General features: G+C 67.0%; 189 protein-coding genes and 1 pseudogene (2 of these 190 only partly in view). 87 read left to right on the forward strand and 103 right to left on the reverse strand.

Annotation, left to right across the window (positions count from 1 at the left end):
- The 4 genes from kdpA to GOY17_RS08775 all read right to left on the reverse strand — a co-directional run.
- A protein-coding gene (kdpA, locus tag GOY17_RS08760; RefSeq protein WP_157030083.1) for a potassium-transporting ATPase subunit KdpA crosses the window boundary here: on the reverse strand, nt 1-1,671 show its 5' portion. 33 nt of this gene lie to the left of the window's left edge; the window shows 1,671 of its 1,704 coding nt (coding positions 1-1,671); its start codon is at nt 1,669-1,671; its stop codon lies beyond the left edge, outside the window.
- Between the two features lie 34 nt (nt 1,672-1,705).
- Complete coding sequence (locus GOY17_RS08765; RefSeq protein ID WP_157030084.1) at nt 1,706-1,798, reverse strand: potassium-transporting ATPase subunit F; 93 nt, start codon at nt 1,796-1,798, stop codon at nt 1,706-1,708.
- A 13-nt stretch (nt 1,799-1,811) separates the two neighbouring features.
- The gene (locus tag GOY17_RS08770) at nt 1,812-2,525 is read right to left on the reverse strand and encodes a TorF family putative porin (RefSeq protein WP_157030085.1); all 714 of its coding nucleotides are present in this window, start codon (nt 2,523-2,525) and stop codon (nt 1,812-1,814) included.
- A 138-nt stretch (nt 2,526-2,663) separates the two neighbouring features.
- Nucleotides 2,664-3,599, reverse strand: a complete 936-nt coding sequence (locus GOY17_RS08775; RefSeq protein ID WP_198173870.1) for a 2-hydroxyacid dehydrogenase — start codon at nt 3,597-3,599, stop codon at nt 2,664-2,666.
- A gap of 368 nt (nt 3,600-3,967) precedes the next feature.
- Between GOY17_RS08775 and GOY17_RS08780 the strand changes: the two genes are divergently transcribed.
- Complete coding sequence (locus tag GOY17_RS08780; RefSeq protein ID WP_157030087.1) at nt 3,968-4,489, forward strand: Ohr family peroxiredoxin; 522 nt, start codon at nt 3,968-3,970, stop codon at nt 4,487-4,489.
- 29 nt (nt 4,490-4,518) lie between these two features.
- On the opposite strand, the gene GOY17_RS08785 is transcribed toward GOY17_RS08780, so the two are convergent.
- The 5 genes from GOY17_RS08785 to GOY17_RS08800 form a co-directional block, all read right to left on the reverse strand.
- Nucleotides 4,519-6,510: a ferritin-like domain-containing protein gene (locus GOY17_RS08785; RefSeq protein ID WP_157030088.1), complete on the reverse strand. Its 1,992-nt coding sequence runs from the start codon at nt 6,508-6,510 to the stop codon at nt 4,519-4,521.
- A gap of 88 nt (nt 6,511-6,598) precedes the next feature.
- Nucleotides 6,599-6,790: a hypothetical protein gene (locus GOY17_RS19045; protein ID WP_269750044.1), complete on the reverse strand. Its 192-nt coding sequence runs from the start codon at nt 6,788-6,790 to the stop codon at nt 6,599-6,601.
- On the reverse strand, nt 6,787-7,611 hold the full coding sequence (locus GOY17_RS08790; protein ID WP_269750045.1) for an aldo/keto reductase: 825 nt from the start codon (nt 7,609-7,611) through the stop codon (nt 6,787-6,789). The genes GOY17_RS19045 and GOY17_RS08790 overlap by 4 nt, the downstream gene beginning before the upstream one ends.
- Before the next feature lie 81 nt (nt 7,612-7,692).
- Nucleotides 7,693-8,490 (reverse strand): glucose 1-dehydrogenase, encoded by a 798-nt coding sequence (locus tag GOY17_RS08795; protein WP_232338568.1) that lies wholly within the window; start codon nt 8,488-8,490, stop codon nt 7,693-7,695.
- Complete coding sequence (locus tag GOY17_RS08800) at nt 8,471-9,253, reverse strand: alpha/beta fold hydrolase (RefSeq protein WP_157030089.1); 783 nt, start codon at nt 9,251-9,253, stop codon at nt 8,471-8,473. The genes GOY17_RS08795 and GOY17_RS08800 overlap by 20 nt, the downstream gene beginning before the upstream one ends.
- 251 nt (nt 9,254-9,504) lie before the next feature.
- Here GOY17_RS08800 and GOY17_RS08805 point away from each other — a divergent pair, with 251 nt between their 5' ends.
- The 15 genes from GOY17_RS08805 to GOY17_RS08875 all read left to right on the forward strand — a co-directional run bounded on the left by GOY17_RS08805 (nt 9,505) and on the right by GOY17_RS08875 (nt 27,306).
- On the forward strand, nt 9,505-10,173 hold the full coding sequence (locus GOY17_RS08805) for an HD domain-containing protein (RefSeq protein WP_157030090.1): 669 nt from the start codon (nt 9,505-9,507) through the stop codon (nt 10,171-10,173).
- A gap of 240 nt (nt 10,174-10,413) precedes the next feature.
- Nucleotides 10,414-11,850: a basic amino acid/polyamine antiporter gene (locus tag GOY17_RS08810; protein WP_157030091.1), complete on the forward strand. Its 1,437-nt coding sequence runs from the start codon at nt 10,414-10,416 to the stop codon at nt 11,848-11,850.
- A gap of 180 nt (nt 11,851-12,030) precedes the next feature.
- Nucleotides 12,031-13,455 carry a basic amino acid/polyamine antiporter gene (locus tag GOY17_RS08815; protein ID WP_157030092.1) on the forward strand — a complete coding sequence of 475 codons (1,425 nt, stop codon included), beginning with the start codon at nt 12,031-12,033 and terminating at the stop codon, nt 13,453-13,455.
- A 16-nt stretch (nt 13,456-13,471) separates the two neighbouring features.
- Entirely contained in the window at nt 13,472-14,725 is a 1,254-nt protein-coding gene (gene arcA, locus GOY17_RS08820) for an arginine deiminase (RefSeq protein WP_157030093.1), read from the forward strand.
- Between the two features lie 142 nt (nt 14,726-14,867).
- Nucleotides 14,868-15,974: an efflux RND transporter periplasmic adaptor subunit gene (locus tag GOY17_RS08825; protein ID WP_157030094.1), complete on the forward strand. Its 1,107-nt coding sequence runs from the start codon at nt 14,868-14,870 to the stop codon at nt 15,972-15,974.
- Nucleotides 15,971-19,030: an efflux RND transporter permease subunit gene (locus GOY17_RS08830; RefSeq protein WP_157030095.1), complete on the forward strand. Its 3,060-nt coding sequence runs from the start codon at nt 15,971-15,973 to the stop codon at nt 19,028-19,030. Before GOY17_RS08825 ends, GOY17_RS08830 begins: the two co-directional genes overlap by 4 nt.
- A gap of 1 nt (nt 19,031) precedes the next feature.
- On the forward strand, nt 19,032-19,556 hold the full coding sequence (locus tag GOY17_RS08835; RefSeq protein WP_157030096.1) for a Na+/H+ antiporter subunit E: 525 nt from the start codon (nt 19,032-19,034) through the stop codon (nt 19,554-19,556).
- Entirely contained in the window at nt 19,549-19,809 is a 261-nt protein-coding gene (locus GOY17_RS08840) for a monovalent cation/H+ antiporter complex subunit F (RefSeq protein ID WP_157030097.1), read from the forward strand. Before GOY17_RS08835 ends, GOY17_RS08840 begins: the two co-directional genes overlap by 8 nt.
- A complete protein-coding gene (locus tag GOY17_RS08845; RefSeq protein ID WP_198173871.1) occupies nt 19,806-20,108 on the forward strand; it encodes a cation:proton antiporter in 303 nt (100 codons plus the stop codon). The genes GOY17_RS08840 and GOY17_RS08845 overlap by 4 nt, the downstream gene beginning before the upstream one ends.
- Nucleotides 20,105-21,049: a hydrogenase subunit MbhD domain-containing protein gene (locus GOY17_RS08850; protein ID WP_157030098.1), complete on the forward strand. Its 945-nt coding sequence runs from the start codon at nt 20,105-20,107 to the stop codon at nt 21,047-21,049. The genes GOY17_RS08845 and GOY17_RS08850 overlap by 4 nt, the downstream gene beginning before the upstream one ends.
- A complete protein-coding gene (locus tag GOY17_RS08855; RefSeq protein WP_157030099.1) occupies nt 21,046-21,387 on the forward strand; it encodes an NADH-quinone oxidoreductase subunit K in 342 nt (113 codons plus the stop codon). The genes GOY17_RS08850 and GOY17_RS08855 overlap by 4 nt, the downstream gene beginning before the upstream one ends.
- Nucleotides 21,388-21,414: 27 nt before the next feature.
- Nucleotides 21,415-22,917 carry a complex I subunit 5 family protein gene (locus GOY17_RS08860; protein WP_198173872.1) on the forward strand — a complete coding sequence of 501 codons (1,503 nt, stop codon included), beginning with the start codon at nt 21,415-21,417 and terminating at the stop codon, nt 22,915-22,917.
- Nucleotides 22,914-24,509 carry a proton-conducting transporter transmembrane domain-containing protein gene (locus GOY17_RS08865; RefSeq protein WP_198173873.1) on the forward strand — a complete coding sequence of 532 codons (1,596 nt, stop codon included), beginning with the start codon at nt 22,914-22,916 and terminating at the stop codon, nt 24,507-24,509. Before GOY17_RS08860 ends, GOY17_RS08865 begins: the two co-directional genes overlap by 4 nt.
- A gap of 55 nt (nt 24,510-24,564) precedes the next feature.
- Nucleotides 24,565-26,019, forward strand: coding sequence for an efflux transporter outer membrane subunit (locus GOY17_RS08870; protein WP_157030101.1), 1,455 nt, complete (start codon nt 24,565-24,567; stop codon nt 26,017-26,019).
- 30 nt (nt 26,020-26,049) lie between these two features.
- Nucleotides 26,050-27,306 (forward strand): patatin-like phospholipase family protein, encoded by a 1,257-nt coding sequence (locus tag GOY17_RS08875; RefSeq protein ID WP_198173874.1) that lies wholly within the window; start codon nt 26,050-26,052, stop codon nt 27,304-27,306.
- A gap of 21 nt (nt 27,307-27,327) precedes the next feature.
- Here the strand turns inward: GOY17_RS08875 and GOY17_RS08880 are convergent, their stop codons facing one another.
- From GOY17_RS08880 to GOY17_RS08890, 3 genes are read right to left on the reverse strand one after another with little or no spacing between them, the layout of a single operon-like run.
- On the reverse strand, nt 27,328-28,632 hold the full coding sequence (locus GOY17_RS08880) for a sugar MFS transporter (RefSeq protein ID WP_115842171.1): 1,305 nt from the start codon (nt 28,630-28,632) through the stop codon (nt 27,328-27,330).
- A 40-nt stretch (nt 28,633-28,672) separates the two neighbouring features.
- Nucleotides 28,673-29,497: a polysaccharide deacetylase family protein gene (locus GOY17_RS08885; protein ID WP_157030102.1), complete on the reverse strand. Its 825-nt coding sequence runs from the start codon at nt 29,495-29,497 to the stop codon at nt 28,673-28,675.
- Between the two features lie 4 nt (nt 29,498-29,501).
- Complete coding sequence (locus GOY17_RS08890) at nt 29,502-32,006, reverse strand: glycoside hydrolase family 3 protein (RefSeq protein WP_157030103.1); 2,505 nt, start codon at nt 32,004-32,006, stop codon at nt 29,502-29,504.
- A gap of 134 nt (nt 32,007-32,140) precedes the next feature.
- Here GOY17_RS08890 and GOY17_RS08895 point away from each other — a divergent pair, with 134 nt between their 5' ends.
- The 12 genes from GOY17_RS08895 to GOY17_RS08950 all read left to right on the forward strand — a co-directional run bounded on the left by GOY17_RS08895 (nt 32,141) and on the right by GOY17_RS08950 (nt 47,252).
- Nucleotides 32,141-33,352, forward strand: a complete 1,212-nt coding sequence (locus GOY17_RS08895) for a LacI family DNA-binding transcriptional regulator (protein ID WP_232338569.1) — start codon at nt 32,141-32,143, stop codon at nt 33,350-33,352.
- A gap of 238 nt (nt 33,353-33,590) precedes the next feature.
- Nucleotides 33,591-36,620 carry a TonB-dependent receptor gene (locus tag GOY17_RS08900; RefSeq protein WP_157030104.1) on the forward strand — a complete coding sequence of 1,010 codons (3,030 nt, stop codon included), beginning with the start codon at nt 33,591-33,593 and terminating at the stop codon, nt 36,618-36,620.
- A gap of 165 nt (nt 36,621-36,785) precedes the next feature.
- Entirely contained in the window at nt 36,786-37,493 is a 708-nt protein-coding gene (locus tag GOY17_RS08905; protein WP_157030105.1) for a SapC family protein, read from the forward strand.
- On the forward strand, nt 37,477-38,496 hold the full coding sequence (locus tag GOY17_RS08910) for a cupin-like domain-containing protein (protein WP_157030106.1): 1,020 nt from the start codon (nt 37,477-37,479) through the stop codon (nt 38,494-38,496). The genes GOY17_RS08905 and GOY17_RS08910 overlap by 17 nt, the downstream gene beginning before the upstream one ends.
- A gap of 9 nt (nt 38,497-38,505) precedes the next feature.
- Nucleotides 38,506-40,029: a tryptophan halogenase family protein gene (locus GOY17_RS08915; RefSeq protein WP_157030107.1), complete on the forward strand. Its 1,524-nt coding sequence runs from the start codon at nt 38,506-38,508 to the stop codon at nt 40,027-40,029.
- A 6-nt stretch (nt 40,030-40,035) separates the two neighbouring features.
- Nucleotides 40,036-41,787, forward strand: a complete 1,752-nt coding sequence (locus GOY17_RS08920; protein WP_157030108.1) for a cellulase family glycosylhydrolase — start codon at nt 40,036-40,038, stop codon at nt 41,785-41,787.
- 131 nt (nt 41,788-41,918) lie between these two features.
- Nucleotides 41,919-42,770 (forward strand): STAS domain-containing protein, encoded by an 852-nt coding sequence (locus GOY17_RS08925; protein WP_115842180.1) that lies wholly within the window; start codon nt 41,919-41,921, stop codon nt 42,768-42,770.
- A gap of 2 nt (nt 42,771-42,772) precedes the next feature.
- Complete coding sequence (locus GOY17_RS08930) at nt 42,773-43,135, forward strand: STAS domain-containing protein (protein WP_157030109.1); 363 nt, start codon at nt 42,773-42,775, stop codon at nt 43,133-43,135.
- 4 nt (nt 43,136-43,139) lie between these two features.
- Nucleotides 43,140-43,535, forward strand: coding sequence for an anti-sigma regulatory factor (locus GOY17_RS08935; protein WP_181902772.1), 396 nt, complete (start codon nt 43,140-43,142; stop codon nt 43,533-43,535).
- Nucleotides 43,526-44,503, forward strand: a complete 978-nt coding sequence (locus GOY17_RS08940; protein WP_157030110.1) for a SpoIIE family protein phosphatase — start codon at nt 43,526-43,528, stop codon at nt 44,501-44,503. Before GOY17_RS08935 ends, GOY17_RS08940 begins: the two co-directional genes overlap by 10 nt.
- A 2-nt stretch (nt 44,504-44,505) precedes the next feature.
- Nucleotides 44,506-45,363, forward strand: coding sequence for a sensor histidine kinase (locus GOY17_RS08945; protein ID WP_157030111.1), 858 nt, complete (start codon nt 44,506-44,508; stop codon nt 45,361-45,363).
- The gene (locus tag GOY17_RS08950) at nt 45,360-47,252 is read left to right on the forward strand and encodes a hybrid sensor histidine kinase/response regulator (protein WP_157030112.1); all 1,893 of its coding nucleotides are present in this window, start codon (nt 45,360-45,362) and stop codon (nt 47,250-47,252) included. The genes GOY17_RS08945 and GOY17_RS08950 overlap by 4 nt, the downstream gene beginning before the upstream one ends.
- A gap of 1 nt (nt 47,253) precedes the next feature.
- Here GOY17_RS08950 and GOY17_RS08955 read toward each other — a convergent pair whose 3' ends face one another.
- Nucleotides 47,254-47,772: a gluconokinase gene (locus GOY17_RS08955; protein WP_198173875.1), complete on the reverse strand. Its 519-nt coding sequence runs from the start codon at nt 47,770-47,772 to the stop codon at nt 47,254-47,256.
- Nucleotides 47,773-47,894: 122 nt separating this feature from the next.
- Here GOY17_RS08955 and GOY17_RS08960 point away from each other — a divergent pair, with 122 nt between their 5' ends.
- On the forward strand, nt 47,895-48,761 hold the full coding sequence (locus GOY17_RS08960; protein WP_157030113.1) for an SDR family oxidoreductase: 867 nt from the start codon (nt 47,895-47,897) through the stop codon (nt 48,759-48,761).
- A 9-nt stretch (nt 48,762-48,770) separates the two neighbouring features.
- Here the strand turns inward: GOY17_RS08960 and GOY17_RS08965 are convergent, their stop codons facing one another.
- Genes GOY17_RS08965 through GOY17_RS08975 form a run of 3 tightly spaced genes read right to left on the reverse strand, consistent with a single transcriptional unit; the run spans nt 48,771 to nt 50,881 of the window.
- Nucleotides 48,771-49,619, reverse strand: coding sequence for an NAD(P)H-hydrate dehydratase (locus GOY17_RS08965; RefSeq protein ID WP_157030114.1), 849 nt, complete (start codon nt 49,617-49,619; stop codon nt 48,771-48,773).
- Nucleotides 49,616-50,380 carry a histidine phosphatase family protein gene (locus GOY17_RS08970; RefSeq protein ID WP_425482297.1) on the reverse strand — a complete coding sequence of 255 codons (765 nt, stop codon included), beginning with the start codon at nt 50,378-50,380 and terminating at the stop codon, nt 49,616-49,618. The genes GOY17_RS08965 and GOY17_RS08970 overlap by 4 nt, the downstream gene beginning before the upstream one ends.
- An 18-nt stretch (nt 50,381-50,398) precedes the next feature.
- Nucleotides 50,399-50,881, reverse strand: coding sequence for a pyridoxamine 5'-phosphate oxidase family protein (locus GOY17_RS08975; protein ID WP_157030115.1), 483 nt, complete (start codon nt 50,879-50,881; stop codon nt 50,399-50,401).
- A 273-nt stretch (nt 50,882-51,154) separates the two neighbouring features.
- Here GOY17_RS08975 and GOY17_RS08980 point away from each other — a divergent pair, with 273 nt between their 5' ends.
- Genes GOY17_RS08980 through GOY17_RS08990 form a run of 3 tightly spaced genes read left to right on the forward strand, consistent with a single transcriptional unit; the run spans nt 51,155 to nt 52,660 of the window.
- Nucleotides 51,155-51,676: a hemerythrin domain-containing protein gene (locus tag GOY17_RS08980; protein WP_157030116.1), complete on the forward strand. Its 522-nt coding sequence runs from the start codon at nt 51,155-51,157 to the stop codon at nt 51,674-51,676.
- 20 nt (nt 51,677-51,696) lie between these two features.
- Nucleotides 51,697-52,194, forward strand: a complete 498-nt coding sequence (locus GOY17_RS08985; protein ID WP_157030117.1) for a hypothetical protein — start codon at nt 51,697-51,699, stop codon at nt 52,192-52,194.
- 10 nt (nt 52,195-52,204) lie between these two features.
- Entirely contained in the window at nt 52,205-52,660 is a 456-nt protein-coding gene (locus GOY17_RS08990) for a DUF421 domain-containing protein (protein WP_157030118.1), read from the forward strand.
- A gap of 54 nt (nt 52,661-52,714) precedes the next feature.
- Here the strand turns inward: GOY17_RS08990 and GOY17_RS08995 are convergent, their stop codons facing one another.
- The 3 genes from GOY17_RS08995 to GOY17_RS09005 form a co-directional block, all read right to left on the reverse strand.
- Complete coding sequence (locus GOY17_RS08995) at nt 52,715-54,229, reverse strand: FAD-dependent oxidoreductase (protein ID WP_157030119.1); 1,515 nt, start codon at nt 54,227-54,229, stop codon at nt 52,715-52,717.
- A gap of 92 nt (nt 54,230-54,321) precedes the next feature.
- A complete protein-coding gene (locus tag GOY17_RS09000) occupies nt 54,322-56,604 on the reverse strand; it encodes an amylo-alpha-1,6-glucosidase (RefSeq protein WP_198173876.1) in 2,283 nt (760 codons plus the stop codon).
- Between the two features lie 77 nt (nt 56,605-56,681).
- Nucleotides 56,682-57,098 carry a sensory rhodopsin transducer gene (locus tag GOY17_RS09005; protein WP_232338570.1) on the reverse strand — a complete coding sequence of 139 codons (417 nt, stop codon included), beginning with the start codon at nt 57,096-57,098 and terminating at the stop codon, nt 56,682-56,684.
- 47 nt (nt 57,099-57,145) lie between these two features.
- Here GOY17_RS09005 and GOY17_RS09010 point away from each other — a divergent pair, with 47 nt between their 5' ends.
- The 5 genes from GOY17_RS09010 (at nt 57,146) to GOY17_RS09030 (ending at nt 62,782) form a co-directional block, all read left to right on the forward strand.
- The gene (locus GOY17_RS09010) at nt 57,146-58,105 is read left to right on the forward strand and encodes a TIGR03885 family FMN-dependent LLM class oxidoreductase (protein WP_157030121.1); all 960 of its coding nucleotides are present in this window, start codon (nt 57,146-57,148) and stop codon (nt 58,103-58,105) included.
- Nucleotides 58,106-58,293: 188 nt separating this feature from the next.
- Nucleotides 58,294-60,642 (forward strand): PAS domain-containing sensor histidine kinase, encoded by a 2,349-nt coding sequence (locus GOY17_RS09015; RefSeq protein ID WP_198173877.1) that lies wholly within the window; start codon nt 58,294-58,296, stop codon nt 60,640-60,642.
- Nucleotides 60,643-60,726: 84 nt separating this feature from the next.
- On the forward strand, nt 60,727-61,644 hold the full coding sequence (locus GOY17_RS09020) for a LysR family transcriptional regulator (RefSeq protein ID WP_157030123.1): 918 nt from the start codon (nt 60,727-60,729) through the stop codon (nt 61,642-61,644).
- 143 nt (nt 61,645-61,787) lie between these two features.
- The gene (locus GOY17_RS09025) at nt 61,788-62,498 is read left to right on the forward strand and encodes an SDR family NAD(P)-dependent oxidoreductase (protein WP_157030124.1); all 711 of its coding nucleotides are present in this window, start codon (nt 61,788-61,790) and stop codon (nt 62,496-62,498) included.
- A 50-nt stretch (nt 62,499-62,548) separates the two neighbouring features.
- Nucleotides 62,549-62,782: a tautomerase family protein gene (locus tag GOY17_RS09030; protein WP_115842353.1), complete on the forward strand. Its 234-nt coding sequence runs from the start codon at nt 62,549-62,551 to the stop codon at nt 62,780-62,782.
- 52 nt (nt 62,783-62,834) lie between these two features.
- On the opposite strand, the gene GOY17_RS09035 is transcribed toward GOY17_RS09030, so the two are convergent.
- Complete coding sequence (locus tag GOY17_RS09035) at nt 62,835-63,749, reverse strand: LysR family transcriptional regulator (RefSeq protein ID WP_198173932.1); 915 nt, start codon at nt 63,747-63,749, stop codon at nt 62,835-62,837.
- A 169-nt stretch (nt 63,750-63,918) separates the two neighbouring features.
- Between GOY17_RS09035 and GOY17_RS09040 the strand changes: the two genes are divergently transcribed.
- From GOY17_RS09040 to GOY17_RS09050, 3 genes are all read left to right on the forward strand, one after another.
- On the forward strand, nt 63,919-64,311 hold the full coding sequence (locus tag GOY17_RS09040; RefSeq protein WP_157030125.1) for a RidA family protein: 393 nt from the start codon (nt 63,919-63,921) through the stop codon (nt 64,309-64,311).
- Between the two features lie 174 nt (nt 64,312-64,485).
- Nucleotides 64,486-64,755, forward strand: a complete 270-nt coding sequence (locus GOY17_RS09045) for a hypothetical protein (RefSeq protein ID WP_157030126.1) — start codon at nt 64,486-64,488, stop codon at nt 64,753-64,755.
- Nucleotides 64,756-64,874: 119 nt separating this feature from the next.
- Nucleotides 64,875-65,594, forward strand: coding sequence for a hypothetical protein (locus GOY17_RS09050; protein WP_157031665.1), 720 nt, complete (start codon nt 64,875-64,877; stop codon nt 65,592-65,594).
- An 11-nt stretch (nt 65,595-65,605) separates the two neighbouring features.
- On the opposite strand, the gene GOY17_RS09055 is transcribed toward GOY17_RS09050, so the two are convergent.
- From GOY17_RS09055 to GOY17_RS09095, 9 genes are all read right to left on the reverse strand, one after another.
- Nucleotides 65,606-66,355: a hypothetical protein gene (locus GOY17_RS09055; protein WP_157030127.1), complete on the reverse strand. Its 750-nt coding sequence runs from the start codon at nt 66,353-66,355 to the stop codon at nt 65,606-65,608.
- Between the two features lie 283 nt (nt 66,356-66,638).
- Complete coding sequence (locus GOY17_RS09060; RefSeq protein WP_157030128.1) at nt 66,639-67,187, reverse strand: lipocalin family protein; 549 nt, start codon at nt 67,185-67,187, stop codon at nt 66,639-66,641.
- A 1-nt stretch (nt 67,188) separates the two neighbouring features.
- Nucleotides 67,189-68,247 (reverse strand): SAM-dependent methyltransferase, encoded by a 1,059-nt coding sequence (locus tag GOY17_RS09065; protein WP_157031666.1) that lies wholly within the window; start codon nt 68,245-68,247, stop codon nt 67,189-67,191.
- Between the two features lie 8 nt (nt 68,248-68,255).
- On the reverse strand, nt 68,256-69,035 hold the full coding sequence (locus GOY17_RS09070) for a DUF1295 domain-containing protein (protein WP_157030129.1): 780 nt from the start codon (nt 69,033-69,035) through the stop codon (nt 68,256-68,258).
- Nucleotides 69,032-69,568: a DUF2878 domain-containing protein gene (locus GOY17_RS09075; protein WP_157030130.1), complete on the reverse strand. Its 537-nt coding sequence runs from the start codon at nt 69,566-69,568 to the stop codon at nt 69,032-69,034. Before GOY17_RS09075 ends, GOY17_RS09070 begins: the two co-directional genes overlap by 4 nt.
- Nucleotides 69,568-70,839 (reverse strand): SAM-dependent methyltransferase, encoded by a 1,272-nt coding sequence (locus tag GOY17_RS09080; protein ID WP_157030131.1) that lies wholly within the window; start codon nt 70,837-70,839, stop codon nt 69,568-69,570. Before GOY17_RS09080 ends, GOY17_RS09075 begins: the two co-directional genes overlap by 1 nt.
- Nucleotides 70,836-71,627, reverse strand: a complete 792-nt coding sequence (locus GOY17_RS09085; RefSeq protein ID WP_157030132.1) for a DUF1365 domain-containing protein — start codon at nt 71,625-71,627, stop codon at nt 70,836-70,838. Before GOY17_RS09085 ends, GOY17_RS09080 begins: the two co-directional genes overlap by 4 nt.
- Complete coding sequence (locus GOY17_RS09090; protein WP_157030133.1) at nt 71,624-72,934, reverse strand: NAD(P)/FAD-dependent oxidoreductase; 1,311 nt, start codon at nt 72,932-72,934, stop codon at nt 71,624-71,626. The genes GOY17_RS09085 and GOY17_RS09090 overlap by 4 nt, the downstream gene beginning before the upstream one ends.
- Nucleotide 72,935: 1 nt before the next feature.
- The gene (locus GOY17_RS09095) at nt 72,936-73,886 is read right to left on the reverse strand and encodes an acyl-CoA desaturase (RefSeq protein WP_157030134.1); all 951 of its coding nucleotides are present in this window, start codon (nt 73,884-73,886) and stop codon (nt 72,936-72,938) included.
- Nucleotides 73,887-74,115: 229 nt separating this feature from the next.
- On the opposite strand from GOY17_RS09095, the gene GOY17_RS09100 reads away from it, so the two are divergent.
- Nucleotides 74,116-74,898: a hypothetical protein gene (locus GOY17_RS09100; RefSeq protein WP_157030135.1), complete on the forward strand. Its 783-nt coding sequence runs from the start codon at nt 74,116-74,118 to the stop codon at nt 74,896-74,898.
- Here the strand turns inward: GOY17_RS09100 and GOY17_RS09105 are convergent.
- Nucleotides 74,895-75,548, reverse strand: a complete 654-nt coding sequence (locus GOY17_RS09105; RefSeq protein ID WP_157030136.1) for a response regulator — start codon at nt 75,546-75,548, stop codon at nt 74,895-74,897. The two genes, GOY17_RS09100 and GOY17_RS09105, sit on opposite strands and share 4 nt — an antisense overlap.
- Before the next feature lie 92 nt (nt 75,549-75,640).
- Between GOY17_RS09105 and GOY17_RS09110 the strand changes: the two genes are divergently transcribed.
- On the forward strand, nt 75,641-77,224 hold the full coding sequence (locus GOY17_RS09110) for a sensor histidine kinase (RefSeq protein WP_198173879.1): 1,584 nt from the start codon (nt 75,641-75,643) through the stop codon (nt 77,222-77,224).
- A gap of 17 nt (nt 77,225-77,241) precedes the next feature.
- Here GOY17_RS09110 and GOY17_RS09115 read toward each other — a convergent pair whose 3' ends face one another.
- Nucleotides 77,242-78,000, reverse strand: a complete 759-nt coding sequence (locus GOY17_RS09115) for a TspO-related membrane protein (protein WP_157030138.1) — start codon at nt 77,998-78,000, stop codon at nt 77,242-77,244.
- A gap of 358 nt (nt 78,001-78,358) precedes the next feature.
- Here GOY17_RS09115 and GOY17_RS09120 point away from each other — a divergent pair, with 358 nt between their 5' ends.
- Nucleotides 78,359-79,879 (forward strand): PAS domain-containing protein, encoded by a 1,521-nt coding sequence (locus tag GOY17_RS09120; RefSeq protein ID WP_198173880.1) that lies wholly within the window; start codon nt 78,359-78,361, stop codon nt 79,877-79,879.
- A 24-nt stretch (nt 79,880-79,903) separates the two neighbouring features.
- On the opposite strand, the gene GOY17_RS09125 is transcribed toward GOY17_RS09120, so the two are convergent.
- The 5 genes from GOY17_RS09125 to GOY17_RS09145 all read right to left on the reverse strand — a co-directional run bounded on the left by GOY17_RS09125 (nt 79,904) and on the right by GOY17_RS09145 (nt 85,285).
- A complete protein-coding gene (locus GOY17_RS09125) occupies nt 79,904-81,073 on the reverse strand; it encodes a zinc-dependent alcohol dehydrogenase (protein ID WP_157030140.1) in 1,170 nt (389 codons plus the stop codon).
- A gap of 9 nt (nt 81,074-81,082) precedes the next feature.
- Nucleotides 81,083-81,592 (reverse strand): SRPBCC family protein, encoded by a 510-nt coding sequence (locus tag GOY17_RS09130; RefSeq protein ID WP_198173881.1) that lies wholly within the window; start codon nt 81,590-81,592, stop codon nt 81,083-81,085.
- Nucleotides 81,593-81,826: 234 nt separating this feature from the next.
- Nucleotides 81,827-82,852: an HlyD family secretion protein gene (locus tag GOY17_RS09135; RefSeq protein WP_198173882.1), complete on the reverse strand. Its 1,026-nt coding sequence runs from the start codon at nt 82,850-82,852 to the stop codon at nt 81,827-81,829.
- The gene (locus GOY17_RS09140; RefSeq protein WP_198173883.1) at nt 82,849-84,423 is read right to left on the reverse strand and encodes an MFS transporter; all 1,575 of its coding nucleotides are present in this window, start codon (nt 84,421-84,423) and stop codon (nt 82,849-82,851) included. Before GOY17_RS09140 ends, GOY17_RS09135 begins: the two co-directional genes overlap by 4 nt.
- A gap of 52 nt (nt 84,424-84,475) precedes the next feature.
- Nucleotides 84,476-85,285, reverse strand: coding sequence for an SDR family NAD(P)-dependent oxidoreductase (locus tag GOY17_RS09145; RefSeq protein ID WP_157030144.1), 810 nt, complete (start codon nt 85,283-85,285; stop codon nt 84,476-84,478).
- A 112-nt stretch (nt 85,286-85,397) separates the two neighbouring features.
- Here GOY17_RS09145 and GOY17_RS09150 point away from each other — a divergent pair, with 112 nt between their 5' ends.
- Entirely contained in the window at nt 85,398-86,339 is a 942-nt protein-coding gene (locus GOY17_RS09150; protein WP_157030145.1) for a GlxA family transcriptional regulator, read from the forward strand.
- Here the strand turns inward: GOY17_RS09150 and GOY17_RS09155 are convergent.
- From GOY17_RS09155 to GOY17_RS09170, 4 genes are all read right to left on the reverse strand, one after another.
- Nucleotides 86,336-87,115 (reverse strand): HvfC family RiPP maturation protein, encoded by a 780-nt coding sequence (locus GOY17_RS09155; RefSeq protein ID WP_232338571.1) that lies wholly within the window; start codon nt 87,113-87,115, stop codon nt 86,336-86,338. The two genes, GOY17_RS09150 and GOY17_RS09155, sit on opposite strands and share 4 nt — an antisense overlap.
- Nucleotides 87,105-87,965, reverse strand: coding sequence for an HvfB family MNIO-type RiPP peptide maturase (locus GOY17_RS09160; protein WP_157030146.1), 861 nt, complete (start codon nt 87,963-87,965; stop codon nt 87,105-87,107). The genes GOY17_RS09155 and GOY17_RS09160 overlap by 11 nt, the downstream gene beginning before the upstream one ends.
- An 81-nt stretch (nt 87,966-88,046) precedes the next feature.
- Complete coding sequence (locus tag GOY17_RS18920) at nt 88,047-88,586, reverse strand: HvfA family oxazolone/thioamide-modified RiPP metallophore (RefSeq protein ID WP_157030147.1); 540 nt, start codon at nt 88,584-88,586, stop codon at nt 88,047-88,049.
- Nucleotides 88,587-88,671: 85 nt separating this feature from the next.
- A complete protein-coding gene (locus GOY17_RS09170) occupies nt 88,672-89,349 on the reverse strand; it encodes an HvfX family Cu-binding RiPP maturation protein (protein WP_157030148.1) in 678 nt (225 codons plus the stop codon).
- Between the two features lie 281 nt (nt 89,350-89,630).
- On the opposite strand from GOY17_RS09170, the gene GOY17_RS09175 reads away from it, so the two are divergent.
- Complete coding sequence (locus tag GOY17_RS09175) at nt 89,631-91,391, forward strand: esterase/lipase family protein (protein WP_157030149.1); 1,761 nt, start codon at nt 89,631-89,633, stop codon at nt 91,389-91,391.
- Between the two features lie 126 nt (nt 91,392-91,517).
- On the opposite strand, the gene GOY17_RS09180 is transcribed toward GOY17_RS09175, so the two are convergent.
- A complete protein-coding gene (locus tag GOY17_RS09180; RefSeq protein WP_157030150.1) occupies nt 91,518-91,859 on the reverse strand; it encodes a hypothetical protein in 342 nt (113 codons plus the stop codon).
- A gap of 19 nt (nt 91,860-91,878) precedes the next feature.
- On the reverse strand, nt 91,879-92,352 hold the full coding sequence (locus GOY17_RS09185) for an Hsp20/alpha crystallin family protein (RefSeq protein ID WP_157030151.1): 474 nt from the start codon (nt 92,350-92,352) through the stop codon (nt 91,879-91,881).
- A 318-nt stretch (nt 92,353-92,670) separates the two neighbouring features.
- Here GOY17_RS09185 and GOY17_RS09190 point away from each other — a divergent pair, with 318 nt between their 5' ends.
- From GOY17_RS09190 to GOY17_RS09210, 5 genes are read left to right on the forward strand one after another with little or no spacing between them, the layout of a single operon-like run.
- Nucleotides 92,671-95,430 carry an ATP-binding protein gene (locus GOY17_RS09190; protein ID WP_198173884.1) on the forward strand — a complete coding sequence of 920 codons (2,760 nt, stop codon included), beginning with the start codon at nt 92,671-92,673 and terminating at the stop codon, nt 95,428-95,430.
- The gene (locus GOY17_RS09195) at nt 95,427-95,810 is read left to right on the forward strand and encodes a response regulator transcription factor (RefSeq protein ID WP_157030153.1); all 384 of its coding nucleotides are present in this window, start codon (nt 95,427-95,429) and stop codon (nt 95,808-95,810) included. The genes GOY17_RS09190 and GOY17_RS09195 overlap by 4 nt, the downstream gene beginning before the upstream one ends.
- Nucleotides 95,807-96,979 (forward strand): YaiO family outer membrane beta-barrel protein, encoded by a 1,173-nt coding sequence (locus GOY17_RS09200; RefSeq protein ID WP_157030154.1) that lies wholly within the window; start codon nt 95,807-95,809, stop codon nt 96,977-96,979. Before GOY17_RS09195 ends, GOY17_RS09200 begins: the two co-directional genes overlap by 4 nt.
- A gap of 2 nt (nt 96,980-96,981) precedes the next feature.
- Entirely contained in the window at nt 96,982-98,070 is a 1,089-nt protein-coding gene (locus tag GOY17_RS09205; RefSeq protein WP_198173885.1) for a HEAT repeat domain-containing protein, read from the forward strand.
- Nucleotides 98,067-99,470, forward strand: a complete 1,404-nt coding sequence (locus GOY17_RS09210; RefSeq protein WP_157030156.1) for a glycosyltransferase family 2 protein — start codon at nt 98,067-98,069, stop codon at nt 99,468-99,470. Before GOY17_RS09205 ends, GOY17_RS09210 begins: the two co-directional genes overlap by 4 nt.
- A gap of 81 nt (nt 99,471-99,551) precedes the next feature.
- Here the strand turns inward: GOY17_RS09210 and GOY17_RS09215 are convergent, their stop codons facing one another.
- The gene (locus GOY17_RS09215; RefSeq protein WP_157030157.1) at nt 99,552-100,976 is read right to left on the reverse strand and encodes an MFS transporter; all 1,425 of its coding nucleotides are present in this window, start codon (nt 100,974-100,976) and stop codon (nt 99,552-99,554) included.
- Nucleotides 100,977-101,125: 149 nt separating this feature from the next.
- Here GOY17_RS09215 and GOY17_RS09220 point away from each other — a divergent pair, with 149 nt between their 5' ends.
- The 3 genes from GOY17_RS09220 (at nt 101,126) to GOY17_RS09230 (ending at nt 104,500) form a co-directional block, all read left to right on the forward strand.
- Nucleotides 101,126-101,995 (forward strand): LysR family transcriptional regulator, encoded by an 870-nt coding sequence (locus GOY17_RS09220; protein ID WP_232338572.1) that lies wholly within the window; start codon nt 101,126-101,128, stop codon nt 101,993-101,995.
- A 417-nt stretch (nt 101,996-102,412) separates the two neighbouring features.
- Nucleotides 102,413-103,366, forward strand: a complete 954-nt coding sequence (locus tag GOY17_RS09225) for a pyridoxamine 5'-phosphate oxidase family protein (protein WP_157030158.1) — start codon at nt 102,413-102,415, stop codon at nt 103,364-103,366.
- An 891-nt stretch (nt 103,367-104,257) separates the two neighbouring features.
- Nucleotides 104,258-104,500, forward strand: a complete 243-nt coding sequence (locus tag GOY17_RS09230) for a hypothetical protein (protein ID WP_157030159.1) — start codon at nt 104,258-104,260, stop codon at nt 104,498-104,500.
- 970 nt (nt 104,501-105,470) lie between these two features.
- On the opposite strand, the pseudogene GOY17_RS09235 reads toward GOY17_RS09230, so the two are convergent.
- Both GOY17_RS09235 and GOY17_RS09240 read right to left on the reverse strand, forming a co-directional pair.
- Nucleotides 105,471-105,572 (reverse strand): annotated as a pseudogene (locus GOY17_RS09235) (NAD(P)-binding protein); the annotation flags it as partial.
- A 10-nt stretch (nt 105,573-105,582) separates the two neighbouring features.
- Nucleotides 105,583-106,008, reverse strand: a complete 426-nt coding sequence (locus GOY17_RS09240; protein WP_157031669.1) for an Rrf2 family transcriptional regulator — start codon at nt 106,006-106,008, stop codon at nt 105,583-105,585.
- 53 nt (nt 106,009-106,061) lie between these two features.
- On the opposite strand from GOY17_RS09240, the gene GOY17_RS09245 reads away from it, so the two are divergent.
- The 3 genes from GOY17_RS09245 (at nt 106,062) to GOY17_RS09255 (ending at nt 108,071) form a co-directional block, all read left to right on the forward strand.
- Nucleotides 106,062-106,739 (forward strand): class I SAM-dependent methyltransferase, encoded by a 678-nt coding sequence (locus tag GOY17_RS09245; protein WP_157030160.1) that lies wholly within the window; start codon nt 106,062-106,064, stop codon nt 106,737-106,739.
- A 116-nt stretch (nt 106,740-106,855) separates the two neighbouring features.
- On the forward strand, nt 106,856-107,416 hold the full coding sequence (locus tag GOY17_RS09250; RefSeq protein WP_157030161.1) for a dihydrofolate reductase family protein: 561 nt from the start codon (nt 106,856-106,858) through the stop codon (nt 107,414-107,416).
- A 199-nt stretch (nt 107,417-107,615) separates the two neighbouring features.
- Complete coding sequence (locus tag GOY17_RS09255) at nt 107,616-108,071, forward strand: carboxymuconolactone decarboxylase family protein (RefSeq protein ID WP_157030162.1); 456 nt, start codon at nt 107,616-107,618, stop codon at nt 108,069-108,071.
- A gap of 113 nt (nt 108,072-108,184) precedes the next feature.
- On the opposite strand, the gene GOY17_RS09260 is transcribed toward GOY17_RS09255, so the two are convergent.
- From GOY17_RS09260 to GOY17_RS09270, 3 genes are all read right to left on the reverse strand, one after another.
- Nucleotides 108,185-108,598 carry a hypothetical protein gene (locus GOY17_RS09260; RefSeq protein ID WP_157030163.1) on the reverse strand — a complete coding sequence of 138 codons (414 nt, stop codon included), beginning with the start codon at nt 108,596-108,598 and terminating at the stop codon, nt 108,185-108,187.
- 232 nt (nt 108,599-108,830) lie between these two features.
- Nucleotides 108,831-109,490 carry a DsbA family oxidoreductase gene (locus tag GOY17_RS09265; protein WP_157030164.1) on the reverse strand — a complete coding sequence of 220 codons (660 nt, stop codon included), beginning with the start codon at nt 109,488-109,490 and terminating at the stop codon, nt 108,831-108,833.
- Between the two features lie 339 nt (nt 109,491-109,829).
- On the reverse strand, nt 109,830-110,693 hold the full coding sequence (locus GOY17_RS09270; RefSeq protein ID WP_232338573.1) for a pirin family protein: 864 nt from the start codon (nt 110,691-110,693) through the stop codon (nt 109,830-109,832).
- A gap of 117 nt (nt 110,694-110,810) precedes the next feature.
- Here GOY17_RS09270 and GOY17_RS09275 point away from each other — a divergent pair, with 117 nt between their 5' ends.
- Entirely contained in the window at nt 110,811-111,737 is a 927-nt protein-coding gene (locus GOY17_RS09275; RefSeq protein ID WP_157030166.1) for a LysR family transcriptional regulator, read from the forward strand.
- Between the two features lie 36 nt (nt 111,738-111,773).
- Here GOY17_RS09275 and GOY17_RS09280 read toward each other — a convergent pair whose 3' ends face one another.
- The 20 genes from GOY17_RS09280 to GOY17_RS09370 all read right to left on the reverse strand — a co-directional run bounded on the left by GOY17_RS09280 (nt 111,774) and on the right by GOY17_RS09370 (nt 129,672).
- Nucleotides 111,774-112,241, reverse strand: coding sequence for a DUF3237 domain-containing protein (locus tag GOY17_RS09280; protein ID WP_198173886.1), 468 nt, complete (start codon nt 112,239-112,241; stop codon nt 111,774-111,776).
- Complete coding sequence (locus tag GOY17_RS09285) at nt 112,238-113,299, reverse strand: NAD(P)H-dependent flavin oxidoreductase (protein WP_157030168.1); 1,062 nt, start codon at nt 113,297-113,299, stop codon at nt 112,238-112,240. The genes GOY17_RS09280 and GOY17_RS09285 overlap by 4 nt, the downstream gene beginning before the upstream one ends.
- A 9-nt stretch (nt 113,300-113,308) precedes the next feature.
- The gene (locus tag GOY17_RS09290; RefSeq protein WP_157030169.1) at nt 113,309-113,884 is read right to left on the reverse strand and encodes an NADPH-dependent FMN reductase; all 576 of its coding nucleotides are present in this window, start codon (nt 113,882-113,884) and stop codon (nt 113,309-113,311) included.
- A gap of 83 nt (nt 113,885-113,967) precedes the next feature.
- Nucleotides 113,968-114,882, reverse strand: coding sequence for an alpha/beta fold hydrolase (locus tag GOY17_RS09295; protein WP_198173887.1), 915 nt, complete (start codon nt 114,880-114,882; stop codon nt 113,968-113,970).
- A gap of 100 nt (nt 114,883-114,982) precedes the next feature.
- Nucleotides 114,983-115,465 carry a cupin domain-containing protein gene (locus tag GOY17_RS09300; protein ID WP_198173888.1) on the reverse strand — a complete coding sequence of 161 codons (483 nt, stop codon included), beginning with the start codon at nt 115,463-115,465 and terminating at the stop codon, nt 114,983-114,985.
- 29 nt (nt 115,466-115,494) lie between these two features.
- Complete coding sequence (locus GOY17_RS09305) at nt 115,495-115,902, reverse strand: GlcG/HbpS family heme-binding protein (protein ID WP_157030171.1); 408 nt, start codon at nt 115,900-115,902, stop codon at nt 115,495-115,497.
- A 17-nt stretch (nt 115,903-115,919) separates the two neighbouring features.
- A complete protein-coding gene (locus tag GOY17_RS09310; RefSeq protein ID WP_157030172.1) occupies nt 115,920-116,615 on the reverse strand; it encodes a type 1 glutamine amidotransferase domain-containing protein in 696 nt (231 codons plus the stop codon).
- Between the two features lie 324 nt (nt 116,616-116,939).
- Nucleotides 116,940-117,479, reverse strand: coding sequence for a peptide-methionine (S)-S-oxide reductase MsrA (msrA, locus tag GOY17_RS09315; RefSeq protein WP_157030173.1), 540 nt, complete (start codon nt 117,477-117,479; stop codon nt 116,940-116,942).
- Between the two features lie 112 nt (nt 117,480-117,591).
- Nucleotides 117,592-117,825, reverse strand: coding sequence for a tautomerase family protein (locus tag GOY17_RS09320; protein ID WP_115842353.1), 234 nt, complete (start codon nt 117,823-117,825; stop codon nt 117,592-117,594).
- Between the two features lie 49 nt (nt 117,826-117,874).
- On the reverse strand, nt 117,875-118,585 hold the full coding sequence (locus GOY17_RS09325; protein WP_157030174.1) for an SDR family NAD(P)-dependent oxidoreductase: 711 nt from the start codon (nt 118,583-118,585) through the stop codon (nt 117,875-117,877).
- Between the two features lie 142 nt (nt 118,586-118,727).
- Entirely contained in the window at nt 118,728-119,645 is a 918-nt protein-coding gene (locus GOY17_RS09330) for a LysR family transcriptional regulator (RefSeq protein WP_157030175.1), read from the reverse strand.
- A gap of 61 nt (nt 119,646-119,706) precedes the next feature.
- Nucleotides 119,707-120,510 carry an SDR family NAD(P)-dependent oxidoreductase gene (locus GOY17_RS09335; protein ID WP_157030176.1) on the reverse strand — a complete coding sequence of 268 codons (804 nt, stop codon included), beginning with the start codon at nt 120,508-120,510 and terminating at the stop codon, nt 119,707-119,709.
- 20 nt (nt 120,511-120,530) lie between these two features.
- The gene (locus tag GOY17_RS09340; protein WP_157030177.1) at nt 120,531-121,088 is read right to left on the reverse strand and encodes a thioredoxin family protein; all 558 of its coding nucleotides are present in this window, start codon (nt 121,086-121,088) and stop codon (nt 120,531-120,533) included.
- A gap of 4 nt (nt 121,089-121,092) precedes the next feature.
- Entirely contained in the window at nt 121,093-121,797 is a 705-nt protein-coding gene (locus GOY17_RS09345; protein WP_198173627.1) for a cytochrome c biogenesis CcdA family protein, read from the reverse strand.
- A gap of 270 nt (nt 121,798-122,067) precedes the next feature.
- Nucleotides 122,068-123,138 (reverse strand): alpha/beta fold hydrolase, encoded by a 1,071-nt coding sequence (locus GOY17_RS09350; protein ID WP_157030179.1) that lies wholly within the window; start codon nt 123,136-123,138, stop codon nt 122,068-122,070.
- 52 nt (nt 123,139-123,190) lie between these two features.
- A complete protein-coding gene (locus GOY17_RS09355; protein WP_157030180.1) occupies nt 123,191-124,489 on the reverse strand; it encodes a carbohydrate porin in 1,299 nt (432 codons plus the stop codon).
- A gap of 18 nt (nt 124,490-124,507) precedes the next feature.
- Nucleotides 124,508-125,455 carry an enoyl-CoA hydratase/isomerase family protein gene (locus tag GOY17_RS09360; RefSeq protein WP_157030181.1) on the reverse strand — a complete coding sequence of 316 codons (948 nt, stop codon included), beginning with the start codon at nt 125,453-125,455 and terminating at the stop codon, nt 124,508-124,510.
- A 29-nt stretch (nt 125,456-125,484) separates the two neighbouring features.
- On the reverse strand, nt 125,485-127,044 hold the full coding sequence (locus GOY17_RS09365) for an epoxide hydrolase family protein (RefSeq protein ID WP_198173628.1): 1,560 nt from the start codon (nt 127,042-127,044) through the stop codon (nt 125,485-125,487).
- Nucleotides 127,045-127,122: 78 nt separating this feature from the next.
- Complete coding sequence (locus GOY17_RS19090; protein WP_332310568.1) at nt 127,123-127,683, reverse strand: molybdopterin dinucleotide binding domain-containing protein; 561 nt, start codon at nt 127,681-127,683, stop codon at nt 127,123-127,125.
- 9 nt (nt 127,684-127,692) lie between these two features.
- The gene (locus tag GOY17_RS09370; protein WP_332310569.1) at nt 127,693-129,672 is read right to left on the reverse strand and encodes an FdhF/YdeP family oxidoreductase; all 1,980 of its coding nucleotides are present in this window, start codon (nt 129,670-129,672) and stop codon (nt 127,693-127,695) included.
- Nucleotides 129,673-129,708: 36 nt separating this feature from the next.
- Between GOY17_RS09370 and GOY17_RS09375 the strand changes: the two genes are divergently transcribed.
- The 4 genes from GOY17_RS09375 (at nt 129,709) to GOY17_RS09390 (ending at nt 132,978) form a co-directional block, all read left to right on the forward strand.
- Nucleotides 129,709-130,641 (forward strand): HlyD family secretion protein, encoded by a 933-nt coding sequence (locus tag GOY17_RS09375; protein ID WP_198173629.1) that lies wholly within the window; start codon nt 129,709-129,711, stop codon nt 130,639-130,641.
- Nucleotides 130,631-131,686 carry a DUF2955 domain-containing protein gene (locus GOY17_RS09380; protein WP_157030183.1) on the forward strand — a complete coding sequence of 352 codons (1,056 nt, stop codon included), beginning with the start codon at nt 130,631-130,633 and terminating at the stop codon, nt 131,684-131,686. The genes GOY17_RS09375 and GOY17_RS09380 overlap by 11 nt, the downstream gene beginning before the upstream one ends.
- A gap of 103 nt (nt 131,687-131,789) precedes the next feature.
- Nucleotides 131,790-132,326: a hypothetical protein gene (locus GOY17_RS09385; RefSeq protein ID WP_157030184.1), complete on the forward strand. Its 537-nt coding sequence runs from the start codon at nt 131,790-131,792 to the stop codon at nt 132,324-132,326.
- Between the two features lie 28 nt (nt 132,327-132,354).
- A complete protein-coding gene (locus GOY17_RS09390; RefSeq protein WP_157030185.1) occupies nt 132,355-132,978 on the forward strand; it encodes a cysteine hydrolase family protein in 624 nt (207 codons plus the stop codon).
- Nucleotides 132,979-132,981: 3 nt separating this feature from the next.
- On the opposite strand, the gene GOY17_RS09395 is transcribed toward GOY17_RS09390, so the two are convergent.
- A complete protein-coding gene (locus tag GOY17_RS09395) occupies nt 132,982-138,564 on the reverse strand; it encodes a trifunctional serine/threonine-protein kinase/ATP-binding protein/sensor histidine kinase (RefSeq protein WP_232338392.1) in 5,583 nt (1,860 codons plus the stop codon).
- A 150-nt stretch (nt 138,565-138,714) separates the two neighbouring features.
- Nucleotides 138,715-139,146 (reverse strand): organic hydroperoxide resistance protein, encoded by a 432-nt coding sequence (locus GOY17_RS09400; RefSeq protein WP_269750027.1) that lies wholly within the window; start codon nt 139,144-139,146, stop codon nt 138,715-138,717.
- Nucleotides 139,147-139,412: 266 nt separating this feature from the next.
- Here GOY17_RS09400 and GOY17_RS09405 point away from each other — a divergent pair, with 266 nt between their 5' ends.
- Both GOY17_RS09405 and GOY17_RS09410 read left to right on the forward strand, forming a co-directional pair.
- Entirely contained in the window at nt 139,413-139,757 is a 345-nt protein-coding gene (locus tag GOY17_RS09405) for a response regulator transcription factor (protein ID WP_198173630.1), read from the forward strand.
- A 79-nt stretch (nt 139,758-139,836) separates the two neighbouring features.
- On the forward strand, nt 139,837-140,466 hold the full coding sequence (locus GOY17_RS09410) for a response regulator transcription factor (protein WP_157030187.1): 630 nt from the start codon (nt 139,837-139,839) through the stop codon (nt 140,464-140,466).
- Between the two features lie 97 nt (nt 140,467-140,563).
- On the opposite strand, the gene GOY17_RS09415 is transcribed toward GOY17_RS09410, so the two are convergent.
- Genes GOY17_RS09415 through GOY17_RS09425 form a run of 3 tightly spaced genes read right to left on the reverse strand, consistent with a single transcriptional unit; the run spans nt 140,564 to nt 142,649 of the window.
- Nucleotides 140,564-141,736, reverse strand: a complete 1,173-nt coding sequence (locus GOY17_RS09415; protein WP_198173631.1) for an MBL fold metallo-hydrolase — start codon at nt 141,734-141,736, stop codon at nt 140,564-140,566.
- Nucleotides 141,667-142,200 carry a cytochrome P460 family protein gene (locus GOY17_RS09420; RefSeq protein ID WP_157030188.1) on the reverse strand — a complete coding sequence of 178 codons (534 nt, stop codon included), beginning with the start codon at nt 142,198-142,200 and terminating at the stop codon, nt 141,667-141,669. Before GOY17_RS09420 ends, GOY17_RS09415 begins: the two co-directional genes overlap by 70 nt.
- A 23-nt stretch (nt 142,201-142,223) precedes the next feature.
- Nucleotides 142,224-142,649 carry a DUF6130 family protein gene (locus GOY17_RS09425; protein WP_198173632.1) on the reverse strand — a complete coding sequence of 142 codons (426 nt, stop codon included), beginning with the start codon at nt 142,647-142,649 and terminating at the stop codon, nt 142,224-142,226.
- A 210-nt stretch (nt 142,650-142,859) separates the two neighbouring features.
- Here GOY17_RS09425 and GOY17_RS09430 point away from each other — a divergent pair, with 210 nt between their 5' ends.
- Nucleotides 142,860-143,687 carry an enoyl-CoA hydratase/isomerase family protein gene (locus GOY17_RS09430; RefSeq protein ID WP_157030189.1) on the forward strand — a complete coding sequence of 276 codons (828 nt, stop codon included), beginning with the start codon at nt 142,860-142,862 and terminating at the stop codon, nt 143,685-143,687.
- Nucleotides 143,688-143,701: 14 nt separating this feature from the next.
- On the opposite strand, the gene GOY17_RS09435 is transcribed toward GOY17_RS09430, so the two are convergent.
- Nucleotides 143,702-147,289 carry a sensor histidine kinase gene (locus GOY17_RS09435; RefSeq protein WP_198173633.1) on the reverse strand — a complete coding sequence of 1,196 codons (3,588 nt, stop codon included), beginning with the start codon at nt 147,287-147,289 and terminating at the stop codon, nt 143,702-143,704.
- 428 nt (nt 147,290-147,717) lie between these two features.
- Here GOY17_RS09435 and GOY17_RS09440 point away from each other — a divergent pair, with 428 nt between their 5' ends.
- Nucleotides 147,718-151,335, forward strand: coding sequence for a PAS domain-containing sensor histidine kinase (locus tag GOY17_RS09440; RefSeq protein ID WP_157030191.1), 3,618 nt, complete (start codon nt 147,718-147,720; stop codon nt 151,333-151,335).
- Between the two features lie 353 nt (nt 151,336-151,688).
- Here the strand turns inward: GOY17_RS09440 and GOY17_RS09445 are convergent, their stop codons facing one another.
- The 5 genes from GOY17_RS09445 to nirK all read right to left on the reverse strand — a co-directional run bounded on the left by GOY17_RS09445 (nt 151,689) and on the right by nirK (nt 154,962).
- Nucleotides 151,689-151,922, reverse strand: a complete 234-nt coding sequence (locus tag GOY17_RS09445; RefSeq protein WP_157030192.1) for a hypothetical protein — start codon at nt 151,920-151,922, stop codon at nt 151,689-151,691.
- A gap of 61 nt (nt 151,923-151,983) precedes the next feature.
- Nucleotides 151,984-152,442, reverse strand: a complete 459-nt coding sequence (azu, locus tag GOY17_RS09450) for an azurin (RefSeq protein ID WP_157030193.1) — start codon at nt 152,440-152,442, stop codon at nt 151,984-151,986.
- A gap of 42 nt (nt 152,443-152,484) precedes the next feature.
- Entirely contained in the window at nt 152,485-153,072 is a 588-nt protein-coding gene (locus GOY17_RS09455) for an SCO family protein (RefSeq protein ID WP_157030194.1), read from the reverse strand.
- The gene (locus GOY17_RS09460; RefSeq protein WP_157030195.1) at nt 153,069-153,857 is read right to left on the reverse strand and encodes a formylglycine-generating enzyme family protein; all 789 of its coding nucleotides are present in this window, start codon (nt 153,855-153,857) and stop codon (nt 153,069-153,071) included. The genes GOY17_RS09455 and GOY17_RS09460 overlap by 4 nt, the downstream gene beginning before the upstream one ends.
- A 37-nt stretch (nt 153,858-153,894) precedes the next feature.
- On the reverse strand, nt 153,895-154,962 hold the full coding sequence (gene nirK, locus GOY17_RS09465; RefSeq protein WP_157030196.1) for a copper-containing nitrite reductase: 1,068 nt from the start codon (nt 154,960-154,962) through the stop codon (nt 153,895-153,897).
- A gap of 226 nt (nt 154,963-155,188) precedes the next feature.
- Here nirK and GOY17_RS09470 point away from each other — a divergent pair, with 226 nt between their 5' ends.
- The 5 genes from GOY17_RS09470 (at nt 155,189) to GOY17_RS09490 (ending at nt 161,080) form a co-directional block, all read left to right on the forward strand.
- Nucleotides 155,189-157,273 (forward strand): TonB-dependent copper receptor, encoded by a 2,085-nt coding sequence (locus GOY17_RS09470; RefSeq protein ID WP_157030197.1) that lies wholly within the window; start codon nt 155,189-155,191, stop codon nt 157,271-157,273.
- 91 nt (nt 157,274-157,364) lie between these two features.
- Nucleotides 157,365-157,628: a hypothetical protein gene (locus GOY17_RS09475; protein WP_157030198.1), complete on the forward strand. Its 264-nt coding sequence runs from the start codon at nt 157,365-157,367 to the stop codon at nt 157,626-157,628.
- 16 nt (nt 157,629-157,644) lie between these two features.
- Nucleotides 157,645-159,156, forward strand: coding sequence for a UbiD family decarboxylase (locus GOY17_RS09480; RefSeq protein WP_157030199.1), 1,512 nt, complete (start codon nt 157,645-157,647; stop codon nt 159,154-159,156).
- 31 nt (nt 159,157-159,187) lie between these two features.
- Complete coding sequence (gene ubiU, locus GOY17_RS09485) at nt 159,188-160,186, forward strand: ubiquinone anaerobic biosynthesis protein UbiU (protein ID WP_157030200.1); 999 nt, start codon at nt 159,188-159,190, stop codon at nt 160,184-160,186.
- A gap of 12 nt (nt 160,187-160,198) precedes the next feature.
- Complete coding sequence (locus GOY17_RS09490; RefSeq protein ID WP_157030201.1) at nt 160,199-161,080, forward strand: U32 family peptidase; 882 nt, start codon at nt 160,199-160,201, stop codon at nt 161,078-161,080.
- 6 nt (nt 161,081-161,086) lie between these two features.
- Here the strand turns inward: GOY17_RS09490 and GOY17_RS09495 are convergent, their stop codons facing one another.
- The 11 genes from GOY17_RS09495 to hemN form a co-directional block, all read right to left on the reverse strand.
- On the reverse strand, nt 161,087-162,520 hold the full coding sequence (locus tag GOY17_RS09495) for an L-aspartate oxidase (RefSeq protein WP_157030202.1): 1,434 nt from the start codon (nt 162,518-162,520) through the stop codon (nt 161,087-161,089).
- Nucleotides 162,517-163,539, reverse strand: a complete 1,023-nt coding sequence (gene nadA, locus GOY17_RS09500; protein WP_484502626.1) for a quinolinate synthase NadA — start codon at nt 163,537-163,539, stop codon at nt 162,517-162,519. Before nadA ends, GOY17_RS09495 begins: the two co-directional genes overlap by 4 nt.
- On the reverse strand, nt 163,536-164,357 hold the full coding sequence (gene ubiT / locus GOY17_RS09505; protein ID WP_157030203.1) for a ubiquinone anaerobic biosynthesis accessory factor UbiT: 822 nt from the start codon (nt 164,355-164,357) through the stop codon (nt 163,536-163,538). The genes nadA and ubiT overlap by 4 nt, the downstream gene beginning before the upstream one ends.
- Nucleotides 164,358-164,424: 67 nt before the next feature.
- A complete protein-coding gene (locus GOY17_RS09510) occupies nt 164,425-165,684 on the reverse strand; it encodes a hypothetical protein (RefSeq protein ID WP_157030204.1) in 1,260 nt (419 codons plus the stop codon).
- Nucleotides 165,681-165,938: a DUF2249 domain-containing protein gene (locus GOY17_RS09515; RefSeq protein WP_157030205.1), complete on the reverse strand. Its 258-nt coding sequence runs from the start codon at nt 165,936-165,938 to the stop codon at nt 165,681-165,683. The genes GOY17_RS09510 and GOY17_RS09515 overlap by 4 nt, the downstream gene beginning before the upstream one ends.
- 3 nt (nt 165,939-165,941) lie before the next feature.
- Nucleotides 165,942-166,073 (reverse strand): hypothetical protein, encoded by a 132-nt coding sequence (locus GOY17_RS19050; RefSeq protein ID WP_269750028.1) that lies wholly within the window; start codon nt 166,071-166,073, stop codon nt 165,942-165,944.
- Nucleotides 166,074-166,082: 9 nt separating this feature from the next.
- Nucleotides 166,083-166,478: a SirB2 family protein gene (locus tag GOY17_RS09520; RefSeq protein WP_157030206.1), complete on the reverse strand. Its 396-nt coding sequence runs from the start codon at nt 166,476-166,478 to the stop codon at nt 166,083-166,085.
- A 10-nt stretch (nt 166,479-166,488) separates the two neighbouring features.
- Nucleotides 166,489-167,718 carry an NnrS family protein gene (locus GOY17_RS09525; RefSeq protein ID WP_157030207.1) on the reverse strand — a complete coding sequence of 410 codons (1,230 nt, stop codon included), beginning with the start codon at nt 167,716-167,718 and terminating at the stop codon, nt 166,489-166,491.
- Nucleotides 167,719-168,032: 314 nt separating this feature from the next.
- Entirely contained in the window at nt 168,033-170,306 is a 2,274-nt protein-coding gene (locus GOY17_RS09530) for a nitric-oxide reductase large subunit (protein ID WP_157030208.1), read from the reverse strand.
- A 233-nt stretch (nt 170,307-170,539) separates the two neighbouring features.
- On the reverse strand, nt 170,540-171,295 hold the full coding sequence (locus GOY17_RS09535; RefSeq protein WP_115842245.1) for a helix-turn-helix domain-containing protein: 756 nt from the start codon (nt 171,293-171,295) through the stop codon (nt 170,540-170,542).
- A 19-nt stretch (nt 171,296-171,314) separates the two neighbouring features.
- The gene (gene hemN, locus GOY17_RS09540; RefSeq protein WP_157030209.1) at nt 171,315-172,712 is read right to left on the reverse strand and encodes an oxygen-independent coproporphyrinogen III oxidase; all 1,398 of its coding nucleotides are present in this window, start codon (nt 172,710-172,712) and stop codon (nt 171,315-171,317) included.
- A 235-nt stretch (nt 172,713-172,947) separates the two neighbouring features.
- Between hemN and GOY17_RS09545 the strand changes: the two genes are divergently transcribed.
- From GOY17_RS09545 to GOY17_RS09565, 5 genes are all read left to right on the forward strand, one after another.
- Complete coding sequence (locus tag GOY17_RS09545) at nt 172,948-173,388, forward strand: CopD family copper resistance protein (RefSeq protein ID WP_157030210.1); 441 nt, start codon at nt 172,948-172,950, stop codon at nt 173,386-173,388.
- Nucleotides 173,389-173,472: 84 nt separating this feature from the next.
- On the forward strand, nt 173,473-174,717 hold the full coding sequence (locus tag GOY17_RS09550) for an alginate export family protein (protein WP_157030211.1): 1,245 nt from the start codon (nt 173,473-173,475) through the stop codon (nt 174,715-174,717).
- Nucleotides 174,718-175,084: 367 nt separating this feature from the next.
- Nucleotides 175,085-175,369, forward strand: a complete 285-nt coding sequence (locus GOY17_RS09555; RefSeq protein ID WP_157030212.1) for an OmpA family protein — start codon at nt 175,085-175,087, stop codon at nt 175,367-175,369.
- A 187-nt stretch (nt 175,370-175,556) separates the two neighbouring features.
- A complete protein-coding gene (locus tag GOY17_RS09560; protein WP_157030213.1) occupies nt 175,557-175,847 on the forward strand; it encodes a hypothetical protein in 291 nt (96 codons plus the stop codon).
- Between the two features lie 187 nt (nt 175,848-176,034).
- On the forward strand, nt 176,035-176,766 hold the full coding sequence (locus GOY17_RS09565) for a hypothetical protein (RefSeq protein WP_157030214.1): 732 nt from the start codon (nt 176,035-176,037) through the stop codon (nt 176,764-176,766).
- Here the strand turns inward: GOY17_RS09565 and GOY17_RS09570 are convergent.
- From GOY17_RS09570 to GOY17_RS09585, 4 genes are all read right to left on the reverse strand, one after another.
- A complete protein-coding gene (locus tag GOY17_RS09570; RefSeq protein WP_157030215.1) occupies nt 176,722-177,051 on the reverse strand; it encodes a hypothetical protein in 330 nt (109 codons plus the stop codon). The genes GOY17_RS09565 and GOY17_RS09570 overlap by 45 nt on opposite strands.
- Before the next feature lie 10 nt (nt 177,052-177,061).
- Nucleotides 177,062-180,439: an Ig-like domain-containing protein gene (locus GOY17_RS09575; protein ID WP_157030216.1), complete on the reverse strand. Its 3,378-nt coding sequence runs from the start codon at nt 180,437-180,439 to the stop codon at nt 177,062-177,064.
- The gene (locus GOY17_RS09580; RefSeq protein WP_157030217.1) at nt 180,436-188,985 is read right to left on the reverse strand and encodes an SdrD B-like domain-containing protein; all 8,550 of its coding nucleotides are present in this window, start codon (nt 188,983-188,985) and stop codon (nt 180,436-180,438) included. Before GOY17_RS09580 ends, GOY17_RS09575 begins: the two co-directional genes overlap by 4 nt.
- A gap of 288 nt (nt 188,986-189,273) precedes the next feature.
- Complete coding sequence (locus GOY17_RS09585) at nt 189,274-190,005, reverse strand: response regulator transcription factor (protein WP_157030218.1); 732 nt, start codon at nt 190,003-190,005, stop codon at nt 189,274-189,276.
- Between the two features lie 242 nt (nt 190,006-190,247).
- On the opposite strand from GOY17_RS09585, the gene GOY17_RS09590 reads away from it, so the two are divergent.
- The 3 genes from GOY17_RS09590 (at nt 190,248) to GOY17_RS09600 (ending at nt 195,125) form a co-directional block, all read left to right on the forward strand.
- Nucleotides 190,248-191,834: an FMN-binding glutamate synthase family protein gene (locus GOY17_RS09590; protein ID WP_157030219.1), complete on the forward strand. Its 1,587-nt coding sequence runs from the start codon at nt 190,248-190,250 to the stop codon at nt 191,832-191,834.
- Between the two features lie 502 nt (nt 191,835-192,336).
- Entirely contained in the window at nt 192,337-193,650 is a 1,314-nt protein-coding gene (locus GOY17_RS09595; protein ID WP_157030220.1) for a choice-of-anchor Q domain-containing protein, read from the forward strand.
- A 401-nt stretch (nt 193,651-194,051) separates the two neighbouring features.
- The gene (locus GOY17_RS09600) at nt 194,052-195,125 is read left to right on the forward strand and encodes a hypothetical protein (RefSeq protein WP_157030221.1); all 1,074 of its coding nucleotides are present in this window, start codon (nt 194,052-194,054) and stop codon (nt 195,123-195,125) included.
- 140 nt (nt 195,126-195,265) lie between these two features.
- Here GOY17_RS09600 and GOY17_RS09605 read toward each other — a convergent pair whose 3' ends face one another.
- The 9 genes from GOY17_RS09605 to GOY17_RS09645 all read right to left on the reverse strand — a co-directional run bounded on the left by GOY17_RS09605 (nt 195,266) and on the right by GOY17_RS09645 (nt 216,047).
- A complete protein-coding gene (locus GOY17_RS09605; protein ID WP_157030222.1) occupies nt 195,266-196,579 on the reverse strand; it encodes a choice-of-anchor Q domain-containing protein in 1,314 nt (437 codons plus the stop codon).
- 98 nt (nt 196,580-196,677) lie between these two features.
- Nucleotides 196,678-198,516: a peptide-N4-asparagine amidase gene (locus GOY17_RS09610; RefSeq protein ID WP_198173634.1), complete on the reverse strand. Its 1,839-nt coding sequence runs from the start codon at nt 198,514-198,516 to the stop codon at nt 196,678-196,680.
- Between the two features lie 354 nt (nt 198,517-198,870).
- Nucleotides 198,871-199,653, reverse strand: coding sequence for a hypothetical protein (locus GOY17_RS09615; protein ID WP_157030224.1), 783 nt, complete (start codon nt 199,651-199,653; stop codon nt 198,871-198,873).
- A gap of 272 nt (nt 199,654-199,925) precedes the next feature.
- Nucleotides 199,926-200,567 carry a hypothetical protein gene (locus GOY17_RS09620; protein ID WP_157030225.1) on the reverse strand — a complete coding sequence of 214 codons (642 nt, stop codon included), beginning with the start codon at nt 200,565-200,567 and terminating at the stop codon, nt 199,926-199,928.
- A 194-nt stretch (nt 200,568-200,761) separates the two neighbouring features.
- The gene (locus GOY17_RS09625) at nt 200,762-201,136 is read right to left on the reverse strand and encodes a hypothetical protein (RefSeq protein ID WP_157030226.1); all 375 of its coding nucleotides are present in this window, start codon (nt 201,134-201,136) and stop codon (nt 200,762-200,764) included.
- The gene (locus GOY17_RS09630; RefSeq protein ID WP_157030227.1) at nt 201,136-212,214 is read right to left on the reverse strand and encodes a hemagglutinin repeat-containing protein; all 11,079 of its coding nucleotides are present in this window, start codon (nt 212,212-212,214) and stop codon (nt 201,136-201,138) included. The genes GOY17_RS09625 and GOY17_RS09630 overlap by 1 nt, the downstream gene beginning before the upstream one ends.
- A 56-nt stretch (nt 212,215-212,270) precedes the next feature.
- Nucleotides 212,271-213,968 (reverse strand): ShlB/FhaC/HecB family hemolysin secretion/activation protein, encoded by a 1,698-nt coding sequence (locus GOY17_RS09635; protein ID WP_157030228.1) that lies wholly within the window; start codon nt 213,966-213,968, stop codon nt 212,271-212,273.
- 313 nt (nt 213,969-214,281) lie between these two features.
- A complete protein-coding gene (locus GOY17_RS09640; RefSeq protein ID WP_157030229.1) occupies nt 214,282-215,484 on the reverse strand; it encodes a benzoate/H(+) symporter BenE family transporter in 1,203 nt (400 codons plus the stop codon).
- Nucleotides 215,485-215,591: 107 nt separating this feature from the next.
- Nucleotides 215,592-216,047 carry a MarR family winged helix-turn-helix transcriptional regulator gene (locus tag GOY17_RS09645; RefSeq protein WP_157030230.1) on the reverse strand — a complete coding sequence of 152 codons (456 nt, stop codon included), beginning with the start codon at nt 216,045-216,047 and terminating at the stop codon, nt 215,592-215,594.
- 148 nt (nt 216,048-216,195) lie between these two features.
- Here GOY17_RS09645 and GOY17_RS09650 point away from each other — a divergent pair, with 148 nt between their 5' ends.
- The 9 genes from GOY17_RS09650 to GOY17_RS09685 form a co-directional block, all read left to right on the forward strand.
- Nucleotides 216,196-216,987 carry an alpha/beta fold hydrolase gene (locus GOY17_RS09650; RefSeq protein ID WP_157030231.1) on the forward strand — a complete coding sequence of 264 codons (792 nt, stop codon included), beginning with the start codon at nt 216,196-216,198 and terminating at the stop codon, nt 216,985-216,987.
- A 408-nt stretch (nt 216,988-217,395) separates the two neighbouring features.
- Nucleotides 217,396-218,070, forward strand: coding sequence for an AfsR/SARP family transcriptional regulator (locus GOY17_RS09655; RefSeq protein WP_157030232.1), 675 nt, complete (start codon nt 217,396-217,398; stop codon nt 218,068-218,070).
- 197 nt (nt 218,071-218,267) lie between these two features.
- Nucleotides 218,268-220,694: a hypothetical protein gene (locus GOY17_RS09660; protein WP_157030233.1), complete on the forward strand. Its 2,427-nt coding sequence runs from the start codon at nt 218,268-218,270 to the stop codon at nt 220,692-220,694.
- A complete protein-coding gene (locus tag GOY17_RS09665) occupies nt 220,691-221,956 on the forward strand; it encodes a hypothetical protein (RefSeq protein WP_157030234.1) in 1,266 nt (421 codons plus the stop codon). The genes GOY17_RS09660 and GOY17_RS09665 overlap by 4 nt, the downstream gene beginning before the upstream one ends.
- 13 nt (nt 221,957-221,969) lie before the next feature.
- Nucleotides 221,970-222,332, forward strand: a complete 363-nt coding sequence (locus GOY17_RS09670; RefSeq protein ID WP_157030235.1) for a hypothetical protein — start codon at nt 221,970-221,972, stop codon at nt 222,330-222,332.
- Nucleotides 222,329-223,471 carry a hypothetical protein gene (locus GOY17_RS09675; RefSeq protein WP_157030236.1) on the forward strand — a complete coding sequence of 381 codons (1,143 nt, stop codon included), beginning with the start codon at nt 222,329-222,331 and terminating at the stop codon, nt 223,469-223,471. Before GOY17_RS09670 ends, GOY17_RS09675 begins: the two co-directional genes overlap by 4 nt.
- A 27-nt stretch (nt 223,472-223,498) precedes the next feature.
- The gene (locus tag GOY17_RS09680) at nt 223,499-228,247 is read left to right on the forward strand and encodes a D-alanyl-D-alanine carboxypeptidase family protein (protein ID WP_157030237.1); all 4,749 of its coding nucleotides are present in this window, start codon (nt 223,499-223,501) and stop codon (nt 228,245-228,247) included.
- A 525-nt stretch (nt 228,248-228,772) separates the two neighbouring features.
- Nucleotides 228,773-229,195 carry an NlpC/P60 family protein gene (locus GOY17_RS18785; RefSeq protein WP_198173635.1) on the forward strand — a complete coding sequence of 141 codons (423 nt, stop codon included), beginning with the start codon at nt 228,773-228,775 and terminating at the stop codon, nt 229,193-229,195.
- Nucleotides 229,196-229,320: 125 nt separating this feature from the next.
- Nucleotides 229,321-230,686, forward strand: partial view of a protein kinase domain-containing protein gene (locus GOY17_RS09685; protein ID WP_198173636.1) — the 5' portion only. 1,076 nt of this gene lie beyond the right edge of the window; only the first 1,366 of its 2,442 coding nucleotides appear in the window; the start codon lies at nt 229,321-229,323; the stop codon falls past the right edge of the window.

The raw sequence follows: 230,686 nt of genomic DNA on the forward strand, positions 1-230,686 counted from the left end.
GCCGAGCACCAGCGCGGGCGTGAATTGCAGGATCGTGAGGATCGCCACCACCGCGACCAGCGTCAGCGCGAAGGTCGGCGTTTCCACGTGCAGCGTGCCGCGGCCTTCCGGCGCGACGCGCTTGCGCGCCAGCATGCCGGCGATGGCGAGCGGGACGATCAACGCGGGGAAGCGGCCGAGCGCGAGCACCAGCGCGCAGCTCAGGTTCCACCAGTACGTCGCGTCCCCCAGGCCTTCGAAGCCCGAACCGTTGTTGGCGAACGCCGAGGTGTACTCGTAGAACACTTGGCTGATGCCGTGGAAGGACGGGTTCGAATTGCCGGTGATCGACGGGAAGGCGAGGGTGACCGCGGTAAAGCCCAGCACGGTGAGCGGCTGCAGCAGGATCAGCAGCGCGAGCAGGCGCACCTCCGGCGCTTCGATCTTGCGGCCGAACAACTCCGGCGTGCGGCCTGTCATGAGGCCGGCGAGGAATACGCTGAGCAGCAGGTACACGATGAACTGCTGCAACCCGCAGCCGACACCGCCCCAGATCGCATTCACGAGCATGTTGACCATCGCCACGCCGCCGGTCAGCGGCGCCATGGAGTCGTGCATCGCGTTGACCGAGCCGTTGTTCACCTGCGTGGTCATCGCCGACCACAACGCCGACGACGACACGCCGAGCCGCACTTCCTTGCCTTCCATGACGGCGGCGTCGCTCGCGGTGGCCGAATGCGCCTCGGACCACATCGACACACCCGTCGATGCGGTGGACATCAGCAGCATCGTGCCAAAGACCATCGCGGTGAGGCGTCGGCGTCCGACCAGCGGGCCGACCATGAAGGTGATCGCGATCGGGATCAGCACGATGCCGAGCATCTCGATCAGGTTCGACAGCGGCGTCGGATTTTCCAGCGCGACGGCGCTGTTCGGCCCGTACCAGCCGCCGCCGTTGGAACCCAGCTGCTTGGCCGCGACCATCGGCGAGACGGGGCCGAGCGGGATCTTCTGTTCCTTCAGCTCCGCGCTTGCGTCGATCGGTGCGATCGTGGGGCCGCCTTCGAGCGTCGCGGGCACGCCTTGCCAGGTCAGCAGTGCCGACCACAGCAGGCACAGCGGGAGCATGAAACGCAGTGTGGCGCGCGTGACGTCGGCCCAGTAGTTGCCGAGGTCGCGGTCTGCATCGTTCTTGATGCCGGACGACTGCGGTTCGGCGCGCGATGCGAACAATCCCCTCAACGTGGCCACGGCCACCGCCAGTCCCATCATCGGCGTCACCACCTGCAGACCGACGATGCCGACCATCTGCGACAGATAGCTGAGCTGCGCCTGGCCCGAGTAATGCTGCTGGTTGGTGTTGGTGAGGAACGACACCATCGTGTGCAGCGCGGTGTCCCAGCGCAGGTTGGGAATGCCGTCGGGATTGAGCGGCAGCCACGCCTGCGTCATGAACTGCACCCACACGACAACGCCGACGACAAGGTTGCTCAGCGCGAAGGCGTTCGCGTAACCGCGCCAGCTCATGCCGCGCGACGGATCGGCGCCCAGCACGCGGTAAAGCGCACGTTCGACGGGGAGGAAGACCGCGTCCAGCGGCGCGGGACCGCCGCGCATCACGCGCGCGAGGTAAAGGCCGAGCGGCCAACCCAGGCCGACGGCGAGCAGGAAGAGAAGGAGGATTTCGGTCATGGGCGTTCACGGCGCGCGTTGCGCGCGCCATGCCTCAGAAGTCTTCAGGGCGAAGGATCACGTAGAGCAGGTACGCGGAAGCGAGAACCACCGCGATGCTGCAGACGAAGGCGAGCCAGGCGGGCATGTGCGTGCTCCTGTCAGAAGGACGCCTGCACGGCGGCCTCGATGCGGCTGCCGGCAGCGTTGTCGCCGAAGATCCGCTTCGCGCCCGAATCCGTGCCGTGCGCGGTCACCCGCAGTTCGACCGGTTGCGAGGCGGCGCTGACGGTCCAGATCGCACTGAGTTGCCCGTGCGCGTAGCGCTCGTCGTAGACATCGTCGAGGAAGTAGTAGCCTGCCGCCGCTTCGACGCGGAAAGCATCGTTGACCGGGAAGCGTGCGCCGAGTTGCGCGTACGTGCCGGCGTCATCGCTGCCCAGTGCTTCGGGCGAGTAGCCCAGCGACAGCCAGTAGCGCGCGTCGACCGTCAGCGTGCCGTTGAGTTCCGTCCAGTTGAGGTCGGCGGTCGTCGACGGATAGCGGTAGTGCAGGGCATTGACGTCGAGGGCGAACGTGTCACTGAGCGCGCCGCTCCAGCCCACGGTGAAATCCAGTTCGCTGCTGGCATGGAGTTCCGGTGCGAACTCGACGTTGGAGCCCCATGCCGAGGCGTACCAGCCGCTGTCGCCGGGCAGCTTGAAGCCGGCCTGCACGGCGGGGTCGCCCTGCGTCTGCGTGGTGCCGCGCCAGACGTAATCGCTGGTGATCGCGGCGTTGCCGCTCAAGGTCGCCGCGCGAGCGTCACTGAAACCTGCGAGGACGGCGCAGACGCCGACGGCGGCTGCGCGGAGGAAGATCGGTTGGAAAGTCATGGTTCGCTACGTTCGCGAGGCCCTCGTGGCCACGGCGAAAGTCTCGATCCGCGCTGCGTAAAGCCTCCATTCCCGGGCCGGACGCGCGCGTAACTTCTTCGTAAACAATGCGCCCGAGGCTTCGGGGCTCGATACGACTCAGTACTGCCGTTCGAAATCCACGACGCCGGTGATGGGCAGGCCGGCTTCCAGGCGTCGGATCTTGTCGGCGACCTCGCGCGCCGCGATAAGCGGATCTGTCAACGCCGCGATGTGCGGCGTCATGTGCACGCGAGGATGCCGCCAGTACGCATGGTCGATCGGCAGCGGTTCCTGCGCGAACACGTCCAGGTGCGCTTCGTCGACGTGGCTCGCGTCGAGCAGTGCGAGCAGCGCCGCGTCGTCGAGGACTTCGCCGCGCGAGAGGTTCGCGATGGACGCACCCGCGGGCAGCATCCGCAGGCGTTCGGTGTCGAGAATGCCGCGCGTCGCGTCGGTCAGGGGCAGCAGGACGACGGCGAGCTCGCTGCGCGCGAGCACGCGGTGGAGTCCGTCGGAACCGTGTTCGGTCGCGATGCCCGCGATGTCCTTTGGCGTCCGGCTCCAGCCCGTGACGGTGAAGCCGAAATCGGCGAGCGCTCGTGCGACCTTCTCGCCGAGCGCGCCGAGGCCGAGCACGCCGATGCGCAGTTCGTGGCGGGCACGCGCGGGACGTGGCGACCATCGCAGCGCCTGCTGGTCGCGTTCGTAGGCGGCGAATCCGCGAAGCCGTCGCAGCGCCACGTACAGCGCGTATTCGACGAGCTGATCGGCCATGCCGCCGTCTTCCATGCGAACGAGCGGAACGTCGCGCGGCAGGGACGGCATCGCCACCAGCGCGTTCACGCCGGCACCCAGCGAGAAGATGGCCTTCAATTTCGTCTGTCGTACGAACAGCGCGTGCGGCGGCTTCCAGACGACGGCGTAATCGCACGGTGGCGCGTCGATGCCGACATGCAGCGTTGCGTCCGGCAGGCACTGCGCCAGCGCGCTGCGCCAGTCGTCCTGGTCCTTGGCGGTGCAGATCAGGACGTGGGGTCTGTCGTGTGTCGTCATGGCGCGGTTCGATGGGAAGCCGGAGGATGATAAGCCCCGCGCATTGTTGCCGCCCGGGCAACGCGAGGTATCCGTCGACATGCCTACCCGGCCAGGAGGGGCGGGCCTATCGTGCCGCAACGAGGAGCCGGCGTTGCGCGGTTGATAACGGCGATCGACGCCTCGTGCGGTGCGCGATGGACTGCGTCGAATGCTTCCTGTCCGCCGTGACGGAGATGACGGATGTCAGCTTGTCGAGGATGCTGTAACGGGGCGTGCACTTTCCATCCGTTCGTGCACGGGACGAACCCATGTCGGCGCGGCGTCTCCGCGGAAACCGATCAGCGACACGGCGAGACGGCGGACAGGAAGCACTTTCGGAGACGCCCATGGCTTCGTTGAAACCGCCGTCGCCGGAGTGGCTAGACCGCTATTACGGACGCGACGAGCAGACGCTGTACACCGGGCGCGTCAGCGTGACGGGTGGCGAAGCCGGACACGGCCGCGCCTCCGGCGTGGTGCGATCCGATGACGGCGCCCTGGAGGTCGACCTGCGTCTTCCCGGCACATTGGGCGGCGAGGGCGGCGGCACCAATCCCGAACAACTGCTCGCTGCGGCGTACGCGTCGTGCTTCCACGGCGCAATGACGCTGCTGGCGATGCGGGCTGGCGTGAAGCTGGTCGATGCACGGCTCGACGTCGCCGTGAACTTCTCGCGCGATCCCGTCGATGGATTGTTCCTGCTTTCAGCGCGCATCGACGTGCATCTGCCCGGCGTGGATCGCGCGTTCGCGGCCGAACTCATCCGCAATACCGAGCGCATCTGCCCCTACGCGAAGATGTTCCGGCAGGGCATCGAGCACGTCGTCGCGCTTGCGCCGGAGCCCTCGCCATTGCCCGGCAGCGATTGAAAATCGGACTTCCGTTTCGTCCCGCAACCTCAGCTGCGGAATCCGTTCCGGCGATGCGTGTTGTCGCAGAACGGCTTGTTCGACGAGCCGCCGCAGCGGCACAACCGCGCCGAGGTGACGCGGTTGATCGTGCGGCCGGTGCCGCAGCAGATCTCGACGTTTCCACTCACCACGAGCGGCCCGTTCACTTCCGGATCGATGTTCAACTCACCGTTGCGGACCGGCAGCGGCTGCGATTCCACGCTCGCCGGTTCGCCCGTCGCCTCGAAGTGGATGTCGTTGTGGCTGCCGTCGCAGAAGGGCTTGTGCTTCGAGGCGCCGCAACGGCACAGCACCGCGCGCATGCCGATGGGGACGCCGTCGAGCACGATGCGCGCGCGCACGCCGAGCGGGCCGTTCTCCCGAAGCTGGATCAGGTTGACCGCGGGCGCGGCTTCCTCGTCGCCGCCGTCGTGCCGGCGATAGGCGATGGCGCCGGACGGGCACATGTGCGCGACGGTGACCAGCGCTTCGGTCGTCGCCGCGTCGGGATGGATCCACGCGCCCGGCGTATTCGCGCGGAACACGCCAGGCAGGCCGAGCACGCAATGCCGCGCGTGGATGCAGCGCGTGCCGTTGTAGACGATGTCGAGATCGGCGCCCGGGATGAGTTCGGCGCCGTCGTCGAGCGCTTGCGGTTGCGGCGCTTCCTCGAGAACGGGTGCGGGCACGGGGTCGGGCTGGCTGGCCACGCCGGTGGCCAACATCGCCGCTTCCTCGCGCCGGCATCGATCGGCCTGCGCCGTGAGCCGGTTGGCGAGACGCTCGGTGCCGGCCCGCGTGGCGTCGAGCAGGGCCGCTTCGGCGGGGAAGCGCTGCGCGAGGAGCGCGCAGCGGTCGCCGATCTCGCGCAGCCTCTCGACCAGGATGTCGACGCTTCCCGCTTCGCCCATCAAGGCCGCGGAAGAGCGGATGGTGGCGAAGCTCAGGCCGGCCGTGGCTTCGGGCAGGCTCGGATTCGCGGGAAGCACGCCGAGCCGTGTCGCCACCGGCGTCAGCAGGTGCATCAGGTCGACGCCGGCCGATACCAGCGCGACCTGCGCGTCGCGACCGACGTCGCCGTAGGCCAGCGACACGCAACGGAGGCAGTGGTTGTACAGCGCGTTGCCGAGGTCCAGCAGCGCGGCAGCGGGTTCTTCGCTGACCCACAGCCGGCCTTCGGGCGTCGGCGGCGGGCGCATCACCGGGTTGTGGGCGTTCATCCGCGCCGGGCGGAAGCTGGGACGCGCCGCCAGCAACGCATCGAATTCGCGACCGATACGCAGGAAGCGCTGGTAATGCGAGTCCTCGCTCCCCGCGTCGGCACCTTCGCCCTGGCGCACGATCGCGTCGATCGCTTCCAGCGCGGTTTTCAGGCAGCGCACGGTCTTCAGGCCCGGAAGCCGCGCGGTGTCGGCATCGAGCTGGTGCTCGGGATTGCCCACGAACAGGCGCCGCTCGCCCATCGCATCGCTCAGTCCGCGAAGCCCGGCCGAGATCGAGCGATACAGCTCGCCCACGGTGTCGTAATCGGTGCACGCGGTCATCAGGCGATCCATGCCCAATGCGCGTGAATAGCGCTGCGGCGGCTCGAAGCCTTCGCCGTCCTGCACGTCCGCATCGTCGGGCCGTTCCAGGAACACGAAGTGCGCCAGCGTCTGGCGGTTGAACGGCGCCAGCTTCACCACCACGCCCGCGGGGTGATAGCCGGGCGGTATGGGGAAGTTCTGGTGCACCAGATGCGCCGGTGCGCCGAGCGCCGACAAGATGTTGCAGACGATGGCGAGATGACCCATTTCCTCGACGGAAACGGACAGGATCTCGCGGCGCCAGCGTTCGACGGCGTCGAGTTCGGCGGCCGACAGGTCTTCGTCGACGCTCTCCTTGAGGCTGAAGGCTGCGTAGAGGTAGCAGCACATCAGGTGGTGCTCGATTTCGGCCGCTTCGGCGAGCAGGGCCCACAGTTGTTCGCGGGACGTCGGTACGGCGATCTGCTGTTCCAAGCTCGATCCTCCCCGCCACTGAATCGCAGGCGATCACGGCTGCCCGTGCAGGTTCGAGTCTAGCGCGGATGACGCAGGCGGGCGCGCGTCAGACCCCGAACGGAAGCGGTGCTGCCGGATCGACCAGCCGCGCCTCGCGCAGTTCACGCCAGAACGCCTTCGGCACGGTTTCCTGGAGCGCGGCGCGATCCTCTTCCACGCGCCCCGGCTTGCTCGCGCCGGGAATCACGGCGACGACGGCCGGATTCGCGAGCGCGAACTGCAATCCCGCCGCCTTCATGCTGACGCCGTGCTGGTCGGCGATGGACTTGATCTCGCCACCTTCTCCAGGATGGCGGGCGTCGCGGGCGCGTATTCGAAGTTCGGACCACCGACCAGCGCGCCGGAACTGTACGGGCCACCAACGACGATGCCGAGCCCGCGCTCGGCCACGCGCGGCATCACGCGTTGCAGCGCCCGCGAGTGATCGAGCAGCGTGTATCTGCCCGCGAGCAGGAAACCGTCGGGCCGCGGCGTGTCCAGATCGAGCAGCAGTTCGATCGGTTCCACCCGGTTGACGCCCAGACCCCACGCCTTGATGACGCCTTCGTCGCGCAGGCGATCCAGCGCCTTGAACGCGCCCTTTCGCGCGCTCTCGAACACGCCGAGCCATTCGTCGCCGTAGAAGTCCTGCGCCACGTCGTGGACCCACACCACTTCGACGCGATCCGTCTTCAGCCGCTCCAGGCTGCCTTCGATGGAGCGGAGCGTCGCGTCTTCCGAATAGTCGTTGACGATCCGGTTCGGGCGGCCGTACTTGAACACCTCGCCTTTCTCGCCCAGATCGCGGGCACTGACGTCTTCGACCTCGTCCAGGATCAGCCGTCCGACTTTGGTGCTGACCACGTACTCCTCGCGCGGCCGATCGCCCAGCGCGTCGCCGAGGCGGATCTCCGCCAGGCCTGCGCCATAGAAGGGCGCCGTATCGAAGTAGCGGATGCCGTCGGCCCATGCCGCCTCGACGGTCGCCCGTGCTTCCTCCTCCGGGATGTCGCGGAACATGTTGCCCAGCGGCGCCGTGCCAAATCCGAGCTTGCCGGGAAGAATGTCCTTCAGTGCCATGGCGCGCTCCGGAAGCGGGTGGGAGCGATGAGGGTAGCGCGGCGGGCTCGGTATGGGCGCCCGCGGTCTTCACGCGGACGCTCAGGCCAGCGACATCCCGCCATCGACGTGGAGTTCGATGCCGTTGACGAAGCTGCTGTCGTCGCTTGCCAGATACAGGGCGGCGCGCGCGAGTTCGTCCGGTTCGCCGAGTCGTCCCGCCGGGATCCGCTCGGCCATCGCGTGAAGGAACGCGGGCCGGTCGGCTTCGGGAATGCCGAGCTTGGCCAGAATCGAGGTATCCACCGGCCCCGGACTCAGCACATTGACGCGAATGCGGCGATCACGCAGTTCCAGCGCCCAGCTCCGCGCGAACGCGCCGATGGCCGCCTTGGTCCCGGCATACACGGCGTGGCCGTCGAGCACCCTGGTCGCTGCGAGCGAACTGGTCAGGATGATGCTGCCGCCGTCGCGCATGACGGGCGTGATCGATTGCACGCCGAAGAAGACGCCGCGCGCGTTGACGTCGAATTGCGCGTCGTATTCCTCGGGCGTCACGGTGGCCGAGTGCGCGATGTTGATGACCCCTGCGTTGGCCATGTAGACGTCGAGCGCGCCGAAGCGGTCGCGCACCGCCTGCGCGACCGCCGCGTGATGTTCGATGTCGGCCACGTCGCCCTGTATCCCGATGGCGCCGTCGCCTATCTGGCGCACGGCATCGTCCAGGACGTCCTTGCGTCGTCCCGTCACGATGACCCGCGCGCCCTCAGTCGCGAACCGTTGCGCCGCGGCCAGCCCGATGCCGCTGTTGCCGCCGGTGACCAGCGCGACCTTGCCTTCAAGACGTTTCATGGATGTCTGTCGTTTGGATGTGGGGGAATCAACGGCCGCTGTCGCCAACCGCCTGCTCGATCAGCTTCGCGACCGGCTCGGGGTGGGACACCATGACCACGTGCGATGCGCCTGGAACGACGACGGTCTGCCTGGATTTTGCGCGTTCTGCCATGAAACCCAGCGCCTTCGCCGGGATGTTCCTGTCCTGGTCGCCGTAGATGAACCAGGACGGGATGCCCTTCCATGCGGGAGCGCCGGACTTCTCGTTGAGCGCGGCCTCGGTAATGGGGCGCTGCGTTGCCGCCATCAGCGCGGCGTCATCCGCGTTCACGTCCGCCGCGAACTGCGCATGGAACTTCGACGGCTGGATGTAGAGGTCGGCGCCGCCACCGGCGAGCTTGACCGGCGGCGCAAGCGTCGGGCCGAGCGTGCTTCCGGGGAACTTGCCCGACAGCGCGGTCGCGGTTTCGCCAGCGTCCGGCGCGAACGCCGCGACGTAAACCAGCGCCTTGACGTTGTCGTGCCCGCGCGCGCCTTCGGTGATGACGCTGCCGCCGTAGGAATGGCCCACCAGCACCACCGGCGTCGGGATGCTGGCGAGCAGGTCGGACACGTAGGCGCCATCGCCGCTCACGCTGCGCAGCGGATTGGCGACGGAGACGACCGGGTAACCGTCCTGCTCCAGGATCCGGATGACGCCGTTCCAGCTCGTCGAGTCGGCGAATGCGCCGTGCACCAGCACGATCGTCGGCTTCGTCGTCTCCGCGGCGGCATCCGTGCCGCTGAGCACGGCGAGGGCGAGGGCAATTCCGGTGAGAAGGCGCTTCATGTCTGATCTCCGGTCGGGGGAGGGCGGCGTGGTTTGGCGGGCGAAGCAGGTTGCACGTTAGGAGCTGACGTGTCGCGGATGAAGCCCCGGCCGCGGCGACGTCGTGTTGCAGGCGGCGCAACAATCGCGGCGATGGCGTCAAGCGCCGGCCGATCCGTGCGAATAGGGAAACATGATGTGTCAGCGCAGAACGTAGCAGCGAGGACGCGTCCTGAGCAGGATGCGAATGAACCGCCCGAGGAGCCTGTGCCATGGCAATTCCATCCGCCGCCGCAACCGTTTCGTCCACGCGCGTCCTTGCCGGCGTCGAGGTGCCCGACAGCGAACCGGTCGCGCGCGCCATCGAATTCGCGCATTCGCACCCGCAGCCGTGGCTGTTCAATCACGCGATGCGGTCGTGGCTGTTCGCCTGCGTGCTCGCGCGCGCCGGTAATACCGCGCACGATCCGGAGGTGCTGGCGATCATCACGCTGCTGCACGACCTGGGGCTTACTTCGTCATTCCAGGGCGAGCTGCGTTTCGAGGTCGAAGGCGCCAACGCGGCGCGCGCATTCGCGCGGGAACAGGGCCTGGACGAGCGGCGCTGCCAACGGGTGTGGGATGGCGTCGCGCTCAATTCGACTCCGTCGATCTGCCTGCACAAGGAGGCCGAACCGGCTTTGGGCGTGCTCGGCGTCGGGCTCGACTGGGGCGGTTGGGGAATCGAGAAGATCCCTGCGGACATCATGAGCGGCATCCTGGCGTCGTTCCCGCGCCTGCACATGAAGCATGAATTCACCGAGTCCATCTGCATGCTCTGCGCGAGCAGGCCGCAAACGACGTATGACAACTTCGCGCGCGATTTCGGCGTGAGGTTCGTGCAGGGCTACCGACCGCCCTCGCTGGCCGATGCGCTGATCGACGCGCCGTTCGAGCAATAACGGCGTCACGTTCTTCCGGCAGCGTCCGGAGCCTGTGGGCCGTCGCCGTGGCGCCGCGGGTGCGGGGGGGGGGGGCACCGGCGCGCGGTCTGCCGATTTTCATCCGCCCGTGACGCGCGCGGGCCCATCGTCGCCCGTTGCGTCCCATCGACGCTCCACGGGTTGTGTCATGACGACTGATCCGACGAGATCGCGACCGTCCGCATCCGGCGTCGCCAATGCGCGCAGTGGGCCGCAGCCATGAGCGCCCCGCAGAAACAGACGCTTTCGTTCGTCGCGCTGATCTCGCTCGTGGTCGGCTCGATGATCGGCTCGGGCATCTTCGCGTTGCCGGCGGCCTTCGCGCGCACGACCGGCGGCGTCGGCGCGATGATCGCGTGGCTCATCGCCGGCACCGGCATGCTGATGCTGGCGCTGGTCTTCCAGAACCTGTCGATGCGGCAGCCGGACCTGGATTCGGGCATCTATGCCTACGCGAAGGCCGGCTTCGGCGATTACGCGGGCTTCGTCTCGGCGGCGGGTTACTGGATCGGCTGCTGCCTGGCGGACGTGGCCTGCCTGGTGCTGATCAAGGCAACGATCGGGCAATTCGTGCCGGCCTTCGGCGATGGCACCACGGCGCTCGCGATCCTCTCCGCATCGCTGCTGCTGTGGGGCGTGCATTTCCTGATCCTGCGCGGCATCCGCGAAGCCGCGGCGATCAACACCATCGCCACCGTCGCGAAGCTCGTCCCCATTGCGACGTTCCTCTTCGTCGCCGCCGTCGGGATGAAGCGCGACGTGTTCGCGGCAAATTTGTGGGGCGGCGAACCTGCGAGCCTGTCCAGCGTCGCCGGACAGGTGCGTGCGACGATGCTGGTGACGGTGTTCGTCTTCGTCGGGATCGAAGGCGCCAGTGTGTACTCGCGCTATGCGCGGCGGCGCGAGGACGTGGGACTCGCGACCGTGCTCGGCTTCCTCGGCGTGCTGTGCCTGCTGGTGATGGTGACGATGTTCTCCTACGGCGTGCTGCTGCGACCGGAGCTGGCGGCGCTGGCGACGCCGTCGATGGCCGGCGTGATGGAAGCGGTCGTCGGGCCGTGGGGCAAGGTGTTCGTCAGCGTCGGTTTGCTGATCTCGGTGCTCGGGAACTACCTGTCATGGTCGTTGCTCGCAGCAGAAGTCCTGCATTCGGCGGCTCGCGACAACACCATGCCGTCGGTGCTCGCGAAGGAGAACGCGCGCGGCGTTCCGGCCGCCGCGTTGTGGCTCACCAACGGTCTCATCCAGCTGTTCCTGCTGGTGACGTGGTTCGCCGAGTACGCCTTCATCCTGGCGCTGAAGATGACCAGCGCGATGACGCTCGTGCCTTACCTGCTGGTCGCGGCCTACGGCTTCAAACTCGCGTGGCGCGGGGAGGCATACGCCCCCGACGAGGAATCGCGACGCCGGTCGGCACTGGTGTTCGGCGCGATCGCGACGCTGTACGCGGCAGCCATGCTCGTCTTCGGCGGTACGAAGTACCTGTTGCTCTCGGCGCTGCTCTATGCGCCGGGCACGATCCTGTTCGTGATGTCGCGGCGCGAACAGCGGCACGCATCGGTGTTCCGGCGAGGCGAAGCGGTGCTTTTCGCGATCCTGGCGCTCGCCGCCGTCGTTGCGCTCTTCTCGTTGGCGACGGGCCGCCTCGTCATCTGAGTCGCCGCGAGTGGCGTTTGCACCGCTCGCGGAAACGACACGCGAAGGCTGCGTGATCGATGTGTGACAAATCAGCGGACACAGCCCGTTAAACAGGCGGATTTGCTCGCACCGCCTTCACAAACACATTACGCAACCTGAAGCATGGTTCGCCGACGCGCGCAAAGGACTGGCACTGACATGTCGACGTCCGATCCGAAGATGTCCCGCATGCAGCTGACCGCGATGGTGGTCGGCGGAATGGTAGGCGCAGGCATCTTCTCGCTGCCGCGAACCTTTGCCGGCGCCACCGGACCACTCGGCGCGATCATCGCCTGGCTCATCGCCGGCACCGGCATGTACATGCTGGCGCGCGTGTTCCAGTTCCTCGCGGAACGAAAGCCGAATCTCGATGCCGGCGTGTTCGCCTATGCGAAGGAAGGCTTCGGCGACTATCCGGGTTTCCTCTCCGCGTTCGGCTACTGGATCGGCAGCTGCATCGGCAACGTGTCGTACTGGGTGCTGATCAAGTCGACGCTCGGCGCATTCTTCCCGGTGTTCGGCGACGGAAACACGGTTGTCGCGATCGTGGTGGCCTCCGTCGGCATCTGGCTGTTCCACTTCATGATCCTGCGCGGCGTGCAGCAGGCCGCCTTCATCAACCAGGTCGTGACGATCGCCAAGATCATCCCGATCCTGGTCTTCATCGTCATCCTCGCGTTCGCGTTCAAGATGGACCTGTTCCAGTTCAACTTCTACGGGGGCGGGCTGGAAGGCGGCATCTTCGAACAGGTGCGCGCGACGATGCTGGTGACGGTGTTCGTGTTCCTCGGCATCGAAGGCGCGAGCGTCTATTCGCGCTACGCGAAGAAGCGCGAGGACGTCGGCGCCGCGACCATCACCGGTTTCATCTCCGTCACCACGCTCATGGTGCTGGTGACGCTGCTGCCGTACGCGGTCCTGCAGCGCCCGGAAGTGGCAGGCATGCGCCAGCCCTCGATGGCGACGGTGCTGGAAGCGGTGGTCGGCCCGTGGGGCGCAGTGTTCGTCAGCGTCGGCCTGCTGGTGTCGGTGCTGGGCGCGTACCTGGCGTGGTCGCTGATCTGCGCCGAGGTGCTGTCTGCCGCAGCGCGCACGAAGGACATGCCGCGCATCTTCGCGAAGGAAAACGCCAACAAGGTGCCCGCCGCGGCGCTGTGGGCGACCAACCTGGTGGTGCAGGCCATCGTCATCACCACCTACTGGTCGCGCGATGCCTTCAGCTTGATGCTGAATTTGACGAGTGCGATGTCGCTCATCCCGTTCCTGCTGGTGGCCGGCTACGCCTACATGCTTACCCGGCGCGGCGAGGCCTACGACGCCAATTCATCGGATCGCAAGCGCGATTTCATCATCGCCGCGGTCGCGACGATCTACACGATCTTCCTGCTGTACGCCGGCGGGATGAAGTTCATCGTGCTCTCGGCCGTGCTCTACGCGCCGGGGACGGCGCTGTACTTCTGGGCGCGGCGCGAGCAGAACCTGCCGGTGTTCTCGCGTACTTCGGACTGGATCATCTTCGTCCTCGCGGCGATCGGCGCCGTCGTGGGCATCTGGTGGCTGGTTACCGGCTACATCACCATCTAGCGAGCGGGAGCACGACATGGCGACGGCATCCGACGGCAAGTTTGGCGTCCATTCCGAGGTGGGCACGCTGCGCAAGGTGATGGTGTGCGCGCCGGGCCGCGCGCACCAGCGGCTCACGCCGACCAACTGCGACCGGCTGCTGTTCGACGACGTGCTGTGGGTCGACAACGCCAAGCGCGACCACTTCGACTTCGTCAACAAGATGCGAGATCGCGGCATCGACGTGGTCGAGATGCACAATCTGCTCGCCGAAACCGTCGCCATTCCCGAAGCGAAGAGGTGGATCATCGACAACCAGGTCGTGCCCGATCAGGTCGGCCTCGGGTTGATCAGCGAGATCCGCAGCTACCTCGAAGGCCTCACGCCGCGCGATCTTGCCGAAACGCTGATCGGCGGGCTGTCGACCGAGGAATTTCCCGAGTCCATCGGTGGCGATGCGCTGAAAGTCATCCGCGAGGCGGCGGGCGAGACCGAATACCTGCTGCAGCCGCTGCCCAACACCTTGTACACGCGCGACACGACGTGCTGGATCTACGGCGGCGTGACGCTCAATCCGCTGTACTGGCCGGCGCGTCACGAGGAGACCATCCTCACCACGTCGATCTACAAGTTCCATCCGGATTTCGCCGGCAAGGTGAACGTGTGGTGGGGCGATCCGACGAAGGATCACGGCCTGGCGACGCTGGAAGGCGGCGACGTCATGCCCATCGGCAAGGGCAACGTGCTCATCGGCATGAGTGAACGCACGTCGCGGCAGGCGATCAGCCAGCTCGCCGCGGCGCTGTTCGAGAAGAAGGCGGCCGAACGCGTGATCGTCGCCGTGATCCCCAAGATGCGCACGGCCATGCACCTGGACACGGTGTTCACCTTCGCCGATCGCGACCTGTGCCTGCTCGCGCCGGAGTTCATCAACCAGGTGCGCACGTATTCGTACCGGCCCAGCAGCCATGAAAGCGGCGTCGAACTCCATCGTGAGGAAAAGCCCTTCGTCGATGTCGTCGGCGACGCGCTCGGCCTGAAGAAGCTGCGCGTCGTCGAGACGGGCGGCACCGCGTACCAGCAGGAGCGTACGCAGTGGGACAGCGGCGCGAACCTGGTATGCGCCGCGCCGGGCGTGGTCTACGCCTACGACCGCAACACCTACACGAACACGCTGCTGCGCAAGGAAGGCGTCGAGGTCATCACGATCGTCGGTGCCGAACTCGGACGCGGCCGTGGCGGCGGCCACTGCATGACCTGTCCGATCATCCGCGATCCGGTGGAGTTCTAGGCCGCCCTGCTGGCGCCAATCGCCGTCAGGAGGCGACCGGGCCCTCGTTCGCGAGCGGCGGAACCGACGCGCGCCGGTCCATCGAGAGGGAGTCGACGCCGTGCCTTCCATCCGAGCCTTCCGGCGTTCCCGCAACGGTTGCATGCTGGCCGCAGCACTTGCCGTGCTCGCGCTGGCGGCGTGCGGACGCGGCGACGACGAGGAGGCGCAGGAAGTCCGCCCGGTCCGCGTCATGATCACCGACAAGCGGCTCAGCGGCGACACCGTCGCGCTCATCGGCAGCGTGCAGCCGCAGAGCGAAATCAACCTGTCGTTCCGCATTTCCGGGCGCATGACCGATCGCCTGGTCGGCGTCGGCGATCAAGTGCGGCGCGGGCAGCTCGTCGCGCGCCTGGACACGCAGGACGAGGAAAGCGCGCTGCAGTCGGCACGCGCGCAGCAATCCGGCGCGCAGGCGCAGATGGTGGAAGCGGAGAACAACTTCATCCGGATGCGCGGCCTCGTCGCGCAGGACGCGGTGTCGCGCGCGTTATTCGACCAGGCGCAGTCCAGTCGCAAGGCCGCGCAGGCGCAGGCCGAATCGGCGCAGGCGCAGGTCAACCTCGCGAACAACCGGCTGAGCTACACGCGCCTGAGTTCCGACGTGGCCGGCGTGGTGACGGCGCAGGGCGCGGAGCCCGGCGAAGTCGTGGCCGCAGGCCAGATGATCGTGCAGGTCGCGCGCGAAGGCGGGCGCGACGCGGCGTTCGACGTGCCCGCCGCGGTAAAGGAGAGCACGCCGGCCGACACCGACGTGCTCGTCATGCTGACCGCCGACCCGCGCGTCACCGCGCGCGGGCGCGTGCGCGAAGTCGCGCCGCGCGCCGACCCCGTCACAAACACGTTCCGCGTGAAGGTGGGATTGATCGACCCGCCGGCCGCGATGCGAATGGGTAGTACCGTCACCGGCCGCATCAAGCTCGACGCCGTGCTCGGCATCGAAGTGCCGGCGGCCGCGGTGATGCGTTCGGGCGGCCGCACGGCGGTGTGGGTGGTGGATCCGAAAGCACACACGGTGTCGATGCGGCAGATCGCGGTGCAGTCGTCGAGCCCGTCCAGCGTGATGGTGGCCTCGGGGCTGGAGCAGGGCGACATCGTGGTGACCGCCGGCGTGCACGCGCTGCATCCCGGGCAGAAGGTGCGCTTCGATCAAGCGACGTCGACGCCCGCGAAGTCCGGTGAGGCGGCGCCCGGCGGGGCGCAGCCGTGATCGGTCCGAACCTGTCGGAATGGGCGCTTGGCAAGCGCTCGCTGGTCGTGTTTCTGATGATCATCGCGCTGGTGGCAGGCGTGATGTCGTTCATGCGGCTGGGGCGCGACGAGGATCCCGCGTTCACGGTCCGGACGATGGTGGTCGGCGCGGGGTGGCCGGGCGCGACCGTGGAGGAGATGCTTCCGCAGGTCACCGAGCGGCTGGAACGCAAGCTCCAGGAAACGCGCCATATCGACAGCGTGCGCAGCTACACCACGGCGGGGCAGACGACGATCTTCGTCGAACTGGAGCAGTCGACGACGCCCGAGGAAGTGCCCGACGTCTGGTACCAGGTGCGCAAGAACATCGGCGACATCCGAGGCACACTGCCGGCGGGCGTGGTCGGCCCGTTCTTCAACGACGATTTCGGCGACACGTTCGGCACGATCTACGCGTTCACCTCCGACGGATTCACGTTTCGGCAGCTACGCGACGAGGTCGAAGCGATCCGCGCGCGCCTGCTCAACCTGCCGGACGTGTCGAAGATCGAGGTGCTCGGCGCGCAGGACGAGCAGATCTACATCGAGTTCTCGACCGAGCGCATGGCCGGCATGCGGCTGGATTTCCGCACGATCATCGCTGCCTTGCAGACGCAGAACATCGTGCGCCCCGCCGGCGTGATCCAGACGCCGCAGGAGCGGCTGTTCCTGCGCGTCAGCGGCGCGTTCGACAACGAGGCCGACATCGAATCGTTCAACCTCGTCGTCGGCGACCGCATCGTCCGCCTTGGGGACATCGCGCGCGTGCACCGCAGCACGGTGGATCCGCCGCAGCCGATGTTCCGCGTCAACGGAAAGCCCGCGATAGGACTCGCGATCGCGATGCGCGTGGGCGGCGACATCCTGGCGCTGGGCGAGAACATCCGCCGCGAGATGGCCGACATCCGCGCCGACCTTCCCATCGGCATCGAGCCGGTGCTGGTCGCAGACCAGGCCGTGACCGTGGAAGTGTCGATCGATGATTTCATGGCGTCGCTGTGGCAGGCGATCATCATCATCCTGGTCTGCAGCTTCGTGAGTCTGGGCGTGCGGCCGGGCACGGTGGTCGCGCTGTCGATCCCGCTCACGCTGGCGATCGTGTTCACCGTGATGTACATGGCGAACATCGACCTTCACCGCATCTCGCTCGGTGCCTTGATCATCGCGCTGACATTGCTGGTGGACGACGCGATGACCACCGTGGACGCGATGATGAATCGCCTGGGCATGGGCGACAGCAAGGACGAAGCGGCGACCTACGCCTACCGCACGCTCGCAGCGCCGATGCTCATCGGCACGCTGGTGACGATATCGAGCTTCGTGCCGATCGGATTCGCGCGCAGTTCGGCGGGCGAGTACACGTTCTCGATCTTCGCCGTGGTGGCGATCTCGCTGATCGTCTCGTGGCTCGGCGCGGTGATCTTCGCGCCGCTGCTGGGCAAGGCCATCCTGAAAGTGCCCGACAAGCGCGCCGATCCGAAACCCAGCCGCATCGTGGATACGTACGGCAAGCTGCTGCGCGGCGCGATCGCGGCGCGATGGCTGACCATCGGCACCACCGTGGCGGCGTTCGTGCTGGCGCTATTCCTGCTGCGCTTCGTGCCGCAGCAGTTCTTCCCGGCGTCCGACCGGCCCGAACTCACCGTCGACATGACGTTGCGGCAGAACGCGTCCATCTTCGCGACGGAAACCCAGGCCAAACGGCTGGAAGCGCTGCTCAACGGCAATCCCGACGTCGACCACTACAGCACCTACGTCGGCCGCGGCGCGATCCGCTTCATCCTCACGCTCAACGTGCAGCTGGCCAATCCGTTCTTCGCGCAGTTCGTGATCGTGGCGAAGGACCTGGAGGCACGCGAGCGCCTGCACCAGATGCTGGAGAAGGAACTGGCCGAACAGTTTCCCGACGTCATCGCCCGCGTTTCGCCGCTCGAACTCGGCCCGCCCGTAGGATGGCCGCTGCAGTACCGCGTGAGCGGACCCGACGTGGATCAGCTGCGTCAGATCTCCCTCGAACTGGCCGGCGTGGTGGGCTCGGACCCGCGCGTGCGCCACGTCAACTACGACTGGATGGAGCCCGCGCGACAGGTGCGCATCCACGTGGACCAGGACGAGGCGCGCCAGCTCGGCGTGAGTTCGTCCGCGCTCGCGGGCGTGCTCAATGCGGCGATCACCGGCACGCCGATCACGCAGGTGCGCGACGACATCTACCTGGTGAGCGTCGTCGCACGCGCCGCAGACGACCAGCGCGCTTCGTTCCAGACGCTGTCGGCGCTGCAGGTGCCCACGACAACGGGTCGCATGGTGCCGCTCGCGCAGTTCGCGACGTTCAACGAAGAACAGGAGTTTCCGCTGGTCTGGCGCCGCGACCGCGTGCCGACGCTGACGGTACGCGCCGACGTCAACCGCGACGTGCTGCCCGACGACGTCGTCGAGTCGCTCGCGCCGAAGATCGAGGCGTTCCACAAGCGCCTGCCCAAGCATTACCGCGTGGAAACCGGCGGCCTGTACGAGGAAAGCAACGCGTCCAGCCAGTCGGTGTACGCCGTGGTGCCTGTGATGATCCTGCTGATGCTGGTCAGCATGATGGTGCTGCTGGTAAGTTTCCGGAGACTGGCGATGGTGGTGTGCGTACTGCCACTGGGCCTGATCGGCGTCGTCGGCGCGCTGCTGCTGTTCAATCGGCCGCTGGGATTCGTGGCGATCCTCGGCATCCTTGCGCTCATCGGCATGATCGCCAAGAACGCGGTGATCCTGATCGTGCAGATCGAGACGGATCGCGCTTCCGGCATGAGCGTGATGGAGGCGGTGTCGAGCGCGGCGACCTCGCGCATGCGACCGCTGATGCTCACCGCGATCTCCACCGTGCTGGGCCTGATACCGATCGCACCCACGGTGTTCTGGGGCCCGATGGCGTTCGCGATCATGGGCGGCCTGCTGGTGGCGACGGTGCTGACGCTGATCTTCCTGCCCGTGCTCTACGTGACGGTGTTCGGAAAGGAAGACACGCCGCCGCGCGCCCAAGAGGAGGTGTAGCGTGCCGGTCCGCGCCCGCCGCCGTTGGCATGCCGCCGCGATGTCGCGTGCGATCTGCTTCTTCGCGCTATGGATCGTGCTGATGCCGAGCGCGAAGCCGGTCGATCTGCTGTTCGGCGCGATCGCCGCCACGCTTGCGACGATGGCGAGTCTGCGATTGCTGGCGCCGCAGGCCGGTCACCTGCGGTTCGTTGCGCTGCTGTCGTTGGCGCCGCACTTCCTGTGGCAGTCGGTGCTCGCGGGCCTGGATGTGGCGCGTCGCGCGTTCTCTCCGCGCATGCCGATGGCGCCCGGTTTCGTCGAGTGCAAGGTGGACTTTCCTCGCGGCCTGACGCGCAACACCTTCGCCGCGATCACCAGCCTCGTGCCCGGCTCGGTGCCGTGTGGCGAGACGCGCGACGCACTCGTCTATCACTGCCTCGACGTCCGGCTTCCGAATGTCGAACAACTGAAGCGCGAAGAACATCTGTTTGCCCGCGCCCTGATCCCGGGCGATACGCCCGCGCAGGAGGATCGCGATGGCTGATTTCCTCTTCGCTGCAGCGGCATTCGTGCTGCTGGTCGTCGCCATCGGCTTGGTCCGCATCCTGCGCGGGCCCGGCGATGCCGAACGCATGATGGCAGCGCAGTTGCTCGGCAGTGGCGGCATCGCAGCGTTGCTGCTCAGTGCATCGAACGGGGCGACGGCGGTCACCGACGTCGCACTGATCCTCGCGCTGCTGGCGGCGTTCGCGTCGATCATGTTCGTCAAGGGCGCGAGCCCGGCGAGGCGGCCGTGAGCGCGCTGCTCGAACGCGTGCTCGATGCGTGGACCGTCGCCGCGGTGAGCGCGGGCGCGCTGTTCTTCCTCGCCGGGACCGTGGGCCTGCTGCGATTCCCGGATTCGCTCACGCGACTGCATGCGCTGACCAAGGCGGACAACCTCGGTCTTGGCCTGGTGGTGCTCGGCCTGGTGGCACAGGCGGACAGCGTCGTCATGGGCATCAAGCTCGTCCTGATCTGGGGCCTGCTGATGTGGGCGTCGGCGGCGGTATCGCAGCTCATCGCGCGCACCGTGCACGAGGCGAGGCGACCATGAACGGCGCGCCGACACTGGCGTTGATCGCGCTGATCCTCGGTCTCGCGCTGTGGATCGTGCTTGCGCGCGAGACGTTCGCGGCAGTCGCGGGCTTCATTGCGTACGGCCTGCTGCTGACGCTGGCGTGGGTGGGATTGTCGGCCGTCGATGTGGCGATGACGGAAGCGGCCATCGGTGCAGGATTGACGGGCGCGCTGCTGATCGGCGCGGCATCGCGCCTGCGCGGCGGCGGCTATGCCGAAGTGCGGATGCAGCGTGGACTCGCGGTGCGCGTGCTGGCGATCGCCGCATCGATCGGCGTGACGGCGGTCCTGATCGTATGCCTGCGCCTGTTGCCCGAACCGTCGCCGACGCTGGCGCCGCTCGTTGCCGAGCATCTGCCTGCGACTGTCGTCGGCAACCCGATCACCGCCGTGCTGCTGGCGTTCCGCGCGATGGACACGCTGTTTGAGGCGATCGTGCTGCTGTTCGCCTTGATCGCGGTGTGGTCGCTCACGCCGGATGCGGCGTGGGGGCAGCCGCCGGACGTCTCGCACGACGCCGATCCGCGGGGCGTGCTGGCCTATGTCGCACGCGTGCTGCCGCCCATCGGCATCGTCATCGCCGTGTACATCCTCTGGGTCGGTGCGGACGCACCGGGCGGCAAGTTCCAGGGCGCGACCATCCTGGCGTCGATGTGGTTGCTGGTGATGATGGCGGGCCTCACGCGCGCACCCCCGGTCAGCAGCATCGGGCTGCGCGCGTGCCTGGTCGCCGGGCCGCTTGTGTTCGTCGCGATCGGGCTCTACGGCGCGCGGATGGCGGGCGCGTTTCTCGCCTATCCGGATGGTGCGGCGAAATCGCTGATCGTCGTTATCGAGATCGCCTTGATGCCGTCGCTGGCGGTCATCCTCGCGTTGTTGCTGGCCGGTGCGCCGCGAGATGCGGGGGGCGTCCGATGAACGAGACGTGGCTCGGCTACTGCGCCGCGGGGCTCATCGGCATCGGGCTGTACGGCCTGATCGTGAACCCGCAGCCGCTGCACAAGATCCTCGCGTTCAACATCATCGGCACCGGCGTGTTCCTGGTCTGCGCGGTGATCGCGCGCCGTGGCGCGATGCCGGGCATGGGCGGCGATCCGGTGCCGCAGGCGTTGCTGATCACCGCGATAGTGGTGGCGTTCGCGGCATCGGCGCTCGCGGTCGCCCTGCTGGTGCGCCTGTTCGAAGTCGAAGGACGCACGACGCTCGATGAAGACGACGATGCCCCGCGGACGGATCGCCATGGCCGCGGGGCGTGACATCCGCGCGCGTGGAGGAGGGCGGCGGTGACGACGTCGGGCGGACTGTTGCTCGTGCTCGCCGTGCTGGCGCCGTTCGTCGCCGTCATGGCGGGGCTGGTGCTGGGCGGACGCAACGCCGAACGCGTCGCGCTCGCCACCGTCGGCGCGGGGCTCGTGATCGCATTCGAGATCGCGCGTGCGGTGCTCGCCTCCGGTCAGCCGATGGTGTACCTGCTGGGCGGTTGGGCGCCGCCGCTCGGCGTGGCGCTGCGGGCCGATGGGCTGTCGGTGGCGATGATGCTCGCCGTGGGCGTTGTGATCGCCGGCGTCGCGGTCTACGCGCGCAACGACTTCGGTACACCGGTCGGCACGCGCGAAACGCGTGCATCGCTGACGTTCTGGTCGCTGCTGATGGCCGCATGGGGCGCGTTGAACCTCGTCTTCGTCAGCGGCGACGTGTTCACGCTGTACGTCGCGCTTGAGCTGCTGACTTTTGCCGGCGTGCCGCTGGTCTGCCTGGACGGTCGCGGCGAGACGCTCCGTGCCGCATTGCGCTACCTCGTGTTCGCGCTGCTCGGTTCGATGGTGTACCTGCTCGGCGTGTTCCTGCTCTACGGCGCGTACGGCACGCTGGACATCGCGATGCTGGGCGAGCGCGTCGCCGCCAGTCCGCTCACCTGGAGCGCTGCCGCACTGATGACCGCCGGCCTGCTGGCGAAGACGGCGCTGTTTCCGCTGCACCTGTGGCTCCCGCCAGCGCATGCGGGCGCACCTGCGGCGGCGAGCGCGGTGTTGTCGGCGCTCGTCATCAAAGGTTCGTGGTTCCTGGTGGTGCGACTGTGGCTCGATGTATTTCCGGGCATCGTCACGTGGTCGGCTGCGCAGTGGCTCGCGGGGCTCGGCGTGGCCGCGATCGTTACCGGCAACCTCGTCGCGTTGAAGCAGGTACGGTTGAAGCTGTTGATCGCCTATTCGACGGTGGCCCAGATCGGCTACCTGTTCCTGATGTTTCCGCTGGCGGCCGGTGCACGCGCGGCGCACATGGACGACACCGCGGCCGTGACGGGCGGCATGCTGCAGGCGATTTCGCACGCCACCGCGAAGGCGGCGATGTTCATGGCGGCCGGGTTGATCTACGCCACGCTCGGGCATGACCGCGTCGCGGAACTGCGCGGGGCAGGGCGCGCGTTGCCGATGACGATGCTTGCCTTCGCGCTCGCGGGCGCGTCGCTCATCGGGCTGCCGCCGTCTGGGGGATTCCTCGCGAAGTGGCTGCTGATGTCGGCGGCGTTCTCGACCGCGCAGTGGTGGTGGGCGCTCGCGATGCTCATCGGCGGGCTGTTGACCAGCATCTACGTCTTCACCGTGGTGATGCACGCGATGGCGCCGGCGGCTGTTGGCTGGACGCCGAAACGCGCGGTGCCGGGCTATCAGCAAGGCGTGGTGCTCGCGTTGGCGTTGTGTTCGTTCCTGCTGGGCGCAGCCGCGTTGGCTCCGCCCGACCTGATGCGCGTGGGACGTCCACACACCGGATGGGTGGCGCCATGAACGCATGGATCGCCGCCGCGCTCGCTACGCCATTCGTCCTGCTGCTTGCATGCGCGCCCTCGCAGTTGCGTTCGCGCATGCCGGCGTTACTGGCCTTCGCGCCGCTGCCGGCATTGATGGCGGCGCTGCTCGCTTCGCATGACGTGCCGCTGCGCATCGGCCCGGCACGCTTCGCGCTGGTGTTCGCGCTGGACGTGCCAGGCGCGATGCTGCTGGGCGCCGCGGCCTTGTTGTGGATCGTCGCCGGCGTCGAGGCGCGCCGTTATCTGGTCGGCAGGCCCGACGCTGGCGCGTTCGTCGTCGCCTGGCTGATGACGCTGACCGGCTGCGTCGGTGTGTTCCTCGCCGCCGACGTGGTGGGCTTCTACTTCCTGCTCGCGGTGCTCAGCGTCGGCGCGACCGGGCTGGTGCTGCAAGGACAGGGCGCGCAGGCACTGCGTGCCGGTGCGATCTACCTCGGCGTCGCGTTGTTCGCCGAAGCGTTCCTCCTTGCGGGACTGATCCTCGCCGTTCAGGCGTCTCCATCGCGCAGCCTGCTGATCGCCGACGTCGCAACCACGCTGGCGTCATCGGAATCGCGCGACGTGGCGTTGGTCCTGCTCATCCTGGGGCTGGGCATCAAGGCCGGCCTGGTGCCGTTCCATTTCTGGATGCCGCTGGCGTACGGCGCCGCGCCGGTGCCTGCCGCCGCGGTGCTGAGCGGCGCTGTGGTGAAGGCCAGCCTGCTGGCAATGGTGCGCCAGCTTCCCTTCGACACCGCATTGCCGGAATTCGGCCTGCCGCTGGCATGCGTCGGGATGTTCGGCGCGTTGTACGGCGTCGCGATCGGCGTCACGCGGTCGAACCCGAAGCTCGTGCTCGCGTATTCCAGCGTCAGCCAGATGGGATTCGCCATGGCGATCGTCGGCATGGGGCTGGCGAAGGGCAACGCCGCCACACCGCTGATCGCCGCGTTCTATGCCGTGCACCACCTGCTGGTGAAGGGCACGCTGTTCCTCTGCGTCGATGCCGTCCCGGCGACGCGCGCACGTGCCGTGCTCGTGCCGGCGGGCGTCATCGCGCTGGGCCTCGCCGGCCTTCCGCTCACCGGCGGCTTCGTCGCCAAGTACGCAGCGAAGGACGTCTTCGGCGAGGGTGCGTTCGCGACGCTGGCGGTCGCGTCGTCGGTGGCAACGGCGTGGTTGATGTGCCATCTGCTGCGCAGGCTTGCCGTCGACGCGAATCTCTCCGCACGGTTCTCGTGGACGTGGTTCGCGATGGCGGCCGCCTGCGTGTTCGTGCCGTGGTGGATCTACGTCGCCACGCCGATCGGCACGGCGTCGGCGTTGTTGGCGGCGTCGGTGTTGTGGTCGTCGCTGTGGCCGGTGCTGGCCGGTGGCGCGCTGGCGTTGGCAATGACGCGCACTGGCATCAGGTGGCCGGCGGTTCCCGCAGGCGACGTGGGCGCGATGCTGCGCGGTCTAGAGCGCGTCGCCGGCCGGATCGCGACGACCTTCCAGCAAGGCGACATCGTCGTGCGGCGCTGGCACGTGGCGAGCGTGGCGCTGCTGCTGATCGCCGCGGCCTTCTACTGGACGCTGCGCGCGCCATGAACGCGATCCGCGCCATCGCAATGCCCCTTGTCCGGCGCGCCGCGGAGGTATCGACATGAGACTCCTGATCACCACGGCGTTGCTGGTCTTCGCAGCCGGTTGCACGCTCGGTCCCGATTACGCACGTCCGACGATCGACGCACCCGGCGCCTGGCGCGTGCAGCCCGCAGAAGCGCAGGTCGTTGCGAATACCCGGTGGTGGACGTCGTTCAACGATCCGGTGCTGGACGATCTCATCGCGGCCGCGCTCGCCGAAAACCTCGACGTGCGCGTCGCCGCGGCGCGCGTCGAACAGTTCCTGGGCGCGCTCACCGCCACGCGCTCGCGCTTCTTCCCGACGGTGGGGTACGACGTCGATGCCTCCCGCGCGAAGGCGAGCCGCGTGGGGCAGCCGCCGATCCCGGCGGGCGGCGATCCGTACTTCACGCTGTATCAGGGCTCACTGGGCGCGACCTGGCAGATCGACCTGTTCGGGCGCGTGCGGCGCCTGAACGAGGCGGCGCAGGCGCGCGTGTATGCGAGCGAACAGGCGCGACGGGGCGTGCTGCTCTCGCTGGTGACCAGCGTGGCGATCAGCTACATCACGCTGCGGCAACTGGACCGCCAGCTGGAGATCGCGAAAGCGACGGCCCACAACTTCGGCGAGACGGCGCGGATCTTCGACCTGCGGCACAAGGCGGGCGTCGTGTCGCAGACCGAGGTGTCGCAGGTGCAATCGCAGCACGAGCAGGCGCTGGCGACGATTCCCGTGCTGGAACAGCAGATCGCCGCCGTCGAGAACCTCATCTCGATCACCCTGGGACGAAACCCCGGTGCGATCCCGCGCGGGTTGACCATCGACCAGCTGGTTCCGCCGCGCATTCCGGCCGATCTGCCGTCTTCGTTGCTCGAGCGCAGGCCCGACATCCTGCAGGCCGAACAGAACCTCGTCGCGGCCAACGCGAACATCGGCGCCACGCGTGCGCTGTACTTCCCGGACCTCACGCTCACCGGCGCGCTGGGCTCGACGAGCACGTCGTTCGGCAACTTCCTCACCGGTCCGGCCAGCGCGTGGCTGGTCGGCGCCAACCTCGCGGGGCCGATCTTCACCTTCGGCGCGATCAAGGGGCAGGTGCGTTCCGCGGAGGCGCAGAAGGACGAAGCGGTACTTGTCTACCAGCAGACGATCCTCAACGCGTTCCGCGAAACGGACGATGCGATCACCGGTTCGGTGAAGAAGGAGGAGGAACTGGCGCGGCAGGCGGCGCGCGTGACCGCGCTGCGCGAATCGGCGCGACTGTCGCGGCTGAAGTTCGAGTACGGCATGGCGGGCTATGTCGAAGTGCTGATCGCCGACAACGAGCTGTTCGCCGCGGAGATCGCACTGGTGCGCGTGCGTGCCGAACGCAACACGCAGCTCGTGCAGGTCTACCGCGCGATGGGAGGCGGGTGGGTCGATGCGGTCGATCCGTCGCGGGCGACCGGCACCGCTTCGGATACGTCGGCGGAGACGGAGGGCCTGCGGCGGTGATGTTGTTGGCACCGGCATGAGATGAACTGCATGGCCCCTGACTCGCTGCCAGCCCAAGTCACCCTCGCGCGTCGCGCGGCGCGTTTCGTGCCTGCCATGCTGCTGGTCGCGTGCGTCGCCTGCCTCGGCGCCTGCGTGACGATCCCCCGCAATCCCGTGCCCGCGGACCAGACGCCGGTCGCGATGATTCCCGGCATGCCCGACGCGCGCGCCTTCGCCGGGCGGCCCAATGCGTTGATGCAGCGCGATTTCGAACAGTCGATGGAGCAGGAATCGCGAGAGGACTTCCCACCGGATGCCGACGGCGCGGTGCGCTATCCGCATCTAGCATTGTCGGGCGGCGGTGCCAACGGCGCGTTCGGCGCGGGTTTCCTCAACGGCTGGACGCGCACGGGGAAACGGCCGGTCTTCAAGATCGTCACGGGCGTCTCCACCGGTGCGCTGATGGCGCCGTTCGCGTTCCTGGGTTCGAAGTACGACGGCGCGCTCCATCGGTTCTATACGACGACGACCGCGCCCGACGTCTTTACCGCCGGATCGCCGCTGATGGCACTGCTGCGTCGCGATTCGCTGGCGAGCACCGCGCCGCTGGAAGCGCTCATCGCGCGCCACATCGACCACGCGCTGCTGCGCGACGTCGCCGCGGCGCATCTTGGCGGAAGGCGTTTGTACGTCGGCACCGTCGACCTCGACTCGCGCCGCTTCGTCGTGTGGAACATGGGACTGATCGCCACGTACGGCACGCCCGCCGGGGACGATCTGTTCCGCCGCGTGATGCTGGCATCGGCGGCGATCCCGCTGGTCTTTCCGCCGGTTATGTTCGAGGTCGAGGCGAATCGGAAGCGCTACGACGAGATGCACGTTGATGGCTTCATCGGCGCCAACGTATTCATGAACTCCGGCATCTTCAATCCGACGGAGATCTATCGGCGCGCGGGACGATTCAGGCCCTACGAAGACACCTTCCTGATCCACAACGGGCAGCTGCATCCGCGTCCGAAGCCGACGGAGCGCTCCATGCGCGGCATCGCGATGCGGGTCATCGAGACTGCCGGACGCGCCGGCATGGTCGGCGATCTGTTCCGCGAGTTCGCCATCGCGCAGCGCAACGGCAGCAACTTCCACTGGGTGACGATCCCGGAAGATGTCGAAGTGCCCGATCCCATCCTCTTCGATCCGGCCGGAATGACCGCGTTGTACGACACCGGATACGACGCCGCGCTGGCGGGCCCGCAATGGCTGACGAGCCCGCCGGGGATGCTGGTGCCGTCAACGCCCGCCGAGTGAGCGGGCGTTCGAGGCACGCGCTCAATGCATCGCGCGCACCGGCGTCTGCACCGCGTCGTGCGGCAGCGCCTGCACGCCCAGGCGCGAACCGTGCAGGCCGTACCACGCGATGTACGCATAGCAGGCGAGCGGCAGGAAGAAGGCGGCCTGGATGCCGATGTGGTCGGCCAGCGCACCCTGCGCGAGCGGAATGACGGCGCCGCCGACGATCGCCATCACCAGCAGGCTCGAGGCCTTGCCGGTCAGCGGGCCCATGCCCTCGATGGCGGAGGTGAAGATCGTCGGGAACATGATCGAGTTGAACAGGCCGATCGCCAGCACGCTCCACAACGCGATGCTGCCCTTGCTGCCCATCGTGATGGCCAGCAGCACGGCCGCGACGACGGCGAACAGCGCCAGCAGCTTGCGCGCGTCGACCACGGTCATCAGCGCCGCGCCGATGAAGCGGCCGACCATCGCGCCGCCCCAGTACCAGACGAGGTAACGGCTCGCCGTGGCTTCGCTCAGCCCGCCGATGTCCGGCATCGCCATGTAGTTGATCAGGAAGCTGCCGATCGACACTTCGGCGCCGACGTACAGGAAGATCGCCAGCACGCCCCAGCGCAGGTGCGGACGACGCAGCGCCTCGGCGTAGGTGTGATGGCGGCCGTCGGCCGCGTCGGTGGCCTCGCGCAGCGGCGGGATGCGCAGCGCGAACACAAGCACGGCCATCAGCACCAACCCGGCGGCGAGCAGCACGTAGGGCACCTGCACCGACTGCGCCTGCGCCGTGCGGTAGGTCGCCAGCGCTTCGGGCGTCATCGCGGCGAGTTGCTCGGTGCCCAGCACGGCGCCGGACAGGATGAGCGGGCCGATGAAGAACGGGAACACCGTCGTGCCCAGCGAGTTCAGTGCCTGGGCGAGGTTGAGCCGGCTGTGCGACGTCGCCGGGTTGCCGAGGAGGCTGATATACGGGTTCGCGGCCACCTGCAGCAGCGTGATGCCGCTGGCGAGCACGAACAGTGCGGTGAGGAACACGCCGTACGAAGGCAGCTTCGCCGCCGGATAGAACAGCAGCGCGCCGACCGCCGCGGTGAGCAGGCCGATCACGATGCTGGGCTTGTACCCCAGCCGCGACACGATCGAGCCCGACGGCAGCGACATCAGGAAATACGCGCCGAAGAACGTGAACTGGATGAGCATCGTCTGCGCGTAGTTCATGGCGAACACGGCCTTCAGATGCGGGATCAGCACGTCGTTGAGGCTGGTCATGCCGCCCCAGGCGAAGAAGATCAGGCTGACGATGGCGATCGCGGCCGGGTAGGACAGGTGGCGCTGCTGGTTCATGCGGGCTCTTCTCGGTCTTGTGCCGCTGCGGAAGGGGTTTTCAGGGCGCCGCGGCGGGTGGCCGCTGCTGCCGGACGTACGTCATCACGTTGAGGAAAGTATCGACCCAATAGCGGTCGCGGTGGCGGGCCAGGTAGTCGAGCAGCTCCTCGTGCGCCTGCGCGCTGGTGGTGAGGTAATCGCCGCCGACGCCATGGAAGGTGAAGTTCACCATCGTGCCACGCCGCCCGGCGTCCTCGACCATCGCGATCAGCTGTTTGCCGGTCAGTCCGGCCGGCGCGCCCACGGGGACCGCCGCGGGATCGAGCGTCGCCATGTCCGGCGTCACCGCGCCCCCACCGACCTTGATCGCCACGAAGCCGTTCTTCACCAGCGCGGCATAGTCGCCGTCGCTCGCCTTCGACTCGCCGCAGGGCAGGGTGAGCGTGCGTCGCGGACCGGCCCCGTCGATGGCGTCGAGCATGGTGTTCGCAAGCCGAACCTGATCGCGCATCTGCGCGGCGGTGGTGGTGTCGAGGTCGCGCTCCGGTGGCACCCAGTCGCGGTCAGCGCCCGCACCGGAGCACTGGTGGAACAGCGTGTGGTTGCCGAGCTCGTGCCCGTTGCGCGCGGCGGCGCGCCAGTCGGCAAGCCGCGTCGCAATCGGCGGATTCGCCAGCGGCACGTAGAACGAGCCCTTGAACCCGTGGCGATCGAGCGCCGGAATCGCGATGTCGAGCTGCGAATCCAGCGCATCGTCGTAGGCCAGGCTCGCGGCCGCGCGTCGGCCTTCCGGCCACCGGAACGGCGGCGCCGCGTGCGCGCCGAGGACGGGCAACGCCGCCAGTGCGAAGCAGAGCCACGACATCGCGACGCGTCCGGGCATCGGCTTACGGCACCTGCGCGCAGTCGATCGCGCCGGCGCTCTTCGCCGCGCCCGCGACCACCGCGATGCGCGTGAACGCCGCCGAGAACGGCGCATCGGCCGAGACGCTGAAGGGCATGTCCACGCCGCCGAGGTCCACCTTGCGCGCGACGAAGCACTTCAGCGGCACGTTGATCGTGGCCTTCTTGCCGATGCCCGCGCGGGTGATGGCCTGCGTGATGTCGATGCTTCCGCTGCAGGTCTTTCCGCAGCCCATCGTCAGCGTGACGGGCGAAGTCGGTGCGACATCGACTAGGACATCGAACTGCAGCGCGCCGTCGGCCGATGCCATCGCGTTGAGGTTGTTGTTGCCGGCGCTGCGCGAGAACACGCGCGCCGGTGCCAGCCACGTCACGCGCTTGGCGTCCTGCTGGGTGTTGATCTGCGTGGTCGCCACGCGGATGGCCGGCTTGCCCTGCGGGAACTCCAGCGTGTCGTTGAGCGATGCGCCCAGCGCCTGCGTCGCGCCGCCGGCTTCCACGTACATCGCGAAGGGCACCGCGTCGCGCGTGTTGAATACCGGCATGGACGTCGCCGCGCCGCAGGCATCCTGCTTCGGTTCCGGCAGCTTGCCGACCTTGCCGGGCGCCGCGTACGAGAGGCCATGACCGCGCGCGAACAGCGCCGGGCGCTTCGGATCGGGCCGGTTCTCCGGCGCGGGGCAGGGCACGCCCGGCCACGAGAACGACAGCCGACCCTTGAAATCGTGGCGCGGCGTGCCGTTCTGCGCGGCGACCAGGACGTCCGCGATGCCGGCGCCTTCCGACCCCGGCAGCCAGCCGGCCACGAACGCATCGGACAGGTTGATCAGGTCGTTCGCGTACAGCGGGCGCCCCGACAGGAACACGGTCGTCACCGGCTTGCCGTACGCCTTTGCTGCGCGCAGCGCCGCGAGGTCTTCCGGATGGCGACGGCTGTGCGCCATGTTCTCCGAACCGACGATGTCGCCGTTGGTTTCGGCATACGGCGTTTCGCCGATGACCGCGACGACGGCGTCGAACGCATTCGTGTCCGCGCCCGTGCCGTCTTCGTCGAACACGACGTTCTGCGCGCCCAGCGCTTCGCGAAGGCCGGTCAGGACGGTGTCGGCATTGCCGTAGTCGGCGTTGGTGTTGTCGGTGCCCTGCCAGGTCAACGACCAGCCGCCGGCCTGGTTCGCGAAGTTGTCGGCGCTCTTGCCGACCACCAGCACGCGCTGGCCCGGCTTGAGCGGCAACGCGCCGCGCTCGTTCTTCAGCAGCACCAGCGATTCGCGCACCGCCTGGCGGGCGAGGTCGCGGTGCACGGTCGCCGCGGCCTTTCCGGCGAACTGGCTGTCGGACGGTTTGCGATTGAACATACCGGCGCGCAGCTTCACGCGCAGGATGCGCGTCACGGCGTCGTCGATGCGCGCCATCGGGATCTCGCCGCCTTCGACCTGTCTGATCGTGTTGGCGATGAAGGCCTTCCAGTCGTCGGGCACCATCACCATGTCGATGCCCGCGTTGATCGCCTGCGGGCAACTCGCGTTCTCGCAGCCCGGCACCTGCGCGATGCCGTTCCAGTCCGACACGACGAAGCCGTCGAAGCCCATCCTGTCCTTCAGCGCGTCGGTCAGCAGCGCCTTTGAACCGTGCATCTTTCCGTAGTCGACACCGCCGGCGACGTCGTTCCAGCTGTTGAACGACGCCATCACGGTCTGCACGCCGGCGCCGAGCGCGCCGTAGTAACCCTGACCGTGGACGTTCACCATTTCCAGCTTCGGGATGATCGCGTTGCCCTGGTCGCGACCCTGGTCGGTCGCGCCATCGCCGATGTAGTGCTTTGCCGTGGCGACGACCGTGCCGTCGGCGCGCAGGTCGCCCTGCAGGCCGGCGATGTAGGCACCGGCGTATTCGCGCACGACGGCCGGATCGGACGAGAAGCTCTCGTAGCTGCGGCCCCAGCGCACGTCCTGCGCGACGGCCAGCGTCGGCGCGAACACCCAGTCGATGCCCGTGGCGCGCGTGGCCTGCGCCGTGGCTTCGCCTATGCGCCTGACCAGCGCGGCATCGTGCGCCGCGCCCAGTCCGACGTTGTGCGGGAACAGCGTGGCGCCGAAGACGTTGTTGTGGCCGTGCACGGCGTCCGTGCCCCAGATCACGGGGATAGCTACACGTGCCTTCATCGACGCCGCGTGGTAGCGGTCGGCGAGCTTCAGCCAATCCTCCACCGTCGCACGCTTGTTCATGCCCGGCCACGAGCCGCCGCCGTTGAGCACCGAACCGATGTGGTAGCGCTGCACGTCCTCGGGCGTGATCGACTTGATCTCCGGCTGCGTCATCTGGCCGACCTTCTCGGCCAGTGTCATGCCTTTCAGGATCGTCGCGATGCGCGCTTCCAGTGCCTCGTCGCGTTTGACCGCGCTTTCGATGCGCGGCCAGTCCTGCAGTTGCGCCGGCGGTGCGGCGTTCGCGCCGAAGTGCGCCAGGCCCAGTCCCATCACCAACATGCCCGTTCCAACGAAGACTCTCGCCTGCACGATCTGCTCCCTGGCTGGATACCGCAGTGACGCAGGCCGCGATTCGCGCATTCGACGCGCCGACGGCCGGCGGTTGACAGCGCTGTCAATACAAGGCGAGGCTGGTGAAGTCAATCGTCGTCGACGTGTCGTGGTGCATTCGGCGATCAGGCGCCCATTCCGCCGCGCGTGCCTGCGCAACGGCTGTTGCGACGCAGCACGACGATGCGCACGAAAGTTGTCGATGGCGCGAGTTCGTCGGCGTGGCCATCGGGTTGCAGGACGGTTCTGGCACCATTCGCAGCGGTTGGACGACCAGGGAGCGTGCAATGCGTGTTCGGATCGAGGATGTGGCGGAAGCCGCCGGCGTGTCGATGAAGACCGTCTCGCGCGTGCTCAACAACGAGCCCAACGTGCGCGAGGAAATGCGCGCGCGCGTGATGAAGGCGATGGACAAGCTGCAGTACAAGCCCAATCCCTCGGCGCGGAGCCTGGCGGCGCAGCGCTCGTACAGCGTGGCGCTGGTCTACAACAACCCGTCGCGCAACTACATGATGGAAGTCCAGAACGGCATGCTCGAAGCGTGCCTCGCGAACCACTACAACCTGTTCCTGGCCCCGGTGAGCGTGGGCCGCGAACGCGTGGCGGACATGCAGGGGCTGTTCCGGAACTTCGGTCCCGACGGGGTGGTGCTCATCCCGCCGCTTACCGACGACGCGCAGCTGATCAGCGTGCTGGAGCAGAAAGGCGTGCCGTTCGCCTGCATCGCACCGAAGAACGCCGCCGGCCGCATCGGCGTGGCGATGGACGAGACATCCGCCGTGCTGGACATGATGGCGCGCCTGATCGACCTGGGGCACACGCGCATCGGCCACATCAAGGGCGCGGCCAAGCACGGCGCCTGCCAGTGGCGTTTCGACGGCTATCGCGAGGCCCTGAAGCGCGCCGGCATCCGGTTCGACCCGGAGCTGGTGGTGCAGGGCGCGTTCTCGTACGAATCCGGCTGTGCGGGCGCGCAGCAACTCCTGGAGCTGGCCTCGCCGCCGACGGCAATCTTCGCCGCCAACGACGACATGGCGGCCGGCGTCATTCGCATCGCGGCCGAACGCGGACTGTCGGTGCCGCGCGATCTTTCGGTATGCGGCTTCGACGACACGCCGATCTCGCGACACATCTATCCCGCGCTGACCACCATCCGGCAGCCCACGTCGGAGATGGGGCGGCTGGCGACGCTGGAATTGCTCGCTCGGATCAAATCGCCGGGAGCGGGACGGATGTTGCGCGTCGATCACGCGGTGCTCATGCGCGAGTCCACGCAGGCTCCGCGGCGTCGCTGATTTTCTTTGCGGTAGGAATGTTAGCGCTCTCATTCTGCGCGCCGGTGGCGTGGAGTCGCTGCGCTGCAACATCGAAATACGCTGGAAAACAAGACTCCGCGCACACTCGAAAGCCGTCTTCACGGTCAAAGTTGACAGCGCTGTCAACCCGAGGTTCCAATCGGCCCGCACTTACTTTGCGGGCCTGTGTGGCGACACGCCTGCATCTTCTACGTCGTGAATTCTGGGAGGAGTTTCGATGAAGCAGTTGCGTGTCGCCCCCAAGCGAACACTGTTGACGTCCGCATTGCTGCTGGCACTGAGCCAGCCGCTTTACGCGCAGACCGCGCCCGCCGCCGAAGCGGGACAACGCACCGCCTCGGCGGACGAGGATGCCCGCACGCTCGACGCCGTCGTCGTGCAGGGCATCCGCGGAAGCCTGACCGGCTCGATGAACCTGAAACGCGACTCGCAGGGCGTCGTGGATGGCATCGTGGCTGAGGAAATCGGCAAGTTCCCCGATACCAACCTCGCCGAATCGCTGCAGCGCATCAGCGGTGTGTCGATCGACCGCACGCTGGGCGAAGGCTCGAAGGTGACGGTGCGCGGCATCGGGCCGGACTACAACATGGTGCTGCTCAACGGCCGGCAGATGCCGACCTCGGGCAACGCCAACGGCGCGGGCGTGTCGAACTCGCGCGCGTTCGACTTCGCCAACCTGGCGTCCGAAGCGATTTCCAGCGTCGAGGTCTACAAGACCAGCCGCGCCGACGTTCCGCCCGGTGGCATCGGCGCGACGATCAACATCCGCACGGCACGGCCGCTCGAATCGGAGCCGGTCATCAACGTCGGCCTGAAGGCGGTGCACGACACCTCCAACGGCAACCTGCCCAAGTCGCTGCAGGGCCACGACATCACGCCGGAAATCTCCGGCATCTTCAGCCAGCGCTATGCCGACGGCACGTTCGGCGTCGCGCTGACGGGCAGCTACCAGGAACGCGACTTCGGCTTCAGCCAGGCCGCCGTTCCGAATGGCTGGCGTCCGTTCCGCGGCGACGAGAACAACTGGGGCACGATCCCGCAGCCGGGCACGCCGGGCTCGGAGAACATCACCAACCGCCCGGGGCCGACCGACATCTATTCGGTCCCGCAGAACCTCAATTACAGCGTCAACGGCGTGCAGCGCCAGCGCACGAACGGCCAGCTGACGCTGCAGTGGGCGCCGGCGGACAACATCACCACGACGCTGGATTACACCTACGCCGAGAACAAGATCCAGCAGCAGCGCAACGAGCTGTCGGTGTGGTTCAACTTCGGCCCGTCGGTGACGTCCTGGACCGACGGCCCGGTCGCGGCGCCGATCTATTACTCGGAAATCATCAACCCGGCGACGTCCGACATCTCGATGGGCGGCATGCGCCTGGCGAACGTCAACAAGAACGAGTCGTTGGGCTTCAACGTCGACTGGCAGGTGTCCGACGCGCTCGACCTGCAGCTGGACTACCACAGCTCCTCTGCCGAAACGAAGCCGGACAGCCCGTGGGGTTCGGCGGGTGTGCTCGGCGTGGCGGCGTTCGTGCGCGGCACGACGTCGGTGGACTTCAGCAACTCGTTCCCGGTAGTGAACATCGCGTTGCCGCCGGGCGTGGCGGGCGTGGATCCGTCGCAGGCGCTGGTCACCGGTTCGGTGTTCCAGAACGCGTACTCCAAGTCCGAGATCGACCAGACGCAGCTCAAGGGCCGTTGGGAATTCGGCGAATACTCCGGCCTGGACTTCGGCGCGTCGTACACCGACGTCGACAACCGCACTGCGTACGGCTTCATGCAGCGCGACACATGGGGTGGCGTCGGCACGCCGGCGGACTACGACGACGACATCTGGTTCGCCGACAGCATGGGCCAGTACTTCGACCAGTTCGGTGGGCACAATTCGTCGAACTTCACCGACCGGTTCCTGCTGTTCGATTTCGACCGCCTGCGCAACCGCGCGGCCGAACTGACCGGGCGCCCGGACTGGTATCGCGCGCCGGACGAATTCAGCCGCGACCTGCGCACAAACGAGAAGTCCAGCGGCGCGTACCTGCAGTACACGACGAAGTTCGACTGGGAAATGCCGCTTAACGTGGCCGTCGGCGTGCGCTACGAGAAGACGGAAGTCACCTCGTCGGCGCTGGTGCCGGTGGCGACCGGCATCGCCTGGCAGTCGGCGAACGAGCTCAACCTGATCTTCGCCGACCCGGCCTTCGCGACGCTGAAGGGCGATTACGACTACTGGCTGCCCAACCTCGACCTCAACCTGGAGATCACCGACGCGGTGATCCTGCGCGGCAGCTACAGCCAGACCATCGGCCGGCCGGGCTGGGCGGATATCCAGGGCGGACGCACGCTCGACCAGATCGTGCGCGTGGACGGTGGCACCGGCACGCAGGGCGATCCCACGCTCAAGCCGCTGGTGTCGGACAACTTCGACCTGTCGCTGGAGTGGTACTACGGCGAGTCGAGCTACGTGTCGGCCGGCTGGTTCCGCAAGGACATCAAGAACTACATCGGCACCACGCAGATCATCGACGTGGGCGGCAGCGACGGCGCCACGCCGTTCAACCTGCACACGCCGGTGGGTGGCGCGTACTGGAACGCGGCGCTGGCGGGCGGCTGCATCCAGGCCGACGTGACCTGCATCCGCAACTACATCTTCGCCAACTTCAACGGCCAGCCCGGCGTGACGGCGACGGGGCAGGACGCGAACGGCAACTTCACCGGCACGATCAACGGGCTCGCCAGCGATCCGCTGGCATCGTTCAAGATCACCTCGCCGGCGAACCGCGAGGACTCGTCGCTGGACGGCTGGGAGTTCAACATCCAGCACATGTTCGGGCAGAGCGGGTTCGGCGTCTCGGCGAACTACACCATCGTCGACAGTCCGGACCTCAGCTACGACAACTACGTCATCGGCGGTCAGTTCGCGCTGGTGGGCTTGAGCGATTCGGCGAACCTGGTGCTGTTCTACGAGAAGGACGCCTGGCAGATCCGTACCGCCTACAACTGGCGCGACCAATTCCTGTCGGCGGTGTTCGACGGATCGGGCATCCCGAACCCGCAGTACGTGGACGATTACGGGCAGCTGGACATCAGCATCGGCTACAAGATCAACGACCAGATGACGGTGCAGTTCGAAGGCCTGAACCTCACCGACGAGACGATGCGAATCTTCGGTCGCCACGAGAACGAAGTGCTGTACGCGACGCAGTACGGGCCCCGCTACGTGCTGGGTTTCCGCTACAACTTCTGACGTCGCGGTCGGGCAGTGTCGCGCGGCCATCCGGTCGCGCGGCCAGGGAGCGGGCCGCCGCGCCACCGGCGGCCCGCTGTCTGGCCGGATGTGAGGCAGGATGCAACGATGGGCGGGGAGGGCGCGGCGTCGCCGAATCCCGCGAAGTTCGACCAAGAGGACGCAATGCCCAACCACGCAGCGCTCAACAACGTCGAACACCGCGATTTGCGGATCGACACCCGCCGCCTGGCGGCGCTCGGCGACGACGTGATGTGCGCGGCGACCTTTCCCGCTGAATTCCGCAACGTGCAGTCGCATTACCCGATCGTGTTCCGCCGCACGGGTGAGGGCGCGTTCCAGCCGGTCGCGCTGTTCGGATTCAGCGAAGGCGACAACCTCTTCCTCGACGGCGGCCATTGGGACGCCACGTACATTCCGCTCGCCATCGAGCGCCAGCCGTTCCTGATCGGCCGCGATGGCGAAGCGCTGACCGTGCACGTCGACCTCGACCACCCGCGTACGAAGGCGGGGCAGGGCGAAGCGCTGTTCCGCGAACACGGCGGCACCACGGATTACCTCGAGCGCGTCACCTCGGTCCTGCTGGCGTTGCATGATGGCCTCGCGTCGGTGCCGGCATTCGTCGATACACTGCAGAAGCACGCCCTGCTGGAATCGTTCGTGATCGATATCGAGCTGCCCGGCGGCGCCGTCAACCGCTTCGGCGGATTCCACACGATCCATGAAGAACGCCTGCGTGCGCTCGATGCGGCCGCGCTGGACGAACTGCATCGCGCCGGCTTCCTCGAGCCGATCTACATGGCCGTCGCGTCGGTGTCGCAGTTCCGCGCGCTCATCGAGCGGCTCAACCGGCGCCATGCTGCCGGGCGCTAGCCCCATCGCCGAACGCGCGGACGTCGACGTTCGCGCGATCCCGGACGCGCTGCTCGCGTCGGGCGAACCCGTCGTGCTGCGCGGACTGGTCGCGGACTGGCCGATGGTGCGCGCGGCGCGCGACTCGGCCGAAGCGGCTGTCGCCTACCTGCGGGCGTTCGAACGGCGCGACGCTCCGCCGGTGGTCGCGACGATCGGCCCGCCCGACATCGGCGGCCGGTTCTTCTACAACCACGACCTGAGCGGTTTCAATTTCCGCCAGGAGAACGTGCCGCTCGGCGTGGTGCTCAACACGCTGCTGAAGTACGCGACGGAAGAACACCCGCCCGCGATCTACGTCGCCTCCACGACCATCGACACGTGGCTGCCCGGTTTCCGCGCGCACAACGACATTCCGTTCGGCGCGCGCGAACCGCTGGCGAGCGTGTGGATCGGCAATCGCACGCGCATCGCGGCTCACCAGGACGTTCCGGACAACCTGGCCTGCGTGGTCGCGGGGCATCGCCGGGTCACGCTGTTTCCGCCGGAGCAACTGCCGAATCTGTACGTCGGGCCGCTCGACCACACGCCGGCCGGGCAGCCGATCAGCCTCGTCGATTTCGCCGCTCCGGACCTGCAGAAATTCCCGCGTTTTGCCGAAGCCTGTCGCCATGCGCGCACGGCGCTGCTGGAGCCGGGCGACGCGGTGCTCATTCCCAGCATGTGGTGGCACCACATGGAAGGGCTGGACGCATTCAACGTGCTGGTCAACTACTGGTGGCGGCAGTCGCCGGCGTGGATGGACACGCCGATGAACGCGCTGATGCTGGCGATCATGACCGTGCGCGACCTGCCGCCGGAACAGCGCGCGATCTGGGACGACATCTTCCGCCATTACGTCTTCGCGCCCGGCGAGGCCACCGCCGATCACATTCCCGACGACGCCCGGCGCGTGCTCGCGCCGATGGACGAAGCACGTGCGCGCTCACTGCGCGCCCGCCTGCTGCAACGACTCAACCGCTGAGGATTCCGCATGAGCGAGACCGACATCCGCACCCGTCCCATCCGACGCGTCGTCATCGCCGGCGGCGGCACCGCGGGCTGGATGGCCGCGGCGGCGCTGTCGCGCACGCTGGGCAAGGTGCTCGACATCACGCTGGTGGAGTCGGAGGAAATCGGCACCGTGGGCGTGGGCGAGGCAACGATCCCGACGCTGGTGACCTTCCACCGCCTGCTCGAGATCAACGAGCAGGAATACATGTCGGCGGTGAAGGGCACCATCAAGCTGGGCATCTCGTTCGAGAACTGGCTCGACAAGGGCCATCGCTACATCCATTCCTTCGGCGTCAGCGGCAAGGATCACTGGTCGGCGGGCTTCCAGCATTTCTGGCTGCGTGGGCAAAAACTGGGCATCGCCAGCGGCTACGAGGATTACTGCGTCGAACTGAAGGCGGCGCTGCAGGACAAGTTCGCGCACCTGCCGCGCGGCGGCATCAACTACGCGTACCACATGGACGCGAGCCTCTACGCGCGCTACCTACGCACGCTCAGTCAGGGGCACGGCGCGCGTCGCGTGGAAGGCAAGATCGTCGAAGTCGTGAAGGACGACGCATCGGGCTTCGTCACCGCGGTGAAACTGGCCGACGGCTCGATGCTGGAAGGCGATCTGTTCATCGACTGCACGGGCTTCCGCGCACTGCTCATCGGGCAGGCGCTGGGCGTGGGATTCACCGACTGGTCGCACTGGCTGTTCAACGACAGCGCGCTGGCGACGCAGACCACCGCCGTTCGCGACGCCGTGCCGTACACGCGTGCGATCGCCGGCAGCGCCGGCTGGCAGTGGCGCATTCCGCTGCAGCACCGCATGGGCAACGGCATCGTCTATTCCAGCCGTTTCATGAGCGATGACGAGGCGCGGCACGACTTCCTGTCCAGCGTCGAAGGCGAGGTGATCAAGGACCCATGGCCGATCCGCTTCAAGCCCGGCCAGCGCCAGAAGTCGTGGGAGAAGAACGTCGTCGCGCTCGGGCTGGCCGGCAGCTTCATCGAGCCGCTGGAGTCGACCACGATCCACCTCATCCAGCGCGGCATCGTGCACCTGCTGCGGATGTTCCCGCAGGTCATCGCGCAGCCGGACATCGACCAGTACAACGCGCAGCTCGATTCGGAACTGGCGCACGTGCGCGACTTCGTCGTGATGCACTACAAGCTCACCAACCGCCGCGACACGCCGTACTGGCAGGCCGTGCAGGACATGGAGATGCCGGCCACGCTGAAGCACCGCATCGACCTGTTCCGCGAAACCGGCAAGGTCTTCCGCAGCTCGGAGGAACTGTTCGCCGAGAATTCGTGGATCCAGGTGATGATGGGGCAGGGCGTGATGCCGCAGCAGTACCACCCCACGGCCGACGTCATGAGCGAGCCGGACCTGCGGCGCTTCCTCGATGACATCCGCACGCACGTGGACAACACCGTGCGCCAGCTGCCGCCGCACCAGGCCTACATCGACCAGTACTGCCCGGGCGTGCGCGCACCGGAGCCGGCCGCCGCGGGCTGAGCACGCATGGGCGCGCTGCGGAAGGCCGGCGTCGTCCCGATCCGCCACGGTCATGTCGCACGCGCGGCGGCGTGGTTGCTGGCGGCCTTCAGCGCGTTCGCGACGACGCCGTCGATGGCGGGCGGTTTCCTTCGTGTCGACGGCACGCGCATCGTCGATGAGCGCGGCGAGCCGGTGATCCTGCGCGGCGTCGGCCTCGGTGGCTGGATGCTGCAGGAAGGCTACATGCTGGAGATGCCCGGTCCGGGGACGCAGCGCTCGATCCGCGCGCGGATCGTCGATCTGATTGGCGAAGCGAAGGCCGAGGCGTTCTACCAGGCCTGGCGCGACAACCACGTCACCAAGGCCGACATCGATGCGCTGGCCGCGTGGGGCTTCAACCACGTGCGCCTGCCGATGCATTACGCGCTGTACACCGCGCCCGTGTCGGAAGAGCCGGTGCCGGGGCAGCAGACGTGGCGCGAGGAAGGCTTCCGCCGCACCGACGAACTGCTGTCGTGGCTGAAGGCCAACGGCATGACGCTGGTGCTCGACCTGCACGCCGCGCCGGGCGGGCAGGGTAACGACCTCAACATCGCCGATCGCGATCCCGCTGCGCCCTCGCTGTGGGACGACGCCGCGAACCGCGACAAGATGGTCGCGCTGTGGCGTCGCCTCGCCGAACGTTACAAGGACGAACCGGCTGTCGCCGCGTACGACATCCTCAACGAGCCGAACTGGGGCTTCCACGACGCGGCCGACCGCAACGGCTGCATGGAATCCGGCAACGCGCCGCTTCGCGAACTGCTGCAGCGGACCACGCGCGCGATCCGCGAAGTCGACACGCGCCACATCGTCATCGTCGAAGGCAACTGCTGGGGCAACAATTACCGCGGCGTGCTCGACGCGGGCCCGTGGGACGACAACCTCGTCGTCAGCTTCCACAAATACTGGAACGGCACGGGGCGCGACAGCCTCGCCGAGGTGCTCGCACTGCGCGATCGCTGGAAGGTGCCGCTGTACCTGGGCGAAACCGGCGAGAACTCGAACGACTGGTACGCGCGAACGGTGGCGCTCGCGGAAGGCGAGGGCATCGGCTGGGCCGCCTGGCCGCTGAAAAAGATCCGCTATAACAATCCGCTGCAGATCGAGCCCAATGCGGGATACGCGCAACTGCTGGCGTACTGGGCCGGCAATGGCAAGCGGCCGACAGCCGATGAGGCGGAGCGCGCGCTCATGACGCTGGCCACGCGCGATATGCGCTTCGAACACAACCTTGTCCATCCCGATGTCGTCGATGCCTGGCTGCGTGCGCCGCATGCGGACCGCGCCGTCCCATTACGCGACCATCGCATCGGCCACGACGGCGGCATCGTGGCCGCCGTGGATTTCGACATGGGACGTGACGGCGTCGCGTACCACGACACGACTTCCGCGAACGAGAGCGGAAAGCCGCGCATCGACTGGAACCCCGGCGAGGGCTATCGCAACGATGGCGTCGACTTGGGACGCGACGCGAGCGGCTGGCGCGTCGTCGACATGCAGCCCGGCGAATGGATGCAGTACACGATCGCGGTCGATCGCGCCGGCACGTATGCGCTGGATCTCGACGGTCGCGGCACGGTGAGGCTCCGTGTCAACGGCACGACGCCGGTCGAGCTCCGCGTCGGCGAACCGGTCGACATTCCGCTGCTTGCAGGTCGCAACACGCTCCTCATCGAGGCGCTGGTTCCCGACATGGAGCTTCGCGCCCTGCATTTCTCCGCAGCGTCCAGGTAGGCGCTTACGTTTGCGGATCGCCTGAGACCGGAAAGGGGGCGGCATCGGGATCAGATCTCCCGCGAACGTCGCGTCAATGGGACGTATTCGCCGTGTGATAAGGTCTGCGTCCATTTCCCAGGGGGTACCGGATGAACCTGCACGAGCTGTTCCTGACCGAGAAGGACGCGATCCGGTCGGGCTGGATCCAGGAGTTGCAGCGGGTCTCCGGCAACCTTGCCGGCCGGGTCAGCCAGGCCGACCTGATGAAGCGTGCCGACGAGATGAGCGGCCTGCTGGTGCAGGCGCTCCAGTCGTCTGGCGGCAACACCGTCGACACCGTGGACTTCACGATCCTGGACCGCTTCTTCGACGAGTTCGCCCGCGACCGCGTCGAGCAGGGATTCAATTCGGAAGAGACGGCGACGTTCGTCTTCACCCTGAAACGCCCGTTGTTCGAGCGCATCCAGGCCCGCACGGCGGGTGATGCACAGGCCATGGCGCAGCTGTCGTGGGACGCGACCGAGCTGGTCGACCGCCTTGGCCTGCGCGCGGTGAGCGCATTCCAACGCATGCGCGAAGCGGTGATCGAGCGCCAGCAGCACGAGCTGCTCGAACTGTCCACGCCCGTGGTCAAGCTGTGGAAGGACGTCCTGGCGCTGCCGATCATCGGCACGCTGGACAGCAACCGCACCCAGATCATGATGGAGACGCTGCTCACGCGCATCGCGGAGACCGAAGCGGCCATCGCGATCATCGACATCACCGGCGTGCCGACGGTCGACACGCTGGTCGCGCAGCACCTCATCAAGACGGTCACCGCGATCCGGCTGATGGGCGCGGACTGCATCATCAGCGGCGTTCGCCCGCAGATCGCGCAGACCATCGTCCACCTGGGCGTGGACCTGGGCGAGGTGACCACCAAGGCGAACCTCGCCGACGCGCTGGCGCTGGCACTGAAGCGCACCGGCGTGCGCGTGGTGTCGGGCGGCGAGGCCGCCTGACCATGGAGCGGATTCCGATCCTCCGCATGGGGGACCTGCTGCTCGTGACGATCCAGGTCGATCTCCACGACCAGGTCGCCATGCAGTTGCAGAACGACCTCACCAGCGAGATCGAACGCATCAACGCAAAGGGCGTCGTGATCGACATCTCCGCGCTGGAGATGGTCGATTCCTTCATCGGGCGCCTCATCGCCGACACGTCGTCGATGGCCCGCGTGCTGGATGCCGAGACGGTCGTGGTCGGCATGCGCCCGGCGGTGGCGATCACGCTGGTCGAGCTGGGCGTGGCGATGCCGGGCGTGCGCACCGCGCTCAATGTCGAGAAGGGCATGGCGTTGCTGATGCAGTCGCGGCGGGAGGACTGACCCGGTGACGTCCGGAACGATGCCGCTCCGCAGCGAACAGGACATCGTGTCCGCGCGCCAGGCCGTGCGGAAATGGTGCGTGGAGCTCGGCTTCTCGCTGGTGGACCAGACCAAGATGGTCACCGCCGCGAGCGAGCTCGCGCGCAACACGCTGATTTACGGCGGTGGCGGCGAGATGCAGTGGTCGCACGGTGCGCAGGCCGCCCGCCGCACCCTGACGCTCACCTTCGCCGACGAAGGGCCGGGCATCCCCGACCTCGACCTCGCGCTGACCGATCGCTGGACGTCGGGGAACGGACTCGGGCTCGGCCTGTCCGGCGCCAAGCGCCTGGTCCAGGAATTCAACATCGACACCCGACCCGGAGCCGGCACGCGCGTCACCATCAGCCGATGGAAATGATCCGCGACGGCGGCCTCTGGCGTCACACCGAAATCGACGACGCGACGCAGGTCGGGGCCGCGCGCCGGCAGGTGGCGCTGGCCTGCGCCGACGCCGGCGTTGCCGACGAGCTGACCGGCAAGGCGCTGATCGTGGCGGTCGAACTGGCGACGAACCTGCACAAGCACGCGCGCCGCGGCGCGTTGTTCGTGAAGGCGGCGTCGGCGAACACAATCGACCTGGTGTCGGTCGATCACGGCCCGGGCATGGACCTGCAGCAATGCTTCGTCGACGGGTTCTCGACCAGCCACACCCACGGCACCGGCCTGGGCGCGGTGCGTCGGCTGTCGGCGGCGTTCGACGCGTATACCGATCCTTCGGGCAGTGTCGTGTTCGCGCGCGTGGGCGTCGTCCCGGCGGGGCTGGAATACGGCTCGCTGGCCGTTGCGATCCGCGGCGAATCGGTCAGCGGGGACCAGTGGGCGCTGCGCGCGGACGAGGGCGGCTGGACGCTGGTGATGGCCGACGGCCTCGGCCACGGCCCACAGGCGCACGAGGCCTCGGCGTTCGTCGGACCGATCGCGGACATCGACACCTCGCCTTCGCTGCAGCTGCAGCGGGCGAACGACCTCAGTCGCGGAACGCGCGGCAGCGCCGCCGCCGCTTTGCGTTGCCGCACCGCGCAGGCCGCGCTCGACTACGCGTCGGTCGGCAACCTGCACTGCGTGGTGCAGCGGCGCGAGCAGGCGCAGGTGCTGCCCGGCCAGAACGGCACCGTCGGCGGCGCGTTCCCCGCGATGAAGCAGCAGCAGGTCGCAGTGGAACCGCGGGGACTGGTCGTCGTGCACACTGACGGCCTGAGCGGGCGCTGGTCGCTGGATCGTTACCCCGGCCTTCGCATCCGGCACCCGCAGGTCGTCTGCGGCGTGTTGTTCCGCGACTGCAATCGACACCGCGACGACGCCACGGTCGTCGCCATCCGGAGTTGACCATGGGCGGAACCGAAGAGGAACTGGCCAACGCTCAGCGCGAGATCGCCATGCTGCGCGAGGAGCTGGCCGAGACGAACCAGGGCGTGCTGGCGCTATACGCCGAACTCGACGACAAGGCCGAGGAACTGCGGCAGGTCTCGGACCTGAAGAGCCGGTTCCTGTCCTACATGAGCCACGAATTCCGCACGCCGCTGGTGTCGATCCAGAGCATGGCGCGCCTGCTGCTGGAGCGCTTCGACGGCCCGCTGTCGGAGGAGCAGGAGCGCCAGGTCGCCTTCATCCAGTCCTGCTCGGCCGAGATGAGCGGGATGGTCGACGACCTGCTCGACCTCGCCAAGGTCGAGGCCGGACGCATCACGATCTCGCCGGACTGGTTCGAGCTGATCGACCTGTTCGCGGCGCTGCGCGGCATGTTCAAGCCGATCGCGACCTCGGCCGCCGTGGAGGTCGTGTTCGAGGAACCCGACGGCGTGCCGGCGCTGTTCTCGGACAACCAGAAGGTCGCGCAGATCCTGCGCAATTTCATATCGAACGCACTGAAGTTCACCGAGGCGGGAACCATCACCATTTCGGCACGGTCCGAACCCGACAATCACGTCCGTCTTTCCGTCGCCGACACCGGACCCGGGATCGCCGAGCATGACCTTCCCAACCTCTTCGTCGAGTTTTCCCAGGTGCGTTCGCTGAGGACGCCCGCCTGGCGCGGGACCGGGCTCGGGTTGTCGGTCTGCAAGCGGTTCGCCGAACTGCTCGGCGGCCGGGTCGAAGTGGAAAGCCGCCTCGGCGAGGGCTCGGTGTTCTCGGTCGTCCTGCCGGTCAAGGGGCCTGTGGAGGAACTGGCGGAGCCCGCCGAATGATGGCGAACGCGCACCTGCTGGATCGCCCGGTACTGCTCGTCGACGACACCAACGCGACGCGATACGCGACGCGACGCATGCTCACGGCCAACGGCATGGAGGTGATCGAGGCGGTCACCGGCGAGGAAGCGCTGCGGCTCGCATCGGGCTGCGATGCGGTGGTGCTCGACGTGAACCTGCCCGACCTGGACGGGTTCGAAGTGTGCCGCCGGCTGCGTGCCGATCCGGCCACGCAGTCGCTGCCGGTGCTGCACCTCAGCGCGCAGCACATGCAGGACTCCGACAAGGTCGTCGGCCTGGAGGCCGGCGGTGATGCCTACCTGACGCATCCGGTAAGTGCCGGCGTGCTGGTGGCGACGATCAACGCGCTCGTGCGCGCACGCAAGGCCGAACGGGCGCAGATGAGCCTGCGCGCCCAGCTGGCGTCCGTCATCGACAGCGCGCCGGTCGCCATCGCGGTGTTCAACGCCGCGGGCGAGCTGACGCTCGGCAACGACGCGTTCCGCGACTACGCCGGCTCGCTTTCGGTCGAGCAGCGAGCGCTGCCGGAATTCCTGTCGGCCTCCTTCCACGCCGTGCGCGGCGGCAGCGGACCGCTGCGCGGCACCGCGACGCTGGAACGACCGGGACGTCCCACGGCGTTCATGGAATGGCGCGTGGGCCTGGTGGACGAGGAAAGCGTCGTCGTGGTGCTGGCCGACCGCACGGTCGAGCACACCCTGGGCCTGGAACGCGAGAGCCTGCTCGCACGCGAGCGCGCGGCACGCTCCGAGGCCGAGACCGCCTACCAGACCAAGGACGCCTTCCTCGCGCTGGTCTCGCACGAGCTGCGCAATCCGCTGAACACGATCTCGATGTGGTCCTCGATGCTGCAGCGCCCCGACGCGCGTGTGCACCTGGACCAGGGTCTCACGGCGATCGAGCGCAGTGCGCACCTGCAGGCGCGCCTGCTCGGCGACCTGCTGGACGTGGCGCGTGCCAGTTCGGGCAAGCTGACGGTCACCACGACGCCGACGGATCTCGCCGCGGTGTTGCGTGACGTGGTGGCATCGGTCGACGAAATGGCGGCGCAGCGCCAGATCGCCATCGAAACGGACATCGACATTCCGTACGCGGTGCTGGGCGACGCGCCGCGCCTACACCAGATCGCGTGGAACCTGCTGTCAAACGCGATCAAGTTCTCCGAACCCGGCGGCGTGGTGAAAGTCACACTCGCCGACGAAGACGGGCACGCCGTGCTGTCGGTGCACGACGACGGCGTCGGCTTCGATCCGGACGATGCGGCGCTGCTGTTCGAGCGGTTCCGCCAGGCCGCGCATTCGCGACCGTCCAGCGCGGGCGGACTGGGCCTGGGACTGTCGATCGTGCGCGAACTGGTGCTGCTCCACGGCGGCACCGTGACCGCGTGGAGTCCCGGCCTCGGGCAGGGCGCGCGCTTCGACGTGCGCATTCCGCTCACGCACGCGCACGCCGACGAACAGGCGACGGCCAGCCCGGCGGCACTGTCGGCGCGCGACATCCTGGTCATCGAGGACGAGGTCGAAACGCGCCGGCTCATGAAGCTCGCGTTCGAGGAACACGGCGCGACGGTCCGTGACGTGGGTTCGGCCGAGCTCGCGCTGAACCTGCTCGGCGAGCGGCGTTTCGACCTGATCGTGTCCGACGTCGGCCTGCCGTTCATGGACGGATTCTCGCTGATGCAGACCTTGCGCCGCACCGAAGGCCCGAACCGGGACGCGCCCGCCATCGCGGTCACCGCCTACGCGCGCGATACCGACGTGGAGCGCAGTCGCGAAGCGGGGTTCGATGCGCACGTCAGCAAGCCGGTCGACATCGCCGGCCTGCTGCGGCGCGTGGCCACGCTGCTTTCCGAACGCGGCGGCGCGTAGGTCAGGCCCCGGGCGACGCGTCGAGCAACGCGATCGCCCGTTCCAGCACCTGCGCAGGCGTTCCGCCGACTTCGACGCGGATGACGTCCGCCTCGCCGACGGGCTCTTCCAACGCTTCGTACTGGCTGGCGAGCAGGGCAGCGGGCATGAAGTGGCCGAGCCGGCTTTCGAGCCGCCCGGCGACCGTCGCAGGCGGCGCATCCAGATAGACGAAACGCATCGGCACGCCGCAGTCGCGCAGGCGTTGGCGATGGATCGCGCGCAGCCCGGAAAACGCCAGCACGCTCGACGATCCGCGAGATGCGAGCGCCTGCAGCTGCCGCCCGAGTTCGGCGACCCAAGGCTCGCGCTGCGCGTCCATCAACGGCACCCCCGCGGCCATCTGCGCCTTCGCGTCGTCGGCGTGGAAATCGTCCGCGTCGAGGAACACATACCCGTAATGCCGGGCGAGCCCGAGCGCGACCGTGCTCTTGCCGCTGCCGGCCACGCCGATGACCACGATCGCGTTTGCATGGGGCATTGCGTTTGTCGCTCCGCGTGGGGTTGCGCGTAAAGGCCACGTGTCCGACAGGGCCTGCTTCCTTCTCGTCGGCTTACGCGCGAACCGGAATAGTCATGCGACCTACCTACATGACTTCGACCATGACCGTACCCGATTATCCGCGTCCTCCGTTCAAACCCCAGCAACAGTCCTTCCCCGGCAAGACCGACAAGATGGATCCGCGCCCCGACCATGGCGAGGACAGCTACGTCGGTCACGGGCTGCTTGCCGGCAAGAAGGCGCTGATCACCGGCGGCGACAGCGGTATCGGTGCCGCCGTGGCGATCGCATTCGCGCGCGAAGGCGCGGACGTGGCGATCGTGCATCTTCCGACCGAAGAGAAGGACGCCCGGCGCATTCTTGAACTCGTGAAGAAGGCGGGCGTGGACGGCGTCGCGCTCGCGTGCGACATCAGCGATCCGGAGCTCGCGGCCAAGACCGTCGAAGCAGTCGCCGAACGCTTCGGCCGCATAGACGTGCTCGTGAACAACGCGGCGTACCAGAAGTATTACGAGTCGATGGAGGAAATCACGCTGGAAGAGTGGGCCAAGCACTTCAACACCAACGTGCACGCGCCGTTCAACCTCGTCCGCCTCGCGCTGCCGCATATGCAGGAAGGCGCTTCCGTGATCAACACCGCGTCGGTGCAGTCGAAGAAGCCGTCGCCGAATATCCTGCCGTACGCGGCGACCAAGGGCGCCATCGCGAACATGACCGTCGGCCTGGCCGGACTGCTCGCCGAGAAGAAGATCCGCGTGAACGCCGTGCTGCCCGGACCGATCTGGACGCCGTTCATTCCCGCCGGCATGGCGCCGGAAGAAGTCGAAACGTTCGGCGAACAGACCCCGTTCAAGCGTCCCGGCCAGCCCGTCGAACTGGCGTCGGCCTACGTCATGCTCGCGGCGGATACATCCAGCTACACCTCGGGCGCGCTGCTGACGGTGTCGGGCGGCGCCGCGACCCTGTAATCGCAGTCGCTACTGGCCGGCATGCTCCCGGAGCAGGGCGGGGAGCATCGCCGGCAGATCGCGCGCGAGCAGTCCGACATCGGCGACGTCGCGTTCGAACCGGCGCCCCGCGAGTCCGTGCAGGTACACGCCCCACTGCGCGGCGACGAGCGGATCGGCACCGCGGGCCGCCAGCCCGCCGATGATGCCCGCGAGCACATCGCCCGAACCCGACGTCCCCAGCGCGATGCTGCCGCCGGTGTGCACCCAGGCGCTTTTACCATTCGCGCTGACATGCGTGGTCGCGCCCTTCAGCACGACGATGCATCCGGTCTGCTCGCTGTAGCGTTGGGCGACCTGCGCTGGATCCTTCTCAATTTCCTCGATCGGCAGGCCGGTGACGGAGGCCATTTCGCCGGCGTGCGGGGTCACGATGCATCGCGCGGTCGCCCCTTCGATCGCTTCCACCGCGCTCAGCGCGCCGGCGTCGAGTACGAGCGTTCCGCGGGATTCGCGCGCAAGCGCACCGACGATCTCCAGCCATTGCGGAGTAGGGTCGCAACCCGGCCCGACGATCAAGGCGTCCGCACGCCGCGCCGCTTCAAGCAGAGCGTCGCTTGCGACCGCGATGTCGCCGTTCGCTGTTTCTTCGAGCGAGATCACGCGTGCTTCCGGCATCGCGATGCCGAGCTGCCGTGCGACCGACGCCACCGTCGCGAACTGCAACTTTCCCGCACCCACGCGCAACGCGGCCATGCCGGCGAGCAGCACGGCACCGGGAATCTCCGCCGAGCCGCCGATGACCAGCACGCGGCCGCGGCCTTCCTTCCCGGCCGTTTCGTCCACCGGAGGCAGCGGGTATTGGGGCTTGTTGGTCACTTCGGTCCCACCGGACGGTCGGGCGCACGCGTGACGGCGGCTTCCTCCACCAGCTCGGGCGCGACGAAATTGGCGCGCTGCAGGCAGAAGCGCGCCTCGTCGCTCGCACCGGTGAGCGCATATTCGGTGACGCCGCAGTTGGGAACGTCGGCCTTCGCGTCGATCGCGAGGATGGTCTGCTCGTCCATGCATTCGAGCAGGTAACGGAAGCAGTTCACGATCACCTGGTGCGCGACGATGATGACGCGATCGCCGACGTGGTCGCGGCGCAGCACCTCGACGACGCTGCGCAGGCGGAGGATGACGTCGCACCAGCTCTCGCCGCCGGGCGGACGGAAATAGAACTTGCCCACGCGCCTTCGCTGCTCGGCAAGTTCGGGGAAGGTCTCGATGATGCCGCGCGTGGTGTAGCGGTCGAGTACACCGAATTCCTTCTCGCGAAGCCGCTCGTCCATGCTGATCTCGTCCGGATCCTTGCCGAGCGCGTTCGCGATCGCGCGGCAGGTGTCCATTGAGCGCACGAAGGGCGAGCTGTAGTAGCAGGTCGGCCGCAAATGCGGCGGTTGCGACGAGAACCAATGCGCGAGGGCTTCGGCCTGCTGCTGGCCCAGCTGCGACAGCGGCGTGTCCGCGTCGCGCGTCTGGATGTCGATCAGACCCAGCCCGCGCGCTTCGGCGTCATCGCGCGCGGCGTTGCCGGCGCTCTGGCCATGCCGCACGATCCACAGGCGCTCGGGCCAGTCGGAATGCTTCAGGCTCAAGATCGGCGGCCTCCGCGATCAGAGATCGACCTTCGCCACCTTGTCGTCGTAATCCTGTTTCGGATCGCGACCCATCAGCAGCTTGAGGCCCGCCACGAGGCTGTGCTCGTTCAGCCAGATCTCCGCTTCGGCCGGCGTGAAGCGCAGCAGGATGAGTTTGGGGTCGTCCTTGCCGCCCTCGTACCACGCGGCGATGAACGCGTTCCAGAGGCGATCCACCACGTCGCGGTCGAGGATGGTCTGCACGGTGCCGCCGATCGTCGCGAACAGTTCGTGGCCCTTGGACGCGAACGCGCAGAACGCGGGCATGGGCGCGGCCGCCTGCTGTGCCAGTTCGTTCTCGGTCGAGGTGAAGAACCAGATCTCGCCCGGCGTCTGCTTGTCGAGCAGCGCGGTCATCGGGCGCGAATGGCCGGCGGGATCGGAGGTGAGCCCGAGCATCACGGTGCGATCGGATTCGATGTGGTCCCACAGCTTTCGCTCGAACTTTCGGTCGTCCATTTCTGTGCCTGCCTGAATGAGTTCACGACACGCTACGAAACGCGCGGTGGGAGAGCGGTGAACGCGCGATCAGGCGACGGAGCTGCACGCGAGACGACCCCGCGACTTCGATCAACGTGGACGACGCGGTCGCACCAGGCTCATCCATAACGTCGATGGCGATCGTGGCTCGCGCGTTGTCGTCGAGAACGCGTGACGAGCACAACGTCCACGCGACATCCACCGGCGAATTGCGATGTTGCAGGAACCCACCCCATCGGCAGGCGACAAACAATGGCACGAGATATCCTGAAGACCCTCAAGGCCGAGCACGACGAGCTGCGCGAGCTCTTCGCCGAACTCAAGGAAACCACCGACCGCGGCGTCAAGAAGCGCGAAGGGCTCCTCGAGAAGATCGAGGCCTCGCTGCTTCCGCACGCGAAGTGGGAAGAGAAGGTGTTCTACCCCGCATTCAAGGAACGCGCCGACCGCGACGGCATCCAGACCTACGCCGAGGCGCTGACCGAGCACCACGCGGTGGAGAACACCGTGATTCCGGAAGTCCACGCGGCCGATCCGGGCACGCCCGAGTTCGCCGGTCGCACCAAGGTGTTCGGCGAGTTCATCGACCACCACGCCAAGGAAGAAGAAAAGACCATGTTCAAGATGGCGCGCGAACTGTTCACTGCGGAAGAGCGCGCCCAGTTCGACGAGGACTACGAGGAATGGAAGCAGTCCGACGCGGCGGCCGCGCTGATCGCCGGCGAAAAGGCGAAGGCGGGCGTCAAGGGCGCCGTGAAGTCGATGACCCAGTAAACCGGGCAGGGACGCTGCCGATGACAGGGACGAACGAGGATTTCGACAAGGTAATGCGTCATCACCGCAAGGCCTGGCGCGTCGAGCGGGTCGCGTGGTTCGTCATCGCGCTGACGCTCGCTGCCGCGCTGTTAGGCGCATTCGGCGGTGGCGTGCTCAGCGAGGCGCAGGTCGGCTCCAGGCAGACGGTCACGATCGAGTACGACCGCCTGCTCCGTTCGAGCGCGCCGTCATTGATGCGCTTCCACGTGCATCCGTCGCTTCGCCGAGACGGTGCCGTGCGGTTGCGCATCGACCGCGCGATCGTGTCGCGGATGGAGATCGAGTCGATCGTGCCCCAGCCGCTGAGCCAGGCCAGCGGCGCGGACTACACCGAGTTCGTCTTCGACGTGGCGCCGGGCGAGTCGCCGGCGACCATCGACCTGCGTTACCGGCCGTCGACCTTCGGCCGGATGCGCGGCGAGGCGTCGATCGCCGGCGAACACGCGCTGGCGATCGACCAGTTCGTCTACCCATGAGGAGGCCATCATGGAATCCGTGATCCGCGGCATGACGATCTACATCTTCCTGTGGCTGATCTTCCGCATTTCCGGAAAGCGCACGTTGGCGGAGACGTCGCCGTTCGAGCTGATCCTGTTGCTCATCATCTCGGAAGTGACCAACGAGGCGATGGTCGACAGCGATCACTCGATCACCAACGCCATCCTGCTGATCATGACGCTGACGGGCATGAGCATCGCGCTGTCGGTTGCGAAGCACTACTGGCCGTGGGCGAGCCGCGTGCTGGAAGGCATGCCGCTTCCGCTGGTGCGCGATGGCAGGATGCTGAAGGAGAACATGGACAAGTCGCGCGTGGACGAGGAGGAGATCCTGATGGCGGCCCGCCACACGCAGGGCATCGACCGGATGGAAGACATCAAGGACGCGACCGTGGAGAACGACGGAAACATCTCCGTCATTCCCCGTTCGAAGCAGGACGGCTGATCGGGGGCGCTGCGTCCTCCGCCCTCTGCGTCGATGGCGGAGGACGGTAGCGTGTCAGCGGGGATCGAGCTCCATCGGCGCGAGCGGCTCGCTGGTCGGACCGTTGAGGATCGCGCCGCTCTCGCCGTCGAAGCGCGAGCCGTGGCACGGGCAATCCCAGGATTTCTCCTCGCCACTCCAGCGCACGACGCAGCCCATGTGCGGGCAGCGCGCGTTATACGTATGCAGCCGGCCATCGCCGCTGCGATAGCAGGCGATGCGATGCGCGCCACGACGCAGCACGGCGCCGGTGCCGAGTGGAATCCGTTGCGGATCGTCCACATCGGCCGGCCGCACCCAGTCGCGGAACTGGAGCGCGGCGTTGGCGTTCTCGCGTATCCATTCGCCCGCGCTGCGCACGGGCTTTCGCGACGGGTCGTACAGCGCTTCCCACGGGTTGTCGCGCCCCTGCGCGATGTCGGCGATGAGCAGCGCCGCGAGCGTGCCATGCGTCAGGCCGTTGCCCGAGTCGCTGGTCACCAGGTAGACGTTCTCGTGATCGGGATCGCGGCCGATGAAGGCGAGGCCATCGACCGGTTCGATGATCTGGCCGGACCAGCCATGCGTGAAGTGCGTGGCGCCGGGGAAGTGTTCGCGCGTCCACGCCTGCAGGCGGACGTAGGCTTCCGGGTCGTCGTCCTGACCGGTCTTGTGGTCCTCGCCGCCGACGATGATCTTCGCCTCGCCGTCCTCGTCGACGTACTTGCGGATGTAGTGGTACGGGTCGGCGTCGTCCCAGATCAGCGCATCGGGCAGGTCCGCGGGCGCGTCGCCCGACACGACGTACGAACGGTACGCCGCCTGCTTCATGTACGTCGCGCCAGTTTCATGCACCGGTACGTTCGTCGCCGCCACGACCGTCTTCGCCTTCAGTTCGCCATTCCGCAGCGAAATGGTGCAGGGCGAGCCGCCCTTGATGTCGACGATCTCCGCGCGCAGGAAACGACCACCGGCCTCGCGGACTTCCGCGGCAAGCACCTGGATGTAGCGTCCGACGTCGACGACCGCCTGACGCTCGAAACGCACCACCGGGCCGAACGAGGCGGGCAGGGCGTCGCCTGCCTGCAGGAGCGTCGCGCTGAGACCTGCTGCGTTGGCCGCGTCGACTTCCTTCTCCAGGTTCGAGGCATCGCGATCGTGTGCGAACAGATAGCCCGGCACGCGGGCGAAGCCGCAATCCTTTCCGCTCGCTTCGACGACCGCCTCGATCCAGTCGATCGCCGCCGCGTGACTCGCCGCCGCCAGTCGCGCGCCGTCATCGCCGTGCTGGCGTGCCAACCGGTAATAGCGGTCGTCGAGCGCGTTGGACAGATGGGCCGACGTACGCAGCGTCTCACCCGCGCCGATGCCTTCCTTGTCGATGACGACGACCTTGCGGCCTTCGCGCAGCAGGCAGAGCGCCGCGCTCAGCCCGGCGATGCCGGCGCCCACGACGACGACATCCAGCGCGTGCGAATCGAGGTCGGTGACGAACCACTTCGAGAGGTCGTTGGCGTTCTTCCAGACGGGAATGGTGCGTGCGGTGGTCATCCGGTTCTCCAGTGAGCGGTCGTTGCGTCTTACCTCGCCCACCGGCAAACCGCGGTGAAGCCGCCCGCGTGCACGCGGCGTAGACGGTCGCGTCAGGTGAACCGCGAAGCGACGTCGTCCAGCGGCGCGAACACATCGCGCCACGTGGTGACGGCCCGGACGACGGAGAGCTTTCCGTCCATCTCGAGGATCTCGAACTGCGTGGTTCCCGCGGCATCGCGCCAGAAGCGCAGCGAGACGCTTGCCGCGCCGACACGCAGGCCGCGCACCGAAAGCTCCGGCAGCCACGTTGGCAGGTGCGGATCGAGGAGGAGTAACCCGAGCGGCGCGAACGGCTGCATGCCCAGCAGCGTCTGCGTCAGGGTGATCGCCGTGCTGGCCGACCATGCCTGCGGGGAATTCGACTGCGGATACGTGGCCGGGAACGGATGCGCCTTGTCGCGCGCGTGCCCGCTGAAACATTCAGGCAGCCGGTATTGATCGAATGCCGAGGCGATCTCGAACTGCGCGCGCGCGATCTGCTCCACGCGGTCGTGCGCGCCGTGGCGTTGGCAGCCCATCGCGAACGGCCCGTGTTCGACCGGCCACACCGTGCCGCGGTGGTACGCATACGGGTTGTAGGCCGGATGATCGCTGGACAGTGTGCGGATGCCCCAGCCGCTGAACAGATCGGGCGCGAACGAGCGTTCGAGCAGGCGCGGGATGCGCTCGTCCTCGACGATGCCCGAGCCCACGCAGCGCAGGCCGTTCGAACCGACGGAGCGGATCAGATGGCCGTCGCGCGCCAGCGCCATCGCGAACGAGCCGATGTCGTCCATCCAGAAGGTCGCATCGAAACGCGCTTTCAGGGCCTCGGCCGCGGCGCGTTGCCGCTTCGCCTCGTCTTCGTGTCCGAAGGACTCCAGGATCTGCGCCATTGCGTGCCGGGCCGCATGGATGATGCCTTGCTCCTCGCACGTCGCGACCGGATGTTCCGCCGTGCGTCCGTCCTCTTCGACGATGCCTTCGTCCGAATCCTTCCACGTCTGGTTTTTCAGGCCGTCCTTCGACCGCGTGGCGACAAGGTGAAATCCAAGCTTCTCGTCGAACGCGTGCGTGTCGAGCCACTCCAGCGCCGCCATCGCCGGTTTGATCATCGGCTCGACCGCATCGCGATCGCCCGTCCATTGCCACAGATGCCCCAGCGCCGTGCAGAACAGGGCAGGGGCGGTGAGCGTGCCGTAATAGCGGTCCTTGGGCTTGTACTGCAGCATCGACAGCGGGCCGGGATGCGCTTCGTGCAGGATGCGGCCCGGCTGTTCGTCGCGCCAGGCGTTGTCCTCCGTGCCTTGCCACTCCGCCATTACCGGAAGCGTGCCGCGCAGGATCTCCGGGCCGAGCATCGCGCTCTGTTGCGCAGTGGTGAGCGTGTCGCGACCGAACAGCGCGACGTACATCGGCAGGCCCGCCGCGACCGTCCACGCGCGCGGGCCGCGATCGAAGCGTTGCAGGCGCAATGCCGCGAGATCATGGCGGGCGCGATTGAGCGTGCTGTCGACCACGCCGGCCAGCGTTTCGTGATCCAGCGCCGCGACCTCGGTCGCCTCGCGCAGGAACTCCATGCCGGGCCGCCTGGACTCGATGCCATCGAGCTCGTTGTCGCGGATCGGAAGCGGCAGGACCTCGTCGCCGAAGCGCGCGCACCAGTCCAGGTCGGCATGCCAGCTGGCGCCGGGCGCGAGGTCGATGTCGAACTGGACGCGCCCGCCGCGGTGTTTCGGCGAGCCGGACGACGTCTCGATGCGCAGCGTCACGCCCGCATCGAAACGCAGATGCTGACGTTTCCCGTCGCGGCGCACGTCGCGCGTGGCCACGTAATCGAACGTCAGCGTTGCGACGTCGCCGTCGCGTTTCCAGTGCCGTTTTCGCGTGCCTTCCTGTTGCCGTGGTCCATGCGTCTCCTCGATATCGGCGAAGTCGGCGTCGATCTCCAGCGTCATCCGAAGCTGCGCCGGCGATTGCGTGAAATTGGTCAGGACGAAATGCTCGCGCATCCCGTCGCCGACCCAGCGCGACACCTGCAGCTCCACGGCCTGTTGCGCGGCGGCGGCGATCGCATCGTCGCCGACCGGTTCACCGGGTGCGGGCACGATGTAATAGCCCATCCAGCTGTCCTGCCGCACGTTCGACTTGGTGACCGGATGCGGGCGACGGCGACCGAGCTGGCAGCGGTAGCGGCTGAGGATGCGCGTCTGGCGCACGTACAGCCCTTCCTCCCCACCTTCGATGAAGCCCGACGCGCCGGTCGCGAGTACCGTGTCGCCCTTGCTGATGTACGAAGCGTGCTCACGAACGCGCAGTCGAATCAGGCTGCGCTCAATCGAAAATGCGTCCATGGAATCGATTCTTCCGACGCCCGCGTGATGCCGGCGTCCAGCCATCGGCCATGATCGGCATGGCGATGGCGACGCGATCAGCCTTGCCCGAAGGCAATCGTGCTCATCAGTGCGTTCTCGGCCTGGCGCGAGTCCAGTCGGGTGTGCTGTACCACGATGGGAACGTCGGACGAGATCACGCTCGCGAACGGCGTTTCCTTCGCGATGGGCTCGGGGTCGTCGAGCTCGTTGAAGCGAAGGTGCCGCGTGCGACCGGCCTTCACCGTCAGCGTGTAGGGGCCGACCGCATCGCGATCCTCGTAATACACGTGGATGCGGACGTGCGCATCCCGGTCCGACGCGTTAAGGATGCAGCACGTCTCGTGGCTTTCCAGTGCGGGCTTGGGGCCGTTGCTCCAGCCCGGTATGTAGCCTTCGGCAATCGCCCAGGTCGTATGACCGATCTTCGTATCCATGGCGACGATGTAGCACGCGCGTCGAAAAGACGGCGTCATCGCGCCAGCTCGTCACAATGTTCACGCGCGATCGGTACGCTCGCGACATGACCCGCATCGGCTTCCATGCATCGCACGAACAGTTCCCGCCCGGCGAGCTCCTGCGTCTGGCCGCGCATGCCGAAGCCAGCGGTTTCGATGCGGTGATGTGCTCGGATCACTTCCATCCGTGGAGTCGCCGCCAAGGCCAAAGCGGCCACGCGTGGACATGGCTCGGCGCGGCGATGGCGACGACGTCGTGCTCGTACGGCGTCGTGAACGCGCCGGTCGGTCGCTATCACCCGGCCGTCATCGCGCAGGCAGCCGCCACGCTCGACGCGATGTTCCCCGGTCGCTTCTGGCTGGCGGCCGGCAGCGGCGAGGCATTGAACGAACGCATGGCCGGCCCGTGGCCCGACAAGTCAGAGCGCAACAGACGTCTGCTGGAAGCGGTCGAGGTCATGCGCGCGCTATGGCGCGGCGAATGCGTCGACCATCAGGGCGCCTTCCGTGTCGATCAGGCCCGGTTGTTCACGCGTCCGGTGAAGCCGCCGCTCGTGTTCGTGCCGGCGCTGTCGGAGAAGACGGCGAAGTGGGGTGCGCAATGGGCCGACGGACTCATCACCATGAGCCAGCCGCTGGAGAAACTCCGGCCGATCGTCGAAGCCTTCCGCAACCATGGCGGGGCAGGAAAACCCGTGTACCTGCAGGTAAAGCTGTCGTACGCGGCGGACGAAGCGACCGCACTGCGCGAGGCGCACGAGCAATGGGCGACGAACGTGCTCGAGCCGGCACTGTCGGAGGACATCGGCACGCCGCAGGCGTACGAGGCGCTCGCGGAGCAGGTCACGCCGGAGCAGGTGGCCAAGGCGGTGCACGTCGCGGCCGATGCGGACCAGCACGTGAAATGGCTGCAGACCTACCTCGACATGGGCGTCGACGCGCTGTACCTGCACAACGTGAGCACGCGGCAGAAGGAATTCATCGACGCGTTCGCGCGCGACGTGTTGCCGCGTCTACGGCGTTGACGACCGCCTGTTGTTCCGAAGAGGCCGCTTGATCTCGCCGGGCGCCGGGCCTGAGGCGGCACCACGCCCCAGCGTGAAAGCGCCCCCGGCCCGGGTGCAATAATCGAGCGCATTCCGACGCGTCGCGGTGTTCGATGGCCCCTGGTGGCACCCTAGGTTTCCTCGACGCGCCCGGCGAGATGGCGGGCATGATGCGACGCCACGACTGGAACGGCTCGCCGCTGGGCTCGCCTGATGGCTGGCCGCAGACATTGCGCAGCGTCGTCGGCCTGATGCTGCGATCCCGCTTCCCGATGTTCGTCGCCTGGGGGCCCCGCATGGGCTTCCTGTACAACGACGCGTACGTCGACATCCTCGGCGCCAAGCATCCCTCCGCGTTGGGGCGCGCGTTCGAGGACATCTGGTGGGAGATCTGGGACGACGTGGGCCCGCTCGCCCATCGGGCCTTGCAGGGCGAGGCGACCTACGTCGAGAACTTCCCGCTGATCATGAGCCGCAAGGGCTACGACGAGCCCACGTGGTTCACCTTCTCGTATTCGCCCGTCGCCGATGAGGACGGCACGATCGCCGGCATGTACTGCGTGTGCACCGAAACCACCCGCAGCGTGCTGGCCGAAGCCGCCCGCGACGCGCAGACGCAGCGGCTGAGCACGCTCGCCGAACAGCGGCAGCTCGCGCTGGATGCGGCCGGACTCGGCTGGTGGCAGTACGACCCGGCGACCGGCATCGTCACGCACGATGAGCGCTACGGGCAGATCTACGGACTCGACGGCGCGGCGCCGCGCCACGTCGACGAGATCAACCGGCTGCTGCATCCGGACGACGCGGCGCGCCTGTGGGCCGCGGTGCACGCCGCGACCAAGCCCGTCGAGCCGCACCCCTACGCGGTCGAATACCGGATCCGGCGGCCGGACGGCAACGTTCGCTGGCTCGAAGCGCGCGGCATACCGACCTTCGAAGGCGAGGGCACGTCGCGTCGGGTGACGAGTTTCGCGGGCACCGTCGCGGACGTGACCGACCGCCGCCTCGCCGAGGAAGTGCTGCGCGAGAACGAAGCGCGCTTCCGCCTGATGGCCGACGCATCGCCCGCGGCGCTCTGGCTCACCGATCCGACCGGCGCCTGCACGTTCCTCTCGCACCAGTGGTACGAGTTCACCGGGCAGACCGAGGAGGAGGCGCTGGGCCTGGGCTGGACGACGGCCACGCATCCGGACGACGCGGAAGCGGCGCGAGCGGCCTTCATCGAGGCCAACCGCACGCGCGGCATCCTTGGTATCGAGTACCGCCTGCGAGCGAAGGACGGCACGTACCGCTGGGCGATCGACCTCGGCCGCCCGTGGTATTCGGAAGCAGGCGAATACGCGGGCATGGTCGGCGTGGTGTTCGACATCGACGCGCGCAAGCGTGCGGAGGAAGCGGTGGAGGAGGCGAGCCGGCGCAAGGACCAGTTCCTGGCGACGCTCGCGCACGAGCTGCGCAATCCGCTCACGCCCATCTCCAACGCGTTGCAGATCTGGCCGCGCCTGGAAGGCAGGCCCGAGGAAGCCGTCCGCCTGCGCGAGATGATGGGACGCCAGGTGCGCCAGATGATCCGGCTGATCGATGACCTGCTGGACGTCTCGCGCATCACGCGCGGCAAGATCGAGCTGCGCCGGGAGCGGCTCGACCTCGCCGTCGCGATTCGTGGCGCGGTGGAGGCGATGGAACCGTTCATCGAAAGCCATGGCCATGCATTGCGCGTCGTTCTTCCCGGGCAGCCGCTTCATGTCGAAGCCGATCTGGGGCGGCTCGTGCAGGTGTTCGGCAACCTGCTGCACAACGCGGCCAAATTCACCGAACGCGGCGGCCGTATCGAGATCGCTGCCCGTCGCGAAGGCGATGCCGCCGTGGTGCGCGTCCGCGACAACGGTTCGGGCATTCCGCGCGAAATGCTGCGCGAGATCTTCGAGATGTTCGCGCAGGCCGACCAGACGCTCGGCCGCCAGCATGGCGGGCTCGGCATCGGCCTGACGCTGGTGGAAACGCTCGTGGCACTGCACGACGGAACCGTCGAAGCGAACAGCGAGGGGCCCGGGCAGGGCAGCGAATTCATCGTGCGCCTGCCGCTGGCTGCCGACGCGGCGACGGGACCGTCCGCCGTGAGCGATCGCGACCTGTCGTCGCTGCCATCGCGCCGCGTGCTCGTCGTCGACGACGTGCAGTCCTCGGCCGATACGCTCGCGATGATGCTCTCGTCCATCGGCCAGCAGCCGCTGGCGGTGTACGACGGCGCGGCCGCCCTGCAGCGGTGGAACGACTTCGCGCCCGACGTCGCCTTCGTCGACATCGCCATGCCGGGGATGGACGGCTACGAAGTCGCCCGCCGCGTGCGGGATCTTTCGGGTCCGACGCCGATGCTCGTCGCCCTGACGGGCTTCGGCCAGGACGAAGACCGCCGTCGCGCGCTCGACGCGGGCTTCGACCATCACCTCGTCAAGCCGACGACGATCGACGCGCTGCACGGCCTGCTGGCGGCCGGCGCGCCCGCAAGGGACTAAGCGGCGGCGCCTGCCGTCCATGCGCCCGTGATCCGGGCCGTCCGCTCTGGCACGCTTGGCGTCTCCCCACCGGATCCGGCGCCCATGGACCGCATCGAAGCGATGAAGATCTTCATTGCCGCGCTGGACGAGGGCAGCCTCGCCGGCGCGAGCCGCCGGACGGGGCGGTCCGCGGCAGCGGTCAGTCGCGCTGTCGCGTACCTGGAGGCCCACGTCGGCGTTCCGCTATTGCACCGGACCACTCGCTCCATCCGCCTGAGCGAAGCCGGCGAGCGCTACGCGGCCGCGTGCCGGAAGATCCTCGCAGACCTGGACGAAGCGGACCGCCAGGCCGCAGGCGAGCGATCCGTGCCGCGCGGAACGCTGAGCATCAGTTCGACCGTGTTCGTCGGCGTGGAGGTGCTGCGTCGGATCGTCGATGCGTTCATGAGCGAATTCCCGACGGTGAACGTGCGCATGTACCTGCTGGAGCGCCCCGTGAACCTGGTCGACGAGGGCATCGACGTGGCGCTTCGCATCACGCACCTGTCCGACTCGACGCTGGTCGCGCAACACATCGGTGAAGCACGGCGCGTCGTCGTCGCGTCGCCGCGCTATCTCGCCACGCATCCGCGTATCGAGGAACCGGGCGATCTATCGCAGCACGCGATCGTCACGATGCAGCACATGGGCCTGGATTCGTGGAGCTTTCCTCCGCCGGAGGGCTCGACGGTGCCGCGTTCGGTCTCGTTCGTACCGAGGCTGGTCGTCAACAACGTGCAGGCGGCGGTGGGATCGGCCGTGGACGGACACGGCGTGACGCGGCTGCTGTCGTACCACGTCGCGGCACATGTCGAACGCGATGAGTTGCGCGTGCTTCTGCCGGAGTTCGAACCGGCCCCGCTTCCCATCAGCCTCGTGTCGCCGTACGGGCGGTTGTCCGTACCGAAAGTGCGGGCATTCGTGGATTTCGCCTTGCCGCGGCTGCGGGCGCAGTTCGCCCGCGCCACGCTCGCATCGTAGGCGGCGATTCCAGCGTTTCGCGGAAGAATGTCTGCCGGAATGCGTGGATTCGCAGGACCGGGTTGCGTCCCTAGATTGGGCTCCATCGGAAACACGTCGCCCCACGCGGCGGAAACCGATCCCCCTCAATCCGGAGCAACCCCATGAGCAGTTCACGCAAGACCGTCATCGTCACCGGCGCCTCGCAGGGCATCGGTGCCGGCCTGGTCCAGGCCTTCCGCGACCGCGATTACCGCGTCATCGCCAACTCCCGTTCGATCAAGCCGTCGTCCGATCCCGACGTGCTCGCCGTCGCCGGCGACATTTCCGACCGCGCCGTCGCGCAACGCATCGTCGAGGAAGGCCTCGCGCGTTTCGGCCGCATCGACACGCTGGTGAACAACGCCGGCATCTTCACCGCCAAGCCGTTCACGCAGTTCGACACCGACGATTACGCCAACAACGTCGCGATCAACCTGACCGGCTTCTTCCACATCACGCAGCTCGCCATCGAGCAGATGGAAAAACAGGGCAGCGGCCACGTGGTCACCATCACCACGAGCCTCACCGACCATGCGATCGACGGCGTACCGTCGGTGCTCGCATCGCTGACCAAGGGTGGCCTCAATGCGGCCACGAAGTCGTTGGCCATCGAGTACGCCAAGCGCGGCATCCGCGTGAACGCGGTTTCGCCGGGCGTGATCCGCACGCCGATGCACGCGCCGGAAACGCACGAATGGCTCGCCGCGCTGCATCCGGTGGCTCGCCTCGGTGAGATCTCCGATGTCACGCAGGCGGTGCTGTTCCTGGAATCGGCCGGTTTCGTGACCGGCGAGATCCTGCACGTCGACGGCGGCCAGAGCGCCGGCCACTGACCTTCCACCGGGGCGGGGGAACCCTCGCCCCTCACGACAGGAGCAAGGCAATGCCCATCGTCAACATACAGATCACCCGCGAGGGTTCCGGCCCGGGCCGCGACGCGGCCACCGCGGAAGAGAAGGCCGCGCTGATCCGCGGGGTCAGCCAGCTGCTGCTCGATGTGCTCGGCAAGCCGCTCGACTCGACGTTCGTCGTGATCGAGGAGGTGCCGCTGGAGAACTGGGGCTGGTACGGCATGCCGGTGCCCGAGCTGCGCAGGCGTCGTGCCGAGGAAAAGTGAAGCGCCGTTCCGAGGCCCTCTCCCGAGGGCAGAGGGTGTCGGAATGAGGGGGTCAACCGCGTCCGCGAGGTGCCTGTATCGCAGGCGCATGCGCCGCCATGAGTTCGACGATCCAGTCGATGAAGATGCGCAGCTTCCGGCTCACGTGGCGGCTGGGCGGAAAGGCAAGGTACAGCGGCATCGGATCGAGTTGCCAGTCTTCGAACAACGCAACCAGCTCGCCGCGTTGGAGCGGTGCGCGCGCCATGTATTGCGGAAGCCACAGCACGCCGAGTCCGGCGATTCCCGCCGCGAGGTAGGCGTTTCCGTCGTCCACCGACAGGTCGTGACGTCCCCGCACCTGCAGCGTGTCGTCGCCGCGGCGGATCGCGTGCGCCAGCGGCGCGCCGGTGCGCGAGCTGCGATATCCGATGACGCGATGGTGTCCGTCCTCGAGCTCCCGCGGATGCAACGGCGTGCCGGCGCGCGCGAGATAGGCGGGCGCGGCGTAGACGCCCAGGAGCAGATCGGCCACGTGCCTTGCCCGGAGCGAGGGCTCGGTGATCTCGCCGCCGCGCACGACGCAGTCGACGTTCTCGTCGATGAGATCCACCTTGCGGTCGCTCGCGCCGAGGTCGAGTTGCAGATCGGGAAACCGCGCATGGAAGGCGGGCAGGGCGGGCACCACGATGTGGCTCGCCAGCGGTGCGGGCACATCCACGCGCAGGCGACCTCGCGGCGCGTGCGAAGCCGCCGACAGGCTGGTCTCGGCATCGTCCAGGTCCGCGAGCAGCCGCACGACGCGCTCGTAGTACGCCGCACCGTCGGCGGTGACGTTGACCTTGCGCGTGGTGCGGTGGAGCAGCTTCACGCGCAGGTGCGCTTCGAGCTGCTGCACGAGCTGCGTCACGCGCGTCTTGCTGGCCTGCAACGTTTCCGCGGCCCGGGTGAAGCTGCCCGTCTCGACCACGCGGACGAACGCCTGCATTGCATCGATACGGTCCAATGCGGGTCTCCAACGGGCCGGGGATTGTTTGGATTCTACAAACAGTGATCGCGCAATCGGCGTGTTTATCGGGAAACGGCCGGTACCTAGAGTGGTCGGCACGCCGGACGACGCTGCGTCGTCCACCACGCACACCGCACAGGAGATCCCCATGGCCCCCCGCGATGCTGTATTCCCCGAAGGTCGGCACGAGCTGTACACGAAACATGCGTATTCCGCGGCGATCAGGTCGGGCGACCTGCTGTTCGTCTCCGGCCAGGTCGGAAGCCGCGACGACGGTTCGCCCGAGCCGGACTTCGAAGCGCAGGTGCGGCTGGCATTCGCAAATCTGCAGGCGACACTGAAGGCCGCCGGATGCGGACTCGACGACATCGTCGACGTGACGAGCTTCCACACCGACCCGCAGCGCCAGTTCGATACGGTGCTTGCCGTGAAGAACGAGGTGTTCCCGCAGGCGCCTTACCCCAACTGGACGGCGGTCGGCGTGAACTGGCTCGCAGGTTTCGACTTCGAGATAAAGGTCATCGCCCGCATTCCCGGATGAGAGGGCGCGCAAGGGAACCTGACTCGGATTCTTCCTTTACCGCGCCTCAACGGGCCCGTCAAAACGTCGCCTCATCTTCACAATCCATCCACGTATTGCGAATCAAGCTGAAGCGGGTCATGGCTGCATCGAAGGCCGTGATGTTTCCGACATCCGAGGCGAAGGAGAATTCGAATGTTTCTGACCAAGAAAAACACGGTGATGGCGCGTACGCTCGGCGTGGCGATCGTCGCCGCCCTGGGCCTTGGCGGCTGCGCCACCTACAAGGAGGAATTCGCGACGATCAACTCTCGTCTCGACTCCCTCGACGCAAAGGTGCAGAGCGCAGCCCAGAGCGCCGAATCCGCCAATCAGTCCGCGCAGCAAGCCAACCAGCGCCTGGACACGCTGGAAGGTCGCGTCCAGCAGCTCGAAGCCGCGCCGGCCCGCAAGCCGCGCGGTTGATCGTACTTGCGTAACGGTCGACGAATGCGTTGAACGTGAGACCCGGTGGCCAATATTGGCCACCGGGCGCTTTTGTCGACCGGGTATTCGTCCCGAGGAATCGTCCCATCAATACCTCCATGTATCCCGCAGTCCGCGCCGCTTGCGGCGTGCTGGCGCTCGCGCTGGCATTCGCTAGCCCCGGTCTGGCCCGCGCCGAGGACCCTGCCGCGCAGCCGGTCACCGCGGTCGACCTGTTGCCGCCCGGCCAGGAAGTGTCCGACACGATGACCGAACTCGCGGGCTGGGTTGTCGCCAGCGGCGACAACCAGGGCTATCCGTTCGCGATCATGGACAAGGCCGCGGCCCAGATCCTGGTGTTCGGCGGCGACGGCCGTCTTCGCGGCGCGGCCCCCGGCCTGTTCGGTTCCGCCGTCGGCGATCATTCGGCCCCGGGCGTCGCCGGTCTCGCACTTCGCGAAATTCCGGGGCGTGATCGCACGACCCCTGCGGGTCGCTTCGTGGGCGGGTATGGCCCATCCACCGACGCCGGGCGCGTCCTCTGGGTGGATTACGATTCGGCGGTCTCGATGCACCCGACGGCAACCGGCGTGCCGGCCGAGAAGCGTCCCGAACGCCTCGCATCGCCCTCGCCAGACGACAATCGCGTCACCCATGGCTGCATCAACGTGCAGCCCGAGTTCTACGAAGGGATCATCCGCCCGACATTCGAGCGTGGCGGTGTCTTCTACATCCTGCCGGACACCGAAGCGCTTGCCGACGTCTTTCCGGAGTTCGTGCAAAGCCGCGCCACCGCGCAACGCAACGGCGGCGGACGCGCGCCGCAAGCCCGCCGGTGAGGCGATCCGCCTCACCGGCATTGGTTCGTCAACGGCACCTGCAATGCCTGCTCGTAGGCGCTCGCTGACGCATCGACGCGTTGCGGTGCCGGCGGGAAGTCGATGCGCACCTTCATCGGTGAACCGTTCGATCCGCGTATCGTGCCGAGGCCCTCGAAGGTGCGAAGGCGACGCGTGCTCGCGTCGTAAGTGACCTGCATGCTCGGCGCGACGAAATCCAGCCAGCTGTCGAGGCTCAGCCGGAAACGCACGAGATCGGCCGACGGCGCATCCACGCGCTGCACGCGGATGGGTATGCGTGCATCGCGGCTGGGCACGACGAACTGCACGCGCGCAGTCGAGCCGCTTGCGAGCAGGTTCCAGCGCGCACGGACCCACGCGTCGAAACCGGCGTCGATCACCGTGTCGGCGTCGACCGCCACCGTCCGCTCGCGCACGGGCGCGGACGCCGATGCACGCCAGTACGCACGACGCGCGGCCGATCCGCCCGCGACCCCTTCGCGATAGCCGTCGCGGGCATCGTCGAACTCGAAATCCGGTGCGCCCGGCAGTGCGGTATCGATCACGCGCTTGCGCGCGAACGGGCGTCCATCGGGACACCGGTACACGACCAGCCGACTTCGTTCCTTGCCAACAGTGCGAATCCAGTGCTGCTCTTCGTACAGCAGGCGCCCGGTGCGCAGGTCCGTGGCGCGGCCCGTCGTCCGTTCGAGCGTGTTTCCCTCGGCGTGGCTGCTGGCGAAAAGCAGGAAGGCGAGCACGCACGTACCGCCCGCCCTCGCGAACGGCCGTGCGTGCCCGCCGGGGGACGGCCCGCCAGCTTTACCGGTCCGGCTCATGGAACCAGGTGTTCACGTGCGCCGTGCCGATGGGAATGCCGGCGGTGAACTCCGACACGCCGCCGATGAGCGCTGGAGTGCGCATGGAATCTTCCTCATCCGTAGGGGAGCCGCGTGTGTGCACGCGGTGATCCCAGCTTCTTCCCGCGTGCACCGCGCCGCCAGCGGACAAGCACGCAACCGGGCTCGGTAGTTGTACGCAGGATCAGGGTGCGCTCCCGCTGGCGGTCTCCGGCCAGCGTTGCGGCACCTTGCGCAGCTCGTCGATGCGGTAACCCATGTCGCGCAGGCGCTGCACGGCATCGGCGTACGCCGCGTCGGAGATCGTCGGCGTGCGCGCCATGATCCAGGCGTAATCGCGCTTGCTGCGGGCGACGATGGTGAGCGTGTAGTCGGGATCGAGATGCGAGATCACGTACTCGGCCTGGATCGGCCAGACGAACTGCATCCCCCACACCGCATTGCCCGTGCCCGCACGCACGGTGCCGACCGGTTCCATCGTGCGCACCGGCGCGTCGAAGCTTCCGCGCCGGTAGCGGAAAAGCGTCTGTATGCGGCCGTCCTCGCGCAACGAGTACGACTCGATGGCGTTGTAGGCCTCGCGCTCGGGGAACGAAGGGATGTGCGCGATGACGTACCAGTCGCCCATGAAGCGCGGGATATCGACCTCCGCGACCTTGGGCACGGTCGGCGCCGTGTGAGCGCAGCCGCACAGTGCGAGCACGCCGGCGATGAGCGCGGATGGAAGCTTCATGTCAGTCCTCCCGCACGAAACGGTAGTGGGCTACCTGCCATTCCTCACCACGGCGATACCCGAACAGCTCCGCGCACGCCATCCAGAACATGCGCCAGCGCTGGTTCCACAGGGCGGCGGCATCGCCGTACGCCTGGCGCAGATGGCCCATCACCGCATCGCGTCGTGCATCGTGGTTGGCGAGCCAGTGGTTGGCCGTGCGCTCGTAGTGTTCGCCACTCATCATCCAGCGCTCGTCCAGCCGCAACGCCTGCTGGAAATGCAGCAGCGTGTCGGCAGCGGGCATGAGGCCGCCGGTGAAGAAGTGGCGGCCCATCCAGTCGTCCTCGCCGTCGACCTCGAACGGGTAGAGCAGGGTGCGGTGGCAGAAGATGTGCACGAACAGGCTGCCGCCGGGACGCAGCCACCGCGCGATGCGACGCATGAGGATGTCGTAATTGCGCATGTGCTCGAACATCTCCACCGAGACGCAGCGGTCGAACGCGGTGTGGTCGAGTTCGAGCCGGTTGACGTCGCAGGTGATGACGCGGACGTTGTTCAGACCCAGCTCGCGGCATCGCGCGAGGATGTGCTCGCGCTGCCCGTGCGAATTCGACACGGCGGTGATGCGCGAATGCCGGTAGCGCTGCGCCATCCACAGCGTGAGCGAGCCCCAACCGCAGCCGAGTTCGAGGATGTCCAGGCCGTCGGCCAGTCGCGCGCGCTCGGCGTACAGCTCGAGCATGGCCTCTTCGGCTTCGTCGAGCGTTTCGCGGCCGCTGGGGTAGTAGCAGCACGAATACTTCAGCCGTGCGCCGAGGCAGTCCTTGAAGAACGCGGCAGGCAGTTCGTAATGCTGGCGGTTGGCCGCATCGGTGTGCAGTGCGAGCGGGCTGTGGCGCAGATCCGACAGCCGCTGCGTCATGCGTTGCGACTGCATCTGGATGCCGCCCATGCGCTCGTTGGACAGGCGCTGCGCGCACAAACGGCGGATGCCCAGACGGACCACGGCATCGGGCAGGAGACCGCGTTCGGCCATGCCCAGCAGGCCGGGCGCGGGCAAATCGGGGATCGCATGCATCACGGTGCTCATCGGTCTTCCTTCGGGAACCAGGGGAACAGCATCGGGGTGGATCGCTGGTAACGGCGGTAATCGTCGCCGCGCGTGCGCAGCGCCTGGCGTTCGGTATGCGGAACGCCGCTGAGCCAGCGCAGGAACACGTACATCGTCAGCGGGCCGGACCACGCCAGCCACGCGATCGGCGAGCCCACGGCGAGCAGCACGTAGGCGAACCAGTGCAGCCACTCGAAGAAGTAGTTGGGATGCCGGCTGTAGCGCCACAGGCCGGCGCGCATGGTTCGCCCGCGGTTTTCCGGCTGCGAGCGGAAGCGGGCGAGCTGCGCGTCGGCGATGGTCTCGCCGACGACGGACACGATCCACACCGCCACAGCCGCCCACAGCAGCCCGGGGGATTCCGTCCGATTGCTTGCCACCGCCGCGAAGGGCAGCGCGAACAGCACCACCAGCAGCGCCTGTGCCTGGAACAGCGCGAACCATCGCAACGGCGCATCGCCCCAGCTCTCGCGCAAGGCGGCGTAGCGGCCATCCTCATGCTCGCCGCGCACGCGACGCCAGAGGTGCCACGCGAGGCGAAGCCCCCAGAGTCCGCCGAGCAGCGCGAGCAGCAGGCGCGGCATCGTGGCGCCGTCTCCCAGCGCCGCGAGCAGCACCGCCGCGCCTGCGACGCCGCCTGCCCACACGACGTCGACTAGCCCCGCGTTGCGATGCCGTTGCTGCCACCACCACGCCAGCGTCTGCGCCGCCGCCGCGAGCGCCCACACCAGCAGCAGCGAAGCGCCCGTGCTCATCGCGAGCCACCCATCGCGAGTGGTCGGGACACCGCGCCACCACGCGCATGTCGCGCGACGAGCGTGAGCGCGCAGGTCGCAATCGCCCAGCCGATGGCCAGCGCGATCGTCGCGTGCACGGAGGCGACCAGCTCGATGGCGCCCAGCCGCTGCGCACCGACATAGGCCAGCGGTCCGCCCACGGCACCGAGCACGATCGCCATGGTCGGACGCAACCACGCGAGCGAGTGGTTGATCGTCATCGCAAACGCAGCCCAGAGCGCGAGGATCCACGCCGGCGCGGGAAGCGCGGCGATACTGCCGCGATAGTCGATCCAGCCCAGTTGCGCGAGCAGCCCGTCGAACACGAGGCCCGTCAGAACGGCGCAGCCGACCAGCCACCCGTCAGCGCGACGTCGCGCCGATGCGAACCACTGCAGCGCGACAAACGCCACGCACGCGACGACGCCGATCCACGACGCGCCGTGGGCAGCGCCGAGCACGCAGGCCCACCACGCGATCTGGAAACCGGCGAAGTTCGCGAACGCGTGCATCACGCCTCCGCTGTCCCAGTCGCCTGCGCGTGAGGCCGGTAGCCGGGGCGCGCGAAGAGCATCTGCGCGACACCGATCGAACGCTCGCGAAAGCCGCCTTCGCAATAGGCGAGGTAGAACTCCCACATGCGGATGAAGCGCTCGTCGAACCCGAGCGCCCGCACCTCCGGCAGGCGGTCCAGGAAGCGTTCGCGCCACGTCTGCAACGTCCGCGCATACGACAGGCCCATGTCTTCAAGGTGCAGCAACGCGAGATCGCTGGCCGCGGTCTTCGCCGACATCATCGCCGCGATGGACGGAATGAACGAGCCCGGGAACACGTGGCGCTTGATGAAATCCACCGAGCGCACCGCCTGCTCGTAGCGGTGGTCCTCGATGGTGATGGCCTGCACGAGCGCCAGGCCGTGGTCGGCAAGCCGCTCGCCGATGCACGCGAAATAGCGCCGCAGGTTCTCCGGCCCAATCGCCTCCACCATTTCGATGGAGGCGAGCTTGTCGTAGGTGCCATCGAGCTCGCGGAAATCGCGCATCAGGACGGTGACGCGATCCTGCAGCCCGGCTTCGGCGACGCGCTGGCACGCGAGTTCGTATTGCTCGCGCGAGAGCGTCGTCGTGGTGACATGGCATCCATGTTCGCGCGCGGCGTGCAACGCGAAGCCGCCCCAGCCGGTGCCGATTTCGAGCACGCGCTCGCCGTCGCGCAGGTCGAGCTTGCGGCAGATCGCTTGGAGCTTCCGAGTGGATGCGACTTCCAGCGTGTCGTCTTCGCGTTCGAACAGCGCCGACGAGTACATCAGGTCGTCGGACAGGAACAGGCGGAAGAACGTGTTGCCGAGGTCATAATGCGCCGCGACGTTGCGGCGCGCGCCCGACGCGGTGTTCCTGCGCAGCGCGTGGGCTGCACGGAACGCCCAGCCGGCCACGCGTGCCGGGCCGCGTTCCACGTCGTCCAGCAGGTCGCGATTGCGTACGAGCAGCCGCACCAGGCCGACCAGGTCGTCGCACGCCCAGGCACCGTCCATGTAGGCCTCGGCGGCGCCAACGCTGCCGCCGAGCGCGACCGCGCGATAGAAGCGCGCGTCGTTCACGCGCAACGTCGGCGACGGCGCGCGACCGGCGCACTCGCCGAGCGCGGCCGATCCCCATGGATCGCGCAGCGTGACGGCGCCGGAGCGCAACGCGCGCAGCTGCGAGACCACGCGATCGCGCAGGATCCGGTCGACGATGCCGACGTCGGGCAGGGAAAGGGTTTGCTGCGCGGTGTCGCTCATGGTGCCGTGCCCTTGGCGGGATGGGGGTGGACAGGCGTGCGCTTTAGCCACAGCTTCAGCGCCTGCCAGTGGATGGCGCCGATGACCTGCAGGGTCATCGCGGGATATCGCCACAGCACGCGCGACAGCGCAGCCGCATCGAGCGGATGGCGTTCGAGCGACAGCGTCGCGTCGAACTCGCGCGTGTCGCCCTCGCACACGTTCATGTGCACGTGCAGCGTGTCGCCGGGCGCCGTAAAGGACCACGCGTAGCGGCGCTGCATCGCCATGAACGGCGAGACGTGGAAGGTCTTGTCGAACTGCCAGTGCAGTGCGCGTCCGCGTGGTTCGGCGTCCGCGACAGGCAACACGTAGGCGTGGCGTTCGCCCCATGGCGTGTTGGTGATCTCGGCCACCACGTGTTCCAGCGTGCGGTGGTCGGGCCCGTAGCAGTAGTAGAAGCTCACCGGGTTGAACACGTGCCCGAAGTAGCGCGCGTGCGTGAGCAGGCGGATCGGTCCGATGGGTCGTGCGCCAGTGGCCGCCGTGATGCGTTGTCGCACGGCCTGCGCGAGGGACACGTCCGTCGGCCCCAGGTAGTCGCTGCGGCGGAACTCGCCGAGATTTCGGCCGTGCGTGGACCAGAGCGGATGCGCGTCGAGGATCGTCTCCACTTCATCCAGGTCCAGGAACAGCTGCGCCATCCGGTAGTCGAACGCGTGCCGACGCGGCGCGAAGCGGCGGTGCCGCACCGTGCCTTCGTACAGTGCGCTGCTGCGTGGCCGCAAGCGTTCGCCGCCGTCGCTCATGCGCGGCCCCACGCGAGGGTTCCGGGCGCCGCGTCATCGATTGCGCGCGCTTCCGGTGCGACGTCCGGCCATGCGACGCCGATCGATCGGGCGACCTCGACGGCGCTGCGCAGTCCGTCCTCGTGGAAGCCCCAGCCCCAGTACGCCCCTGCGAACCAGGTGCCGCGGCTCCCCTGTATTTCATGCCGGCGCGCCTGCGCCGCGACGGCTTCGCGCGTGAACACCGGATGGTCATAGCGCACGCGCTTGAGGACGTGGCGCGGGTCGATCGCATCGCCGCGATTGAGCGTCACCACCACGGGCGTCGAGACCGGCAACCCCTGCAGCAGGTTCATGCAGTAGCTGACGGTGCACGCCTGCGCGTCGTCGGCGTCGATGTGGGCGTTCCAGGCCGCCCACGCCTTGCGGTTGCGCGGAAGCAGGCGTGGATCGGTGTGGAGCACGACGTCGTTGGGCTGGTAGGCGATCGCCCCGAGCACGTCGCGTTCGCGGTCGTCCGCATCGGACAGCAGCGAAAGCGCCTGGTCGCTGTGGCAGGCGAGCACGACCTGGTCGAAGGTCTCGTCTCCCTCGGCGGTGGTCAGTACCACGCCGTTCTCCAGTCGTCGCACGGCCTGCACCGGCGTGGCGAGTCGGACGGATGCCGACCATCGTTGCCGAAGCGCTTCCACGTAGCGCCACGAACCGCCGCGCACGACCTTCCACTGCGATCGCCCCGTGAGCTGCAGCATCTGGTGGTTCGCCATGAACTGCACCAGATGCCGCGCGGGAAAGTGCAGGATCTGCCCGGCGGGCGCGGACCACAACGCCGAGGCCATGGGGACAAGGTGATCGTCGCGGAACGCGTCGCCGAAGCCCTGCGCGTGTAGGTAATCGCCCAGCGTCGGGCCGGGCTCGTCGCCGGCGAGCAGCCGCGGCGCGATGCGATAGAAGCGCACCAGGTCGGCCAGCATGCGCAGGAAGCGCGGCGACAGCAGGTTGCGACGCTGGCAGAACAGGCGGTCGAGCGAGGTCGCGTTGTACTCCAGCCCGGTGCGTTCGTTGTGCACCGAGAAGCTCATCGTCGTGTCCTGCGTGGGCACGCCGAGTTCGCGGAACAGCCGCGTGAGCAGCGGATAGTGGTCGGGGTTGTGCACGATGAAGCCGGTGTCGACGTCGAGCGCGACGCCGTCCACGTCCACCTGGTGCGTGTGGGTATGGCCGCCGAGGTAGTCGTTCGCCTCGAACAGCACGACCTCGTGTTCGCGCGACAGCAGCCACGCCGCACCGAGTCCGGAAATGCCCGAGCCGATGATCGCGATGCGCATGTCAGTGCCTCGCCCGCGCCCAGACCCACGCCGGCACGGGCTTGAGGTCGCGCACCAATCCGACCGACGAAAGCAGCTTCAGCCCGTACCAGGTCAGGTCGATCTCCCACCAGCGAAACCCTTGGCGCGCCGTTCCCGGGAAGAAGTGATGGTTGTTGTGCCAGCCCTCGCCGAAGGTCAGCAGCGCGAGCAGGGCGTTGTTGCGGCTGTCGTCGCGCGTGTCGAAACGACGGCTGCCGAAGCGGTGCGCCAGCGAATTGATCGTGACCGTCACGTGGAACAGCACGATGGTGGACACGAAGAAGCCCCACACGACCAGCTGCATGCCGCTGGTGCCCAGGGCGGGCGCGACGTGCTGCAACAAGGCGCCCAGCCCGTACAACGCGACGGCGAGCGCGACCGGAACGGCGATGTCGTACCGGTCGAGCCAGCGCAGTTCCGGGTAACGCGCGAGGTCCGGCACGCGCGACAGGTCGGTGGCGAACGCACGACGCGTGAGGAACCAGCCGACGTGGCTGCGCCAGAACCCGTGCACGCCGGGCGAATGGAGGTCTTCCGGCGAATCGGCATTCGCGTGGTGGTGCCGATGGTGCGCCGCCCACCACAGCGGCCCGCGCTGCACGCAGGAGGCGCCGATCAGCGCGAAGGCGAACTGCACCGGACGCGAGGCGCGGAACGTGCGATGCGAGAAATAGCGATGGTAGAAGGCGGTGATCGCGAACATCCGCACCGCGTACAGCACCGCCGCGACCGCGACCGCCGTGGCGGACACGCCCACCCAGAACACGCCGAGGCAGGCTAGGTGCATCGCGACGAAGGGCACCACGCGCACGAGGTCAAGCCTGTCGCCCGCGTCGATGGTGTCGGGCGTGTCGGTGGGACCGGCGTCGAACCATCGGCGGATCGAGGCGAGCGCGTGGACGCGCGGGTTCTGGGAAGCGGGAGCGGGCATTGGGTCGCAACGAAGGATCCGGGACGCTTTATGGCATGCGGCGTCCGGCGGCCACATCCGTAGATTTGCGTAGGCCGTGGTCCTTTCGGGAAGTACCGGTGCCGGCCGCGCGAAGTTGCGTAGTTGTACCGAAGGCATGCGACGGCGGCGGCGCTAACGTCGAAGTGGCGCGGCTGCGCCTCCATGCGGCCGCATCGTGCCCACGACCATTCCCTGCATGGAGATGCTCATGAAAGCGATGACGATACTGGCGAGCGCGTGCCTGGCCTGCGGCTCGGCGCAGGCCGCCGGCCCCGAACCCGGCCGCTTCTCGTTGACCCTGCTCGGCGGCGGCGATATCCCCATCAGCGGCGACGTGCACGACGGCGCGACCGTCGACGTGCCCGATCTCGGCCCGCTCAACCCGGCGCTGGCCGGCGTCGACGCGCAGTTGCGCATCGGTTCGCGCACGCACGAGCGCATCTACGACGTCGCCAGCACCTACGGCCTGGGCATGGCATGGGGCATGAGCGACCGCATGGAACTCTTCGGCGAACTGCGCGAGACCCACGCGTCGGCGGGAAGCGTGCAGGTCGGCGAGGCCTACGTGCCCGCGCTCGACGTCGCGCTGCCGGTGTACGGACGGTTCTCGTCCTACCAGGCGTGGAGCGCCGAAGTCGGCGTGCGCTGGTACTTCATGGATCCCGGCTTCGCCCGTCCGTACGTGGCCGCGCGCCTTGGCGGCACGGAGACGGACGACATCGACGCGACGTTCGAGATCCCCGCCGCCGACATCCTCATCCCCAACGCGCCGTTCTACGAGAAGAAGTGGGCGCTCAGCGCCGGCTTCGACGTGGGCGTGAACATCCCGCTGTCCGAGCGTGCGAGCTTCATCGCCGAAACCGGCGTGCGTTACGTCGACGACCTGGAAGGTGACGACAGCGCGATCGGGCCGCTCGGCCTGTCCCGCATCAACGACACGGGCCGGCGGGTATCCGTTCCGGTGACGCTGGCGTTGCGGTGGGATTTCTAGGGAACCGGGGGCGTCGTGCGGAGCCCGGGCGTGAGGCCGTATTCATCGGCCTTGCGCACCAGCTCCAGCGTGCTGTGCACGTCCAGCGCCTGCATGATCGCGTACTTGTGCGATTCCACGGTGCGAACGGACACGCCCAGTTCGGCGGCGATCTGCTTCGAACGCAGGCCCGCCGACACCAGTTGCAGCACCTGCATCTGCTTGTCGGTGAGCTCCTGCTTCTGGCCGCGACCGGGCGCGGCGATCACGCGCGCGCCCAGCGTCGGGGTGATGTAGGTGCGGCCGCTGCGCACCACGTGGATGGCGCGGAGCAGTTCCTCGCCGGCGGAGCTCTTGAGCACGTAGGCCGAGGCGCCGGCACGCAGCGCCTGTTCGGCGAGCGTGGGCTCGGCGTGCATCGTGAGGAACACGAAGGGCACCTGCACGCCGGCCGCGCGCAGCTCGCGCATGACGCTCAGGCCGTTGCGGTCGGGCATGCTCAGGTCGGTGACCACGAGGTCGGGCGCGTACTGGTGCACGGCATCGAGCAGCGCGGTGCCGCTGGACACGCACGCCACCAGTTCGCACTCGTCTTCCAGCAGGCGCTGGAGGCCTTCGGCCACCAGGCGGTGGTCGTCGGCGAGCACGACGCGTGGTCGATCGGCGGGCATCTCGGGCATCATCGTGGAAGTGGCATCGGGCGGAGGAGGATTCCGTGGCGAGGGTACTCCACCGACGGACAAGGCAGCTGCAGGAGATGGTCATGAACACGCGACGCGCGACCGGCCATCCGCTCGCCGTCGCCGGCATCGTGACGGTGTCGGTGGCGTGCTCGCAGTGGGCGTCGATGCTGCTCTGGATGCCGAACCCGCGCAGCCACATGGTGTGGTTCCCGGGCGCGGTCCTGCTCGGCGCGCTGCTGTTGCAGCCACGCCGGCACTGGTGGGCGTGCCTGCTCGGTACGGCCATCGGCGAGGCGGCGGCGTTCGGCGTGCTCGGCGTTCCGCCGCTCGCGGTCACGGTCGCGATGCTGGGGTCGCTCGTGCTCACGCCGGCGGCGGCCATCGCGCTGGAATCGCTGCGCAGCCGGCTGCAATCGCCGCTGGAGGACTTCCGCCTGCTCACCGCCTTCGTCGTGCTGGGCGGGCTCGCGCTGCCGATGCTCAGCGCCGCGTGGATCGCCTTTTCCATCCGCGGCACCGTACTGGAGCCGTACCTGTCCGACTGGCCGAACGTCACGCTCGCGCAGAGCCTGGGCAACCTGATGCTCGTACCGGCCGTCGTGTGGACGGCGATGCGCCGGCGCAACGCGGTACCGCTGGACACCAGCGGCACCAGCATCGCCGTCGGCGCGGGACTGCTGGTGATCCTGTGCGTGCTGTGGACGTGGCACCTGCCGATGCAGCGACTGCAGCCGGCGCTGGTGGTCGCGCCGGTGCCGTTCCTGATCTGGGCGATGGTGAGCTTCCGCGCGGTCGGCGCCTCGCTGGCGATGCTCGCCGTCGGCCTGCTCGCGATGCATTTCAGCGTCGCCGGCGTGGGGCCCTTCATTCGCGACGACCTGGCCACCACTACCATCGCCGTGCAGCTGTGGACCGTGTCGCTGACCGTCGCGCTGCTGTACATGACCGTGGTCGTCGAGCAGCGCGCCACGCGCACGCAGGCGCTGCAGCACGCGCACCAGCGCCTGCAGTCGATGACGGTGCAGCTGATGCGCGCCCAGGAGGACGAACGCAGCCGCATCGCGCGCGACCTGCACGACGGCATCAACCAGTCCATCGCGTCCATCGCGATCCGCCTGAGCATCGCCCGCCAGCACGCGCAGGGGGCCGAACGCGAGCTGCTCGGCGAACTGCAGGCGGCGGTGACGGACGTGTCCGAAGACGTGCGTCGTCTCTCGCACGAGCTGCACCCCAGCCTGCTGCGCTACACCGGCCTGACGATGGCGCTGCGTTCGCTCTGCGAAGCGCAGCCGGCTGCGCTGCGCGTGCATGCGGAACTCGACGAGCTGCCCGAGCTTCCGCTCGATGTCTCCACCGCGCTGTACCGCATCGCGCAGGAATCGCTGCGGAATGTCGAGAAGCACGCCCGCGCCAGCGAGGTCACCGTGCGCCTGCAGCGCATGGGCGCCGACATCCAGCTGGAAATCGGCGACGACGGCATCGGCCTGGACGATCAACCGCACGATGTCCCGCGCGGACTGGGCCTGCTCAGCATGCGCGAGCGGGCGCGCGAGATCGGCGGCGAGTTGCGCCTGGTCAGCGGCCTGCAGGGTGGAACGCGCGTCATCGCCCGCGTCGCCGGCGTCGCTTCGCAGGCGAACCAGCGCGACGACGAGTGGCGCTAGCGGGCCGCGCTGCATCGTCACGCCTTCACGCCCAGCGGCGGCACGTCGCGCGTCCACCGGAGCCACGTGCATTGGACGAGCAGGACCAGGGCGAGCAGGAGGGCCGCGATCGCCGTGATGCGCGCGCCGTCCAGCGGACTGGCGGACTGCTCCACGTACAGCGCGACCAGCCCCCACACCGCCGCCGCCACGTACGGAATGTTGCCGCGCATCGCCAGGTTGGCCAGCAACAGCAGCGCCGCGGCGCCGCCCAATAGCGCGAGGCTCCACGGCAACTGCACGGCCGTGGAAAGCCAACCATGCGCGACGATCAGCTGCGCGGTGTTAAGGAACGCCGCGAGCGAAAGCCAGCCCGCGTGGAGCGACAACGGCAACCATGCGAATACCGCCTGGCCCGGCCACGCGCGGCGCACCTGCGAGAGCGCGATCGCGCAGTACAGCAGGCACGCGAGCGCGGCGACGATGATGGCCCATGCCGCCACGAACCAGCCCATCGAGAACACCGGCATCCACGCGGCCGTCAACACGAACCCGGCCGTCGCGAAGGGCGCGATCCGTTCGCGCCGCGGGCGCCGGTCGCGGGTCAATTGCCAGCCGCCGTAGGCGATGTCGAGCAGGAAGATCAGGCCCCAGATCCCGAACGCGTAGCCGGCCGCGGCCAGGAGGGTGGGGTAACGGTCCGACACGGTGCCCGTATCGGGCCCGAACGCACCGCGCATCGTGAGGAATGCGACGACCGGCATCGACAACGCAGCCAACAGGGCGAGGTATCGCATCTCCGTGCTCCGATCGGGAACGCGACGATGGAACCGCATCGGCGAGCTCGCGCGCCTGCGTCGCAGCACTGGGCGGACGCCAGTAGAACTACGCAGCCGCACCTGCCGTACCTTCGCTGGCGCCGGGCTTCGGCAGCGCCGACCCTGCAGACGGCACCACTCACGACCGTGGTGTCCGGCCCCATCCCTGCGCGGGCCGGCTGCCGCGCCGGGCGCTCTTCCTCGACCCGGCGTGGCGGCATTCCCTCCGACGCATCATCGCGCGGCCTTCACCTGCCGTCCTGACACTGCGCCGCTCAGGGAGGCAGCCGCTCCACACGCACGAGTCATGATGGAATCCGTCACTTCGGATCGGGGATTGCTCACCCAGATCGTCGAGCAAAGCCGCATCGGCATCATCGTTACCTCCGTGGGCGACGACCAGCGGATTCTGTACGCGAACCAGGCGTTCCTGGACCTCACCGGCTATGCGCTGGACGAAGTCGTCGGCCGCAACTGCCGCTTCCTGCAGGGCGCCAACACGGCGCCGGACGCGATCGCCGAACTGCGCGAGGCGATCCGCGAAGGCAGGACGGCGGTCATCGAACTGGTCAATTACCGCAAGGACGGCTCCGAGTTCTGGAACCTGCTGCACGTCCATGCGATCAGCGGCGCGGACGGGCAGCCGCAATACCTGCTGGGCTACCAGCGCGACGTGACGCAGCGCCGCACCCTCGAACAGGGTCTGCAACAGGTGAGGCGGCTGGAGGCGCTCGGCGTGCTCACCGGCGGCATCGCGCACGAGTTCAACAACATGCTCCAGGTCATGACCACGACGCTGGACATGATCGAGTACCACGGCGCCGGCCTCGCCGGGCGCATGGCGACGCCGATCGACAACGGACGCGCCGCGATCGCCCGCGTCGAAGCGCTCACCCGCCAGTTGCAGACGTTCGCGAAAGGCAAGCCGGGCGCCACGGCCACCGCGCAGGTGAACGAGGTCGTCGAATCGCTGCGGGAGATCCTGACCAATGCGTTGGGCGAGGAGGTCCAGGTCGAGTTCGACCTGTCGGCGACGGTAGGCAGCTGCTGCATCGATCGCGTGCTCGCCGAAACCTGCCTGGTCAACATCGCGATCAATGCGAAGGAAGCGATGGAAGGGCGCGCCGATCGCAGGCTGCTGGTCCGGACGGGCCGCCGCGACGTGGGGACGAATCAGGCGCAGGTGCACCGGATCGAGCCGGGCGCGTACTTCTCCATCGAGCTGGCCGATACCGGGCGCGGCATGGACGCCGCCACGCTGGAACGCGCACTCGATCCGTTCTTCAGCACGAAGGGATCGCGCGGCGTCGGGCTGGGACTTTCCACCGCGTATGGATTCGCGCGTCAGTCCGGCGGAACGCTGACGATCGAAAGCGAACCGGACAAGGGAACACGCGTGACGCTGCTGCTTCCAGCCGTGCATGCCGAGACCGGAAGCGCGCGCGAAGCCGGGGCGGTGGAGGACGCGCGCCGTCCGTTGCGTCTGCTGATGGTGGACGACCGCGAGGACCTCGTCTTCATCGTGCGCGACATGCTGCGCAACGAGGGCCTGGACGTGACGACCGCCAGCGACGCCAGGCAGGCGCTGGCGAGACTGGAGGACGAAGGTCCGTTCGACGTCATGCTGAGCGATGTCGTCATGCCGGGCGAAATGGATGGCATCGCGCTCGCGCGACACGCGCGCGAGCATTACCCCTACACGCGCATCCTGCTGATGAGCGGTTTCACCGGCCGCGAACTGGCGCCGGAAGCCGCAGAGTTCGACCTGATCGCCAAACCCTTCCGCTTCCCGGAACTGATTTCACGCATCCGCAAGGCGCTTGCGGCGGACTCGCGCACGCGACTGTCCTCCGCCTGAGCGCGCACTGAAGCTTCCTGCCAGTCACGGAACGAACGCCGCGCGCACGCAGCCGTCTTCCTTCTTCTTGAACATCTCGTAGCCGCGAACGGATTCCTCCAGCGGCATGCGGTGCGTCATCAGGAAGCGCGTGGACAGCTCGCCGTTGGCCGCCAACTCAAGCAGGCGCGGCACGTACCGCTGGCCGTGCTGCTGCGCCGTTCGCACGGTGAGTCCCTTGTTCATGATCACGCCGACCGGGAACTTGTCCATCAGGCCGTACACGCCGAGGATCGACAGCACGCCGCCCTTGCGGCAGGCGTGGATCGCCTCGCGCAGCGCCTGGCCGCGATCGCTGACCAGATGCAGCGCCTGCTTCGCGCGATCCATCGCATGCAGCAGGCCCTCGCCATGCGCTTCCATCCCGACCGCGTCGATGCACGCATCCGGGCCACGACCGCCGGTCATCTCGCGCAGCGTATCGGGAACACTGTCCACCGCGCTGTAATCGATGATTTCCGAACCCACGATGTCGCGCGCCATCGCCAGGCGTTCGGGCAGGCGATCGATGCCGATCACGCGCCCGGCGCCGAGGACGCGCGCGCTCTGCTGCGCCATCAGGCCCACGCCGCCACAACCCCAGACGGCCACCGTGTCGCCGGGCGAGATGTCGCAGAAGTCCGCGCCCATGAAGCCGGTCGGGCCCGCATCGGACAGGAACAGCGCGTCGTCGTCGCTCACCTGTTCGGGCACCTCGAAGCAGCCGATGTCCGCGTGCGGCACGCGGATGAACGTCGCGTGCGAACCCGCATAGCCGCCGAAGGCGTGCGTGTAGCCGTAGATGCCCGCCGTCGCCTGGCCGAGCAGCGGCTCCTGCATCGCCCAGTGCGGGTTGGTGTTGTCGCAGAGCGAGAACTGCTTGCGATCGCAGAACCAGCAACTGCCGCACGAAATGAACGAGGGCACGACGACGCGCTGGCCGCGCTTCACGCGTCGCACCTCGGGACCGACCTCGACCACTTCGCCCATGAACTCGTGGCCGATGATGTCGCCTTCCCGCATCGTGGGCAGGTAGCCGTCGATGAAGTGCAGGTCCGAGCCGCAGGTCGTGGTGAGCCTCACCTTGAGGATCGCGTCACGCGGATTCACCAGCACCGGATCCGGCACCGTTTCCACCCGCAGGTCGTTGACTCCGTTCCAGCACAGTGCGCGCATGGCGTTGCCTCAGGGGTTGTCGTCGTTGTCGCGGGCCGAAGGGTTGCGCTCCAGCGTCGGGAATTCACCGGTTTCGAGCAGTGCCTTGAAGCGATGCAGCACCGTGCTCACGAGCAGCTCGGGCGCCGAGCCCAGCCATTTCGCCAGCGTTTCGGCCACCACGCCACCGGGCAGCGAGTAGCCAACGCGAAGGCTCGCCTGCGTGCCCCAATCCGCAGGTCCCGGCGTCACGATCAGTTCGCTCTCCACGCGCAGGTCGCGGTCGCCTTCGCTCAGGTAGCGGACGCTGCGGCCTTCGTTCCACTCGACCTGTCGCGAACGCACGTCGACATGCCGATCGCCGTGCGTGCGTACGGACCACACCATCTGCTGGCGATCGCCCGACACCAGCGTGGCGCGATCGTGCAGCACGGCGCGCTGGACTTCCGGATCACTCCAGCGCTCCAGCAACTGTTCGGGTGTTGCGCGGATGGTGAGCGAACGCTGCACCCATGAGTCCGCCGTCGAAGATGTCTCCACTGACTGCTCCTTGCTGCAAACGCGAACTTTCGTGCGGTTCGAGCGGATGCTAGGTAGCCGGAAGTGAAGGCGAAGTCTGTCGCGTGAACAACGGTTGCCGTCGCTTGCGCGCACTTTACAAGCTGCGTTCGCTTGCATTCGCGTCGTCATCAACGTGCACGAAACCAACGTACGTGAAGCGACTTTTGGGGATGCGCTTGCAGCGCGAATGCACGGCGCAGTCGCGGCGTGTCGTCAGCGCACGCGCACCGTTGCAGACATGCCGGGGCGCAGGCGTTCGATATCCGCGCCGTCATCGACGAGCGACACACGCACGGGCACGCGCTGCGCGATGCGGGTGAAGTTGCCGGTGGCGTTGTCGGGCGGCAACAACGCGAACTGCGCACCACTGGCGGGCGACAGGCTGTCGATGCGGCCGTGGAAGGTCTCGCCCGGGATCGCGTCGACGACGACATCGACGTCCTCGCCTGGCTGCATGCCGTCGAGCTGCGTTTCCTTGAAGTTCGCGACGACCCACACGTCGGACGCGACCAGCGCGATCAGCGGCGTGCCCGAACGCACGTACTGGCCGACGCGCGCGATGCGCTCGCTCACGCGACCGTCGACCGGCGCGCGAACCGATGTGCTCTCGACGTCGAGATCGGCGAGCATCACCGCCGCTTCGGCCGCGCGGATGTCGGCCTGCAGCTGCGGGCGCTGGCTTTCGAGCACGCCGATGCGTTCGCGTGCGGCGCCGAGGGCGGCGCGCATTTCCGCCACGCGCGTGGCGGCCACCTGCGCGCCAGACACGAGCTGGTCCAGCTGCGAGACGGCGATCAGCTGGTCCTTCGCCAGTGCGCGACCACGATTGGAATCGCGATCGCTGCGAGCCGCCTCGGCGGACGCCTCGCTCACCGACGCCTGCGCCTGTTCGATCGCGGCGAGCTGGAGACGAAGCTGTGCGTCGAGGTTTCCGATCGCCGCCTGCCGCGCGGACAGCACGGCGCGCGCCTGCGCCGCACGCGCGCGGTAGTCGCGATCGTCGATCTGGAACAGCAGGTCGCCGGCCTTCACCGACTGGTTGTCCTTCACGATCACGCGTGCGATGTGGCCGGACACCTTGGGACTGATCTGCGTGATGTCGCCGCGCACGAAGGCGTTGTCGGTGTAATGGCGATCCCACGACTGGACGAGGCTGCCGGGCCGCATCACGGCGGCCGCGGTAGCGGTGGCGGCGACGGCCACGAGCAGGCCGATGACGGTGGCGGTTCGGGATTTCATGGGGTTTCTCCCGCAAGCGAGGGACGGATGACGGCCGGCCGCATGAAAGCGACCAGGCACAGGGACACCAGCAGCACGGCGCCGATCACGAGGAAGGCGTCGTCGATGGACAGCAGCCACGCTTCCCGGCGAACGACGGACGCGAGTTGCGCGATCGCGCGGGCGACGTTCGCATCCTGTTCGCCCCATCGTGCGTCGAGCGCACCGGCGAGCGAGGAAAGGCGATCCGAGGACGCGGAGCCGAGCCAGCTCACCTGTTCGACCAGCACGCTGGAATGGAACTTCTCGCGCTCGGTGACGAAGTGCGACATCAACCCCGTGCCGAGCGTCGTGCCTCCCAGCGTGGTCGCGTTGAACGCGACGGTGGCGGTCGGGCCGTCCGCGGGCCCGAGCGTGCTCGCGCCGGACAGCAGCGTGGGGACGAGGAACATCATCTGCCCGACGCCCACCAGCATCAGGCTCGCGCGCAGTTGTTCGGCCGCGGCAAGGTTGGTCGAGGACGCGGCGAGCAGCGTGCCGATGGCGCACAGCAGCAGTCCGCCGAGCGCCACGCGTCTGCCGTCCGTGCGCGCGAGCAGCTGCCACACCAGCGGAAACACGGCGAGCTGCGGCAGCACGCACCACCACAGTGCCTGCGCCGTTTGCTCGGGCCGATAGCCCTGCGTCACCGCAAGCAGGAGCGGGATCAGGTACACGGTGACCGCGAAGCTCGCGCGGAAGACGAGATTGAGCAGGATCGGCAGCCCGAAGTCGCGTCCGGCCAGCAGCTTCGTGTCCAGGATGCGCGGCGTGGCGTAGCGGTTGAGCACGGCGAATCCAACCCAGGCGCCGATGCTCACGCTCGTCGCGATGGCGATGACGTCGTCCTCCAGCCAGAAGCGGCGCGTCCCCCGGCTCAGTACGAGCACCAGCGAGGCCAACGCGATCCCGAGCAACGTCACGGCCGGCCAGTGCGTCTTCAGTGCGTCGCGGTTCACCGGCGCGACCGGCATCCACGCGAGCCCCGTGCACAGCAACGCAGCCGCGAGCACGGCCTGCAGCAGGAACAGCGCACGCCAGCCGAACGACGCTTCGACGAACGCTGACACGATCGGGCCGGCGTTGGCCGGCAACAGCAGCGCGGCGGCGAGCAGCGCGAGACCGCCCATTGCGCGCGGACCCTTCCACAACGCGAACACCGCGACGAACGCGATAGGACCGAACGAGCCGCCCGCAACGCCCTGCAATGCGCGCGCGACGATCATCATCGGCAACGACGTCGCGGCGAACGCCATCCACGCGGTTGCCGCGAACACCGCCGCGGCATTGACGAAATAGCGGCGCAGACCGAAGGTGCGCAGCAGGATCGGCGAAAGCACGATGCCGACGAAGCTCGTCATCGTGTAGATCGTCGCGATCCACGAGGCCTCGTCGGCTGACGCGCCGAGGCTGCCCTGGATGTCGGCGAGGTTCGTGGCCGTGAACTGGTTCGCGAGGTTGACGAAGAACGCGCCGGCCAGCGCCGTCGGTACCGCGCGGCCGATCGTCGGCATCGGGTGCGAAGGCGGGGCGGCAGCGACGGAGGCGTTCATTGCGGTGCTTCCGCGGAAGCCGACGCGCTCGGGCGTCGGCGTCCGCCATCGGTCAGGCGGCCTGCGCCGTCCTGTAACGCGACGCAGGCGAAGTGCGCGACAGGCCCGGCCGCAGCGCGGTACGCGCGCTTTCGAACGCATTCCACTGAGCGATGTCCGGCAGCGCCGGGATCGTCACCAGTTCGCCCATCGCCAGGCCGGCCAGTGCGGCGTCGACCATGTCGTCGGCGGACATGACGATCTCCTGCGGCAGGTGTTCGATCGGCGTTCCCGCAGCGGCCCAGAATCCGGTCGCGGTCGCGCCCGGCAGAACGGCCTGCACGCGCACGCCCTTGTCGGCCAGTTCGTGATGCAGCGACTGCGACAACGCGAGCACGAACGCCTTGCTTCCGCCGTACACGCCGTTGAGCAGTTCCGGCTGCAGCGCGACGATGGACGCGATGTTGACGATCGTGCCCGTGCCGCGTGCGACGAATGCAGGGGCGGCGGCGTAGGCCAGGCGCATCGGGACGCTCACGTTGAGCGAGATCATGCGGTCCATGTCGGCGACATCGGACTGGAGCAGTGGGGCCGTGGCGCCCACGCCCGCATTGTTGACCAGCAGGGTGATGCTGGCGTCGGTCCGCAGCACGGATTCGACGCGCGCGAGGTCGTCGGGACGGGTGAGGTCGGCGACGAGCGTTTCGACCGAGCGCCCGGTGCGCGTGGTCAGGTCCTGCGCGAGCGAGCGCAGCGCGTCGCCGCGACGCGCGACGAGGATCAGGTCGTGGCCGGCGCGCGCGAGGCGTTCGGCATAGATCGCGCCAATGCCGGACGACGCGCCGGTAATGAGGGCGGTGCCTTGGTGAATGGGGGTGTTCATGGCGGTTTCCGTTGGACCGGCGGCTGCCGGGCGAATGGAAATGTAGGCCGCCTTGCCCATGGCTCAAATGTCGTATATACCTCGTTTCATGCCATGCCCCGTCGAGGCCGCCATGCTCACCATCGGATTCGTCACGCCGCCGGGTTTCCAGATCATGGGCCTTGCGGCGGCATCGGCATTCGAACTCGCCAACACGACGGCGGGCGAAGCGCTGTACGACATCCGCATCCTGTCCGAGAAGGGCGGACCGGTCGTCAATTCGCTCGGGATACCGCTGGAAACGCGCGTGCTCGCGCGCGCGAAGGTCGACACGTTGATCGTGACCGGCCTGCTGCATCCGGTCGCGTCCAGTCCCGACCTCATCCGGCAGATCCGGAAGGCCGGCAAGTCCGTGCGCCGCATCGCGTCGGTCTGCACGGGTGCCTTCATCCTGGGCGAAGCGGGGCTGCTCGACGGCAGGCGCGTCACCACGCACTGGTTTCATGCGCGCGACCTGCAGGCGCGATTCCCCGACGCGGTCGTCGAGGACGATCGCATCTTCATCATCGATGGCGCGCTGTGGACGTCGGCCGGCATGAGCGCCGGCATCGACCTGGCGCTAGGCATGATCGAAAAGGACTTCGGCGTGGCACTCGCGCGCGCGGTGGCGCAGAAGCTGGTCGTCTATCACCGGCGCGGTGGCGGGCAGTCGCAGCATTCGGCGCTGCTCGAACTGGACGCGAAGAGCGACCGCGTGCAGAGCGCGCTGGACTACGCACGCAGCCATCTGAAGTCGGCGCTGTCGGTGGAGGAACTCGCCGACGCCGCGCACCTGAGCCCGCGGCAGTTCAGCCGCGCCTTCCGTGCGGAGACCGGCCAGTCGCCGGCCAAGGCAGTCGAACACCTGCGCGTCGAAGCGGCGCGCGTGATGATCGAGCAGGGCCGGCATTCGATGGGCGAGGTCGCGGTGGAAACGGGTTTCGCCGACATCGAACGCATGCGGCGCGCCTTCCTGCGTGCGTTCGGCCAACCGCCGCAGGTGCTTCGCCGCAATGCGCGGCGGGCAGCGGCCTAGGGCGCGTTGCCGCTGCCGTTCGTCCGGTCGATACGGGTTCCAGGCACGACGCCGCGCTCGCGAAGGTCGCGCAACATGCGCAGGCCATCCGCCTCCAGCGCGGCCGGCTCGACGCCGACACGCGAGGCCAGCGCCGTCAGATGCGCGCGCCCGGTCCATGCGTGGTCTGACAACGATTCGAGCAGGCTGTACGCCAGCGGCGAGATGTGCGTGAATTGCACCTGGTGCTCCGCATCGCGATGCACGAGCAATGTCGTCGGCGTATCCGGCGCGGCGTCGGGACGATGCTGCGGACCGATGTCGGCGACCGGCCAGCGATAGATCAGCGGAACCGCGAGCGGCGACAGCACGGGCACGCCATCGAGCAGATCGCCGTCCGGATCGTGCTTGGGCAACGGCGCATCGCTCACGAACAACGCCTGTTCCACCCATTCGTAGTGCGCCAGTTCCGGCAGCCACGGCGGGATCGCGTCATCATCCGCCCGGCCATTGAGATACGCGACGAACTCGCCGGCGATCTGCGTGAACAACGGCGTGCGGCTGCGATGGCCCGCGTAGAAGGCACGCACAAGTTGCAGCCAGGCCGACGTCCCCAGCGTTTCCCGGATGACCGGGAAGCCGCCCGCCAGCAGGCCTTCGATCGAGTGGAAGAAGAGCTCGCGATACACCTTCAGGCGACGATCCTGCACGCCCGGCGGCGGCCGGTTGCCTTCGGGATCGCGGATATGGCGCGCCAGCGCGAATTGCTGCTCGCGTAGCGTGGTCTCAGGCAGCACGGGTTTGCTCCAGCAGACGCTGGCGGTCGAGATGCGCCAGCTGCATCGTCCGGATGCGGTTGGTTTCGAGCAACAGCTCGTGCAGCGGCGGGAAGTTGAAGTCGCGTTCCAGCAGCGTCGGCCGCACGCCGAACCGGCGATACGCGGCGTCGAGCAACGTCCATACGTCGTCCTTCACCGGTGCGCCGTGCGTGTCGACCTTCAGGTCGATGTCTTCGTCGTAATGGCCGGCGACGTGGTACTGCGCGACGCGTTCGGCCGGCAGGCGCGCGAGGAAATCCGCCGCGTCGTAGCCATGGTTGATCGCGTTGACGTACAGGTTGTTGACGTCGAGCAGCAGGTCGCAATCGGCTTCGGCCAGCACGGCGTTGATGAAATCGATCTCCGTCAGCGCCTGGTAGGGCGCGGCGTAATAGCTGACGTTCTCCACCGCGATGCGCCGCTCCAGCACGTCCTGCACTTGGCGAATGCGCGCCGCGACGTGCGCGACGGCTTCGTCGGTGAACGGAATCGGCATGAGGTCGTACAGCTGACCGTCGTCGGTGGTGTAGCTCAGGTGCTCGCTGTACATCACGACGCCCAGGCGCTGGTTGAGTTCGCGCGTGCGACGCAGCAGCTCCATGTCCAGCGGCGCGACGCCGCCGAGCGACAACGACAGACCGTGCGCGCTGATCGGGAATCGCGTCGCGAGTTGGCCCAGCTGCTCGCCGAACCTGCCGCCCACGCCGATCCAGTTGTCGGGCGCGAGTTCGAGGAAATCCACGGCGCCATCGTCCATCGCCAGCAGTTCCGGCATGAGGCCGCGACGCAGCCCGAGGCCGGCGGAAGTTTGCGATTCGAGGGTGCGCATGGTCGTTTTCCGAACGTAGAAGGCGCTCCCCCGCGGGGAGGGGACGAGGGAGCGCCGGGCGTCACACGACGTGTCGTGCGATCACTTGCCGAAGTGCGAGAACAGGCCGGCCGGCATCGGCTTGCCGTTAGCCTCGTAGGTGGCCTTGAGGAAGTCGTAGGCTTCCTTTTCCGAGACCTTGCCGTCGCCGGACACATCGAGCTTCGCGAAGTCCGCGGCGCGCGTCGGCGCCACGGCGACGAACTCGGCCTTCGACACGAAGCCGTCGTCGTCGCTGTCGGTCCTGGCGAACGAGGCGTCGCCGCACTTGCCTTCACCGCACTTGCCTTCGGCGGTCTTCGATGCGGTGGTGGCCTTGGCCGGCTTGGCGCCATCAGCGCCGCACTTGCCTTCACCGCACTTGCCCTCGGCGGCCTTCGACGCGGTGGTGGCCTTGGCCGGCTTGGCACCATTGGCGCCGCACTTGCCCTCACCGCACTTGCCTTCGCCCGTGGCCTTGCTGGCGGCGAGCATGTAGCCCTGGCTGAGCGGTTCGATGGCGAACGCGGACGCACTGAGGGACAGGCCGGCGAGGGCGAGGCCCAGCAGGCCGACGGTGTTGCGGGTGTTGGAGGTGGACATTGCGAATACTCCGTGGAGATACACGGCGTGTGCCGTGAGGGATGGAGCGCCGCACAGGCGGCGCGAGGAAATGGAGGTGTGCGGATCAGGCGTTGACGAGTTCGCGTCCGGAGTCGCCGCGAGCGCGGTTCCAGGCGAGCAGTCCCGCGCCGACGAGGGCCAGCGCGCCACCGGCGACCGGCAACAGGAGCGACACCGCTGCGCCGATGCCGAGCAGGACGGCGCCCCAGGCGGTGGCGTCGGCGCTCGTCGTCGAGGCCGGCGAACTCCACCAGGCGATCAGCCGGTCCACACTCAGGCGGCCACCGCCGTTGAGCATCAGCGGAACGAGCATCACCAGGTAGATCAGCGGCAGCTTGTAGTTGCCGAAGCCGTCGTTAGTGATCGCGTAGCCCTGCAGCAGCTCGCCGACGTTCGACCAGTCGGACGGCCAGTGCACGGCGTAGGTCGCCACGACGGTCAGCACGAACAGCGCGGCCGCGACGTAACGCGTGCCCAGTCCGAGCAGCAGCGCGACGCCGCCGGCCAGTTCCAGCCACATGGCGGCATTCCAGTTGACGTTCGCGCTGAACAGCGAGAACGGGAGCGGAAACTTGTCCCCGAGGTCGGCGAACCAGTTGGCGCCGTGCAGCTTTTCCAGGCCGGCCTCGAAGAACTCCCAGGCCAGCAGCACGCGCAGGCCCAGCGGCGAAAGCCATTGCCCGACGCCATCCACGCGGGAGAAGAAGGGCGGGGCGGCACGGCGGGAGAGGGAGGTGGACATCGTCGTTCCTGCAAGGGAAGGCCATCGGCGTTGGTGCGCATTTCAGCCACGCCCGGTATCGGGCTTGTGTCGCGCGCGCCGACGCCCCGACGCAAAACGTGTCGTCGGGCAGGGCGGATACGTTTCGATACAAACCCGTCGGGAGTCGTCGGGGGTCCGGCGGATGCCGACGCGGTGTACGGCGGGGATCGACCACACCCTTCCGCCCCCAGGGACCTCCGATAGACTTCCCCTGCGGCTCCAAAACCAACCACGACGCTGGTCCGGCGAGGCGAACACACATGAGTCCACGCTCGCGCATTGCGTTGATGCGGCTTGCCATCGTGGTGCTCGCGCTGGCGCCGGTGGCGTGCCGATCGCTGGGGGAATCGCCCGGCAAGTCCCCGCAGCTTCAGCCGGCGACGGTGGAAGCTCACGAAGACGCCGCGCGCGCATGGGCGAATTCCGCCCGCCGCGCGTCCACGCCGGCAGCCGCCGGACGAGCGTGGTTGCTCTGCGCCGCACACGCGTACGACGCCTTGAAGGGCGGGGCTGCGTCGTCGAACGACATGGCCAGCCTCGCAACAAGATGCACCGACGACTTCCTGGTCTACGCGCTTACGCAGAACCGGTCGTGGAGCGAAGGACCGCTGCGAGTGGCGGGCACGGAGCTGAGCGTCGAGTTCCGCCAGCTCTCGCCGTACCTGGTGCCGCCGCTCGACGTGACGCTGGCGCGCCAGGTGTCGATGGAGGTGTATCGCGGAAAGCGCTACAGCACGGACGGCTTCGGCGTGCCCTTGGCGCTACTCGGCAAGCGCTGCGAGGACGCCCCGGTGTGCTCGCTGCTGCCGCCGGAAGGCGTGTTCCGGGGAGCGACCGCGTGGGTCGAGACGGATGCGCACGGCCGCCCGGTCCTGGTCCTTTCCGATCCGCTACGAACGCCGCAGGTGACGATCGGCGCGTCGCACTATTTACTCGCCAGCGACACCTCCGCCGCGTGGGCGCGGGGCGCGCAAACCTCGAAATTGCATCGTCTCGGGGTCTGGGGTCTGTTCGGCGGGCGTGAAGTCGGACGGCGCGCGGGCGTCTTCCTGCTCGAGGATTACGATCCGGACAAGAAACCGCTTGTCATGATCCACGGGCTGGGCAGCAGCCCGCTGATGTGGGCGGGGCTGTCGAACGAGATATGGGGCGACGCGGCGCTGCGTTCGCGCTACCAGGTGTGGCATGTCGTCTACCAGACGAACGCGCCGCTGCTCGTGAACCGGCTGCGCGTGCAGGGATATCTCGACGCGGCCTGGAAGGCGCTGGATCCGGAGGGCGACGACTTCGCGCGGTCGAACATGGTGCTGGTCGGCCACAGCCTCGGCGGCGTGGTCGCGCGCATGCTCTGCTCGGACAGCGGCGACGTGCTCTGGAACGCGGCCTTCGTGACCGATGCAGGCCGGATGCAGGCTGCGCCGTCGGACCTGGCGATCGTGGACGCGACTTTCCACTTCACGGCGTATCCCGGCGTCGGCCGGGCGATCTTCCTGGCGGCGCCCCATCGCGGAAGTCCTGCGGCGACGCGCTGGTTCGGCCGCGTGGCCCGTGTGCTCGTTGGTCGGCGCGCGCCTGAAATCCAGTCGCTGCGACGCGTCGCGCAGGCCAATCCCGAGGCGGTCCAGCCCGTACTGCTGGATCGATACCTGCGCGGCTGGGTCAACAGCATCTCGACGTTGCAGAGCGCGCAACCGGTGCGCGCCGCGGGCGAGCGCCTGATGCCGCGGGAAGGAATCACCTATCACACGATCGCCGGCGCGTTGCCGCGTTACGACTTCGAATCCGATGGCGTCGTGCCCGTCGCGAGCACGCTGCTCGACGGCGCGCAGTCGACGCTGGTGGTGCGTTACGGCCACGACCTGGAAGAAAGCCCCGAGGCGCTCGCCGAGATTTCCCGCATCCTGCACGAAGACGTTGCGTGTGGTCCGGGCTGGCAGTGGGAACTTGAGCGCAGCAGGGCCGCATGCGAAGCCGGTGCGCCCGGCAGGTCGGCTGCAAAGGGCAGGCCAGAATCACGATGAACAGGTGGCCTGTATCCCGAGTCCGTGGCCGGCGGGCGCACAAGGGACGTGGCCCTGACGGGCCGGCCGCGGCAAGGTCAAACAAGGGGCGGAGGATCGTTCCTCCGCCCCTCATGCGTCCTTCGACTACGCAGGCCCGGTCGAGCCTTTCATTCCTCCGGCCGTCGCAACGGGGACCACGCTGCCGTCGGACACCGCAATCCGTGCGGCGTCGAGCCTGGGCAACGTGAGGTCGACCAGCTCGGCGGTCCAGTCCTCCGCACGAATCCGGCAGAGTTCGTCGAGATAGGCGCTGTCGCGCTCGCGTACCGAAATCGGTCCGGCTTCAGCGTCCGCCAGAATGTTCCGCCACGCGGCCAGCAGCGCGGTCGGATCCGGATGCGTGGCAGCCAGCGCACGCAGCGCCAATCCCTGGACGTGTACCTGCGCCTGCAGGCTGCACATGGCTTCTTCGGTGCTTCTGTCCATGCGCGTGCTCCGGCCGGGCTCAGGAGTTGAGGACGGCCCCGACCTGGATGCGCCGGGGCGTCGATTCGGGACGCTTGGGGATGCTGATGGTCAGCACGCCGTTGTGCCCCGATGCCGTGATGCCATCCGGATCGGCGCTGTCGGGCAGCGCGAAGCGGCGGTGGAAGAGGCCGTGTCGTCGCTCGATGCGTGAGTACCGTTCGGTTTCGTGCACCTTCTCCTCGCGGCGTTCGCCCTTGATCGTCAGCAGGCCCTTGTCCATCTGCACCTCGATGTCCTGCGGATCGACGCCGGGGATGTCGGCGTAGAGCAGGAAGCGATCGGCTTCTTCCTTGATGTCCACGCGCGGCACCCACTGGCTGGTGACGACCGACGACTCGTCGGCGGTGTTCTGGAACAGGCTCCCCTCGAAGAGGCGGTCGAAGATCTGCTTGACCGGATCCTTCATCGATCCCTGCGCGGGCCACTGGGGATTGCGAACCATCTCGTTCATGGCTGGGTCTCCAATTGGCAAGGGACGGTCATTCCGTCCGGCGATGGGAGTAGGTTCGCGCCGATGGTTTTCAAGGCCCGCGAACGACGGGCATGCGCGCGTTGAAAATCGGTTTAGCAACGTGGAGGCGGCGTCGAACTCCGGCGGTATCCGTGGCAGGCGAGGGGAGCGTTCGCTCGCCATCGATCGGCAACCTTCACCACCGTGGAACCGCCGACATGGCAGGATCGCGCCGCCGGTGGACGCGCCGGCGATCGAGGGAAGCGAGGCGTGGGCAAGCCAAGGATTCGCTTACACAACATCGGATTCGGACTCGCGTTGCTGGTCATCCTGTTGCTGCTGGCGCAGGCGCGGCGGACGCAGGAGGACCTGCTTCGATCGAACCAGGCCTTCTCGCGCAGCGCCGAAGTGCTCACCACCGTGCAGGACACCCTGTCCGCGTTGCAGGACGTGGAAACCGGCATGCGCGGTTACGTGATCACCGGCGCGGACGCGTTCCTGCAGCCGTATCACGACGGAAACCGGCGACTGGTTCAGGCGCGTGCGCGGCTGCGGGAGCTGGCCGGCAGCCAGCGGGACGCGGCCTGGTGGGGCAGGGCCAACCACGACATCGACGAACGCCTGCGGCTGGCAAAAGTGAACGTCGACCTGCGTCGTCGCGCCGGGCTGGAAGCGGCATCACAGAGCGTGGCGCAGGCGGGCGGCAAGGAGGCGATGGACCGCGTGCGCTCGCTGCTGGGCGAGCTGGAAGCCGCTGAACGCGAACGCATGATTGTCGAGGGCCGCGCCGTCGAACGCCGCGTCGCGGAATTCCGTCGCTGGACGACGTGGGGAACGGCGGTGGCGCTGGTGCTGCTCGCCGCGGCGCTTCTTTCCGTGCACCGCAGCCTCGTGCAGCGTCGGGAGGCATTGCACCTGGCGCGCGCGGGCGAGGCGCGGCAGCGGGCGATCCTCGACGCGATTCCCGACCTGCTGTGGCAGTTCGACACGAACGGCAACCCGCGCCTTCTGTCGAGCGATTACGGGGCGACGTTGCCGCCGGCGCTGCTGGTCGCGATCCGCTCCGCCTTGCCGCACGTGCAGGCCGACAGCGCCGTGCACACGCTCACCGCGCAGGAAGCCAGCGGCCAGGTGTTCGAGGCGCGCCTGGTCGCCATCGACGACGGGCATCTGGCGATCGTGCGCGAGGTCACCGAGTTCATCGTGCAGGAACGCGCCCTGCGCGACCAGCACGACTTCCTTCGCGCGATCGTCGATTCCGACGAAAGCCTCGTCTTCGTGCGCAGCGCGGGCGGGCGATTCACGCTGTGCAACATCGCGTTCGCCGCGACCATGGGGCTCACGCCGTCGCAGGTGGAAGGGCGCCGCCCGTCGGACCTTGCGGGCCAGCGCATCATCGAACCCCTCTTGCAGGCCGACGACGCGCTGCTGCAGGGCGAGGACGAATGGCGTGCCGACCGCGTGCGGATCGTCGACGTGCGCGAGCAGGAGCGCTGGATGCAGGTGCTCAAGCGCCCACTCGTGCGCTCCGACGGCCAGCGCCAGGTGCTCACGGTGGTGATCGACGTCTCCGCGCAGCAGCGCATGGAGCGGATGAAGGACGAGTTCATCTCGACCATCAGTCACGAGTTGCGCACGCCGCTGACCTCAATCCGCGGGGCGCTCGGGCTGGTGGTGGGCGGGACCGCCGGCGAGCTGCCCGATTCCGTGCGGCCGTTGCTGGAGATCGCGCACAAGAACACCGAACGGCTCGTGCGGCTGATCAACGACATCCTCGACATCGAGAAGCTGCAATGGGGCGGCCTGTCGCTGCAGACGCACCGTTTGCCGCTGCGCGCGATGGTGGCCCAGTCGATCGACCAGATCGCGACCTATGCGCGCGAGTTCGAGGTGACGGTCGAGTTCGGCCCCGGCGACGACGGCGTCGTGGAAGTGGACGTGGACCGCTTCGCGCAGGTGATGGCGAACCTGCTGTCCAACGCGATCAAGCATTCGCATGCCGGCGGTGTCGTGGAGGTGTCGGTGACGCGTCGCGACGAGGGGCTGCAGATCGACGTGCGCGACCACGGCGAAGGCATTCCCGAAAACTTCCGTCCGCGTGTCTTCGAACGTTTCGCGCAGGCCGACGCGTCCGACGTCCGGCGTCGCGGCGGAACGGGCCTGGGCCTGGCGATCACGCAGTCGCTGGTGGAGAAGATGTCCGGGCGCATCGGTTTCGAGACCGAAACGGGGCAGGGCACGCGCTTCTTCGTCTGGTTGCCCGAAGCGATGCGCCTGAACGATCCCGCGCCATCCAAGGCGGCCGACGACCTCACGCCGTACGTCGTGCTGCTGCAGGACGAATCGGCGCTGGCCGACGAACTCGCGCGCGTGCTGCGCGAGCACGGCTACCGGACGCTGCTCGCCAACGACATCGCACGTGCGCGCGAGCTGCTCCAATCGCCCAACGCGAAGGCGCTGGCGATCGACCTGGGATCGGCGGGCACGTCCGCGCGCGGCGTGCTGCGTGAACTGCGCTCCGAGCCGGAGTTCCGCTCGTTGCCCGTGCTGCTGCTGGGGATACGTCCGCCTTCGGTGGACTCCGACGGATTGCGCGGCGGCGCCGTCGGCGTGGTCGACTGGCTCGGCAAGCCCCTGGATCCGGAGCAGGTGGCCGAAGCGGTGCGCACCACGCTGCGCGATCCGTCCCGGCGCTTCGAAGTCCTGCACGTGGAAGACGACGAGGACGTGTGCGCGCTGCTGCGGACGCTGCTGCAGGGCCAAGGCCTCAACCTGCACGCGGCCGGTTCGCTGGCGCAGGCGCGCGAGCAGCTCTCGCAGCGACGGCACGACCTGGTGATCCTCGACCTGAAGCTGCCCGACGGCGATGGATCGGAGCTGCTCGAAGAACTCGCGCGCGCGCGGCCGCCCACGCCGGTGATCATCTTTTCCGCCCAGGACGGCGGCCTCGCCGAGAGCCGCGCCGTGCTGCGCCGGCTGGTGAAATCACGCCACCATGCCCGCGAGCTTGCGACCCTGATCCTGGATACCTTGCGCCACTGGCCGGCCGGCGGCGCGCAGAAAGAGGAGACCGGATGAGCTCCGCCACCCATGTCCTGATGATCGAGGACGAGGAAGACATCGCACTGATCGTCCGTTACCTGCTCGAGCGAAACGGATTCACGGTCGAACACCTGGCCGACGGACGGGCCGGGCTGGAACGCATCCAGACCGGCGCGGTGCCCGACCTGGTGCTCATGGACTTCATGTTGCCGTTCCGCGACGGCCTGGAACTGGTCGAACGCCTCCGCGCGCAGCCGCAGTGGACCTCCGTTCCCGTGCTGATGCTCACGGCCAAGGCGCGCGAAGCGGACATCGTGCGTGCGCTGGAGATCGGTGCCGACGATTACGTCACCAAGCCGTTCCAGCCCGAGGAACTGATGGCACGCATCCGGCGCCTGTTGAGGCGATCGCTGTGAGGTTGCGCGACGCGGCCCGGCTTTCGGTGCTGGGACTGGCGATGACCTTCTGCACGGCGAACGCGCAGACGGTCGAGCAGGCGCAGGCGCTGATCGAACTCCGGAAGTACGCCGACGCCGCGCGGGTGCTCGAACAACGCCTGGCGGTCGCGCCCGACGATGCGGACGCGATGTTCCTGCTCGCGCGGACGCATGCATGGAACGGCGAGCCGACGCGCGCGTTGCCGCTGTACGAGCGCCTGCTGGCGCGTGCGCCCGACAACGTCGATTACCTGCTGGGTTACGGTCAGGCCCTCGGCTGGGCGGGACGCAACGAAGAGGCCATCGAGGTGCTCGCGCGCGCGCAGCGTCTCGCGCCGGACTACGCGGACATCGGACCCGCGCTTGCGCAGGCGCGCGCCGCGCAGGCCGCCGCCGTTTCGCCCGAGCCGTTGCTGCCGTCGCCCACCGACGCGCCGCGCGCAGCGGCGCCGCAGACGCCAGAGCGACGGCGCACCGTCTCGCTGTCGGCGCGCCACGACTGGCTGGATGGCGCCTACGACGACTGGAGCGGCGTGCGCGTGGATGCATCAAGTTCGCAGCGCGGAAGATTCGGTGGCTACGGCGCGATCACCGCCGACCGGCGCTTCGACCTCGACGACGTCGGCGTCGAAGCCGGTGCGTTGCTGCCGCTCGGCGATACCTGGCTGTTGCAGCCCGAAGTGGGCGTGGTGCCCGACGCCGATTTCCTGCCGCGCTACTACGCGGACCTGCGCGTGCAGCACACCTTCGCGCATGGCTGGATCGGGAGCGCGAGCCTGCGCACGAGCGACTATCCCGACACGCGCGTCGACCGGCTCGCGGTGGGCGTGGAGCGCTACTGGAGCCAGTGGCGCGCGGCGTACACGTTCAACCTGACGCGACTTCGCGACACGCATTCGCCCGGACACGACGTGCGCCTGGCGCGTGCGTACGGCGACGGCAGCGAGATCGGCCTGCAACTGGCGTTCGGGCGTGAGGCGGCGCTGGTCGACACGGGCGTGGTCGCCAGCGACGTGCGCGGCGCGGTGCTGTTCGGGCGCCATGTCTTCGCGCAGCGGTGGTCATGGCTGTGGAATGCCGGCGTGGTAGAGCAGGGCGATCTGTACACGCGCCGCGGCATCGGCATCGGGCTGGAACGGCGCTTCTGACGATGGAATGGACCAGCTGGCTACCGGTGGATCCGCTGCTCCGGCTGGCCAGCCTGATCGCCTCGCTGCTCGCGGTCGTCACCGTCCTGGTGCTGCTCCAGGTGCTGGTGCTTTCCACGCTGGCGACGCGGCAGCGTCGTGCCCGCGAGGCGTTCGATCGCCAATGGCGCCCGCACATGGCGATGGCGAGCCTGGACAACGACATCGCCTGCGACCTGCCGGCGCCCAGGGGCCGCAGGCGCCTGTGGTGGCTCATGTTGTGGAACAAGCTGCAACGCAAGCTGCGCGGCGAGGCGACGTCGCGGCTGAACCGGCTGCTGCTCTCGCTCGGGCTCGACGAGTACGCATTGCGACTGCTGCGGTTTCCCGGCGTGCGCAATCGCCTTGTCGCGCTGGAAACCCTGCGTCATCTCGGCGACCCCGCGCACTGGGAGGCGGTCGAACCGCTCGCCCACGGACGCAATCCGTTCGTCGCATTCGCCGCCGCGCAGGCGCTGATCGCGATGGACGCACCACGAGCGACGCGAACGGTGCTGCCGATCGCGCTGGAAGGCGAGCACTGGGGCGGGCAGCGCCTGGTCGCGCTGTGTCGCCAGGCCGGACGTGATGCCGTCACCGACGCGCTGCTCGATCTGCTCGCACGCGCCGATGCACGCGCGTTGGCCCGACTCGCACCGCTGCTCGCCTTCGCCGATCCCGTGCGTGCGGCACCCTGGGCGCGCGAACGCGCGTTGGGCGACGCTGATGCACGCAACCGGCAGGCCTCGCTCAAGGCGCTGGGCGAGCTGGGGGATCCACGCGACAAGCCGCTGATCGTCCGCTCGCTGCGCGACGAGGACCCCGCCGTGCGCCTCACCGCCGCCCAGGCGTTGCGGGCGTCGGCGGATCTGTCCGACATCGAGGTGCTGCTTCCCGCGCTCGCCGACCAGAGCTGGTGGGTGCGCCGGGAAGTCGCCGACACGCTGGCCGCGCTTCCGCGCATGGACGACGGCGCGCTGCAGTCGCTGCTGCCGCGCGTGGAGGACCGCTACGGACGTGAAGCGCTGGAGCGCGCCCGCGCCGAGCGCGCGATGAGGGCGGGACGCGCATGAGCGGCGAGTTCCTCTTCGCCCTGCAGCTGTTCTTCATCGGCTACTTCGTGCTGCTCAATGGCGGCTACCTCGTGCTCAACCTGCTGTCGATGCTGAGTCTGCGCAGCTACATGCGCCAGCGCGCCGAGTACGGCACCGACGCGCCGTACCTCGGCATCGAGCCGGCGATCTCGCTATTGGTGCCGGGCTACAACGAGGAAGCGACGATCCGCACGTCGGTGCGCTCGATGCTGCAATTGCAGTACCCGGACTTCGAAGTGGTCGTGATCAACGACGGCTCGAAGGACGGCACGCTCGCGACGCTGGTGGAGGAATTCGAACTCGTCCCGCACCCGGAGGTCGTGCGCCGCGCGGTGCCGCACAAGCCGATCCGCGGCGTCTATCGCTCACTGCGCTACGGCAACCTGCGCGTGATCGACAAGGAGAACGGTGGCAAGGCCGATGCGCTCAACGTCGGCATCAACGTCGCGCGCAACCGGCTGTTCTGCGCGGTCGACGCGGACTCGATCCTCCAGCGCGACAGCCTGCTGCGCATCGTGCAGCCCTTCATCGAGGACGAAAGGACCGTCGCCGCCGGCGGCACCGTGCGCATCGCCAACGGATCGGAAGTGCGCGGCGGCTTCCTGGTGAAATCGGGCCTGCCTCGCAACCTGCTCGCGCGCATGCAGATCATCGAATACCTGCGCGCGTTCCTGTTCGGGCGCCTGGGCTGGTCGCCGCTGAACGGCGTGCTGATCATTTCCGGCGCATTCGGGCTGTTCGATCGCGCGCGCGTGGAAGCCGTGGGCGGTTATCGCACCGACACGGTCGGCGAAGACATGGAACTGGTCGTGCGGCTGCACCGCTGGCATCGGCGCAAGCGCATCGCGTACCGCATCCGCTATCTGCCCGATCCCATCTGCTGGACCGAGGCGCCGGAAGATCTCGGCACGCTGGGGCGGCAACGGTCGCGATGGCAGCGCGGTCTGGCCGAAAGCCTGATGTTCCACCCGCCGTGGCGATTCGGCTGGCGTGCGGGCGCGGCGGGCTACCTCGCGTGGCCCTTCATGGCGTTGTTCGAATGGGTCGGACCGTTGATCGAGCTGACCGGCTACGTCTTCATGATCGTCGGCTTCCTCATGGGCTGGGTGTCGCCCGTGGCGTTCACCGTGTTCATCGCCGTTGCGCTCGGCATGGGCATCCTGCTGTCGGTCAACGGCCTGTTGCTGGAGGCGCTTTCCTTCCGCGTCTACAACCGCAGCCGCGACATGCTGTGGCTGTTCGCGATGGCGGTGCTGGAGAACTTCGGCTATCGCCAGCTCAATACGCTGTGGCGTTGCCGCGGCATGTGGCAATGGATGTCGCGACGCAAGCATCAATGGGGCGCGATGAAACGCAGCGGGCAGTGGGGGAGGATGTAGGTATCGCTTGACGCCTCCGACCGTCTCCGAGTCCGGGCCGAAATGCCCGACACCGGAACGCGGGCGAAGATGCTCATCCCTTCACACGTCGGATGGCCTCCTGGCATCCCGCCTCCAGGCGAGGGCTGCCGCGAATGCCAACGCGAACGCCATGATGGTAGAGGCTGCCGAGAACCCATCGGCGACGTCCTTTGCGCTCGCACCATCGGGCGCCAACGAGAAGAACACGCCGCCCACCAGCGCGACCGAAAGTGCAGCGCTGATCTGCAGAACGGCGCTGACCACGCCCGCCGCGAGCCCAGCCCACCTTGCTTCCACTTGATCCACGTTGAGCCGCACGAGTGCCGGGTGCGCGATTCCTTGTCCAACCCCTATCAGGAAGAGGGGTAGGGGCAGCCACGAGGGTTTGGCGAATGCCACCAGCATGGCCGTGATCGCCAGCCCGGCCGCTTCCAGACCCATGCCGAACGCGGCTGTCCGTGCGTGCAGCCATCGCGCGACCCAAGGACCAGCCAGCGCACCGCAAAGGAGTCCGAAGCCTAGCGGCAGGATCGCGATGCCCGCCGCGAGCGGACTGCGGTCCAGCCCGATTTGCTGATAGACCGAAAAGGTAAGAAAGAAGGCCGCGAGCGCATAGAAGAACAGCGTCGACAGGAGAGTGCGTCGTAGCCCGCGGGATGAAAGCGCCATGGGCGATACCAGTGTCGAGGCGCCCGATCGCTCCCGGGCATTCTGGTAGCGCCAGAAAGCGGCCAACAACAGCGGCGCCAGGGCCAGCGCGCCCAGGCTCCACGTCGGCCAGCCATGCTCGCGTCCCTCGATGAGGGGAACCACCAGGGCAAGCAGCCCCAGTGCCAGCAACGCAGCGCCCGAGATATCTAGGCGATCGGGGTTCGATGCCTTGCGCTCGGGAAGCAGCACGAGTGCTGCCGGGATCGCGACGGCGATGACGGGGAGGTTGACCAGGAAGACGCTCCTCCAGCCGAGATTCCATGGGCTTGCTGCCACCAGCAGGCCGCCGAGGACCTGGCCCGCTACCGATGCGAGTCCGAACGTCGCGCCGTACCAGCTGAGCGCGCGGTTCTTCTCGCTCGCCTGGAAGAGCGCATGGATGAAAGCGAGCGACTGCGGCGCCATCACTGCAGCCGACATTCCCTGCAGCAGCCTCCCTGCCACGAGCACGTCGGATGACGGCGCCAGCCCGCATACGGCGGAAGCCGCTGCAAAGCCCACCATGCCCGCGAGGAACGCGCGCTTTCGGCCAACGATGTCGCCCAGGCGCCCACCCAGGACAAGAGTGACCGCGTAAGCCGTGGCGTACACCGACACCACGAGCTGAGACACGTCCGACGGGGCGCGCAGGTCTTCGCGAATGGCCGGCAGCGCGACATTGACGATGAAGAAGTCCAGTGGCGGCAGCAGCGTGCCCGTGAGCAGTACAACCAGCGCCACCCAGCGACGTGAGTCCGGATGCTTCGCATCCGGGATTGCGATTGACGAGTTCATCGGGTCAGACCAGGGAACGATGCGATCGGGCGACGTCCGTGACCTGACCGATCCGACCAGACGGCGTGCAAGGCAGGCATGGTGCGGCCTGACAGTGTTGTTTGTGCACTGCCATTCCTGCATATTCCGCGTACATATTTGAACGGCTGATGGCGATGGAATGGAGCGATGTCAGGATCTTCCTGGCGGTCGCACGCGCGGGCTCCCTGGGTGAGGCGGCACGGCGCCTCGGCGTGAGCCATCCCACCGTAGGACGTCGGGTGAAAGCGCTCGAAGACGAGGCGGGGCAGCCGCTCTTCCGCAGGACCAGGGATGGCCTGGTGCTCACGGACGCAGGGGACCGGGTGCTGTCGCTGGCTGAGTCCATGGAGAACTCCGCGCTGTCCATGGAGCGCCGCCTGGCGGGTAACCATGAGCGGCTCGAAGGCATCCTCCGCGTGTCGTCAGCGGACTGGTTCGCAGCCTTCGTTCTTGCTCCGGTCTTCGTGGAAATGGGGCGACTTCACCCGGCAGTGGTTCCTGAAGTCATCGCGAGTTACCGCCTGCTGGATCTTTCCCGTCGCGAGGCCGACGTTGCTTTCCGCATCGTCCCGTTCAGCGAGCCCGACATAGTCCAGCGACGTCTCATGACGATGCCCTATGGCTTGTACGGAACCGCGGATACCGTTGCGGCGGTGAAGCGCGACGCGGCATCCGTGGGTCTCATCCTGATGAACACCGCACAGAGCCATTTTCCGGACGTGGCTTGGCTTATCGAGAGATTTCCCGAATCGTCGCGGGTATTCACCAGCACGAGCCGTAGCGTGCAGGCGCAGATGTGCCTGCGTGGACGTGGCGTCGCGGTCCTGCCGCGCCCGTTGGGCGATGGAACCCTGGGGCTCCAGCGCATCGAGGCACTGGGCACGCCACCCGCCAGGGACGTCTGGGTCGGATACCACCACGATCTGAGGCACATGGACCGGTTGAGAGCCATGCTTGCCATAGCCGATGAGATGTTGAGCGGCGGGCCGCCTGGCTAGCTGCCCGTCCCGCGCAACAGGCTTCGGGCGTTTCGGCAAGCTATTGCGGGTATGACGGAAGGGTTCGATGCATCTGTTTGGCCTCGGTCATGGGACCCGGTGGCGCCTGTATCGGCCGAGCGCGCGCGAGAGAGGGTAGGGGTTATCCGCTGCGGCACCGTTGGCACGGGTCAATTCCGATGGATCGTCGTGAACGCCTACCAGCGCCACGAGCGCTTCGGGACGTGCGGCAGCGTTGGCGACTGCAATCGCAAACGATCTGGCGTATGACAGTGGCAGACAGCAGTTGCGCATCGTGAACGGCAGCGCGTAAAGCCAGGCTTTCTCCGGTCACGTGCGCAAGTCTCGCCAGAACAAGGATGCACCGGCTCGTGGTTCGACCGGCGCGACCGAGATGGCTCAAATGGAGAAACTGCCATGCACACAAACGAATCGCAGCCTTCGCCCTGGCACGACGGTGAACGCGCCATGCAAGCGACGGTTGGCGTGGTTGACCGCATGGAGGCCGTGGGCAAGCGCGTGATGCGCGACTACATGCTCGATCAGCATCGCGAATTCTTCGAGAAACAGTCGAGACTGATGGTCGGACTTGTGGATGCCGACGGTTGGCCTTGGGCGACGATCATCGAAGGTGCGCCCGGTTTCATCCAGACGCCGAGTCCAAGACGCCTTGCGGTCCAAGCGCTGCCATCGATGAACGATCCAGCGTTCGCCGGTTTTCGCGAGGGCGCTTGCATCGGTCTTCTCGGCCTGGAATTCCACACCCGACGTCGAAACCGATTGAATGGCCGCATCGAAGAACTCAATGAATCGGGGTTCTCTGTCGAGGTGGTGCAATCGTATGGAAACTGCCCGCAGTACATACAGACTCGTACCCCGATCGGAGCGACGGTGGATGATGCTGGCTTTGAGGTCGAATCGTTGGAAGGCCTTGATGAGGAAGCCTCCGACCTGGTGGAAACTTCCGACACGTTCTTCGTGGCCAGTTACGCGGACGCGGGCGGTAGAGTTGCGAGCCGTCAGGTCGATGTCTCGCATAGAGGCGGCAAACCTGGCTTTGTGCTCGTCGAAGGGAACGTCCTCACGATTCCCGATTTTGCAGGGAACATGTTCTTCAATACGTTGGGCAACATCCTGGAGACCGGCCGCGCGGGCCTTCTGTTCGCGGACTTCGCCAACGGGCACGTGCTCCAGGTGACCGGCGAAGCGCGCGTGGAGCTCCACTCGAAACGGACCCAGGCATTCCACGGCGCCGAGAGATCGTGGACTGTCCACATCGACCGCGTTGTGCGGCGCCGCCGGGCATTGAACCAGCGACTCACCCTCGACGAGTACTCGCCGAACAACCTCATGACTGGCTCATGGGATTGAAGCGAGCGCGGTGGTAGCGCTTGGTGACTTCCTCGCTGGCGGACCAAGAAAACCCGCGGATCAATGGGGGCAGAATCTAGGTTTTGGAGGCAGTAAACAGGGACGCCAACAGGCAGGCCGGGGCAAAGCAGGATGCCCCGGCCTCAGGGATCATACTTCGCATAATGCATATTATGTCAAACGGCCTCCGGGGCCTGCGCGGGGCTGTTCTCGCCTGGTTTCAATAGATCGGAAAGGCCCCAATTAATCGAACTGGGCGCCGTAATTGTCGGAATCGCCGTGGACACTTGTCCTACGTCGGCTGAGTCGGTCTCGGCAGTCAGACCTATGCCTGTGAGCTCCGCCAGCGAGCGCCTCCGTCAGCAACCGCCGGTCCATCCCGCGCTCAATGTCACGTCGGGCGCTGTGTCCAGTACTCGGTCGGTTCAGCGAACCTGTACTCCTGCAGAACTCGCACGAGCATGGGCGTGCGCCATCCGAGCTCGGGGAGAAAACAGTGTTCGGTCGGGCCGAGTGGCCGTGTCTCTTCCTGCAGCAACAGCCAACGGCAACCTCACGCCTGCTACGTGTGCTGTGGAACGTTTCATCCGGGCTTTGCCAGTTTGCTGCGATCGAGCATCTACTGCGCCTTGGAGCTTCCGTCCGGTCGCTTATGCGTGCTGCTCACCAGTCACGAGGATATCTGTGCGCTGCGCCATTGGTTCGGGGCGCTTTGGGGCGCGCCGCCGAAGTGGCCGATCCAAATGCATGCAAGCATCTCAAGGCCGTGGCGGCACGGCGCAAGGCAGATCGTAGGCGTTGACAGGCTAGTGCTCCCTGTTCATGACGTCACCGGCCACGCTGACTTCAGGAGGCGTACCATCACGGTCGCCCTATCTCGAGAGCCGAACCATGAAGACCGACTGGCTGTATTCGGACGTTCCGGTGCTCGTCGACGGCCGTCTTGTTAGGACGCGTATTCGGGTCGAGATCGACCCCTATTCACGGCAAATTGATGGGTATGAGATCGAGTTTGATTGGCATGACATCGAGTCTGTGGACGCATTGCCCGACGTCGAAACCGAGTCCACATCAGACGACCAAGACTACGTACGCAGGCTGCTCGCTGATCTGAGAAAGCGCTTCCCGAATTGATGCTTGTGATCCCCAGCGGTTCTGTAACACGACTCCTGCGCACAATTTGAGCGTTTGGCGGGCCCCTTACCCCGCAGAACTCGATCTGGCAGTCCGCGCCACGCGGGGTTCGCCTTGGACTAGGTTCCTTCCAGGGAAAAGTCCGTCAAGAAGAGACTATTCGCCGGCGCAACGAGGCCCCTCGCCCAGCTGTCCTTCGTCACTTAAAGCGACCCGCCACGACCAGATATGCGAGTCAGTCAGGCCACAGAAGGCGTCTCAGAAAGATCCGAAGCCACAAATCGCGTCCCGTTGAATGATCCACTCCTAGAAGATGCGTTTCACCACGAGCGCCGCATGTGTGCTCAGGACAATATTCGAGCGCCTAACAGGGATTGCGCCGAGATACGTTTAAGAACGCACCACGCTCGCGGATTAACCTTTGAAGACAAACAGTCACGCGCCTTATGCTGGCGTTTTTTGCCGCATGTGCGCCGTGGACACTTGTCCTACGTCGGCTGTGTCGGTCTCGGCAGTCAGACCTATGCCTGTGAGCTCCGCCAGCGAGCGCCTCCGTCAGCAACCGCCGGTCCATCCGCGCGCTCAATGTCACGTCGGCCGCTGTGTCCAGTACTCGGTCGGTTCAGCGAACCTGTACTCCTGCAGAACTCGCACGAGCATGGGTGTGCGCCATCCGAGCTCGGGGAGAAAACAGTGTTCGGTCGGGCCGAGTGGCCGTGTCTCTTCCTGCAGCAACAGCCAACGGCACCTTCGTCGCAACTCGTCGATTAACGCTTGCAGCGCTACCGATTGATCCATGCCTGACTGCAGAAGCGCTGCGGCGCCTCCCCGCACGGCTCTCCAAGCCAGATAGCGTTTGCGCCCCAACGGGTGCCTCGCCCAGTCGTCAGCTAGGGCTTGCATCGCCATCTCTGCGCCTGCCGGATCAAGTGCATTCTTGCGCATCAAGTGCGCTAGATACGTGTGTATTCCCTGCATCGATAATCAGCACGCTACGCCGGGCGCGAACCAACTGCAGCGCCGCTGCCATGCCCGAGTAACTCCCGCCGATGACGATGACGTCGTACTTCATGCAGCGTTCCTCAGCACTTGCGCCTGCGCGCGAAGCCGGCGGCCAAGTCGGCCAGCGAGATGGACTCGAACTTCTGCAGCAGCAGCGATTCGGCCTGTTCGAAGGCATCGTCGAGCGCGGCGTTGACCGCCTGTTCGACTCGGCATTGGGGATGCTCGTTGCGATTGCCGATGGCGAACAGGGCAGGCTCGCCCAGCGCTGCGTGCAACTGGCGCAGGCTGACGGAAGACAGGTCGGCCACGATGCGCCAGCCGCCGGAATGCCCGCGATCGGCGGCGACCAGCCCGGCCTCGCGCAGCAGGCCCATGGTGCGTCTGACGACAACGGGGTTCGTCCCGAGGCATTGCGCCAGGGCCTCGGAGGTCATCGGCGCGCCGTGTTCGTTCATGTGCAGCAATGCGTGGAGAACGGCGGATAGCCGGCTGTCGCGTTTCATGTAACAAATGATGTTACATAATTGGCAGACGGTCAACTCGCGAGATCCGCTGCATGTCTTCCTTCCACGACGCCACCGCCGTCGCGCGTTACGCGCAGGGCCCGGTGCGGCAGGTTCCCGGTTTGCATGCCCTGCATCGCATGGCCCACCTGCTGCTTGCCGAACACGTACCGGACGACGGCCGCATCCTGGTGCTCGGCGCCGGTGGCGGGCTCGAATTGAAGGCCTTTGCGAACGCGCGGCCGGGATGGCGATTCGTGGGCGTGGACCCATCCGCGCCAATGCTGGCACTGGCGGAGAACACGCTTGGCCCACTCGCGTCACGCGTGGAATTCATACACGGGGAGATCGATGCCGCGCCTGCAGGCCCCTTCGACGGCGCAACCTGCCTGCTTACCCTGCACTTCCTCACCCTCGAGGAACGCCTTCATGCATTGCGGCAACTTCGCGAGCGGCTCAAGCCAGGTGCTCCGCTCGTCGTGGCGCACCACAGCATTGCGCAGGAACCCGAGGAAAGAACGCGCTGGCTGGGCCGCTATGCTTCGTTCGCGGCAGCCTCCGGCGTCGCGTATGCCGACGCGCGGCGCGCCGCGGAAGGGATCGGCAGGCGGCTACCCCTGCTTTCACCGGCGCAGGAGGAATCGCTGCTGGAGCGTGCAGGTTTCACGACACCCGAACTGTTCTACGCAGCGTTCACCTTTCGGGGCTGGGTCGCTCGCCGGGAAGCATAGCCGTTGAAGGGCGCGTCCAAGGGGCTGGTCCGCTATGGGCAGAGGCGGACCTCGGTCTCACGCCGTGAGACGACAGGCTCCTAGGTTCCACATCCTTTCCCAAGGAGGACGCTGCTTTGAAAACGCAGTACTACACGTCGTCGAGCCTCGATGGCTTTCTTGCCACTGAAGACGATTCACTGGAATGGTTGTTTCCGCTAGGCGACATCAACGAGACCAGCTATCCGTCTTTCATCCATGGCGTCGGTGCGATCGCGATGGGCTCATCGACTTACGAATGGATCCTGCGCAATGCAGGCAGCGTCTCCGAAGCGACTGGATCGGCATGGCCATACACCCAACCGACCTGGGTCTTCACCAGCCGCACGCTGCCCACGATTGAAGGGGCCAACGTGACGTTCGCCAATGGCGACGTGCGCCCGGTTCATTCTCAAATGCTCGCGGCTGCCGACGGCAAGAATGTGTGGGTTATGGGCGGCGGTGGCCTCGCCGCGCAATTTCATGACGCCGGATTGCTGGACGAGATCACCGTACAAATCGGCTCGGCGACCCTCGGATCCGGCAAACCGTTGTTCCCGCGACGACTTCTCAGCCCCGGCCTTGCCCTGATCTCGGCAACGCAGGTTGGTACCGGGTTTGCAGAGCTGACGTACAGCGTTCTGAAGGATGTCCACTAGCGCCATCGGAGGCACCGCCAGATGACCCGGCGGAGGCACTCTGGGGCGCCGCCGATTCATGAAGTTCCACGGACAACCAAGACCCGAAGTCTGCTCGCGCACCGCTGCCAGCCTGTCACGAACTGCGGCGCTTAGGCGTCCATAGGATTGATGGGCTGTCAAACGGCAGCTCAGCACCTCCTCAACACGGACTTCGACAATGAAACGAGCTAATTGGTTTACGGTTTCCCCCGAGGGTGCCAAGGCAATCGGGACCCTCCACCACTTCGTCACGACGGGCACAGCCCTGCCGGCCAAACTGATTCACTTGGTGTTCTTGCGGGTTTCCCAGTTGAACGGGTGTGCCCATTGCATCGACATCCATACTCGTGATCTCATCAAGGAAGGGATGTCGGTGGACACCGTCGTCCTTGTTCCAGTCTGGCACGAGGCTGAGTACCTGTTCTCGGAGCAGGAGCGGGCAGCCCTGGCGTGGGCCGAAGAAGTCACGCGCGTAAGCGAGACGCACGCCTCTGACGCGGCGTACGCTGCGGCCGCAGCGGCGTTCTCCGAGAAGGACTTAGTGGACCTGACGCTGACTATTGCGGCGATGAACGCGATCAACCGCTTGGGGATCGGCTTCCGATTGAAGCCTCGCGCAAAGGCACACGCATAGCGCCAACTCAGTGGCGTCTGGCCGGATCCTTGCATCGGTCTTTTCCGGTGCTCCCGTGATGTCCGCTATCGACCAGAAGCGGACGTTCGCGGCAGGCGTAATGAGATCGACGGTCAGACCGAGCGCGTCCTGTGCGACCTGCCGAAGCGCTTTCCCGGACAGCCAACGTACCGGTCAACAGATCGGCGTCCGTCGGAATCTTCCACGATCACGGAGAAGTGCCTGCCAAACACAGGATCGGTGCCAAATCTTGCAGTCATTACCTTGATTTTCGCAGCGTCCAGACGGTGCTGTCCGGCGAATTCCGCAAGCCGCTCCGAATAGCGTCGGACGGCTTCGTTGAGGTCGGCGGAAACCGGGCTACCGGAGGTCGAACCTGTCTTGAAGTCCACGGTGATGTGGCCTTCGGGCGACGCCGCAGCTTCTTCGTAGATGTCGACCCAATCGATTCCCACCATGAGGCAAATGCCGCTTGCCAGGGAATCGGCAACGTTGTGGCCAAAGGATGCGAGTTCACCGATCTTCACGGCCTCTTCCTCGTGTCCGCTTTGGGTCGAAAGCGGACATTAACACCGCCGGTGGTGCACCGAGCTTGAGGTTTGACAGGGCCGTCCCGCTCCTTCCCTACCCGCGATAAACAGGCCTAATCGCCTCGGCCAGCGCCCGCTCCTGGCCTGGAACGGGCACTGGCCCAGCGCGGGTAGCGGTTCTGGAGACGAAGCCGAGCACCCTATCCGTAACGCTTCCGCGTAACTCGAGCTAACGCAGACGCATCGCTGCATCAGTGATCGCACTGACATATCCATCGACCGAGGTTGAACCGTTGAGCACGAGATGCCCATCTACCAGATAGCTCGGCACGCCGTTGATACCGAGGACGCGCGACTTGCTCTCCAGCCGAGACACTACGGCCTCATACGATCGGGCCCGCATAACGGCGTCGTGCGGCATTCCTGAGTCGGCGGCGATGCGCCCGAGTACATCGCTGCTGCCGATGTCTTCCCCGTGTGTGAAATAGGCGGCGAAGAGCCGGTCGACAAGCCGGTCCTGAAGCGATGCCCCTCCTTCATCCCACGCCAGCCGGGACAATCCGTGCGCCGCCAGCGTGTTCGGGGTGCGTGATTGCAGGTCGTAGCGGAAGTCCGCACCCACGTGGCGGCCGGCCTCCACGGCGCGGGCGTCCATCGCCAGGGCGTTCTCCCAGCCGAAGCGCTGGGTGCGGAACTGCTTGCGGTCCATCCCACTCGCCGGCATGGTTGGATTGAGCTGGTATGGCAGCCATTCGACATCGACTGCGATGCCGTCCCTTGCAAGGACCACCAGTGCGCGGTCCAGGCTGCGCTTGCCGATGAAGCACCACGGGCAGATCAGGTCAGCGACCACCTGCAGGTGCAGGGGCTTATCTTGTTGCTTGTTCATAAGTAGCCTTCGCGAGTGTCGTTTCGCGAAACACCGGTGCCCAATGCAGCACTGACGACTGACGTGCAATTGGCCCGCGCAGGCGCCTGCACGTTCGGTCGGTTGCCGATACTCGCTTCGCCGTCGAGTGACGGGAGGGTCGGTGATTCGCAGGTGCGTTCAATCTAGGAGCGCAGTACCGGTTTGCGAATCCCTGTCGTCCGGCAGACACTCTTCCGCCCAGCGCAACACTGCTGCCTGGAGCCCGCCCTGTCCCTCGTCGTCGAGGACCCAAGTCCGTCGCGCGGCGGCACGTTAAGTAGAAGAACCACATAGCGACTCGAGCCGCAGTGGCGTGACCTAGTCGTTGCGTCGCACCAGCGCTCGACCGATCTTGTCGATACGCGCCTCCCCTTCGCGCAAGGCCGCCTCCGTGGTGTGTACCGAGTACTGGCCCGACACCAGGCGATGCGGGTGCGGCACGGCCGACCCGAGGACGAACTCGGCGTCGGCATGGGCGAGAAACTCGATGTCAGCCTCTCCAGGCGCAAACACGAGCATCTCGCCTGCCCGCGCCGTCACGGGCAGCTCGAGTTCTCCCGTGCTGACGGCGGCCCACGCGACGGCGTGACCCGCGGGCGGCCTGTACGTCCAGCGCTCGCCGGCGCGCAGGCGGACTGAGAGGTAATTGATGGGCGACGGAGGAGTGATCGCGCTCGAGCACGCTCCGTGCTGTCCCAACAGGACGGTCACCGGTCCTGACGCCGGAATCTCATGCGGCGCCAAATAGGTGCTTATTGCCTCCGACAACTCCAGCTCCGGCGGCAGCGCGATCCACAGCTGGAAGCCGCGGACCCGGCCGTCGCCGTCGCCGAAGTTGCCCCCGTGCCACGCGCCGCCCCCGGCCCGCATCCATTCGACGTGTCCGCCCGCGATCTGCCCGCGCCGCCCCGTCGTGTCCTGGTAGTTCACCTCGCCTTCGTAGAGCCATGTCAGCGTCGCGATACCGGAGTGCGGATGCAGACCGTAGTCGCTGGCGCGGGGCTTGGGCTGGTCCCGGGTGTCGATGAAGTCGAGGAATACAAATGGCTTCAATAGTTCGCCCAGGTCGCCGGGGCTCATCAGCCGCGCGATCGGCCCGTGGCCCCGCCCGCGAGTCACGTGAATCACGCGACGCGTGAGCATGTCCGCAGTGGCGCGGACAGGTACAGTCTGGGCATTCATGGGCATCCTCCAGTTCGGTCAACGAGTGATCACACCGAATCTAGGGGCAAGCAGTCACAACGATTAGTCGGGCCTGCTAGATTTCATTCGTCCAGAAATCGAAGCAATTTCCCTGTCATGGCCGATTTGAACGACATCGCCCTGTTCGTGCAGGTGGTGCGCGCTGGCAGCTTCGCCGCAGCCGGCCGCCGACTGCGGATGCCGCCGAATACTCTCAGCCGTCGGATCCAAGCGCTCGAGGCACAGATTGGCGTGCGCTTGCTACAGCGGAGTACCCGCCAGCTCACGTTGACGCCGGCCGGCACAACGCTCTTTCAGGGGAGTGCCGAACAGATCGACGCGGTTGAAGCTGTTGCACGCGAAACCGCGGGCGGAGGCGAGCACGCCGTCGGTAAGGTGCGGGTAGCCGCTGCGGCGGATTTCTTCCGCTGGTTCGACGTGGCCTGGGTAGGCACGTTCCTGGCAGCACATCCCCGAGTGCGCCTCGAATTCGTTCTCGGCGATGACAAGGTAGATCTCATTGAACAGGCCATCGATGTGGCGATCCGCACCGGCGTCGACCGCGATTCGAACCTGGTCGCCAGGCCCATCGGCACCACACGCGCAACCTTGGTCGCAAGTCCTACCTACGTAGCATCACGCGGCCGGCCCGAGTCGCTGCAGGAGTTGAGCGAGCACGATTGCATCGCCGCTCCCAGCCGCAGCGGCTTGGCCGAGTGGCGCTTGATCGGTCCAGACGGCGCTACGGTCGTGGGCTTGACCGGGCGGTTTCATGCCAATGCGCTTCGTGTGCAGCTGGACGCGGCACTTGCGGGACTCGGCATCGCCCTGCTTCCTACTCTGGTGACCGCGGAGTATTTGCGTTCGGGGCAATTGCTTGAAGTGCTACCGCATCACGGTACGTCGAGCGTCGGCGTCTCGCTGGTCTACTCCAGCCGTCGCCAATCTCCCAAAGCCGTGACCGCCTTCATCGATTTCGTGATGGTGCGGATGAGAGAAGCAGCGTTGCTGGAACCACTGTCCCAGACCACCAGCAGCACTTGACGCGGCGCCGGGTACGCTGACTAGACCAAGCACGGCTTAAAGGATCTCGTACACGTCGTAACGCGGCCCTTCCGGGAGACGCTCGCCGATACCTACAGCGACGATCCGATTCAACCACTCATAACGCGGATCCGAAGTCTGGAAAACCGGAGTGATGCGGAAATAGTAGCTCTCGCCGTCTACGTGCTCGCCGCGTGTGAGTCGTGCCATCACCTCGGGTGGGCCATGGCGAATTCCTCTGTAGGTCATGGCAATCAGGGCGTCATCGTGGGTTTTCAGCACGACCCGCGCATCGAGCATCACCGCGCCATCGCCGCGGAGCGTTTGCCAGTCGGTTCCGTTTGGAAGCACGATTCCCTGCAGCCGCTCCCCGGTGAAAGTCCCCCCAGGCACGTCAGCGATTCGCAGGGTGCTTCCCTCCGGGCCGCCGATCATGCGGAACGCGTTGACCGAGAGTTGCATCGCGAACAATCGCCGCGAACGTATCGGCATCGTGTTCGTCATTCCCATGCCTCCGTGAGTTCACGCACCAGGCTTTCGACCAGCGCCGCAACCGGCAGCGATCGTGCGAGCGGTGCGCCCTGCCCTGCCCACTGCGCACCAAATCCGTGCACGCCACGCGCCTTGGCAGCCGCATTGAGGACTTTTCCCAGGTCGTACGCAACCGGATAGTCCGGCACCACCGCGTCCGGGATGCCGGAACCGATCAGGGTGAACCGATTGACGAGGCACCGTGCCGGCCGCCCCGAGATGACACGCGTCATCACCGTGGCCGCGGCCGCGGCGAGCGTTTGCTTATAGGCCGCGTCGGCGAGGCTCTCATCGCAGCCCACGAAGGCGGTGCCGAGCTGTGCAGCGCCCGCCCCGAGCTTCAGGACCGCGGCGATGCCCGCACCGTCCATGATGCCCCCGGCGGCGATGACGGGAATCCGTGTTCTCTGGACAAGCAGGCGTGTGAGCGCCAAGGTGCCGAGCGCCTCATCCGGTGCTGCAGGATCGAAACAGCCGCGGTGGCCACCTGCCTCCCAACCCTGTGCGATGACCGCGTCGAGTCCAGCGGCTTCAATCGCGCGAGCCTCGGCGAGGTTTGTTGCCGTCGCGATCAGCACGATGCCAGCCTGCTGGAGCGCTCGAATCGCGTCGTCGGCTGGCAAGCCGAAATGGAAGCTGACGATTGGCGGACGAGAATCAACCAGCATTGCCAGCATTGCGGCGTCCACAACGAAGCTGCGATAGATCTCGCTCAGCCGCTCCGGAGGCGCTGCCTCGAGGGCCCCGAACTCAGGCTCCAGACGCTCGATCCATGCGCGCTCCACGTCCGGCCTGCGCCGTGCCGGTTTATGGCAGAAAAGGTTGACATTGAAGGGGCCGGATGTGGCGGCGCGCATGGCTTCGATCAGCGACCTCGCCGCCGACACGTCGAGAGCGCCGACAGCAATTGAGCCGAGTGCGCCAGCCCGTCCCGCCTCAATTGCCATTGCCGGCGATGAGACGCCGGCCATCGGCGCCTGGATGATCGGGAGGCGAATGCCAAGCAGCTCGGTGAGCGTCGACGACCACATCTTCGCCCCCTACGACGCGCGCGCATGCCGGAGTGCGAGCGTCCACCACAACAGCTCTTCCAGCATCACGCCCGCGTTCTCCTCGATGTAGGGAATCTCGGCAAGGGGCTTGGCTTCGCGCAGCGCATCGAAGAAGTCGCGCCCCTGGATATGTACCCCGTTTCGTGTCGGCGCCATCTGCAGCTCGACGCAATTGAGCCGGAGCTGTTCGATCGCACGGGCGCCGCCCACGCTGCCGTAACCGACGCATGCGCAAGGCTTGCGGTTCCACTCCGGGTACGCGTAATCAAGTGCATTCTTCAGAACGGCCGGGAGACCGCGGTTGTACTCGGCCGTCACAAAGATGTAGCCATCGAAGCGGGCTACCGTAGCTTGCCATCGACGCGCCACGTCATTGCTGGACGGCACCCAGGCATTGGAGGCCGGCTCGTCGAAGAACGGCATCGGGTAATTGCGAAGATCGACGAGTTCGACCTCCATGTCGCCGCGGGCGACGGCAAGATCGCGGATCCAGGCAGCGGGAACGTCGGCAAACCGCGATGCGCGGGTCGTGCTCATGATCACGGCAATCTTGGGCAGGGACATGATCTGACTTCTCCGAAAAAGCCAGCCTTCTTCGCTGGCGGCGCGTCAATGATCGAGCCCATGCGGCCATCCGTCGATTGGACCTAGGTATCCAAAAGATCGCGCTTCGGAGCGATCGGGTCTCCTTGCGTTCCCAAGTGCTTGCCCAGGAACGACAGCATCAACAACGCGATCTCGTCGAGCTGTTCTTCGAGCGCGAAGTGGCCGGCATCGAGCAGATGAAGCTCTGCGTCCGGCAGGTCGCGCAAGTACGCCTGCGCGCCAGCGGCTACGAAAGACGGATCGTTCCTTCCCCACACGATCAAGGCAGGCGGTTGCCGCGCACGCAGCCAGTTTTGCCAGGCCCGGTAAGAGGCGACGTTCGTCCGGTAGTCGTACAGAAGGCGGCTTTGGATGTCCCGCTGCGCCGGTTGGGCCAGGCGTGCGGACTCATCTTCCCAAATCTCCGGGTTATAGCGCTCCGGATGCGCGCTACCCAGCGTGTGGCGTCCTTGCGTGCTTTCCAGTGACAGGAACGCCTCGGCCACGTCCGTATGTAGCGCAGGAGCTTCCCAGTAGTCACGGATTGCTGCCCACTTTGCGCCGAGCCCTTCGTCGTAGGCGTTCGCATTCTGAATGATCAGGGCCTGCAGTCGCTCTGGTTTCGCAAGGAACGTACGAAATCCCACGGGACCGCCGTAGTCATGCAGGTAGAAGCTGCAACGGTCGATCCCGATCTCGGCCAGGAAGCACTGGATTGTTCGCGAGAGTCGGTCGAACGTGTACTCGTACGACGATGGCGGCGGGGCTTCACTCCGGCCGAAGCCCGGGTAGTCGGGTGCGATCACGTGATAGTAGGGCGCGAGGAGCGGAATCAAGGCGTCGAACTGGCGCGATGAGGTCGGGAAGCCGTGCAGGAGCACGACGGTGGGCGCATCGCTCTGGCCTGCTTCGCGGTAGAAGATACCGACGCCATCCGCGGTGACGTGCTTGTACGTCGTGGTTGCGGACGTCGACAAGGGGAGCACGGGTTACGCCCTCCCCTTCGCTGAGGCCGGGACCGCTGGGTAGTTCTTCAGGGCCATACCGGATCTCACCTGTACCAGCCCTGCAGCAAGGTCAATGCGTGCGTGGATCGTCGTGCGGATCCACGTAGACGATGCCGAGCGGCCCGACGCCGGTGACCTGGGTGATGTACTCGCCCGATCGCGCCCGGTGGAAATGCGCGGTGTTGGCGGGCAGCACGATGACACTCCCTGGTGCATAGGCCACGAGTTTGGATTCGTCGAACGTCGTCCCTAGCCCGATGTAGAAGACGCCTGAGATGACCGTATAGATCCGATCTTCCGGGTGGGTGTGCGGCATTAGCGTGACGCCGCCGGGAACTTTCACGCGCACCAGATAGGGCCCTGGCTTCGACGGTTCGCCCACAAGCACCGCAAGCCGGGCCTGTTCCGGAAACGCAGGAAACTGTTCCCACTGAACATCCTCCTGCTGGACGGAACCGAAGGCTTTGGCCGGCAATCCGGCGCCCTGTGCCGCGCAAGCCGTGCAAGCGATGAGCCCGACAGTCGCACGCAGGAAACTCAGCGGTGTGGTCATGGAAGCGGCTCCAGGCTGGCAATCTGGCATCAGCCGTTCGTGTTGGACTCGGACAGAGCAGAGTCGACGATGGCGACATCCTGCTCGGTCGTGCCGCCACTGACTCCGACGCCGGCAAACACCCTGCCCTCGTGTTTCAGCGGGACGCCTCCCGCCATGGCGGTATAGCGGCCGCCCGCCATGGCCAGCAGGGCGTACAGGGACTGGCCCGGCTGCACGAGAGCATCCAGCTCGGCGGTGCGTCGACCCACCAGCGCGGAGGTGTATGCCTTGCGCTCCGAGATCTCCATCGAATAGGCGGGCGCATCGTTCATTCGGTGCTGAAGCACGAGGTTGCCGTGGACGTCCACGATGGACACCGACACGGGAACGTGCATCCTCGTCGCTTCCGTTTCGACGCGCTCCGCAAGTGTTTTCGCCGTCATGAGCAGATCCATGAGTGCACTCCTTGCGGTCAGCCCTTCGCCGGCGTGAGCTGCTTCATGAGCAAAAGCAGCGTCTGTGCGGCGATCGTTGACGAGGCCGGATTCTGACCGGTGATGAGGCGTCCATCGACGACGGCGAACGGATACCAGTTGTCCGTCTTCTGGTACAGACCGCCCAGGCGTTTGAGTTCATCTTCCACAAGGAAGGGCACCACCTTGGTGAGCTGCACCTCCTCCTCTTCGGTGTTGGTGAAGCCAGCGACGCGCTTACCCTTCACGATCGGTTCTCCCTTGTGCCTGACGTGACGCAGGACCGCTGGCGCATGGCATACCGCCGCGACCGGCTTTCCGCTGTCGTAGAACGACTCGATCAGCTTGATCGAGTGAGGGTCCTCCGCGAGGTCCCACATCGGGCCGTGTCCGCCTGGATAGAACACCGTGTCGAAGTCGCCGGCCGACACCGAGTCCAGGCGAAGCGTGTTCGCCAGTACGCCCAAAGCGTCCTTGTCGGCCTTGAAGCGTGTCTGCGATTCCGTCTGATTGTTGGGGTCGTCGCTTTTCGGATCGATTGGAGGCTGCCCTCCCTTGGGCGACACGACCGTCACCGAAGCCCCCGCATCGGTGAAGACGTAATACGGGGACGCGAATTCCTCCAACCAGAAGCCAGTCTTGTGGCCCGTGTTTCCGAGGGCGTCGTGCGATGTCAGCACCATGAGGATGCGCATGTGTCTCTCCGCCGGCTGGTTGCCGCAGATGTGATTTCATTGGCAAAAGCGAGATGCGGTCGAATCGTCTACGCATCCGCGCTGCATTCGTCGGCCAAAGCTTTCGACAAAGGCGATAAAGCGCGATGTGTGCGCACGCGATGGATGTGTTTCGCACTCACCATCTCAACAGCCTTGCCATCACTTGCTTCGACGAGTGCAGGTTGCGCCGTTGCCCCGGAAACGTCTATCCCGCTTTGGTATCGGTTTGATCAGCGGCGACCAGGTGAAGCGTGAAGTAGTGGCGTCTTCGAGGAACGCGTCATCGCGCGCGCCGCGGAAGGCCTAGAAGTCCGACGCACCATGGGCAGATGATGCGAGTCGATCACACGCAGACATAGTCGAGGGACGGATGTGATTGCATGCGCGCTGTTCGGGGTGGCGCTCGAAGTACGCCTGGTGCTCCGGCTCTGCTTCCCAGAACGGGCCCGCTGGCTCAACCGTCGTCACGACTCGACCGGTAAGCAGTCCGGAACTGTCCAGTTCGGAGACGGCCGCTTCGGCGATGCGGCGTTGCACGGCGGTGAGATAGAAAATCGCCGAGCGATAGCGCGTGCCGATGTTGGCCCCTTGGCGATTGAGCGACGTCGGATCGTGGATGCGGAAAAAGAACTCCAGGATTTGTTTGTAGGAGAGCAGCTCCGGATCGAAGACGATCTCGATCGCCTCGGCGTGCGTCCCGTGATCCTCATACGTCGGACACGCAAGATCGCCACCCGTGTAGCCCACGCGCGTCGACACGACCGTGGGTATGCGACGAAGCAGTTCCTGCATTCCCCAGAAGCAGCCCCCGGCGAGGATCGCAGCTTCGGTCTTGGCGATCATTCCCACGCATCCCCAACCGACGACAACCGGTCGGGACATTAGCATTCTCTGGTGCGATGCGTGCGGTACCTTCCCATCGTGGACGCGGGGCTCCACGCCCACCGCCTCGGCGTCACTTCTCCTCGGCACGACGCCGTCGCAGCTCGGGCACCGGCATGCCGTACCAGCCCCAGTTCTCCAGCGGGACCTCCTCGATCACGACGAACGTCGAGTCGAGCGGCTTGCCCAGTACATCGAGCAGCAGCTGGCTGACGCCGCGGATCAGCGCGGCCTTCTCTTCCGCCGTTGCGGCATCGCGACCCGGGCCCGATCCCTCGCGGGTGATCTGTATGTTGACGATGGGCATTGCCTTGCTCCTGTCGTAAGGGGCGAGGGTTCCCCGCCCCGGGTGAAAGTCAGTGACCAGCGCTCTGGCCGCCGTCGACGTGCAGGATCTCGCCGGTGACGAACCCGGCCGACTCCAGGAACAGCACGGCCTGCGTGACGTCGGAGATCTCGCCGAGGCGGGCTACCGGATGCAGCGCGGCCAGCCATTCGTGCGTTTCCGGCGCGTGCATCGGCGTGCGGATGACGCCGGGCGATACCGCGTTCACGCGGATGCCGCGCTTGGCGTACTCGATGGCCAACGACTTCGTCGCCGCGTTGAGGCCACCCTTGGTGAGCGAGGCGAGGACGGACGGAACACCATCGATCGCATGGTCGGTCAAGCTCGTGGTGATGGTGACCACATGCCCGGCGCCCTGTTTTTCCATCTGCTCGATGGCCAGCTGCGTGATGTGGAAGAAGCCGGTCAGGTTGATCGCGACGTTGTTGGCGTAATCGTCGGCGTCGAACTGCGTGAACGGCTTGGCGGTGAAGATGCCGGCGTTGTTCACCAGGGTGTCGATGCGACCAAAACGCGCGAGGCCTTCGTCAATGATGCGCTGCGCGACGGCGCGGTCGGAAATGTCGCCGGCGACGGCGAGCACGTCGGGATCGGACGACGGCTTGATCGAACGGGAGTTGGCGATCACGCGGTAATCGCGATCACGGTAGGCCTGGACCAGGCCGGCGCCGATACCCTGCGAGGCGCCGGTGATGATGACGGTCTTGCGGGAACTGCTCATGATGTTGCTCCGGATTGATGGGGGATCGGTTTCACCGCGTAGTGCGGCGTGTTTCCGACAAGCTCAATCTAGGGACGCATCCCGGTCCTACGAATCCACGCATTCCGGCAGACATTCTTCCGCGAAGCGGTGGAATCGCCTCCTACGAAACCAGCGTCGAGCGGGCGAACTGCGCCCTGAGCCTCGGCAAAGCAAAATCGACGAAAGCTCGCACCTTCGGTACGGACAGCCGTCCGTACGGCGACACCAGGCTGATCGGAAGCGGCGCCGGTTCGAACTCGGACAAGACCACGCGTAACTCATCGCGTTCGACCTGCCCGGCGACGTGGTACGAAAGCAGCCGCGTCACGCCGTGTCCGTCCACGGCCGATCCCACCGCCGCCTGCACGTTGTTGACGACCAGCCTCGGCACGAACGACACTGAACGCGACACCGTCGTGCCTTCGGGCGCGGGAAAACTCCACGAATCCAGCCCCATGTGCTGCATCGCGACGATCGCGTGCTGCGCCAGGTCGCCCGGTTCGTCGATGCGTGGATGCGTGGCGAGGTAGCGCGGCGATGCAACGACGACGCGACGCGCCTCGCCAATGTGCTGCGCGACCAGCGTGGAGTCCGACAGGTGCGTGATGCGAAGCGCCACGTCGATACCTTCGTCGATCAGGTTCACCGGGCGCTCCAGCAGATACATGCGCACGTTCACCGTCGGGAATTCGGACATGAACGCGTCAATGATCGGACGCAGCACTTCAACGCCAATGAAGACCGTGGAGCTGATGCTTAGCGTTCCCCGCGGTACCGAGCGTTCGCCCGCGGCCTGGCGATCGGCCTCTTCCAGGTCGGCGAGGATCTTCCGGCACGCGGACGAATACCGCTCGCCCGCTTCGCTCAGGCGGATCGAGCGGGTCGTCCGGTGCAGCAGCGGCACGCCGACGTGCGCTTCCAGGTACGCGACGGCGCGGCTCACCGCGGCAGCCGAACGTCCCGTTCGACGGCTCGCCCCGGCGAGGCTTCCCTCGTCCAGCGCGGCAATGAAGATCTTCATCGCTTCGATGCGGTCCATCGGCGCCCTGCTTCGTGTGGGGAAGCGCCCGGCCTGCCAGAGCACCGGGCACCACCCTTCCTCATCCGCCGGTGCCGTAGCGTGGAGCCGGCGTCGTCCGCGAAAGACCGGGCAGCAACGCGCGACGTGACTTGTCGAACGCGTTCCAGTCATCGATGTCCGGAAGCGACGGGAACGTGGCGAACTCGCCCAGCTTCAGCCCTGCCAGTGCCGCATCAACCGCGTCGTCGGCGGTCATCACGATGCTTGACGGCAACGCCTCGACCGGCGTGCCGGAAAGCTCCCAGAAGCCCGTGGCCGTGGCGCCTGGCAAAACAACCTGTACGCGAACGCTCTTGTCGCCGAACTCATGCAGCAGCGACTGCGAGAACGCCAGCACGTACGCCTTGGTGCCGCTGTAGACGCCGCCGTTCAACACCTCCGGCGCCACAGCGAGAATGGAGCCCATGTTGACGATGGTGCCCCCTCCCCTCGCGACGAACGCGGTTGCCGCTGCGCGCGCGAGCCGCGTCAGCGCGGTGACGTTGAGGGCGATCATCCGCTCGATGCTGGCGATGTCGAGGTCCAGCAGGTGTGCGGTGGATCCCACGCCGGCGTTGTTCACCAGCATCGTGATCCTCGCGTCGGTGGTCAGCGCCTCCTCGACCCATTCCAGATCCTGCGTATGGGTGAGGTCGGCCGTGATGGTCCGCACCGCGCGACCGGTGGTATCCGAAATCCGTTTCGCCAGTTCCTCGAGCCTGCCCGCGCTTCGCGCCACCAGCACCAGGTCGTAGCCCTCGCGGGCGAGCCGGTCGGCATAGATGGCGCCGATGCCGGAGGATGCGCCGGTGATCAGCGCCGTGCCTTTGTCGTTTGTGGTCATGGTAATCGTCTCCTGAGGGGTCACGCGCCTGTCGCGTTCTTGCGCAACAAGCGCTGGATCTGCATTTCGGTGGTGTCGTAATCGCCTTCGCCCGCGTGGCGGTAGACGATCTGCCCCTGTTGATCGATCAGGTACAGCGCCGGCCAGTAGCGGTTACCGAACGCGTTCCACGTCTGGTAGCCGTTGTCCTGCGCGACGGGGTACTCGATCCCGAAGCGCTTTACGGCCGCCTGCAGGTTGTCGAGGATGCGCTCGTGGCCGTATTCGGGCGTGTGCACGCCGACGACGACCAGGCCCTGGTCCTTGTAGCGTTCATGCCACTGCTTCACGTGCGGCATGACGTGGATGCAGTTGATGCAGTCGAAGGTCCAGAACTCGACTAGCACGACCTTCCCGCGCAGTTGCTGCATGGTCAGCGGGTCGCTATTGAGCCAATGCGAGATGCCCGTGAACTCCGGTGCGCCGGTGGCTAGTTCCGGCGTTTCGCTCGACGGCTCGCGCGGGTCTTCTTGCGCACCGCTGCTGCACGCGACGGCAAGCAGGCAGGCGGCGAGAACGCTGATGGTTTGCTTGATCATGATTTCAAAGTCCGGTAGAAACCGCCGGCAGCCACTGCGTGGCCCATGCGGTGAAAGCGATGTCGTAGTGGAGGAGCTGCAGGACGGCGACGGCGATCGCGATCACGCCGAAGCCTTTGCGCAACAGGTCGGCGCGACGTGTCAACGAAGTCAGTCGCGAAGACACCCAGTTGCCGCCGTAGGCGATGGCGAGCATCGGCACGCCGGCGCCGATCGCATAGAGCCCGAGCAGGACGGTGGATTTGCCCGGCGCCTGTGCGCTCGCGGCCAGCGCGAGGACGGACGCGAGGATAGGACCCGCGCAAGGGGTCCACGCCACGCCGAGCGAGGCCCCGATCAGCAAGGGGCCGGTCGCCCCGACGCGCTGCAATGCACCCGGTGCACTGTTCGAGAACGGCGCGAGCAGACCCTGCACGCGTGCGGTAAGCCAGTCGAACGGGCGACTCCACACGCACACGATGCCGGCGAGCAGCAGAAGCAGGATCGCTCCCTTTCGTATGGCGTCCTGGAGTTCACCGGAAGAACCGGCCAACGTTCCCAGTGCGATGCCTCCCGCCGCGAACGTGGCTGTGAATCCGATGACGATCAGCAAGGGCTGGCTGCGCGACTGGCCGGCGGTCGTCGCAAGCACGATCGGAAGGATCGGCAGGATGCAGGGCGACAGTACGGTAGCCACGCCTGCCGCGCCGGCCAGAAGGTAGTCGATCATCCTTCGTCCTCCTGTTGCTTCGGCACGGCGGGCGTCCTTCGATGGAGGCGCTGCGGGATGCGGCTGCCTCGCTTGCAAAACACTATGGTCACGACACGCTCCTGCGGTTGCGACGATGCCGGGTGGCTTCGTTCGGCACCGAAGCGACTCCGGCTTCGATGTGCGCGCAGTTGACGCCGCCGGTGTATCGGGACTGTTTCCCGCCCCGATCGTTTTGTGTCGCGCCTGTGTCCGCGTGCGCGGCGGATACATTTCGACACATACCGCCCACTACGCCGACCCGGTTCGTGCTACATCGATCACCGCTTGGGCGAACTCCTTCGGGGACTCCTGCGGGGGGTTGTGGCCGATTCCACCGGTGAACAGGCGATGCTCGTATGGGCCTGTGAAGCGCTTGGCGTAGCTTTCGGGCGCGGGGTGCGGCGCGCCGTTCGCATCGCCTTCGATGGTGATCGTCGGGACGGAGATCGACGGCGCGGTCGCCAGCTTGCGCTCGACCTCGTCGTACCGTGCCTCGCCCTGGGCCAGCGCAAGTCGCCAGCGGTAGTTGTGGATGACGATCGCAACGTGGTCGGGATTGTTCAGCGACGCGGCGGTGCGCTCGAAGGTCGTGTCGGCGAACGCCCACTGCGGCGAGGCCAGTTTCCAAATGAGGCGCGCGAAGTCGCTCCGGTTCTGTTCATAGCCCGCACGACCGCGTTCCGTCGCGAAGTAGAACTGGTACCACCACTGCAGCTCCGCACTGGGCGGTAGCGGCGTCAATGCGGCCTGCTGGCTGCCAATCAGGTATCCGCTTACGGACACCAGCGCGCTTACCCGATCGGGCCACAGTGCCGCGACGATGGCCGCCGAACGCGCGCCCCAGTCGAAGCCGGCAAGCAGGGCCTTGCGGATATGCAAGGCGTCCATTAGCTGGACGACGTCGTCGGCGAGCGCCGCCGGCTGTCCGTTGCGCATCGCATCGTCGGAGGTGAACCGTGTCTCTCCGTACCCGCGAAGGTACGGAACGATCACGCGATGCCCCGCCGCCACCAGCAACGGAACCACTTCCTCGTAGCTGTGGATGTCGTACGGCCATCCGTGCAGCAGGAGCACCGGTGGGGCATCGGGCGGGCCACGGTCGACGTACGCCACGTCCAGGGCGCCGGCGCGTACATGCTTGAGCGGACCCATCGAGTCGGAGGCCAGGCTGGACGCCCCGGCTCTCGGCGATGCCGCCTGTCCGCGGGCGCGCGCACTCGCGCTCGACACCATGACGAAGGGAGCGGTGATCGCGCCGAGGGCGGCCACACCCACGATCAGGCGGCGGTCCTCATCGATGCTGCTGTTCGTGTGATCCATGACGGTCTCCGTAACGGTTCGGATGGCGGCGTGCGACGTCCCGCGTCGCTGGCTAGAACACCGCGCTCAACTTCAGGCCCCAGACCAGCGCGTCGTCGTTGTCATCGCGTCCGCCTGGGTTCCGTACGTGCTGCACGCTCGGCATCAGCCAGAGCCCGCGCGCGACGGCGAACTGGTAATTCACCTCCAAAGGTGTTTCCTTGCGACGCAGCACGCCGTTCGCACCGGTGGCGATGTTCGACAGGCGTTCGGCCTCGCGTGCCCGAGCACTCACACGGTTCTGGCCGATGGCGAGACCAAGCCGGTCGGCTGGGCGACCGGCAAATGGACCGTGCAACCAGAGCCCGAGCGATGCGACTTGATCGACGCGGTCCACGTCGGCGTCGGACCTCGAAAAGTTGGCGAACAGGGACAGCGAACGTCCGCTGCCGTTCGTCCACACCCGCTGCTGTGCCATCGCGTACCAGCCGTCCGAGCGCTTCCGTATCAACGGATCGCTATCGGTCAACGGCATCGGTTGCCGCTGCGTGTCGAGCAGCAGGTCGGGCTGGTTCGTGCTGTTTCGCCAGGCGCCTACGCGATACGCACCGTCCAGGCGATTGCCGAATACCGGCAGCCAACCGGCTTCGACGTTGGCCAGCACGCCATCGTTGTCGTCGTGCGGGGTCCGAAGGCGCAGGCCCTGATCGCCGTCGAGGTTGCGCGGATTGACGTCGTTGGCGCCGGCTTTCACGTACGTCTGCGCGGTCGGCCGGAAGGTGGCATTGGCGAAGTACTGGCCGATCGGCCACGTGTACCAGCCGTTGCTGTGGTAGCCGGGCAAGGCGCCGCAGAAGCTGATGTTGATGAACTCGCACGACAGCGGGAAGAAGTCGACATCACTGCGGCCGAGCTTCAGCACGAGGCGGTCGTCGAACAGCGCCTGCTGCAGGTAGAAGCGCGTCAACCGCGTGTAGTGGCCACGACCGTAGATCTCGTGCGTTTCCAGCAGCGTGCCGAGACCGGCCTTCGCATCCAACTGCGGACCGTTGCGATTGGTGATCAGCACGTGGAACGACGCACCTCGCCAGTCGAGGATGGTGTCCAGATCTGCACTGATCGCCAGCGCAAACTGGTCCGCATAGGCCGTCGCATCGCGTGCACCGCCGGAGGTGTTGTGCAACCACTCGTTGATGTAGGCCAGCGACATGTCGAGCCCTCGTTGCGACAGCTGCGTCCGGGCGCCACCCCAGTCGCCGGTCATGCGATCGTCGAAGCGCACGACGGTCGCCTCTTTCGCGGCGGCGCTGTTCGTCCATGACAGCGTCGCCGCAAGGACCATCGGCAGGAGCGGCTTCGTCCGGGTGTCCATTTCCGCCCCGCCGCCCGGTCAGTCCGCAGTGCCGCCGAGCTTGCCGGTGTACTCGGGCAGGCGCTTCTCGATCTCGGGCCTTTCCTGCAAGCCCAACTCCATCAGCTGCTTCACGCGCTGCTGCGCAGCGGGCCGCTGAACCGAATTGATGAAGCCGGCCCATTCGGCGCCGATCTGCTCGTTCGACGGAAGACTGCTGTCGTCCACGATCCGCTTGATGTCCGCGATGGCCTGCTTGTCGAAGCGGGAGATGCGGCGCGCCATCGTGTCGACGAACGCATCGAGTTCGGCGTCGGGCAATGCACGATTGACGTAGCCATAGCGCTCGGCAGTCGGGCCGTCGATGTCATTGCCGGTCAAGAGGACTTCGAGCGCACGCCCGCGGCCCATCAGGCGTGGCAGCCGCGACATGGGACCGCCGCCCGGCACCAGGCCGGCTGCGACCTCCCATTGCGACAGCACCGCTTTCTCGCGGCTGGCGAAGCGCATGTCGCTCGCCAGCGCCAGCTCGCTGCCGACGCCGGTCGCGCGGCCGCGGATGGAAGCGATCGACACCACCGGCGCCTTGCTGATACGCACCAGCATGTCGGGGAGGGGGGGCAGTCCGGTGACGCCATCAGGCAAACCGGTGGTGTCGGTCAGGGGCGGCACGAAGTCGTAATGCGTGAGGAAGAAGTCCGGCACGTCGCTGTCGAACACCACCACGCGCACGCGCGGATCGGTTTCCAGCGCCGTGACGACCTCGTTCAACTGCGGCATCGTCTTCGGGCCGTAGATGTTGTACGGCGGGTTGTGGAACGTGACGCGCCAGTACTCGGGCGTGACGCGCGTGAGCCGGACCTGGTCTTTCGCGTCGGTGGCTGACCTGGCAGCGACTCCCGATCCGGATGCCTTCTGTGCCCAGGCGGGCGCGGCGAGCGCGAGGCTGCAGGTAAGGATCGCTGCGACGAGCGGATGCAGTTTCATGTTAGAACTCCTGTTCGCAAGGCTTGGCGTCAGCGCAGCGGACGGAAGGTCGCGCGCAGCTCGTCGACGAAGGCGGCCGGCTGTTCCCACGCAGCAAAGTGGCCGCCCTTGGGGAGCCGGTTGTAATGGATGAGCTTGGGATAGGCGCGCTCTGTCCAACTCTTGGGCGCCTGGTACAACTCGTCGGGGAAGGCGCTCACGCCCACCGGGATCGACACGCCCTTCGGCGCGAAGAACGCGAGCTTGCTTTCCCAGTACAGCCGCGCGGACGAAACCGCGGTGTTGCTCAGCCAGTAGAGCGTCACGTTGTCGAGCACGTCGTCGCGCGACAGACCTTCGGACTGTCCGTCGAACACGCGCGTGATGAGCGCCAGGCTGGTCGCGTCGTGGTCAAGCATCCACGCCGCCAGGCCGACGGGGGAATCGGCGATGGCGTACAGGGTCTGCGGGCGCCCCGCCATTTCCTGCGCGTAGCCCAGGCCGTGGCGATAGAAATAGTCGAGCTGGTCGTAGGCGCGCTTCTCGTCGGCGGACAATCCCGCCGGCGCGGGCTGGCGAGCCTGCAACGCCGCCTCGATGTCCGCCGGCACGGTAGCAGGCATGTTCGTGTGGATGCCGATCAGCTCCGGCTCCTTCAGCAGGGCCATCTGTTCGGTGACGGCATTGCCCCAGTCACCGCCCTGCGCCACGAACCGGTTGTATCCCAGGCGCTTCATCAGCACGACCCAGGCGCGGGCGATGCGAATCGGATCCCATCCGGTTTCCGTCGGCTTGCCGGAGAACCCGTAACCGGGAAGCGAGGGGATCACGACGTCGAACGCATCACTTGCCTTGCCGCCATGCGCGGTCGGGTCGGTCAGCGGCCCGATGATCTTCATCTGCTCGGCGATCGAGCCGGGCCAGCCGTGCGTGACGATTACCGGCAGCGCACCCGCATGCCTGGATCGCACATGGATGAAGTGGATGTCGACGCCGTCGATGTTGGTGACGAACTGGGGCAGCGCCTGCAGCTTTGCTTCGAACGGGCGCCAGTCGTACTCATTGCCCCAGTATTCGGCGAGCTTGCGCAGCGTTGCCAGCTGCACCCCCTGCGACTGGTCGCCGACGGTTTCCTTGTCGGGCCACTTCGTTGCCTTGACGCGCCGGCGAAGATCGTCGAGCTGCTCCTGCGTCGCATGGAATTTGAACGGGCGGACGGACTGGTCCTGAGCGGCGGCGCTCGTGCTGGCCGAGGCGCTCGCGGTGGCTGCGGTCGTGGTGTTCATGGCGGACTCTTCTGAGGGAGAGGCGACTGCAACGCGGCAGGCGAGCAACGCCGCCAGCGGAAACGCGAGCAGGCAAAGGCGGGACGACAAGGCCCGGACGGTGGTCGCGGAGCTCTGCATCCGCGGTGCGGACATCGCGCCGCGTCGCAACGCATGCGTGAACGGTCTGGCGATCATGGCGATTCCTCGGTGGGGAGAGATGCGCCGGCCGAAGCCGGCGCCAAGGTCTTCCATGCACAATGCGCGTGGAAGATCACACCAAGGACGAGGCGCGCGGTCGATTACACGAAGGTGTCGTCCGATACTTTCGTATGCGATGTGCAAGCGGTCGTTACGTCGCGCGCGATTGCACGCATCGCATCGCGCGTAACGATGGGGCGAACCTGAAACGTGCCGGAGCTGTCATCCGTTCGAATCGCGACGGATGCGCACGGGAACCGACTTGTACGACGGCGTGCCGCTCGCCCGGTCGATATGGTCCAGCGGAACGAGGCAATTGCCTTCTGGGTAGTAGGTGGCCACCGAGCCGCGCGCAATCGGGTACGCCACCGCGATCACGTCGCGCAGGATGCGCTCCCCTGCCCCGCCGAACGCCGTCTCCACAACGATGGCGTCGCCATGCGCAATGCCGCGCGAAGCGAGGTCATGCTCGTTCATGAACACCACATCCCGTCGTCCGAAGACACCGCGGTAGCGGTCGTCGTAGCCATAGATCGTGGTGTTGTACTGGTCGTGGCTGCGGACGGTCGTCAGCGTGAGCACGACGGGATCGCCAGCGGCAGCGTCTTCCACCAGGCCATCGAAGACCAGGAACTCCGCGCGTCCGGAGGGCGTCTTCCAGACCCGCTGTGTCGGCGGCAACGGCAATCTGAATCCGCCGGGTTCGCGGATTCGCGCGTTGTAATCGTCGAAGCCCGGGATCACCGCTTCGATGGCGTCGCGGATGCGGTCGTAATCGGCCACCAGTTCGTTCTAGGCAACCTTGCTGCCTGGCAGCGTTGCCGACGCGATTCCGGCGACGATCGCAGGCTCCGACTTCAACAGGGCGGATGCGGGCGGCAGTCGACCACGCGAGGCGTGCACCATCGACATGGAATCCTCGACGGTGACAGCTTGCGGGCCTCTGGCCTGCTCATCCAGTTCGGTACGCCCCAGACACGGCAGCAGGAACGCATGGCGTCCCACGAGCAGGTGCGTGCGATTGAGCTTCGTGGCGACGTGCACGGCGAGTTCGAGGCGGCGCATCGCTGGCAGGCATGCCTCGGGATCGGGCAAGGCAACCGCGAGATTCCCGCCCATGCACACCAGCGCCTTCGAGCGCCCATCGACGATGGCCTTCATTGCGGCAACCGCGTCGTGTCCATGCGCGGACGGCGGAACGAAGCCGAAACGCTGCTCGATGCGTGCAAGCATTTCGGCACTCGGCTTTTCGGTGATACCCACCGTGCGGTCGCCCTGCACGTTCGAATGGCCGCGCAGCGGCGCGATGCCGGCGCCGGGCTTGCCGAAGTTCCCGCGCAGGAGCAGCAGGTTCGCGACCTCCTGGACGTTGTGCGTCCCGGTGCTGTGCTGGGTCAACCCCATGCCGTAGGTGACGATCGTCGCATTGGAAGAGGCATAGGCACGCGCGACGTCACGCAACCGGGCTTGTTCCAGACCCGATGCCGTTTCGATATCGATCCAGCGTTTCGCACGAAGATCCGCCGCAAGCGCATCGAAGCCGTTGGTATGCGCGACGATGAATGCATGGTCGAGAACGCCCGCCTGCGGACCGGCGTCATCGTCCAGTTCGATCAGCGCCTTCATGATGCCCTGGAGGGCTGCAGCATCGCCGCCCACCTTCGGCTGCAGGTACATTGAAGCGATATCCGTGGCGCCAAGCGTCGCCATCTCCAGCGGATCCTGCGGGTCGGCGAAGCGTTCCAGCGCCAGTTCGCGCAACGGATTGATGACGATGATCGGCGCGCCACGACGCGCCACTTCGTGCAGCGTGCCCATCATGCGAGGATGGTTCGTGCCCGGATTGTGGCCCATTGCGATGATCAGCTCGCAGTGGTCGAAATCCTCCAGCGATACGGTGCCCTTCCCTATGCCGATGGACTTCGGTAGGCCCACGCTGGTTGCTTCGTGGCACATGTTCGAGCAATCCGGAAAGTTGTTGGTCCCGTACTCGCGCGCAAAGATCTGGTAGAGGAACGCTGCTTCGTTCGAGGTGCGCCCGGACGTGTAGAACTCGACCGTGTCGGGGGCGAAGCCGCGCAGCAGCTCGCCGATGCGCGAAAACGCCTCGTCCCATCCGATCGCCTCGTAGCAATCGCTGCCGGCGTTGTAGGCCATCGGCTCGGTGAGGCGGCCGAGGTCTTCCAGCGCGTGGTCGCTCCAGTCGAGCAGCGATCGCACGCTGTGCACGGCGAAGAACGATGCCGGCACGCGCTTCTTCGTCGCCTCCCAGGTAACGGCCTTTGCGCCGTTCTCGCAGAACTGGAAACTCGAGCCGTGCCGGCTGTCGGGCCAAGCGCAGCCCGGGCAATCGAAGCCATCGGGTTTGTTCGTGCGCAACAGCGTCGCAGCGGCGTCGGCCGCGTCCATCTGTTCGCGTATCGTCCTAGCGGTCGCGCGCAACGCGCCCCAGCCGCCGGCGGGGTATGAATAGCGGCGGATGCCGCGCGGTTCGTTCTCGGCCATGCCGCACCTGATCAGGAGGACGGCGCACCCCGCCACGGTTGTGCGGGTTCGCGAGCAGCGTACGCCCGCCGCGTCCGTCGCGTCCCGACACCTTCGTATGATGGTTCGCTGTCGCGCGCGCACGTACCGTTTGCAAAGGTCATGTCGCCGGGCGTACCGGCAGCCGCAGCCATCATGAGTCCCGACGTCCGTTTCCGCGTGTGGATGCTGGTGTCGCTGGTGCTGGCGTCGGCGATCTTTACGTACTACGTCGCGGCCGATATCCACATGCCGGTATCTCCGGACGCGCGGCTGACGTATCGCGTGACCCGCGTCGCGCCCGAAGTGAGTGGGCGCGTGGTCGACGTTCGCGTGGCGAACAACCAGCGCGTCCAGCGCGGCCAGCTGCTGTTCCGCATCGACCCGGACCGCTACCTGGCGAACGTCGACGAGGCGCGGCTCGAGGTCGAGCAGGCTTCGCAGGACAACGCGCAACTGGACGCTGGCATCTTGGCGGCGCGCGCCGACATCGCTCGCGCGAACAGTGAACTGCAGGACGCGGAGCGCGAACTGCACCGGTTCCGCGATCTGGAACATGATCGATTCGTTTCGCGCGCGAGCGTCGATGCGGCCCAGGCACGTCGCGACGTCGCCTTGGCGCAGGTCCGCGTTGCGCATGCCGCACTGAACGCCGCACAAGTTCAGCGTGGGGACCATGGCGATCGCAGCCTGCGCCTTCGTCGGGCTCGCAACGCGTTGACGCGGGCGCAGCTGGACCTGGATCGTGCGCGGGTCGTCGCGCACGAACCCGGAATCGTGAGCAACATGCGCTTGGAAGCTGGCGCTTACGCCCAGGCCGGCGAACCCAAACTCGCGCTCGTGAGCACCGCGCCCAACCTGTTCGCTGATTTTCGCGAGAAGTCGCTGCTGCGCGTGCGCCCGGGAACACCTGCCGAAGTGGCCTTCGACGCCTTGCCCGGCCGCTTGTTCCTGGCGGAGGTCACATCGCTGGATGCGGGCGTCGCACATGGCCAGATCGATCCGGACGGCGGACTGGCGGCGCCGGAGGAGAACGATCGGTGGGTGCGCGACGCCGAGCGCGTCCGCGTGAACCTGCGCCTGATCGACGCGCCGCCGGCGACGCTCATCACCGGTGCACGCGCCACCGTGCAGCTGCACCCGCGCGAACACGGGCTGTCACGCTGGCTGGGCCATCTCCAGATCCGGCTGATCAGCGCGCTCCACTATGTCTACTGATGCGGCTATTGAAAGCAAACCGCGCCCGGGCCTGGCTGCATTGACCGAAGACGGCTGGCGCCACGCGCGTCGCATCGCGCTCGCCAGCGTGGCCGGGTTGGCCACGGCGAAGCTGCTTGGATGGCCATACGGCGCATTCTTTGCGTTCTACCCTATCGTGCTGGTAGGACTCGTTCCCGCGTTGAACGTGCGCGCGGTGGTGCAGTTCATCGGCAGCAGCCTCGCGGGAATCGCCACCGCCAATCTGCTCGTCGTGCTGGCGCAGCTGTCGCCGGTGCTGGCGACCACCGTGTTCTTCGCGGTCGCAGCGCGCTGCTTCCGGATGATGGCGCTGGATCGCGGCTTCCTCTTCCATGCGTTGACGATCCTGTCCACGTCGCTGCTGGTACACCTGGCAACGTACTCACAGATCGTACCGCGCGAGCTGTACACGGCGCATTTCCTGGCGACGCTGCTGTCGGTCGTCTTCGCTGTCTTCGTGTACGTCTGGGTGCCCGAACGACGTGCGCCAGTCGCACGGGACGTCGACCGGACGCCGGCGCTCACCAACCACCGCATGCTGCTGGGTGCGATCTGTGCGACCGCGTCCTACGTTGCATTCCAGGTGATCGACCTGCGTGATTCACTGTCGGCACAGGCGGCATCCGTGCTGGTGCTGTTTCCGATGACGCTTGTGGGGGGACGCTGGGCCGCATGCACGCGCGTGGCCGGGACGCTGCTCGGCTCGGCCTACGTACTGGCGATGCAGCTGCTGCTCTATACGCATGTGACACGTGTGCTGCTCCTGCTGCCGATCTACGCCGCGGGCGTCACGCTGTTCGCGACCCTGCACGTGCGCGAGAACTCGGGCTCGGCCGTCGGGCTCAGTGCAGCCACTGCCGTGGCGGTGCTGGTGGGGCAGCTCGCGCCTTCGGCGGATCTCTACGGGATCTCTCTCTACAGGTTCGTCTCGGTCTTCGTGGCCGTGTGCACGATGCTGCTGTGCATCTACCTGACGCACGCGGTGTTGAACCGCTTCGAGGCCACGCGCATCCCGACGACTTGAGACGACAGCGGATCTGCCGAATCGACACCATCGTACGATTTCCGACGCGCACATCCGGGCGTAGCGTGACTACACCGCCACTCCCCACGACAAGGTGACCCAGATGGACGAGCAAATCATCGTCGACTCAAGCTTTTCGGCGATCATCAACGCACCGATCGATGCCATCGACATTCCCGCCTGGGCGTTCAGCCTGCCCGACAAGGAATACCAGGGTTGCTCGCCGTGCCATTTCGCCGCGGGCGCGACCACGTCCGAGGACGGCCGTCGCATGTCGATCAACGTGGAAGTGATCGGCGGCGTGCCGATGGTGCAGCACTACGTCGAACAGGTCGCCGAACCCCACCACCTCGTCCTCGACTCCGTGTCGGACCTGTTCACGACGTCGGGCCGCACGAGCATGAAGGTCATGTGGGAGCTCAAGGTGGAACCGCTGGACGAAGGACGGTGCACGTTCACCAACCACGTGCGCACGCGGCCCACCGAGGCCTTCGTCGATTACCTCGCGCGTCAGGGCATCCCGTTCGAGTTGTTCCGGGAACAGCGCAAGCCGGTGAGCACGGCGCACAACAAGCAGGAAACGCCCTTCTTCGCGGCCAGCATCGAGCGCTTCGCGTTGCGCGGGAAGAAGAACGGCTGAACCGCACGTCCACGCCCGGAGCAGGACCATGTCAGAGATCCGATACGAGCAGGCGACCACGGCACTGTTGCTGGTGGATCCGTACAACGATTTCCTGTCCGAGGGCGGCATCGCCTGGCCACGCCTGAAGGACGTCGCCGAGGAAGTCGGGTTGCTGGACAACCTGCGCGCGATCCACGCCGCCGCACGCGCGGCGCGGATCCGCATCTTCATCGTGCCCCATCACCAGTGGGAACCCAGTGACTATGAAGGCTGGCGGCACATCAACCCGACGCAGCAGGCGATCATGAAGCGCCACAGCTTCGCCAAGGGCACGTGGGGCGGCGAATTCCATCCCGACTTCGTGCCGCGCGAGAGCGATGTCGTCGTCCAGCAACATTGGGGCCAAAGCGGCTTCGCGAACACCGATCTGGACATGCGGCTGAAGCAGCACGGCATCAGCCACGTGGTCATCGTCGGCTTGCTGGCGAACTCATGCATCGAGTCCACCGGTCGCTTCGCGATGGAACTGGGCTATCACGTGACGCTCGTGCGCGATGCCACCGCCGCCTACTCACATGAGCTGATGCACGCAGCCCACGAGTTGAATGGGCCGACCTACGCGCATGCCATCGTTGATACCGCTGCACTGCTGGACGCCCTGCCCCGCTGACGATCAGTTGGGCTCCGGGATGTCGAGTGGAATCAGGAAGGCGAAGGTGGCGCCACCGTCCTCGTTCGCTTCCGCCCGAAGCTGGCCGTGGTGGCGCTCGATGATGGAGCGGCTGACGGATAGCCCGACGCCCATCCCCTCGGCCTTCGTGGTGTAGAACGCCTCGAAGTAGCGCTCCAGCTCTTCCGGATCCAGGCCTATGCCGGTGTCGCGGACGCTGAGGCAGACGTTGGCGCCGTCGTGCCATGTGCGGATCAACAGGTGCCTCGGACGCCCGGGTTCGAGCGCGCCCATCGCGTCGGACGCATTGGTCAGCAGATTCAGGATGACCTGCTGCAACTGCACGCGGTCGCCCATCACCTGTGGCAGGTTGGCCGCGAAGTCGCATTGCAGCATCACACGGTTGCGCGTGAGCGCGCTGGTCGCCAGCGCCACGACTTGGCTTGCGGCTTCATTGAGATCTACGGGTTCGTTAGTGGTTTCCTTGCGGCTGAACAGCGAACGCAGGCGCTTGATGACTTCGGAAGCACGGTTGGCATCCCGGATGGTGCGAAGCGCTGTCTCGACGGCCCCGTCGACCGCGGGAGGATCGACGGCCAGCATTCGCAGGCACGTAGAGGCGTTGGTCATGATCCCGGACAGCGGCTGGTTCAACTCGTGCGCGATAGATGCCGACAGCTGGCCGATACTCGCGACGCGATTGGCATCGGCCAAACGCAGCTGTGCGTCGTGATAACGACGCAGGCTGTCCTTGGCGGCGACTTCGGCAGCGACGCGATCCGACAGATCCAGGACGAAGGACACGCCCTCCGTGGGCGCGCCTTCGAACAACGCGGCGCCGATCAGCACCGGAACACGAGTGCCGTCCTTGCGCATATAGGCGCCTTCGAATGGCGGCGCGACGCCCGTAGCCAGCATGGCTTCCATGATGCGGTCGTCGTGTGGATCCCATTCCGGCGGCAGCAGCGCCCTCCAGCCCAGGCGACCTCCTCCCAGGTCGGCCTGGTCGTAGCCGACGATCCGCAGGAACGCCTCGTTCGCGTCGAGAATGCGGCCGTCGAGGCTCCAGGTGAAGATGCCGATGATGTTGGAATTGAACAGGCGCCGCACCCTCGCCTCGCGCTCCTGGAGTTCATCGTAGAGCCGTGCGTTCTCCAGCGAGATGGCGGCCTCAGACGCAAGCAGCTTCGACACGGCCAGGCGCGACGGGGTGAAGACATCGGTAGCGAGGTTGTTCTCCAGGTAGAGGACGCCAATCAGTCGTGCCTGCTTCAGCAGCGGAAGGCAAAGGACAGACCGGTTTGTGTCGCCGGCGAAGTACGGATCATTGTCGAATGCGGCCTGCGCGCTGGCCCCGTTCAGAAGCAGCGCCTCTTTCGTGCGCACCACATATTGGAATACCGACATTGGAAGGCGCTCGCCCGTCAACTCGCCCCGCTCCGATACAACATCCACCGTGTCGCTCCGGGTTACAGCCTCGGCCTCGATCCGGAAGCCGTCGCTTGCCGGCATGATCAGCACGCCACGCTCCGCGCCGGCATGCTCGATGGCCACGCGCATGAGGATGTCGATAAGTCGATCGAGCTCGATCACCGAGGAAACGGTCTGCGAAATCCGCATCACGGTGGCCAGGTCGAGCTGATCCACCGGCGTGAGCAGCGTCCTTGTCGCATCCGGACCGCTGGCGCCGGCCTCGAGCCAAGGGTGCAATCGGGCAAGCTGTCGCACCTTGCCGCCCGCTCCCCACCTGCGATAGCAGTCCTGCGAATCGCGCAGCCAGCCACGCGCGGCCCGTTCCAGTCCCCGCGCGAGGTACGCATTTGCTGCGCATTCGTGGGCGACTGCCTCGTTGTGCACATAACCGTTAAAGCTCGCCGAGCGGACCGCGTGCTCGTACAGAGACTCGGCCTGTGGCCAATCCCCCTGAATTCGTGCGATTTCCGCCGCGACCAGGGCGGCGCGGTTCTCGAAGTTCTCCACCGAACAGTCGTCGCGCCATATCTCCAGTTGCCGGTGATAACGGACGACGATGTCCAGATGGCGCTGCCGCTGTTCAGCCGGAGCGCGATGCCAGTGCGCAGCATGCGCGAGCGCGCCGTAGAAGAAGAAGTCCGCCGTCTCCAGCTGCGAGGGAGACGTCCACAGCAGGCGGTCGGCGTTCTCTGCCGCGCGGACTGCCTCATCGATATCGCCGCAGAACCAGCGCCCCTGCAATTTCCGGGTCCAGTAGAAGAAGGTCGCGAGCGCCAGCACCGGACTCCCGGCAAGGTGCGCCTCCGCCTGTGCCTCGTTGTAGTCCGCATCGTCGAAGCTGCCGAAGGTCGGCGTGAGCCCGCGCAGCGTGCGGATCAGGCCCACCTGCGCCGCGCACAGGTCCACCACCATGCCGAAGCCGGCCTTCTGCGCGAACGCCAGTCCGCTCTCGGCATCGGCCTGGATGCCAGCGAGCTCATCGCCGGCCGACAAGCAGTTCGTGATCAGCGCGTCCCAGCTGTAGGCGGCGAACGTCAGGTCGCCCATGTTGAATGCCGTATCGAACGCCCGGCGAATGAGGTCGCGGCCGCTGGCGAACGGCTTGAACCACGGCACGACCATGTTTCCGAACACGATGTACGTGCGCGCCTGGTATCGCTTCAGCCCACGCTTCTCCACCAGGTCGTATCCGAGGCGGCCGAAGCGATAGCCATCGCGATAGTTCCCGAAACGCGGCCCGGCGAAGGTGGCGAAGAAGACGAACCCGAAACACGAGCCATCGCAGGGCCCATGCTCCAGGCTGAGGTTGACCATGCGGCACAACACCATCGACGACAGGTTCTCGTCGAAGAAGAACGCCGGCGTCACGATCTCGGTGAACACGTCCAGCATGTCCAGTACGTCCGGATCCGTCGCAAGCGGCAGATCCACGAGCTCCTCGATGGACCGGTCGCCCAGCAGCGTCCAGATTCGATCGTACTCGCGCATCACGTCTTCGGGCGTCGGCCGCGCAGGCCAGTCGGTGCCGTTGCGGCGCAGGTAATCCAGGAATACCTCCACGCACAGGTCGCCGCGCGAGCGCGTGGTGAACAGCGTGAGGCGCAGACGAGTCACGACCGCGAAGTCGTGGCGCGTTTGCGCGTGGCCTGCGAGCACCTCCAGCCGGCTTTCGGCTGCGGCGAGCTCGGCCGTCATCAGTTCGCATTCGGCCATCAGCGTTTCCAGGGCGAATACGAGTGTGTACTCGTGGTGCCAGTCCTCTTCCTCCAGCAGCGCACGGCCGGCGCGTAGATGGTTCAGTGCCGACATGTACGCAGTCGATGCACGTGCACGCTGCGCCGCGATGAGATTGAACCGCGCAAGCTGCACGCGCTCGCCATGCGAATCGAGCAGATCCGTGGCGCGATTGAGCTGGTTCACGATCTCGAAGATCCCTTCCTCCAGACGTTCCGGGGGCGTGTGTTTCGCCAGCAGCCGGCCGATCCGTAGATGCTCTGCCGCACGCTCGCCCAGCGGTACCTGCGAGTACGCGGCCTCCTGCACCCGGTCGTGGGCGAAGCGGTACGCTCCGTCGTGGCGGAAGACCAGTTCCTGTCGCAGCGCTTCCCAGAGGTCCGCTTCGACCTCCAGCGCGGACGTGTCATTGATCACGCAGAGCGTTTCGAGGTCGGCGGCGTTGCCGAGGCAGGCGAACGTCTGGAGCGCGATGCGCGTTCGCGGCGGAAGGCGCGACAGCTTGCGGACCATCAGGTCGACAATGTTGTCCGAATAGTTCTTGGCTACCGTGCGTTCGCGGTCCCATGACCAATGGCTCGTCGCATGGTCGAACGCGAGCAGATCCTCTTCCGCCAATGCATGGAGGAACTGGATCGCGAAGAACGGGTTGCCGGCCGTCTTCGCATGGATGAGCCCGGCCAGCGGCCCAACGTGCGCCGGATCCTCGTGCAGCGACTCGGCGACGAGCTGCTGCAGGTGGCGCTGCGCCAAGGGGGGCAGGGTCAACGTGATGACGTTCGCACCTTCCTGCGCAAGCGAATCGAGCTTGCGCGCCAGCGGATGCAGTGCCGTCACTTCGTTGTCGCGGTAGGCGCCGATGAGCAGCACATGGTGCAGGTCGTCCGCAGTAAGCAGGTCGCCGAGCAGATCGAGCGTCGCCGAATCGAGCCATTGCAGATCGTCGAGGAACAGCGCCAGCGGATGTTCGGGACGTGCGAACACCGAGACGAAGCGCCGAACCATCGACTGGAAACGCCGCTGCGCCTCCTGCGCCGGCAGCTCGACGACGGGCGGCTGCTCGCCGATGATCGGCGCGAGGTCAGGCACCAGTTCGAGCACGAGCGCACCGTTGTCGCCCAGCGCCTCGGCAAACGCCTCGCGCCAGCGGACCAGCTCTTCCTCCGGCTTCCCCAGCAGCGGCCTGACCAGCTGCTGGAACGCCTGGGCGAACGTCGCGTACGGAATGTCCGCCTTGTACTGGTCGAACTTGCCTGAGGCGAACAGGCCGCGCGGCGGCACCAGCACCTTGTGCAGTTCGTTCACGACCGACGACTTGCCGATGCCGGAGTAGCCTGCGACCAGCACCAGCGCCGGCGCGCCACCCGTCACGACATCATTGAAAGCGTCGACCAGCTGTTCGATCTCGCGCTCGCGGCCATAGAGCTTTTCCGGTATCAGCAGCCGGTCCTGATGATCGTGTGCGCCTAGCGGAAACGCGCCGGGTTCTTCGCCGCGTTCGAGCATGGCGAGGCAGTGGCGCAGGTCGTGCATGACGCCGTTTGCCGTGCGGTACCGGCTTTCCGGCGTCTTGGCCAGCAGGCGCATCACGATGTCGGAGATCGCCCTGGGCACTCCCGCCACTCGATCACACGGCGGAACGGGCGATCGCGCGATATGGCTGTGCACCCAGTCCATCGCGTCGGACGCCGTGAACGGCAACTTGCCCGTCGCCATCCGGTAGAGCACCACGCCCAGCGAGTACAGATCGCTGCGCGAATCGACCGAACGGTTCATGCGGCCGGTCTGTTCGGGTGCCATGTAGGCGAGCGTGCCGGCGATGAGCTCCGGCGGATCCGGCGACTGGCGTTCGCGCGGCAGACGCGAGGCGATGCCGAATCCGACCAGCCGGACTCGCCCTTCCCGCTCGGACACCAGGATGTTCACCGGCTTGATATCGCGATGGACAAGGCCGGTGGCGTGCAGACGGCCGATGGCGTGGGTCAGCCAGAGCGCGATCGCGAGCAGACGCGCCATCGGCATGGGTTGATCGTCCAGCAACTGGTCCAGCGGGACGCCTTCCTGGTGCTCCAGCAGGAGCAGCATGCGCCCCCCTTCCCGCACTAGGTCCAGCGGACGCAGCGCCCAATCGCCATCCAGGTGCGCCCTCAGCGCGTGCTCGTGACTGAGACGCTCGATGATCGACGCGGATGGCTGCGCGTCGAGCGGAACCACCGCAATGCAGTCCCGCACGCTGCCGTCTTCCGCCTCGTGGCGCCGCCGATGGAAACTCCGCTCGCCGTCCTCCCACAACAGGGCGCCATCGGCGCCCTCTTGATCGACGTCGAGCAGGGTCGTCTGGGTCATCGAGGACCTCCGGCACCGGACCGCCGCATCCACGGGAGTGAGCGACTCGCCTCGACCTTACCCGTCGTCTCGCGGCGATGACAATCCGACCTCCGTCCGGTTGCGTCTGGACCGGGAGTTCCAGACCGTTGGCAACGGTCGTGCCACTGCGACGGTTCCCGCGCGTGGTCGCGACTGCGGCGGTCAGATGACGCGGATGGTGACGTCGATGCTGTCCTTGAGCGCCTTCGAGTAGGGGCACGTCTCGTGGCCGGCATCGGCCAGCGCCTGCGCGACGTCGCGCTCCAGCCCGGGCAACGTGATGTTGAGTCGCGCGGCCAGCGAATAGCCGTCTTGGCCGAGCCGGAGGTCCACTTCGGCATCGATTGCCGTGTCGGACGGCAAGGTGACCCGCATCTTGCGGGCGGCGATGCCCATCGCGCCGATGAAGCATGCCGACCATCCCGCTGCGAGCAGTTGTTCGGGATTGGTACCCGTGCCGTGGCTGCCCGGGGTGGAGAAGCCGACCTCCAGGACGCCGTCGGAACTCTTTGCGTGCCCGCCGTCGCGGCCGCCCACTGTGTGCGTACGGCCTGTGTAAAGAAGCTTCCTCTCGTGCTCGTTCACGTCGCTCACCAAGGATCGTGGGGGGCCTTGATCAAACAGCAGCCACGCGACGGAGGCGATAGCACCTAGGTATTGGGCAGCTTCGGGACCCGCCGTAGGCCGCCCTGCGGCGGGGAACCGACACCTTGGTACCAGTGAATCCGCCCCCGGAGTGGTGCATCCTTGCGCTCAGGAGCTCATTCCGGAGGATCCGGCATGAAGATCGGTCAGACCCGCGGGGGCCTCGTGCACGACGCGGATGGATTTTGATGACCGTTCGGCCACTTGTGTCGGTCGTGGACGATGACGAGTCCGTCCGCGAGTCTCTGCCCGATCTGCTGCGAACCGGCGGATACGATACGGACGTGTTCGAGAGCGCCGAGGCCTTCCTCGCCGTCGCGGCATCGGCTCGCGTCGACTGCCTGGTGCTGGACGTCTACATGCCCGGCATGTCCGGGCCGGCGCTACAGGAGGAGTTGCTGCGCCGGCGCATTCCCATCCCCATCGTGTTCATGAGTGCGCAGATCGACGCCGACACCCGCCGTGAGCTGATCGCCCGCGGCGCCGTGGAATGCCTGTTCAAGCCATTCGGCGGCGAGGCCCTGCTGGAGGCGGTGGAACTGGCCATACAGGGGCGATGAACAGCGAGGCTGTTGCATCGGTTCTCAGGAAGGATTATTCAACCGGTACGAGGCGCATGACCCTGACGAGGTGGCTTCCGTGAACGATGCTCCCCCCATCGTGTTCATCGTGGATGACGACATCTCGGTCCGGGAGGCGCTGGAGTCGCTGGTGCGGTTCTCCGGCTGGACGCCCAGGACCTTCGCCAGCGCAGGTGAGTTCCTGGCACACCCGAGAGAGTTGGTTCCATCGTGCCTCGTGCTGGACGTGACCCTGCCCGACATCAACGGTCTCGACGTGCAGGCGCTCATCGCGGCAGATCGGGCCAACATGCCGATCATCTTCATTTCCGGCTACGGCGACATCCCCATGACGGTGCGCGCCATGCGCGCTGGCGCCATCGAATTCCTGACCAAGCCCATCGACGACGACAAGCTGCTCGAGGGCATCCGCGGCGCGATCAAGCGCAGTGCCGCGTCACTTGACGATGTGAAGCGCGTCCATTCGCTGCAGCAGGCCCATGCATCGCTTACCCGACGCGAGCGGGAGGTCATGGCGCTGGTGGTATCGGGCCTGCTCAACAAGCAGATAGGCGGACACCTCGGGATCAGCGAGATCACGGTGAAAGCGCATCGCGGCCGCGTCATGCAGAAGATGCACGCGCGTTCGGTGCCGGACCTGGTGAAAATGGCGGCGGTGCTGGATCCGGCCGGCCAGGCGGGCCGCTGAACCACGAACGGATCGCATCGAGGAACGCCCGGCGTGGCGCGATGCCGGTCTGCACGGGTGTGCCGGCAGCCGTCGCCACGCACGGACGTATGAGGCCTCAATCGATGCGCAGCGCCTGCTCCATCGAGTAGCACTGATCCCAGATATAGACGTCGTAACCGCCGAGACGCGACTGCCACTTCGGCGTGAGCGTATCGACGCATTGCACCACGACGCGATCGATGTAGTCGTCGAAGACCGCCCATGGATTGTTCAGGTCCTGCGGGTTGACGCCCTCGCCCGGCTTCGTCGTGGACAGCGCCTTGCCGGCGGCGGCCTTCAGATCACGGTAGAACTCGGCCTGAGTGGCGACGTCGGTGTGCGTGCCGGTACGCGTGACGTGTCCGCCGACGAACGTCTCCCATCCCAGCGTGCCGATCTGGTCCACCTGTGCGATCGATCCGAACACGTCCTGCGCGACGGCGAACCTGCGCCACGGCATCCAGCCCGGGAACACCACGTCCACCACCATCAGCACCTTCTGCTTCGGTGCGCTGATGAAGATGTTGCCTGGCTCGTGTCCATTGCCGTGATACGACAGTTCAAGCTTTTTCCCGCCCACGTCCAGGGTGTAGGCGTCCTTGAATGTCACCGTGGGCAGCGGGCGATCCGGATCATTGTCGCGCTTGAGCAGCCGCAGGGTTTCCTCCTGCGCGATGATGATCGGCTTGCCACCCAGGGCAGGCATTCCGCCGATGTGGTCCTTGTGCGAATGGCTGTACACGACGTGCGTGATGGGATTCTTCGTGATCTCCGCGATCGCGGCGGGCAGCTTCGCGGCATACGTGGGCGGCGCATCGACGACGACCACGCCCTTGTCGTAGACCAGAAACATCGACTGGTAGGCGCCTTCGGTGACCATGTAAAGGCCATCGCCAAGGTCTTGCAGCCGGTAGCCCTTCGCAGGGTCGATCGCGGGACCTCGCGCGGATTCCGGCACGTCCAGATGCTTGTCGATGCGCACGCCAATGGGGGCGATCTTCGGCATGTTTGCGTAAGGAATGACGGCGGGCGTGCCGGGCTCGGATGCCTTCGCAGCCGGCGCCTGTGACGCGGACACGGACTGGACGGCGGGCGGAACGGATTCTTGGCGCCCGCACGCGGCGAGCATCGACAGCAGGACGAGCGGCAACACGCGAACGGTGGACATGGCGATGCTCCTCAGCGCTTCTGGTAGGGGTGGAAGATGTAGTCCTTGGTTTTCACCTTCACGTGGCACGCCTGGCCGCAATCGGCCGGCGCCGCATCGGCGACGAACGTGTCCGACGGCGCGTCGTAGTTGAACAGCGCGTACCCCCAGCCACCGGTCTTCGGGAAGCGTTTGCTGTCCTTCTCCATCACGAACGCCTGGGTGAAGACATCCGGCACATCCACGACGAACGGAGCGTCGGTACTCTTCTTCGGCTTCCACTGAAGCTTCACGATCTTCGAACCCTCAGGAAAATGCTGCCCGTTCTTTGGCACGCCAGCCTTGTAAGCCTTGATCATGGTCGGGTTGGCGACAATCACCTTCAGCACTTCATCGGTACGTGCCGAAGAGACGACGGCCCAATCCTCGTACCCCTTGAAATCGGCGAAGGCCACGCCGCCGGGCGACTTCAGCGTGTACTTGTCCGGTGCGGAGAACGCCGCGCCGCCCACGATCGCGAACACGGCCGCGGCCACTGCGATGGAATTCCTCATCGTGCGTTTCATGGCTGATCCTCTGGTGAGATTGGCTACTTCCCGGGAGCGTCGAAGGTGATGCTTTGCGATGTAAGTAGTCCGCCTTCCGGGTCCACCGCTTCGATCAGGATCTTGTGCCGGCCTTTGGGCAGGTTGACCAGGATGATCGTGCTGCTGCCGCCGTAATCGGCCCATTGCCACGGGAGGTCGTCGAGCGTGATGTGCAGATGCCCGACGCGCGGCGACAGTTCGCGTGCGGGCGCGCCTCCCACGGGAAGGATGCGAAGGTTCTCCACGCGGTACGGAATGAAGGCGACGCCCTTCGCCAGCGGACCCGGTAGCGGCGGATCGATGGTGAGCCTCGGCGGCGGTTCGTTGTCGTAAGGCACCACCAGCGATCGCGCTGACTGCGCGAGTGCATCCATGGCGAACATCAACGCGATCACAGCGACGGCATGCGCTAATGCAGGATTCTTCATGGCCCGGTGTCCCGTCGTGTACGGAAGGTGCGAGCCATCTGAACAGTGACTGGCGACACCGTCGATTGCACCAAGGTGTCGACCGATACCTTCGTGCAATGCGCCGCATTCATGCACGTGACCCAATACCTTCGTGCTCTTCCGTCAAGCACGTCTTGCTCCGTACGCTGCATACATCCGCCGTTCCTGGTCGGCGAAGCGAGGCCTCCGATGCGCGAGCAGATCCGCGTCACGCAGCCGGCGCCGGGTTACTGGCGCGCGGAGTTCTCCAATCCGCCGATCAACCTGGTCGATCTGGACACCATCACGCAGCTCTCCGAGCTGATCTCCTTGCTGGAACGCGACCCCTCGGTGAAGGTGGTCGTCTTCGCGAGCGCCGATCCCGACTTCTTCCTGGCCCACTACGACGTGCTCATCGACAAGGCGCGCACGGCCGCGATGCCGAAGGGTCCGACCGGCATGCATCCTTGGCTCGACGTGCTCGTGCGGATCAGCCGCGTGCCAGTGGTGACGATCGCCTCAGTACGTGGCCGCGCTCGCGGCGCTGGCAGCGAGTTCGTACTTGCGTGCGACATGCGGTTCGCCAGCGCAGAGAAAGCCTTCCTCGGTCAGTTCGAAGTGGGCGTCGGCGCGGTGCCAGGTGGCAATCCGATGGCCCGGCTCGCCGGTCTCGTAGGACGCGGACGCGCGCTGGAAGTGATCCTTGGCGCAGATGATTTTCGCGGCGATCTCGCCGAACGCTACGGCTACGTCAATCGTGCGTTACCGGACGGTGACCTGGACGGGTTCGTCGATGCGCTCGCACGGCGCATCGCGGGATTCGAGAAGGAAGCCTTGATGGGTGCGAAGCGTCTCATCGATGAAGTCTCGCTGCCCGACGACGCATTGTTCCCCCCTGCCCTCGACGAGTTCTTCCGCTCCGTCGCACGGCCAGAAACGAAGGCAAGAATGTCGAGGCTGCTGGCCGCCGGACTCCAGACCCGCTCGGAAGTCGAGTTCCATCTGGGCAAGCATGTGGAACTCCCCCCGGACGTCTGAGCAGCCTGGTTTGTTCAGTGCGACGGGTCTACAACGTCAAATCGGGCCGCGTCCTCGCCCTGGTTTCTAGTCCGCTCCACAGGGAGGCAGAACACGAGCGTCAGGCCGTGATCTTGGTTGGACTCCGCCCAGAGGCGGCCTTGATGTCTCTCGATGATGGAGCGGCTGACGAACAGACCGATGCCCATGCCGCCACTTGTTCCGGAGTAGAAGGCATCGAAGAGCTTTTCCGGGTCTCCTGCAGGTAAGCCGACTCCGGCGTCCCGCACCGCGAGGCAGATGCTGTCCGGCGTCTCCCGCCAGGTACGAATCAGCAAATCGCGAGGCCGGTCGTGCACTCCTCCCATGGCTTCGGACGCATTGCGTAGCAGGTTGAGGATCACTTGCTGAAGTTGGATACGATCGCCGTTGACGACGGGAAGCCGTTCGTCCAGCTCCAGGCGAACATCGATCCTGGCTTTCTCCAGATCCTTGCGTGCCATGTCAACGACTTCCCGTACAGCGTCATTGAGATCCACGGCTGCCAGCGTTGGCGCTTTTCCGCTGAACATCGCCCTCAGACGCCTGATCACCTCCGCGGCGCGATTGCCGTCCCGGATGATTCGCTGCACAACGTCGCGAATTCCCTCCCCCACCGGCGGTCTGGCGTCGAGCATGCGAAGTACGGTGGACGCATTGGTCATGACCCCCGACAACGGTTGATTGACCTCGTGGGCGATCATCGCCGACAAGTAGCCGACACTCGCCACTCGATTCGCGTCTGCCAGGCGCCGCTCCATCTCATGGGAGCGGCGATCGCTCTCGCGCGCGGCCCGTTCCGCCATCCTTCGTTCAGACAGATCGAGGACGAAGGCCACGCCCTCGCCGGGTTTGGCGTCGAAGAGTGCTGCACCGATCAGCACGGGAACTCGCGCCCCGTCCTTCCGGATGTACTCCGCTTCGAATGGGGTGGCGACGCCGGTGGCCAACATCTCGCTCATGATCCGGTCGTCCGTCGGATCCCACTCGGGCGGCATGAGGTCCTTCCATTCGCGCCGTCCGGACACGAGCTCACTGATGTCGTAGCCCACGATCCTGGCGAAGGCCTCATTGGCGTCGAGGATGCGCCCGTCAAGATGCCAAGTAAAAATGCCGATGATGTTCGCGTTAAACAGGCGTCGAACTCTGGATTCGCGATCCTGCAGGTCACTGTACAGGCGGCCGATCTCGCGGCGCGATGCCATTTCGGCTTCAAGCATCCTTGCGAGACGATTTACTCGCAGGCGGTAGAACGCGAACAGCATGAGGCACACGACCAAAGCCGCGCCAATACGCAGGTCGGTGCGCTGCCACCAAGCCGGCTCGATCGTGAACGCGAGGGTGTCGCCAACCCTATTCCATACCCCGCTATCGTTTGCCGCGATCACCTGGAAACGGTAGTTTCCTGGGGAAAGGTCTGTGTAGAACGCCTGGCGTCGGTTTCCTGCCTCCTGCCAGGTTTTGTCCCAACCATCGAGCCGGTAGCGAAACTGCATCCGATCGAGTGCCTTCAAGCTTAGTCCGGTGTAATCGATCCGAAGATTGCGAGGTTGTGGCGGAATCCGCATGTCGGCTTGGGGCTCGAACAGGCGGCCGTCGCTGACCAAAGCCTGGACGTGGACGGGCGGAGGCAGTTTGTTGAACGGTATGCGCCTCGGATCAATCGTGACGATTTCGTCGCCGCCGGTAGCCCAGATTCGACCGTCCGCCGTGCGCGCCATCTTCGGCGCGAAAACGTATGGCGTGGTGGTATGGCCGATGATGGCAAGGCCAAGCTCCCGATATATGCCGTCCCACGGTTCGAGCAGCCGGAAGCGCGCTTCGGGCCGCCCGCCGTCTTCCGCAGACGAGACCCGTGCGTCGAGATCGGCGCTATCGCTCCATGCCACACCGCAGCGGGTCAGGATCCATACGCGTCGGTCGGCGCGGAGCGACCACAAGGCGTCCTCGCATGTCGGCGCGAGCCCCGTGGTGAGCTCGACGACGCGTCCGTCCTTGATGCGGCTGATGCCACGCCGTGTGGATGCCCAAACGCTGCCGTCCTCTTGGATTCGGATGTGATTGACGCGCGTCCTGGGGTGCTGTCCCAGGAGATCGAATCGCGCCCTTGGCTGTCCGTCCACCACGTTCTCGACCTCACCCGTCCACAGGCCGAGCCACAACGAGCCATCCGAAGGATCCGCAACCATGGTTGCGATGCGCTTGGACGAGAACGTGTAGCGGTCGGAAATGACCTCCGCGCGCCCCCCCGGTTTCATGCGCATCAGGCCTGCCGTTCGATGTGCAATCCACATATCGTGCTGCGCGTCTTCCGTAACGGCCTCGACGGGGCCCGCTGGAACCCCCGGCACCGTTCCGATGCGGCCGTTGGCAAACGTCAGCAGTCCAACGGCGTTGGACGAAGGCGACCACACGGTCCCACGACTATCCTCGTACACTCCTCCCATCCGTGGAAGTCGACGCACCCATTGCTGGGTTGCCGGATTCAACTGGAACACCCCTGTGCTGGTGCCTGCCCAGAGCGAGCCGTCACGCGTCGCGAGCAATGAGCGGCCGCGCCCGGTCAGGCCATTGGCGTTGGCCTGGCGCGCAACCGCTACCGATCTGAATTGGTCGAGTCCCCGTGAGGTGGCGACCCACACATCGCCTTCCTTGTCCTCGAAAAGATCGATGACGTGATCACCAGATAACCCATCGGCTGCGGTGAAGGTGTCCACGCGGCCTTTGTGCAGCCGAACCAGGCCCGCGTCCGCCGTGCCCAGCCAGACGGCACCATCCCGATCCCGCATCGCCTTTATGTATACCAAGTCGTTGGTCAGGCCCGGCAGGTCCAAGGACTCCACCTTGCCTTGCCCCACTTTCGCGACCCCGTGCAGATAGCCCTTCCCCACCACGACCGTTCCGGGAGCGATTTCAGCCATCGCGCGCCGCGGCTTGGACAGTGGCGACGACGCTATCGGGTAAGCCATCGAAGGATCGGCCGTCCAGTTCCACACGTGACTGCCATCGGATACCCATAACGCGTTCGCGCTGTCACGGTGGAGGGCGGTTATTTCATCGGCAAACTGGCCTTTGTGACCGTAACAGGCGACGACGTTTACCCGGATAGAGCACAACAGCCCCTGTTTGTTCGCCGAGCCACCAACCCAAAGAGTTCCATCCCCCGCGTCCTCCAAATCGTTGATGGTTCGCCCCCTAAAGGCGGGATGGTCTACGAGGCGGCCGTCAACAAGACTGAAAAGACCTTTCGTCGTACCGATCCACAGAGTTCCGTCGCGCGAGCCCAGAAGCGCTCGGACGCCAGCTTCGGCGAGAACACCTCGCGACTTTGGTGGCCAGGGTTTGCTGCTGATGCCGTCGAAGCGTTGTATTCCGTCCGGAGTGGCCAACCACATGTAACCGTCGGAGGTCTGCGCCATCGCCCCTACCGGACCTGACCCGAGTCCTTCGTAACCGCGCCACGACCGATGCCCATAACCCGAGATCGCGAGCGTCGGATCGAGCGCCCATGCCGGCGCAATCGCGCCGGCAATCAGACCGGCAACCGTCACGACGAAAAGTCCTGGTATGCGCGAACGCAACACGACGACCTCGTTAGGGATGTCCTTGCAGCTGCCACGGAGCGGTGCGCCTCCAACACTAGCATCGGCTCGCCCGTCCCGCTCGGCGGGGCCTGTGCCGCCAGAGCCTTGCATCCATCGGGCAACGAGGACGAATCAGGCAGGAAGCCTGATGCTTGGCAACCCTTGTTGATGCCGCCGGGTCAGCAGTCGGCTAAAAATTGGGCGACGTGTCGCGCCGAACCGTCCTGTGATATTGATTTCCTGTCCCGGGGACGCTGGGGTTCCATGACCGCTGTTTGTAACGAGCGCAGGAGGCACTGCATGGGCCAGTCGAATTCTGCAGGTATCGGCCGGCTTCCCGCGGGCCCGAGTGCAGGGCCCTCCGCCCGAGCGCTCCGGGAAAGGCCTGTCTGCCGCCAGGACTGCCCACGACCCTCCCACGGTGCGCTGTGAGCGGCAACGTTGCACGGGATGGACACGACACCGAGATCGCGCGGTTAACCAGCTGTCTCAGTGACCTGCGAGGGCTGCTTGCTCGCTCCACATCTTGGTCGGTCCGCCATGCATACGACATCGACGCGTGGCTGGCTGAAGTGCTTTTGCCGCTACTCCGGCTCGAGTATGTAGTCGTCGAGTTGGGCAGCGAACTCCATGGCGCCCGTCATCGAGACGCTCCCACTTTGGATCTGAAGGCTGTACGTGACGAAATCCAGAGGTCGCTCGGGGCCGACCTCGATCAATGGCCCACCGCTGCCCGCATTTCATGTCTCGGTCGCATGCTGTCGGTAGCCACCCTGCCCGCCGAGGCGCCCGGCGTCTCTGGAACCCTCATCGCCGCGGCAACAAGGGACGACTTTCCTACAAGCGCTGAGCTGCTCGTTCTCTCGGTGGCGCGTGAACAGGCGTTGCTCGCATTGCAGCAATCAAAGGTGCAGAGCCCACGACGCGATCGGGTCGCGCACATCGACGCCGAATCGCTGATCGAAGGGCTGCCCGGCCTCGTTGCCATCCTCGGTCCCGACGGACGCGTGGAAACGGTCAATTCGAAGATCAAGGAGTACTGCGGCCAGACGATCGAGGAGCTGCGGGATTGGGGCACCAATGGCACGGTCCACCCGGAAGACATGCCCAATGTCGCCCAGGTATTCGGAGGCTCGATTGCCTCCGGCATGCCTTATGTCATCGAGCAGCGGTTGCGCCGCTACGACGGAGCGTACCGCTGGTTCGACAATCGCGGTCAACCACTGAGAGACGAAAGCGGTGCGATTCTGGCGTGGTACGTGCTGCTGTTCGACATCGACGACCGCAAGCGCGCGGAACAGGCAGTACGTGCGAATGAAAGAAACCTGCACCACCAGGCCGAGACCTTCCCGCAGATGCTGTGGAGTGCAACGGCCGAAGGCAATATCGACTATTGCAATGAACGCCTGCTCGCCTACAGCGGCCTCACCGCCGAGACGGTGATGAATGACAGGTGGGTGAACCTGCTCCATCCGGACGATCGTGCTCCCACAGCTGAAATTTGGCGTGGCTGCATCGCGAGCGGTTCACCCTACTCCGTCGAAGTGCGGCACTTCCATGTCGCCGACCAGACCTACCGCTGGATCCTGACGCTTGCGCTCCCTCTACGCGATGGGGACGGGCGCGTCGTCAAATGGTATGGGTCTTGCGTCGACATCCACGATCGCAAACTCGCCGAGGAAGCGCTCCGGGCGAGCGAACGTCGCTTGGCCCAGACAATCGACACCATTCCCGCGAACGTGTTCTCGGCGGGCACGGACGGCTCGGTCAACTACCTCAATGCACGGATGCGGGAGTGGTTCGGACGTGCGGAAGAGAAGATCATGGCCTCGGAATGGGTGCACCTGACCCATCCTGAAGACCGTGACGCGACGGTCAGGGCATGGCGCGACGCGGTGTCTACGGGGCCCCCCTACCGACGCAAGGTCCGCTTTCTTCACCACAGCGGGGAATACCGCTGGTGCGATAACCAGGCGCGACCGCTCCGCGACGCAGCCGGAGCGATCATCGCCTGGCACGGCGTGGTGAATGACATCCACGACCGCACGCTGGCGGAAGATGCACTGCTGGAAAGCGAACGCAATCTGCGGTTGACCATCGACACGATCCCCACGCTGGCCTGGTCCGCGCGAGCAGATGGCGGCGCGGACTTCTTCAACCGGCATTACCTGGACTACGTCGGGTTGCAGGAAGAGGAGCTGCGCGATTGGCAATGGACGCGCGTGATCCACCCGGACGATCTGGCGGCGATCATCGCGACCTGGGAACAGCTGGGCGCCAGCGGCACAGGGGGCGAGGCCGAGGCACGTGTGCGGCGGCACGACGGGGCGTATCGCTGGTTCGGCTTCCGCGCGCATCCGCTGCGGAACGACAAGGGTGAGGTCATCAAGTGGTACGGCGCGAACGTCGACATCGACGAACAGAAGCGCGCCACCATGATGCTCGCGGACGAGCGGCAGCTGCTCGAGCTGATCGCTTCCGGAAAGCCCCTTCGAGACATACTCGCGATGCTGTGCCTCGTGACCGAGAGCGCCCTGCCCGGCAGCATGTGCGAAGTCCGGCTGCTGGAAGGCACGGGAACGGTTTTCGAGTTCAGCGTGTCGCCTTCGCGTCCGAGCTCGCTTGAGGACCTGCTCACCGGACGACCGGTCGAACCCTCCTCGGCCCCCTGCGCGATGGCAGTCGCCGCGGGCGCCCAGGTCGTCGTGGATGATCTGGAAACGGATCAGCGCTGTCAGGAATCGAAGTGCTGCACGCGGGTGGTTGAACACGGCTTCCGATGCGCGTGGAGCACACCGGTCCGCTCGAGGGTAGGCGGCATTCTGGGAACGCTCTGCGTCTACCATCACCGTGCTTCGGCACCGGGATCACGCGAGCAGGACATGATCGACCGGGCGATTCACATCGCGAGCATCGCGATTGAACGATCCCGGGCGGAGGACGAGCTCAGGCGACGCGAGTATCTTCTGCGTACCGCCGAGCGGATCAGCGAAACGGGTTCCTTCTCGTGGGACCTGATCAACAACAAGCTCGTCTGGTCCGAGCAAATGTTCCGGATATGGGAAGTCGAACCCACCATGGATCTTGGGCCGCCCGCCCTCCTGCCAATTGTCCACCCCGATGATCGCGCCCTCGTCGAGGAGAAGATCGCCCGCATCTTCAGGGGAGAGGAGAACGCCGAGAACGTTGAGCGGATCATCATGCCGGATGGCCGGGTCAAATACCTCAGCCAATCCACCGTGCTGTTCCATTATGACGATGGGCGCCGGGAGTGCATTGGCGTCTCGCAGGACATCACACGACGCCGGCAGGCGGAGGAGGCGGTGGACAAGCTTCGCTCCGAGCTTGCTCACGCGACGCGCGTGATGACGCTGGGAGAACTGGCAGCGTCGATCGCGCACGAAGTTAACCAGCCGTTGTCGGGAATCCTGGCCAACGCCAGCGCGTGCCTGCGCATGCTGGCTGCGGAAGAGCCCGACGTCGAAGGCGCGGCGCGAACTGCCCAGCGCAGCATCCGCGATGCAAACCGCGCGTCCGAGGTCATCAAGCGCCTTCGCGGACTGTATGGAAAGCACGACTTCACCCCAGAGAACTTCGATCTCAACGAGGCCGCTCAGGAAGTCATTTCGCTGTGCGCGCACGACTTGCAGCGACGCGGCATTGTCGTCAAGTTCTCCCTCGACGAACGGCTACCACCACTTCGGGGCGATCGGATCCAGCTCCAGCAGGTCATCCTCAACCTTGTACTGAACGCCGCGGAGGCCCTTGCGAGTACTGACAACGGCGCGCGCGTGATCACGCTTGAATCTTCTGCAGCTGAAGCCGGCATGGCCCAGTTTGCGGTGCGGGACACGGGCCACGGCGTGGCAGCCGAGAACCTTGACAGGATCTTCGAAGCCTTCTTCACCACGAAGCCGCATGGAATGGGCATGGGTTTGTCGGTAAGCAAGACGATCGTCGAGCGTCATGGGGGAAGGCTCTGGGCGAACGCCAACGACGGCCCGGGCTCGACGTTTGCCCTCTCAATTCCGTGCACGCCGAGTTAGATGCCAAACATCGCGGGGATTTTTCCCGCAGAGGCATGTGCGACCCGCACCACAGGGGAGCCTCCACCCCGGATAACTTGGCCTTATCCCCACTCTGATCTTCCGCATAACCCCTCCTCATAGGCGTTGCACCACTCGCCGTCGGCAGCACGTCGGCGAACCGCCCACTAGTCTCGCGGCGCGGCTCGTCGATCGCGACACTGACTCCCTTCGCCTTCTTCGACGAGCTACCTCGAGTCGGCGGCACGCTTCGACAACAGACGCCGCGCGGAGTCGGTGCATTGCGCCGCCACCTGCACCACGCTAACCGACACGCAGCGCCGCACTGGTGAATGCGCGCCGCGAGGCCGCGTCTACCCGCTGCAACCTCCGCAGCATACCGACGGCAAGCGCTGGATGTCGTGCGCGGTCAGTTCGCAGCCGGCGCCGCGCAGCGTGGTCAGCAAGGTCACGATGTCGAAGGCGCCCGCCACGCGCAGCGCGTCGCCACCTGTGTCGACCACCGCGGCCGGGTCCACGTCGCGGAGGGCTTGATCGATCCGCTGCAGATCGGCATGGCCCAGATCGACGGTCACGTTGAATTCCATGCGGTACTCCTGCGTTGCATGAAGAAAGGGGCCGCCCGGCGTGCAGGCGGCCCCGGAGGCATTACTTGGTGACGACCAGCTTGCCCTTCATGAGCATCGAATGGCCGGGGAAGCTGCAGAAGAAGGTGTAGTCGCCGCCGGCGGTGAGCTTCTTGCCGGGGAAGGTGACCTTGGTCTTCTGCCCGCCACCGATCAGCGTGGTGGCGGCGATCACGCGCGCGTCGGCCTTGTTGACGTAGTTGCCGGCGACACCGGCCTTGATGCCTTCGCGCGCGACGGCGTCCATGTCCTTGGTCGCGGTGATGACGACGTTGTGACCCATCGCGGCGGCCGGCATCTTGCCGGTGTGGACCAGTTCGACGGTGATGGTCGGGCACGCGGCGGACACCGTGGCATCCTTCAGGTCGAACTTCATCGCGTCGTCGCCCTTGAGCGTGACGGTGCAGTTGCCGGCGGCCTGGGCGAACCCTGCGGCGCCGAGCAGGCCGGCAACGAGGAGCGTACGGCTGAACAGTTTCATGGTGACTCCTGAGTGGAACGTGTGGTTGGAAAGACGGAAGGTTCAGTGCGCGGCGCCCAGGTGCTCGCGCACCGCGGCGACGAACCGCGCATCGGGTTGCAGGCCGGTCACCTCGCTGCGCGCGACGATGCGACCGTCGCGGTCGAGCAGGATCAGGACGCTGGTGTGGTTGAAGGTCCCGTCGGGCTGCGCGCGATAGCGGATGTTCAGCGCCGCGGCGAGCGTCCGGACGTCGGCGTCGTCGGGGCGCAGCAGGCGCCAGTGGTCGGCATCGAGGCGATGCGCCTGCGCCACTTCATGCAAAGCCGCGGGCGTATCGCGCGCCGGGTCGATGCTGATGACGGCGAAGTCGAGCGCGTCGCGTTGCGTCGGTTCCAGCCGCGTCTGCAGCGCCTTGCCGCTGGCGATGATCAGCGGGCACATCAGGTGGCAGTTGGCGTAGAACATCGACACGATCGTCGGCCTTCCGCGCAGGACGTTCCATTCGAGCGGACGTCCCTGCTGGTCCACCGCATGCGCCTGGACCTGGTAGACCGAGTCGCCGGGAAGCGGCGCGTCGTTCGCTACCGCGGGCAGGCTCATGGCGAGCGTCAGCGCGACGACGTGGAACGGTTTGATCAGTCGTTTCATGGTGAACTCCGTGCACAACGGAAGCCCAGGTTGCCGAGCGTGCTGCGCGGTTCCATCGCCGACAGCAGCGCGACGCGCTTGAGGATGGCGTAGTCGTCGCGATCGGCGAACGACAGGCCGGTGGCACCGCAGAACTGCAGGCGATCGCCGTCGTCCGAGCCGCGTTTGTCGGCATCGCCCAGCAGCGTCGCGTAGTCGCCGACCCATTCCCACGTCGCGCCGTGCAGCCCGCGCACCCCGTAGGCGTTGGCGACGGCGTCGGGGCGTGCGTCAATCGCACGCGGCGTGCCATCGTCGAAGGTGCGTGCGCGCCAGGCGGAATCGCTGCGTGCATCGCGGCGGGTGGCACCGGCGGCGGCCACGTACTCCCACTCGCTCCAGTCGGGCAGCCGCGCGTGGATCGACTTGCAATAGGCAGCGGCGGCGAACCAGCTGACGTGCGTGACAGGCGCGTTCGCGTCGACGGCATCGCCGGCGTGGTCGGCATCGGCCCAGTTCGCGAGGTACGCCGAATCGGCGAGCAGCGTCGGCGCGTTGCCGCGCTTCCACTGCGGGTGCGCCTGCACGAACCGTTCGAACTCACGCACCGTGACCGCACGCTCCGACACTTCGAATGCCGCAACCCGTCGCGCCCCGTCATCGCCCTCGTAGCGCACGGTGGAGCGGATTTCGCCGGCGGGGATCGCGACGAACGCGACCGGCTCCGCCGCTGGCGCTGCTGGCGCGGGAGCCGCCAGCAGCGCGCCTTCGAGCAGGGCAGCCGCGATGATGGACGTGGCGAACATGTCGACTGCCCTCCTCCCGACCGGATCGCGTCCGGCCTCAGTGACCGGCCTTCGCCGGCGCCGCGTATTCGGCTTCGGACTGCTGGCCGCTGTAGATCGACGGGTTCTTCTCGCCGTCCACCTTGAGGATGCCCAGCGTGCCCTTGTGGAACGTGCGGAAGATGCTGTGGTCCACCAGCACGAAGTTGCCCGGCACGTCCGCCTTGAACTCGACGATCGCCGAACCGCCGGCCGGCACGAGCGTGGTCTGCACGTTCTCCTGGTACTTCGAACCGCCCTCGGTGTAGACCTTGTCAAAGATCTCGCCGATCACGTGGAAGCTGGACACCAGGTTCGGGCCGCCGTTACCGACGTACATGCGGATGGTCTCGCCCGCCTTCGCCGTCAACGCGTTGTCGCCGGTCAGCGCGCCTTCCGAACCGTTGAACACGACGTAGGTCGGATGCTCGTCGATGGCCTTTTCCAGGCTGAAGGGCTGCAGGCCCGGATCGCCGTGCTTGCCTTCGGTGTAGAAGTCGCCCTGCATCACGTAGAACTCCTTGTCCACCTTCGGCAGGCCCTCCGGCGGCTCGACCAGGATCAGGCCGTACATGCCGTTGGCGATGTGCATGCCCACCGGCGGCATCGCGCAGTGGTAGACGTACAGGCCGGGATTGAGCGCCTTGAAGGTGAACTTCGTCTTGTGGCCCGGCAGCGTAAACGTCGCCTCGGCGCCGCCGCCCTGCCCGCTTACCGCATGCAGGTCGATGTTGTGCGGCATGTGCGAGTCGTGCGCGTTCTTGAGCGTGAACTCCACCGTGTCGCCCTGGCGCACGCGGATGAAGCTGCCCGGAACGCTGCCGCCGAAAGTCCAGAAGTTGTAGGTCACGCCATCGGCCAGGCGCATGTCCTTCTCGATGACTTCCAGGTCCACGACGACCTTCGCCGGCTTGTTGCGGTTGGTCGGCGGCGGCACCAGCGGCGGCGCGGTCAGCACGGCCTGGATGGTGTCGAGCTGCGGGGCGTCGTCATGGTTGGCGGCCAGCGCCGCCGGTGCGCCGATGCCGAGCGCGCATACCAGTGCGTAATGCAGCAGCACCTTCCCCTTTTGCGTTGCACGAATCATGGGTTGCTTGCCTTGCGAATGGCCTTTCGGCCGTTGCGTGCACATTGCGCTACGCCACCGCACGGTCGCCTTGATGTAAGTCAAGCCGTGCCTGTCCCTGTTCATCGGCTTTCGCGCCATTTGATCCGGATCATTTTCGGAGCCTGGCCGCGCGCGGAGACTTCGCTGCAACAGGCGACCCGCGCAGGTCGCCAGCGAATTTCCCGAAACGATCCCGGTGACTCCCATGACCCGCCTTCCCGCGTTCCGCCTTCGCGATCGCATCCCCGCCACACGCCCGTTGTGCGTCGCCCTGTCGCTGCTGATCGCGGGCACCTGCGAGGCGGCCGACGGCGCGGCGCACCACGACGGCGTGGTCACGCTCGACACGCTCGTCGTGACCGACGTGACGCCCACGCTCGCGATGACCTTCGTCACCGACACCAAGCTGCCGCGCCAGCCGGTGCCCGCCAGCGACGGCGCCGACTACCTCAAGACGGTGCCGGGGTTCTCGCTGATCCGCAGCGGCGGCACCAATGGCGACCCCGTGCTTCGCGGCATGTTCGGTTCGCGCCTGAACCTGATGACGGACGGCGGCCACATGCAGGGCGCGTGCCCGGCGCGCATGGACAACTCGCTGTCGTACGTGTCGCCGGAAACCTACGACCGCCTGGAAGTCGTCAAGGGGCCGCAGACCGTGCTGTGGGGTCCGGGCGCCTCGGCCGGCACGGTGCGGTTCGAACGCGACATCCCCTTCTTCGATGCGCCCGGCATGCAGCTCAACGCGAGTGCCACCTTCGGCAGCTTCGGACGCGACGACCAGGTGGTCGATACCGCGTTCGGCAACGCCAGCGCGTATGCGCGCGTCACCGCGAACCGCTCGCAGTCCGACGACTACGACGACGGCGACGGCAACGTCGTGCCGTCGGCGTGGAAGAAGTGGAACGCCGACGTCGCCTTCGGCTGGACGCCCGATGCCGATTCGCTGGTTGAAGTGAGCGCCGGCCGCGGCGACGGCGAGGCGCGCTACGCCGGCCGCGGCATGGACGGCTCGCAGTTCGAACGCACCAGTTACGGCCTTCGCGCGGAACGCCGCAATTTTGACGGCCCCTTCGACAAGGTCGAAGCGCGGCTGTACTACAACGATGTCGACCACGTCATGGACAACTACACGCTGCGCGAACCCGACGCCGGCAGCAGCATGCCGATGCCCATGGCGAGCAACGTCGCGCAGCGCACGCAAGGCGGACGCCTCGCGTTCGCGTGGAGCACCGACGAGTGGAACCTCGACGCCGGCCTGGACGCGCGCGACAACCGCCATCGCAAGCGCAACGCGATGGGCCGCGATGCGTACCTCACGCAGCCGTGGACGACCGACGCGCGTTCGGACAACGTCGGCGTGTTCGCCGAACTGGGCTGGAACCTCGCGCCGCGGCAGCGGCTCGTCGGCGGGCTTCGCATCGATCGCGCGTCCGTGCAGGACGAACGCGCCACGACCGGCAGCATGATGCCGCGGCCGAATCCGACGCAGGGCGCGACGCGACGCGAGACGTTGCCCTCGGGCCTGGTGCGCTGGGAAATCCAACCGGAAGGTTCAGCGACGATGTGGCACCTCGGCCTCGGCCACGTCCAGCGCATGCCGGACTACTGGGAGCTGTTCTCCCCGACGCTGGGGCCGGCCGGTTCGGTCAACGCCTTCGCCGGCATCGAGCCCGAGCGCACCACGCAGCTGGACCTCGGCATGCATTACCGCGAAGGCCGCTGGGACGCGTGGGCGTCGCTGTACGCCGGACGCATCCAGGACTACATCCTGTTCGAGTACTCCGAAGGAATGATGGGCGCGATCACGCGCGCCACCAACGTCGATGCGCGCACGCATGGCGGCGAAGTCGGCGTCGAGTTCCGCCCGACCGGGCAATGGAAGCTCGGCGGCAGCCTCGCCTACGCGTGGGGCGAGGTCGACCACGTCGGCGCGATGCCGCAGACGCCGCCGCTGGAAGCGCGCCTCAACGCCGCCTACGACAACAAGCGCTGGTCAGTCGGCGCCCTGCTCCGCGTGGCGGCCTCGCAGGATCGCGTGAGCCCCGGCTACGGCAACGTCGTCGGCCAGGACCTCGCGCCGACGCCGGGCTTCGCGGTGTTCTCGCTCAACGGCGGCTACCGCTTCACGCAGACGCTGCAGCTCGCCGCCGGCATCGACAACGTGTTCGACCGCACCTACGCCGAGCACCTCAACCTCGCCGGCAACAGCGCCTTCGGCTACCCCGCCGATCCGGTGCGCATCAACGAGCCCGGCCGCAGCGCATGGGTGAAGCTCAACTACAAATTCTGAGCGCGCCAAGTGCATCGCCCTTGACTTCGGTCAAGGGCAGGCATGCGGGTCGGGGCCTAGCCTGAGCACCCGACCTGCAGAGACACCGACGATGATCGCCGTGCACAACCCGCAACCGCTCACCGAGCGCGAAGGGCAACTTACCCGCGCACTGCGCGAGTTCGACCCCGATGCCGAAGTCCGCATCGGGGACGACGGCGGGCACCTGAGCGTATCGACCATCCTGGACGAGCTGGAAGTCATCGCGATCCTCGGCGGCATGGGTGTGGATGCGGCGCCCAGGCGCGCCTCGCTGGACGATCGCGACGATGCGCATTCCAGCGGCGGATGCTGCGGCGGCTGCGGTTGCGGCTGATCGCCGCGGCACGCCGATGAGTTTCCACGACCTGCGCCAGTTCCTGGAGCGCCTGCGCGCACGCGGGCAACTGCTCGAGATCGATGCGCCCATCGACCCGGAACTGGAATCCACTGCGCTGAGCCTGCGCGCCCTGCGAGCGCAGGGCCCGGCGCTGCTGATGCACAACGCCACCGGTTCGACGCATGCGCTGCTGGGCAACCTGTTCGGGCACCGCTCGCGCATCGAACTGGCGATGGGCGACCGGCCGGTCGCGTCGCTGCGCGAACTCGGCGAACTGCTGGCGGCGATCAAGGAGCCGCGCTGGCCGTCGAGCCTGCGCGGCGCGCTCGCCACGTGGCCGGAACTGGCACAGCTCGCGCACGTCGCGTCGAAACGCGAGCACGATGCGCCCTTCAACGAAGAGGTGCTGGAAGGTGCCGACATCGACCTGCGGCGGCTGCCCATCCAGCGCTGCTGGCCGGAGGACGTGGATCGCCTGATCACCTTCGCCTTGGTGATCACGCGCGGGACGCGGCAAGAGCGGCAGAACGTGGCGATCTACCGGCAGCAGCCCATCGCGCGCAACCGCGTGATCATGCGCTGGCTCGCGCATCGCGGCGGCGCGCAGGATCATGCGAGCTGGCAGGCGGCGCATCCGGATCGCCCGTTCCCGGTGCTGGTGGCGATCGGCGCCGACCCGGCGACGATGCTCGCCGCGGTCGCGCCGGTGCCGGACACGCTGTCCGAATACGAATTCGCCGGCCTGCTGCGCGGCGCACGCACGCGCCTGTGGCACAGCGACCTGACCGGGCTGGACGCGCCTGCCGGTGCGGAAATCCTGCTGGAAGGCTTCATCCACCCCGGCGACACCGCGCTGGAAGGCCCCTTCGGCGATCACACCGGCTACTACAACGTGCAGGCGCCGTTTCCCGTGCTGACGGTGGAACGCATGCGGCTGCGGCGCAACGCGATCTACCACGGCAGCTACATGGGGCGCGCCCCGTTCGACGAACCCTCGGTGCTGTCGATGGCGCTGAACGACATCTTCGTGCCGATCCTGCGGCGCGTGTTCCCGGAGATCGTCGACTTCTACCTGCCGCCGGAAGCCTGCTCGTATCGCGTCGCGGTGGTCAGCATCCGCAAGCAGTACGCGGGCCACGCGCGGCGCGTGATGCTCGGCGTGTGGTCGTACCTGCGCCAGTTCACGTACACCAAGTTCGTGATCGTGACCGACGAGGACATCGACGTGCGCGACTGGGGCGCGGTGCTCTGGGCGATCTCCACGCGCGTGGACCCGGCGCGCGACAGCGTGCTGATCGAGAACACGCCGATCGACTACCTGGACTTCGCCAGCCCGACCTCGGGCCTGGGTTCCAAACTCGGGCTGGACGCCACGCGCAAGTGGGCCGGCGAAAGCGATCGCGAATGGGGCCGGCCGATCACGCTGGATCCGCGCGTGGAGCGTCGCGTCGATGCGATCTGGGAGCGGATCGGCCGCGCGCGCAGCGACGAGGGCGATTACGGGGGCGATGCGGCGCTGTCGTGACGCGCCTTCCTCTTTCGCCATTGGAGCTTCCATGCAACTCGTCTGCCCCGCCGGCAACCTGCCGGCGTTGCGCGCGGCCATCGATGCCGGCGCCGACGCGGTCTATCTCGGCTTCCGCGACCAGACCAACGCCCGCGCATTCCCCGGCCTGAACTTCAGCGACGCGGAAATCCGCCAGGGCATCGCGTATGCGCGGGCACGCGGGCGCAGCGTCTACGTCGCCCTGAACACCTACCCCGACAGCGCACGCCTGTCGCATTGGCATCGCGCGGTGGACACCGCGGCGGAGCTGGGCGTGGACGCGATCATCTCCGCCGAAATGGCGGTGCTCGACTACGCATGCCGCAACCATCCTGCGCTGCCCCGGCACCTGTCCGTGCAGGGCTCGGCGACGACCGCGCCGGCGCTGCGCTATGCGCACGAACGCTTCGGCATCGCGCGCGCGGTGCTGCCGCGCGTGCTGTCCGTGCAGCAGGTCGAGCGCCTCTGCCGGACCGCGCCGATCCCGCTGGAAGTGTTCGCGTTCGGCAGCCTGTGCATCATGGTCGAAGGCCGCTGTCAGCTGTCCAGCTACGTCACCGGCGCCTCGCCGAACCGCCACGGCGTGTGTTCGCCGGCGAAGTTCGTGCGATGGGAAGAGCACGCCGGCGGCACGCGCAGCGTGCGGCTCAACGACGTGCTGATCGACCGCTTCGAACCGGAGGAACCGGCCGCGTACCCGACCGTCTGCAAGGGCCGCTACGGCGTCGGCGGCGAGATCTTCCACGCCCTGGAAGAACCCACCAGCCTCAACACGCTCGAACTCCTCCCGCGCCTCGCACGGGCCGGCGTCGCGGCACTGAAGATCGAGGGCCGCCAGCGCGGCGCGGCGTACGTCGACGCCGTCACGCGCACCTGGCGCGCGGCGCTGGATCGCCATCGCGACGCGCCGGCCGACTGGACGCCGCAGGCGCAGTGGCAATCCACGTTATCCTCCCACGCCGAAGGTCACCAGACCACGCTCGGCCCCTACCACCGCGCGTGGCACTGAGGTGCGACCGACATGCAACTGACCCTGGGCCCGCTGCAGTATTTCTGGCCGCGCGAACGCACGCTGGCCTTCTATCGCGAAGCCGCGCACTGGCCGCTGCACACGATCTACCTGGGCGAAACCGTCTGCAGCAAGCGGCGCGAGCTGCGCACACGCGACTGGATCGCGCTCGCGGAGGAACTCGTCGCAGCCGATCGCCAGGTCGTGCTGTCGTCGCTGGCGTTGATCGAGGCCGAGTCGGAACTCGGCGCGCTGCAACGACTGGTCGATCACGGCCGTTTCTGGATCGAAGCGAACGACCTGTCCGCCGTGCAGCTGTGCCGCGAACGCGGCGTGCCCTTCGTCGCTGGGCCCAGCCTCAACGTCTACAACCACGCGGCTTTGGCGATGCTGATGCAGGACGGCCTGCGCCGCTGGGTGCCCGGCGTCGAACAGGGGCGCGTGCTCATCGACGAACTGCTGTGCGCGCTGGATGCCGAGGGCGTGGCGCGGCCGCAGGTGGAAGTCGTCGCCTGGGGCCGCCTGCCGCTGTCGTACTCGGCGCGCTGCTTCACCGCGCGTACGCTGGACGTGGGCAAGGACCAGTGCGGCTTCCGCTGCATCGAACATCCCGACGGCCTGCCGCTGTCCACGCGCGAAGGCCGGCCGTTCCTGCGCATCAACGGCATCCAGGTGCAGGGCGAGGAAGTCACCGACCTCAGCCCGGAACTGTCCGCCTTGCGCGATCTGCACGTGGACCTGGTGCGACTGTACCCGCAGGCCGACGGCATGCAGGCGGTGATCGAACATTTCGTCGAAGCGCTCGCCGCGAAAACGCCGGTCGCGCCCCTCGGGCAGCGCAACGGCTACTGGCATGGCGAACCGGGAATGAGCGGCGTGGCCGCGCGCGCCTGACCCGCGTCAGGCGTCGGCGCGCCAGTGCGCGCCGAGGCTCGCCGGCCGCAGCAGGGCGGCATGCAGCACCGCGTGCGCCACGCGCGCCTGCCAGCCCGACGCCGCCATCGCCTTCATCTCGCGCACGGCGGCGGACAACGCCGCACGCGTGCGCACCGGGCCCGCGGCGTCCCAGAGGCGGCGTCGCACTGCGGCGAGCGCGCCCGCGTCCAGGCTGTCGCCCAGTTCGACGGTGCGGAACGCATCGCGCGACGTGCGGCTCGGCGCCAGCCGCAGGTGCGCGCCGAGCCACCGCCCGCACACGACGGCTTCCAGCAGCGAATTGCTCGCGAGCCGGTTCGCGCCGTGCAGCCCGTTGCAGGCGACTTCGCCGACGGCGTAAAGATTCGGCAGCGACGTTCGCCCGAGCGGATCGGTCGCGATGCCGCCCATGTGGAAATGCGCGGCGGCCGTGATCGGGATCGGCTGCGTGTGCGGGTCCACGCCCTGTGCGCGGCAGGTCTCGACGACAGTCGGGAACGCCTGTTCCCAGCCGCTGCGAAGGTGCGTGGCATCGACCCACACCGGCCCGTCGCGGCGCGCATCCCACACGCGGCGCGACACCACATCGCGCGGTGCCAGGTCGCCGAGCGGATGGTGCCCGCGCATTAGCGAACGGCTGCGGTGATCGATCAACTTTGCGCCGGCGCCGCGCAGCGCTTCGGTGATCAGCGGCAGCCGCGCCCCGTAGCCATCGCCAACGCCATCGAAGGCGGTGGGATGGAACTGCACGAATTCCAGGTCGCGCGTGCGCGCGCCGGCCGCCATCGCGAGCGCGAGGCCGGAACCGCTGGTCGTGCCGGCATTCGTGCTGCGCTGGAACAGCGCGCCGAGCCCGCCGGTCGCGAGCACGACCGCGCCGGCTTCGATCGTCTCCACGCGGCCATCGGCGCCGCGTACCTGCACGCCGGCGACGTTGCGTCCGCGCAGCAGGAGCCCGTCGACCTGAACGCCGGTGCGCCATTCTACGTGCCCGGCGCGCACGGCGCGGCCCTGCAGTGCGGCGACGACGCGCTCGCCGGTGCGATCGCCGCCGGCATGCACGATGCGGTGCGCGCCGTGCCCGCCTTCGCGCCCGAGCTGCAGCCCGTGATCGTCGCGATCGAACGCCACCCCCATGATCTGCAGCCACGCGACGGCATCCGGCGCGGCACCGACGACGGACCACGCGAGGGCTTCGTCGTTGTGGAATGCGCCGGCCTGCACGGTGTCGGCGACGTGCGCACGCACGCTGTCGCCGGCCGCCAGCGCGGCCGCGATGCCGCCCTGTGCGAGCCGGCTGCTGCCCGCCTCGCCGGGGTCGAGCAGGATCACCCCGCGCGGCGCCGCCGACAGCGCGACGCTCAGGCCCGCGACGCCAGCGCCGACCACGACGACGGGCGGCGTCGCGGGCCGCGTCACACGCGTTCCGCCCGGCCGATGTCTAGCATGCGTTCCAGCGCCCGGCGTGCACGGGCCGCCACGTCGGGCGGCACCGTCACCTCGTGCCGCAGTTCCTTCAGGCACGCGTGGATGTTCGGCAGCGTGATGCGCTTCATGTGCGGGCACAGATTGCACGGCTTGATGAACTCGACGTCGGGAAAGCGCACGCGCAGGTTGTCGGCCATCGAGCATTCGGTGATCAGTGCCACGCGCTGCGGCCGTGCCTTCTCCAGCCATGCGCCCATCGCCGTGGTGGAGCCGACGAAATCCGCCTCCGCCTGCACGTCCGGCGGGCACTCGGGATGCGCGACGAGCGCCGCGTCGAAGCGTTCGCGCGCGTGCCGCGCCTGCTGCACGGTGAAGGTCTCGTGCACTTCGCATCGGCCATCCCACAGCACCAGCTCGACGTCGTCCACCTGCGAGGCGACGTGCGCGCCGAGGAAGCGGTCCGGCAGGAAGATCACCTTGTCCGCGCCCATCGCACGCACTACCTGCACGGCGTTGGCCGAGGTGCAGCACGCGTCGGATTCGGCCTTCACGGAGGCGGACGTGTTGACGTAGGTGACCACCGGCGCGCCCGGATGCCGCGCACGCAGCGCACGCACGTCGTCGGCGGTGATCGACGCCGCGAGCGAGCAGCCGGCTTCCAGGTCGGGAATCAGCACCGTGCGATGCGGCGCGAGGATCTTCGCCGTTTCGGCCATGAAGTGGACGCCGCACAGCACGATGATGTCGGCGTCGCAGGTCGCTGCCGCCTGCGCGAGCGCCAGCGAATCGCCCGTGACGTCGGCCACGCCGTGGAAGATTTCCGGCGACTGGTAGCTGTGCGCCATGACCACCGCGCCGCGCGATTTCTTCAGGTGCGCGATCGCGTCGACCCACGGCAGGTGCATCGACAGCTCCAGGCACGGCATCAACGGCGTGAGGGTTTCGACCAGCGCCGCATGATGCGTTTCGAGGTCCGGATGCCAGTACGGCATCGCGCTGGACGCGCTCACGATGCGGCTCCTGTCGCGTGGTGCGCCGCACGGGCGTCGCGGAGCGTGCGCGCGACACGATGCAGCGGGATGCGGACCGCGAGCGGCAGCGTGTCCCACGGCAGGCGATCTAGCAGGTTGCGCACAGTCAGCCCGAGTTCCACGTCGCCGGTGAGCTTCAACCGGCGCTGGAAGAACAGCGTGTCCGCGTCTTCCTGCCGGCTGCTGAGCAGCAGCAGGTCGGTCGCGGTGCCGTGCACGACGGCTTCGGCCGGCTCGCCCGTGCGGTGCAGGCGGCCGTCGCGCAGTTCCAGGACCCAGCGCAGATGCAGGTCGGTCACCTCGATGCCGAGTCGCCGATGCGCGACGATGGAGAGATCGTCGGCATCGAGCGAATCGTCCAAGGCCCTGGACAGCACGCGTTCGGCGATCGCATCGCGCACGGACGTCGGCACCAGCGACAACGGCAGCCGCCAGTAGCGCGGCGGCGGGAGCAGCCGCAGCGGCGAACGCGGCGCGCGTTCGGGTTGTGTCGTCGCTCCCTCGTTGGCCTGCTGCTGGCAGGCGTCGCCGACCAGCGTGCCCATGAGGTGATCCGCCGACGCAGGCGGAAGATTGAGCCGGCCGGCGAGCCGACGCGCGCGTTCGTGCACCTGCGCTTCGCGCACGATGTCGCGAACCGGAACGTGGAGCGCGCGTTTGGCCGGCGCCACCGCGGCCACAAGCCGCCGGCGCGCGGCGAGGAGCACGATCATCGCGTCGTCGACGCGGTCGATGCCGATGCGTGCGCCGTGCAGCGCGAAGCGCGCCACGTGCGGCGCCGAGGCGATGCGGATCATGTGGCCCCTTCCCGTGTGATCGATGGCAGATGCTAGGGACGCCGGTGCCCCGCGCCATTGACGCAGGTCAAGCCGGCGCGCTTCCCGGCGTCTTTCGCTCGCGGCGCACACGCAGTCCGCAACGCACCAGCGCCATCGCCGTGGCGAACCATGCCGACGCGTACGCGAATCCGGCCGCGGCATGCCCTTCATGCAGCGTCATCGCCAGCAGCACGGCCACGGCCGACACCACGTGTGCGGCGAACACGACGCGCTTATCGCCCTCGGGCATCAACCTGCCGACGCCGGGAATCTGGCGTCCGCGCGGCACCACGCCACGCAGGTGGATCCAGGCGAGGAAGCCGACGATCTCCAGCATCATTCCGACGACGACGAACGGGAACCCGATCGCCAGCGCGAGCGTCCCGACGAGCATCGCGCGCTCGATGTCCGGAGGAAGCGGCAAGGTCAGGCAGGCGGCCGCAACGAGCAGCGCCGACATGCCGAGCATCCAGAACCGCGCGAGCGTCGGATTGCGCCGCAGCCGCGCCCTCGCCTGCAACCACAGCGATGCGCCGGCGAGCGCGCCGGTCGTGATCGTGATGGTCCCGATGAGCACGTCGCCACCGCCGCGGGCGCGCTGCCACGCACCGGCGATCAGGCCGGATGCGACCACGCACGACCACGCCGGCAACCACCATGGCGCCGGGCTGCGCGTGCCCTGCAACATCGGCAGCGTGACCGCGCCTATCGCCGCGATCAGCACGAGGACCGCGCCGACGGTGCCGACTGACGCGTGCACATCGACGAGTGCGGCGAGATCGAACGGCAAACGCCCGGCGAGCGTGAGCAGCGCGACCACGCCAAGCATCGCCGTGACCGCGAGCGCGCACATCGACATGCCGATGCCGCCGCGCAGCCAGCGCGCACCCGCGCCTCGCCACAAACAATGGCACGCCATCCCGGCGAACCCGACCGGCGGAACGCCGAGCAGCGCGGCCGCCAGCGGCCACAGCGATGTCGCCATCGTCGTCATGGTGAAGGCGAACACCGCCAGGCCCACGTTGAAGCACGCGTGCAGCACGGGCACCGCCGGCGCCCAACGCAGGCGGCTGCGCGCCGCCACCGGCAGGAATTGCGTGAGTGCGCCGAGCATCGCGTTGCCGATCACCCCGAGCACCAGCAGATGCACGAGCACGACCGTCGCGGGCGTCCAGCGCGACGCCAGGCCCGCGTTGCCGTGCCACGCGATCCAGCCGCCGGCGCCGATGCCCCACAGGACGGAGGCGATCAGAAAACGCAGCGGCACGTTCGCGGGCGGGGCCTCGGAGATGGCCAGGCCGCTCACGTGCCGCCGCAACCCCTACCCTGTTCGTCGTACGCCGCGCGGGCGATGCGTACGCGGAAACCGTCACCGATCGCCACGACCTGCGTGTCGAAACCGTCCGCCTGCAGGATCGCCAGCAATGGCGATGGATACAGTGGCGTCAGTGCGTCGAGGCAGTCGCCGGGCGCCAGCGATTCGACGGCCGCAAGGATGCGTTCCATCGGTTCCGGCGGCGCCAGGTGGCGCAGGTCGAGCGTGGCGGTTGCCTCGCGCATGCATCAATCCGGCAATGTGTCGTCGGTGTCGGGGTGCGCGCCCGGCTCAAGCGATACGCCGGCGGCTTCCAGCGATTCGGCGACCAGCGAGAATCCCTCGGACGCCGGATCGAAATGTTCGAGCGTGTTGCCCATGGCGGTTCCTCATGTCCACAAATACAGCGCGCCCAGCGGATGGTGCGCACGCGCGATGGCGTAAATCTGCGCGTACGTCAGCAGCGCCAGGACGAACATCGCGATGCGCATGCCGGTGCGCCGCGACCGCATCGCGAGGATGCCGAGCACGACGTAGGCGACCACCAGCGCCACCTTCACCAGCAGCCAGCCGTTGGCGAACAACGCGCCCGGCAGGATGGTCAGCAGCATCATCGCCGCGGTGAGCAGCACGGTGTCGATGGTGTAGCTGAGGTAGCGCACCGGCGCGGCCATCGGCCAGCGCATGCCCGCCAGCGCGGACGAGCCGCGCAGGAAGAACAGCGCGCCGCTGCACGCGATCGCCGCGATGTGCACCAGCTTGATCTGCGGATAGAACTCGATCATCGAAACGTCCTCAGCCCGGCTTGCCGTCGACGCGCGGCGCCAGGTAGATGCGGCCCAGCCGCGCAACCCACGGCACGAAGGCGACGAGCCAGCCGATCGCCGCCGCGACGTGCCAGGCGTAGGCGTCGGGGGCGAGTTCGGCGACGACGCGCATCGTCGCCACCCCCTGCACCGCGACGAAGGCGAACCACGCCACCGGCGGCATCACCAGCGGCCGGCCCGAGTGCCCTTGCGTCACGCGCGTGACCATCGCCACCAGCAGGCTGCCGAAGAAGCCGATGAACAGCGCATGCGCAGGCGCGCGCCCGAGTTCGAACGCGCCCGTCGTCGCGTACAGCACGCTCTGCACCGAGTACAGGGCGAACGTGATCGGCAGCCATGCGGTGCCGATGAACAGCACCGCCAGCAAACCCGGCATGCTGCCGCGCGGCCACCAGCGCCACAGCGCGAAGACGCTCGCGCCGAGCAGCGGGACGTCGGCGAGCCACAGCCACGCGTACGCGTGCGTGAGTTCCAGCCCGAGGTGCGCCAGCAGCAGCGCCCACACGATCGCCAGCCACGCCATCGGGCGCCACAGCTTGTAGCCCGGCACCGCGTTGCCGGCGAAGAACGGGAACATCCGGTGCGCGACCGTCACGTACACCGGCAGCAATAGGCCGACGGTGCCTAGCTTGATGCTCGCCATCGCCCACATCGGCGAGGCGCCGAGCACGAACGCGACGAACGACAGCAGCCCGATCCAGCCCAGCAGCAGTGCGGCGAAGCACGACCGCGCGTGCCACGTCGTGCCTTTTTCCCTCGTGAGTTGCGTACCCAGAATCACGACGCCGGCGGTCCAGCCCGCCGCGGCCATCAACAGACCGACGAAGAAGCCCACCTCCCAGCCGCACGCGCCGACGAGGATCGCCAGTTGCCCGCCCATCAACCCCGCGCCGATGGGCAGGTAATGCCACCGCGACAGGTCCGGCAGCCCCATCCAGCGCGGAAACGTGGTGAGCAGGAAGCCGAAAATGAAACTCGGCAGCACGAGGTACTGCATCACGAACGCGTGCAGCCAGCCGGCCGGAACCGGCGGCGGCGTCATGGCGAAGGTATCGGGCCATCGCGTGGACACCAGCCACAGCGCCCACCAGAGCATCGCCAGTAGCACGTTGCCGGCGCCAATGAAGAACATCAGCCGGTGCGGCGCATGCGCGAGCCGGCGGGGAGACAGCGAGGTGTCGGCGGTTTTCTGGAGCATGGGGGGAGTGTCGGCGTGGCGATCCGCCTTCGCCTTGACGCAGATCAGGCGGATGCGTCATCCCAAACCGTCATCGCGGCGAAGGCCGCGATCCGGGCTGTCGCGTGTTCCGCGCCTCGTTGCCATTCCAGCGAAATCTGGAGAGCCACCTGCTCCTGGGCGCCCGAAAAGCAACAGCGCGGTTTGGCGATGCAACGGCTGGTCAGCGCTATCCCTCAGTCGCCCCTCAGCCCAACCTCTCCCGCCGGGAGAGGCGCCCCAAAAAAAAGCCCGGCCGAACCCGGCCGGGCGAAAGCGATGAAACCCTTCCCGGGTCAGGCCCGGACCGGCTCCGCCGCAGTAGCCGCCACTCGCCGCGGCGCCACCCAGAGGCGGAAGACGAACCAGGCCAGCGCGAGCGCGCCGACGCTGAAGATCGTGTCCGCCGGAACGCGCATCCACACCAGCAGGTCGACGATCGGCTGCTGCATGAATTCCGCGGAGCGGGCGTACCAGTAACCGTGCTTCAGCGCGGCGTTGAGCTGCAGGATGCCCAGCGGGAGCAGCGTGAAGGCGGCCATGCCGCTCAGGCCGATGTTCAGCGCCCAGAAGCTGGTGCGCAGCACCTTTTCGTTCCACTCGACGTCCGGCTTCAGGCCGCGCAGGCAGAACAGCATCAGGCCGATGCCGAGCATGCCGTACACGCCGAACAGCGCAGTGTGGCCGTGCGTCGCGGTGAGGTTCAGGCCCTGCATGTAATACAGCGACAGCGGCGGGTTGATCAGAAAGCCGAACAGGCCGGCGCCCACCAGGTTCCAGAACGCCACCGCGATGAAGAACATGATCGGCCAGCGATACCGCTGCATCCACGGCGTGGCCTTGCCCATCTTGTAGCTGTGGTAGGCCTCGAAGCCGACGTAGGCCAGCGGCACCACTTCCAGCGCGGAGAAGCTCGCACCCAGCGCGATGACCGCCGTCGGCGTGCCGGTGAAGTACAGATGGTGCAACGTGCCGAGCACGCCCCCGGCCATGAAGACGATGGTCGCGAACAGCACCGCGATGGTGGCAGTCTTCACCTGCAGCAGGCCCAGGCGCGTGAACAGGAAGGACATCACTGCGACCGCGAAGACCTCGAAGAAGCCTTCCACCCACAGGTGCACGACCCACCAGCGCCAGTACTCGACCATCGACAGCGAGGTGTGCTCGCCCCACATCAGGCCGGCCGCGTAGAACAGGCCGATGGCGACGGTGGACAGGAACAGCAGCACCACGATGGAACGCGACTCGCCGCCATTGCGGATCGCCGGCCACAGCGAGCGACCTACCAGCGTCAGCCAAAGGCCGAGGCCGATGAAGAGGAACCACTGCCAGAAGCGGCCCAGGTCGACGTATTCCCAGCCCTGGTGGCCGAACCAGAAATTGCGTTCCAGCCCGAGTTTCTGCATCACGGCGAGCCACTGTCCGGCGAACGAGCCGACCACGATGACCAGAAGGCACACCCACAGCAGGTTGACGCCCAGACGCTGGAATTTTGGCTCATGGCCCGAAATCGCTGGCCCGATGTACAGGCCCATGCCGAGCCACGCGGTGGCGATCCACAACACCGCCAGCTGCGTGTGCCAGGTGCGCGTGAGTGCGTACGGCAGCACGTCGGCGAGCGCGAAGCCGTAGGCCTGCTGGCCTTCGACCTGGTAGTGCGCGGTGATCGCGCCCAGCAGGATCTGCGTGAGGAACAGCGCGATCACCACCCAGAAGTACTTGGCGGTGGCTTTCATCGACGGCGTGACCTTGATCGACGCCAGCGGGTCGGTCCTGGGCAGGCTCGGCGCGATCTCCTCGCCGTGGTTCACCGCGTAGTGCCAGCCCAGCAGCGCGATGCCGGCGATCAGGAACAGCACGCTGAACACCGTCCACACGAACGCGCCGGTGGTGGGCTTGTTGCCGACCAGCTCGTCCGCCGGCCAGTTCGCCGTGTAGGTGATGTCCGAACCCGGTCGCTGCGTCACCGCCGCCCACGAGGTCCACCAGTAGAACGCGGTCAGCATGCGACGATGCTCGGCCTGGGGAACCGTGTCGTTGCGCATCGCATAGGCTTCACGCAGTTCCGCGGTCGCCGGATCGTTGCCGAACAGGCTGGTGTAGTGCTGCGCCACGTTGGCGATGGCGGCGACGCGGTCGGCATCCAGGCGGATCGTGCCGCTGCCTTCCTCGTACGTATTGGGCCGCATCAACGCCTGCACGCGCGCCTGGTACGAAGCGCGCACGTCGGCCGGCAGCTTCTTGTAGCTGTCGACGCCCGCCTCGCGCTTGGCCCAGACGTCCATGACGGCCTCGGCTTCGCGATGCAGCCAGTCGGCGCTCCAGTCCGGCGCGACGTACCCGCCATGGCCCCAGATGGAGCCCAGCTGCTGGCCACCGATCGACTGCCACACCTGGCGGCCGGTTTCGATGTCGCCGCGGGTGAAGATCAGCTCGTCACGCGGCCCGAGCACCCGCTCGGGCATCGGTGGCGACTGTCGGTGGATTTCGCTGCCGACCCATAGCAGGACGGCGAACGAAGCGATGAGCAGGGTCGCCAGCCCCACCCACAACTTTCGGGTCGAATTCATGTCAGCACTCCGTTGAAAACGAAGGCATGTTCGGCCCGGGGTGCCCGCTTACGACATGACGCAGGTCAAGTGCAAGGCGAATGTTTCGCGGTCGAAGGAGATCGGGGCGGGACGGCTGCTCTTGTAGCCCAGGTAAGGCCGGAGGCCGCACGCGGGGCAACGTCGCGTCGACTGAAAAACCCTGAGGGCCTCGGGTGCACTTCGCTTGCCCGGGCTACAACGGCACGGAGCCGTCAGTGCCGCAGCACGGTCAGCGCGATCGCCTCGAGCCGCGCCATGTCGAGGATCTCGACGTCGCGCTGCTTGATCGACACCAGACCGTCGCGCTCGAACCGGCGCAGCACGCGGCTCACGGTTTCCGGCGCCTGGCGCAGGTAATTGGCAATGTCGGTGCGCGACATCGTGAGCTGGAAGCGCCTGGGCGAGAACCCGCGTTGCGCGAGGCGGCGCGAGAAGCCGATCAGGAACGCCGCCATGCGCTCGTCGGCGGAATGATCGCCGGCGAACAAAGACGCCACGCCGATGTCGCGGCTCATCAGCCGGAACAGGTGACGCTGCAGGTTCGGCAGCCGCGTGGCGAGCATCGCGATGCGCGGGAACGAGAACCGGCACAGCATCACCGTGTCGAGCGCCACCGCGTTGCACGGATAGCGGTCGTCGTGCACGGCGTTCAACCCGATCACCTCGCCCGGCAGATGGAACCCGAGCACCTGCTCGCGGCCGTCGGAATCGAGCATGTAGGTCTTCACGGTGCCCGCGCGCACGGCGGCGATCGCGCCGAACGCGTCGCCCTCGCGGAACACGTGTTCCCCCGCGTGCAGCGGGCCGACGTGCTCGACCAGCACGTGCAGGTCCATCAGCGCGCTCTTGTCCATGCCTTCGGACAGGCAGGCCTGCGAGAACGCACAGGTGGAACAGAAGGTCAGCGAGTCGCCGTCGTCGGCGATGATCGATGAATCGGTGCGTGGAAAAACGATCCCGGAACTCATGCCCTGCCCGATCGCGACGTCACACGGTCCTGGAAAACTGCGTCACGGTTCCGTCCTGCGGAACCAGATAACGGTCGAAGCACGCGGCCAGCACCCGCAACAGCAGGCGACCCCGGGGCGTGGCCCGTATCGCGCGTGAAGACAGTTCCACCAGCCCGTCCCGTTCCAGCAATTCCAATTGCGGCCAAGAGTGGGCGAAATATTCTCTGAAGTCCATCATGTGCCGACGCTCGGTCTGTGCTACATCGATCTCGCCGAGGCACATCAACTGCTGGATCACGTCGGCCCGGACCAGGTCGTCGTCGTCCATGTTCATGCCACGCCACACCGGCAGACGGCCTTCGTCGATGGCGCGTTCCCAGCTCGGCAGATCGCGCGGGTTCTGGCTGAACGTCGGGCCGACGTGGCTGATCGCGCTCACGCCCAGGCCGATCAGATCGCTGTCGGCGCACGTCGTGTAGCCCATGAAATTGCGATGCAGGTCGCCGCGTGATTGGGCGCGCGCCAGGTCGTCTTCCGGCAGCGCGAAGTGATCCATGCCGATGTAGACGTAGCCGGCGGCGCCCAGGCGCTCGATCGCCCGTTGCAGCAGTTGCAGTTTTACCTCTGGCGACGGCAGGTCCTCGGCGCGGATCTGCTGCTGCGGCCGGAAGAGTTTGGGCAGGTGCGCGTAGGAGTAGATCGCGAAGCGGTCCGGCCGCGCCTGCAGCGCGATCTCCAGCGTGCGATCGAAGCCGTCCAGCGTCTGCAGCGGCAACCCGTAGATCAGGTCGACGTTCACCGAGGCGAAGCCATACGTGCGGCACGCATCGATGATGGCGATTGTCTCCTCGACGCTCTGGATCCGGTTCACCGCCTTCTGCACGACGGGGTCGAAATCCTGCACGCCCAGGCTTGCGCGGTTGAATCCCGCCTGCGCAAGCGTGCGGATGTCGTCGGGGCAGACGAAGCGCGGATCGAGTTCGATCGACAACTCGCGCGTCTTCGCGTCGGCGTACGCGAAATGGTTGCCGATGACGTCGACGACCTCGGCGATCTGCTCGGCACTGAGGAAATTGGGCGTGCCGCCGCCGAAATGCAGCTGCACCACCTGGCGATCGCGATCGAACAGGCCGGACATCATGCCGATCTCGCGATACAGGCGCGTCAGGTACGCACCGCCGCGCGCCTTGTCGCGCGTGATGATGCGGTTGCAGCCGCAGTAGAAGCACGGGCTGGTGCAGAACGGCACGTGCACGTACAGCGACAGCGGGCGCGGGATGGGATCGCCGTTGGTGAGTGCGGCCGCTTCGCGCAACAGCGTCGGGCCGAAGTCCGCGCGGAACTGCGGCGCGGTCGGGTACGAGGTGTAGCGCGGCCCGGGCCGGTCGTAACGGGCCAGCAGCTGCGGATCGAAGAGGACGGACGAAGTGGCCATGGATGCAGCGTATCCACGCCGGAACACCGCGCCTTGATTTCGGTCAAGGGGAAGGCGTCGCCCTGCGGCCGGCCGTCCGCGGGGCCGTGAAACGGCGCCAACGCAGTTCGAAACCCGGAGTTCGCATCCAGCTTGACCTGGATCATGTCCGGCTGAACAGGGCGCGTGGATGCTGGCGGCCATCGCGGACGGGCCCGCCGGGCGCATCGCGATCGCAACGGGGAAGCGCGCTGCCATGCCGTACTACGTGATCCTGGTCCTCCACCTGCTGTGCGCCTTCGTCTTCGTCGGCACGGTGTTCTTCGAAGTCCTGGTGCTGCATCCGGTACGGCGGAGCGTATCGCCGGACGCGATGGATGAAGTCGAACGCGCGATCGGTGATCGCGCGCGTCGGCTGATGCCGTGGGTGCTCGCGCTGCTGTACGCCGCCGGCATCGCGCTGGCGTGGCAATACCGCGCACTGCTCGTGCATCCGCTGCGATCGGCGTTCGGCGTCCTGCTCTGCATCAAGATCGCGCTGGCGATCAGCGTGTTCGCGCACTTCGGATTCGCGATGCGGCTGGGGCGCCATGGGCGCCTGCGCGGACGCACGTCGCGCCGCCTGCACCTGAGCGTGTTCGTGCACGTCGTCGCGATCGTCCTGATGGCGAAGGCGCTCTTCCACGTCGCCTGGTGATCCGCCCTTCCCTCACTTCCCGCCCAGCGCGCCGATGCGGCGCCTGTCCGCGCGTGCCACGCATTCTTCCAATGAGGCATCGTCTTGTCGCAACACGTTCACCGCTTCGTCCTGACTCCGCTCGCATTCGGGCTGCTGGTCGCATCGGCACACGCCACCGAACCGGACACCGGCGACAGGTTCATCTTCGAAGCGCGCTACCGCTTCGAGCACGTCGATCCGGACAACGCGCTGGAAAATGCCGAGGCACAGACGCTGCGCACGCGCATCGGCTATCGCACGGCGCGCGTTGCGGGTTGGTCGGGACTGGTCGAGCTCGACAACGTCAGCCACCTCGGCGCCGAACGCTTCAACAGCACCCGCAACGGGCAGACCGCCTACGCGGCAGTCGCCGATCCAGACGGCACCGCGTTCAACCAGGCGCTGATCCGCTACGACCACGACAACGTCGCGGTGATCCTCGGCCGCCAGCGCATCAACCTCGACAACCAGCGTTTCATCGGCGGCGTCGGCTGGCGCCAGAACGAGCAGACCTTCGACGCCGCGTCGGTGCAGTTCAAGCCGACGGAGAAGATTGCGCTCTGGTACAGCTACGTCGACCAGGTTCAAAGCGTGTTCGGTCCCGACAACGATCGCGCGAACGCGACCAATCCCGCCGAATACGAAGGGCGCAGCCACCTGCTCAACCTGCAGGCGAAGCTCTCGCCCGCACTCGTCGTCACCGCCTACCAGTACCGGTTTGAACTGGACAACATGGCCGTGACCGCCGACGCGCCGCTGGGCACGCTGTCGAGCATCACCACCGGCCTGCGCGCAAGCGGCGCGATGGAGGCGTGGAGCTACGCACTGGAACTCGCGCGGCAGACGGATGCGGCCGGCAACCCGTGGGCCCTCGACAGCCGCTACGTGCTCGCCGAACTCGGCTACGCGATCGACAAGGTGCAGCTGCGTGCCGGGTACGAAAAGCTCGGCGCGGGACGCGGCACAGGCGATGGAAACCGCGCGTTCCAGACGCCGCTCGGGACGAAGCATGCCTTCCAGGGTTGGGCGGACCAGTTCCTGACCACCGCGGCGGACGGCATCCAGGATCGCTACATCGGCGCGACCACGCCGCTCTGGGGCGGCCAGCTGCAGGCCTGGTACCACGAGTTCATCGCCGACCGGGGCGGTGCGGACTTCGGACGCGAATCCGATCTGTCGTACCAGCATCGGCTGCCGTGGTCGCCGCGACTGACCGCGCTGGTCAAGCTCGCGCGCTACCGCTCGGACGATGCCACCCGCACGGTCGACACCTACAAGGCCTGGCTGCAGCTTCAGTACACCTATTGATATGGCGCGCCCGCGCCTTCCTGCCGGCACATCAAATGCGTTGCGGCAACCACCATGGGGGCGTGTTCTTACGCACAATCTTTCGACGGCATCAATTGGTGACATCGAGCTCGGACGCGCAGACCACCATCCGCATCAGGATGATGCTTGCGCGATGCCTTCGCTCTCGCCAGTACGAATGGAGCAGACGCTTGAGGACTATTAGGCTCCACGCAAGCCTTCCGCTCCTCTCCCTCCATGGGCAGTCCGTCCGCTTCAGGTCGAAGGAAGACACCACTGCGCGCCGCTTAACCGGGCCTGACATCGGCCGCCGTATACGAGTCACCCGCGGAGTTAGCCGGGAAGTGGCGGACGCCCGATCCGGCGCGTGCGGGAGGAGGGACGGACCATCACCGCCGTTCGCCTGGTGGGTCACGCCGACCGCATGCAGGGTCGCGGCTTCGACTACAACCAGACGCTCTCGCGCGATCGCGCGGAAACGGTCAAGGCGTACCTGGTCGGGCAGGGCATCGATCCCGCACTCGTGTCCTACGAATACCGCGGCGACACCGAGCAGGTGCAATCGTGCGAAGGCGTCCGCGATCGCGCCGTGCTGCACGAATGCCTGCTGCCCAACCGTCGCGTAGAGGTGCAATTCCAAGTGCCGAAGTAGGCGGTTCCCGACGGACCTGCGAGGTGTCATCCTCGAGCGCGTCAAGCTGCCGAGCGCCCGATGGGCCTGTACGAGTCCACGGTCATGGACACCGTGGAGAAGAAGATCCCGTGGTACTACATCGCGCTCGCGATTGGTCTGCCCGCGACGGCCTACGGCGCCTGGCATTAGTTCGGCGCGGTGTCAGATGATCAGTTATTTCACGGACGAGATTGGAACAAAGGAAGCCGTAGCAGCTTCTCCGAGCGTTACCACGTCGTCAAAGAGCGCGAACCTGGTATTGATTCGGTGCTGGATGACATTATCGGCGACTTGCCTTTCTAGTTCCGCGCGTTGGGACGCGGCCATCGGCGAAGCCTCGACCTCGGCTGTCTCACCGGTTGAAAAGGACATCATTGTGGACAGCTGCCGGACCTGTCATGGAATCAAGATCATCAGCTACGAGCAATGGTCGCTCGAAGAAGTGAACGACCTTTAGCAGTTGCATCGGCAACGTCCGCCTATCGTCGGCAAAGTAGGCATGGTGTCCACTCCTGGTCGAAAGGGGGCGTTTGGGCGCTTAGCGGGCTTGGCAGTGCTAATGTCCGCTTTCGACCCAAAGCGGTCATTCATTTGCCATGGAGGCGACACATGTCGAGACCTGCCTATTTCCTGAGACGGGATGCATGACCAAGTTGAGGGAGGTCCGTGTCGAGGCCAGCGCATTGGTTTCGAATCACGGCATGGTGGCGCCGGGATTCCCGTTCCGCCATACGACGCATCATGTAGTGAATATTTTCCAGGCGTTCCTTGCGCGCGACTTCACGCTGGATGGGTCTTCGATGGTGCAGATCACGCTGGGTGCGCGACGAGACATCGACCCTGCACATCTTCAAGTGCTGGGCACCACCGAAATCTATGTGGAGTCCTTCGACTTCAAGCGATACCACGCGATGTCACCGAGGCAGCGTGAGGAGCAGATACTTGAACTGATCGAGGATCGTCTTCTCCATATCGCGTCGATGCAGGGCGTAGATCCCACACCGATCCATGAGGCTGCCGCTGCAGTGCGGCAGAACAGCTTCACCCTCGAAACTGAGCGAAACAAGCTTGCACGTTCGCTCCCAGGCCGCCGCGGCCGCGTACGCGTGTATCGCCAACTGGCGTCCGGATATGCCGAACGGTGGATCGCAAAATTGGCCGACCAAGCGGGCCGTCTGGTGCATGAAGTGGTATTGAAAGGTGGTGGGCCGGTCGACCTGCGCGGACACTTCCACCATGCGGAGCTAGCTTCGGACAGCTTCTTTCTGAAGGACGACCTCGATCGTCCAGTCGTTTCGATCTCCCGCCTAAGCGAACTGGTTTCCAATCCCTCAGCGGATGCGCAGAGTTACCTGGAACGGCACCCCTATGGCTAGTAGCGACCATCGTGGAAAGCCGCTGCGATCGTTGCGCGTGTACTCGTGGAACGACACGTCGAGCCAGCATTGCGCCTTGGACAGGGCGTAGTCGCGCACGGGACGCCCCGCGTCGTTGAGCGCCTGGATGCGGTCCTGCGTCGCCTGGTAGGTCGAGTGGTCCCCGTAGATCGCTTCGTCTGTGATGCGCGGCTGCTGCGGCGCCAGCGACGCGGCCTGCGCGAGCCCGGCGGCGAGCGCGAGCGACAGCGCGGCCACGGTAAATGCGGTGGTGTGCTTGGTCATGGCCTTCATCTCAATGCTGGGGTTCGCGGTAGCGGCGGTCCTCGCGGCGGAACAAGTCCTCGTCGAACTTGAACCGCAGCCGCAGGAACACGCCTTCCTGGGTGTATTCGTAGCCGCTGAGGTCGTCGTCGCCGCGGAAGCCGGTCCAGTTGTAGCCGGCCGACAGCCACAGGTTCTGGCGCAGCAGGCGTCCGACTTCGACGCCGGTGGCGTACTGGTTCGCGCCGTCCTGGCCGCGGAACGAAGCGGCGAGCACGCCGACGTCCCAGTTCTCGGTGATGTCGTACACGACGCGGCCCGATACCAGCACGCCGCGGAAGCGGCTTTCGACGCGGTTGCCGTCGGCGTACAGGAACTGGTCGCGCTGCCACTTCGCGGCGACGCGGCCGGTGAGCCACCAGGGACGCGACGGATGCCAGTCCGCGTGCGTGCTGACGATGTGCGCCGCGACGCGCAGGTCCTGCCCGCCGTCCCCCGACGTCGCGCTGCCGGTCGCCAGCCCGCTTTCGTCCTTTTCCAGCTTGTACTCGTAACGGGCGAGCGCGTTGACGCGGTTGCGATCGGTGTCGCGATACGCCACGCCGAGCTGGAAGCGGTCCTGCAGCACGTCGCCACGCGCGGCGTAATCGGTCCACAGCAGGTAGTTGCGCGCGAGCAGCGTCCAGTCGCGGTTGAGCTTGCGTGCGGCCATCAGCTGCAGCAGCGTCGTGTCGAAACGCTCGTCGGTGTCGGTCTCGCGAACGTCGCCGGAGATGCGGTGCTCAATGCGCGCGGCCCCGCGCCACAGCGGATTGGCGCTGTAATCCAGCGCGAACGCCAGCCCCGTAGCGTCGCCGCTCTGTCCGTCGTACACCTTGACGTGTTCGGCCGAGCTGCTCAGGCGCAGGCCTTCGCTGACGTCCCACTGGTTGCGGATGCCCGAGGCGGCCTGGAGGTCGCGGCCGGCAATCGCGTCGCGCATGCGGTACTCGGTGAACGCCTGCGTGTCGCGCAGGTAGCTGCTGTCCACGCCAAGCACGAGCGCGTCGCTTTCGCCATGCGCCTGCGTGATGCCGTACTCGCTGGTCAGGCCGGTCTGCTTCTCGTAGCGGCCGTACAGGCGCGTGCGTTCGCGCCACTGGTAGTCGGCGCCCAGCGCGACGCGGTTGCGATCCTCGCCACGCACGTCCTGCTCGGCTTCGCCACCGATCACGATGCGATCGCTCACCTTGTAGCCAAGGCCCAGGCGAACGGTGTCTGACGACAGTTCGGTGCCGATCGGCAGGTCGCTCGTGGGCACGGTGCCATTGCTGCGAATCACCGGCAGGCCGCTGAGCGGATCCAGCGGCTGCTGGCCGTAGCCGAGCGTGCCACCGGCCGCGCCGGTTGCGTAACCGCCGCTCAGACCGCCGGTGTCGCCGAACGGCGTCGCGCTCGACCAGGTCGAGTACGCGCCGATGGTTTCGCGGATCGCGCGATAACCGCCGTCCAGCGTGATGCGTTCGGTCGCCTTGTAGCGCACGCCCGCGCCGGCCGCATCACGTTCGCCGCCGTCGGGATTGCGGTCTTCGCTTCGCAAGGCCTCGACGTACAACTCGGTGCGATCGCCCGCGCGATAGGTGGCTTCGGCGTTGTATTCGCCGCGACCGCCGTACAACGGCGACGCCGCGTTGTTGAACGCCGGATCGGTCTGTGCCGCGAACACGCTTGCGTCGAACGCTTCCCCCGTGTGCGCCAGTTCCAGCCGGTACGCATCGCCTTCGACTTCACCGCTCAGATCCTGCAAGGCCGGCGTCGAGTACTGGTTGATCGGGTTCGTATTGACGTCGCTGCGCGTGCGCGCGGCCTCCAGCGCAAGGAACGTGTTTTTCCCGAGGCGGATGCCGACGTTCGCGCTGCCCATCTGGAACGACGCGAACGGATTGCGGTCGTCGACGTAGCTGCCACCGACTTCGAGGCGATCGTTGAGGCGGAACTGCCCGTCGCCGCCGACAACCCAGAAGCGCTCCGTTCCCTGGTCCAGCTCGTACGTCACGCGCAGCGAAACCGGGTTGAGGTCGCTGTCGAACGCCGGCAGGAACTGGTTGAGCAGGATGCGGCCGGAGAACGGTTCGAAGCTGTAGTCCACCAGCCGGGCGAGCGGGCGCACGGAGACGATGCGCGAGGGCTGGTTGCGATCGCGCACGATCACTTCCACGCGCTCGCTGCCTTCGAGTACGGCGTTGTTCGCAAGCCCGTACGGACCGCTGCCCTGGCTGGGCAGTTCGTCGATCACCTGGCGCAGCGAATCCTCGATGGCGAACACGTTCGTGCGGACGCGGTCGTTCTCGTAATGCCAACCAAGGCCAGTCGCCGTGCGGTTGTACGTGCCCAGGCTGCGCTGCGGGATCGCCCCGCCGCGCGTGCCGACGCCGGTGGTGTTCGCCAGGCCGTCGCCGGTCTGGAAATCGCCGTACAGCAGGTAGCTCCGCTTGTTGTCGACGCGGACGTACAAACGTTCCGCCGAGCGCGCATCGAAGCCGCGCAGCGACGAATCGCCGTACACCGGGTAGAACTCTTCCGGATCGATATCGCGCAGCAGGCGGCCGCGCACGTCCTTGTCCGAATCGTAGGCCGCGGTAAGCAGGTATTCGCCCTTGATGCGGCCCTTCACGAAGAAGGCGGTACGCGCGGCGGCGTTCGCCTTGCCGTTGTTGAACTGTTTTTCCCAGCGGCGGATGTCGCGCTCGAAACCGTCGTCGCTTCGCACCGGGTCGATCACGCTGTTGCGGTCGCGCTTGAAGTTGACGATGCCCTCGATCAGGCCCGTCGCGATCATCTCGCGCATTTCCGGCAGGAAGCTCACCACGCCCTCGGCCGTCTCCCCGCCGGCGGTGATTCGCAGCAGCACGTCCTGCGGGTCGTGCGGCGCGAGCAGGTCGAATTCGGCGACGCCGTCGATCAGGCGCAGCTGCACGCCGGGCATGGCGCGGTCGGCGTCCAGGTGCGCGGGACCGAGTTCGTCGGTGCGCGCGTCCGGCAGCTTCACGCGGCCGCCGGAGTGTTCGATCGTGGCGAAGGTTTCGCCTCGCAACGGTTCGCCATCGCTGCCTCGGACGCGCACGGTCACGTGCACGGGCGACTGGCCGTCGGCCGGCACGCCGTCCCGATCGAGCTCCACTTCGACCAGCGCGGCCTGCGCGTTGACGGCGTAATCGACGTCGCCCGATGCGACGGCGGTGACGCGCGGCGGCGCGACGACCGACTGCGGCGCGCGCGGATACAGCGCCTGCGCGTCGCCCAGCACCGGCGTGAAGCGGCCGGACTGCCCGACGGTCTGCGCGAAGGCCGGCAACGCGAGCAGCGCGCAGGCGAGCGTGGTCATGCGCAGCTTCGGTGCGCGCGGGTGTTTCATGCGTGCACGGCTCATGGCTGCGTCTCCGTGTTGCGCGCGCCATGCGTTTGGGGCGGCTCCGTCGAGCGCGGTTCGACGATCCGCGGCGATTGCTTCGACGAATCGGTGCCCTGTTGCGGCCAGCGCGCCGACTTGCTGTCGAAGCGCAACGACTTCCCGTTCGTTTCGGTCTCCGGCGCGCGCACCTCGCCCTGCGTGCGGCGTGCCTTGACCTGTTCGAGCACGGGGTTGGAACAGCTTCCCTCGATGAAGTCGGCGCGATGCAACTCGCCGTTCTTCAGGTCGATGAAGAGGCTGTCCGCGTCGCCGAGGTTGCGGTTGCTGCTGGTGGTCAGGCGAGAGCCGATTGGCAGCGTCGATGCGTCGACCTTCAGCGTGTGGCTCTTAGGCGGCAGGCCGCAGTAGCTGTACTTGCCTTCCGAATCCGACACCATCCACGTTCCGTCCTCGAAGTACATGCGCACGCCCGGCACGCCGAGTTCCTCGCGGTCCTGCACGTGGTTGTTGTTGCAGTCCACGAAGACCTTGCCCAGGACGCAGCCTTCTTCGGTGAACACGCCGCCGGTGACGCGCACGCGGTACTCGGCGCGGTTCGACGCGACGGCGCCCGCGCGCGGTTGCAGCGAGTTCGCGTCGATGCAGCCGCCGGCGATGTTGCAGCCGTGTGCCTGCGCACGATTGATGCCGTCGCCCTGCTGGCTGCCGACGCCCACCCGGACGCGATAGTTCAGGACGATCTGCTCGCCGATGCGGACGCCGCGGGCCTGGAACGACAGCACCGGACCGGGCTTGCCGAGCGGTTCGGCAATTGCCGCCGCGTTCGCGCGCGCCGTGCCTTCGATGTAGGTGAAGCCCGGCGGCAGGCGGTCGAGGACGTTCACCGACGCCAGCGCGTTGCCGGCGGTCTGGCGGATCGTGATCGTGTACAGCAGCGTGTCGCCGACCTCGACCGTCTGGCGGTGGCCGGTCTTGCTGATCACCAGGCCCGGCGCGACGGCCGGATCGAGCGGGATGTGGTTGTGGATGATGCCCGCGGTACCGGAACCGGCCACCAGCGAGAGGTAGTAGCGCGTGCCCTCGCCCACCGCGCCCGACGGCGGCGTGGACTGCGGCTGCACCGGGTACGTCGTGCCGACAGCGCCCGGCGCGGTGAGCGTGCCGTTCTGCGGCACGATCATCTGCGACTGGAACGCGTAACCCGACGGCGGCGTCACGGTGAGGCGGAATTCGCAGCTCGCCGGTGCGGCCGGGCCGAACAGGAACTGGTAGAAGCCGTCGTTGCCGACGGTCATCGACACGCGATTGCCTTCGACCGAGTAACCGCCGCCGGCCACGTTGAGCAGCGAGGTGTTCGGATCGAAGCCCGGGCACACGCCCGCCGGTTCCAGGGTCACCACCGAATTCGGCACCGGATCGCGGGAGACCGCGTCGTACACGACGCCGCTCGGATCGATCGGCAGGCTCTGCTGCGGCAGGTTCTCGCCCGACACGAGCACGACCTCGAGCTGGCTCACGCCGTCGCCGGTGTTGCGGCACGAGGACGCGTGATGGTTCGCGAGCGCACCGGCGGTGTCGCACGCGGCGGCCGGTCCGCTGGCGGTCTCGCCCGTCACCGGGAAGCCCCACAGCGCGCCGGCGTTGGGATCGCGGAAACGCACGTTCCACTGCACGCCCGGTACGAGGTCCGCGACGCGATAGCTGCCGTCGGCGGCGGTGGTCGTGGTGGCGACGACGCGGCCGGTTGCCGGATCGACGACTTCCACCGTCCAGCCCTGCAGGCGGCGGTCGCCGCCGTCGAGCAGCACGTCTTCGTTGCCGATGTCGAACCACACCGTGCCCGACAGCGAGGCAGCGGCCTGCACCGGCGTCTCGATGCGGCAGGCGTTGTGCGTGATTGCCGGATCGCACACCGGCAGCCTGGACGTGTCGCCCTCGAACGCGGCACGCTCGTCGGTGGTCGGCGAATGCTGCGCATCCTCGCCACCGCCATGAACGATCGCGACATTGCGGATCGTCGAAGCCGAAGCGGCCTCGGCGCCGACGCGCACCGGCACGGTGATGGCATCGCCCAGCGTCACGCCCGAGGCGATGGTGGCCGTGCCGGTGCAGCGCAGTCGCGAATCGCCCGCCGCACCGGTGCACGCCCAGCCATTGCCGGTCGGCGTGGCGGACAGCGTCACGCCGGTCGGCAGGCGGTCTTCGACGACGTATTCGCCGATGGTCGCCTTCGGACCGATGTTGCGCACGCGGATCGAATACGTCGCGCTGTTGTTGACCGTGAAACGCTCCGGCGTCGCGGACTTGCTGACGACCAGGTCCGGCGAATCGGCGACCTCGCCGAAGTCGTTGCCGATCGAGTCCTGGCCGGCGGCGAGCGCGATCGCGGAAATGGCCGATGGCACGACGGTTTTTGCCGTCGCGGTGCCGACGCTTGCGCCGTTGATGGTGCCCGCCGTGGTGATGCCGTTGGTGCTGCCCGCCGGCTGCGTCGGTTCGGTCACCACGTAGGTACCCGGACGCAGGTTCGGGAATACGTAACGGCCGTCGGCGTCGGTGGTGACGGTGAGGTTGATCGCGTTGCCGAGTTCGTCCGCGCCGGTCAGCACGAGCTGCACGTTTGCGATGCCGACTTCATCGGCGGCGTCGATCACGCCGTTGTCGTTGTTGTCGAAGAACACGCGGCCGGCGACGGAAGCGCCGCGCTGCACGGGCGTCTGTATGCGGCACGCGTTGTGCGCGATGGACGGATCGCACACCGGCAGCGCGCCGATGGTGGCGGCGAAGGCGCCTTCCTCGGTTTGCGTGGGCACGCGCGCCGGCGTTTCGCCGCCGCCGCGCACGATCACCGCGTTGACGACCGGCGAGGCGGCCGCGGCGGCGTCCGACACCGCGACCGGCACGGTGATGTCGGCCGCGTGCGTGGTGCCCTGCGCGATGACGTCGGTGCTGGTGCAGCTGAAACGGTCCGCGCCGACGGCGCCGACGCAGGTCCAGCCGGTGCCGGTCGGCGTGGACGACAGGGTGACGCCGGTAGGCAGGCGGTCCTCCACTTCGTACTGGCCCGCGGTCGGCGCATTGCCGGCGTTGCGCACGCGCACGACGTAGGTGCTGTCGGTGCCGACGGTGAACGTCGCCGGCGTGGCCGACTTGCTGACCAGCAGGTCCGGGGAATCGGCGATCTTGCCGAAGTTGTTCTCGACCGAGCTCTGTTCCGGCGCGAGCACGATGCTGGCGATGGCCGACGGCACGACGGCGCGGCCGGTCGCCGTGCCCATCGCGACGCCGCCGATGTTGCCCGCAGTGGTCAGGCCGTTGGTGGTGTTCGCCGGCTGCGTCGGCTCGGTCACCGTGTAGGTGCCCGGACGCACGTCGAGGAACGCATACGCCCCGTTTGCGTCGGTGGTGGTGGTGCGGTTGACCAGCGTGCCGTCGTCGGCGGTTCCGGCGAGCACGATCTGCACGCCCGCGATGCCGGTTTCGCCCGCATCGACGTTGCCGTCGTCGTCGTGGTCGTAATACACGCGACCGCTGACGGACGCGGGCTGGATCTCGCCGAAGTCGTAGCTGGTCGCCGCCTGGTTCGCGCCGAGCGCGATCGCGGTGACGGCCGACGGCGTGACGGACGGAACGCTCGCCGTGCCGCCGGCGTTACCGGCGACGGTGCGACCGTTGAGGGTGCCGGTCGGCTGCGTCGGCTCGGTGACGGTGTAGTTGCCGGCCACCAGGTTCGCGAACGAGTAGCTGCCGTCGGCGGCGGTGGTCGTGGTCAGGCTGACCGCGACACCGTTGCGGTCGGTGCCTGTGAGCGTGACGGCGACGTTCGCGATGCCGGTTTCGCCCGCGTCGATCGCGCCGTCATTGTCGATGTCCAGCCACACGCGGCCGCCAAGGGACGCGCCGTTGGCCGCTTCGCCGAAGTTGAACTCGGTGCCGTTGACGCCGGCGGACAGGTCGATCTGCGCAATGCGATCGGTCGTGGCGGCATCCGGCGCGATGCCGGTACCGGCGAGGCAACCGCTGGCGCACGCGATGCCGCCGACCAGACCGGGATTCACCGCGCCCGGACGGTTCACGTAGCTGCCCGCCGGCAGCGGCTCGCGCAGCGTGTAGGCGATGGTCGGGTCGAGATCGGTGAACTGGTAGAAGCCCGACGCGTTGGTCACCTGCGTCGCGACGACGGCGTGGGTGACCGCATTGAGCAGCTCGACGGTGGCGCCGGCGATCGCGCCGTCCACGCCGGGATTGCGCACGTTGTCGAAGTTGTCGTCGGAATAGACGAAGCCGGACAGGCTCGGGCGACGCACTTCGGGGAAGTGGTAACGCGTGGCGGCGACGCCCGCGCCCACGACGACGGCGGTGTAGGCCGAGTTCGGCGCGCCCGCGTCGTAGCTGCCGCCCGACGACGGCGCAGCGCCACCGGAGGTGGGCGGAGCCACGGGACCGCTCACGTAACCGGCCGGTTGCGTCTGCGTGACGTTGTAGCCGGTCGCGTCCGACGGCGCGAGATTGGCGAAGCTGTAGTTGCCGTTCGCGTCGGTGGTCGTGGAGCGGTTGACCGCGTTGCCGTACGCATCCACGCCGGTGAGCGTGATGGTCACGTTCGCCACGCGCGGTTCGTTCGCGGCGGCCTGTGGCGTGCCGCCGTTGGCACCGTCACGCTGGCGGTCCTCGAACACGGTGCCTGCCAGGCTCGAACTGACGATGCCGAGCGGCACGGTGACGTTGTCGTTGCCCGGCACCGGGTCGACCTGCTCGCTTTTCACGTTCACGCTGTTGTTGCTGGTGCCGCCGGCGGGTACGGCGTCCCACCGCGCAGGCACGAGGATGCGCACGCGGCCCCGCTCGCCCGGATCGAACGTGACGTCGCCGAGGTTGCAGGTGACCACGCTGCCCGCCTGGATGCACTGGCCGGTGCCGTTGGGCTCCTGACCGCCGGCGTTGACGCCGCGCTTGCGCCAGGTGATCGGACCGGTGACCACCACGCCCGCCGGCAGCGTGTCGGTCACGACCGTGCCGGTGCCTTCCAGCGGGTTGTTGCCGCTGCGGTCGAGCGACAGGCTCGAACCCGGGCCGTTGTTCACCACGTCGATGACGTAGAAGAACGGCTGCAGGATCGATACCTGCGTCACCGACGCGGGCAGCGGGACGGCCGGGTCCTGGTCGGCGGTGAGCACCATCGTCTTGCTCACGGCCACGTCGGCGCGCGAGCGGATCGACGTGTTCTCGCCTTCGGAGTTGTTGGCTGGCTGGGTGTCGACTTCGTCGGAGCTGGCGACGGCGACGTTGCTGATGGTGTCGCCCGTCGCGCCCGGCGGCGTGTCGTACCGGTAGCGCAGGTAGATCGTGCTGGTCTGGTTGACGCCGACGACGCCGTTGACGTTGCTGCCGAAGCCGATACCCGGCATCACGCAGTCCAGTTCGAGCGGCGCGCCGGTGGTCGGGTTGCTGCCGGACACGACGGCGCAGCGCGAAGTGCCTTCCAGCGCCCCGCCCGCGGTGAGCGAGGTGCCCAGGAAGGTGACGGTGCGGCCGGCGATCGGCGACATCGTGTCGCGGACGCGCACGTTGTTGGCGACCGACGGGCCCTGGTTGGTCACCGTCACGCGATAGTTGACGAGATTGCCGGCCGGGTTGCTCTGGTCGAAGCCGAGCGGATCGACGCCACCGGTGAAGCCGGTGTCGACCTTGTTCGTGATCAGGTCCACCGCGTTCGCCTGGAACGTGAGCGACGCGGTCTTCTCGTCGTCGGCGACGGTGGCGACGCTGTTGTAGTCGAACGCGCCGTTGCCGTCGGTGCCGTTCGACACCGCGGTGAAGCCGAAGCCGGCGACGTTGTCGATCTGGCGCCCGGCGCTTCCCCCGGGCTGATTGTTCGGGCGGATCGTGACGGTGAGGCTTTCGTTCACGCCGTTGCCCATGTTCAGCGCGGGGCACGTCACGGTGACGGTGCCCGATGCGCCGGGCGTCGAGTACGAACTGCCGCCCGCGGCCGAGGCGACGCTGATTTCCGGGCTGGCGGAGATCGCGCACGCGGTGTTGCCGCTGCCGCCGGTGGTGCGGTTCGCGCTGATCATCACGAAGCCCGCGTCGTTCGCCGGCAGCGTGAAGACGTCGCGGAACACCACGCCCGTCGCGGTGGACGGACCCTGGTTGTCGTAGTCGATGCGGTAGACACTGTTGACGCCTTCGCGACCCACCGCGCCGCTGGTGATGGTCTTGCTGCGCGTGCGCACGTTGGCCACGCGCGGCACGCGCACCCAGTCGGATGCCGAGTTGTTGGCCGTGTTGACCTCGCCCACCGCACCGGCGATCGACGCATCCACGCCGACGCCGGCCGCGCCGCAGCGGATGCCGTTGAGGGTCGTGCCGGCGCAGGCGACGTTCGTCGTCGTCGCGCTGTCGTTGAACGGACCAACCGCATGGATCGTCAGCACCGCCGACGCACCGGACGCGAGCACGGTGTTGTTCGAACGGCACTGCACGCTGCCGTTTGCGGCGACGTTGCAGGACCAGCCCGCGGGCGTGGTCACGGTCGCGCTGGAACGCCCGTTGATGAAACCCGGGATCTGGTCGTTGACGACCACGCCGGCGGTGCCGTCCGGGCCATCGTTGGTGACGGTCAGCGTGTAGTCCGCGCCGGTGTAGCCCAGCGGCAGCGTGTTGTCGGCATCGCCCGCGCCGTTGGTCTGCTTGGCGATGCGCAGGTCGGCGCGCTGCGTCGTCGTGCGGACGCCGGCGCCGGAGCAGTCGTTGGCGGTATTGCCGTCGACGTCCACGCCGTTGCCGGTAAGCGGTTCGGCCGACCCGCCGCTGCCGCCGGTGCATGCGGTGTTGGTGAGGGTGCCCGCGGCGCGTGCACGCGTGACCAGGACGAGATCGGGCGCCAGCGGATTGCCGGCGCCGTTGGCGACCGCCAGCGGCAGCGAGCCGGCATTGAGCGAACACACCACCAACTGGCGTGCCGGCGGCGCCGCGTACGCGGATTGCGCGGCGCAGGTCCACGAGGCGCTGGAGGAAGACACGAACTCCTCGCCCGCGGCGAGCGTGTCGGCGACTTCGACCTGGCCCGTCGCCGGACGCGGACCGCGGTTGCGCACGCGGATCGTCGAGGTCATGCGGCTGTCGGAATCGTCGCCGCTGCCGCTCCACGTCGCGACCACGCCTGGCGCCTTGGTCTTGCTCGCCAGCTCCAGGTCCGCGCCGTCGGCGAGCACGGTGAAGGTGACGCTGCCGGTGTTGTTGGCCGGCGTCGGATCGGCCGTGGCGCTGGTCACGGTCGCGGTGTTGGTCTGGTTGCCGCTGCTGCCCTGCCCCGACGACGGCACCATCGCCTCGATGGTGAAGGTGTCGCTTGAACCGGAGGCGTAAGGCGTCGTGCGCGCGCAGGTGCGTGCGGTCTGGTCGCCCGTGGTGGTGCAGGTCCACCCGGCGGGCTGGTTGCCGTTGGTGATCAGGAACCCCGCCGGCATCGTGTCGGTGAAGCTCACGTTCGCCGCCGGGCTCGGCCCGCGGTTGATCACGTTGAGGGTGAAGGTGATCGGCTGCCCGCCAGTGGCCGGCGTCGGCGTTGCGGACTTGGTGATCTCCATGTCGGCGCCGGCGATGACGGTGGCGCCTACGTCGTCGGTGTTGTTCGCGATGACCGGATCGGGCGTCGCGCCGGCATTGACCACGGCGCTGTTGACGATGGTGCCGCCGGCGGCGGTCACGCGTGCGGTGAACTGGTACGTCGCGGTCGCGCCCGCTGCGAGCGACCCGGCATACGTGCCGTTCGCGCCGGAAAAGCTCCAGCCCGTGCCGGTCGCGGGGCCGACGAAGGTCGCGCCCGACGGCAGCGTGTCGACCACGCTGAAGCCGCTGCTCGCGCTGGGTCCGTTGTTGCGCACGCTGAGCGTATAGGTGATCAGCGAACCGGCGACGACCGGGTCGGCATTCGCCGTCTTCGTCAGCTGCAGGTCGCCCGCGCTGGTGAGCGTCGTGGTCTGCGTTTCCTTGTTGTTGGCGATGTTGGTGTCGGTGATGAACGGCGCGCCGATGGCGGCCACCTTCGTCGAGGCCGGCGGCGGCGTGCCGCGGCCGACCGCACCGGCGATTGAAATGGGCGCGACCGGCATGCCGGCGGTGCTGAGCTGCAGTTCGAACGTCACCGGCGCGCCGCCGCCGAGCGTGCCCAGCAGGTTGCCGTGCCCGCACACCACGCGCGTCGCGTCGCCCGCATCGACCGAACAGAACGCCGGAAGATTGACGGCCGCGCCACCCGCAGGCAGGTCGAACACGCTGCGCACGTCATTGGCGGTGTCGGCCGCCGCGTTTTCCAGCGTGACGCTGTAGGTCACGATGCTGCCGGCCGGCGTCGGGTCCGAGCCGTCATCGGACAGGTTGGTCAGCTGGAGGTCGACCGCCCACGCGAGCGGCGCGAACATCACCAGCATCGCGGTGGCCGCCAGGGCGCGCACGACGCGACCTGCGCGACCGGGCGCGTGGTTGGCGCCGTTGGCGTTTTCGAGCGTGCACAACCTCGACCCGCGCGCGAAGCGGCGGGTGTAACGGACCGGACCCATTGCGTATCCCCTGTTTTCTTCGACACGGCGCCGGCGAATCGCCGACGCGTCTGCTCAGCTCACGGCGCAGTCGTGCAGCGCCCCGATGACAGAGCGCGTTCGCTGCAAGGGATGTGCCAGAAAAAGAACTTCCGGAACGCGACGCGTGGTCGCCATGCAGGCATGGCCGACGACGCCGGTCGCTGAGCGGGCGGCACTGTATCTGTGACGCGCCTCACATTCAATGACCAAAACTTTTCGAATCTTTCGAAATCTTTCGAGCGCGCCTGTTATGTCACGCGGCGCCGGTCAGACCGAGGTTGCATCGACCTGGAACACGTAGCCGCTGCGGTACAGCGTGCGCAGCGGCAGGCGGTGGCCGAGTTGCGCGACCTTCTTCCGAAGGCGATGCACCACCATGTCCAGCCGTTGCGGATCGACTTCCTCGCTCGCGCGTTCGAATCGCTCCAGCAGCGCTTCGCGCGTCACGACGCGGCCGGGTTCCTCCATGACGCCTTCCAGCAGCAGGCGTTCCTGCGCACTGAGTTCGACGATCGCGCCGTCGGGCGTGCACAGCGACCAGCCATCGCCGGTGAGCCGCCATGCGAGCGCCGGCACGGGCGCGGGAGGTGTCATGCGACGCACGACGCTGCGCAACGTGGCTTCCAGCACGTGCAGGTCCACCGGCTTGGAAAGGAACGCATCGGCGCCTTCGGACAGGCTCAGCGCGTGATCGGCCGGCAGCGCACGCGCGGTGAGCACGACCACGCCGATGCTGGAGGTCTCGCGAAGGCGGCGCAGCACGGACAGCCCGCCTTCGCCGGGCAGCGTCAGGTCGAGCACGACGAGGTCGAACCTCGTGCGCGCACGCTCGCGCCAGAACGCTTCCGCGCTCGCGCAGGCGATGACCTCGAAGCCGGCGCCGTCCAGATGGACGGCCAGTACCTCGCGCAGGAGCTGGTCGTCTTCGACGAGTGCGACCTGGAGCCTCGGGATGTGGTGCGGTGCCGCCGCGTGGGCGTGGGCAGGACGGTTCGGCATGCGCCGATGGTAAGAGAGGACATGTCAACGTGTTCTTTGCCGAGTGTGCGGGTTCGATGCGCTGCGACGTCACGGCGTGGCGCGCCTGGCCTTCACGTGGCGCACGCGTGGACCGCCCGGACTCGCATCGACATGCCGCCCATGTGCTCCGCATCCCAAGGCGAACGTCATTCGCGCAGCCGCGCTCGCTTCCACCCGGTCCGGGCTACAGTAGGTCGGCCGCCTTTGCCGCAGGAGACGCGATGTCCCGCTATGCCGCCTACGTCGCGAGCATCGTGCTCACGGCGTTCTTCGCCTTCGTCGGATGGCTCGATGCGGACTGGTGGTGGGTCGCGGTGGCGTTCGGCGCGCTCGCACTGCTGGGCACCTGCGACATGCTGCAGCGCCGGAGCACGTTGCGGCGCAATTACCCGATCCTTGCGCATTTCCGTTACGGGCTGGAATCGATCGGCCCGGAAATGCGCCAGTACTTCATCGAGGCCGACACCGCCGAGGTGCCGTTCTCGCGGCAACAGCGCGCACTGGTGTACCAGCGTTCCAAGGCGGTCAACGACACGCGGCCCTTCGGCACGCAGCAGGAGGTGTACGGCGCCGATTACGAGTGGATCAACCATTCGCTGATCACCACCCACATCGCCTCGCACGACTTCCGCCTGATCATCGGCGAGCGTGCGAAGCAGCCGTATTCGGCGAGCGTGTTCAACATTTCAGCGATGAGCTTCGGTTCGCTGTCGGCCGCCGCGATCACGGCGCTCAACGAAGGCGCCAGGCGGGGCAACTTCTACCACGACACCGGCGAGGGTTCGATCTCACCGTATCACCGCGCGCCGGGCGGCGACCTGGTGTGGGAGCTGGGTTCGGGCTATTTCGGTTGTCGCGACCTGGATGGCCGCTTCGATCCGCAGCGATTCGCCGACGCCGCCGCGCTGCCGCAGGTGCGGATGATCGAGATCAAGTTGTCGCAGGGCGCCAAGCCTGGCCACGGCGGCGTGCTGCCGGGCGCGAAGGTGACGGCAGAAATCGCCGCGACGCGTGGCGTGCGGCAAGGCGTGGACTGCAATTCCCCATCGCGACATTCGGAATTCGCAACGCCCATCGAGCTGCTCGAATTCGTCGAGCGGCTGCGTACGCTGTCGAACGGAAAGCCCGTCGGCTTCAAGCTGGCCATCGGGCACCCGTGGGAATGGTTCAGCATCGCGAAGGCGATGCGCCAGACCGGCATGCTTCCGGACTTCATCGTCGTCGATGGCGCCGAAGGCGGCACGGGCGCGGCGCCAGCGGAGTTCATGGACCACGTCGGCGTACCGATGCATGAGTCGCTGATGCTCGTGCACAACACGCTGGTCGGGCTCGATCTGCGCGATCGCATCCGCGTCGGCGCGGCGGGCAAGATCGTGAGCGCGTTCGATATCGCCCGCACCATGGCGATGGGCGCGGACTGGTGCAACGCCGCGCGCGGTTTCATGTTCGCGCTGGGCTGCATCCAGTCGCAGAGCTGCCATACCGACCGCTGCCCCACCGGCATCGCCACGCAGGACCCGTCGCGCTGGCGCTCGCTCGACATTCCCGACAAGGCGACGCGTGTTTTCCAGTTCCACCAGAACACGCTGAAGGGCCTGCGCGACCTGCTGTGCGCGGCCGGGCTGGAACATCCGGAGCAGATCGACCCCGAGCACGTATTGCGTCGCGTGTCGCAGGTGGAAGTACGTTCGCTGGGCGCGCTATACCGCTTCCTGCAGCCTGGCGAATTGCTTTCCGGCATCCCGGAGCATGCGGTGTTCCGCAAGTTCTGGGATCTCTCGCGCAGCGACTCGTTTGCGTTGAAGTGAAGGCGCTGTTGTAGCCGGTGCAGGCGAATCGGGCGCACGCGCACCTGCGGCTGTTTCGTTCGCCCTCGCCGCTTCCTCAAAATTCGAATGTCCGCTATCGGCCAGAAGCGGGCGTCCGCAAGTGCCTGGCCAGGCGGCGTTGTCTTAGTCGCCCGCTTGAACTTCGTATGACGGTGGACCAGGCTGCGCCTTCGTTAAGAACGGAGCTGCGCCACTTTGAGTGCGGTCGGGCTCGGTTGCGTCGCAAATGAGTTACAGAGCAGGTCGTACAGGTGCCTCGCTTTGGTCGAAGCGACAAACTTCGGCGCCGTGTCGTTCGGCCACTCGAAGTCAGGCTTGGTGACGAGTTCATGACGACTAGCCGCGAGGGGCAAGTTTCAACCCTAGTTCAACTGATGAACCCGGGGCCTTCACTAGCACGTAACCTCATTCGCGGAAGGGTCACGATTCGGTCCGAATAGGGTGCAAGACCATGAAGGCTCAGACTTTTCGAAGAGTACTCATGTCGGGTGTGCTCGGCATGGCGGGCTGGCATTCGTTGCCGTCCCAAGCGGCAACCGTCTTTGTGACCAACTGTCAGGACAGTGGTCCGGGCAGTCTTCGCGACACAGTCGCCGCAGCTGCCGACGGCGACACGGTGAACGTCAGCGCGCAAACCGCGAGCTGCTACCGGCGCATCTACCTCACAAGTGGCGAGATTGTCGTGCCACAGGACAATCTCACAATCGACGGCCGGCTGGACGCGTTGAACGGCGCCTACCTGCATGGACAGATGCTGAGTCGGATCTTCAACCATATCGGCGATGGCACGCTGACGCTCAGGTGGATCTCCTTCAACCAAGGTCGCGTTCGTGGAAACATGGCGATGGGTGGATGCGTCCTCTCCGAGGGTCACGTCGATATCTCCACTAGCCAGTTTTCCGAATGCCAGGTCTGGGCCGAAGGTGGCACGAATCCGGTGGCGCTGGGCGGGGCCATCCACGCTAGAAGCGTTACAGCCCGCGATGGCCATTTCACGGAGAACCGGGGCTTCGGTGTCGGAAGCGCAGGAGGAGCGATCAGCACAGAGGGACGGGTCACGCTCCTGCGGACCGGCATCTACTCCAGTGCGGCTCATGATGCTGGCGCCATATTCAGCACGGGCGGAGCCACAATCACATACTCACTGATTCGGGATAGCTTCGCATTGCACAACGCCGCCGCCATGCAAATTAGTGGAGGCAGCGTCACCTTGAACAAGTCCTCGATCGTCAACAACTACGCGGACCATCGTTGTGGCGCGGTGTGCGTTTACGGGCCAGGCCGAACGAGCATCATCGACAGCACGGTGATCTACAACAGTGCCGTGTACCTGGCTGCTGGCGAGCTTTCTGATCAAGGCGAGATCTTCAATAGCACCATCGCGCTCAATGTCGACCGGACGCAACACGAGTGCGTGGGCGCAATACGTGGACGGAAGCTGCACATCGAGAGTTCTCTGATAGCAAACAACAGGTGTTTGGCAGAAGGCGAAACACTGCAGGCGTATGACGTCGGTGGACGGCCATGGGAGGGCTATACCATCGTCGGTGCCGACAATCTGATTCGATATTCCCTCGTGCCAGTACCGTCCGACACTATCTCGGCCGATCCGCGTCTTGGGCCCCAGCAAGCCGGCTGGGCACACCCCCTGTTAACGCTGCTTCCCGACAGTCCGGCAATCAACCGGGGCAATAATGCCAACGACCGGCAATACGACCAACGCGGACCGGGCTACCCGCGCGTGGTGGGCGGCCGCGCAGATATCGGTGCCTACGAAGTTCAAGCGGCCGACTAATCGGTGTTGAAACCAACGCCGCTTCATGCCCGGCTTGCGGCCGTCCGCTTCTGGCCCCTTGGCGGATATCGAAGAGCAGGCGTCCAGCGGTCTCGGCCAGCGCGACGTACGCTCCTAGCATGGCGCCACGCTTCGCGACGGACCGCGTTACTGCGTCTATCTTTCTGCTCCGGTCTTGGCGCGTGCGGCATTCGGCTGTCCGCTTCGGCCATTAGCCAACCGCTTTCCATCGTCTCGCAGGCCACTCGGCCCGACAGCATGGCCTGTTCTCGTACATGAGGCGCGGCTAGCGGCCATACTTCTTGCGGCTGAGTCCGGTTCTTGCAGCACATGCCTGACGTGGGGTTCACAGGAGCGAGTCGAGAATACGGCCTTCATAGGACGAAACGTCGGAAACCGCCATGGACGCGCACGGGGTTCCACGCAAGCTTCATACCTTCGCTCTCGGTGTCTGCATGTTGCTGGTCGCACTTGCGGCATTCCCGAGCCGGGCTGCACATCTGGAATTCGTAACCGAAGTCGATGGCACCATCACCGACGTCACGCCGCAGCGCATCCTGTTCTTCGTCGTCGAGGGTGATCGGCCGGTGCTGAAGGTCCATAACCGGGTGACCGGAAGCTTGCGCGTGGTGCCAGACAGGACAGGCCATACACCTGGTTACGAGAAGCTGACCGCGCGCGGCGTGGTGTACGGAATCACGGAAGACGACGAAAACTCGGTGTACGAGTGGAACGGCGGCAACACGCCGTTGTGGAATGACGGGACACCGCGCGGCATGCGGGTCAGTCCGAACAATAAGCGCTACATCATCTGGCCCACCTGGCGCCCGGGACGCTACCTCAACCTGCGCGACGTAACGCTTTACACCGATACGCTGATCGGAAACGGAAAGGTCGCCGATCTTGCCGACGTCGCCGATACCGGCGAAGTCGTGTTCACCGCCGGGCCGGCGCCCTACAACGTGTTCCGTTACCGGGCTGGGCAGACCGTGCAGTTGACGCATGACACGCAGTGGTCGCACTTCAATCCGCTGACCGACGGAATCAATGTCGTCTATCGCAAGCAAGTTTCGGATACAGCCTCACGCATCGTGATGTTCAACGACAGCCTGGGCGAAGTAGTCCTTCGCGAAGCGAGCGAAACCAATTTCACCCCGAGGGGTGACTACTTTCCAAGTGGCGGGTGGATCGCGTTCACGCGCATCAACATGGCCAATGGCAATGCCACCCGGCAAGTGTGGTTGCGTTCGCCCGCGGGCCAGACGACGGCGATCTCCCCGGCCGGTGCTGATGCATCCATCCTTGCCATCGCGAGCGGACAAGTCATGTTCGTCAGCGAGGGTTACCTCTACCTTGGGCGGCCAGGCATGGCGCCAGCGCTCGTCTTGCCTTTTGCCGAAGGCACCGGCAGCGCGTGGCTGCAGGGAAGCTGGTACGTCTATTTCGGCGGCGGCCTTTACAGGGTCGTACCGTAGCTGCCCGCGAGTTCCGCGCTGGAACGGCCTGAGCGCCATCTACGGCGTCCGAGGGGTGAAGATCGTTCTGGTCTAGCGGGGGGAGGTGCCGGCACCGATCCCTCCGCATGGGCTAGTGGCCCCCGTGCGCGCGACTGGCCTCAACGTTCCACGGAGCCGATATCCACGCCCAGGCCACGTTGGCGCGGGTAGCCCGGACCTCGCTGGTCGTACTCGCGTGAACTCGGGTTGGCGCCGCGATCCAGCACGGGACTGTCCGCAGCCGGCAAGTGCGTGAGCGTCGGCCCACCGTTGTTCGCCAGGGGCAACAGGTGCGGGTCGACCTGCAGGGTGTCGGGCGGCAAAGCACTGGCCGAGTGCTCGACCAGATTGTGCGAGCCTTCGATCCAGACGCCGTCGACGATGTCGAGGTCCGCTCCCACCGCACAGGTGTTGCGCGCGACGAGCGAGCTCTCCAGCCGCAACGCGGTGGCGAATAACGCGCCGCCGCACTGGCCGGTCTCCCAATCCACGGCCTCGTCGACGTTGTAGGCGATCGTCGAGTTCCGGATGACACCGTAGCCCATCCGCAGCGCTCCGTTGCGCGTGCCCGAATTGCCCGAGAACGTGCTATCGGTGATGTACGCGTCGCTATAGGCGAACAGCCCTGCACCACCTTCCTGCTGACCGTACCCTGGCGCGGCCACGGAGCGATTGCCAATAAAGGTCGTCTTGTTGAGGATTGCGCGGTTCGCCGAGAACGCGCCGCCGCCGAACTGGCCCACATTCCCCTTGAACGTCGTGTACACGGCCGTCAGTGTCAGTGTGCTGAGGCCGCCGCCCTGCGCGCCGCGATTGCGCATGACTTCGCTATGCAACAACTTGATGTGCCCCTGGCCAGTGCGCAGGCCGCCGCCCGCTCCCCGTTTCTGCGCCTCGTTGTCGTGCACGGCACTGTGCAGGACCGTGATGTCGCCCACAGCCGCCACCCCGCCGCCGGCGCTGACTCCCGCACCGTCCGGAACCGGCTCGACGATGCACCCATGCACGCGCGCGCAATCCAATGCGACCGATCCTGAGGAGAGCACGCATCCGCCTTGCGCGATCGACGCTCCGACGAAATGCCCGCGCGCGACCGTAAGGTTTTCGATGCGCAGCCAACCCTGCCCGTCATGGCGAATCACGCGTCCATCGAGATTCCCATCCAGCATCAATGCCGCGCGATGTCGGCCACGCAGGGTCAGCGCGTCCTGGGGCACGACCAGTTCGCCACTGGTCAGGATGATGCGAGTGCACGTCAGGCGCGACAGATCGATGACGTCGCCGCTCGCCGCGGTGGCGATCGCGGCACGCAGGCTACCGGCGCCGGTGTCGTTGCAGTTGGTCACGAGGCGTCCCGCGGCGTGCGAGACGCCGGGCACCGCAAGCGCCGCCGCCAGCAGCGCGATGTCGGTTCGAACGAGATGAAGCGCCATGGAGTAGCCCTCTGTCACGAATGCGCGGCGGCAGCCGAGGCACGCTCACGCGGAATTAAACCGGCACCCGCGGCCGTCCCGCTCCGTGGTGACGTCCGCTATCGGGCAGTGAAGCCAGGCCGATAGCTCATTCGCCACCAGCCCATCGAATCGGGCGAACCGTCGGGGTGGGCGAAGCCACGAAGCCGGTTCACGTCGCCTGGGCAGCCAACGCCTTGAGTGTGGGCGGTGACCGCATCGCGTACCCATGTCACCCGTTCGCGGAAGCAACTGCCCATGTTGTCGTAGAAGTAATGACTGCGGGCGCCCTGCCAGCTGGTGTATCCGCCCTGCCCGTCAAACACTCTCCCGCCCGCGAAGTTGGCGTACAGGCGGGTCGCATACGAGCCGGAGGGTCGGTAGTACGACGATTGGTTGTGATGGCCCTGCACGACGTAGGCGCTGCCATGGTCGAGTCGCGATCCTGCCGTGGGCGTGGTGCCGCCGGCGGCCTCCCAATCGATCTGGAGCGGATAGTGGAAGCGCTCACGGTCCAATGCGAGCACGGTGCCACCCAGCTCGCGCAGGGTGGTCCGGTTCGTCGCGCTATCCAGGTCCAGGTTCTGCGCGTAGGCGTGGTTCGGTAGCGACGTGATGCCCACCAGGCGAATGAGCTGCGCGCTGGTCAGCAGTTGATCCTGGGTCACAGTGGTGGCGATGCGACCGCGCGAGGTGTTCACGTAGCCCGCGATCTGGAACCTGCGGCGGAACTCGCGCAGCACATCGCCCGTTACCGTGTCCGCCTGGGCCTGCCACTGGTTGCGCAGGTAAGTTTGCTGGACATTGGTCCCGACCAGCGAGTTTCGGGTTACCTGACCACTCACCTGCGTTGACCCGTGATCCAGATAGAGCAGCAACTGGCCGCGCACGAACGGTCCACTCATCAGCGTTTCGCCATCGGCGAACTGGAACGATATCGCGTGGTCGGCGCCATTGCTGAGGATGGCGGCAAACGGCGTCAGATCGACACGGAAGGGCAACAGGTTGATCGATTGCGGCGTAGGCACCGGAACGTCCACCGTGCGTTCAAAGTGGAGGTTCAGGTCGCTGTTCAACCATGGATACACGGGTGCAACGCCGGCGGGCTGCCCATCGATCAGCACGACCACGTCGCGATAACCCGTGCCGGCACAGCCTTGCGGGTCGCCGAGACCAGGGTCTGCGTAGTCGCCCAAGGCCAAAGGTGTCGAGACCAGCAGTGGGAAATTGAGTGCCGCGGACGGCGGCACGCAACTGAACCACGGCTGCGGCTGCTGCGCGTAGACGTCCAGATACGCGCGCTCAATGTTACGAGGGAGGGCTGGAGAGAACACGAACGCGCCGTAATCGTGCGCCGGATACACCGCATCGGGAACCGCCGGTGGAGCCTGCGCGGCAATGACGGGGTAGAAGATCAGTCGCGCGGTCGCATGGCCTGACACGCAGCCGCACGCATCCCGGAAGTAACCATCGGTCTGCATCAGATATCCGGGGCGGGCGGTACGCATCAGCGCGCTATAGTCGGTTACGTCGCGCTCCACGCGCCATCTGCTCTGCCCCGCATTGAACTGCGCGCCACCGACGAACAGCTCCGTTGCCCAATCCAGGTTGCGCCGCTGGTCCGCAAGCGAGATCGTGATGTTGATGACATCGGTAGTGCCGGGGCCGGTGAGATCCACGCTCAGAATGACCTTCGCCCAAGGCCCCGGGCAATTTGCCGGCGGGGCGTACTCGAACTCGCGGAAGAGCCCGGCATCGCTGCTGTTATCGATCCTGACGTCGCGGAACAGCTCGACCACGCACGGCGTCTGCGCGAGGCGCGGCACGCGCGGCTCCACCGACAACTGATTCATGGGCTGCGAACCGGCGATACCGGCCGTCGCCGCCAACGCCGTGCCGATGACGAGGCCGAATAGCAAGTGGATTCGTGTTCGCGCGCTCATCGTCCGAGCCCTCAGTGAGGCGGTCCCGGCAATGTCGGATGGCATGGATTGCGTCGAGCGGGCGCAGCATACCGACGCCCCACCGGGTCGCCCGACACTCCGCCGCTCCTCGTGGAGAACGCGTGAGAGTTTTCTGTATGGCCGCAGCTGCGCCCGCAGAGCGTAGTTGGCGATCATCGCTTCGCGCCATCGCGACATCACTTAATGCCGGTCGACCACGTCGGTTCTGAATGATCGCGTGTCGCAGTCGCCGTCATCGCCCGACGCCGATGAGAACGAAGAAGGCACCGCTGCCGGTGCCTTCGGATCTACACGATTCCAGATCAGGCGTTATCGGCCATCGCCGTCGGCGTCACCGGGCAATGCACGCTCCACGCCGTGCCACGCATCGCGCGTCGCGTGCTTGGCCTTGTCCCAGCCCAGTCGCGAGGTGCCTTTGACCTTGTCCCAGCCCTGACCCAGTTCGTTCTCCAGACCTTCGTCCCACTGGCGGTCGCCGTAGCGGCCGCGCGCCTGGGTGCCGTAGCGGTAAGCCGGACGGTAATCGTCGAACTGCGAATCCGCATCGCGGTAATCGACCTTCTCGAACGCGTCCGCGTAGTAACGGTCACTGGCGGCATAAGCCTTATAGGTTCGATCGCTGCGATCCCACGCATCGCGCACCGCGTTGCGCGCGTGATCCCACTCGAGCTTCGAGCCGCCGCGCGCCTCGCCCCAGCCGGCACCCAGATCCCGATCGAGTTGATCGTCCCACGACCGGTCCGGCAGGTTGGCGCGCGAATCGACGCCGTAGCGGTAGGCCGGCGCGTAGTCGTTCTCGTAATCGAAACCTGCGTCGTGATAGGGGCGCGACGTGTGCGCTTCGCGCCAGTATTCGGCTTCGCCGGTCGGGTCGATGCGTTCGGCCACGCCCTTGCCTGCCGCAGCGCCGATCAACGTGCCGATGCCGCCGCCGATCAACATGCCGAGCGGACCGCCAATGGCGCCGATCACCGCGCCTGCCGCAGCGCCGCCCACCCCGCCTACACCTACCCCGACGGGATGCGAGCCGGGGGCGCCGCTGATCGGATCACGGTTGAGGTCTCGATTCTCGCGCTTGTCGTTTTCGTTCACGTTGCAGCTCCTGATGCTGTGAGTGAGGTACCAAACCTGCTGCATGTGCAGGTTGGCCACCGTGCTCGACGTGACGTGAATCGCGCGTCGTCATCACTGCTGACGCGGCAGTGCGCGGCTTTTCGCTATTGCACCGTGAATTTTTAGTGGATCAGCGTTTCGGTCAACCCAGCAAACCCTATCGCCGCGACAACCCCAATGAGGAAGTGCACCTCCTCGACACAGGGGCGTGGGAACGCCGGTGCCATGCACGCTCACTTCGCGTCGCGTTTTCAAGGGGAACGCGATCCGCCCTGGTGGCCGTCCAGAGAATCTGATGCAGAGGTCGCGCATGCTTCGGCAGGAAGGCTGGCCACGGGTGATCGACGCAATTCGCCGTCGCTGTCGAGCATTTCGTAGACCTGCACCGCACAACCGCTCGACGTCCACGCGCTGACCATTTCGTAGTTGCGACCGGTCTGTGGAACGAAACTGCGGGCCGCAAAGCAACTGGACGAGCTGCGCGAACCCGGGGCGCCGGTGCCGGGCGTGCCCGGTATCGAAGATTCGCGATAGAAGGAGAATCCCGCCGCAATCGGCTGTCCCGCCTTCGTGGCGATCTCGACGTAATGCCTGGGTACAGCCGAAGTCTTCGGCATTCCAAGATCGCGCTTGCGCTGCCCACCCATTTGCGGCCCTGCGGGATAACCGCTGCCCGGCACCTTGTAACTCACGCAGGTGCTGTCGGGATACACCTTCACGTTGCGCGAGCCGATGAGCCGAATGTGCGCAAGATCGCCGCTGGCGGGCTCTGCGTACGATGAAAGCTCGCTTTTGAGGGTGGTCTTGACGAAGCAACCGCTCAGCAGGCTAGCGGTGATAATCGCGAAGGCAAATCCGGGTGCCACTCTGGCACAACCAATGATTCCTTTCATGTGCTTCCTCGTTGCTCCTTTCACTACTGCACGCATTGTCTTCCCACACCGGCACTTCGTAACTCAGGCAGATTCTGCTGGTTAACCTGCACATCGATCACGGCGTGAACGGGCCACGTCACCTTCGTGGGCTCGCGTAGGGCGCTTCAAGATTCGCACTCAATGCGTCCGGTGTGGAGCAATGAGATTGCGCACTACGCACTAGGACCTTCGATCTCGTTCAGACGTCCATACTCGATTTCATAGAATTCCGGGCTCGATGTGAGGCGATCGAGTTCCCTCTCGAGGAAGAGGGCCTGGTTCTCTATGGTGGGACGACCGTAGTCGAACCCCGTGAGGTTCTCGAACGCCTTCATTAGGATCCATACGGTGTACCACGGTCCATTCTCGTCAGGTCCGACCGTAATAGAGAAGCTGGGGCCGTAGTATCTCTCGCACTCGAACCTCAGCAACCAGCCGGTCACCAGCGAAAATTCGGCCGAGAGCTCCGATTCCTTCCTTACGCTGGCTCCTAGCCTGAACAGCGCCTGCTTGAGCGCCTGGAAGAGGGGCAGATAGTCCTGTCGCATCACTGTCCTGATTTGCTCATTTTTCCGGTTACCGGATCATAACGGTAGCCCTTTGACGTCAAGTAGTCGTACTCGCGACCGAATCCGGAACGGACCGTGGAACCATCGGGCTGCACCCGGTTCAAAGCGGACGGGGTTGGCTTCGTCGCCAGCGCGATGTCGTCGCCGCGCCCGATGGCTGCATCAAGCCAAGGCCTATTGACCTCAGACCAAAACCTGTCCGGCCCGAGGGTCGCGTAGAGGCTGTCCGGCGTGTTGAGCAAATTGAAGGACCCGGGTTGGGTGGGGCCGTCGATCACCATCGATTTCGGCAAGCCAAGGTCCGCATTGATTATCTGCTTCGTGTCATCCGCAAATGTCCCTAGAACCGTTGTTGTCTTATCCGGATTCGCCCTGATTACTGTCCCACTGGAAGTGCGGATCTCCACTGGGAAGTTGTAAGCGGCGCCATCCTTGTAGAAATTGTTCAGCTCTCGTGCGCCCTCGCGAGCCTCCGTGGACGCGGCTTTTTGCGCCAGATTCTCGATGTTGGCCTCCGCGCTCGTCTTGGCCGCGGCGACTGCATCGTCGACTTTCCCCGAGGCTCCGCGCGTGCCGAGCACAGACGAAATCGCGACGAACGCCGCGTCACCGAATTCGTATCCCTTCTGCCCGACGGGACCTGTATTGGGATCGAGCCCGAAGATCGGAGTGGGTTTTATCAGAGGGTCGTACTGGAGCTGTCCTGTTTCCGGATTGACGGCAGTTCCGGGAACGAATGCCAGTTCACCCAGATGGGCGATCGCTCCGACGAGTGCAGTAACCGCCTTGGAACCACTGTCGACGAGAGCGAGCGCTCCATTACCCCAGAAGCTCCCTCGATAAGGCTCGCCATCCGCCGTATCGTAGAACCTCGCGAGCCACTCGTTCGACTTGTCGCGATCGGCTCCCAAACCAAGGTACGTGACTAGATCGTCTTCGGCATACAGTCGGGCACTCTCCACATGCATGTCGCACAAGCCGGCGTTCTTGGCCGCACCTGTACAGGCGCTCCATAGTTCCTGGTCCTGGATTGCAGACAGATTCTCGACACGGTCGATTTCCTTCTGCCGACAAACGACGTCCGCGCCACAGTTCGCAAGCTTCTTCGCATGATCCTCGAGTTGCGCGTGCGTCAGATAATTGTTCGTCGTGGCAGCGACCGCGATGCCGGCCCCCTGCCCGCCGGCCACCGCACCGCCTAGCAGCGCACTTGCGGCCTGCAACAGTGCCTTTATCTCAGGGCTGGTCGGATCGATCTCGTTTTCCTTGAGGTAGTCCACCATCTTTCCGACGACGAACTCGTTGCTTGCACCAACGGCGCCCCCGGCCAGCGCATCGCCGCCACCCAGCGCTGCCATGCCGGCACCCATCAAGCCGTGCAAGATCACTTTGTTAGTGCCACCCTCCTCCCAGCTGGCCACGTGCGCCTGCGCGACCGCGATCGCGGACTGGTTTCCGCTTGCTTCGGCGGCCTCGAGATCCCTGTCGGCGCGTGCCTTCATCATGTCGCTGAGGTCGCCAACGGCAGTGAACCCGACTTGCCCGGCAACCTGCTGAGCTTCGATCGTCTCGGCGACCTTCTGCGTGTCGTAAATGTTCTTGAGTCCGTCCTGCTGCAATTGGCCGGTGCCGCGCGCGATTCCTTCACCACTGCCGTCCCCGACGATCAGGGTTCCATCTGCGATACCCGCAGTTGTAGTACTGCGGTCCTTATCTCCGGTCGATGCGTAGCTCGGACTGCCTCCGCCGCCATTAGTCCCACCGCTCGCACTGAAGCCAATGCTCGTCGCCTTGTACTCCGCCTCGTTCTTGAGATCCGAATAGCCCAGACTTCCCGTGCTGAAGTAATTCTTCGACGGATCCGCCGAGCTGGCGATCGCGCCGCCATCCAGTTGCGTGTGGCCCTGCACGTCGATCTGGAACCCGCCCGCGCCGGCCTGGATGCCGCTCTGCTCGCGCACGCTGGTGTAATCGCTGTCAATCTTGCTCTGCGCGTAGTTGACCGACACGTTCGCGCCGCCGAAGCCCACCGCGGCGTCGACGCCCGCGCTCTGGTCCTTGCGCTTGTAGTCGTCGGTGTCCTGCTGGCTGCGAATCGTGAGGTCGCCACCGACCGAACCGATGACGCGGTCGCCGATGATCTGCGCGCCTTCCAGCGTCGTGTCGTTGCCGCTGACGAAGCTGACGCTCTGGTTGCCCTGGATGACGGTTTCAACGTGGCTCGTGCTCGCGCCATCGCCCTTGCCGCGCGCAGCGCTGGCGCTGACGTAGACGCCGATGCCCGCCTCGGTGCCCACGGTCACGCCTATCTCGCCGCTCGAAGCCTTGCTGCGTTCGCGTTGCTGCGTCGATTCCTGTGCACTCTGCAGCACGATGTCGTTCTTCGCCGCGAGGCCGACGTTCTCGCCTTCCACGCGGCTGCCGGTGACGGTGAGGTCGCCTTCGCGCGCGATGATGGTGACATCGCCATTGCTACGGATCGTGCTGCCCTGCACGGTGGTTTCGCTGGTGGCGACGTCGCTCTTGCTTGAACTTGCGCCAATGCCGATGCGCAGGCTCATGCCGCCGGTGCCTTCCATCTTTCCGGTGTTCTTGCCGTCTGCCCCCTTCTGCATCGTCGGGTCTAGGGCACCCAGCCCCTTGAACTGATCGATGCCGTCCATACCGCCGCCCGCCGCGTTCGAAAACAACGCCTGCCCCGCCTTCGCCGCGTACAAGCCCTTGAGGCGGTCGTCCTCGACCTCGCCTGCACGCTTGCTGCTGTCGTAGACGGTCATCGCGGTATCCACCACGCCGCCCTTCAGGCTCACGTTCAAGCCGCCCGACCTGGTGTATTGGCCCTGGTTGATCTCCAGCGTGTTCTCGACGTGCTCGACGGTCACGTTCTCGCCGCTGATCAGCGTGCCGGTGCTCGACAGCACGTCCGAGCCACGGATCGCCACGTCCTTGCCTGCGACGATGTCGACGCGTCCTTCGCTGCTGCCGATCAGACTGCCCGAATGCGTGGTTTCGGTCAGTTCCAGCGTGTTGCCGGTCCTCTGGCTGCCGATGGTGAAACCGACGCCGCCATTGCCGAACGCGCCCGACTTCTTCTTGTCGGTCGTGCTCGATTCGGTGTGCGTGTTGACGGCGGTTTCGATGGCGATGTCGCCACCGGCAACCAGGCTCACGCCCTGGTCTCCAGCCACGAGCGCGCCGCGCATGGCGATGTCGTTTCCGGCCGACAGGTCCACGCGTTCGCCCGACAGCGTGGTGCCGATGGCCTGCGTGTCGGTCGTCTCGCTGTGCGTGCGCGTCGTGGTCTTCGACAGCGTGTTGCGCTTCTTGCTGATGCTGTCGGTGACGGTGGTGTCGGTTTCGTAAGCGGACTCCAGCGTGAGGTCGCGGCCCGCGGCCAGTGCGATTCCGCCTTCGTCGCTGCGCACGCCCGCCGCTTCCAGCGTGATGTCGCGATCGGCCACCATCGCGATGTCGCCGCCGGCTTCGAAGGTGCTGCCGGTGACGGTCTCGTCGGTGACGGTGGTCGTCGTCCAGCTGCGCTTCTTGCCCTGGCGATACGCCGTCTGCGACGTGCCCGACACCGTGTCGGTCACCGATTCGCTGGCGATGTCACGGCCGGCGGTGACGGCGATGCTGCCGCCGGCGCTGACGTCGGCGGCGATGAACTTCGCATCGCGCCCCGCGTCGACGACGGCGTGCTTGCCGGCGTCCACCGAACTGCGATCGATCACCACGTCGTTGCCCGCCGTGATCGATGTGCTGCCGGCGCTGGTGATCGCCGCCACGGGCCCGCGCACGGCGCCCGCGGCGTCGGCGGCCTTCTGCACGAAGTCGCGGCCTGCATCAATGACGGCGTTTCCGCCGCTGGCGATGACGCCCTGGTTGATGACGTCGCGCGCGGCCGACACCGCAAGGCCGCCCTCGCCCGCCGTGATCGTGCCGCCGCGCCAGGCGAGTCCGCCGTCGACCGGCGCGTTCACCATGTCGCCGCCTGCATCGATGACTACCGTGCGACCGCCGATCTCGCCGCGGTTCAGCACATCCCCGCGCGTGGCGATGTCGAGCACGTCGCCGCCGCGGATCGCGCCATCGTTGATCAGCGTGTCCGCGCTGAGCCAGGTGCCCATGTCCGCCGAGAACGTGCCGCTGTTGTCGATGCGTCCGCCCGCTTCGATTTCGACCGAACCGCCGGCGATCAGCGCGCCGTTGGCACGCAGGCGTTCGGCGGTGGCCTTCGACAAGTAGACCACCGGCACCAGGACCTTCTGGCCGTCGACGATCTGTTCGACCAGCCAGACGATGTCCTGGTCCAGCGCGGCGATCTGCGTGTTCGTCAGCGGCACACCCAGCGCAAGGCCAAGGCGTTCGGCCTGCGCGGCCGCACCGTCCATGAGCGTGCGGTACTGGGTGAACGCATCATCGCTTCCGTTCAACGAACGGCGTCCCGTCAGCGCCATGATCTGGTCGAGCACCAGCCGCTGCTCGTAGTAGCCGTCGCCGACGCGCTTGTCGATGACGTCCGGATCGGTGCGCAGCGCGTCGAGCAGGTAATCCGAACTGGTCCACTCGCCCTTGGAGGCGAAACGCGGCGCGGTGGTGACCAGGAATCGCGCGCCCGGATCGGCCGTGACGTCGAACATGCCGTTGTCCGCAGGCACCAGGCCGGGCAGCGGCTGGTTGGCGTTTCCGACGGTCTGCGGCGCGGCGTTGGCGGGATTGTCCGCGCTGTTGATCTGGTCCTGCAGCGCGAGCTGCGTCGCCTTGCCGGTCTGCACGACGCGGCCGTTCGCGCCGCCGACGCCCGATGCACCTGTCGCGGTGCGACCGTTCGACGCACCCAGGCCGACATTGCCCGCACCACCGAGCGAACCGGCGTTCAACCCGCCCAGCCCCGCGCCAGCACCGACGACCGCATTGGTGAGGTCGCCGCCTGTCTGGATGACCAGCGCATTGCCGGCCGTAATGGTCGCGCGGCCTTCGGCCGGCGTGATGGTCTGGGTGATCGTGCCGTAGTTGTATGAGCCAGATTCGAAGTTGGGCTCGTAGTAACAGGTGCCGCCAGGGCTACGGCAGACCTGGTACTGCATCTCGTACTGGCCCGTCACCTGGTAGACCTGCTCGCCCGACAGGCTGATGTTGGTCACGCCGCCTGCGCCTTCTCCGCTGGCGCCGGCTTGCGAGGCGCCGTTGATCCAGAGGTTCCATCCCGCCGCGATCGAAGAGTACCGGTTGAGTATCGAACCGGCCTCCAGCGTCATGTTGCCACCGGATGCGATCTGCGCCGCAGCCGTGACGGTGCCGGTGTTCACGAACAGACCGGTCGTCGGCGTGAGGCTTTCGAGGTAGGAATCGATCTGGAACACCATGCAGCCGCTGCCGCAATGCGTGGCCAGCAACTGCTGTTGCGTCTGCCCATAGGTGACCGCGTCGGTGCCGGCGTTCACCAGTGTCATCGCCGCCTGCTGCTCGGGCGTGAGCGCGCCCTGCACGAATTCGAGCACGCGACGTTCGTTGCGGATTGCGTTGGAGGCGATGTAAACGTCGCCCTCGGCCTGGATGCGGCCGGAGATGTTGTCCAGTTGCGCGACGCGCGTGCCCGGGCCGCCACGCCCGGTGATGTCGAGATCGCCGGCGCTGAAGATCTCGCCATCGAGATTGCGCAGCGACTGCCCGATGCGCAGGTCCAGCTGTCCGGTCGCGCCAATGAACCCTTCGCCGTATGCGCGTGCGGCCTGCTGCGTTCCCAGATCGCGCCCGTTGACGAGTGTCTCGGCCTCGATGCCGACGACGTCGCCCACGATGTCGCCGGTGTTGGTCACGCTGCCGGCCACAAGCGATAGCGTGTCGCCTTCCAGGCTCGCGCCGGTGCGGTTGTCGATGACGCCGCCGACCCGGATGCGGCTGGTCGCCGTGCCGGCGGCGTTGCTGGCGTTGATGGTCCCCTGGTTGATCAGGTTGCCGGTGTTGATCGCCAGTTCGCCAGGGGTCTGCAGCGTGCCCAGATTGGTGAACGTGCCGGCGACACTCAGATCGAGCAGGCGATCGCTTTCCAGCCGAAGACCGTTGCCGTAGGTGAAATCGCCGGTGAAATCGATGTCCAGCCATTGCGAGCCGTACACGCGGCCGGTGCCGGTCAGGCTGCCCAGTTGCAGGTGCAGTGAGTTGGCCGCGACCTCGCCTCCGCTGGTGTCGAGCGTCGGTACCGTGAGCCAGAGCGAACCGGCCTGGATGCGACCGCCACCGGCGTTGCTCACCGACGCCACGTTCAGGCGTGCCGCATCGCCTGCGCCGAATTGGCCGCCTGCGTTGAGCAACGTTCCGGCGCCACTTCCGAAGGCTGCCTCGCGATTGGCGAACACCGTGCCGCCGCGGTTGTCCAGCATGGCGCCATCGATCGTGAGGTCGCGACGGCTCACCAGCGCGCCGTTCACACTGTTGTCGATGCTGCTCACGTGCAGGACGGCATCGCCGTCGCGCGTTCCGACGGTGCCGCTGCGGTTGTCGAGAACGGACGACGTGATCGTCAGCGCCGTCGCTCCGGTGGCGCTGGCGAGGATCTGCCCGCGCACGTTGTCCACGCGCGCGACGTTGATCGTCGAACGACCCGTGGCATCGATGACACCATCGGTGTTGTCGACGCGTCCACCTGCGCCGATCGTCAGATCCGCACCGCTGCGCACCGTGCCAGCCACGTTGCGAAGGTCGGAATCGGCCTGTACGTGCAGGCCCTTCCGGCCGAACAGCGTGCCGCCGGCGTTGTCGATCGAACCGCCGCTCACCAGCGCACTGCCTTCGGCGCCGATGAGGCCGCCGGCGGTATTGCTCAATGCCTGTGCGACATCGACGGTGAGTGTTCCGCTCTCGCCCCGCTGGAGCAGTTCGCCATCGGTGTTGGTCAGTGCATCGACGGTGATGCCGACGGTACCCACGCCATCGATGCGGCCGGAGGTATTGGTCAGCGCGCCGCCGTTGATGGCGAGGGCGTCCCGCGCCACAACCTGGCCGCGCGTGTTGTCCACCTGCTGCGCCTGGAGCAGGACGCGGTCGCCGAACAGGCCCTGCTGCGAGGCCACGTCGGTGACGGCGGGATCGAGCGTGTCGCGATTGAGCAGGCTGCCCGCACGCACCTCGAGGTTGCCGCCGGCGACGACGGTGCCACCACCGTTGTCGAACGTGCCCGCGACGTTCGCCGCCACACCCTGCTGCGTCTGTACCAGGCCACCGCGATTGCGCAGCGCGCCGGCCCGCAGTTCGATTGCGCCGTTCGCGACGAGGGTGCCGTCGTCGTTCACCAGCTGGCCGTCGGCGGTCACCTTCAGCGGCGCGCTGCCGGCCGATTGAAGCGTGCCGCCGGTGTTGATCAGGTCGAACGCGTGGACGATGGCATCGCCCGCCGCCGCGATCGTGCCCCGCGTGTTGTCGAGGACACCGCCGACGTTCCAGCCGCTGGAACCCGTACCGGCTGCGCGCAAGCGGCCATCGACATTCGCCAGTGCCCCCGCGCTCAGCTGCATCACGCCGTTGGTGGCGATGACGCCGCCGCTGTTGTCGAGCGTCCCACGCACGGCAAGGTCGAGTGCGTCCGTACCGGTCGCGGTCAACTGGCCGCCCGCCGTCACGAGCGAGCCTGCGTCGATGCCGATGCGGTTCGCCGACGTCGTTGCGTCGCGGAGGTTCAGGACATCGCCCGTCAGCGCCAGCCATCCGTTGCTGGCGATGATGCCGCCTGCGCCTTCGAGGTTGACGGTACGCACATCTAGCGCCTGCACGGCGCTGAGCATGCCATCGGCGTTGTCGAGCCGGTCCGCGGTCAGGTTCAACGCGGTGTTCGACGCGATCTGGCCGCCGGTGTTGTCGACACTCGCTGCTGCGAGGTCGAGCCGGCCGGCAAGAATGCCCTTTGAAGGCGCGTCGGGGTCGGTGGCGCGCGTGTCGCGGTTGACAAGTTCGTCCGCGTTCACTGCAAGCGCCGCATCGGTGGCGATCAAGCCGCGCGTGTTGTCGAGGACACCGCGCACGTCGAGCCGGTTGTCGCCATCGCCCGATGCACTGAGCGTACCGTCGGTGTTGTGGAACGTGCCCGCGTCGAGTTGCAGCGTGCCGTTGGTGAGGATCGTGCCGGCGGCATTGTCGAACAGCCCGCTTGCGCGCAGTTGCATCGTGCCCGCCTCGAGTGCGCTGAGCTTTCCGCCTGCCGTGACGAGATCGCCGGTGTCGATCGACACCGTTCGCGCGAAGGTCGTCGCGCCCCGCAGGAGCGTGTGGTTGCCGCTGATCGACAGTGCACCGTTGCCCGCGATGCGGCCGCCCTCCCCTTGCAGCGTGTCGGCATCGATGGACAACAAGCCCGCGCCCGCGTGTTCGATGGCGCCACCGGCGTTGTCGAGCCGTTGTGCGGCAAGCGCGAGGTCGCCGTTCGCCATCAGCACGCCCTGCGCGCCGTTGTCCAGGATTCCGCTGGCATCGATCGTCAACGCCTTCAGCGATTGCACGAGGCCGCCGTGGTTGAGCAGGTCGCCCACGGCAAGCGCGGCGTCACCGGCCGCGGCCAGCGTGCCGCCGGTGTTGTCGAACGTGTTGGCCACCGAAATTCCGGAGACCGCGTTGCCTGCACTACTGAGCGTGCCTTCGCGATTGATCAGCGACCCGGACGAAAGATGCATCGCGCCGTTCGTGACGATGCTGCCGGACGTGTTGTCGAGCGTGTCGCGAACGTTCAGCGAGAACGCCTCGTTGCCGGTGGCAACCAGGTGGCCGCCGGCCGTGACCAGCGTGCCGGTGTCCACCGAAATCGACTTCGCCCGGGTCGTTCCGCCACGAAGATCGATGGTGTCGCCCGCAACCCGCAACGTGCCGTTGCTGGCGATCGAGCCACCTTCGCCGTTCAACGTGCCGACCTGCATCGCAATCGTGCCGGCTCCCGCGTGTTGCACGATGCCCGTTACGTTGCCGAACGTTCCAGCCGACAGTGCAAGGTCGCCGTCCCCGGCGATCGTGCCGCCACTGTTGTCGAACAGTCCCGACACGCGCAGCGTGCTTGCATCCGGGCCACTGGACAGCAGCGTTCCGCCGCGATTGTCGAAACTGCCAGCGTCGAGCGCGATCCGGGTCGCACTGAGCGTGGCATCGCGCTGGTCCGCATCGTCAACGGCCAGCGTGGCCCCGCCGGCGGTGACGATCACGCCGCCCGCGCCGCGCAACGTGGAGGTGCGCAGGAGCAGTCCGGCGGTGCCGGCGTGTTCGATGCGGCCGTCCTCGTTGACGATCACGCCGCCTTCCACATCCAGCCGCGCGCCGTTGCTGGCCAGCGTTCCGCCCGAATTGTCGAGCGTGCCGTCCACGTGTAAGCGCGCATTCCCCTGACCGCTGTGGCTCAGCACGCCGGCGCGATTGGACAGCTGCGTCGCGCCCAGATCGAAATCGCCCGCGACTTCGAAGCGCCCTCCATCGTTGACGATGCGATCGGCACGGACGCTCGCCGCGCCGGACACGCTCAGTTCGCCGCCAGCGTTGGTGAGTTCGCCCTGCGTGATCGTCAGTTGCCGCACGCCCAGGCGGCCTCCGTCGTTGTGCAGGCCGGCGATGACATCGACACCCACGCCGCCGCCGGCATTGATCGTGCCGCCGTCGTTGTCGAGCGTTCCGGCGATGGTCAGTGCCCCCTCGGAGAGCGGCGAGAGGTCCGGTAGATTGCCGCCGGTTCCGCCATCGCCACCGCTGCTTCCATCGGTCAATCCGCCGCCGGCGCCGGCGTCCGTTCCGCCGCCATTGCCGCTTCCATTGCTGCCACCACCGTCGCCCGCGCTTTCGGCCACGCCGATGCGGCCGCCGTCGCGATTGGTGATCGTGGCGCCCTTCAGCGCCAGCGCCTGCAGGCCGGTCTGTTCGATCGAGCCGCCGCGATTGCGCAGCGACTGCGCGTCCACGTCGATGCGGCGCGCATTGATCGTGCCGCCGCGGTTGTCGAGGTCGGCGCCGGTGTCGAGCGTCAGTTCGCGTGCGGCGCTGATCATGCCGGCGTTGGCGATTCCGCCGCCCGTGGCGATGCGTGCATCCAGCTTCGACTGGACCGCGCCGGTGTTCTCGAGGCGGCCGTCCACCGTGACGACCAGTTCACCGGCCTGCGCGCCGATCTCGCCGGCGTTGCGCACGCCGACGCCATGCTCGGTGCCCACCAGCATGATCTTGTTGGCGTACATGCCGCCCAGCTGGCTCACGTCCAGCGCGAACGCCGGCGCCGCCCCGCTGGCGGGATCGAGCATGACGCTGCCCGCGTCGATACCGACCGTGTTCGCGCCCAGCGTTGCCTGCAACTGGTTCGCCCAGATGCCGGCGTTGATCTCCATCGAGCGTGCGATGAGATCGGTGTAGTCCGTCTGCGTTGCGTCGAGGCCGGTGCCGTCCACGCGGATCGTGCCGCCCTGCACCCGGTACCCTTCGAGCGCGCCGCCGTTGAGGATCGGCGTGCCGGTGGTGAGCGTCGCGCGGCTGGCGTTGAGGAAGCCGCCCCCGTTGATGCGGATGCCCGACGGGTTGGCGATCACCACCTGCGCGCGGTCGCCGGCCACTTCCACGTAGCCGTTGAGATGGCTGGGGTTGGCGCTGTTGACCTCGTTGAGGATCACCTTCGCGGTGCCGCCGACCAGCCACGGGTTGCCCTGCACGGGGCCGCCCAACTGCGTCTGCGCGCCATTGCGCGAGTTGTTGAGGATGACGCCCTGCGCGCCCACGTCGAACTGCTGGTAGCTGTTGCGCGACACGCCCGCCGCACTGGGCGTGGCGATGTTCACCAGCGGTGCGCCGCTGGGCGCGGTGATCACCGTCGGCCGCTGGTTGCCTGGAGCATTGGGGTCGGATACGACCTGCGCCGCCGCATCGGGCGCCAGCATCACGTAACCCAGCGCCATCCACAGCGCGAAGCTGACTGGCCGCAACGTGGCCGTCGTCGCGCCCGCTTGCGCGGGGCTGGCGCCGCCTGCGGTGCGTGCGATCTCCGCGACGACCTGCAGCACGCCCAGCGCGCGGTTGAAGACGATGCGGTACAGATGCTTGTTCATGCGGACGCTTCCTTACTTGCACGAATGAGCACGGGCGCGACCTGCGCGCCCGTCGGTCAGTACGACCAGCCCAGGTTGAAACCGGTGGTGGTGTAGTCGGTCTGGAATCCGTCCGGACGCTCGATCGCCGCGCCGACGAACACATCCCAGTACCAGCGGGACACGCCGCCTCGCAGTCCGATGACCGCACCGGCCAGTTCCTGCCCCAGCAGGTACTGCGCGGACGGCCCACCGACGTGGCCGTAGTCCGCGCCGACGTAGACTTCCTGCCCGCCGCCCAGCGTGAGGCCGAGGTCGTTGCGCACGGTCCAGCCACGCTCGCCGGCGAGCGACAATTCGCCATCGAAGCCGCGGACGGTGTAGCGGCCGCCGATGGAGAAACGATCCTGCGGCACCAGCGGCGTGCGGTCCCATTGCGCGCGCCAGCTGCCGGTGTAGCGCAGGCGCTGTTCGCCGAGCTGGAAAGGAACGGCGAGCTGTGCGTCGGCGGTAATCACCTTCGAACGCGACGTGCCTTCGCCGAATGCTTCCTCCGGCGCAGGCAACGCATCGAACGCGCCCGTGCCGCGCCGGTACGCGACGCTCGCATCCAGCGTCACCTGGCCCATGAATTGCCGATGCGTGAAGCCCAGTTCCCAACCGGCCATGCGGCGGCGCTGCACTTCCACTTCGGTGTCGTCGACGTAGTTGCGCGACTGCCGCCACCAGCCGCGCGCATAGGCGCCGGCCTTCATGGTCGCGTTGCGGAACAGCAGCCGCGACACGCGCAGTTCGGCGTTCTCGCTGGTGCCGCTGTAGGTGTAGGTCTCGAACGCGCCGGCGACGTTCTGGTGGTAGTCGTAACTGCTTGCGGTGGCGCCGGCCAGCCAGTAACCGAACGGCACGTCGTAATGCGCCGTCCAGCTCGACGTGCCCTTGCCGGCGCCGTTGAATGCATCGTGGCCGACATTGACGTAGAAGAGGTCATTCCAGCGCAGCGCGTTGTCGAGCGACAACGTCGCGCCCGCCTGCAACTTGCCCGTGCCCTCGCTGCCGGAGTCATCCAGCGTCACGCCGATTCGAAACGGAGCGCGCTGTTTCCAGGCGATGACGAGGTCGCTGTCGCCTGGCTGCGCGTCGGCGCCTTCGGCCGGCGCGATCTGGATGTCCGCCTCCACCGTCGGCACGCGCTTGAAGTTTTCGAGCGCCTGCTCGATGTCGCGCAGATTGAGCAGGTCGTGGCGGCGTGCAGGCACGGCGTTCCACGCGGCAACCCTCGCGTCGCCGTCGGCGAAGCGGACCGCACGGATCCGCCCGGGCACCAGCGTCAGCGTGAGCACGCCACCGTTGAGGTCCTGCGGCGCGGCCAGCACGCGCGTGGTGACGAAACCGTGCGCGACGATGGCGTTCTGCACGCGCTTCATCACCACGTTGACGCCCTGCGTTCCGAGGCAGCGTCCGGTCGCCGGATCCCCGTCGGGGTCGGCCGCCCGCAACGCCCATTGGAAGCGCCCGGCCTCCTCGCCGGTCAGGCGGATCTCGCGGATCGCGAAGCACGGCGACTCGTCGGCCGGCAGCCGGTCGAGAGGCGCTGGTTCCGCTTCCTGCATGCGCACATCGGGCCGCGTTTCCTGCTGTTCGCGCAGGGCGCGCTCGCGTTCCTGTTGCCGCAGCAGTTCCTGCGCCACCGAATCGAGTACCTGTCCCCACGCGGGACACACCGGTGCAAGGAATCCGCCGAGCACAAGCCATGCCGCAAGCGGCCGCAGCCGCATCCCTTTCCCCTGTTGCACTTCGCCTTTCCCTGTGAAGACCACGCCCGACCAGTCGATGTCCCCTGCGACTGCCTCACGGCGGTCGCTGATGCGGGGCGGACCATTCCTAGGATATATCGGCCGTCAGCGGAAAACCTTTAGCCGCGTCTCCATGCAGGCTCACGCGCCAGCCTCGACGGCCTGCCGACCGAACGCCTTGCTTCGTTCCGGAACACCCGTTTCGGTTAGAAAGCGGTCCTGGCGTATTCGGTCGACGGAAGGTCCGCCAACGGCCGGAAGCGGGCATCCCAATCTGCGGCGAAATGCGCGCGCGTCAGGCGCCCGCCGGCTTGGGGCGCATCAAGGCTGCGAGCGTGACCACGCCCGCGACGATGCCCCAGAACGCCGAGCCGATGCCCCACAGCGACAGGCCCGATGCCGTGACGAGAAACGTCACGAGCGCCGCTTCGCGTTCGGATTCATCGCGCAATGCAGCGGCAAGGCTGCTGCCGAGCGTACCGAGCAGCGCGATGCCGGCGATCGCCACGATCAGCTCCTTCGGAAACGCCGCGAAGAGCGCGACCACCGTGGCGCCCGACAAGCCCGCCACGATGTAGAACACGCCGGCCGCGATCGATGCCACGTAGCGGCGCGCGGGATCCTCATGCGCCTCGCGGCCCATGCAGATCGCGGCGGTGATCGCGGCCAGGTTGAGCGCGAACGCACCGAACGGCGCCAGCAGCACGTTCGCCACGCCGGTCCAGCCGATGACAGGCGAGATCGGAATCGGGTAGCCCGCGGCGCGGATCGCGGCAACACCCGGAACGTTCTGCGATGCCATCGTCACGATGAAGAGCGGCAGTGCGATGCCCACGATGGCGCCGATCGACCACGTCGGCGCGACGAACACCGGGCGCGCGAGTTCGAGCGAGAGTCCGTCCATCCGCAGCAGGCCTGCAGCGCCGGCATACGCGATGCCGACGAGCAGTGTCGCGATGACTGCATATCGCGGCGCGAACCGGCGCATCAGCAGGTACGCCACCAGCATCGCCAGCACCAGCCCCGCCTGCGAACGAAGCGCCGCGAACGTCTCGAGGCCGAACCGCAGCAGCACGCCGGCGAGCATGCCGGACGCCAGCGAAACCGGGATCCGGCTGATCATCCGTTCGAAGAAACCCGAGAAGCCCGCGACGGCGATCATCACCGCGCACAGCACGAACGCGCCGATCGCATCGGACAGCGGCAGCCCTGCGACGCTGCCGATGAGCATCGCGGCGCCGGGCGTGGACCACGCGGTCACCACCGGCATGCGGTAGCGCAGCGACAGGGCGATGCACGTCAGGCCCATGCCCAGGCCCAGCGCCCAGATCCACGAGCCGATCTGCGCCGGCGTCGCGCCCAGCGACTGCGCCGCCTGGAACACGATCGCGGCGGAGCTGGCGAAGCCCACCAGCACCGTGACGAAGCCGGCGGCGATCGCGGAGGCCGAGAGATCGCGCAGCAGATGTCGCGACGTGGTGTCGGTCGTGGCGTTCATGCGTGACCCCGGACTTCCATGCGAACCGGCCTCGTGCAGGTCGAAGTGCCTGACGCTACAGCACGCGCGGCACGGCGTCGCGCGTCCTCACATGACGGGCTGCGAGTTCAGTCCTGCTGCGCGGAACCCGACATGGCGTCGCGCAGCCGCTGGACCTGCCGGTTGAGTTCGACCAGTTCGCCGGGCGCCATGCCCGAACGGTCCGCCAGCAACTCCGCCAGGCATCGCGTACGCGAGCGGAGGTCGCGGCCGGCCTTCGTCAGTTGCACGTGGACCTGTCGCTCGTCGCGTGCGCTGCGCTGGCGTTCCACCAGCCCCGCCTGCTCCAGCCGTTTCACCAGCGGCGTGATCGTGCTGGCCTCCAGCGCAAGCCGCGCGCCGATGCCGCTTACGGTCAGGCCATCGTCTTCCCACAGCGAACTGAGGACGAGGTACTGCGGATACGTCAGGCCGAGTTCGTCCAGCAGCGGCTTGTAGGCGCGATTGATCGCGATGCTGGCCCCGTAGAGGGAAAAGCACAGCTGTTCGTCCAGTGGGAAAGGCGCTTTCGCTTTGGCGGCCATCGGGTGCTCCTGGGCCCGGGGCGATTCGGGCAACATGCCGAAAGGTTACCACGATAAAGAATATCTTGACATTCAAATTTCACGGGTCTAGCCTGTTACTTATCGCGATAACCATTACCGCGATCCACCACCCACCGGAGATGACGCCATGAACACGCTCGCCCGCTCGCTGTCCGCCGTGCTGCTCGCGCTTGCCCTGCCCTCCGCCGCCCATGCCGCCGAACCGAAGGTCGCCGGCACCGCGGCCATCCGGAACGTCGTCCTCGTGCACGGCGCCTTCGCCGATGGTTCGGGCTGGCGCGGCGTCTACGACGACCTGACCAGGCGCGGCTACCGCGTGTCGATCGTGCAGAACCCGCTCACCTCGCTGGCCGACGACGTCGCCGCCACGCGCCGCGTTCTTGATCGTCAGGACGGGCCCGCAATCCTCGTCGGCCACTCGTGGGGGGGTACGGTCATCACCGAGGCCGGCGTGCATCCCAATGCCGCGGGCCTGGTCTACGTTTCGGCGCTGGCGCCCGATGCGGGTGAAACGACCGCGCAACAGTACAAGGGCTTCGCCCCGACGCCCGAGTTCGTCATCGACACGGGCAAGGACGGTTTCGGCTTCATCGAGCTCGCGAAGTTCAAGGCCGGCTTCGCCCACGATGCCAGCGATGCGGACGCCGCCTTCATGCGCGACTCGCAGGTGCCCATCGCCATGTCGGTCTTCCAGACGCCGCTCACCCAGGCGGCATGGCGCACGCGCCCGAGCTGGGCGGTGATCGCGACCGAAGACAAGGCGTTCGACCAGGCGATGCTCGTGCACATGGCCAAGCGCATCGGCGCGACGATCACCTACACGCCGGCCAGCCACGCGGTCTTCATGACGAAACCGAAGGTGGTCGCCGACGTCATCGATACCGCTGCGAAGCAGGCGCGGCCGATCGGGAACGACTGATCGCGTGCTGCATGGCCTTGCCTGCGCGAGCCCGACAGGACGTCGGGCTTTCGCGCCATGGCACTCGAAGCCTGGCGAGCGCGACCGATATCTCGTTCCGGGCAGTCGCGCCCGCCGACCCTGCAACAACGATGAACAAGCACGCGGCGCGCTGCGTGACTGCTACTCACGCGTCGAACGGAAGTAGCGGGAGGTGGAGCCCTTCCGGTGGCGTCGACGCGCGGGAGGCGCCGCACATCGCGCGTACGGGATCGTGTCGTTCCTGACGACACCGATGTTCGCCGGTCATGCCAGGCCGCCACGGCTATCTTCGTACGTCTCCCTGATCACAGGGAAACCGTGCACGGTCGGCGACCTGCCGCCGGCTCCCCGAGGCACAGGGTGACGGACACACCTCACGACAATGCGATGCGCAAGGTCGCCATCGTCGGACGCCTTGGCGTGTATCCGATGATCCGGCTTTCGCTCCCCGGCCGACGCCTGCTCGCCTATCTCGCACTGCGCCGCCATCCCGTCGCGCGTGGCCTGGCGTCGGCACAGCTGTGGCCGGACGTCGCCGAAGATGCGGGTCGTGCGAACCTGCGGCGCGCGCTCTGGCACGTGCCGCGCGGCTGGGTCGAGACCATTGGCGACGAGCTGGTCCTGCATGCGCAGACCGATCTGGAACACGCGCACCAGGTCGCCGCGCGCGCCCTGAACGGCGAAGCGCTCGCGCTCGACGAGATCGAGCTGCTGTCCAGCGACATCCTGCCCGGATGGCACGAGGAGTGGGCGCTCGCCGACCAGGACGCGTTCCACATGCTGCGCGTGCAGGCGCTTGAAGCCGCATGTCGCACGATGTCGGCCGCGGGACTGTTCGGCCTGGCCGTTCAGGCCGGAACCGCCGCCGTTGAAGCCGAGCCGCTGCGTGAATCGGCCGCCGAAGCGGTCATCGATGCGCATCTGGAGCAGCGCAACCGCTATCAGGCGGTTCAATGCTTCCGCTCGCTTGCGCAACGGCTCGGCGATGAACTGGGCATCGAGCCCGATCCGATGCTGGCCGAGCGCGTGCTCGGTCCCGTCCGCGCCAGCCAGCGCCGTTGAGGGCATGCCCTGCCCCGTCCGCGCCGCACGCGCGTGGACGGAATGCGGACGCCGACTGAACGTAGCCGCGACGTTGCAGGTCCGTCGCGCGGACGACCGCGCGATGCGCGGGTGACGCGGACGCAACGCGCGCGCGTACGCTCGAGGACGGCACGCGTGTTCGACTGATGTCAGGAGCCACCGAGCGGAGGCACGACATGACCATCGAACAGCAGGAACGTGAGCTGGAATGGAACGTCCAGTCCGAACACAACCCCTTCGCCGAGGCGTTGCCCGAGTCGCCGGGCATGGCGGCGCCCTCCGAAGCGGTCGCTGCGTTCGACGAGCGTTCCTCTCCGTTCGACGAGACCATCGGCAATGCGGTGAACGAAGCCGAGTCCGATCGTCTCTACGCGCAGGCATTCGCCGAACTGCGCGATGAAGCCTTCGACGAAGCGGTCGCCTTCCTCGCGGAGGAAACCGAGCAGGCGGTCGCCGATCGCTTCGCCGACGAATCGCCGGCGCACGGCGCGGAGCGGGAGCGGTATGCGCAGGCGCAACTGTCGGCGGTCAGGTTCGAGGCGCTGCAGTATCTGGATGCGCTCGAAGCCGAGGTGAGCGGGAAGGACCTGGAGTCGCTCACCGGCGAACAGCTCGACGAGATGCTGGAGCGCTTCGATCCGCAACACGGCGAGCTCACGCCTGCCGGCGAGGAATTCATCGGTTCGCTCGTGCGCAAGGCGAAGAAGGTCGTCAAGTTCGTCGCCAAGACCGCGAAAACCGTGGGAAAAACGGTCGGGAAAGTCGCCGGCGCCGTGCTCGGGCCCATCCTCAGGAAGCTTCGTGGCCTGATCAATCCGCTGCTCAGGCGCGTGTTGTCGATCGCGATCGGACGCCTGCCGGCGCCGCTGCAGGCGGCTGCGCGCAAGCTCGCGTCGCAGATCACGTCGGAAGCCTTCGAAAGTGAAGGCCCCGCGTTCGAAGCCATGCTGCATGAAGGCGTGAGCCATGAGGGCGCGGTCTCGCCTGCCAACCTGACCGATGTCGAAGCCCTGGCCGAGTCGTTCGATGCGGCCCTGGCCGAGGCGATGGTCGGCGACGCGACAGGCGAGTTCGCCGGCGAGTCGCTCGAAGAGGGCGAAGAGGAAGCCGATGCCGGTGGGCGTGAGCTCGAGCGGCTGGCCGAAGCGCGCGGCGTGCTGATCGACAGCCTGCGCACGGCCAGCGACGAGGAAGACATGGCGCCTGCGGTGGAGCAGTTCGTGCCCGCGCTGCTGGGCGCATTGCGCATCGGCATCAACCTGGTAGGACGACCCAAGGTCGTGCGGTTCCTGGCCGGTTACCTCGGCCAGCTCATCAGGCGCTGGGTCGGGCCGAACCTGTCCGGGCCGCTGTCGAACGCGATCGTGGACACGGGCCTGCGCCTGGTCGCGCTGGAAGCCGAAAGCGAAGCGGGCGAGCTGCGGACCGACGAAGCCGCGCCGATCGCGCTGGCGACCGTGGTGGAAGACACGGTGCGCCGCCTGGCCGAGAGCGAGTCGTACATCCTGGAGAACGAAGACCTGATGCAGCTGGCGGCGTCGAACGCGTTCGGCGCGGCAGTGGCCAGCCACTTTCCCCAGCGCCTGGTGCGCCCTGCCCTGCGGCAGGCGCCCTCGATCGGGGGCACCTTCGTCGCACGTCGGCCACGTAGCGTTCGCAGCTACCGCAAGTACAGCCGCACGCCGGAAGTGGAACTCACCGCACAGGTGGCCGATGCCTTGCCGACCTTCGGCGGCACGACGGTGGGCGCGGTGCTTCGCGCGGCCGGCGCGACCTTCCCCATCCGCGCGCGCATGCACATCTACCAGTCCGCCGCCGGCACCACGCTGCCGCGCATGATCCGCCTGGATCGCGCCAACGGCGGTGGTCGCGCACGCGCGGCATCCTCGCAGGTCCATCCGTTGACGCCGGAAGCCGCCGGGCTGCTGCTGCGCGAACCGAAGCTGGGCGTGGCAACCGCGCCGGCCTACCTGCGTTCGCGCAACCGCATCGCCGTTGGACAGCGCTTCTATCTGCTCGAACCGATCGGCGCCGCCGGTGCGCTGGCGTTGTCGGGCGCCACGGCGACAGCGGGAACCCGCCTGTCGCCCAGCCGCACGTGGACGGTGGTCAACCTGCGACGCGCGAGCATCACCGTAGGCATGTACCTGTCCGAAGCCGATGCGCAGACGGCAGCCGAAGGCGTGCGCCAGGGCCGCGGTAGCGCCGCCCTGCTCCAGTCGCTGGTTGGCATCTACAAGGCGGGCGCGCAGACAGGTGCGTCCGCGCCGGACGGCCGTCTGCGCGTCGTGCGCGAGGACAGCGAGGATCACGAGGAATTCGCGCCGTCCGGCCCTTCCCTGCCGCCGGCGACGGTCGCGGCGCTGCGCCGGCGCCTGGACGCCTGGGTGCTTCCCGCACTGGCCAACTGGACCCGCGACAACGCCGAAGCGTTCGCGCGCGCGGCCGCGCATCCCGATCCAGGCGTCACCGTCCGCATCCGGCTCACCTCGGTACCGGGGCTGGATGCCATCGCGCGGGGCGATACGTCGATCGCGCCGGGCGCGTTGCGGGGCACGCCGTCGATCGCCATCACCGTGACGTCGGGGCGTCGCCGCAAATGAGCACGGTCGCGTCCATCGACCACCAGTTGGTAGTGGCGGATCTGGAGCGCCAGGTCGCGCACTGGCTGGCGGCCTCGCGCACGTTCCGGGATGCGGAGGAATTCGCATCGCTCGCCGCCTGGAAGTCGGTCGAACGCGAGACCGGCGCGCCGCTGCGCAAGCAGCTGCATGCCGCCGTGGAGGAGCTGATCGCCCTGGGCGACGCCACCGCGCTGCTGATCGCGAAGGCACGACACACGCCGGCCCTAACTGGCAAGGCGGCCGCGGCGGTGCAGCGCTTCCGCCGCCGTTACATGCAGGTGGACACGACGCTCGATTTCCTCGGCGATGCGGTCAACTCCCGCACCAGTCCGCTGCTGTGCGCGGCGTTGGGCACGCTCGACCGCCTCGCCGTGGCGAGCATGGCGCCGGTGCTGCAACGCGCGAGGATCCCCGTCCCGCGCGTGCTGGTGTACCAGGACAAGGGCACGGGCGCGTCGATACTGCGTGCCGGCGTGCGGCTCTGGGCGCCGGGCACGATCATGCCGGTCGCGGCGATCAAGATCGTGCGCCACAACCTCTACCGGCCGACGTCGCTGTTCCACGAGACCGGGCACCAGGTCGCGCACCTCACCGGGTGGGTTCCCTCGGTGCGCACGGCGATCTCGCGCGCGCTTGCCGGCGACAGGCAGTTGCAATCGATGTGGACGCCGTGGGCATCGGAAATCGCGGCCGACGTCTACGCGTTCCTCCTGACCGGTTACGCATCGGTCGCCGCGCTTTACGACGTCGTCGGCGATGCGGAAACGATCATGCGCTGGCCGATCGGCGATCCGCATCCGATCGGCTGGCTTCGCACCGCGCTGGGATGTGCGTTCTCGCGCCATTGCTACGGCGCGAAAGGGCCGTGGGCGAACCTCCAGCGTGCGATGGAAGCGCGCCATCCGCCGCAGGCCGCCGACGAAAGCGTGCAGCCGCTGCTCGCGCGCTCGCTGCAGGCGATGCCCGCCATCGCGGAGGCCTGCCTGCATGCGCCGGTGCCCGCACTGGGCGATCGACCGATGACCGACGTCCTCGATCCGCAGCGGGTTTCGCCAAAGGCGCTGGCCGAACTGGAATCCAGCGCCGCTGCCGCGCTGTGGACCTCGCCGCATTGGCGCAACACCGAAGGCATCCGCATCGTCGCGCTGGCCGGGCTTCGCGAAGCCGAACAGCCCGCGACCGCGTCGCTCTGGATCGATCGGGCGCGGACGTGGTTGACCACCGAATCGAAGGCAGCCTGACATCACGAGGACATTGGCCATGGCAACCGACAAACCGTCCGCGGCAAACAACGCAACGCTCGAGGCCCGCATCGCGGTGCTGGAGGAGCTCTTCGTCCGCCTTGCGCAGGCGGGCGCGACCGAAACCATCCTCGACCACGGATTCAAGCGCGTGTCGCGCCGTTTGAAGACGGTGTCGGAGCGACTGGAAGGCCTCGCCTTCCAGATGGAGCCACTGCGCTCCCTGGAAGCGCTGGCGCCACAGGTGCCCGACTTCAGGACCGTCGACCAGCTCAAGGTCGATCACCTCCTGGAAGCGCTGGATCCGGGAACCGCCCCGCGGCCCGCGCCGCCCGCACCCGACCCCTGCGTCGATCAACTGAGGAGCGCGTCATGATCCGCCAACTCGTCAAGGGCATCATCGCCCAGGGATTGCCGGCGACGCCGTCGTACGCGGCGGTTCCCATCGGCAACGCGCAGCTCGCCGAACTGGCGGTGCTCACCGCCGATCCGCTTGACCTGGCGCTGTATGTCGAGCAGTACTGGAACTCGTACAACGGATCCGCCGGGCCGGCGCGCAGCGCGCTGTGGCCGGTGGGCCGCTTCACGTCCATCGCCACGCCCGCGCCGATCGAACCGCCCACGGCCGCCAAGGCCGGCGTCCCCAGCTGGGACCACCTCGCCTACGGTTACGTGATCGAGAACTCGCGCGCGAGCCAGATCCTGCGTCGCGTCGTCCGTGAATACCGCAACGGCGAATCGCTCGGCGTTCCCTCGCCCGAAACGCGGCGCTGGCTCGATGCCACCGAGGCGCTGCTGCACGGCGCGGCGAACCTGATCCCGCCCTGGCTGTCCACCAGCGCCGCGCGCCAGGACCCGGAGGCCGTACGTCGCAACGCGTACTGGCGACTGCTCGGCATGGACCTGGCGTTCGGCACCGAGGACAACCGCCCCGCCGAGTTCGTGCGGGCCAGCGCCGCGAACAACGACTTCGTGCGCCTGTTCGAGGAGCTGCTGTTCGAGCTGTGGCGCGCGATCTCCAACTTCAAGAACCTGGTCGCCGGCAACGAAACCGACCAGGACCGCATCTTCCGGATCGCCGAGGAACTGCAGTTCGTGCTGCGCTCGCGGCGGATCGGCCAGATGCTCGACCGCGAGGAACTGGCGGCGGTCACCGTGCAGGGCTGGATCGAACTCTCGCTGGGGGACTTCAGCCCGGTCGTCGATGACCTGAAGGCGCAATCGACGTCCTCGCCCAACCGGCTGCGGCTGATCGGCAACAAGGTCGGACTGCCGGCGCACAGCAAATCCGCCGCACTCCTGTCGATGAGCGAGCCGATATCGCTCCTGCTGCGCACCATCGAATCGCAGGTCATCACCGCCGGCACCGTGGCGAAGCTGTACCAGCCGGGCACGCCGATCGGCGAAGCGTCGCGACGCGTCATCACCGAGTGGTCGGCCGCGACCGGACGCGACCTCAAGGCGCGCGCCAAGCCGGTGGAGATGAACCGACCACGGCTGGTGCGCGTGCAGTGACGTTGCGACTTCCCCGGAGGATTGCCCATGTCCGCCGCAGCATCGAACCATCCACACGATCCGCTCGGCCTGGATGCGCCGTTCGCGGAGGGCCGCGACGAGGCCGACCGCTTCGAAACGGGCGCGGACTGGCGCGAGTCGGGCGAGTCGCCCTACGCGGAGTCACCTTACGCCGAATCGATCGCAGTCGAGGGTTACGCCGATAGCGGGGAACGCCTGGCCTGGCTCGACGTCGAAGCCGAGCGCGGCGACGCGGCGTCGAGCGAGGGCTTCGTGCCGCATGACGAAGACCTGTACGAGGACCTGTACGAGGATCCGGGCGAAGCGCGGGAACACGAACGGGTGTCCGAGAGCGGAGGCGGCGTGGAAGCCGAAGCCGGGATGGGATTCCTCGACGACGAGGAGCGCGACGCATTCGAGGCGGCCGAAGCGCATGCGGAATCGGAAGACCGCTTCGAACCGGAGGCCGGAAATCCAAACGCCCCGCTGACCGCGCAGCAACGCGCGTGGATCCTCGCGCTGGACCGCTCCGCCATCGAGCGCGTCGCCGACACCACGCTGCGCGAGCGGTTCCTGCAACAGGACTGGTCTGACATCGAGTTCCCCGGGAACGTGCCCAAGGGGCAGACCGCGACGGCCGCGATCAAGCAGCACTGGGTGCTCTCGCGTTCCCTGTTCAACGCGATGGCCGGCGTGGTGCCCGAACGCCGGGTGCCTTCTTCCATCCGCTTCCGCGAGCGTGCGACGGCGAAGGTGCCGGGCCAGGATTCGCAGCGGCTGTATCCCGAAGCGCGCGATGCCTTCGTCCGCATGCACGCGGCGGCCCGGGCCGACGGCGTGGACCTGGTCATCCTCTCCTCGTGGCGCAGTCGTGCGCGGCAGGCTGCCGCCAGCGCGAATCAACCCAACCCGAACGCCGTCGCACGGAAGGCTTCGGCGCACATGTACGGCCTGGCCATCGACGTGCGGATGGCGGTGCCCGGCCTGCCGGTAAAGGAGATCAACACGCGCGTGGATCGCGCGACGGCCGCCAGGGCCGGGACGTCGGCGAAGATGGGAAACCTGGTGCGCATGTACCGCTCGCCGGTCTACAAGTGGCTCTCGTTGCGGGCCAGCGAGTTCGGCTGGTTCCCGTACCGGAACGAACCGTGGCACTGGGAATACAACCCACCCGGGCTGAAGGCCCGCTTCGAGGCCGCCACGCGCGGCGAGCTGGAGGGCGAGGCCGTCGCTGGATCGCCACCCGCGTGGAGCGAAGACGAAGGCGAATCGCCCTACACCGAGGCGGAATACGAACCCACGCGCGAGGCGGCGCTTCGCGGCGAAGGCGAAGACGAAAGCGAAGCCGATGCCTCGCCAGGCCTGCGCACCTTCACCGCCAGCGCGCTGCCGGTGAAGCTCGCCGTGTACGTGACGCAGGCTGCGCGCCGGGCCGGCAGCGTCGAGATGCTGGTGTTCGCGCACGGACTGGACCTGTGCAAACCCGTGCTGAAGAACCGCCCCGCATCCTTCGTCACCGGCGCGCCGTTCAAGCTGGGCGAGCTGGTCGAGGCCAGCGGCAGGCCCATCGTGCTGGTGGTGCCGTTCCTGGACTGGGAGCGGCTGGCGTCGAACGCGATGGCGTTCGGTCGCAAGTGGCATCGCCTTGCGCAACCCGAGGTCTTCAATCGCGTTGCGGCAGAGGCGCTTGAAGTGGCGCGCGGCATCGCTGGCGCGAGCGGCGCATTGGCGCTCTCCCGCCTGATCCTGGCGGGCCACTCGCGCGCCTACGGATTCCTCGATGCATTGGCGAACGCCCACGCCGCGCCGCAGATGCGGACCGGCGCCTTGTCGCGGCCATTGCACGTGTGGGCGCTGGACACGACCTACTCCGCGCCGATCGCCGACTGGCGCGGCTGGCTGCGCTCGCGCGAGGACATGGTCGCGACGGTCGTGTTCCGTCATGGCACCTACCGGACGAAGGCATCGAGCGTCCCGCGCGAACTCACCACCGGCGTACGTGGCCGCGACTTCACCCGACTGGCCGCGTCGAGCGGGGGCCGCATGACCGTGATGCCCGTGACGGCCGGCAAGGTGTCGCACTGCGCGATCCCCTCCGTCTACCTGCCGCGCCTGCTCGCCGCCCTGCCCCCGCCGGCGTCGTCCGGCGAAGACGAACACGCCGGGGAAATGTTCGACGCCAACGAAGACGAAGCGGGCCTGGTCACCGAAGCCGAGGCTGAAGCGCAGGGCGAGTGGGAGGATGAGGCCGAAAGCGGGATTTCATACGGGTACGAGAACGAACGCGACGACGAATACGGGGACGAAAGCCAGGCCGGCACGCCTGGCCGCTTCGACGCCTTCAACGACCTGCGCGACACGGAATGGTCGAGCGAGTCGGGCGAGGAACTGGCCGGATCGTTCGACGAATCCGCGCCGCTTTCGTTCGAGCCGGAGGAGGAAGACGAAGCCGGACTGTCGAAGAGCGGGCTGACGCCGGCCGAACAGAAAGCCGTGGAAATCACCAGCCTGTTCGAAACCGGCAAGCGCGGCGGCTTCTACGGGCTCAGCGGAAACTTCGACGGACAGGGGCTTTCGTTCGGCCTGGTCAACTGGACGATGGGCACCGGCAGCCTGCAACCGCTGCTGCGCGACTTCGCGAGGGAGAACCCGGCGCGCTGGGCGCAGGTCTTTGGCGCGGATGCATCGCGCTTCCTGGAGCTGATCGCGCGCAAGGACAAGGCTTCGCAGAAACGGCAGCACCGCTTCGCCATCGAGGAGATGAACACCCGATCCGTCAACGCGCGCGGCAGGCGTGTTTGGACCGTGCGCCAGCCGTGGGTCGGCTATTTCCGGCGATTGTCGGAGGACGCCGCGTTCCAGCAGATCCAAGTGCGCTACGTGCGCGACCTGCTCGTCGCGGCGGACGGCTACTGCCGCCAGTTCAAGCTGACCAGCGAACGTGCGTTGTGCTTCATGTTCGACGCCGTATCCAGCCACGGGAAATGGTGGCTGAAGAAGAAGTTCGACGGTGTCGAGAAGCGCCGCGTGCTGGTCGAACAGGCGCTGCAGGCATTGGCCGCGCGCTACGGCGCGGGACGCATCCCCGAGGCGGACGTGCTGCTTGCCATCGCGGACGCACTGGCCACCACCTCCGCGCAGCGGTGGGCCGAAAAGGTGCGCACGCGCAAGCGCTGGTTCGTCACCGGCGAGCATCCGCGCAAGCGCGAATTGCAGGGTCTGTTGCCGCGGGCGCAGGTGCCGTACACGACGTCGGCATCGAGCCGCGAGCCCGGCACATCGCGCGAATCCGGCGAAGCCTGGGCCGACGAGGAATCCGGGAAAGCCGATGCAGCCGGCGATGCGCAGCTGATCCTCGGCAAATGGACGGTGTGGGTACAGGATTGGGTGTGGGAATACGAGTTCCTGCCGGGCGGAAAGTCGCGTTGGCGGGACACGCGCAGCCAGGAGAAGGGCGAAGGCCGCTGGAAGCTCACGGCCAAGTCGGTGGAGCTGACGTGGATCGATTCCACTACCACCGAAAGCTGGCCCCGCCCGCTGGCGCCCGCGCACCAGACGATCCAGTACCGCTCCAGCTATTACACCGGCGCCTCGCGCGCGCAGAAGATCGGCGGCGCCGGCGCGACCGTGCCTGCCTGGGCGGACGCCATCGATCCGTTCCCGCCGGCCATGGCCCTGTCGCTCGATACGGCCGACGCGCGTCTGTCGTCCGCGTTCGCCGCCATACCGGGCAGCAGCGTCAGCCACCTGTGCGCCGCGGTCGCCTGTGCGAAGGACGATCCGGTACCCGTGCCGTTCGCAACGTTGAACGGCGACGACATGGTGTTCGTGGGCAGCATGTCCAAGGTCGCGGTGATGTACGCCGCGTTCGCGCTGCGTGCGCAGGTACGCGTGTTCGCGCGGAAGGCGCGCGAGAACGGCATCACCACGGCACCCGAGCTGTTCGCGCTGATAAAGCATGCGTGGTCGCCGAAGTTGCGGGCGTTGTTCCCGTCGCGCCCGACGCGCAGTTTCAATATCGGCCAGGACATCACCGTGCCCCAGGTGGACACGATCTTCACGATGTCCGCGAGCGGCGACATCGAATTCGCGAAGGCGACGCCCCCGAAGACCGACGCCGAGTTCGACAAGGTCCGTGACAAGGGCGCGCCCATCGGGCTGTTCCATGACTGGATGCGCCTGATGATGCGCTGGTCGAACAATGACGCCGCCAGTCGCTGCATCCTCGCGCTGGGCTATTTCTACCTCAACGGATTGTTCGCACGGAACGGCTTCTTCGCCGGCGGCAAGGGCATCTGGATCTCCGGCGACTATGCCAAGCACGACTGGGTGGCCTCGGAAACCGAACGCCTGTCCAACGCCGCCGGCGTCGCGCTGACGCCGCGATGGGCCACCGCGCAGCAACGCACGAAGAGCAACTTCGTCGGGAATGCCTTGCAGTACGGACGTCTCATGGCGGCGATGGCGACCGGGAAACTGGTGGATCCGGCCGCGTGCGTGGAAATGCGCGCGCTCGCCGATCAGCTGTCCGGCGGCATCCGCAGTTACGGAGGCAACGGACTGATCGCGGTGGGCCGCACACCGAGCGCGCTTTCGTCGAAGATCGGCTTCGGCGACGACAGCTTCAGCCACGACTCGCTGATCGTGGAGCGCACCGACGGCGCCAGCGGCAAGCGGATCCGTTACGCCGCCGTCGTGCTCGGCGCGAAGAACCGGCAGCATCTGAAGGATCTGTTCGTGCTGCTGGACGAGGCCGTGCTGGTGCGCACGCCGTGACGCGCGCAACGCGGCGAACGGCCCCGCGGGATATCGCATGATGGTCACCTCCGCGTACCGGATCAGGACGAGCTCCCTCGTCGGCAGCGTGCAGCAGGTCGCGATCTTCGACCCGCGCTCGGCACGCTGGCTGGCATCGTTCACGGTCGGCGCGCATACCGTCGTCCTGCGCGGTCCGTCGCGCACATTCCGCGAAGGCGGGCTCGCGGTACGGCATGCCACGTGGGTCCGGACGTATCCGCAGCCGTTCCGCGAGAGCCGGTTCGATGCCGGCTGGCTGGCGTCGGCACTGGAGGCGAACCAGTGCGGCGAGCCCGACATCCTGGCGCTCGCGATGCAGTACCTCTCCGGGAGTCCGCCGCTCCATGACGTTGACGCCCCCCGGTTGCAGATCGCGGGCGATGCGAGTTACGGCCCGCTCACGGGCGACACGCGCGAGGAAGGATCGGATTTCAACGACTACCTCGGCGTCGCGTGGACCTACGAAGGCGAAGCGACGGATCCGCCGGAGCATCGCCAGTTCCGATGCCTGACTGCTCGGGCTACGTGCGGATGGTGTTCGGCTATCGCCGGAACATGCCGGGCGCAACCAGCCCCATCGCGCTGTGCCGCACGCCGGGGAAGGACAAGGCAGCGCTTCCCCGACGCGCACACGAGATGGCGAGCCACGGCCCCGGCGTGCTTGTCGTCAGCCCTTCCACGCAGCAGGCGACCTGTTTCGCGGACCTGCTGCCCGGCGACCTGGTGTTCTTCGATGCCGATCCCGACGACGGGCCGCAGATCGACCACGTCGGCATTTATCTGGGTCGCGATGCCGACGGCCACCGGCGCTTCGTTTCAAGCCGGAAACGCGCCGACGGCCCGACGATGGGCGACGTCGGCGGGCGTTCGATCCTCGATGGCGACCGACTGTATGCACGCGCGTTCCGCGCAGCGCGCCGGCTGTAGCGGGCGCCGTTGCGCTACAGGCCGGACGGAGCGGGCGCTCTCCCTGTTCAGCCGCCGCCGGCCCCATCTTGCTTGTGCTGCCCGCACCCGCTGCGCGATCCTTTCCGCGCATCAGGGGGAAACACGTGGGACATCAGGAATCTTCGGCGACGCCGCCTGCGGGGTCGTTGCCGGGCGTGTGGCGGTTCGGCGACGCCGTGCTGGACGAACAGCTGGCTGCGTTGAAGCTCGCCGGCGCCGAGGTCGAACTCGACCGCAGCGGCTACGACGTGCTGCTCGCGCTGCTTCGCCACGCCGGCGAAGTGGTGACGAAGGAGGAACTGCTCGAAGCCGGCTGGCCCGGGCGGGTCGTGTCCGAGAACTCGCTCGCCAAGGCCATCGGCCGCCTGCGCCAGGCGCTCGGTCCGCAGGGCTCGGCCATTCGTGCCGTGCACGGTTACGGTTACCGGCTCGCCTCGCCGGTGAGTTTCCAGCCCGTGGCGGACGATCGCACCTTCGTTCGATCGCATGCCGGCCCGGAGCTGCAGGAAGGCGATGCGATGCCGGAGCGTCCCGGCTGGCGACTCGTACGCCGACTAGGCGAAGGCAGCGCCGGCGCGACGTTCCTTGCGCGCTCGGACGAGGGCGAGGAACGCGTCGTCAAGATCGCCACGAACGAAGGCGGCCTGCGAGGACTCAAGCGCGAGATCGCGCTGGCGCGCTACATCGGCGCGGTGCACGCGGACCTTGCCGACGTGGCGCGCGTGCTCGGATGGAACCTCAGCCAGCCGCCGTTCTTCCTCGAACTGCCCTACTTCGCCAACGGCCATCTGGGCGAATGGGCCACGCGGCCCGATGGCCTGCCGTCGCTGTCGCGCGCGCAACGTGTCGCGCTGTGTGCGCAGCTGTGCGATGCCGTGGCGGGGCTGCACGAGATCGGCGTGATCCACAAGGACCTGAAGCCGGAAAACCTCTATCCCGTTCGCGACGCCGCCGGCCAGTGGCGGATCGTGCTCGCCGATCTCGGCGTCGGCGAGGCCATGCATGCGCCGCGCCTCATCGAACTGGGCATCACGATGAGCATCGCCGCGGACCAGATGTCCGAGCGCGCCGGAAGCCTGCTCTATCTCGCGCCGGAAGTGATCGCCGGCGAGATGCCGACCCAGCGCAGCGACGTGTTCGCGCTCGGCGTGCTGGTGTACCAGCTGATCGTCGGCGACATGCGCCGGTCGCTCGCGCCCGGTTGGGAAGCGGACATCGACGACGAACTGCTGTGCGAGGACATCGCCCTCGCCGCGGCCGCCAATCCGTTGCGGCGATTGCTGCCCGCACGTGGCTTGGCGCGCAGCCTGCGTCATCTCGAAGAGCGTCGTCTGCAGTTCGTCGCCGAGCGCGACGCACGCGTCCAGCACGCGCGGCTGCAACGCGCGATGGATCGCCAGCGGGCACGACGGCCGTGGCTGGTCGCGACCGCGGCCGCGCTGGTCGTGGGCCTGGGCGCCGGATCGATCT

The sequence above is a fragment of the Lysobacter soli genome, from assembly GCF_009755585.1.
Taxonomy (GTDB): Bacteria; Pseudomonadota; Gammaproteobacteria; order Xanthomonadales; family Xanthomonadaceae; genus Lysobacter_J; species Lysobacter_J soli.

What these genes read in the sequence shown, in the direction of transcription:
- GOY17_RS08765 (WP_157030084.1), bottom strand. Translation starts at nt 1,798, where the DNA reads ATGCCCGCCTGGCTCGCCTTCGTCTGCAGCATCGCGGTGGTTCTCGCT.
- GOY17_RS08770 (WP_157030085.1), bottom strand. Translation starts at nt 2,525, where the DNA reads ATGACTTTCCAACCGATCTTCCTCCGCGCAGCCGCCGTCGGCGTCTGC.
- GOY17_RS08775 (WP_198173870.1), bottom strand. Translation starts at nt 3,599, where the DNA reads ATGACGACACACGACAGACCCCACGTCCTGATCTGCACCGCCAAGGAC.
- GOY17_RS08780 (WP_157030087.1), top strand. Translation starts at nt 3,968, where the DNA reads ATGGCTTCGTTGAAACCGCCGTCGCCGGAGTGGCTAGACCGCTATTAC.
- GOY17_RS19045 (WP_269750044.1), bottom strand. Translation starts at nt 6,790, where the DNA reads ATGAAGGCGGCGGGATTGCAGTTCGCGCTCGCGAATCCGGCCGTCGTC.
- GOY17_RS08790 (WP_269750045.1), bottom strand. Translation starts at nt 7,611, where the DNA reads ATGGCACTGAAGGACATTCTTCCCGGCAAGCTCGGATTTGGCACGGCG.
- GOY17_RS08800 (WP_157030089.1), bottom strand. Translation starts at nt 9,253, where the DNA reads ATGAAGCGCCTTCTCACCGGAATTGCCCTCGCCCTCGCCGTGCTCAGC.
- GOY17_RS08805 (WP_157030090.1), top strand. Translation starts at nt 9,505, where the DNA reads ATGGCAATTCCATCCGCCGCCGCAACCGTTTCGTCCACGCGCGTCCTT.
- GOY17_RS08810 (WP_157030091.1), top strand. Translation starts at nt 10,414, where the DNA reads ATGAGCGCCCCGCAGAAACAGACGCTTTCGTTCGTCGCGCTGATCTCG.
- GOY17_RS08815 (WP_157030092.1), top strand. Translation starts at nt 12,031, where the DNA reads ATGTCGACGTCCGATCCGAAGATGTCCCGCATGCAGCTGACCGCGATG.
- arcA (WP_157030093.1), top strand. Translation starts at nt 13,472, where the DNA reads ATGGCGACGGCATCCGACGGCAAGTTTGGCGTCCATTCCGAGGTGGGC.
- GOY17_RS08825 (WP_157030094.1), top strand. Translation starts at nt 14,868, where the DNA reads ATGCTGGCCGCAGCACTTGCCGTGCTCGCGCTGGCGGCGTGCGGACGC.
- GOY17_RS08840 (WP_157030097.1), top strand. Translation starts at nt 19,549, where the DNA reads ATGGCTGATTTCCTCTTCGCTGCAGCGGCATTCGTGCTGCTGGTCGTC.
- GOY17_RS08850 (WP_157030098.1), top strand. Translation starts at nt 20,105, where the DNA reads ATGAACGGCGCGCCGACACTGGCGTTGATCGCGCTGATCCTCGGTCTC.
- GOY17_RS08855 (WP_157030099.1), top strand. Translation starts at nt 21,046, where the DNA reads ATGAACGAGACGTGGCTCGGCTACTGCGCCGCGGGGCTCATCGGCATC.
- GOY17_RS08865 (WP_198173873.1), top strand. Translation starts at nt 22,914, where the DNA reads ATGAACGCATGGATCGCCGCCGCGCTCGCTACGCCATTCGTCCTGCTG.
- GOY17_RS08870 (WP_157030101.1), top strand. Translation starts at nt 24,565, where the DNA reads ATGAGACTCCTGATCACCACGGCGTTGCTGGTCTTCGCAGCCGGTTGC.
- GOY17_RS08875 (WP_198173874.1), top strand. Translation starts at nt 26,050, where the DNA reads ATGGCCCCTGACTCGCTGCCAGCCCAAGTCACCCTCGCGCGTCGCGCG.
- GOY17_RS08880 (WP_115842171.1), bottom strand. Translation starts at nt 28,632, where the DNA reads ATGAACCAGCAGCGCCACCTGTCCTACCCGGCCGCGATCGCCATCGTC.
- GOY17_RS08885 (WP_157030102.1), bottom strand. Translation starts at nt 29,497, where the DNA reads ATGCCCGGACGCGTCGCGATGTCGTGGCTCTGCTTCGCACTGGCGGCG.
- GOY17_RS08890 (WP_157030103.1), bottom strand. Translation starts at nt 32,006, where the DNA reads ATGTTGGTGATGGGACTGGGCCTGGCGCACTTCGGCGCGAACGCCGCA.
- GOY17_RS08900 (WP_157030104.1), top strand. Translation starts at nt 33,591, where the DNA reads ATGAAGCAGTTGCGTGTCGCCCCCAAGCGAACACTGTTGACGTCCGCA.
- GOY17_RS08905 (WP_157030105.1), top strand. Translation starts at nt 36,786, where the DNA reads ATGCCCAACCACGCAGCGCTCAACAACGTCGAACACCGCGATTTGCGG.
- GOY17_RS08910 (WP_157030106.1), top strand. Translation starts at nt 37,477, where the DNA reads ATGCTGCCGGGCGCTAGCCCCATCGCCGAACGCGCGGACGTCGACGTT.
- GOY17_RS08915 (WP_157030107.1), top strand. Translation starts at nt 38,506, where the DNA reads ATGAGCGAGACCGACATCCGCACCCGTCCCATCCGACGCGTCGTCATC.
- GOY17_RS08920 (WP_157030108.1), top strand. Translation starts at nt 40,036, where the DNA reads ATGGGCGCGCTGCGGAAGGCCGGCGTCGTCCCGATCCGCCACGGTCAT.
- GOY17_RS08925 (WP_115842180.1), top strand. Translation starts at nt 41,919, where the DNA reads ATGAACCTGCACGAGCTGTTCCTGACCGAGAAGGACGCGATCCGGTCG.
- GOY17_RS08930 (WP_157030109.1), top strand. Translation starts at nt 42,773, where the DNA reads ATGGAGCGGATTCCGATCCTCCGCATGGGGGACCTGCTGCTCGTGACG.
- GOY17_RS08940 (WP_157030110.1), top strand. Translation starts at nt 43,526, where the DNA reads ATGGAAATGATCCGCGACGGCGGCCTCTGGCGTCACACCGAAATCGAC.
- GOY17_RS08945 (WP_157030111.1), top strand. Translation starts at nt 44,506, where the DNA reads ATGGGCGGAACCGAAGAGGAACTGGCCAACGCTCAGCGCGAGATCGCC.
- GOY17_RS08950 (WP_157030112.1), top strand. Translation starts at nt 45,360, where the DNA reads ATGATGGCGAACGCGCACCTGCTGGATCGCCCGGTACTGCTCGTCGAC.
- GOY17_RS08955 (WP_198173875.1), bottom strand. Translation starts at nt 47,772, where the DNA reads ATGCCCCATGCAAACGCGATCGTGGTCATCGGCGTGGCCGGCAGCGGC.
- GOY17_RS08960 (WP_157030113.1), top strand. Translation starts at nt 47,895, where the DNA reads ATGACCGTACCCGATTATCCGCGTCCTCCGTTCAAACCCCAGCAACAG.
- GOY17_RS08975 (WP_157030115.1), bottom strand. Translation starts at nt 50,881, where the DNA reads ATGGACGACCGAAAGTTCGAGCGAAAGCTGTGGGACCACATCGAATCC.
- GOY17_RS08980 (WP_157030116.1), top strand. Translation starts at nt 51,155, where the DNA reads ATGGCACGAGATATCCTGAAGACCCTCAAGGCCGAGCACGACGAGCTG.
- GOY17_RS08985 (WP_157030117.1), top strand. Translation starts at nt 51,697, where the DNA reads ATGACAGGGACGAACGAGGATTTCGACAAGGTAATGCGTCATCACCGC.
- GOY17_RS08990 (WP_157030118.1), top strand. Translation starts at nt 52,205, where the DNA reads ATGGAATCCGTGATCCGCGGCATGACGATCTACATCTTCCTGTGGCTG.
- GOY17_RS08995 (WP_157030119.1), bottom strand. Translation starts at nt 54,229, where the DNA reads ATGACCACCGCACGCACCATTCCCGTCTGGAAGAACGCCAACGACCTC.
- GOY17_RS09000 (WP_198173876.1), bottom strand. Translation starts at nt 56,604, where the DNA reads ATGGACGCATTTTCGATTGAGCGCAGCCTGATTCGACTGCGCGTTCGT.
- GOY17_RS09005 (WP_232338570.1), bottom strand. Translation starts at nt 57,098, where the DNA reads ATGACGCCGTCTTTTCGACGCGCGTGCTACATCGTCGCCATGGATACG.
- GOY17_RS09010 (WP_157030121.1), top strand. Translation starts at nt 57,146, where the DNA reads ATGACCCGCATCGGCTTCCATGCATCGCACGAACAGTTCCCGCCCGGC.
- GOY17_RS09015 (WP_198173877.1), top strand. Translation starts at nt 58,294, where the DNA reads ATGATGCGACGCCACGACTGGAACGGCTCGCCGCTGGGCTCGCCTGAT.
- GOY17_RS09020 (WP_157030123.1), top strand. Translation starts at nt 60,727, where the DNA reads ATGGACCGCATCGAAGCGATGAAGATCTTCATTGCCGCGCTGGACGAG.
- GOY17_RS09025 (WP_157030124.1), top strand. Translation starts at nt 61,788, where the DNA reads ATGAGCAGTTCACGCAAGACCGTCATCGTCACCGGCGCCTCGCAGGGC.
- GOY17_RS09030 (WP_115842353.1), top strand. Translation starts at nt 62,549, where the DNA reads ATGCCCATCGTCAACATACAGATCACCCGCGAGGGTTCCGGCCCGGGC.
- GOY17_RS09035 (WP_198173932.1), bottom strand. Translation starts at nt 63,749, where the DNA reads ATGCAGGCGTTCGTCCGCGTGGTCGAGACGGGCAGCTTCACCCGGGCC.
- GOY17_RS09040 (WP_157030125.1), top strand. Translation starts at nt 63,919, where the DNA reads ATGGCCCCCCGCGATGCTGTATTCCCCGAAGGTCGGCACGAGCTGTAC.
- GOY17_RS09045 (WP_157030126.1), top strand. Translation starts at nt 64,486, where the DNA reads ATGTTTCTGACCAAGAAAAACACGGTGATGGCGCGTACGCTCGGCGTG.
- GOY17_RS09050 (WP_157031665.1), top strand. Translation starts at nt 64,875, where the DNA reads ATGTATCCCGCAGTCCGCGCCGCTTGCGGCGTGCTGGCGCTCGCGCTG.
- GOY17_RS09060 (WP_157030128.1), bottom strand. Translation starts at nt 67,187, where the DNA reads ATGAAGCTTCCATCCGCGCTCATCGCCGGCGTGCTCGCACTGTGCGGC.
- GOY17_RS09065 (WP_157031666.1), bottom strand. Translation starts at nt 68,247, where the DNA reads ATGCATGCGATCCCCGATTTGCCCGCGCCCGGCCTGCTGGGCATGGCC.
- GOY17_RS09070 (WP_157030129.1), bottom strand. Translation starts at nt 69,035, where the DNA reads ATGAGCACGGGCGCTTCGCTGCTGCTGGTGTGGGCGCTCGCGGCGGCG.
- GOY17_RS09075 (WP_157030130.1), bottom strand. Translation starts at nt 69,568, where the DNA reads ATGCACGCGTTCGCGAACTTCGCCGGTTTCCAGATCGCGTGGTGGGCC.
- GOY17_RS09080 (WP_157030131.1), bottom strand. Translation starts at nt 70,839, where the DNA reads ATGAGCGACACCGCGCAGCAAACCCTTTCCCTGCCCGACGTCGGCATC.
- GOY17_RS09085 (WP_157030132.1), bottom strand. Translation starts at nt 71,627, where the DNA reads ATGAGCGACGGCGGCGAACGCTTGCGGCCACGCAGCAGCGCACTGTAC.
- GOY17_RS09090 (WP_157030133.1), bottom strand. Translation starts at nt 72,934, where the DNA reads ATGCGCATCGCGATCATCGGCTCGGGCATTTCCGGACTCGGTGCGGCG.
- GOY17_RS09095 (WP_157030134.1), bottom strand. Translation starts at nt 73,886, where the DNA reads ATGCCCGCTCCCGCTTCCCAGAACCCGCGCGTCCACGCGCTCGCCTCG.
- GOY17_RS09100 (WP_157030135.1), top strand. Translation starts at nt 74,116, where the DNA reads ATGAAAGCGATGACGATACTGGCGAGCGCGTGCCTGGCCTGCGGCTCG.
- GOY17_RS09105 (WP_157030136.1), bottom strand. Translation starts at nt 75,548, where the DNA reads ATGCCCGCCGATCGACCACGCGTCGTGCTCGCCGACGACCACCGCCTG.
- GOY17_RS09110 (WP_198173879.1), top strand. Translation starts at nt 75,641, where the DNA reads ATGAACACGCGACGCGCGACCGGCCATCCGCTCGCCGTCGCCGGCATC.
- GOY17_RS09115 (WP_157030138.1), bottom strand. Translation starts at nt 78,000, where the DNA reads ATGCGATACCTCGCCCTGTTGGCTGCGTTGTCGATGCCGGTCGTCGCA.
- GOY17_RS09125 (WP_157030140.1), bottom strand. Translation starts at nt 81,073, where the DNA reads ATGCGCGCACTGTGCTGGAACGGAGTCAACGACCTGCGGGTGGAAACG.
- GOY17_RS09135 (WP_198173882.1), bottom strand. Translation starts at nt 82,852, where the DNA reads ATGAAATCCCGAACCGCCACCGTCATCGGCCTGCTCGTGGCCGTCGCC.
- GOY17_RS09140 (WP_198173883.1), bottom strand. Translation starts at nt 84,423, where the DNA reads ATGAACGCCTCCGTCGCTGCCGCCCCGCCTTCGCACCCGATGCCGACG.
- GOY17_RS09145 (WP_157030144.1), bottom strand. Translation starts at nt 85,285, where the DNA reads ATGAACACCCCCATTCACCAAGGCACCGCCCTCATTACCGGCGCGTCG.
- GOY17_RS09150 (WP_157030145.1), top strand. Translation starts at nt 85,398, where the DNA reads ATGCTCACCATCGGATTCGTCACGCCGCCGGGTTTCCAGATCATGGGC.
- GOY17_RS09160 (WP_157030146.1), bottom strand. Translation starts at nt 87,965, where the DNA reads ATGCGCACCCTCGAATCGCAAACTTCCGCCGGCCTCGGGCTGCGTCGC.
- GOY17_RS18920 (WP_157030147.1), bottom strand. Translation starts at nt 88,586, where the DNA reads ATGTCCACCTCCAACACCCGCAACACCGTCGGCCTGCTGGGCCTCGCC.
- GOY17_RS09170 (WP_157030148.1), bottom strand. Translation starts at nt 89,349, where the DNA reads ATGTCCACCTCCCTCTCCCGCCGTGCCGCCCCGCCCTTCTTCTCCCGC.
- GOY17_RS09175 (WP_157030149.1), top strand. Translation starts at nt 89,631, where the DNA reads ATGAGTCCACGCTCGCGCATTGCGTTGATGCGGCTTGCCATCGTGGTG.
- GOY17_RS09180 (WP_157030150.1), bottom strand. Translation starts at nt 91,859, where the DNA reads ATGGACAGAAGCACCGAAGAAGCCATGTGCAGCCTGCAGGCGCAGGTA.
- GOY17_RS09185 (WP_157030151.1), bottom strand. Translation starts at nt 92,352, where the DNA reads ATGAACGAGATGGTTCGCAATCCCCAGTGGCCCGCGCAGGGATCGATG.
- GOY17_RS09195 (WP_157030153.1), top strand. Translation starts at nt 95,427, where the DNA reads ATGAGCTCCGCCACCCATGTCCTGATGATCGAGGACGAGGAAGACATC.
- GOY17_RS09205 (WP_198173885.1), top strand. Translation starts at nt 96,982, where the DNA reads ATGGAATGGACCAGCTGGCTACCGGTGGATCCGCTGCTCCGGCTGGCC.
- GOY17_RS09210 (WP_157030156.1), top strand. Translation starts at nt 98,067, where the DNA reads ATGAGCGGCGAGTTCCTCTTCGCCCTGCAGCTGTTCTTCATCGGCTAC.
- GOY17_RS09215 (WP_157030157.1), bottom strand. Translation starts at nt 100,976, where the DNA reads ATGAACTCGTCAATCGCAATCCCGGATGCGAAGCATCCGGACTCACGT.
- GOY17_RS09220 (WP_232338572.1), top strand. Translation starts at nt 101,126, where the DNA reads ATGGCGATGGAATGGAGCGATGTCAGGATCTTCCTGGCGGTCGCACGC.
- GOY17_RS09225 (WP_157030158.1), top strand. Translation starts at nt 102,413, where the DNA reads ATGCACACAAACGAATCGCAGCCTTCGCCCTGGCACGACGGTGAACGC.
- GOY17_RS09230 (WP_157030159.1), top strand. Translation starts at nt 104,258, where the DNA reads ATGAAGACCGACTGGCTGTATTCGGACGTTCCGGTGCTCGTCGACGGC.
- GOY17_RS09240 (WP_157031669.1), bottom strand. Translation starts at nt 106,008, where the DNA reads ATGAAACGCGACAGCCGGCTATCCGCCGTTCTCCACGCATTGCTGCAC.
- GOY17_RS09245 (WP_157030160.1), top strand. Translation starts at nt 106,062, where the DNA reads ATGTCTTCCTTCCACGACGCCACCGCCGTCGCGCGTTACGCGCAGGGC.
- GOY17_RS09255 (WP_157030162.1), top strand. Translation starts at nt 107,616, where the DNA reads ATGAAACGAGCTAATTGGTTTACGGTTTCCCCCGAGGGTGCCAAGGCA.
- GOY17_RS09265 (WP_157030164.1), bottom strand. Translation starts at nt 109,490, where the DNA reads ATGAACAAGCAACAAGATAAGCCCCTGCACCTGCAGGTGGTCGCTGAC.
- GOY17_RS09270 (WP_232338573.1), bottom strand. Translation starts at nt 110,693, where the DNA reads ATGAATGCCCAGACTGTACCTGTCCGCGCCACTGCGGACATGCTCACG.
- GOY17_RS09275 (WP_157030166.1), top strand. Translation starts at nt 110,811, where the DNA reads ATGGCCGATTTGAACGACATCGCCCTGTTCGTGCAGGTGGTGCGCGCT.
- GOY17_RS09280 (WP_198173886.1), bottom strand. Translation starts at nt 112,241, where the DNA reads ATGACGAACACGATGCCGATACGTTCGCGGCGATTGTTCGCGATGCAA.
- GOY17_RS09285 (WP_157030168.1), bottom strand. Translation starts at nt 113,299, where the DNA reads ATGTGGTCGTCGACGCTCACCGAGCTGCTTGGCATTCGCCTCCCGATC.
- GOY17_RS09290 (WP_157030169.1), bottom strand. Translation starts at nt 113,884, where the DNA reads ATGTCCCTGCCCAAGATTGCCGTGATCATGAGCACGACCCGCGCATCG.
- GOY17_RS09300 (WP_198173888.1), bottom strand. Translation starts at nt 115,465, where the DNA reads ATGACCACACCGCTGAGTTTCCTGCGTGCGACTGTCGGGCTCATCGCT.
- GOY17_RS09305 (WP_157030171.1), bottom strand. Translation starts at nt 115,902, where the DNA reads ATGGATCTGCTCATGACGGCGAAAACACTTGCGGAGCGCGTCGAAACG.
- GOY17_RS09310 (WP_157030172.1), bottom strand. Translation starts at nt 116,615, where the DNA reads ATGCGCATCCTCATGGTGCTGACATCGCACGACGCCCTCGGAAACACG.
- msrA (WP_157030173.1), bottom strand. Translation starts at nt 117,479, where the DNA reads ATGATCGCCAAGACCGAAGCTGCGATCCTCGCCGGGGGCTGCTTCTGG.
- GOY17_RS09320 (WP_115842353.1), bottom strand. Translation starts at nt 117,825, where the DNA reads ATGCCCATCGTCAACATACAGATCACCCGCGAGGGATCGGGCCCGGGT.
- GOY17_RS09325 (WP_157030174.1), bottom strand. Translation starts at nt 118,585, where the DNA reads ATGAGCAGTTCCCGCAAGACCGTCATCATCACCGGCGCCTCGCAGGGT.
- GOY17_RS09330 (WP_157030175.1), bottom strand. Translation starts at nt 119,645, where the DNA reads ATGGACCGCATCGAAGCGATGAAGATCTTCATTGCCGCGCTGGACGAG.
- GOY17_RS09335 (WP_157030176.1), bottom strand. Translation starts at nt 120,510, where the DNA reads ATGACCACAAACGACAAAGGCACGGCGCTGATCACCGGCGCATCCTCC.
- GOY17_RS09340 (WP_157030177.1), bottom strand. Translation starts at nt 121,088, where the DNA reads ATGATCAAGCAAACCATCAGCGTTCTCGCCGCCTGCCTGCTTGCCGTC.
- GOY17_RS09345 (WP_198173627.1), bottom strand. Translation starts at nt 121,797, where the DNA reads ATGATCGACTACCTTCTGGCCGGCGCGGCAGGCGTGGCTACCGTACTG.
- GOY17_RS09350 (WP_157030179.1), bottom strand. Translation starts at nt 123,138, where the DNA reads ATGGATCACACGAACAGCAGCATCGATGAGGACCGCCGCCTGATCGTG.
- GOY17_RS09355 (WP_157030180.1), bottom strand. Translation starts at nt 124,489, where the DNA reads ATGGACACCCGGACGAAGCCGCTCCTGCCGATGGTCCTTGCGGCGACG.
- GOY17_RS09360 (WP_157030181.1), bottom strand. Translation starts at nt 125,455, where the DNA reads ATGAAACTGCATCCGCTCGTCGCAGCGATCCTTACCTGCAGCCTCGCG.
- GOY17_RS09380 (WP_157030183.1), top strand. Translation starts at nt 130,631, where the DNA reads ATGTCTACTGATGCGGCTATTGAAAGCAAACCGCGCCCGGGCCTGGCT.
- GOY17_RS09385 (WP_157030184.1), top strand. Translation starts at nt 131,790, where the DNA reads ATGGACGAGCAAATCATCGTCGACTCAAGCTTTTCGGCGATCATCAAC.
- GOY17_RS09390 (WP_157030185.1), top strand. Translation starts at nt 132,355, where the DNA reads ATGTCAGAGATCCGATACGAGCAGGCGACCACGGCACTGTTGCTGGTG.
- GOY17_RS09420 (WP_157030188.1), bottom strand. Translation starts at nt 142,200, where the DNA reads ATGAAACGCACGATGAGGAATTCCATCGCAGTGGCCGCGGCCGTGTTC.
- GOY17_RS09425 (WP_198173632.1), bottom strand. Translation starts at nt 142,649, where the DNA reads ATGAAGAATCCTGCATTAGCGCATGCCGTCGCTGTGATCGCGTTGATG.
- GOY17_RS09430 (WP_157030189.1), top strand. Translation starts at nt 142,860, where the DNA reads ATGCGCGAGCAGATCCGCGTCACGCAGCCGGCGCCGGGTTACTGGCGC.
- GOY17_RS09445 (WP_157030192.1), bottom strand. Translation starts at nt 151,922, where the DNA reads ATGGAATTCAACGTGACCGTCGATCTGGGCCATGCCGATCTGCAGCGG.
- azu (WP_157030193.1), bottom strand. Translation starts at nt 152,442, where the DNA reads ATGAAACTGTTCAGCCGTACGCTCCTCGTTGCCGGCCTGCTCGGCGCC.
- GOY17_RS09455 (WP_157030194.1), bottom strand. Translation starts at nt 153,072, where the DNA reads ATGAAACGACTGATCAAACCGTTCCACGTCGTCGCGCTGACGCTCGCC.
- GOY17_RS09460 (WP_157030195.1), bottom strand. Translation starts at nt 153,857, where the DNA reads ATGTTCGCCACGTCCATCATCGCGGCTGCCCTGCTCGAAGGCGCGCTG.
- nirK (WP_157030196.1), bottom strand. Translation starts at nt 154,962, where the DNA reads ATGATTCGTGCAACGCAAAAGGGGAAGGTGCTGCTGCATTACGCACTG.
- GOY17_RS09470 (WP_157030197.1), top strand. Translation starts at nt 155,189, where the DNA reads ATGACCCGCCTTCCCGCGTTCCGCCTTCGCGATCGCATCCCCGCCACA.
- GOY17_RS09475 (WP_157030198.1), top strand. Translation starts at nt 157,365, where the DNA reads ATGATCGCCGTGCACAACCCGCAACCGCTCACCGAGCGCGAAGGGCAA.
- GOY17_RS09480 (WP_157030199.1), top strand. Translation starts at nt 157,645, where the DNA reads ATGAGTTTCCACGACCTGCGCCAGTTCCTGGAGCGCCTGCGCGCACGC.
- ubiU (WP_157030200.1), top strand. Translation starts at nt 159,188, where the DNA reads ATGCAACTCGTCTGCCCCGCCGGCAACCTGCCGGCGTTGCGCGCGGCC.
- GOY17_RS09490 (WP_157030201.1), top strand. Translation starts at nt 160,199, where the DNA reads ATGCAACTGACCCTGGGCCCGCTGCAGTATTTCTGGCCGCGCGAACGC.
- ubiT (WP_157030203.1), bottom strand. Translation starts at nt 164,357, where the DNA reads ATGATCCGCATCGCCTCGGCGCCGCACGTGGCGCGCTTCGCGCTGCAC.
- GOY17_RS09515 (WP_157030205.1), bottom strand. Translation starts at nt 165,938, where the DNA reads ATGCGCGAGGCAACCGCCACGCTCGACCTGCGCCACCTGGCGCCGCCG.
- GOY17_RS19050 (WP_269750028.1), bottom strand. Translation starts at nt 166,073, where the DNA reads ATGGGCAACACGCTCGAACATTTCGATCCGGCGTCCGAGGGATTCTCG.
- GOY17_RS09520 (WP_157030206.1), bottom strand. Translation starts at nt 166,478, where the DNA reads ATGATCGAGTTCTATCCGCAGATCAAGCTGGTGCACATCGCGGCGATC.
- GOY17_RS09525 (WP_157030207.1), bottom strand. Translation starts at nt 167,718, where the DNA reads ATGCTCCAGAAAACCGCCGACACCTCGCTGTCTCCCCGCCGGCTCGCG.
- GOY17_RS09530 (WP_157030208.1), bottom strand. Translation starts at nt 170,306, where the DNA reads ATGAATTCGACCCGAAAGTTGTGGGTGGGGCTGGCGACCCTGCTCATC.
- GOY17_RS09535 (WP_115842245.1), bottom strand. Translation starts at nt 171,295, where the DNA reads ATGAGTTCCGGGATCGTTTTTCCACGCACCGATTCATCGATCATCGCC.
- hemN (WP_157030209.1), bottom strand. Translation starts at nt 172,712, where the DNA reads ATGGCCACTTCGTCCGTCCTCTTCGATCCGCAGCTGCTGGCCCGTTAC.
- GOY17_RS09545 (WP_157030210.1), top strand. Translation starts at nt 172,948, where the DNA reads ATGCCGTACTACGTGATCCTGGTCCTCCACCTGCTGTGCGCCTTCGTC.
- GOY17_RS09560 (WP_157030213.1), top strand. Translation starts at nt 175,557, where the DNA reads ATGATCAGTTATTTCACGGACGAGATTGGAACAAAGGAAGCCGTAGCA.
- GOY17_RS09565 (WP_157030214.1), top strand. Translation starts at nt 176,035, where the DNA reads ATGACCAAGTTGAGGGAGGTCCGTGTCGAGGCCAGCGCATTGGTTTCG.
- GOY17_RS09570 (WP_157030215.1), bottom strand. Translation starts at nt 177,051, where the DNA reads ATGACCAAGCACACCACCGCATTTACCGTGGCCGCGCTGTCGCTCGCG.
- GOY17_RS09575 (WP_157030216.1), bottom strand. Translation starts at nt 180,439, where the DNA reads ATGAGCCGTGCACGCATGAAACACCCGCGCGCACCGAAGCTGCGCATG.
- GOY17_RS09580 (WP_157030217.1), bottom strand. Translation starts at nt 188,985, where the DNA reads ATGGGTCCGGTCCGTTACACCCGCCGCTTCGCGCGCGGGTCGAGGTTG.
- GOY17_RS09585 (WP_157030218.1), bottom strand. Translation starts at nt 190,005, where the DNA reads ATGCCGAACCGTCCTGCCCACGCCCACGCGGCGGCACCGCACCACATC.
- GOY17_RS09590 (WP_157030219.1), top strand. Translation starts at nt 190,248, where the DNA reads ATGTCCCGCTATGCCGCCTACGTCGCGAGCATCGTGCTCACGGCGTTC.
- GOY17_RS09595 (WP_157030220.1), top strand. Translation starts at nt 192,337, where the DNA reads ATGTCGGGTGTGCTCGGCATGGCGGGCTGGCATTCGTTGCCGTCCCAA.
- GOY17_RS09600 (WP_157030221.1), top strand. Translation starts at nt 194,052, where the DNA reads ATGGACGCGCACGGGGTTCCACGCAAGCTTCATACCTTCGCTCTCGGT.
- GOY17_RS09605 (WP_157030222.1), bottom strand. Translation starts at nt 196,579, where the DNA reads ATGGCGCTTCATCTCGTTCGAACCGACATCGCGCTGCTGGCGGCGGCG.
- GOY17_RS09620 (WP_157030225.1), bottom strand. Translation starts at nt 200,567, where the DNA reads ATGAAAGGAATCATTGGTTGTGCCAGAGTGGCACCCGGATTTGCCTTC.
- GOY17_RS09625 (WP_157030226.1), bottom strand. Translation starts at nt 201,136, where the DNA reads ATGCGACAGGACTATCTGCCCCTCTTCCAGGCGCTCAAGCAGGCGCTG.
- GOY17_RS09630 (WP_157030227.1), bottom strand. Translation starts at nt 212,214, where the DNA reads ATGAACAAGCATCTGTACCGCATCGTCTTCAACCGCGCGCTGGGCGTG.
- GOY17_RS09635 (WP_157030228.1), bottom strand. Translation starts at nt 213,968, where the DNA reads ATGCGGCTGCGGCCGCTTGCGGCATGGCTTGTGCTCGGCGGATTCCTT.
- GOY17_RS09640 (WP_157030229.1), bottom strand. Translation starts at nt 215,484, where the DNA reads ATGAACGCCACGACCGACACCACGTCGCGACATCTGCTGCGCGATCTC.
- GOY17_RS09645 (WP_157030230.1), bottom strand. Translation starts at nt 216,047, where the DNA reads ATGGCCGCCAAAGCGAAAGCGCCTTTCCCACTGGACGAACAGCTGTGC.
- GOY17_RS09650 (WP_157030231.1), top strand. Translation starts at nt 216,196, where the DNA reads ATGAACACGCTCGCCCGCTCGCTGTCCGCCGTGCTGCTCGCGCTTGCC.
- GOY17_RS09655 (WP_157030232.1), top strand. Translation starts at nt 217,396, where the DNA reads ATGCGCAAGGTCGCCATCGTCGGACGCCTTGGCGTGTATCCGATGATC.
- GOY17_RS09660 (WP_157030233.1), top strand. Translation starts at nt 218,268, where the DNA reads ATGACCATCGAACAGCAGGAACGTGAGCTGGAATGGAACGTCCAGTCC.
- GOY17_RS09665 (WP_157030234.1), top strand. Translation starts at nt 220,691, where the DNA reads ATGAGCACGGTCGCGTCCATCGACCACCAGTTGGTAGTGGCGGATCTG.
- GOY17_RS09675 (WP_157030236.1), top strand. Translation starts at nt 222,329, where the DNA reads ATGATCCGCCAACTCGTCAAGGGCATCATCGCCCAGGGATTGCCGGCG.
- GOY17_RS09680 (WP_157030237.1), top strand. Translation starts at nt 223,499, where the DNA reads ATGTCCGCCGCAGCATCGAACCATCCACACGATCCGCTCGGCCTGGAT.
- GOY17_RS18785 (WP_198173635.1), top strand. Translation starts at nt 228,773, where the DNA reads ATGCCTGACTGCTCGGGCTACGTGCGGATGGTGTTCGGCTATCGCCGG.